General features: G+C 66.2%; 194 protein-coding genes (1 of these 194 running past the window's edge). 118 read left to right on the plus strand and 76 right to left on the minus strand.

Annotation, left to right across the window (positions count from 1 at the left end):
* Positions 1-80: 80 nt before the first annotated feature.
* Positions 81-1991 carry a bifunctional metallophosphatase/5'-nucleotidase gene (locus HFGMBDPB_RS01250; RefSeq protein ID WP_212644756.1) on the minus strand — a complete coding sequence of 637 codons (1911 nt, stop codon included), beginning with the start codon at positions 1989-1991 and terminating at the stop codon, positions 81-83.
* Positions 1992-2139: 148 nt separating this feature from the next.
* Here HFGMBDPB_RS01250 and HFGMBDPB_RS01255 point away from each other — a divergent pair, with 148 nt between their 5' ends.
* Positions 2140-4659 (plus strand): heavy metal translocating P-type ATPase, encoded by a 2520-nt coding sequence (locus HFGMBDPB_RS01255; protein WP_212644757.1) that lies wholly within the window; start codon positions 2140-2142, stop codon positions 4657-4659.
* 13 nt (positions 4660-4672) lie between these two features.
* Here HFGMBDPB_RS01255 and HFGMBDPB_RS01260 read toward each other — a convergent pair whose 3' ends face one another.
* The 3 genes from HFGMBDPB_RS01260 to HFGMBDPB_RS01270 form a co-directional block, all read right to left on the minus strand.
* Positions 4673-5377 carry a riboflavin synthase gene (locus tag HFGMBDPB_RS01260; protein ID WP_012207520.1) on the minus strand — a complete coding sequence of 235 codons (705 nt, stop codon included), beginning with the start codon at positions 5375-5377 and terminating at the stop codon, positions 4673-4675.
* A gap of 100 nt (positions 5378-5477) precedes the next feature.
* Positions 5478-6353: a hypothetical protein gene (locus HFGMBDPB_RS01265; RefSeq protein WP_026062924.1), complete on the minus strand. Its 876-nt coding sequence runs from the start codon at positions 6351-6353 to the stop codon at positions 5478-5480.
* Between the two features lie 152 nt (positions 6354-6505).
* Positions 6506-6655 (minus strand): hypothetical protein, encoded by a 150-nt coding sequence (locus HFGMBDPB_RS01270; RefSeq protein WP_164474686.1) that lies wholly within the window; start codon positions 6653-6655, stop codon positions 6506-6508.
* Between the two features lie 196 nt (positions 6656-6851).
* Between HFGMBDPB_RS01270 and HFGMBDPB_RS01275 the strand changes: the two genes are divergently transcribed.
* The 4 genes from HFGMBDPB_RS01275 to HFGMBDPB_RS01290 all read left to right on the plus strand — a co-directional run bounded on the left by HFGMBDPB_RS01275 (position 6852) and on the right by HFGMBDPB_RS01290 (position 14406).
* Complete coding sequence (locus HFGMBDPB_RS01275; RefSeq protein WP_034397107.1) at positions 6852-7535, plus strand: DUF2760 domain-containing protein; 684 nt, start codon at positions 6852-6854, stop codon at positions 7533-7535.
* 2 nt (positions 7536-7537) lie between these two features.
* Positions 7538-9412, plus strand: coding sequence for an Hsp70 family protein (locus tag HFGMBDPB_RS01280; protein WP_212644758.1), 1875 nt, complete (start codon positions 7538-7540; stop codon positions 9410-9412).
* A gap of 161 nt (positions 9413-9573) precedes the next feature.
* Complete coding sequence (locus HFGMBDPB_RS01285; RefSeq protein WP_212644759.1) at positions 9574-11421, plus strand: ATP-dependent nuclease; 1848 nt, start codon at positions 9574-9576, stop codon at positions 11419-11421.
* A 150-nt stretch (positions 11422-11571) separates the two neighbouring features.
* The gene (locus HFGMBDPB_RS01290; RefSeq protein ID WP_212644760.1) at positions 11572-14406 is read left to right on the plus strand and encodes an Hsp70 family protein; all 2835 of its coding nucleotides are present in this window, start codon (positions 11572-11574) and stop codon (positions 14404-14406) included.
* An 81-nt stretch (positions 14407-14487) separates the two neighbouring features.
* Here the strand turns inward: HFGMBDPB_RS01290 and HFGMBDPB_RS01295 are convergent, their stop codons facing one another.
* Entirely contained in the window at positions 14488-16401 is a 1914-nt protein-coding gene (locus HFGMBDPB_RS01295; protein WP_047218883.1) for a trypsin-like peptidase domain-containing protein, read from the minus strand.
* 203 nt (positions 16402-16604) lie between these two features.
* Here HFGMBDPB_RS01295 and HFGMBDPB_RS01300 point away from each other — a divergent pair, with 203 nt between their 5' ends.
* Positions 16605-18047, plus strand: coding sequence for an NAD-dependent succinate-semialdehyde dehydrogenase (locus tag HFGMBDPB_RS01300; protein ID WP_016448756.1), 1443 nt, complete (start codon positions 16605-16607; stop codon positions 18045-18047).
* Positions 18048-18091: 44 nt separating this feature from the next.
* Here the strand turns inward: HFGMBDPB_RS01300 and HFGMBDPB_RS01305 are convergent, their stop codons facing one another.
* The 4 genes from HFGMBDPB_RS01305 to HFGMBDPB_RS01320 all read right to left on the minus strand — a co-directional run bounded on the left by HFGMBDPB_RS01305 (position 18092) and on the right by HFGMBDPB_RS01320 (position 22388).
* The gene (locus HFGMBDPB_RS01305; RefSeq protein WP_212644761.1) at positions 18092-18613 is read right to left on the minus strand and encodes a GNAT family N-acetyltransferase; all 522 of its coding nucleotides are present in this window, start codon (positions 18611-18613) and stop codon (positions 18092-18094) included.
* Between the two features lie 91 nt (positions 18614-18704).
* Positions 18705-20690 (minus strand): FUSC family protein, encoded by a 1986-nt coding sequence (locus tag HFGMBDPB_RS01310; RefSeq protein ID WP_212644762.1) that lies wholly within the window; start codon positions 20688-20690, stop codon positions 18705-18707.
* Entirely contained in the window at positions 20687-21148 is a 462-nt protein-coding gene (locus HFGMBDPB_RS01315; RefSeq protein ID WP_016448753.1) for a MarR family winged helix-turn-helix transcriptional regulator, read from the minus strand. Before HFGMBDPB_RS01315 ends, HFGMBDPB_RS01310 begins: the two co-directional genes overlap by 4 nt.
* A gap of 157 nt (positions 21149-21305) precedes the next feature.
* Positions 21306-22388, minus strand: a complete 1083-nt coding sequence (locus tag HFGMBDPB_RS01320; protein WP_026062025.1) for a YeiH family protein — start codon at positions 22386-22388, stop codon at positions 21306-21308.
* 132 nt (positions 22389-22520) lie between these two features.
* On the opposite strand from HFGMBDPB_RS01320, the gene HFGMBDPB_RS01325 reads away from it, so the two are divergent.
* The gene (locus HFGMBDPB_RS01325; protein WP_016450860.1) at positions 22521-23426 is read left to right on the plus strand and encodes a LysR family transcriptional regulator; all 906 of its coding nucleotides are present in this window, start codon (positions 22521-22523) and stop codon (positions 23424-23426) included.
* Positions 23427-23433: 7 nt separating this feature from the next.
* On the opposite strand, the gene HFGMBDPB_RS01330 is transcribed toward HFGMBDPB_RS01325, so the two are convergent.
* The 3 genes from HFGMBDPB_RS01330 to HFGMBDPB_RS01340 form a co-directional block, all read right to left on the minus strand.
* On the minus strand, positions 23434-23916 hold the full coding sequence (locus HFGMBDPB_RS01330) for a CreA family protein (protein ID WP_209799949.1): 483 nt from the start codon (positions 23914-23916) through the stop codon (positions 23434-23436).
* Between the two features lies 1 nt (position 23917).
* Entirely contained in the window at positions 23918-26491 is a 2574-nt protein-coding gene (gene cphA, locus HFGMBDPB_RS01335) for a cyanophycin synthetase (protein WP_016448749.1), read from the minus strand.
* Positions 26492-26557: 66 nt separating this feature from the next.
* Positions 26558-28759, minus strand: coding sequence for a cyanophycin synthetase (locus HFGMBDPB_RS01340; RefSeq protein ID WP_016450863.1), 2202 nt, complete (start codon positions 28757-28759; stop codon positions 26558-26560).
* Between the two features lie 218 nt (positions 28760-28977).
* Here HFGMBDPB_RS01340 and HFGMBDPB_RS01345 point away from each other — a divergent pair, with 218 nt between their 5' ends.
* The 3 genes from HFGMBDPB_RS01345 to HFGMBDPB_RS01355 all read left to right on the plus strand — a co-directional run bounded on the left by HFGMBDPB_RS01345 (position 28978) and on the right by HFGMBDPB_RS01355 (position 32369).
* On the plus strand, positions 28978-31272 hold the full coding sequence (locus HFGMBDPB_RS01345) for a cyanophycin metabolism-associated ABC transporter (RefSeq protein ID WP_016448747.1): 2295 nt from the start codon (positions 28978-28980) through the stop codon (positions 31270-31272).
* A gap of 3 nt (positions 31273-31275) precedes the next feature.
* Complete coding sequence (locus HFGMBDPB_RS01350) at positions 31276-31779, plus strand: cyanophycin metabolism-associated DUF1854 family protein (RefSeq protein WP_212644763.1); 504 nt, start codon at positions 31276-31278, stop codon at positions 31777-31779.
* A 155-nt stretch (positions 31780-31934) separates the two neighbouring features.
* Positions 31935-32369 carry a hypothetical protein gene (locus HFGMBDPB_RS01355; protein WP_016450864.1) on the plus strand — a complete coding sequence of 145 codons (435 nt, stop codon included), beginning with the start codon at positions 31935-31937 and terminating at the stop codon, positions 32367-32369.
* Between the two features lie 24 nt (positions 32370-32393).
* Here HFGMBDPB_RS01355 and HFGMBDPB_RS01360 read toward each other — a convergent pair whose 3' ends face one another.
* The 17 genes from HFGMBDPB_RS01360 to gspG form a co-directional block, all read right to left on the minus strand.
* Complete coding sequence (locus tag HFGMBDPB_RS01360) at positions 32394-32867, minus strand: EF-hand domain-containing protein (RefSeq protein WP_016448744.1); 474 nt, start codon at positions 32865-32867, stop codon at positions 32394-32396.
* Positions 32868-32929: 62 nt separating this feature from the next.
* Positions 32930-33850: a 5'-nucleotidase gene (locus HFGMBDPB_RS01365; protein ID WP_016450866.1), complete on the minus strand. Its 921-nt coding sequence runs from the start codon at positions 33848-33850 to the stop codon at positions 32930-32932.
* 16 nt (positions 33851-33866) lie between these two features.
* A complete protein-coding gene (gene gspF / locus HFGMBDPB_RS01370; RefSeq protein ID WP_212644764.1) occupies positions 33867-35093 on the minus strand; it encodes a type II secretion system inner membrane protein GspF in 1227 nt (408 codons plus the stop codon).
* Positions 35094-35235: 142 nt separating this feature from the next.
* Positions 35236-35880: a glutathione S-transferase family protein gene (locus HFGMBDPB_RS01375; protein ID WP_016448741.1), complete on the minus strand. Its 645-nt coding sequence runs from the start codon at positions 35878-35880 to the stop codon at positions 35236-35238.
* Between the two features lie 88 nt (positions 35881-35968).
* A complete protein-coding gene (locus HFGMBDPB_RS01380) occupies positions 35969-36658 on the minus strand; it encodes a helix-turn-helix transcriptional regulator (protein WP_016448740.1) in 690 nt (229 codons plus the stop codon).
* Between the two features lie 4 nt (positions 36659-36662).
* On the minus strand, positions 36663-37664 hold the full coding sequence (locus HFGMBDPB_RS01385; protein ID WP_016448739.1) for an LLM class flavin-dependent oxidoreductase: 1002 nt from the start codon (positions 37662-37664) through the stop codon (positions 36663-36665).
* Positions 37665-37749: 85 nt separating this feature from the next.
* Positions 37750-38034, minus strand: a complete 285-nt coding sequence (locus HFGMBDPB_RS01390) for a hypothetical protein (protein WP_223275171.1) — start codon at positions 38032-38034, stop codon at positions 37750-37752.
* A gap of 63 nt (positions 38035-38097) precedes the next feature.
* Positions 38098-39459 carry a GspE/PulE family protein gene (locus HFGMBDPB_RS01395; RefSeq protein ID WP_016448738.1) on the minus strand — a complete coding sequence of 454 codons (1362 nt, stop codon included), beginning with the start codon at positions 39457-39459 and terminating at the stop codon, positions 38098-38100.
* Positions 39460-39473: 14 nt separating this feature from the next.
* Entirely contained in the window at positions 39474-41843 is a 2370-nt protein-coding gene (gene gspD, locus HFGMBDPB_RS01400; protein ID WP_016450867.1) for a type II secretion system secretin GspD, read from the minus strand.
* 3 nt (positions 41844-41846) lie between these two features.
* On the minus strand, positions 41847-42650 hold the full coding sequence (gene gspN / locus HFGMBDPB_RS01405; RefSeq protein WP_016450868.1) for a type II secretion system protein N: 804 nt from the start codon (positions 42648-42650) through the stop codon (positions 41847-41849).
* Positions 42651-42652: 2 nt separating this feature from the next.
* Positions 42653-43195 (minus strand): type II secretion system protein M, encoded by a 543-nt coding sequence (locus HFGMBDPB_RS01410; RefSeq protein ID WP_017404590.1) that lies wholly within the window; start codon positions 43193-43195, stop codon positions 42653-42655.
* Positions 43192-44436, minus strand: coding sequence for a type II secretion system protein GspL (gene gspL, locus HFGMBDPB_RS01415; RefSeq protein ID WP_016448734.1), 1245 nt, complete (start codon positions 44434-44436; stop codon positions 43192-43194). Before gspL ends, HFGMBDPB_RS01410 begins: the two co-directional genes overlap by 4 nt.
* Positions 44437-44480: 44 nt before the next feature.
* Positions 44481-45458, minus strand: a complete 978-nt coding sequence (gene gspK, locus HFGMBDPB_RS01420; RefSeq protein ID WP_016450870.1) for a type II secretion system minor pseudopilin GspK — start codon at positions 45456-45458, stop codon at positions 44481-44483.
* Positions 45455-46162 (minus strand): prepilin-type N-terminal cleavage/methylation domain-containing protein, encoded by a 708-nt coding sequence (locus tag HFGMBDPB_RS01425; RefSeq protein ID WP_160852838.1) that lies wholly within the window; start codon positions 46160-46162, stop codon positions 45455-45457. Before HFGMBDPB_RS01425 ends, gspK begins: the two co-directional genes overlap by 4 nt.
* Complete coding sequence (gspI, locus tag HFGMBDPB_RS01430) at positions 46163-46561, minus strand: type II secretion system minor pseudopilin GspI (protein WP_016448731.1); 399 nt, start codon at positions 46559-46561, stop codon at positions 46163-46165.
* On the minus strand, positions 46558-47013 hold the full coding sequence (locus HFGMBDPB_RS01435) for a GspH/FimT family pseudopilin (protein WP_016450872.1): 456 nt from the start codon (positions 47011-47013) through the stop codon (positions 46558-46560). Before HFGMBDPB_RS01435 ends, gspI begins: the two co-directional genes overlap by 4 nt.
* Positions 47014-47095: 82 nt before the next feature.
* Positions 47096-47548: a type II secretion system major pseudopilin GspG gene (gene gspG, locus HFGMBDPB_RS01440; protein WP_212644765.1), complete on the minus strand. Its 453-nt coding sequence runs from the start codon at positions 47546-47548 to the stop codon at positions 47096-47098.
* Between the two features lie 46 nt (positions 47549-47594).
* Here gspG and HFGMBDPB_RS01445 point away from each other — a divergent pair, with 46 nt between their 5' ends.
* A complete protein-coding gene (locus HFGMBDPB_RS01445) occupies positions 47595-48068 on the plus strand; it encodes a type II secretion system protein N (protein ID WP_212644766.1) in 474 nt (157 codons plus the stop codon).
* 6 nt (positions 48069-48074) lie between these two features.
* Here HFGMBDPB_RS01445 and HFGMBDPB_RS01450 read toward each other — a convergent pair whose 3' ends face one another.
* From HFGMBDPB_RS01450 to ilvA, 3 genes are read right to left on the minus strand one after another with little or no spacing between them, the layout of a single operon-like run.
* On the minus strand, positions 48075-48668 hold the full coding sequence (locus HFGMBDPB_RS01450; protein WP_212644767.1) for a histidine phosphatase family protein: 594 nt from the start codon (positions 48666-48668) through the stop codon (positions 48075-48077).
* Positions 48665-49477 carry an adenosylcobinamide-GDP ribazoletransferase gene (locus tag HFGMBDPB_RS01455; protein ID WP_212644768.1) on the minus strand — a complete coding sequence of 271 codons (813 nt, stop codon included), beginning with the start codon at positions 49475-49477 and terminating at the stop codon, positions 48665-48667. Before HFGMBDPB_RS01455 ends, HFGMBDPB_RS01450 begins: the two co-directional genes overlap by 4 nt.
* A 22-nt stretch (positions 49478-49499) precedes the next feature.
* Positions 49500-51053, minus strand: coding sequence for a threonine ammonia-lyase, biosynthetic (ilvA, locus tag HFGMBDPB_RS01460; RefSeq protein ID WP_047218865.1), 1554 nt, complete (start codon positions 51051-51053; stop codon positions 49500-49502).
* Between the two features lie 366 nt (positions 51054-51419).
* Here ilvA and HFGMBDPB_RS01465 point away from each other — a divergent pair, with 366 nt between their 5' ends.
* A complete protein-coding gene (locus tag HFGMBDPB_RS01465) occupies positions 51420-51872 on the plus strand; it encodes an OsmC family protein (protein ID WP_016448724.1) in 453 nt (150 codons plus the stop codon).
* Positions 51873-51990: 118 nt separating this feature from the next.
* On the opposite strand, the gene coq7 is transcribed toward HFGMBDPB_RS01465, so the two are convergent.
* Positions 51991-52608: a 2-polyprenyl-3-methyl-6-methoxy-1,4-benzoquinone monooxygenase gene (gene coq7, locus HFGMBDPB_RS01470; RefSeq protein ID WP_212644769.1), complete on the minus strand. Its 618-nt coding sequence runs from the start codon at positions 52606-52608 to the stop codon at positions 51991-51993.
* 331 nt (positions 52609-52939) lie between these two features.
* On the opposite strand from coq7, the gene HFGMBDPB_RS01475 reads away from it, so the two are divergent.
* The 3 genes from HFGMBDPB_RS01475 (at position 52940) to HFGMBDPB_RS01485 (ending at position 56702) form a co-directional block, all read left to right on the plus strand.
* Positions 52940-54010, plus strand: coding sequence for a porin (locus HFGMBDPB_RS01475; RefSeq protein ID WP_212644770.1), 1071 nt, complete (start codon positions 52940-52942; stop codon positions 54008-54010).
* A 182-nt stretch (positions 54011-54192) separates the two neighbouring features.
* Entirely contained in the window at positions 54193-55341 is a 1149-nt protein-coding gene (locus HFGMBDPB_RS01480) for a porin (protein ID WP_016448721.1), read from the plus strand.
* 134 nt (positions 55342-55475) lie between these two features.
* Entirely contained in the window at positions 55476-56702 is a 1227-nt protein-coding gene (locus tag HFGMBDPB_RS01485; RefSeq protein WP_017404582.1) for a M20 aminoacylase family protein, read from the plus strand.
* Positions 56703-56717: 15 nt separating this feature from the next.
* Here the strand turns inward: HFGMBDPB_RS01485 and HFGMBDPB_RS01490 are convergent, their stop codons facing one another.
* Positions 56718-57320, minus strand: coding sequence for a TetR/AcrR family transcriptional regulator (locus HFGMBDPB_RS01490; RefSeq protein WP_016448719.1), 603 nt, complete (start codon positions 57318-57320; stop codon positions 56718-56720).
* A gap of 205 nt (positions 57321-57525) precedes the next feature.
* Between HFGMBDPB_RS01490 and fabF the strand changes: the two genes are divergently transcribed.
* Positions 57526-58812: a beta-ketoacyl-ACP synthase II gene (gene fabF, locus HFGMBDPB_RS01495; protein WP_212644771.1), complete on the plus strand. Its 1287-nt coding sequence runs from the start codon at positions 57526-57528 to the stop codon at positions 58810-58812.
* Positions 58813-58840: 28 nt separating this feature from the next.
* Here the strand turns inward: fabF and HFGMBDPB_RS01500 are convergent, their stop codons facing one another.
* On the minus strand, positions 58841-59686 hold the full coding sequence (locus tag HFGMBDPB_RS01500; protein WP_016448717.1) for a MurR/RpiR family transcriptional regulator: 846 nt from the start codon (positions 59684-59686) through the stop codon (positions 58841-58843).
* Between the two features lie 208 nt (positions 59687-59894).
* On the opposite strand from HFGMBDPB_RS01500, the gene tal reads away from it, so the two are divergent.
* From tal to HFGMBDPB_RS01515, 3 genes are all read left to right on the plus strand, one after another.
* On the plus strand, positions 59895-60848 hold the full coding sequence (tal, locus tag HFGMBDPB_RS01505; RefSeq protein WP_017406088.1) for a transaldolase: 954 nt from the start codon (positions 59895-59897) through the stop codon (positions 60846-60848).
* A gap of 4 nt (positions 60849-60852) precedes the next feature.
* Positions 60853-62475, plus strand: a complete 1623-nt coding sequence (pgi, locus tag HFGMBDPB_RS01510) for a glucose-6-phosphate isomerase (RefSeq protein ID WP_212644772.1) — start codon at positions 60853-60855, stop codon at positions 62473-62475.
* A gap of 231 nt (positions 62476-62706) precedes the next feature.
* Entirely contained in the window at positions 62707-63606 is a 900-nt protein-coding gene (locus HFGMBDPB_RS01515) for a transporter substrate-binding domain-containing protein (RefSeq protein WP_016448714.1), read from the plus strand.
* Between the two features lie 18 nt (positions 63607-63624).
* Here HFGMBDPB_RS01515 and pdxR read toward each other — a convergent pair whose 3' ends face one another.
* Positions 63625-65136, minus strand: coding sequence for a MocR-like pyridoxine biosynthesis transcription factor PdxR (gene pdxR / locus HFGMBDPB_RS01520; protein ID WP_017406086.1), 1512 nt, complete (start codon positions 65134-65136; stop codon positions 63625-63627).
* A 242-nt stretch (positions 65137-65378) separates the two neighbouring features.
* On the opposite strand from pdxR, the gene HFGMBDPB_RS01525 reads away from it, so the two are divergent.
* The 7 genes from HFGMBDPB_RS01525 to HFGMBDPB_RS01555 are packed head-to-tail and all read left to right on the plus strand — an operon-like array spanning position 65379 to position 73580.
* The gene (locus HFGMBDPB_RS01525; RefSeq protein WP_017406085.1) at positions 65379-66980 is read left to right on the plus strand and encodes an ABC transporter substrate-binding protein; all 1602 of its coding nucleotides are present in this window, start codon (positions 65379-65381) and stop codon (positions 66978-66980) included.
* A gap of 17 nt (positions 66981-66997) precedes the next feature.
* Complete coding sequence (locus HFGMBDPB_RS01530; protein WP_212644773.1) at positions 66998-67975, plus strand: ABC transporter permease; 978 nt, start codon at positions 66998-67000, stop codon at positions 67973-67975.
* Positions 67976-67979: 4 nt separating this feature from the next.
* Positions 67980-68888 (plus strand): ABC transporter permease, encoded by a 909-nt coding sequence (locus tag HFGMBDPB_RS01535; RefSeq protein WP_043790046.1) that lies wholly within the window; start codon positions 67980-67982, stop codon positions 68886-68888.
* On the plus strand, positions 68888-69916 hold the full coding sequence (locus HFGMBDPB_RS01540; protein WP_034397073.1) for an ABC transporter ATP-binding protein: 1029 nt from the start codon (positions 68888-68890) through the stop codon (positions 69914-69916). The genes HFGMBDPB_RS01535 and HFGMBDPB_RS01540 overlap by 1 nt, the downstream gene beginning before the upstream one ends.
* Positions 69913-70935 carry an ABC transporter ATP-binding protein gene (locus tag HFGMBDPB_RS01545; RefSeq protein WP_212644774.1) on the plus strand — a complete coding sequence of 341 codons (1023 nt, stop codon included), beginning with the start codon at positions 69913-69915 and terminating at the stop codon, positions 70933-70935. The genes HFGMBDPB_RS01540 and HFGMBDPB_RS01545 overlap by 4 nt, the downstream gene beginning before the upstream one ends.
* Before the next feature lie 19 nt (positions 70936-70954).
* A complete protein-coding gene (locus tag HFGMBDPB_RS01550) occupies positions 70955-72619 on the plus strand; it encodes an amidohydrolase (protein WP_212644775.1) in 1665 nt (554 codons plus the stop codon).
* A 1-nt stretch (position 72620) separates the two neighbouring features.
* On the plus strand, positions 72621-73580 hold the full coding sequence (locus tag HFGMBDPB_RS01555) for a CobW family GTP-binding protein (protein ID WP_212644776.1): 960 nt from the start codon (positions 72621-72623) through the stop codon (positions 73578-73580).
* On the opposite strand, the gene HFGMBDPB_RS01560 is transcribed toward HFGMBDPB_RS01555, so the two are convergent.
* A complete protein-coding gene (locus HFGMBDPB_RS01560) occupies positions 73555-74475 on the minus strand; it encodes a LysR family transcriptional regulator (protein WP_012207461.1) in 921 nt (306 codons plus the stop codon). The genes HFGMBDPB_RS01555 and HFGMBDPB_RS01560 overlap by 26 nt on opposite strands.
* Before the next feature lie 166 nt (positions 74476-74641).
* On the opposite strand from HFGMBDPB_RS01560, the gene hglS reads away from it, so the two are divergent.
* Both hglS and HFGMBDPB_RS01570 read left to right on the plus strand, forming a co-directional pair.
* Complete coding sequence (gene hglS / locus HFGMBDPB_RS01565) at positions 74642-76057, plus strand: 2-oxoadipate dioxygenase/decarboxylase HglS (protein WP_017406079.1); 1416 nt, start codon at positions 74642-74644, stop codon at positions 76055-76057.
* A gap of 78 nt (positions 76058-76135) precedes the next feature.
* Positions 76136-77413 (plus strand): aminotransferase-like domain-containing protein, encoded by a 1278-nt coding sequence (locus tag HFGMBDPB_RS01570; RefSeq protein ID WP_126310965.1) that lies wholly within the window; start codon positions 76136-76138, stop codon positions 77411-77413.
* A 108-nt stretch (positions 77414-77521) separates the two neighbouring features.
* Here the strand turns inward: HFGMBDPB_RS01570 and groL are convergent, their stop codons facing one another.
* Together groL and groES are read right to left on the minus strand one after the other, a co-directional pair.
* Positions 77522-79165 carry a chaperonin GroEL gene (gene groL, locus HFGMBDPB_RS01575; RefSeq protein WP_016445455.1) on the minus strand — a complete coding sequence of 548 codons (1644 nt, stop codon included), beginning with the start codon at positions 79163-79165 and terminating at the stop codon, positions 77522-77524.
* A 48-nt stretch (positions 79166-79213) separates the two neighbouring features.
* Positions 79214-79504, minus strand: a complete 291-nt coding sequence (groES, locus tag HFGMBDPB_RS01580) for a co-chaperone GroES (protein WP_016445456.1) — start codon at positions 79502-79504, stop codon at positions 79214-79216.
* 947 nt (positions 79505-80451) lie between these two features.
* On the opposite strand from groES, the gene HFGMBDPB_RS01585 reads away from it, so the two are divergent.
* The 8 genes from HFGMBDPB_RS01585 (at position 80452) to arsC (ending at position 88415) form a co-directional block, all read left to right on the plus strand.
* The gene (locus HFGMBDPB_RS01585) at positions 80452-80973 is read left to right on the plus strand and encodes a sigma-70 family RNA polymerase sigma factor (RefSeq protein WP_212644777.1); all 522 of its coding nucleotides are present in this window, start codon (positions 80452-80454) and stop codon (positions 80971-80973) included.
* Positions 80970-81971, plus strand: coding sequence for a FecR domain-containing protein (locus HFGMBDPB_RS01590; RefSeq protein ID WP_046985400.1), 1002 nt, complete (start codon positions 80970-80972; stop codon positions 81969-81971). The genes HFGMBDPB_RS01585 and HFGMBDPB_RS01590 overlap by 4 nt, the downstream gene beginning before the upstream one ends.
* A 181-nt stretch (positions 81972-82152) precedes the next feature.
* On the plus strand, positions 82153-84588 hold the full coding sequence (locus tag HFGMBDPB_RS01595; RefSeq protein ID WP_227468496.1) for a TonB-dependent siderophore receptor: 2436 nt from the start codon (positions 82153-82155) through the stop codon (positions 84586-84588).
* A 677-nt stretch (positions 84589-85265) separates the two neighbouring features.
* Positions 85266-85589: an ArsR/SmtB family transcription factor gene (locus tag HFGMBDPB_RS01600; RefSeq protein ID WP_212644778.1), complete on the plus strand. Its 324-nt coding sequence runs from the start codon at positions 85266-85268 to the stop codon at positions 85587-85589.
* Positions 85590-85601: 12 nt separating this feature from the next.
* On the plus strand, positions 85602-86102 hold the full coding sequence (locus tag HFGMBDPB_RS01605) for an ArsI/CadI family heavy metal resistance metalloenzyme (protein ID WP_016450893.1): 501 nt from the start codon (positions 85602-85604) through the stop codon (positions 86100-86102).
* A gap of 6 nt (positions 86103-86108) precedes the next feature.
* Complete coding sequence (locus HFGMBDPB_RS01610) at positions 86109-86615, plus strand: arsenate reductase ArsC (protein WP_016445462.1); 507 nt, start codon at positions 86109-86111, stop codon at positions 86613-86615.
* Between the two features lie 54 nt (positions 86616-86669).
* Positions 86670-87959: an arsenic transporter gene (locus tag HFGMBDPB_RS01615; RefSeq protein ID WP_016445463.1), complete on the plus strand. Its 1290-nt coding sequence runs from the start codon at positions 86670-86672 to the stop codon at positions 87957-87959.
* Between the two features lie 24 nt (positions 87960-87983).
* The gene (arsC, locus tag HFGMBDPB_RS01620) at positions 87984-88415 is read left to right on the plus strand and encodes an arsenate reductase (glutaredoxin) (RefSeq protein ID WP_212644779.1); all 432 of its coding nucleotides are present in this window, start codon (positions 87984-87986) and stop codon (positions 88413-88415) included.
* A gap of 101 nt (positions 88416-88516) precedes the next feature.
* Here the strand turns inward: arsC and HFGMBDPB_RS01625 are convergent, their stop codons facing one another.
* Positions 88517-89095, minus strand: coding sequence for a TetR/AcrR family transcriptional regulator (locus tag HFGMBDPB_RS01625; RefSeq protein ID WP_212644780.1), 579 nt, complete (start codon positions 89093-89095; stop codon positions 88517-88519).
* Between the two features lie 84 nt (positions 89096-89179).
* Between HFGMBDPB_RS01625 and HFGMBDPB_RS01630 the strand changes: the two genes are divergently transcribed.
* The gene (locus tag HFGMBDPB_RS01630; protein ID WP_016445466.1) at positions 89180-89647 is read left to right on the plus strand and encodes a nuclear transport factor 2 family protein; all 468 of its coding nucleotides are present in this window, start codon (positions 89180-89182) and stop codon (positions 89645-89647) included.
* Between the two features lie 71 nt (positions 89648-89718).
* Here HFGMBDPB_RS01630 and HFGMBDPB_RS01635 read toward each other — a convergent pair whose 3' ends face one another.
* Entirely contained in the window at positions 89719-90045 is a 327-nt protein-coding gene (locus HFGMBDPB_RS01635; protein ID WP_016450897.1) for a DUF4148 domain-containing protein, read from the minus strand.
* Between the two features lie 140 nt (positions 90046-90185).
* On the minus strand, positions 90186-91685 hold the full coding sequence (locus tag HFGMBDPB_RS01640) for an efflux transporter outer membrane subunit (RefSeq protein ID WP_212644781.1): 1500 nt from the start codon (positions 91683-91685) through the stop codon (positions 90186-90188).
* Between the two features lie 89 nt (positions 91686-91774).
* Between HFGMBDPB_RS01640 and HFGMBDPB_RS01645 the strand changes: the two genes are divergently transcribed.
* From HFGMBDPB_RS01645 to HFGMBDPB_RS01660, 4 genes are all read left to right on the plus strand, one after another.
* Positions 91775-92392 carry a TetR/AcrR family transcriptional regulator gene (locus HFGMBDPB_RS01645; protein ID WP_046240240.1) on the plus strand — a complete coding sequence of 206 codons (618 nt, stop codon included), beginning with the start codon at positions 91775-91777 and terminating at the stop codon, positions 92390-92392.
* Positions 92393-92469: 77 nt separating this feature from the next.
* Positions 92470-93651 carry an efflux RND transporter periplasmic adaptor subunit gene (locus tag HFGMBDPB_RS01650; protein WP_212644782.1) on the plus strand — a complete coding sequence of 394 codons (1182 nt, stop codon included), beginning with the start codon at positions 92470-92472 and terminating at the stop codon, positions 93649-93651.
* On the plus strand, positions 93644-96712 hold the full coding sequence (locus tag HFGMBDPB_RS01655) for an efflux RND transporter permease subunit (protein WP_212644783.1): 3069 nt from the start codon (positions 93644-93646) through the stop codon (positions 96710-96712). The genes HFGMBDPB_RS01650 and HFGMBDPB_RS01655 overlap by 8 nt, the downstream gene beginning before the upstream one ends.
* 76 nt (positions 96713-96788) lie before the next feature.
* Positions 96789-97376 carry a peroxiredoxin gene (locus HFGMBDPB_RS01660; RefSeq protein WP_034364493.1) on the plus strand — a complete coding sequence of 196 codons (588 nt, stop codon included), beginning with the start codon at positions 96789-96791 and terminating at the stop codon, positions 97374-97376.
* 18 nt (positions 97377-97394) lie between these two features.
* On the opposite strand, the gene HFGMBDPB_RS01665 is transcribed toward HFGMBDPB_RS01660, so the two are convergent.
* Both HFGMBDPB_RS01665 and exaC read right to left on the minus strand, forming a co-directional pair.
* Positions 97395-97769: a DUF779 domain-containing protein gene (locus tag HFGMBDPB_RS01665; protein ID WP_202758583.1), complete on the minus strand. Its 375-nt coding sequence runs from the start codon at positions 97767-97769 to the stop codon at positions 97395-97397.
* Positions 97770-97836: 67 nt separating this feature from the next.
* The gene (exaC, locus tag HFGMBDPB_RS01670) at positions 97837-99360 is read right to left on the minus strand and encodes an acetaldehyde dehydrogenase ExaC (RefSeq protein ID WP_012207447.1); all 1524 of its coding nucleotides are present in this window, start codon (positions 99358-99360) and stop codon (positions 97837-97839) included.
* A gap of 322 nt (positions 99361-99682) precedes the next feature.
* Here exaC and HFGMBDPB_RS01675 point away from each other — a divergent pair, with 322 nt between their 5' ends.
* The gene (locus HFGMBDPB_RS01675) at positions 99683-101653 is read left to right on the plus strand and encodes a sigma-54-dependent Fis family transcriptional regulator (RefSeq protein WP_212644784.1); all 1971 of its coding nucleotides are present in this window, start codon (positions 99683-99685) and stop codon (positions 101651-101653) included.
* 15 nt (positions 101654-101668) lie between these two features.
* On the opposite strand, the gene HFGMBDPB_RS01680 is transcribed toward HFGMBDPB_RS01675, so the two are convergent.
* A complete protein-coding gene (locus HFGMBDPB_RS01680; protein ID WP_034397062.1) occupies positions 101669-103087 on the minus strand; it encodes an RtcB family protein in 1419 nt (472 codons plus the stop codon).
* Between the two features lie 531 nt (positions 103088-103618).
* On the opposite strand from HFGMBDPB_RS01680, the gene HFGMBDPB_RS01685 reads away from it, so the two are divergent.
* Positions 103619-107449, plus strand: coding sequence for a DUF11 domain-containing protein (locus HFGMBDPB_RS01685; protein WP_212644785.1), 3831 nt, complete (start codon positions 103619-103621; stop codon positions 107447-107449).
* Positions 107450-107543: 94 nt separating this feature from the next.
* On the opposite strand, the gene HFGMBDPB_RS01690 is transcribed toward HFGMBDPB_RS01685, so the two are convergent.
* Positions 107544-108308, minus strand: coding sequence for an IclR family transcriptional regulator (locus HFGMBDPB_RS01690; RefSeq protein WP_013800690.1), 765 nt, complete (start codon positions 108306-108308; stop codon positions 107544-107546).
* A 70-nt stretch (positions 108309-108378) separates the two neighbouring features.
* Here HFGMBDPB_RS01690 and HFGMBDPB_RS01695 point away from each other — a divergent pair, with 70 nt between their 5' ends.
* Both HFGMBDPB_RS01695 and HFGMBDPB_RS01700 read left to right on the plus strand, forming a co-directional pair.
* Positions 108379-109566, plus strand: a complete 1188-nt coding sequence (locus HFGMBDPB_RS01695; RefSeq protein WP_016450904.1) for a M20 family metallopeptidase — start codon at positions 108379-108381, stop codon at positions 109564-109566.
* 50 nt (positions 109567-109616) lie between these two features.
* Entirely contained in the window at positions 109617-110621 is a 1005-nt protein-coding gene (locus tag HFGMBDPB_RS01700) for a tripartite tricarboxylate transporter substrate binding protein (protein WP_016445478.1), read from the plus strand.
* A 16-nt stretch (positions 110622-110637) separates the two neighbouring features.
* Here the strand turns inward: HFGMBDPB_RS01700 and HFGMBDPB_RS01705 are convergent, their stop codons facing one another.
* Positions 110638-111492 (minus strand): LysR substrate-binding domain-containing protein, encoded by an 855-nt coding sequence (locus tag HFGMBDPB_RS01705; RefSeq protein WP_160855895.1) that lies wholly within the window; start codon positions 111490-111492, stop codon positions 110638-110640.
* 131 nt (positions 111493-111623) lie between these two features.
* Between HFGMBDPB_RS01705 and HFGMBDPB_RS01710 the strand changes: the two genes are divergently transcribed.
* Positions 111624-112037, plus strand: a complete 414-nt coding sequence (locus HFGMBDPB_RS01710) for a VOC family protein (protein ID WP_012207434.1) — start codon at positions 111624-111626, stop codon at positions 112035-112037.
* Positions 112034-113005: a 2-hydroxyacid dehydrogenase gene (locus HFGMBDPB_RS01715; RefSeq protein ID WP_212644786.1), complete on the plus strand. Its 972-nt coding sequence runs from the start codon at positions 112034-112036 to the stop codon at positions 113003-113005. Before HFGMBDPB_RS01710 ends, HFGMBDPB_RS01715 begins: the two co-directional genes overlap by 4 nt.
* Before the next feature lie 17 nt (positions 113006-113022).
* On the opposite strand, the gene HFGMBDPB_RS01720 is transcribed toward HFGMBDPB_RS01715, so the two are convergent.
* Positions 113023-113913 carry a LysR substrate-binding domain-containing protein gene (locus HFGMBDPB_RS01720; RefSeq protein WP_099732819.1) on the minus strand — a complete coding sequence of 297 codons (891 nt, stop codon included), beginning with the start codon at positions 113911-113913 and terminating at the stop codon, positions 113023-113025.
* Positions 113914-114093: 180 nt separating this feature from the next.
* On the opposite strand from HFGMBDPB_RS01720, the gene HFGMBDPB_RS01725 reads away from it, so the two are divergent.
* Positions 114094-114489, plus strand: coding sequence for a RidA family protein (locus tag HFGMBDPB_RS01725; protein WP_016445482.1), 396 nt, complete (start codon positions 114094-114096; stop codon positions 114487-114489).
* 86 nt (positions 114490-114575) lie between these two features.
* Here the strand turns inward: HFGMBDPB_RS01725 and HFGMBDPB_RS01730 are convergent, their stop codons facing one another.
* A complete protein-coding gene (locus tag HFGMBDPB_RS01730; protein ID WP_013800697.1) occupies positions 114576-115520 on the minus strand; it encodes a LysR family transcriptional regulator in 945 nt (314 codons plus the stop codon).
* A gap of 155 nt (positions 115521-115675) precedes the next feature.
* Between HFGMBDPB_RS01730 and HFGMBDPB_RS01735 the strand changes: the two genes are divergently transcribed.
* The 11 genes from HFGMBDPB_RS01735 to HFGMBDPB_RS01785 all read left to right on the plus strand — a co-directional run bounded on the left by HFGMBDPB_RS01735 (position 115676) and on the right by HFGMBDPB_RS01785 (position 128181).
* A complete protein-coding gene (locus HFGMBDPB_RS01735; RefSeq protein WP_212644787.1) occupies positions 115676-116536 on the plus strand; it encodes a fumarylacetoacetate hydrolase family protein in 861 nt (286 codons plus the stop codon).
* Positions 116537-116550: 14 nt separating this feature from the next.
* Positions 116551-118647, plus strand: coding sequence for a hydantoinase/oxoprolinase family protein (locus tag HFGMBDPB_RS01740; protein WP_016450909.1), 2097 nt, complete (start codon positions 116551-116553; stop codon positions 118645-118647).
* Positions 118644-120434 carry a hydantoinase B/oxoprolinase family protein gene (locus HFGMBDPB_RS01745; protein WP_043822131.1) on the plus strand — a complete coding sequence of 597 codons (1791 nt, stop codon included), beginning with the start codon at positions 118644-118646 and terminating at the stop codon, positions 120432-120434. Before HFGMBDPB_RS01740 ends, HFGMBDPB_RS01745 begins: the two co-directional genes overlap by 4 nt.
* 8 nt (positions 120435-120442) lie before the next feature.
* A complete protein-coding gene (locus HFGMBDPB_RS01750) occupies positions 120443-120808 on the plus strand; it encodes a hypothetical protein (RefSeq protein ID WP_016450911.1) in 366 nt (121 codons plus the stop codon).
* Positions 120805-121890 (plus strand): CobW family GTP-binding protein, encoded by a 1086-nt coding sequence (locus tag HFGMBDPB_RS01755; protein WP_212644788.1) that lies wholly within the window; start codon positions 120805-120807, stop codon positions 121888-121890. The genes HFGMBDPB_RS01750 and HFGMBDPB_RS01755 overlap by 4 nt, the downstream gene beginning before the upstream one ends.
* A 46-nt stretch (positions 121891-121936) precedes the next feature.
* Entirely contained in the window at positions 121937-122935 is a 999-nt protein-coding gene (locus HFGMBDPB_RS01760) for a tripartite tricarboxylate transporter substrate binding protein (protein ID WP_212644789.1), read from the plus strand.
* Positions 122936-123015: 80 nt separating this feature from the next.
* Positions 123016-124134, plus strand: coding sequence for a porin (locus HFGMBDPB_RS01765; protein ID WP_046239867.1), 1119 nt, complete (start codon positions 123016-123018; stop codon positions 124132-124134).
* Between the two features lie 131 nt (positions 124135-124265).
* Positions 124266-125246 carry a quinone oxidoreductase family protein gene (locus tag HFGMBDPB_RS01770; protein WP_012207424.1) on the plus strand — a complete coding sequence of 327 codons (981 nt, stop codon included), beginning with the start codon at positions 124266-124268 and terminating at the stop codon, positions 125244-125246.
* Complete coding sequence (locus HFGMBDPB_RS01775) at positions 125243-126238, plus strand: LysR family transcriptional regulator (protein WP_209671063.1); 996 nt, start codon at positions 125243-125245, stop codon at positions 126236-126238. Before HFGMBDPB_RS01770 ends, HFGMBDPB_RS01775 begins: the two co-directional genes overlap by 4 nt.
* Complete coding sequence (locus tag HFGMBDPB_RS01780; protein ID WP_061287332.1) at positions 126235-127125, plus strand: DMT family transporter; 891 nt, start codon at positions 126235-126237, stop codon at positions 127123-127125. Before HFGMBDPB_RS01775 ends, HFGMBDPB_RS01780 begins: the two co-directional genes overlap by 4 nt.
* A gap of 84 nt (positions 127126-127209) precedes the next feature.
* Positions 127210-128181, plus strand: coding sequence for a LysR family transcriptional regulator (locus HFGMBDPB_RS01785; RefSeq protein WP_212644790.1), 972 nt, complete (start codon positions 127210-127212; stop codon positions 128179-128181).
* A 48-nt stretch (positions 128182-128229) separates the two neighbouring features.
* Here HFGMBDPB_RS01785 and HFGMBDPB_RS01790 read toward each other — a convergent pair whose 3' ends face one another.
* Entirely contained in the window at positions 128230-130497 is a 2268-nt protein-coding gene (locus HFGMBDPB_RS01790) for a xanthine dehydrogenase family protein molybdopterin-binding subunit (protein WP_212644791.1), read from the minus strand.
* 14 nt (positions 130498-130511) lie between these two features.
* On the minus strand, positions 130512-130985 hold the full coding sequence (locus HFGMBDPB_RS01795; RefSeq protein ID WP_012207419.1) for a (2Fe-2S)-binding protein: 474 nt from the start codon (positions 130983-130985) through the stop codon (positions 130512-130514).
* 207 nt (positions 130986-131192) lie between these two features.
* Between HFGMBDPB_RS01795 and HFGMBDPB_RS01800 the strand changes: the two genes are divergently transcribed.
* Positions 131193-131399 carry a hypothetical protein gene (locus tag HFGMBDPB_RS01800; RefSeq protein WP_096913988.1) on the plus strand — a complete coding sequence of 69 codons (207 nt, stop codon included), beginning with the start codon at positions 131193-131195 and terminating at the stop codon, positions 131397-131399.
* Between the two features lie 61 nt (positions 131400-131460).
* Here the strand turns inward: HFGMBDPB_RS01800 and HFGMBDPB_RS01805 are convergent, their stop codons facing one another.
* Genes HFGMBDPB_RS01805 through HFGMBDPB_RS01820 form a run of 4 tightly spaced genes read right to left on the minus strand, consistent with a single transcriptional unit; the run spans position 131461 to position 135658 of the window.
* Positions 131461-132657, minus strand: a complete 1197-nt coding sequence (locus HFGMBDPB_RS01805) for a c-type cytochrome (protein WP_212644792.1) — start codon at positions 132655-132657, stop codon at positions 131461-131463.
* Positions 132658-132669: 12 nt separating this feature from the next.
* Complete coding sequence (locus tag HFGMBDPB_RS01810) at positions 132670-133506, minus strand: ABC transporter ATP-binding protein (protein WP_212644793.1); 837 nt, start codon at positions 133504-133506, stop codon at positions 132670-132672.
* Positions 133500-134555 (minus strand): ABC transporter permease, encoded by a 1056-nt coding sequence (locus tag HFGMBDPB_RS01815; RefSeq protein WP_017407175.1) that lies wholly within the window; start codon positions 134553-134555, stop codon positions 133500-133502. Before HFGMBDPB_RS01815 ends, HFGMBDPB_RS01810 begins: the two co-directional genes overlap by 7 nt.
* Positions 134552-135658 carry an ABC transporter substrate-binding protein gene (locus HFGMBDPB_RS01820; protein ID WP_013800720.1) on the minus strand — a complete coding sequence of 369 codons (1107 nt, stop codon included), beginning with the start codon at positions 135656-135658 and terminating at the stop codon, positions 134552-134554. The genes HFGMBDPB_RS01815 and HFGMBDPB_RS01820 overlap by 4 nt, the downstream gene beginning before the upstream one ends.
* A gap of 218 nt (positions 135659-135876) precedes the next feature.
* Here HFGMBDPB_RS01820 and HFGMBDPB_RS01825 point away from each other — a divergent pair, with 218 nt between their 5' ends.
* From HFGMBDPB_RS01825 to HFGMBDPB_RS01855, 7 genes are all read left to right on the plus strand, one after another.
* Positions 135877-137280, plus strand: coding sequence for an O-acetylhomoserine aminocarboxypropyltransferase/cysteine synthase family protein (locus HFGMBDPB_RS01825; RefSeq protein ID WP_212644794.1), 1404 nt, complete (start codon positions 135877-135879; stop codon positions 137278-137280).
* A gap of 35 nt (positions 137281-137315) precedes the next feature.
* Complete coding sequence (locus tag HFGMBDPB_RS01830) at positions 137316-138419, plus strand: isopenicillin N synthase family dioxygenase (protein WP_212644795.1); 1104 nt, start codon at positions 137316-137318, stop codon at positions 138417-138419.
* A 47-nt stretch (positions 138420-138466) separates the two neighbouring features.
* A complete protein-coding gene (locus HFGMBDPB_RS01835; protein ID WP_012207412.1) occupies positions 138467-139279 on the plus strand; it encodes a MetQ/NlpA family ABC transporter substrate-binding protein in 813 nt (270 codons plus the stop codon).
* A 13-nt stretch (positions 139280-139292) separates the two neighbouring features.
* Entirely contained in the window at positions 139293-140441 is a 1149-nt protein-coding gene (locus HFGMBDPB_RS01840; RefSeq protein ID WP_212644796.1) for a methionine ABC transporter ATP-binding protein, read from the plus strand.
* Entirely contained in the window at positions 140419-141084 is a 666-nt protein-coding gene (locus HFGMBDPB_RS01845) for a methionine ABC transporter permease (RefSeq protein WP_013800725.1), read from the plus strand. Before HFGMBDPB_RS01840 ends, HFGMBDPB_RS01845 begins: the two co-directional genes overlap by 23 nt.
* 111 nt (positions 141085-141195) lie before the next feature.
* Complete coding sequence (locus tag HFGMBDPB_RS01850) at positions 141196-141684, plus strand: VOC family protein (RefSeq protein WP_012207409.1); 489 nt, start codon at positions 141196-141198, stop codon at positions 141682-141684.
* Positions 141685-141771: 87 nt separating this feature from the next.
* On the plus strand, positions 141772-142710 hold the full coding sequence (locus HFGMBDPB_RS01855; protein ID WP_013800726.1) for a CysB family HTH-type transcriptional regulator: 939 nt from the start codon (positions 141772-141774) through the stop codon (positions 142708-142710).
* A 20-nt stretch (positions 142711-142730) separates the two neighbouring features.
* Here the strand turns inward: HFGMBDPB_RS01855 and HFGMBDPB_RS01860 are convergent, their stop codons facing one another.
* The 5 genes from HFGMBDPB_RS01860 to HFGMBDPB_RS01880 all read right to left on the minus strand — a co-directional run bounded on the left by HFGMBDPB_RS01860 (position 142731) and on the right by HFGMBDPB_RS01880 (position 148286).
* Complete coding sequence (locus HFGMBDPB_RS01860) at positions 142731-143222, minus strand: GNAT family N-acetyltransferase (RefSeq protein ID WP_012207407.1); 492 nt, start codon at positions 143220-143222, stop codon at positions 142731-142733.
* 72 nt (positions 143223-143294) lie between these two features.
* Positions 143295-144413 carry a bifunctional nicotinamide-nucleotide adenylyltransferase/Nudix hydroxylase gene (locus HFGMBDPB_RS01865; RefSeq protein WP_017407515.1) on the minus strand — a complete coding sequence of 373 codons (1119 nt, stop codon included), beginning with the start codon at positions 144411-144413 and terminating at the stop codon, positions 143295-143297.
* Positions 144414-144459: 46 nt separating this feature from the next.
* Positions 144460-146160 carry an NAD+ synthase gene (locus tag HFGMBDPB_RS01870; RefSeq protein WP_209799752.1) on the minus strand — a complete coding sequence of 567 codons (1701 nt, stop codon included), beginning with the start codon at positions 146158-146160 and terminating at the stop codon, positions 144460-144462.
* A 39-nt stretch (positions 146161-146199) separates the two neighbouring features.
* Positions 146200-147399: a nicotinate phosphoribosyltransferase gene (pncB, locus tag HFGMBDPB_RS01875; RefSeq protein WP_012207404.1), complete on the minus strand. Its 1200-nt coding sequence runs from the start codon at positions 147397-147399 to the stop codon at positions 146200-146202.
* A gap of 56 nt (positions 147400-147455) precedes the next feature.
* Positions 147456-148286, minus strand: a complete 831-nt coding sequence (locus tag HFGMBDPB_RS01880) for a cysteine hydrolase family protein (RefSeq protein ID WP_212644797.1) — start codon at positions 148284-148286, stop codon at positions 147456-147458.
* 249 nt (positions 148287-148535) lie between these two features.
* Here HFGMBDPB_RS01880 and HFGMBDPB_RS01885 point away from each other — a divergent pair, with 249 nt between their 5' ends.
* From HFGMBDPB_RS01885 to HFGMBDPB_RS01970, 18 genes are all read left to right on the plus strand, one after another.
* The gene (locus HFGMBDPB_RS01885) at positions 148536-148928 is read left to right on the plus strand and encodes a DUF2304 domain-containing protein (protein ID WP_212644798.1); all 393 of its coding nucleotides are present in this window, start codon (positions 148536-148538) and stop codon (positions 148926-148928) included.
* Positions 148915-150426, plus strand: a complete 1512-nt coding sequence (locus tag HFGMBDPB_RS01890; protein ID WP_212645241.1) for a mannose-1-phosphate guanylyltransferase/mannose-6-phosphate isomerase — start codon at positions 148915-148917, stop codon at positions 150424-150426. The genes HFGMBDPB_RS01885 and HFGMBDPB_RS01890 overlap by 14 nt, the downstream gene beginning before the upstream one ends.
* Before the next feature lie 25 nt (positions 150427-150451).
* Positions 150452-151747, plus strand: a complete 1296-nt coding sequence (locus HFGMBDPB_RS01895) for a nucleotide sugar dehydrogenase (protein ID WP_212644799.1) — start codon at positions 150452-150454, stop codon at positions 151745-151747.
* Positions 151748-151755: 8 nt separating this feature from the next.
* A complete protein-coding gene (locus tag HFGMBDPB_RS01900; RefSeq protein ID WP_212644800.1) occupies positions 151756-152712 on the plus strand; it encodes a Gfo/Idh/MocA family protein in 957 nt (318 codons plus the stop codon).
* Positions 152713-152716: 4 nt separating this feature from the next.
* Positions 152717-153532, plus strand: coding sequence for an ABC transporter permease (locus HFGMBDPB_RS01905; protein ID WP_212644801.1), 816 nt, complete (start codon positions 152717-152719; stop codon positions 153530-153532).
* Positions 153533-153534: 2 nt separating this feature from the next.
* Positions 153535-154284: an ABC transporter ATP-binding protein gene (locus tag HFGMBDPB_RS01910; RefSeq protein ID WP_212644802.1), complete on the plus strand. Its 750-nt coding sequence runs from the start codon at positions 153535-153537 to the stop codon at positions 154282-154284.
* A 14-nt stretch (positions 154285-154298) separates the two neighbouring features.
* Entirely contained in the window at positions 154299-154883 is a 585-nt protein-coding gene (locus HFGMBDPB_RS01915; protein ID WP_212644803.1) for an acyltransferase, read from the plus strand.
* 30 nt (positions 154884-154913) lie between these two features.
* A complete protein-coding gene (locus HFGMBDPB_RS01920; protein ID WP_212644804.1) occupies positions 154914-156011 on the plus strand; it encodes a DegT/DnrJ/EryC1/StrS family aminotransferase in 1098 nt (365 codons plus the stop codon).
* 63 nt (positions 156012-156074) lie between these two features.
* Positions 156075-157151, plus strand: a complete 1077-nt coding sequence (gene wecB / locus HFGMBDPB_RS01925) for a non-hydrolyzing UDP-N-acetylglucosamine 2-epimerase (RefSeq protein ID WP_283248002.1) — start codon at positions 156075-156077, stop codon at positions 157149-157151.
* A complete protein-coding gene (locus tag HFGMBDPB_RS01930) occupies positions 157144-157947 on the plus strand; it encodes an N-acetyltransferase (RefSeq protein ID WP_212644806.1) in 804 nt (267 codons plus the stop codon). The genes wecB (HFGMBDPB_RS01925) and HFGMBDPB_RS01930 overlap by 8 nt, the downstream gene beginning before the upstream one ends.
* On the plus strand, positions 157944-159773 hold the full coding sequence (locus HFGMBDPB_RS01935; protein WP_212644807.1) for a glycosyltransferase family 4 protein: 1830 nt from the start codon (positions 157944-157946) through the stop codon (positions 159771-159773). The genes HFGMBDPB_RS01930 and HFGMBDPB_RS01935 overlap by 4 nt, the downstream gene beginning before the upstream one ends.
* Complete coding sequence (locus tag HFGMBDPB_RS01940) at positions 159770-160552, plus strand: polysaccharide deacetylase WbmS family protein (RefSeq protein WP_212644808.1); 783 nt, start codon at positions 159770-159772, stop codon at positions 160550-160552. The genes HFGMBDPB_RS01935 and HFGMBDPB_RS01940 overlap by 4 nt, the downstream gene beginning before the upstream one ends.
* A gap of 2 nt (positions 160553-160554) precedes the next feature.
* Positions 160555-162444, plus strand: a complete 1890-nt coding sequence (gene asnB / locus HFGMBDPB_RS01945) for an asparagine synthase (glutamine-hydrolyzing) (RefSeq protein WP_212644809.1) — start codon at positions 160555-160557, stop codon at positions 162442-162444.
* 48 nt (positions 162445-162492) lie between these two features.
* Entirely contained in the window at positions 162493-163587 is a 1095-nt protein-coding gene (gene wecB, locus HFGMBDPB_RS01950) for a non-hydrolyzing UDP-N-acetylglucosamine 2-epimerase (protein WP_212644810.1), read from the plus strand.
* 137 nt (positions 163588-163724) lie between these two features.
* Positions 163725-165611 carry an asparagine synthase (glutamine-hydrolyzing) gene (asnB, locus tag HFGMBDPB_RS01955; RefSeq protein WP_212644811.1) on the plus strand — a complete coding sequence of 629 codons (1887 nt, stop codon included), beginning with the start codon at positions 163725-163727 and terminating at the stop codon, positions 165609-165611.
* Between the two features lie 4 nt (positions 165612-165615).
* Positions 165616-166779, plus strand: coding sequence for a glycosyltransferase family protein (locus HFGMBDPB_RS01960; RefSeq protein WP_212644812.1), 1164 nt, complete (start codon positions 165616-165618; stop codon positions 166777-166779).
* Positions 166780-166790: 11 nt separating this feature from the next.
* Complete coding sequence (locus HFGMBDPB_RS01965) at positions 166791-167924, plus strand: glycosyltransferase family protein (RefSeq protein WP_047217130.1); 1134 nt, start codon at positions 166791-166793, stop codon at positions 167922-167924.
* Positions 167921-169036: a glycosyltransferase gene (locus HFGMBDPB_RS01970; protein ID WP_047217129.1), complete on the plus strand. Its 1116-nt coding sequence runs from the start codon at positions 167921-167923 to the stop codon at positions 169034-169036. The genes HFGMBDPB_RS01965 and HFGMBDPB_RS01970 overlap by 4 nt, the downstream gene beginning before the upstream one ends.
* Here the strand turns inward: HFGMBDPB_RS01970 and HFGMBDPB_RS01975 are convergent.
* From HFGMBDPB_RS01975 to metK, 3 genes are all read right to left on the minus strand, one after another.
* Positions 169033-170883 (minus strand): glycosyltransferase, encoded by a 1851-nt coding sequence (locus tag HFGMBDPB_RS01975; RefSeq protein WP_212644813.1) that lies wholly within the window; start codon positions 170881-170883, stop codon positions 169033-169035. The genes HFGMBDPB_RS01970 and HFGMBDPB_RS01975 overlap by 4 nt on opposite strands.
* Before the next feature lie 12 nt (positions 170884-170895).
* Entirely contained in the window at positions 170896-172902 is a 2007-nt protein-coding gene (locus HFGMBDPB_RS01980) for a tetratricopeptide repeat protein (protein ID WP_212644814.1), read from the minus strand.
* A gap of 235 nt (positions 172903-173137) precedes the next feature.
* On the minus strand, positions 173138-174319 hold the full coding sequence (gene metK / locus HFGMBDPB_RS01985; RefSeq protein WP_017403953.1) for a methionine adenosyltransferase: 1182 nt from the start codon (positions 174317-174319) through the stop codon (positions 173138-173140).
* Positions 174320-174454: 135 nt separating this feature from the next.
* Between metK and HFGMBDPB_RS01990 the strand changes: the two genes are divergently transcribed.
* Positions 174455-175306, plus strand: a complete 852-nt coding sequence (locus tag HFGMBDPB_RS01990) for a lysophospholipid acyltransferase family protein (protein WP_209799748.1) — start codon at positions 174455-174457, stop codon at positions 175304-175306.
* Entirely contained in the window at positions 175303-176169 is an 867-nt protein-coding gene (locus tag HFGMBDPB_RS01995) for a lysophospholipid acyltransferase family protein (protein ID WP_212644815.1), read from the plus strand. Before HFGMBDPB_RS01990 ends, HFGMBDPB_RS01995 begins: the two co-directional genes overlap by 4 nt.
* Here HFGMBDPB_RS01995 and HFGMBDPB_RS02000 read toward each other — a convergent pair.
* From HFGMBDPB_RS02000 to zwf, 3 genes are all read right to left on the minus strand, one after another.
* On the minus strand, positions 176163-177074 hold the full coding sequence (locus tag HFGMBDPB_RS02000; protein WP_212644816.1) for an alpha/beta fold hydrolase: 912 nt from the start codon (positions 177072-177074) through the stop codon (positions 176163-176165). The genes HFGMBDPB_RS01995 and HFGMBDPB_RS02000 overlap by 7 nt on opposite strands.
* A gap of 45 nt (positions 177075-177119) precedes the next feature.
* Entirely contained in the window at positions 177120-177881 is a 762-nt protein-coding gene (gene yihA, locus HFGMBDPB_RS02005; RefSeq protein WP_017403957.1) for a ribosome biogenesis GTP-binding protein YihA/YsxC, read from the minus strand.
* Between the two features lie 218 nt (positions 177882-178099).
* A complete protein-coding gene (gene zwf / locus HFGMBDPB_RS02010; protein ID WP_016445520.1) occupies positions 178100-179554 on the minus strand; it encodes a glucose-6-phosphate dehydrogenase in 1455 nt (484 codons plus the stop codon).
* A 154-nt stretch (positions 179555-179708) separates the two neighbouring features.
* Between zwf and pgi (HFGMBDPB_RS02015) the strand changes: the two genes are divergently transcribed.
* The gene (gene pgi, locus HFGMBDPB_RS02015; RefSeq protein WP_212644817.1) at positions 179709-181253 is read left to right on the plus strand and encodes a glucose-6-phosphate isomerase; all 1545 of its coding nucleotides are present in this window, start codon (positions 179709-179711) and stop codon (positions 181251-181253) included.
* 31 nt (positions 181254-181284) lie between these two features.
* On the opposite strand, the gene HFGMBDPB_RS02020 is transcribed toward pgi (HFGMBDPB_RS02015), so the two are convergent.
* Complete coding sequence (locus HFGMBDPB_RS02020) at positions 181285-182187, minus strand: SMP-30/gluconolactonase/LRE family protein (protein WP_212645242.1); 903 nt, start codon at positions 182185-182187, stop codon at positions 181285-181287.
* A 231-nt stretch (positions 182188-182418) separates the two neighbouring features.
* On the opposite strand from HFGMBDPB_RS02020, the gene HFGMBDPB_RS02025 reads away from it, so the two are divergent.
* The 12 genes from HFGMBDPB_RS02025 to msrQ all read left to right on the plus strand — a co-directional run bounded on the left by HFGMBDPB_RS02025 (position 182419) and on the right by msrQ (position 196384).
* Positions 182419-183729 (plus strand): ABC transporter substrate-binding protein, encoded by a 1311-nt coding sequence (locus HFGMBDPB_RS02025; RefSeq protein ID WP_016445523.1) that lies wholly within the window; start codon positions 182419-182421, stop codon positions 183727-183729.
* A gap of 35 nt (positions 183730-183764) precedes the next feature.
* Entirely contained in the window at positions 183765-184622 is an 858-nt protein-coding gene (locus tag HFGMBDPB_RS02030) for a carbohydrate ABC transporter permease (protein ID WP_016445524.1), read from the plus strand.
* Positions 184623-184626: 4 nt separating this feature from the next.
* Positions 184627-185448: a carbohydrate ABC transporter permease gene (locus HFGMBDPB_RS02035; RefSeq protein ID WP_026062016.1), complete on the plus strand. Its 822-nt coding sequence runs from the start codon at positions 184627-184629 to the stop codon at positions 185446-185448.
* 23 nt (positions 185449-185471) lie between these two features.
* The gene (locus HFGMBDPB_RS02040) at positions 185472-186524 is read left to right on the plus strand and encodes an ABC transporter ATP-binding protein (RefSeq protein WP_212644818.1); all 1053 of its coding nucleotides are present in this window, start codon (positions 185472-185474) and stop codon (positions 186522-186524) included.
* A gap of 62 nt (positions 186525-186586) precedes the next feature.
* On the plus strand, positions 186587-188026 hold the full coding sequence (gene dalD, locus HFGMBDPB_RS02045) for a D-arabinitol 4-dehydrogenase (RefSeq protein WP_212644819.1): 1440 nt from the start codon (positions 186587-186589) through the stop codon (positions 188024-188026).
* A 1-nt stretch (position 188027) separates the two neighbouring features.
* Positions 188028-188996: a carbohydrate kinase family protein gene (locus HFGMBDPB_RS02050; RefSeq protein ID WP_016445528.1), complete on the plus strand. Its 969-nt coding sequence runs from the start codon at positions 188028-188030 to the stop codon at positions 188994-188996.
* Positions 188997-189057: 61 nt separating this feature from the next.
* A complete protein-coding gene (locus tag HFGMBDPB_RS02055; protein ID WP_016445529.1) occupies positions 189058-189990 on the plus strand; it encodes an AraC family transcriptional regulator in 933 nt (310 codons plus the stop codon).
* Positions 189991-190269: 279 nt separating this feature from the next.
* Positions 190270-190920 carry a c-type cytochrome gene (locus HFGMBDPB_RS02060; protein ID WP_016445530.1) on the plus strand — a complete coding sequence of 217 codons (651 nt, stop codon included), beginning with the start codon at positions 190270-190272 and terminating at the stop codon, positions 190918-190920.
* A gap of 139 nt (positions 190921-191059) precedes the next feature.
* Positions 191060-193243, plus strand: a complete 2184-nt coding sequence (locus tag HFGMBDPB_RS02065) for a cytochrome c biogenesis protein ResB (RefSeq protein WP_212644820.1) — start codon at positions 191060-191062, stop codon at positions 193241-193243.
* Positions 193240-194577, plus strand: coding sequence for a c-type cytochrome biogenesis protein CcsB (gene ccsB / locus HFGMBDPB_RS02070; protein WP_016445532.1), 1338 nt, complete (start codon positions 193240-193242; stop codon positions 194575-194577). Before HFGMBDPB_RS02065 ends, ccsB begins: the two co-directional genes overlap by 4 nt.
* A gap of 192 nt (positions 194578-194769) precedes the next feature.
* Entirely contained in the window at positions 194770-195750 is a 981-nt protein-coding gene (gene msrP / locus HFGMBDPB_RS02075; RefSeq protein WP_212644821.1) for a protein-methionine-sulfoxide reductase catalytic subunit MsrP, read from the plus strand.
* Between the two features lie 13 nt (positions 195751-195763).
* The gene (gene msrQ, locus HFGMBDPB_RS02080; RefSeq protein ID WP_212644822.1) at positions 195764-196384 is read left to right on the plus strand and encodes a protein-methionine-sulfoxide reductase heme-binding subunit MsrQ; all 621 of its coding nucleotides are present in this window, start codon (positions 195764-195766) and stop codon (positions 196382-196384) included.
* On the opposite strand, the gene HFGMBDPB_RS02085 is transcribed toward msrQ, so the two are convergent.
* Together HFGMBDPB_RS02085 and lptM are read right to left on the minus strand one after the other, a co-directional pair.
* Positions 196381-197208 carry an oxygen-binding di-iron domain-containing protein gene (locus HFGMBDPB_RS02085; protein WP_012207382.1) on the minus strand — a complete coding sequence of 276 codons (828 nt, stop codon included), beginning with the start codon at positions 197206-197208 and terminating at the stop codon, positions 196381-196383. The two genes, msrQ and HFGMBDPB_RS02085, sit on opposite strands and share 4 nt — an antisense overlap.
* Positions 197209-197299: 91 nt before the next feature.
* Positions 197300-197581 (minus strand): LPS translocon maturation chaperone LptM, encoded by a 282-nt coding sequence (gene lptM / locus HFGMBDPB_RS02090; protein WP_212644823.1) that lies wholly within the window; start codon positions 197579-197581, stop codon positions 197300-197302.
* Positions 197582-197593: 12 nt separating this feature from the next.
* On the opposite strand from lptM, the gene cyaY reads away from it, so the two are divergent.
* Positions 197594-197932, plus strand: coding sequence for an iron donor protein CyaY (gene cyaY, locus HFGMBDPB_RS02095; protein WP_017406663.1), 339 nt, complete (start codon positions 197594-197596; stop codon positions 197930-197932).
* A 70-nt stretch (positions 197933-198002) separates the two neighbouring features.
* Here cyaY and HFGMBDPB_RS02100 read toward each other — a convergent pair whose 3' ends face one another.
* Entirely contained in the window at positions 198003-200327 is a 2325-nt protein-coding gene (locus HFGMBDPB_RS02100; RefSeq protein ID WP_017406662.1) for a penicillin-binding protein 1A, read from the minus strand.
* A gap of 371 nt (positions 200328-200698) precedes the next feature.
* Between HFGMBDPB_RS02100 and HFGMBDPB_RS02105 the strand changes: the two genes are divergently transcribed.
* From HFGMBDPB_RS02105 to HFGMBDPB_RS02155, 11 genes are all read left to right on the plus strand, one after another.
* Positions 200699-201778, plus strand: a complete 1080-nt coding sequence (locus HFGMBDPB_RS02105) for a pilus assembly protein PilM (RefSeq protein WP_026062715.1) — start codon at positions 200699-200701, stop codon at positions 201776-201778.
* Complete coding sequence (locus HFGMBDPB_RS02110) at positions 201775-202386, plus strand: PilN domain-containing protein (protein WP_212644824.1); 612 nt, start codon at positions 201775-201777, stop codon at positions 202384-202386. Before HFGMBDPB_RS02105 ends, HFGMBDPB_RS02110 begins: the two co-directional genes overlap by 4 nt.
* Positions 202386-203063 (plus strand): type IV pilus inner membrane component PilO, encoded by a 678-nt coding sequence (locus tag HFGMBDPB_RS02115; protein ID WP_212644825.1) that lies wholly within the window; start codon positions 202386-202388, stop codon positions 203061-203063. The genes HFGMBDPB_RS02110 and HFGMBDPB_RS02115 overlap by 1 nt, the downstream gene beginning before the upstream one ends.
* The gene (locus HFGMBDPB_RS02120) at positions 203060-203608 is read left to right on the plus strand and encodes a pilus assembly protein PilP (RefSeq protein WP_026062714.1); all 549 of its coding nucleotides are present in this window, start codon (positions 203060-203062) and stop codon (positions 203606-203608) included. The genes HFGMBDPB_RS02115 and HFGMBDPB_RS02120 overlap by 4 nt, the downstream gene beginning before the upstream one ends.
* On the plus strand, positions 203605-205752 hold the full coding sequence (locus HFGMBDPB_RS02125; RefSeq protein ID WP_212644826.1) for a type IV pilus secretin PilQ: 2148 nt from the start codon (positions 203605-203607) through the stop codon (positions 205750-205752). The genes HFGMBDPB_RS02120 and HFGMBDPB_RS02125 overlap by 4 nt, the downstream gene beginning before the upstream one ends.
* A 23-nt stretch (positions 205753-205775) precedes the next feature.
* A complete protein-coding gene (locus HFGMBDPB_RS02130) occupies positions 205776-207305 on the plus strand; it encodes a hypothetical protein (RefSeq protein WP_212644827.1) in 1530 nt (509 codons plus the stop codon).
* Positions 207254-207823, plus strand: a complete 570-nt coding sequence (locus tag HFGMBDPB_RS02135; RefSeq protein ID WP_249343333.1) for a shikimate kinase — start codon at positions 207254-207256, stop codon at positions 207821-207823. The genes HFGMBDPB_RS02130 and HFGMBDPB_RS02135 overlap by 52 nt, the downstream gene beginning before the upstream one ends.
* Before the next feature lie 129 nt (positions 207824-207952).
* Positions 207953-209071 (plus strand): 3-dehydroquinate synthase, encoded by a 1119-nt coding sequence (gene aroB / locus HFGMBDPB_RS02140; RefSeq protein ID WP_034364813.1) that lies wholly within the window; start codon positions 207953-207955, stop codon positions 209069-209071.
* A 66-nt stretch (positions 209072-209137) separates the two neighbouring features.
* Positions 209138-210316 (plus strand): deoxyguanosinetriphosphate triphosphohydrolase, encoded by a 1179-nt coding sequence (locus HFGMBDPB_RS02145; protein WP_212644828.1) that lies wholly within the window; start codon positions 209138-209140, stop codon positions 210314-210316.
* 138 nt (positions 210317-210454) lie between these two features.
* Positions 210455-211075, plus strand: coding sequence for a DUF1415 domain-containing protein (locus tag HFGMBDPB_RS02150; RefSeq protein ID WP_016445546.1), 621 nt, complete (start codon positions 210455-210457; stop codon positions 211073-211075).
* The gene (locus HFGMBDPB_RS02155; protein WP_017406651.1) at positions 211072-211953 is read left to right on the plus strand and encodes a class I SAM-dependent methyltransferase; all 882 of its coding nucleotides are present in this window, start codon (positions 211072-211074) and stop codon (positions 211951-211953) included. The genes HFGMBDPB_RS02150 and HFGMBDPB_RS02155 overlap by 4 nt, the downstream gene beginning before the upstream one ends.
* A 19-nt stretch (positions 211954-211972) precedes the next feature.
* Here HFGMBDPB_RS02155 and HFGMBDPB_RS02160 read toward each other — a convergent pair whose 3' ends face one another.
* Positions 211973-213070, minus strand: coding sequence for an MBL fold metallo-hydrolase (locus HFGMBDPB_RS02160; protein ID WP_212644829.1), 1098 nt, complete (start codon positions 213068-213070; stop codon positions 211973-211975).
* A gap of 194 nt (positions 213071-213264) precedes the next feature.
* Between HFGMBDPB_RS02160 and HFGMBDPB_RS02165 the strand changes: the two genes are divergently transcribed.
* From HFGMBDPB_RS02165 to HFGMBDPB_RS02175, 3 genes are all read left to right on the plus strand, one after another.
* Positions 213265-214677, plus strand: coding sequence for an alkaline phosphatase (locus HFGMBDPB_RS02165; RefSeq protein ID WP_212644830.1), 1413 nt, complete (start codon positions 213265-213267; stop codon positions 214675-214677).
* 38 nt (positions 214678-214715) lie between these two features.
* Entirely contained in the window at positions 214716-216233 is a 1518-nt protein-coding gene (locus HFGMBDPB_RS02170; protein WP_047326519.1) for an alkaline phosphatase, read from the plus strand.
* A 95-nt stretch (positions 216234-216328) separates the two neighbouring features.
* The gene (locus HFGMBDPB_RS02175) at positions 216329-217123 is read left to right on the plus strand and encodes a hypothetical protein (RefSeq protein ID WP_212644831.1); all 795 of its coding nucleotides are present in this window, start codon (positions 216329-216331) and stop codon (positions 217121-217123) included.
* A 189-nt stretch (positions 217124-217312) separates the two neighbouring features.
* Here the strand turns inward: HFGMBDPB_RS02175 and HFGMBDPB_RS02180 are convergent, their stop codons facing one another.
* From HFGMBDPB_RS02180 to HFGMBDPB_RS02200, 5 genes are all read right to left on the minus strand, one after another.
* A complete protein-coding gene (locus HFGMBDPB_RS02180; protein ID WP_017407531.1) occupies positions 217313-218320 on the minus strand; it encodes a Bug family tripartite tricarboxylate transporter substrate binding protein in 1008 nt (335 codons plus the stop codon).
* Positions 218321-218484: 164 nt separating this feature from the next.
* The gene (locus HFGMBDPB_RS02185) at positions 218485-219225 is read right to left on the minus strand and encodes an SDR family NAD(P)-dependent oxidoreductase (protein ID WP_016450985.1); all 741 of its coding nucleotides are present in this window, start codon (positions 219223-219225) and stop codon (positions 218485-218487) included.
* Between the two features lie 7 nt (positions 219226-219232).
* Entirely contained in the window at positions 219233-220444 is a 1212-nt protein-coding gene (pcaF, locus tag HFGMBDPB_RS02190) for a 3-oxoadipyl-CoA thiolase (protein ID WP_212644832.1), read from the minus strand.
* Positions 220445-220515: 71 nt separating this feature from the next.
* The gene (locus tag HFGMBDPB_RS02195) at positions 220516-221175 is read right to left on the minus strand and encodes a 3-oxoacid CoA-transferase subunit B (protein WP_026062883.1); all 660 of its coding nucleotides are present in this window, start codon (positions 221173-221175) and stop codon (positions 220516-220518) included.
* A gap of 26 nt (positions 221176-221201) precedes the next feature.
* Entirely contained in the window at positions 221202-221903 is a 702-nt protein-coding gene (locus tag HFGMBDPB_RS02200) for a 3-oxoacid CoA-transferase subunit A (protein WP_012207359.1), read from the minus strand.
* 86 nt (positions 221904-221989) lie between these two features.
* Between HFGMBDPB_RS02200 and HFGMBDPB_RS02205 the strand changes: the two genes are divergently transcribed.
* The 3 genes from HFGMBDPB_RS02205 to HFGMBDPB_RS02215 form a co-directional block, all read left to right on the plus strand.
* A complete protein-coding gene (locus tag HFGMBDPB_RS02205) occupies positions 221990-222829 on the plus strand; it encodes an IclR family transcriptional regulator domain-containing protein (protein ID WP_046239363.1) in 840 nt (279 codons plus the stop codon).
* A 90-nt stretch (positions 222830-222919) separates the two neighbouring features.
* The gene (locus HFGMBDPB_RS02210; RefSeq protein WP_016445555.1) at positions 222920-223630 is read left to right on the plus strand and encodes a transposase; all 711 of its coding nucleotides are present in this window, start codon (positions 222920-222922) and stop codon (positions 223628-223630) included.
* A gap of 188 nt (positions 223631-223818) precedes the next feature.
* On the plus strand, positions 223819-226832 hold the 5' portion of the coding sequence (locus HFGMBDPB_RS02215; protein ID WP_016445556.1) for a glutamate synthase-related protein. It continues 1717 nt past the right edge of the window; 3014 of the gene's 4731 nt are visible here — the first part of the coding sequence; the start codon lies at positions 223819-223821; its stop codon lies beyond the right edge, outside the window.

The raw sequence follows: 226832 nt of genomic DNA on the forward strand, positions 1-226832 counted from the left end.
GGCCGCCGGGCCGAGACCCGGCCTCGAAAAACAACCCCCCGGCAGGGAACAAAACAGATCCCTGGACCCATCAGGAAGACTCAGCGCCCACCCTGAAAACTACGCGTGCTGTACAGATCCGCCGGCAGCCGCGACAGCAGCGGCAGACCAGACACCGCATCCACCGGCTGCCTCTCGATGTAGTTGAAGAACACATCGGAATCGAGCACGCCAATGTCCAGACGGCGCGCATCAGGCACGGCCGCCAGCGTCTTGTAGCCATCGCCACCCGTGGCATTGAAGCTCAGCACGAACAGCTTGTATGTGCGCGCGGTATCCAGCGGCTTCCACGTCTTGCTCGCGTTGTCATACACCTCGATGCCCGACACGCGCTGGCCGGCTGCCGCTGCCGCATTCACGTCAAAGCGCAGGCCGCCCGTGTAGGGGTAGGGGCCGGTCGTGCCGCTGGGGCCGTAGACGGCCTGCAGGCCGTCCTCGAGCATGCCCTTGACTTCCGTGCCGGTGATGTCGAGGCGGAACAGCTTGTTGCCGAAGGGCAGGACCTGGATGACCTGGGCGGCCGTGACCTGGCCCAGCAGCGGGATGCGCACGCCGCCGCCGCTTTGCAGGGTGATGTCGGCGCCGCCGTAGTGGCGGTTGGCTTCTTCCAGGTAGGCCTGGGCCACGAGCTGCTGGATGTCGCCGCCGCGCACGCTCACGCTGCCTTCGGCATTGCAGGCGGCGCTGGACTGGCTGTAGTTCATGGTGCCGACGCCGCCGGGCACGCGGCGCGAGCACAGTTCCCGGGGCACGGTGGCGACCTGCTTGAGGTTGAACTGGGCGACCTTGTCCTTGAAGGGCTGCAGCGCGGCGGTGGCCTTGGCTGAGGGCGTGGTCACGCGCAGCACGCCGGTGGCGGCGGCGCTGGCCTTGAGGGCGGTCTTTTGCGCATCGGTGGCGGCCTTGCCGGCGATGGTGAAGCTGTCGCCGATCAGCACATGGGGCGTGCCCGTGCACTGGGTGACGCGGCCGTCGGCGTCGAACTGGACCTTGAGGTCGCCGACGACCTGGGCGTACTCCCAGGCCTGGACCACGCAGACGGGGCTGCCGTCCCTGTCGGCCAGGCGCGTGGGGTAGGCGCCGCCGGGCGTGCCCACGCCGGTGGTGTTGAGCACGTCGGGGCCGAGCAGGGTGTGCGAGTCGCCGCCCACGACCACGTCCACGCCGCTGAGCTTGGGCACGATCTGGCGGTCGTACTCATAGCCCACATGGCTCATGACGATGATCTTGTTGATGCCCTTGGCGCGCAGCGCGTCGATTTCGCGCTGGGCCGCCGTGGCCTCATCCTCGAAGGTGGTGTCGGTATCGGGGCTGGACGATGCCTTGGTCTTGCCCGCAATGGTCAGGCCGACGATGCCGATCTTCTGGCCGCCGCGCTCCACCACGGTGGAGGGGTTCACATAGCCCGGAGCCTTGGCCGCGTTCAGGGCCGAGTTGGTGCCAAAGCGCACGTTGGCGCTGAGCACGGGCGTCTTGCAGGTGCCGGCGCGCAGGCGGTCCAGGAAGGACTTGAGGCCGCTGTCGCCCTTGTCGAACTCGTGGTTGCCCAGCGTGAAGGCGTCAAAGCAGACGGTGTTCATGAGGGCGGCATCGGCCTCGCCGTCGGCGCCTGCGCGGTTGAAGTACAGCGTGCCGGTGAGCGCGTCGCCGGCGTGCAGCTTGAGCACGTTGGGCGACTGCGCGGCCAGCTCCTCGATGGCCTGGGTCACGCGCGCAAAGCCTGCGGCGTCCACGGACACGGCTTCGGCCTTGCCCGTGCCGGCGTCCAGCTGCAGGGTCTTGCTCTTGGACTCCAGCGTGGAGTGGTGATCGTTGATGTGCAGAATGCGCAGCTCCAGCGGCTGGCCTGCGGGCGTGTCGTTGCCGGAGCCGCCGCAACCGGCGATCAGGGCGGAGGCAGCCAGGGCCACGGCCAGCGGGCGCAGGGCGGGGCGATGGGAGGTCAAGGACATGAACGGGTTCTCTCTGTATCGGTTTGTCACGGCCGCCGATGCTGGGCAAGGCAGATGACATGGCGATGAAAGCGCCCTGCAGGGGGCTTGACCTTGACATGGTGGCAATCTCTAAAGTGCCTGCATGCGAGAACAAAGGAGTCAGGCAATGAATGCATCGACCAAGGCCGGCATGGCCATAGACCTGCCCGTTCAGGGCATGACCTGCGCCTCCTGCGTGGGGCGTGTGGAGCGCGCGCTCAAGAAGCTGCCGGGCGTGCAGGAAGCCGTGGTCAACCTGGCCACCGAAAAGGCCAGCATCCGCTTCGAGGGCGCGGCCGATCTGCCCGCCGCCATTTCCGCCATCGAGAAGGCCGGCTACGAGGTGCCCCAGTCCAGCGTGGAACTGGAAGTGGAGGGCATGACCTGCGCCTCCTGCGTGGGCCGCGTGGAGCGGGCGCTGAAAAAGGTGGAGGGCGTGCAATCGGCCAGCGTGAACCTGGCCACCGAACGTGCAGTGGTGACGCTGGCTGGCAGCGCAGATGTGGCGGCCCTTGTGGCAGCTGTGCACAAGGCCGGGTACGAGGCGCGTCCGCTGGGCGCCAGCGCGAACCCGGCCAGTGAAGGCGGCGCAGCGCAGTCGCCGGCCGAAGACGGCACGGAGCAGCGCCAGGCGCGCGAGCGGGCCTCGCTCAAACGCTCGCTGATCGTGGCCACGGTGTTCGCGCTGCCGGTGTTCGTGCAGGAGATGGGCGGCCACATGGTGCCGGCCTTCCACCACTGGGTGGGGCAGGCCATCGGCACCCAGAACAGCTGGTATCTGCAGTGCGTGCTGTCGGCCATCGTGCTGTTCGGGCCGGGCCTGCGTTTTTTCCAGAAGGGCATTCCCGCGCTGCTGCGCGGCGCGCCCGACATGAATTCGCTGGTGGCCGTGGGCACTTCGGCGGCGTTTGCCTATTCGCTGGTGGCCACCTTCGTGCCGCAGTGGCTGCCGGCCGGCACGGTGAATGTGTATTACGAGGCGGCGGCCGTGATCGTGGCGCTGATCCTGCTGGGCCGCTTCATGGAGGCGCGCGCCAAGGGCAATACCTCCGAAGCCATCCGCCGCCTGGTGCGCCTGCAGGCCAAGACGGCGCGCGTGCGCCGGGATGGCGCCGTGCAGGAGGTGGACATCGCCGCCGTGCGTGCGGGCGACACCATCGAGGTGCGGCCCGGCGAGCGCATTCCCGTCGATGGCGAGGTCATCGAGGGCAGCAGCTTCGTCGATGAATCCATGATCAGCGGCGAGCCCGTGCCGGTCGAGAAAACCCCGGGTGCCGAACTGGTCGGCGGCACGGTGAACCAGAACGGCGCGCTGGCCTTTCGCGCCACCAAGGTGGGCGCGGACACGCTGCTGGCGCAGATCATCCGCATGGTCGAGCAGGCCCAGGGCTCCAAGCTGCCCATACAGGCGCTGGTGGACCAGGTCACCATGTGGTTCGTGCCGGCCGTGATGGCCGTGGCCCTGCTGACCTTCGGCGCCTGGCTGGCCTGGGGGCCGTCGCCCGCACTGAGCTTTGCGCTGGTCAATGCCGTGGCCGTGCTCATCATCGCCTGCCCCTGCGCCATGGGCCTGGCCACGCCCACTTCCATCATGGTGGGCACGGGCCGGGCCGCGCAGATGGGCGTGCTGCTGCGCAAGGGCGAGGCGCTGCAGACCTTGAAAGACGCCCGCGTGGTGGCCGTGGACAAGACCGGCACGCTGACGCGCGGCCGCCCCGAGCTGACCGACCTGGTGCTGGCCCCGGGCTTCGAGGGCGAGCGCAGCCGCGTGCTGGCGCTGGTGGCGGCCGTGGAGGACCGCTCCGAGCACCCGATTGCGCGCGCCATCGTGGATGCTGCCAAGGCCGAGGATCTGCCGCTGGGCGCCGTGGATCGCTTTGAATCGGTGACAGGCTTTGGCGTGCGCGCCCAGGTGGACGGCGTGCGCGTGGAGATCGGTGCCGACCGCTTCATGCGCGAATTGGGCCTGCAGGTGGACACGCTGGCAGACGGGGCCGCGCGCCTGGGCGACGAAGGCAAGACGCCGCTGTATGCCGCGGTGGACGGTCGCCTGGCAGCCATGATCGCCGTGGCCGATCCCATCAAGGACAGCACGCCGGCCGCCATTGCCGCGCTGCACGCCTTGGGCCTGAAGGTGGCCATGATCACCGGAGACAACCGCCGCACGGCCGAGGCCATTGCGCGCCAGCTGGGCATCGACGAGGTGGTGGCCGAGGTGCTGCCCGGCGGCAAGGTCGATGCCGTCAAGCGCCTGAAGGCCGAACACGGCACGCTGGCCTATGTGGGCGACGGCATCAACGACGCGCCGGCCCTGGCCGAGGCCGATGTGGGCCTGGCCATCGGCACGGGCACGGACATCGCCATCGAGGCGGCCGACGTGGTGCTGATGTCGGGCGACCTGGGCGGCGTGCCCAATGCGATTGCGCTGTCCAAGGCCACCATGGCCAACATCCGCCAGAACCTGTTCTGGGCCTTTGCCTACAACGTGGCCCTGATCCCCGTGGCCGCTGGCCTGCTGTACCCCGTCAACGGCACGCTGCTGTCGCCCGTGTTCGCGGCCGGGGCCATGGCGCTGTCCAGCGTCTTCGTGCTCAGCAACGCGCTGCGCCTGCGGCGTTTCAGTCCGCCGCTGGCGGCGGGGCGTTGAACGACGAAGGCAGTCAGCCGGGCAGCTTGGGGACGTCTATGAAGTCGTCCAGGCTCAGGCCTTTTTCCTTGAGCAGGGCTTCTAGCACGGGCTGCAGGCGGCCCAGGCTTTGCTGCACGGTCTCGCGCACCGTGTCCACCACGACCTGGGTGCTGCGGTCGATCTCCACATTGAGCAGGTCGCCCACGCCCTTGGACTCGAACACGGTCATGCGGCGCGTCTCGGGGATCAGCCAGACCTCGAACCAGCCGGCCTGGCGGTCCACCTCGGACACCGTGAGGCTGGCGCCGTTGATGGCGATGTAGCCCTTGGCGAACACGTAGTGGCGAAAGCCCTCGGGAATGCCGAAGCGGATGCGGTGGTTGGTGTCGCTGGAGGCCACTTCCAGCACGGGCGAGGTGAAGTCCACGTGGCCCGACAGCGGATGGCCGCCGATCTCGGCGCCGTCCTTTGCCGCGCGCTCCACATTGACGCGCCCGCCCACGGCATAGCCGCCCAGCGTGGTGATGTTCAGGCTTTGCAGCATCACGTCGAAGGTGGCGCGCGTGGGCGAGAGGATCTCCGTCACCGTCAGGCACACGCCGTCGGTGGAGACGCTGGCGCCGATGGCCAGGTCCTGGCAGAAGCCTTCGGGAAAGTCGAGGGTGAAGGTGCGCAGGCCGTTCTGGTCGCGCAGCGCGGCAATGCTTGCCACGGCCTGGATGATGCCGGTGAACACGATGTGGGATTCCTTGGAGCCGCCCGGTCGGCGGCGAAGCGGGTATTTTGCATCGCGGCGCTGCGCTGCGGGGGCGCAGGCCGGCGTGTCCCTGCGGGCATCAGGCCGGTGCCGCGGCCTCTTCCCACCAGCCGCTGAGGAGGGCGGGCGGCCGCTGCGCCGCATGCACCCAGGCACAGGACGGCCAGGCATCCTGCTGCACGTTCATGCCCGCATAGATGCCGTAGCCGGGGCCGGCCGCGATCTCGCCTTCGGCATGCAGGGTCTCGCCCGCGCGGATGCTGCAGGCCGCACGGATGTCGCCCAGCGCGCGCATGCCCCAGTCCACCTCGATGTGGCTGCCGCCTTCCACGTCGGCGCCAGCGTACAGGCCGTGGCCCAGCTCGATCAGGCCGCTGGCGCGGATGCTGCCGCCCGCGCGCAGGCCCTTGCCGCAGCGGATGGCGCCCTGCACCTCGATGTCCTGGCCGGCCTGGGCCCCTCCGCCCAGGCGCAGGTCGGCGCCGCAGCGCAGCTCCCAGCCGGCGCGCACGTCCTCGGCGCGCAGTTCCTCGTGCACGTCCACGCTCCAGGCGGCCTTGACCAGGCCGCCGGCCTGCAGCGGGCCGCTGCAGAAGATGGCGCCGCCGCTGTGCAGGTCCTGGCCGGCCTCGATGCGGCCCGCGTGGATGCCGGCGCCGGCCTGCAGCGTGCGGCCCACGGCCAGCAGGCCGGGCACGCGCAGCTCGCCATGCACGACGACGCTGCCCGAGAACACCAGGGCATCGGCCTCCAGGTGATCGACCTCCAGCACGGCATCGGTGGGGCCGAACTGGTTCATGAGCCAGCGCGCGTCCTCGACGCGGCCATCGCCCACCAGGGCGTCGAGCACGCGCTGGTAGTCGTTGCCGTCATGGCGGTTGCGCACGAACCAGCGAAAGCCCGCCGCGCAAGGGCTTTTGGCGCGCAGAAAGTTTTGGGAGAGTTCCATGTCCATCGTCAGCTCCTGGGTCACAGCGGCTGTGCCATGCGGCGGCGCAGCCTGAAAGGCGTGCAGGCCAGGGCGATGCGGGCGTGGGCCGGCAGCTCCTGGCATGCGTTTGCATGCGGATTCGCTGCGGGGGCCGTGCGGGAAGCTGGGGTTGGACCTCAGGCTTTCCGCACGGCGGCGGAAAGCAGGGCCGTGAAGCCGCACAGGCTGATGAAGGCCGTGGGCACGCCGTGCACGCGCTGCGGCCGCTGCGCGCGCAAGGCGGTGCAGCGGGTCGGGGCGTGGCGGAAAAGGCGTGTAGGGGCCATGGACAGGGGGATTAGCAGCCGCGATTATGCCGCCAGGCCATTTGCGCACGGGGGCATGGGGGCGTGTACAGGACGGGGCTTCGTTGCTTTGGGTAACATCACGGACCCTGCGGGCGCCCGGTGGAGGACCATCGGCGCCCGGTTGCCCTGCTGCGCGGCGATCGGCCCGGCAGGGTCCTCTCGCCAAGAGAAGCCCATGAATTCCAAGACTCCCCCCTCGTTCCTGAGCCGCATCGCCATCGCGATCGGCAGTTTCTTCGCCATCCTCGGCAACGGCCCCCTGGCCGCCGATGTGTCCCGCCTGCGCGACGGCGAGCCGCTGGCCGCCGACGTGCCGCCGCCCGCACCCAAGGAGGTGCGCGTGGAGGTGCCCGTGGACCGGATCGTCGAGGTCCGCGTCGAGGTGCCTGTCGAGAAGGTGGTCGAGAAAGTGGTTGAAAAGCGTGTCGAGGTGCCGGTCGAGAAGATCGTCGAAAAGACCATCGTGGAGCCGGCCGCACCCGCTGGCACCGCCGCACTGCAGCTGCTGGGCCTGCTGCAGCGCGAGGCGCGCTTCGTGGACTTCGTGCAGGAAGACGTGGCCGGCTATGCCGACGCCGAGATCGGCGCCGCCGCCCGCGTGGTGCACGAAGGCTGCCGCAAGGTGCTGCGCGAGCATTTCAGCATCGCTCCCGTGCGTGCCGAGGCCGAAGGCAGCCGCGTCACGCTGGCCGCAGGCTTTGATGCCGCCGCCGTGCGCCTGACGGGCAACGTGGTCGGCCAGGCGCCGTTCACGGGCACGCTGGGCCACCGCGGCTGGCGCGTGGACGATGTCCGCCTGCCCCAGCTCACCGATCACAAGGCCGCCGCCATCGTGGCCCAGGCCGAGGTGGAGCTGTAAGCATGGACCAGTCCCGTCAATCCTCCCAGGCGCGCTACAGCATCGGCATCGACCTGGGCACCACGCATTGCGCGCTCTCCTATGTGGACCGCCAGGCCAGCGATGGCGAGAAGGTGGAGCAGGGCGTGCTGGACATTCCCCAGCTCACCGGCCCCTCCAGCGTGGAGGCACGCCCGCTGCTGCCATCCTTCCTTTACCTGCCGCATGAAAGCGAGCTGACTGCGGCCGACATGGCCCTGCCCTGGGGCGCCAGCCAGGACTTCGTGGTGGGCGAGTTCGCGCGATCGCGCGGCGCGGCCACGCCGATCCGGCTGGTCTCCAGCGCCAAGAGCTGGCTGTGCCATCCGGGCGTGGACCGCCGCTCGCCCCTGCTGCCGGCCGATGCGCCCGAGGAGGTGCACCGCGTCTCGCCGCTGACCGCCTCCATCCGCTACCTGTCGCACCTGCGCTGGGCCTGGGAACAGGCCCATCCCGAGGCGCCGTTCGATGCCCAGGATGTGACGGTGACCATTCCCGCATCGTTCGACCCGGCCGCGCGCGAGCTGACGGCCGAGGCCTGCCGCGCCGCGGGCTTCCAGAAGCTCACGCTGCTGGAGGAGCCCCAGGCTGCGCTGTACAGCTGGATCCAGGCCAGCGGCGGCCAGTGGCGCAAGCAGGTGCAAAGCGGCGAGATCATCCTCGTCGTGGACGTGGGCGGCGGCACTACCGACCTGTCGCTGATCGCCGTGCTGGAAAAGGACGGCGGCCTGGAGCTGCAGCGCGTGGCCGTGGGCGAGCACATCCTGCTGGGCGGCGACAACATGGACCTGGCCCTGGCCTACGGCGTGGCCCGCAAGCTGGCCCAGGAGGGCAAGCAGCTCGACGCCTGGCAGACCCGTGCCCTGGCCCATGGCTGCCGCCAGGCCAAGGAGCAACTGCTGGCCGATGCCACGCTGCAGTCCGTGCCCGTGGTCGTGCCCAGCCGGGGCAGCAAGCTCATTGGCGGCAGCATCCGCACCGAGGTCACGCGTGACGAGGTGCTGCAGATGCTGGTGGAAGGCTTCTTCCCGCGCGCAGCCGTCTCCGACAAGCCCCAGACCCGCGCGCGCGCCGCGCTGACCCAGCTGGGCCTGCCCTATGCGCAGGACGCAGCCGTCACGCGCCACCTGGCGGCCTTCCTCTCGCGCCAGGCCGGCGCCACCGAGCAGATCGAAGGCCTCAAGGGCACGCAGCCCGAGGGCGCGTCCTTCCTGCATCCCTCGGCCATCCTGTTCAACGGCGGCGTGCTCAAGGCGCCGCAGATCGAGCAGCGCATCCTGGAAGTCGTCAACGGCTGGCTGGCCGGCGAAGGCGCGCAACCCGCGCGCCTGCTGGACGGCGCCAACCTCGACCTGGCCGTGGCGCGCGGCGCCGCCTACTTCGGCCATGTGGCGGCTGCGGGCCGTGGCGTGCGCATCCGTGGCGGCACGGCGCAGAGCTATTACGTGGGCGTGGAAAGCAACATGCCCGCCATCCCCGGCATGGAGCCGCCCATCTCGGCCCTGTGCCTGGCGCCCTTCGGCATGGAAGAGGGCACCGAGGTGGCGCTGGACACCCAGGAATTCGGCCTGGTCGTGGGCGAGCCCGTGCGCCTGCGCTTTTTCGGCTCCTCCGTGCGCCGCGCCGACCAGGTCGGCACCGTGCTGGACTTCTGGGGACCCGAGGAACTGGTCGAGCTGCAGGAGATCGAGGCCCACCTGCCCGCCGAAGGCCGTGCGCCCGGCGAGATCGTGCCCGTCACCCTGCATGCGCGCGTGACCGACATCGGCACGCTGGAACTCAACGCCGTGCCCGTGGGTGGCGAAGAACGCTGGAAGGTGGAGTTCGACGTGCGGGCCGACACCCTGCAGGACTCGTAAACTTGAGACAGCTGCGTGGCTGGAGCTTGATGGGATGCCGAATCCTATTAAGTAGTGAGAGGCAGGTGCGGCCCGACTTGATGCCACTATTTGCTGCAACGCGGTCCGTGCCGAGCGTCTCTCGGCATGACCATGCTTTTATTGAAACTTAGGCCTGAAAAATGCGCTTGTTGCACTACCTTGAAATCCAGAACTTCAAGCGCTTCGGCGAACGTCAGCACATAAAGCTGGATCACCCTGCGGTACTCATTGGCCCCAATAATTGCGGCAAGACTAGTGCGATTCAGGCTTTGGCTTTGTGGGCGCAGGCTGTACAGACTTGGTATGAGGCCCGTCGCGATTCCACTGCGAAGGAACGTACTGCAACATCTATCAACCGGCTCAATATCGTAGCTGTACCGGTACAACGCACGCGGTTTTTTTGGAACAATGCGCAGGTGCGCAAAGGCAGCAAAGATATCCCTCTCCTCATCACTGTGGGCGTGGAGTTTCAAGGAAAAGTGCATGCACTGACAATGCGCTTTCGCAATCAGGGTGACGAACTCGTATATTGCTCACCGGATGAGTCCGTGATGGCTAATCTTGATTTGCTAGCTTACGCAGCAAGCTTGAAGGTGGAGTTGCTTTATCCCATGTCGGGGCTGGACACAGAGGAGCCCATATTGCAACCAGGCCGCGTGGATGTGTTGCTAGGGCAGGGGCGCACAGCAGATGTACTACGTAATCTTTGTCTGGCAGTAGTCAAATCATCGACGGATGATTGGACTCGAATTGCTGGTCTCATGCGCAGACTTTTTAATGTGGAACTGAGTGCGCCTAAAGAGACTACACGCGGAAGTATTATGTTGGCCTATCGGCAGCCTGGGGTCAAAGAGGCATTGGATATTTCTTCTGCTGGGCGTGGTATGCAGCAAATGTTATTGGTGTTTGCTTATCTTTATTCGCACAAGCGCAGCGTATTGCTTGTGGATGAACCCGATGCTCATCTGGAAATATTACGCCAGAAGCAGGTATATGTATTGCTAAGGGACATCGCTAGCGAGAACGGTTCACAGGTGGTGCTGGTAACCCACTCTGAAGTAATTTTGGATGAAGCACTGGACACCAATCTGACGCTATTATTGGAAGGACGTACAGATGATTTGGCGGGCAAGCTGGATATTCGCAATGCCCTTAAGCACTTCGGCGCGGAGCACTACGTCAAGGCTCGCGAGCGTGGTTACGTCCTTTACGTTGAAGGGGGAACGGATGTGGACATGCTCAGGGCTCTTGCCGAGCACATCCGGCATCCGGTGGCATCCATATGGGATGAAAGGATCAATACTTTTTATGTTCAGAACAACTATCCGCAACAAGACATGGATGCGGAGTTGGAGCGGGTGGAAGGTGGTTTTAGCGTAACGCCCCGGGATCACTTCAAGGGGCTGAAAGGACTGCTTTCCGGCCTGCAAGGATTGGCCATCCTTGACAACGACGGGCATAGTCGACAGGACCGAGATGAAGGAGCACTGAAGATCCGGTACTGGAGACGTTACGAAACCGAGAACTATTTCCTGACACCGGATCTTTTGCGGCGCTATGCGCTGCATCAGTACCCGTCCGACGATTTGTTTTCGCAGGATGCGCAGACTGCTGTGCACGATGTTCTAAGGGCATTGGTCACAGAGTTAATCTTTGATGGCAATAAGACAGACTATGACGCATGGCAGCAGTTTCCACCTGAGGCCGCACGGCTCTTATGGGAGGCAAAAACCGAGCGCCGCAAGCTCAGTACGTTGGCAGAGACATTTTTCCGGCAACTCGCACGACGCCTAGGCGGCGCAATGCTGCTGACCAAGGGAGAGCTTCATCGGCTGGTTCCCCTCGCTGAATTGTCAGCAGCAGCAGAGACTGAGGTGCGCGCGAAACTAGATCTCTTGGAGGAACTGTTCCGTAGGGCCCAACGGCATGGTGAGCAAGTAAACGTGCCTGATTCGGAGCATGTTTTGCCCACTGAGTCGCAAGGGTGATGACGGTCCCACCATTTCCTTGCATTTGGCTTGTGTCTGGAGGCACTCTATCGTGCAGAAGGCTGGCGAGTCAGACGCGATGGTGCAGCATTGATTCAGGACTGCGCAGGATCGTACGGACGCTCTTCCGTTTTCAAAAAGGCAGTTTGAATGCCTGATACCGCCGCCCTCGCTCCCGACGCCGCCCACATCGTGGGCATCGACCTGGGCACCAGCCACACCGTGGTGGCGCATGTGCCCGTGGGCGGCACGGCGGCCGACATCGCCTTGCTGCCCGTGGCGCAGCGTGTCTCGGCCGGCGAGGTCGCCGCCCAGGTGCTGCTGCCCTCGGCGCGCTACCAGGCGGCGCCCGGCGAGCTGGGCGATGCCTGGCAGCAGCCCTGGGCGGCACTGGGCGCCGATGCGCAAGCGCCCGCCGTCAATGGCCGCTGGGCGCGTGATCTGGGCGCGGCCGTGCCGTCGCGCCTGGTGGCCAGTGCCAAGAGCTGGCTGTCGCACGCGGGCGTGGACCGCACGGCGGCCATCCTGCCCTGGGGCGCGCCCGAAGAGGTGGCCCGGCTGTCGCCGCTGCAGGCCTCGGCCAGTTACCTGGACCATGTCCGGCAGGCCTGGGACCGCACGCACCCCGGCGCGCCGCTGAGGGACCAGCTGGTCGTGCTGACCGTGCCGGCCTCATTCGACGAAGGCGCGCGCGCACTGACGCTGGAGGCCGCGCGGCTGGCCGGTCTGCCTGCGGTGCAATTGCTGGAAGAACCCAAGGCCGCCTTCCACGACTGGCTGGTGCTGCAGGGCGAACGCCTGGCGGCCGAGCTGGCGCACTGCCGCCTGGTGCTGGTGGTGGATGTGGGCGGCGGCACCACCGACCTGACCCTGATCCGCGTGCAGCCCGCTGAAGCTGGAGGCCTGCCCGTGCTGACACGCACGGCCGTGGGCGAGCACCTGATGCTGGGCGGCGACAACATGGACCTGGCGCTGGCCCATCGGCTGGAGCCGCAGTTCGCCCCGCCCGGCGAGCGCCTGCCCGCCGCACGCTTCGCCCAACTGGTGCAGCGCTGCCGCATGGCCAAGGAACAGTTGCTGGCCGACGATGCGCCCGAGTCCGTGGCCGTGACCCTGCTGGGCGGCGGATCGAAGCTGCTGGCGCAGACGCGCACGGCCACGCTGCGCCGCGACGAGGTGCGCGAGGCCGTGGTCGAAGGCTTCATGCCGCTGGCCGGCCTGCAGGATCTGCCCACCCGGCGCCAGGGCGCTTTGCGCGGCCTGGGGCTGCCCTATCCTGCCGATGCGGCGATCACACGGCACCTGGCGCAGTTTCTCGCGCAGCACGCGGCTGGGGAGTTGCCCGATGCGGTTCTGCTCAATGGCGGCGTCTTCCACGCCCATGCGCTGGCCCAGCGGCTGGTGGCGCAGCTGCAGGCCTGGCGCGGCCAGCCGCTGCGCCTGCTGCACAACCCGCATCCCGACTGGGCCGTTGCACGCGGCGCAGCGGCGCATGGCCTGGCCATGCATGTCCAGAGCCGTCCGTCTGAGGATCTGCCGGAATCGGAAGATGCCCGGACTGTGCCCGCCCCGGTACCGCGCATCGGCGGTGGCTCGCCGCGCAGCTACTGGCTGGTCCTGCCCGAGAAGGCGGGTGCCGCACCACAGGGCATCTGCCTGCTGCCGCGCGGCACGGAGGAGGGCGTGCGCATCGTGCTCTCCGGCCGGCGCTTTGCGTTGCGCCTGGGCCAGGCCGTGCGCTTTTCGCTGGTGGCCAACAGCCTGGCGGCGGCGCCTGCGCAGGCCGGCCGCATCGCGGCGCTCGACGGCGAGGGCTGGGTCGAGCTGCCCGCCCTGTCCACCGTGCTGCCCGCGCCCCAGGGCCGGGACAAGGCCCAGGTCGAAGTGCAACTGCAGGCCTGCATGACCGAGGTCGGCACGCTGGAGGTGCGCTGCGTGGCCGCCGACGATGCGCAGCGCCAGTGGTTGCTGCCGTTCAGCGTGCGCGGTGCGCTGGCCGCAGATTCGCAGGACACCGGCGATCGTTCTGCCCGGCAGGGCCGGCTGGCGGACGCCGTGACCCTGATCGAGCGCATCTTCGGCAGCCAGGCCCAGAAGGTGACGGCCAAGGAGGTTCGCCAGCTGCGCCAGTCGCTGGAGCGACGGCTGGGCCCGCGCGAGGACTGGGACCTGCCGCTGCTGCGCGCACTGTTCGACGCCCTGCTGGCCCGCGCCAGGCGCCGCCGCCGCACGGCCGAGCACGAGCGCGTCTGGCTGAACCTGGCAGGCTGGTGCCTGCGCCCCGGCGTGGGCGCCGAGCTGGACGGCTGGCGCATGCAGCAGGTCTGGCAACTGCATGGCCAGGGCCTGGGCCATGGCGGCGAGGCGGCCAACCGCACCGAATGGTGGGTCTTCTGGCGCCGCGTGGCCGCGGGCCTGGACGAGGCCCGGCAGATGGAGCTGCTGGAAGAGGTTGCCGGCCACATGCAAAAGGCCGTGCAGCAGTCCACGCAGCGCAGCCAGGGCAAGTCCGCCCATGGCAGCTACGACGACATGCTGCGCCTGTTCGCCGCCATGGAGGCCGTGCCCTGGCAGTACCGCCAGGAAATGGGCCAGTGGATGCTGCAGCGGCTTAAGCACCCCGGTGAATCCGTGCAGACCTGGTGGGCCATAGGCCGGCTGGCCGCGCGCATGCCGCTGGCCGCCAACGCCCACCGCGTCATGCCGCCCGAGGCTGCGCAGGAGTTCCTGGACGCCACCCTGGCCCAGGACTGGCGCCGCAATGAAACCGCCATGTTCGCCGCCGTGCAGATGGCCCGCATGACGGGCGACCGTGCGCTGGACCTGTCCGATGCCCAGCGCGCCCTGGTGCTGGAGCGGTTGCGCGGCGCCGGTGCACCGCAGCGCTGGATCGACCTGGTGGAACAGGTCCAGCAGATGGACGCCCAGGATGCGAAGCGCAGCTTTGGGGATAGCCTGCCGCCGGGGCTGGTGCTGGTGGGGTGAGGGCTGTTGCTCCAAAAAGAAGGCCCCGCAGTGCGGGGCCTTCTTTTTGGGGAGGCACTGCAGCAGGTGCAGTGCGCGTGCTTACTGGGTTTTCCAGACGTAGTAGCCCACACCCTCATATTTGAAGAAGGGATACTTGGTGATCACCTGATCCCGCTCTGCAATGTTGATGGTGTAGAAGTGCGCACCAGTCTGCTCGTTGAAGAAGCGGAATATGGGAACTGTTCCATTGACTGCAGTTGTGGCGGCATACCAGGCGATGCCTTCATCGATGAAGCCGGGATAGTAGATCTTCACCTGGTTGCGCTCGAAGGCGTCGATGGTGAAGAAATGCGCGCTTGTATTTCTATTGAAGAAGCGGAATACGGGATCCAGCCCTTGTTGCATTTGGGTGGATGCATAGAAGGCCACGTTTTCATACTGGAAGGCCGGATAGGTTGCAATCACCTGATCGCGCTCTTGTGCATTGGCTGTATAGAAATGCGCACCGGTGACCCGATTGAAGAAGCGATAGACGGGGGTACGTGTCTGGGAGGTGCCGGTAATCGGGTCTGCTGCAAGCCATTTCTGAACATTGGGAAACAGCAGATCGAAGCGTCCATAGATGGACATGCCGCCAGAGGCAGGGCAAGTCTGGTCGTCGCCGCCATAGAGGACCCCGGCCAAACGTCCTTCCACGAACATGCCCGAGCCGCTGCTGCCTCCTTGCGTCAGCCCTTGATCCCAGTTCACCAGGTTGAAGCCACCGCTGACATTGGCGCATTTCATCATCCCTTCGCTGGAAGGCTCGCATGAGACTGATCTGGAGACTGTGCCGAAACTGATTTTCTGCAGATCGCCTCGGGGATGGTGGATGCCCACCATGCTGGTGCCACCAGCCACTGTCTGGCTGGTCCAGCCTGCAAACACCGCACCGGCTGGGGGCGCATCGTTGAGGCGCAGCAGTGTGGAATCGTAGTCCGCCGTCGCATAGAGCAAGGTGGCACCGTTTCGCAGCACCCTGTTTGCGGATGACAACGTGCGACTGTTGCAGGAGGGCGTGCGATAGAACCAGGAGGTTTCCAGGGTGGAAGCCACTGTCTGGCTGCTGATGCAATGGTTGGCCGTAATGAAGTAAGGCGTGCCGGAAGCGGCCTTGTCATTGAGCAGCGTACCCGTGCACAAATAGCCCGCACCGTTCTTCACATAGAGCATGCGTGCTACGGCATTGCGTTGTGTGCTGTAGTTGTCGTAGCAGGTGGAGTCCAGATTGCAGGACAGGGACTCGTTGAGCTGGGCCGAGAACTGCATTTCGCTTTCCAGCGGAAGCGAAAGGTTCTCGTGGATATGCATCACGCGCGGGATGGCGATGCGCAGCGCGTCGGCGGGAATGCCGGGTGGCAGTTCGATCTCCAGCGTCACCTCGTCACCGCCGGTGTCCGGCGTCCACCAGGTGCGACCATCGGTGGTTTTGTCTCCCGCCTCCAGATTGGCCTGCAGACCCTGCAGCACGCGCTGGCCGGCGATCTCGTAGGCGCCCGCACGATGGTCACGCGCATAGACGCGCAGCAGCGCACTGCCTGGCAGTTGCTGCATCTCGACGCCCATGCGGATGCCGTAGGCGCCTTCCGAACGCAGGCTGACAGCGGCCACCAGGCCGCCCGAGGCCGTGGAGTGCCATTGCAACTGCGAGGCCAGCGCGTCGGTCGTGGCCGTCTGTGTGCTCAGTCGCTGCGCGCCCACCTGCATGGCGCCGTCCTGCGGGGCCGATGCGGCGTGGTACTCCTTCCATGCGCCCAGTTCCACGCGCAGTGGTGTGACCTCGGAAGGGGCGGCCAAGCTGCGAGATGCCAGAAATTCCCGAGGGGAGTTCAGAGGCTGGACATGGTGGTCCACGCTCATGGCGGGGTAGGCAGATTCCTGCCCCCATGCCAGCCCCAGGCTGCCGGCCAGGGCGAGCGCCAGCGCGACGCTGCGCAAGCCCCTGCGCGCAGTGGTGTCGAAAAGATCGGTCATGAGCTCCCTCTCAACGGATTGGTGGATATTGCGAAACCCGGGCATTTTAGGTGTTGTGTGCGTGACAGCCCGGTGACGGCAGGGCCGTCCGGCGCTTCCTAGAATGGTCGCTGCGCTGCAGCGGCAGCCGGGAGCGGACACTGCGAGCGCCGTGCCTGCCCCACACATCTGCCCCCTGTCATCTACCAAGGATCTGATCCAGCATGAGCCACTCCTACTCCGACACCCAACTCCTGATCGACGGCCAATGGCAGGACGCCGCCAGCGGCAGGAAGATTCCCGTGCGCAATCCGGCCAGCGGCGAGGTCATCGGCCATGTGGCCCATGCCGACGTGGCCGACCTGGACCGTGCGCTGGCCGCCGCTCAGCGCGGCTTCGAGACCTGGCGCAAGGTCTCCGCCCATGAGCGCGGAGCCGCCATGCGCCGTGCCGCAGCCCTGCTCAAGGACCGGGCCGACGAGATCGCCGCCCTGCTGACGCAGGAGCAGGGCAAGCCGCTGGCCGAGGCCAAGGGCGAGATCCTGGCCGGCGTGGGCATCATCGAATGGTTTGCCGACGAGGCGCTGCGCGTGTACGGCCGCATCGTGCCCTCGCGCCGTCCCGAGGTGCAGCAGCTGGTGATCAAGGAGCCCGTGGGTCCCGTGGCCGCCTTCACGCCCTGGAACTTCCCCGTCAACCAGATCGTGCGCAAGATCGGCGCGGCGCTGGCCACGGGCTGCTCCTTCCTGTGCAAGGCGCCCGAGGAAACGCCGGCCGCGCCTGCCGCCCTGTTCAAGTGCTTTGTCGATGCCGGCGTGCCGGCCGGGGTGGTGGGCCTGGTGTTCGGCGATCCGGCCCAGATTTCCTCCTACCTGATCGCCCATCCCGTGATCCGCAAGGTCACGTTCACGGGTTCCACGCCCGTGGGCAAGCAGCTGGCGGCGCTGGCCGGCCAGCACATGAAGCGCTCGACCATGGAGCTGGGCGGCCACGCGCCGGTCATCGTGGCCGAGGATGCCGACGTGGCGCTGGCCGTCAAGGCGGCGGGTGCGGCCAAGTTCCGCAATGCAGGCCAGGTCTGTATCTCGCCCACGCGCTTTCTGGTGCACAACAGCGTGCGCGAGGAGTTCACACGCGCCATGGTGGCGCATGCCGAAGGCCTCAAGGTCGGCGATGGCCTGGTGCAGGGCACGCAGATGGGCCCGCTGGCCAATCCGCGCCGCGTCACCGCACTGGCCCATTTCATCGAGGACGCGCAAAAGCAGGGCGCCAAGCTGCTCACGGGCGGCGGCTCCCTGGGCGACAAGGGCAACTACTTTGCACCCACGGTGCTGGGCGATGTGCCGCTGAGCGCCGAGATCTTCAACCAGGAGCCTTTCGGCCCCGTGGCTGCCATCCGCGGCTTCGACGATCTGGGCGATGCCATCGCCGAGGCCAACCGCCTGTCCTATGGCCTGGCCGCCTATGCGTTCACGCGCTCCATCAAGACCGCTCACCAGCTGGCGCAGCAGGTCGAGGCCGGCATGCTGTGGATCAACCAGCCGGCCGTGGCCTCGGCCGAGATGCCGTTCGGCGGCATCAAGGACTCGGGCTACGGCTCCGAAGGCGGCCCCGAGGCGCTGGAGGCCTACCTGGTCTCCAAGGCCGTGTCCATTGCCGCCGTGTGATCATGGCCGGCTGAACGATGAACGGCCCCTGAGGGGGCCGTTTTTCATGGGTGCGGCTTGCGCGCGGGAATGCGGTAGATGACGGCCGCGTACTTGGGCCGCTGCTGCTGCTCCACGACGACTCCGCCCAATCCTTCGGCGATGCGCCGGCTGGCCGTGTTGGCCTCGGCCACCGGGTAGCTGAAGGACTGCGGGGCGAAGGTTTCCGCGGCCCAGGCGGCCAGGGCGGCAACGGCCTCGCGGCCATGGCCCTGGCCATGCGCGTCCTCGCGTATCCAGATGCCGAGTTCGGGCTCGGCATCGCGCGCGCGGTGCAGGCCCAGCAGGCCGGTGAATCGGCCTGACGTGCGCTCGCGCAGCGTGAAGTTGAAGTCCGTGCCGGCCGCGATCTCCCGCAGCCATCCGCGCCAGACCGCCTCGAAATCGGCAGGCGCCGATGGCGGCTCGAACGACAGGTAGCGCGTCAACGTGGGCGTGATGCAGGCAAAGGCCTCATCGGCATCGGCGGCAGTGAAGGGGCGCAGCGCCAGACGCTGTGAGGTGATGGTGGTGTCGCTCCACGACATGGATGCTTTCCTCGCAACAGGGGGACAGAGAGCGTGGGGCGCTGCCGGCCTGGGCCGACCTTAGCCGTTCATTCTGGCATGGGTCCGTGCTTCAGCCGGCGTTGCGGAAGAAGGCTTCGTGCTGCGCGATCTCATGCGCGGCATGGCGCAGCTGGCGGGCCTGGTCGGGGTGGCGTTCGGCCACGCGCTGCGCCAGCGCGCGCAAAAGCGGCGGGCACTGGCCGGGCGCCTGCTGCAGCCGCTGCAGGCGCAGCAGCGCGGCGAGCACGGCGCGGGCCGTGCCGTCGCCAAGCGCGGCTTCCTCGGACAGCTGGTGCAGCGCCTGGATGGCGCGGCCCACATGCAGCGCGGCCAGGCCGCACTCGGCCGCCTGCGCGCCCAGCTGCCCTCCAGCCTGCTCCGACATGCGCACCAGGCGCAGCAGCCGGTGGTACAGGCGGGCGCGCCAGATGCGGCCATCGCGCGCATGGCCCGGCGTGGCGGCCATGTCCTGCAGCTCGTGGACCATCATGGAGCGCAGGCCCTGCAGCCGTCCCTGCAGGGTGACCGGCAGGATGAATCGGTAGGCAGCCCAGCCGGCCAGCGGCCCGGACACCACCGCCAGCCCCAGGGCCAGCGCATGGCCGAAGCTGGCCGTCTGCGGGTAGTGGGGCTGCAGCAGGAGCAGCAGCACCATGTTGCAGTCATAGCCCGAGAGCGCGGTGCGCTGGTGCGAGAACAGCAGTGCGCCCACGTAGACGAAGGGCAGCATCAGCCACACCAGGCCCGCCTGGCTGCTGGCGAACGGCCAGACCAGCCACTGGCAGGCCAGGGCCACCAGCACGCCCATGGCCTGGCCCAGGGTCACATGGCGCATGGTGGCCGACGGGTTCTCGAAGCCCGAGAACACGGTCAGCATGATGGACATGCCCAGCAGCATGTAGGCACCGCCGCTCCAGCCCGTCACCACCCACAGCAGGCCCACGATGGCGATGGCCGCGCTGGCACGCAGCATGGCGCGGCGCGCGCCCAGCCAATCGCTGTGCAGCACCACGGGCCATTGGCGGGCGCGGTGGCCGGGCGGCAGGGCCACGTCATGGGTGGCGGCCAGGTGGGCCTGCAGCGCAAAGCCCATCGGGGCCAGCATGTCGGCTGCGCCGGGCCAGGCCACAGCGGCCTCGCGTGCGCGTACCAGGGCCGCCGCGGCCTCGTGCAACTGCACGCGCGTCTCCAGCGCCACGGCGGCTTCGCGCAGCGCCTGCGCGGCGGCCAGGGCCTGCGCCTCGCCAAAGGCCGCAGGCGGCTCCTGCGACGGTGCATCGCGCAGCCACAGCAGGGCCGAGATCTGGGCATTCATGAGCCGGCGCAGCGCGTGCACGGCCTCGCGCGAGCGCTGCGATCCTGCGGCGTGCGGGTCCAGCCCCTCCTCGATCACCGCCATGGCCAGCAGGCGGGCGGCGATCTCCTGCGAGCCCAGTGACGAACGGCCGCGCGCCTGCAGGCTGTCGGCCAGATCGCGCAACAGCCGGGCAAACAGCTGGCGTACCTCGGCATTGCCGGGAATGCCGCTGCCCTTGGGCGTGAACAGCCAGCCCACGAGCAAGGCTGCGAACACGCCGGTCAGCGCGGTGAACAGCCGGTCCCAGCCCAGGGCGAAGACCTGCTCGGGATGGGCGAAGTCCAGCAGCGCGACCATGGCCGCCGAATAGCCGGCCAGCATGGTGCCGTAGGCCACGAAGCTGCGCTGCAGATTGCCCACGCCCGCACACAGGCCCAGCCAGACGGCCAGGCCCAGCACCAGCCACAGCAGATTGCCCTGGGCCAGCAGCACCAGGCCCACGCCCACGGCCGTGCCGGCCACGGTGCCTGCGACCCGGAAAAAGCTTTTCTCGACCAGTTGCCCGCGCAGCGGCTGGGATGCGGCCCAGGTGGCCATGGCGGCCCACTGCGGATGCTCCAGCCCCAGCTGCCAGGCGGCCAGCAAGGCCAGGCAGGCGGCAAAGGCCGTGCGCAGATGCTGGCGCAGGCGCACGGGGTCGAAGCCCCAGCGGACCGAGGCCTGCAGCAGGCGGCCATAGGCATCGTGGAGGGCGCTCATGGCGCGCCTTCCGTGCGCAGCGCGCCCATGCGCGCCTGGATCTTGGCCATGCCGGCCAGCATGGCCTCGACCTCGGCATCGTCCAGGTCCTGCAGCATGGCCAGCTCGGCCTGCAGCATGGTGGCGCGCACGCGGTCCACGGCGCCGTTGCCTTCATCGGTCAGGAAGATGCGCTTGCTGCGCCGGTCACCGGGGTCGGCGCGGCGCTCCACCCATCCGTGGCCTTCCAGAATGTCGAGCAGGCGCACCAGGCTGGAGCCGTCCAGGCCCACACGCTCGGCCAGTTCCTTTTGCGTTACGCCATCGCCCCAGGCGCGCAGGTGGATCAGCGGCGCCCAGGTGGCGTCGGTCAGGCCGTCGGCCAGCAGTTGTTCCTCGACCTGGCGGCGCCACTGGCGTACCAGGGTGACCATGAGAAAGCCGAGACGGGCGCGGGGAGGGGCAGAGGCAAAGGACATGCCTCGATTATCTTTGTAATTCAATTAATTTGCATTGCAAATTAATTGTGCCTGCATTTGGTTCAAGGGTATTCCCTTGTTCTGGAAGGCAGGCCGTCCATGAAAAAGGCCCTGCGAGACGATGCCTCGCAGGGCCGGTCGATGGATGCTGGCAGCTTCAGAGCAGGCCGGGCACCCAGCGGTTGAAGAGCAGGCCCGCTACCAGCAGCCATGCGAAAAGCAAGGCGGCCAGCAGCAGGGGCTTCGTGCCTGCGGCACGCACGGCGCGGACATGGGTGGTCAGGCCCAGGGCCGCCATGGCCACGGCCAGCAGGGCATTGTCCAGCTGCACGCCCACCTGTACCACGGCAGCGGGCAGCACGCCCAGCGAGTTCACGCCGGCCATGGCGACGAAGCCCAGCGCGAACCAGGGAATGGTGATGCGGCGCGGCTGGCCGTCGCTCATCTGGCTGCTGCGGTTGCCGCGCGCCACCGCCATGGACAGCAGCAGCAGGAAGGGGGCGAGCATCATCACGCGCACCATCTTGGAGATCACGGCCACGTCGGCGGCTTCGGGCGCAATGGCTTCGCCGGCGGCCACGACCTGGGCCACCTCGTGCACGGTGGAGCCCACGTACAGCCCGTACTGCGCGGGCGACATGTCCAGCCAGCCGTGGGCGGCGTTCCAGTGGAACAGCGCGGGGTAGAGGAAGGTGCCCACGGTGCCGAAGACCACCACGGTGGCCACGGCCACGGCCACGTCTTCGGCACGTCCCTTGATCACGGGTTCGGTGGCCAGCACGGCAGCGGCGCCGCAGATGGAGCTGCCCGCGCCGATCAGCACCGTGGTGCGCGCATCCAGCCCGAAGACGCGGCGGCCCAGCCACTGCGCCAGCAAGAAGGTGCTGCCCAGCACCAGGGCATCGACCACCACGCCGGCCATGCCCACATGGCCTATGTCCTGGAAGGTCAGCCGCAGGCCGTAGAGCACGATGCCCGCGCGCAGCAGGCGCTGCTTGGCCAGGCCCACGCCGGCATGGCAGCTGGGCGCCAGGCGCGGATAGACGGTGTTGCCGATGACCAGGCCGATGCAGATGGCCAGCGTGAGCGCGCTCAGGCCCGAGCCGGCCAGCAGGGGCTGGCGTGCGCCCCAGGTGGCGGCTGCGGCAATGGCGCCTGCCAGCAGCAGGCCGGGCGCAAGCTCGGTCAAATGGCGAAGCCAGCCAGGGAGGGAGGAGCGTGGGAGGGAAGTGGTGTTCATGGTGCCTGCGCGCCGCGTCAGGAGCGCGGTGCATGGGAGGCACTTTAGATTTCTTGGCTATATTCGTATAACGAATAGTTTTTGTAGCATCAACCGGGGAAACAGGTTGATGCCTCGTCCAGACTGCACGCCATGCTGCATCTCACCCTGCGCCAACTTGAAATCTTCTGCGCCGTTGCCCAGGCCGGCTCCACCGTGGCGGCGGCCGATGCCGTGGCCCTGTCGCAGTCGGCCACCAGCGCCGCGCTGCAGCAGCTGGAGCAGGCCATGGGCGCCCAGCTGTTCGAGCGCGTGGGCCGGCGGCTGGCGCTCAACGACGCGGGGCGCGCCCTGCTGCCCGAGGCGCTGGCGCTGCTGGAGCAGGCCAGGGGCATAGAGCAGGCGTTTTCGGTGCGGGCCGCCAGCCTGCCCGTGCGTCTGCGCGTGGCAGCCAGCACCACCATAGGCACCTATGCGCTGCCGGCCGTGCTCGCGCACCTGGCGCGCAGCCATCCGCACCTGAGCGTGGACCTGCAGATCGCCAACACGCGCGAGGTGGGCCAGGCCGTGGAATCGCTGGACGTGGACCTGGGCCTGATCGAGGGCACCAGCCACTGGCCCGGGCTGGAGGTCGAGCCCTGGATGCGCGACGAACTCGTCATCGTGGCCGCAGCACAGGACCCGCTGGTGCAGGCTGCCGGCCAGCGCCCGCTGGGCGTGGCGGCGCTGCGCGGTGCGCGCTGGCTGCTGCGCGAGCCGGGCTCGGGCACGCGCGAGATGGTGGAGCATGCCTTGCTGCCGCATCTGCACCAGTTGCCGGCCGCGGCCACGCTGGGCAGTTCGGAGGCGATTGCGCGCTGCGTGGCGCAGGGCCTGGGCGTCAGCTGCCTGTCGCGCGTGCTGGTGCAGGCCCTGGTCGCCTCGGGAGAGCTGGCCGTGCTGCCGACCACGCTGCCGCGCATGTGGCGCGATTTCTCGCTGGTGCAGCGGGCAGGCAAGCGCCGCTCGCCGGCGCTGGCGGCCTTCGTGCAGGCCTGCAGGTCCCAGGCGCAGGAATGAGCCCAGGCTACTTTTGCAGCGGTATCGGCGTGTTGCGCGGCACGGGCACGGCCGTGACGCTGTTCTGCGGCGAGCCTTCGATCACGCGGTCCGAGTAGGTCATGTAGACCAAGGTGTTGCGCTGCGCATCGACCATGCGCACCACGCGCAGGCGCTTGAACAGCAGCGAGATGCGTTCGGTGAACACCTCGTCCTGCTGCTTGAGCGGCGCAGGGATCTGGATGGGTCCGGTCTGCACGCAGCTGATCGAGGCCTCGGCGCGGTCCTCGGCCAGGCCCAGCCCGCCCTTGATGCCGCCGGTCTTGGCGCGCGAGACATAGCAGGTCACGCCCGCCACCTTGGGATCGTCATAGGCATCCACCACGATCTTGTGGTCCGGGCCTATGAACTTGAACACCGTGTCCACCGCGCCCACCTGCTCGGCGCGCGCACCGCAGGCGCCCAGCAGCAGCGTGGCCAGAGCGGCCGTGAGCAAGGCCCGGCTGTTCATGTCAAGCCTCACCCGCCACATGGCGGCGCAGGTGTTCGAGGGCTTCCTCGACCTGGTCCACCAGCACCAGGCACAGGTCGCCGGGCGTCAGCCGCGCCAGCGCGTGGTCGATGGCGTTGAACTCACCCTGGATCTGGGTCACGTAGTCGGTGCGCGGTGCGCCTTGCAGGCCTTGCTGCAGCAGGGCCAGGACTTCACCGTCGGCGCGGCCGCGCTGGCAGGCATCCTGGTAGAGGATGACGTCGTCGAAGGCCTTGCCCAGGATCTGTGTCTGCTCGGTGATGTCCTGGTCGCGGCGGTCGCCCGCGCCGCTGATGACCACGCTGCGGCGCTGGGCCGGCATGGCATCCACGGCCTGCACCAGGGCGCGGATGGCGTCGGGGTTGTGGCCGTAGTCGGCGATCAGCGTGGCGCCACGGTAGTCCATGACGTTGAAGCGTCCGGGGGCGTTGTCGCTGTCGTTGACGAAGCCGGCCAGCCCGCGGCGGATGGTCTGCCACGGCAGGCCCACGCCCCAGGCGGCGGCGATGGCGGCCATGACGTTCTCCACCTGGAAGGTGATGGTGCCGTTGCGCGTGATGGGGATCTCGCGCAGGGCGATGGTCTCGCGCCACGAACTTTCGGCCGCAACGATGCTGTCGCCGTCCACGTAGACCACGCGGTTGCCCTGGGCGCGGTGCGTGGCCATCACGGGATGGTGGCGGTCGGCCGCGAAGTAGATGACCTTGCCCGGCGAGGTGGAGGCCATGGCGGCGACCAACGGGTCGGCGGCGTTGAGCACGGCATAGCCGTCGGCGGCCACGTTCTGCACGATGACGCGCTTGAGCACGGCCACGTCTTCCACCGTGGTGATGTAGTTCAGGCCCAGGTGGTCGCCCGCGCCCACGTTGGTGACCACGGCCACCTGGCAGCGGTCGAAGCCCAGCCCTTCGCGCAGGATGCCGCCGCGTGCGCATTCGAGCACGGCCGCATCGGTCTCGGGGTGGGCCAGGGCGTTGCGCGCGCTGCGCGGGCCCGAGCAGTCGCCGCTGTCGATCTGGCGGCCGTTGACGTAGACGCCGTCGGTATTGGTCATGGCCGTGCGCCAGCCATGCGAGGTGAACAGGTGGGCGATCAGGCGCGTGGTCGTGGTCTTGCCATTGGTGCCGGTGACGGCCACCAGCGGGATGCGGCCATCCTGGCCGGGTGCGAACAGCTCATCGACCATGGGCACGCCCACGTTGCGGGGCTTGCCGAAGGACGGCGCCAGGTGCATGCGCAGGCCCGGTGCGGCGTTGACTTCGACGATGCCGCCGTTTTGCTCCTCCAGCGGGCGCAGCATGGTCTCGCAGACCACGTCCACGCCGCAGATGTGCAGGCCGATGGTCTGGGCGGCCTCGACGGCGCGCGCGGCGATGTCGGGGTGCACGTCATCCGTCACATCGGTGGCGCTGCCGCCCGTGGACAGGTTGGCGTTGTTGCGCAGCACCACGCGCTGGCCCTGGGCCGGCACGGATTCGGGCGTGAGGCCTTCGGTGGCGATGCGCGCGATGGCGATGTCGTCCAGGCGGATCTTGGTCAGCGCCGTGCCGTGGCCCGAGCCGCGGCGCGGGTCCTGGTTGACCAGCTCGACCAGTTCGCGGATGGTGTGCTGGCCGTCGCCCAGCACCTGGGGCGGCTCGCGGCGCGCAGCGGCCACCAGCTGGCCGCCGACCACCAGCAGGCGGAAGTCGTGGCCCGGCAGGAAGCGTTCGACCATGATGTCGTCGCCGAATTCCGAGGCGGTGGCAAAGGCGGCCTTGAGCTGCTCGTGCGTGGTGATGTTGACCACCACGCCCTTGCCCTGGTTGCCGTCCTGGGGCTTGACCACCACGGGCAGTCCCACTTCCTGGGCCACGAGCCAGGCTTCTTCCACGTCCTTGACGGGGCGGCCCAGCGGCACGGGCACGCCGGCGGCGTGCAGCAGGCGCTTGGTCAGGTCCTTGTCCTGGGCGATGGATTCGGCCACGGCGCTGGTCTGGTCCAGCTCGGCGGCCTGGATGCGGCGGGCCTTGGAGCCCCAGCCCAGTTGCACCAGCGAGCCCGAGGTCAGGCGGCGGATGGGAATGCCGCGCGCCACGGCCGCATCGACGATGGAGCCTGTGGAGGGGCCGATGCGCTCGTCCTCGTCGAGTTCACGCAGCTCGGCCACCACCTTGTCGGCGTCGAAGGGCGTGTCGGCCAGTGCCGACTGCAGCAGCGCACCGGCCTGTTCCATGGCCAGGCGGCCCACGGATTCCTCGGTGTACTCCACCACCACCTGGTAGGTGCCGGCTTCCACGGTCTCGTGCGTGCGGCTGAAGGTCACGGGGCAGCCGGCCTGGGCCTGCAGCGACAGGGCCGCCACTTCCAGCACATGGGCCAGCGACAGGCGCTGGTCTGCACCGTGCGGCTGCAGCGTGCCGATCTTGGGAAAGCGTGCGCGCAGCCGGTCCTCGAACCCTGCCAGGGCCGAGTAGTCACAGTCGCCGGGCTCGCATTGCACGATGGCTTCGATGGCGGTGCTGCGGGTCCAGAGATTGGGGCCGCGCAGGGCTCGGATGCGGGTGATCTGCATAGTGTCTTCTTTCGGAGGGCAGGCCCGCGTCGCCGGGCCTGCCTGCATGTCATCGTGTGGTCGGGCTCAGGCGGCGGCGGTGGAAACCGCAGCGGCGGCCGGCGTGTAGTCGAAGGTCTTGATGCCGGCGACGATGAGGTCGGGGGCAATGTCCATGGACCACGCCGCGGCAATGGCAGCGAGCAGGGCCGGCGTGTCCGGGCGCAGGCCGCCGGGCAGGCTCAGCGCGTCCAGCGTGCCCAGCACGCGCTCGGCGGCGCCCGTGGCCAGGATCACCTGGTTGCCGCGCACGAAGACGGCACGGCCTTCGCTCTCGCAACGGTGGGCCGCTACCACGGGGCTGTCTGCCTGCATCGAATAGAACAGCACCTCGCCGTCGCACAGGCGGGCCAGGTCGGCCACCTGTTCGATGTCGGCATTGAGGACGCCCGCGCCTTCGTCCAGCACCACGTCGATCTGGGTGCGCATCACGCGCGTCATCTGCGACTGCTCGTGCACGTCATGGTCGGGCAACTGCTCGAAGCCGTCCATGTCGGTGACCACGCCGACCAGGCAGCGGTCGTAGGCCAGGCCTTCTTCCAGGATGGAGCGGGCCGTGGTCTGGATGACGGCGGCCTGGGCCAGGCGGTTGGTCAGCAGGCGGTGGGCGCCGGCCCAGTTGGCGGTATTGGTCTTCTGGGTCTGGCGGTTGGACAGGAACATGCCCTCGCTGCTGGCCACGCCCGTGAGCTTGCCCGACAGCTGCAGCAGCCAGCCCACCAGGCGGGCCGTGAAACCGTTGTTGCGCGTGCCGGCAATGCCGACCAGGGGGATGCGGCCGGCGCCCGTGCCCTCTTCGGTGCGCGGGAACAGGTGGTCGGCGATGGCCATGCCCACGGGGCGCGGCGCGCCGCTGGTGGGCTTCAGATGCATCAGCAGGCCGGGGCCGGCGTTGACTTCGAGGATGGCGCCGCCCTGCTCCTTCATGGGGCGCGAGACGTCCTGCAGGATCATGTCCATGCCCGCGATGTCCAGGCCCACGATCTTGGCGGCCAGCGTGGCCATGTAGGCCACTTCGGGATGGACTTCGTCGGTGCAGTCGATGGCCATGTTGCCGTTGCGCTGCAGCAGCACGCTGGTGCCCTGGGCAGGAATGGTGTCGGGCGTGACGTTCTGGCGCTTGAGTTCCAGCTTCACGGCCGGGGCTTCGAGGTTGATCCAGTCCAGCGGGTATTCCTGCTCGGGGCCGCGGCGCGGGTCCTGGTTGACCACGGCGACCAGTTCGCGAACCGTGGACTTGCCATTGCCGGCCACGCTCACGGTCTCGCCACGGCAGGCGGCAACCACCTTGCCGCCCACGACCAGGATGCGGTGCTCGGTGCCGTCGATGAAGCGTTCGACGATGACGTCCGAGCCTTCGGGCTGGGCCAGCGCGAAGGCGGCCTTGATGTCGGCCTCGTCGCGCAGGTCCAGCGTCACGCCGCGTGCGTGGTTGCCGTCCGAGGGCTTGACGGTGACGGGAAAGCCGATGTCCTGCGCCACTTCCCAGGCTTCCTCGGGGCTGTGGACGATCTGGCCTTCGGGCACGGGCACGCCGCAGGCGGCCAGCAGGCGCTTGGTGAAGTCCTTGTCCTGGGCAATGCCCTCGGCGATGGCGCTGGTCTGGTCGCTCTCGGCGGTCCAGATGCGGCGCTGCGCGGCGCCATAGCCCAGTTGCACGAGGTTGCCGTCATTGAGGCGGATGTGGGGGATGCGGCGCTCGCCGGCCGCATCGACGATGCAGCCCGTGCTCGGGCCCAGGTAGCGGTCGTTGATCTCGGTCTTGATGGCCTTGATGGCGGCCTTCAGGTCGAAGGGCTCGTCATTGATGGCGGCCATGATCAGCCTGTGGCCATGGGCCAGGGCCGTGCGCGCCACGGTTTCCTCGGGGCAGCGGAAGACCATGCGGTACACGCCGCGCTGCGAGATCTCGCGGGTCTGGCCGAACTCGGCAGGCATGCCCGCCAGGTTCAGCAGCTCGATGATGATGTGCTCCAGCACGTGGCCGCACCAGGTGCCGCCTTCCAGGCGCTGGATGAAGCCGCCGCGCTCGCCCACGCCGCAGTGGTGCTCGACCAGGTCGGGCAGCCAGGCCGTCAGGCGCTCGTTGAAACCGGGAAGCTTGTTCGAGGGATAGTCCTCCAGCTCGCCCAGATCCAGCCAGACCTCCAGCACGGGACGGTAGGTCCAGACGCTGGGTCCACGCAGGTAGGTGGTGCGCAAGAGTTGGATGTCTTTGAATTTCGCCATGTCGGTCAACGGGTAAGCGTGAACGACGACCCGGATTCGGATCGCCGGAGAATGGGAGAGGATTGTGCGCCCAGAAAACCCATGCGCAGTGTTGTCAGCCTAAACCAGGGTTGGCGCGTTGAGCAGGGTATGCCGTGCAACGCGCGGGATATCCACCGGGGAGCTGCGGTTGCCCGCATGACACCAGGAGCCGCCAGGGGCGGGAAAAACAACTCAACATGCAAGAACACCATTCTGTGGACGTTTCGGCCTTCCTTGCCAGCCCCCGCGGGGCTGAGCTGCGAGCCAGGCTCGCTTCCAATGAAAACGTGCTGGCCCTCGCCACGGTTGACCTGACCCTGGATATGCGCTTCGGCGAAGGCTGGGTTGTCCTGACCAACCAGCGCCTCATCGCCTGTGATCCTGAGGATCAGCGATGGAGTGAGTGGATACTCTCGGTCGATCAGAATTTGCGTACGCTGGACCACGGCGGCGTGGGCAACCTCGAATTGCATGGTCCTGCGGCTCGGCTGGCGCTGTGGCGCTTCACCCTGCGCCACCAGGCGGGCGTATTGCGCCTGCTGCAACAGTTCGATCACCAGCGTGAGCGCATGGCGCGTGGCGAGGACTTCGACGGGCCCGAGGACGATGTGCCCCGCTGCCCGGCCTGCCAGACCGAGCTGCCGCCCGAGGCCGACGAATGCCCGGCCTGCGCGCGCCAGCAGGGTCCGCAGACCTCCACCTGGGTGCTGCTGCGCCTGTGGCGCTTTGCCCATCCCTACCGGCACCAGCTGCTGCTGGGCTTTTTGCTGACCCTGGCCTCCACGGGCGCCACCCTGGTGGCGCCCTACCTGACGATTCCCATCGTGGACAAGATCCTGATCCCGTTCCAGAACGGGCAGCAGATCGACAGCAGCCTGGTGGTCTTCTACCTGAGCGGCCTGCTTGCGGCGGCGCTGGTGGCCTGGGGCCTGGGCTGGGCGCGCACCTTCGTGCTGGCCAAGGTCTCCGAGCGCATTGGCTCGGACCTGCGCACGACCACCTACAACCACCTGCTGACGCTGTCGCTGGACTACTACGGCAGCAAACGCACGGGCGACCTGATGGCGCGCATCGGGGCGGAAACAGATCGCATCAATTTGTTTCTATCCTTGAACGCGCTGGATTTTGCGACCGATGTGCTGATGATCGTGATGACCTCGGTCATCCTGTTCTCCATCAATCCATGGCTGGCCCTGGTCACCCTGGTGCCGCTGCCCTTCATCGCCTGGATGATCCACCTGGTGCGTGACCGCCTGCGCACGGGCTTCGAGAAGATCGACCGCGTCTGGTCCGAGGTGACCAATGTGCTGGCCGACACCATTCCCGGCATCCGTGTGGTCAAGGCCTTCGCCCAGGAAAAGCGCGAGGCCGACCGCTTCGCCCAGGCCAATCTGGTCAACCTGCAGGCCAACGACAAGGTCAACAAGACCTGGTCGCTGTTCACGCCCACGGTGACGCTGCTGACCGAGATCGGCCTGCTGGTGGTCTGGGGCTTCGGCATCTGGCTGGTGGCGGGCGGCCAGATCACGGTCGGTATCCTGACGGCCTTCATCGCCTACATCGGCCGCTTCTACAGCCGCCTGGATTCGATGAGCCGCATCGTCTCGGTCACACAGAAGGCGGCAGCCGGCGCCAAGCGCATCTTCGACATCCTGGACCACGTGAGCAACGTGCCCGACCCGGTCAACCCGGTCAAGCTGCCGCGCGTGCAGGGTGCCATCACGCTGGACAACCTGACCTTCCGCTACGGCAGCCGCGCCGTCATCAAGAACCTGGATCTGCAGATTCGCCCGGGTGAAATGATTGGCCTGGTCGGCCACAGCGGCTCGGGCAAGAGCACCCTGGTCAACCTGATCAGCCGCTTCTACGACGTGAGCGAAGGCTCCATCCAGCTCGACGGCGTGGATATCCGCCGGCTCAAGGTGTCGGACTTCCGCAGCAACATCGGCCTGGTGCTGCAGGAGCCCTTCCTGTTCTTCGGCACCATTGCCGAGAACATCGCCTACGGCAAGCCCGACGCCACGCGCGAGGAAATCGTGGCGGCCGCGCGTGCGGCCCATGCCCATGAATTCATCCTGCGCCTGCCGCACGGCTATGACTCCCTGGTCGGCGAACGCGGCCAGGGCCTGTCGGGCGGCGAGCGCCAGCGCATCTCCATCGCGCGCGCGCTGCTGATCGACCCGCGCATCCTGATCCTGGACGAGGCCACCTCGGCCGTGGACACCGAGACCGAGAAGGAAATCCAGAAGGCGCTGGACAACCTGGTGCAGGGCCGCACGACGATTGCCATCGCCCACCGTCTGTCCACGCTGCGCAAGGCAGACCGCCTCGTGGTCATGGACCGGGGCGAAATCGTGGAAGTGGGGCCGCACGACGAACTGATGGAAAAGCAGGGCGCCTACTGGCGCCTGTACCAGGCCCAGGCGCGGCGCGCCGAAGAGGATGCCCAGGCCGCAGGCCTGACCCTGGTCGCAACCACCATCGAGGAATAAGCCATGTCCACTGCCCAACATTGCGCCGCCGCCGCCGATCTGAGCCGCGTACGCGTGGAGCGCAACGCCCATGGCCGCCTGGTGCTGATCCTGGCCGACGGCACGCGCCATGAATCCGTGGTGCCCGTGCGCGCCTTTCCCATTGCCGCGCCGCTGCAAGGCCTGTCCCTGGTCTGTGCCGATGGCAAGGAGGCGCTGTGGGTGGACCACATGGACCACCTGCCCGCGCAGGCCCGCACGCTGATCGAGCAGGATCTGGCCGTGCGCGAGTTCGTGCCCGTCATCCAGCGCATCCGCAAGGTGTCCAGCTATTCCACGCCCAGCACCTGGGACCTGGAGACCGACCGCGGTCCCGCGCAGCTCGTGCTCAAGGCCGAGGAGGATATCCGCCGCCTGTCGGGCCGCACGCACCTGATGATCACCAGCCAGGACGGCGTGCAGTTCAGCGTGCCGGACAGCACGGCGCTGGACCGTGCCTCGCGCAAGATGCTGGAGCGTTTCCTCTAGCGCCTGGTCAGGGTGGTTTCGGGGTTTACCCTTGGTTTGAGGCAGGCCTGGGCGTCTTTCAAAAAAAGCGCTTCAGTTCTTTCAGGTTCTGTCGATGATGAGGCGACGGCGGGAAATTCCCGCCCACAGCACACATCCAGCAAGAGGGTCGAGCCATGCCAATTCCACCTGTTGACCGATCGCCCATACCGTGGCGCCCGCAAAGCGCCGATCTGTACTCCACCGGCGCGTCGGGCGCGGTGCCCGTGCGTCCCGTGAACGCTGCCAATCCTGTCGAGTCCACGGACCGCATCGGCGAAGGCCGTGTGATTCGCGATCCTGAAAAACCGTCCGTGGTGGACCAGGAAAACCGCGACTGGACGCTGGCCGAGGAGATCAAGCAGAAGGAAGAGGTCGAGGAGCCGCCCAAGGAGCCGATTTCCAAGCAGCTCATCGAGTTCATCCAGTCCATGTGGCGCGCCAGCGCCATGGCCGTGGAGCAGGCCCAGGAGGTCAGCAAGGCCGATGACGTGGCCCGCAACAAGCTGCAGGTGCGCGAGGAGCCGTTGACCTATTCGGAACCCAAGGTCAAGCGTACCGGCGGACTTTGAGTGTCAGTGGCTGAATGCGCAGGCTCAGTCCTTTGAGCCTTCGCCTTCCTTCGTGTCCCTGGCAGCGGACACGGCTGCGGCATGCTCTGCGGCCTTTGCCTCTTCGGCCTGCGCCTTGGCCTTTGCCTTGTCGCGCTCGGCGCGGTACTTGACGGCAAAGGCCTGCACCTCCGCATAGGAGACGTAGCCGTCCTTGTCAGTGTCGGCCTCGTCGAAGGCCGCCGCCAGGCGCGGGAACAGCGCCACTTCGGTGCGGCTGAGCTTGCCGTCCTTGTTGAAGTCCAGCATCTTGAATTCGCGCTGGGCCTTGATTTCCCCCTTGGTCAATGGCGCCGGGCTGGCCGAGGCCTGTCCGGTGGACGCCTTGTCGGCCGTCTCGGCCGCCTGCGCGCGCGCGGCGGGCAGCATGAAGGCGCTGGTCAGCAGGACGGCAGCGGCGGCCTGCAGCACAGGCGGCCGGCGCAGCAGGGCGGAGCGGTTCATGAGGGGAAAATGCATTGGCTTTATTTGGGCACGGAACCGGCATTTGCAAGCACGGCCGGCCCGCCCTTTGCAATTGTTTACTTCAGCGGATCGGCGTCCGGATTGGAGATGCCGCTGTTCACATGGCCTGCGGGCACATGGCGGGCCGCCGAGCTGACATGGCCCGATTGGTCGTCGAAGAAGAAATCCGGCTCGAACTCGCGCAGGAAGGGGCCTTTTTCCAGGCCGCCGAGGAACATGGCCTCGTCCACGGTGATTCCCCAATCGAGCAATGTGCGGATGGCGCGCTCGTGCGCCGGCGCACTGCGCGCCGTCACCAGGGCCGTGCGAATGCGCATGGTCTGGGACGAGTCCGCCTGCTGCTGAAGCCGGTGAAGGGCTTGCAGCAGGGGTTTGAACGGCCCTTCTCCCAGGGGCGTGGCGGCATGGGAGACCTCATGGCGCAGAAAGGCCGGCAGCCCGCCTTGCTGGTAGATGCGCTCGGCCTCGTCGGAGAACAGCACGGCATCGCCGTCGAAGGCAATGCGCACTTCCTGCGGGTAGCGGTCGCCTGCGGGCGTGGAGTCGACCATCACGCGCGCCGCGGGAAAGCCGATGGACAGGGCCTTGCGAACATCGACCTCGTTGGCCGAGAGGAACAGGTGGGCGCCCAGCGGCCGCAGGTAGGAAAACGGATCGCGCCCGCGCGTGAACACGCCGCGCTCTATGTGCATGTCGGCCGCCTTGGCCGAGGCGAACACGCGCATGCCGCTGGCCGGGTCGTTGCGCGACAGCATCATCACCTCCACGCGCTGCACTTCGGGCGTATTGAAGGCCAGCAGCTTGCGCACCAGCGGGAAGGCGATGCCCGGGCGTGCCGGCTGGTGCACCAGGTCCAGCTGGCGGCGCATGTAGGCCTGCTCGTCGCCCGCATCGAACAGCCGGTTCTCTTCCTCGAAGTCGAACAGTGCGCGCGATGAGATGGCGACGACCAGCTTGTCTTGCAGGGTCACGGGCATGGCTTGGCGCTTGTCGCTATTTGACGAACTGGTTGAGCTGGATGATGGGCATGAGCACGGCCAGCACGATCAGGGCCACGACCATGCCCATGGCCACGATCAGCAGCGGCTCCAGGATGGTGGCCAGGTACATGGCGCGGCGCTGCACCTCGGTGGACAGCTGGTTGGCCGCGCGCTGCAGCATCACGGGCAGCTGGCCGGTCTGCTCGCCCAGGCGGGCAAACATGGAGATCAGGCCCGGGAAGCGCTTTTTCTGCGCCAGGGCCGAGGCCAGCGGCGCGCCCTCGCGCACCAGGGCCAGCGCGTCCATGGCATCGGCACGCAGCGCGCGGTTGCCCAGCGTTTCGGCGGCGGCCTGCAAGGCCTTGAGAATGGGCACGCCTGCGCCCGCCAGCATGGCCAGCGTGCCGGCAAAGCGTGCCGCGTTGTAGTTGCGCGCCAGCCGGCCGATCAGCGGCAGGCGCAGCCACCAGGCGTCGAAGCGCTCGCGCAGCACGGGGTTCTTCATGGACAGCCGGAATCCCACGGCGCCCAGCACCAGGGCGATCAGCGCGGCCCAGCCATAGCTGCGCACAAAGTCGCTGAGCGCCAGCATGGCCACGGTGAGCCAGGGCAGGGCGCGCTTGGTGCCCGCGAACACGCTGGCCACCTGCGGCACCACGTAGCTGACCAGGAACAGCACGATGACGATGGCCACCAGGGTCACGATGGCCGGATACAGGGCTGCGCCAATGAGCTTGGACTGCAGGGCCTGGCGCGATTCCAGGTCGTCGGCCAGCCGCTCCAGCACCGGGCCCAGGCTGCCGCTGGCCTCGCCGGCGCCGATCACGGCGCAGTAGATGTCGGAGAATTCGCGCGGGTGCTGGGCCAGTGCGCGGGCAAAGGTGGAGCCTGCGTTGACCTCGGCGCGCAGCGCGGCCACCAGGTGGTGCTGGCGCGGGTCGTCGGCTTCTTCGGACAGCGCGGCCAGTGCGCGCTCTATGGGCAGGCCTGATCCGACCAGCCCCGCCATCTGGCGCGTCCACACGGTGAGCCCTGTGGAGCCAAGGACGGGGCGGGTCAGCCAGCGCGAGGCGCCACCCTGCGGGCCGGACGCCGACCCCGAGGCCACGATCTCCACGGCCATGGGCACCAGGGCCTGGGCGCGCAGCTGGCTGCGCGCAGCGCGCGCGTTGTCGGCTTCGATCGTGCCCTTGCGGGTCTGACCTTGGGCATCCAGGGCTTCGAAGGAAAAGGCAGGCATGCGCGGCGGGAGTCGGGAGGGGCTGGGGAAGGATGGCGTTCAGGAAACGCCAGGCGGCGATCCAACCCCCGATGGTAGCCGCTGCCGGTGACGGCTGGATGGCGAGGCCGTCTCGGGCCTCGCCCCCAGGTCCCGGAGGTGCCTATGCCGGCTGGGCGGCCAGGTCCGCTTCGTTGAGCTGGATGGAGCGCAGCGAGGCCGGGCGTTCCATCAGCGGCTGGCCGTAGTCGCTGAACTCGGGCAGCGCGGGCAGCAGCTTCATCATCGTCCCCCAGCGCAGGTAGCTGGCCATGAGCACGTCGGCGGCGGTGAACTGGTCGCCGCACAGGTAGCGCCTGCCGGCCACGGCCTGGCGCAGCGTCTGCACCACGTCGTCATAGCGGCCATAGCCGGCGGACATGGCCTGGTCGGCCGTCTGCTGCTCCAGGTGGCCCTGGCTCTTGGCTGTCATCAAGGCGTCGACGGGGCCGGCCAGGAAGAACATCCAGCGGTGGTAGACGCCGCGCAGCGGGCTGTCCACGGCCGGCGCGAGCCTTCGTTCGGGGAAGATGTCGGCCAGATAGGCAAGGATGGCGGCCTGTTCGGTGATCACGGTCTCGCCATGCACCAGGGCGGGGACCTTGCCCATGGGGTTGATGGCCAGGTAGTCGGCAGCCTTCATGGTGCTGCCGAATTCCAGCCGCACGGGCTCATAGCGGGCGCCGCATTCCTCCAGCATCCAGCGCGCGATGACCGCGCGCGAGCGGGGGTGGAAGTAAAAGCGCAGAGGCTTGATCGAGTCGTTCATGAAGGCTCCCAGTGGTTTGAATGCATGGCGAGAAGGCCATGGGAGCGACTGTAGGAGGCCATGCTGACAGTTTTTGTCAGCAGTGGTGTCAGCGGACCGTGTAGCCCAGTTGCCGCGACCAGCGTTCGATCAGGCCGCTGCGGTGGTCGGGATAGCGTTCCTGCAGATCGGTGACGGAGCGCACGCGGTCGGCGCGGAAATGGCGGAAGTCCTGGCGCAGTTCGCACCAGGCCGCAAGAATGCGCCGCTGGTCGAAGAAAGCCATGGCAAAAGGCCAGATCCGGCGCTCGGTCGGCTGGCCCTTCTCATCCGTGTAGTGCAGCAGCACCCGGTGCTGGCGCCGTATCGCCAGGCGCAGCGCGGTCTGCCAGGGCTCGGTCACGGATTCGTGGCAGATGGGCGGCACCAGCAGGCCGCTGGTGTCCACCTCGATGCGCAGCTCCAGCGGCAGCGCGCTGCGTATGCGGTCCAGCGCGGCGGTGGCGGCCTGGGCGAGCTCGGGGTCGGCCTGGCGGCTGGCCCAGCGCGCGCCCAGCAGCAGGGCTTCCAGCTCATCGGGCGTGAACATCAGCGGCGGCAGCAGAAAGCCGGGCCGCATCTCGTAGCCCACGCCCGGGTCGCCCGCAATCGCGGCACCCTGTTCGCGCAGGGTGGCGATGTCGCGGTACAGGGTGCGCAGGCTCACGTCCAGCTGCCGGGCCAGCACCGGCCCGGCCTGGGGCAGGCGCGCACGGCGCAGCAGGTCGATCAGCTGCAGCAGCCGGGCGGAGCGGCTCATGCCTTCAGCGGCCCATGACGCCGGCCGTGATCTCCAGCGAGCGCAGGCGCAGGTCGCGGTCATACACGTCGCTGACCAGGATCAGCTCGTCGGCCTCGGTGTCGGCCTGCAGCTTCTGCAGGCGCGTGCGCACCTTGTCCGGGCCGCCGATGGAGGCCACGGCCAGGAAGTCGCCGATGGCGCGGCGCTCCTGCTCGCCGAGCTGGGCCGCATAGTTCTCGATGGGGCGCGGCAGCAGTCCGCGCCGGCCCGTGATGATGCCCAGCACGCGCTGGTAGGTGCTGCTGGCCAGGTACTCGGCCTCGTCATCGGTGGGCGCGGCGATCACGGGTGCGCCGACGATCACGTAGGGCTTGGCCAGTTGGGCCGACGGCTTGAACAGGCTGCGGTACAGCTGCACGGCCTGGTAGAGCATGCGCGGCGCGAAGTGCGAGGCAAAGGCGTAGGGCAGGCCCAGATGGGCTGCGAGCTGGGCCGAGAACAGGCTGGAGCCCAGCAGCCAGATCGGCACGTTGGTGCCCGCGCCGGGCGTGGCCACCAGCTTTTGATCCGGCGTGGCCGGGGCCAGCAGGCGCTGCAGCTCCATCACGTCGCGCGGGAAGTCTTCCTCGGTCTCGACGCGGTCGCGGCGCAGGGCGCGCATGGTGGCGCCATCGGTGCCGGGCGCACGGCCCAGTCCCAGGTCGATGCGGCCCGGGTACAGCTCGGCCAGCGTGCCGAAGGCTTCGGCCACCACCAGCGGGGCATGGTTGGGCAGCATGATGCCGCCCGAGCCCACGCGGATCTTCGAGGTGCCGCCTGCGATATGGCCGATCAGCACGGCCGTGGCCGAGCTGGCGATGCCGGGCATGTTGTGGTGCTCGGCCAGCCAGTAGCGCTCGAATCCCAGTGCCTCGGCCTTGCGGGCCGTGGCCAGCGCGATGTCCAGGGCCTCGGCGACGGTGCCGCCTTCGCGCACGGCCACGAGGTCGAGCATGGACAGACGGACTTCATTGAATGATGTCATGGCAGGTTCCAACTTCCAGTTCACGGTGGGTGGGGGCGGCGCGGGCCTTGCCGCGCCAGGGCATTCCTGGTGCGCGTTCGCGCACTCAGTTTCTTCTGGACATTTCCCGCGCGCAGGTGATGCCCAGCACCACGCACCAGACCAGGGGGAGGATGGCTGCCGCCAGATGGTTCTCGCCCTGCTGGATGGCCAGCCAGGACAGCGGCAGCGCCACCAGCGCCGACAGGCGGATGACGCGGCGCAGCTGGCTGGTGGACAGCCGTGACTTGAACCACCACAGGGCGATGTAGCTGATCAGGCTCAGCGTGGCGACCCACAGGAACAGGTCGCCGCCATAGGGAGCGCTCCAGGCGCGTAGGGATTCCAACATGCCGACCATTGTGGCAAACAGGGATGCCCCGTGCTGCGCAGGGTCGGGCGTGGCCGCCTGCGCCTAGTCGCGCGTGACGCGCAGCACTTCCTCGGGCGTGGTGATGCCCTCGCGCACCAGGCGCTCGCCGTCGTCGCGCATCAGGCGCATGCCCGCGGCCAGCGCGGTGTCGCGGATCTCGGCCTCGCTGGCCTGGCGGTGGATCTGCGCGCGGATGGTGTCGTCCACCACCAGCATCTCGAAGATGCCGGTGCGCCCCCGGTAGCCGCTGGGCTCGGTGGTGTCGATCTTGCGCACCAGGCGCTGGGCCAGCACACCCAGCAGGGAGGACGACAGCAGGAAGGGTTCCACCCCCATGTCGATCAGGCGCGTGACGGCGCTGGAGGCATCGTTGGTGTGCAGCGTGGCCAGCACCAGGTGGCCGGTCAGCGAGGCCTGGATGGCGATCTGCGCGGTCTCGAAGTCGCGGATTTCGCCGATCATGATCACATCCGGGTCCTGGCGCAGGATGGCGCGCAGGGCCTTGGCGAAGGTCAGGTCGATCTTGGCGTTGACCTGGGTCTGCCCCACGCCGGCCAGCTCGTACTCGATGGGGTCCTCCACCGTCATGATGTTGCTGTGGCTGGCGTCCATGCGCGACAGTGCCGCATACAGCGTGGTGGTCTTGCCCGAGCCCGTGGGGCCGGTGACCAGCACGATGCCGTGCGGCTGGGCCGTCAGGTGGGTGAATCGCCTCAGCGTCTCGCCCTGCATGCCCACGGCCTCCAGGCTGAGCTTGCTCTCGCTCTTGTCCAGCAGGCGCAGCACGGCGCGCTCGCCGTGGGCGCTGGGCAGGGTGGAGACGCGCACGTCGATGGCGCGCGTGCCCAGGCGCAGGCTGATGCGGCCGTCCTGGGGCAGGCGCTTTTCGGCGATGTCCAGGTCGGCCATGATCTTCAGTCGCGAGATCAGCGCTGCATGCAGTGCGCGGTTGGGCTGCACGACTTCGCGCAGGTCGCCGTCCACGCGAAAGCGCACGCTGGAATGGCGCTCGTAGGGCTCGATGTGGATGTCGCTGGCACCGTCGCGCGCGGCCTGCGTGAGCAGGGCGTTGAGCATGCGGATGATGGGCGCGTCGTCGGCCGTCTCCAGCAGGTCCTCGACCGCAGGCAGCTCCTGCATCATGCGCGAGAGGTCGGCGTCGGACTCGACCTCGCTGACCACCAGGGCCGCGCTGGACTCGCCCTGCGAATAGGCGGCGCTGATGCGGTGGGCCAGCGTGCCCGCGTCCAGCATCTGCCAGCGCTGCACCGCATGCCTGCGCTGGACTTCGGACAGGGCCTGCCAGTCCGGCGAGGGGCCGTGCCAGAGCAGGGGCTCGTGGCCGTCGTCCTCGATCAGCAGCTGGCTGGTGCGCGCAAACGCATAGGGCAGGGGATAGCGCATGGGGCCTTCCTGCCTCAGAGCGCGCCGGGCGCGGCCGGCACGGGGGCGGGAGCGGCGGGCTGCGGCTGGGTGAAGTCGATCAGCTCGGGCCTGGCGCCCGGCACGTTGACGATGGCGGCCGGGTTGGTGAACGAGCCGGGGTCCGGCTGCGGCGTCAGCGTGGGCAGCACGGGCGCGGCATTGACCGAGCGCAGCAGGGCGCTGGGCTCGGGCTGCAGGCTCTGTTGCTGCGCGCGGATGGCTTCGTAGCGCTCGGAAGAGACCTGGTTGGTGGCAGTCGCATCGCGCATCACCACGGGGCGCAGGAAGACCATCAGGTTGGTCTTGTTGCGCTTGCGGTTGGTGTTGCGGAACAGGTTGCCCACGACGGGAATGTCGCCCAGCAGAGGCACCCGGTCCTCGGCCTGGGAGTAGTTGTCGTCGATCAGGCCGCCGAGCACGACGATGTTGCCGTCCTCGACCAGCACGTTGGACTCGATGGAGCGCTTGTTGGTGGTCAGGCCGTTGGTGTCCTTGCGCGTGGACTCGTCCACCGAGGAGACTTCCTGGAACACGGCCAGCTTCACCGTGCCGTTCTCGTTGATCTGCGGGCGCACGCGCAGCATCAGGCCCACGTCCTTGCGCTCCACGGTGGTGAAGGGGTTGACCGTGCCGCCCGTGGAGTTGCTGGCGTACGAGCCCGTGACCATGGGCACGTTCTGGCCCACGATGATGCGCGCCTCCTCGTTGTCCAGCGTCATCAGGTTGGGCGTGGACAGGATGTTGGCGTCACCGCTGTTTTGCAGGAAGTTGGCCAGAAAGCCCAGCGTGTCCTTGCCGTTGACGCGCTGCGTGAAGCCGAGGTTGGTGCCTCTCAGGCTGGACAACGTGTCTCCCGTAATGGCGCTGCCGTCCAGGCCTCCATCCTTGACCAGGCCGAGCAGGTTCAGGATGTTGGCGCCCGCCACATTGGAGTTCGTGCCCAGTGTGCCGATCACGCGGCCGTTGTTGCTGAGCATGGCCTGCCACTGGATGCCGAACTGGGCCAGCCGGTTGTCCTTGATTTCGACGATCAGGCTTTCGATCAGCACCTGGGCGCGGCGGCCGTCGAGCTTGTCGATCACGGCGCGCAGTTGGCGGTAGACGGGCGGCGGTGCCGTGATGATCAGCGAGTTGGTCGAAGGATCGGCCTGGATCATGCCGCCCGTGGAGGGCTGCTGGGCCACGCCCAGCGCGCCGCCCCCGCCGCCGCTGCCCAGGCCCGAGGACGAGCCCATGCCCATGGATGCCGTGCCGCTGGAGTCGCGCGAGACCACGGGCTGCGAGGTGGGGATGGAGGACATGCCGCCGCCCTGCGGCAGGGTGCCGCCCGCACCGGGCTGGCCGCTGGCCGTGCCGGCGGCCGTGGCCTGGGCGCCGATGGCGGCGCGCAAGGTGGCGGCCAGCGCCACGGCGTCGGCGTTCTTGAGATAGACCACGTGGATGTTGCCCTGGTCGCCGCCGCCGTTCATGGCGGGCTGGTCCAGCCGCGCGATCAGCGAGCGCACCTGGGCCAGGCGTGCCGGGTTGGCCGCGCGCAGCACGATGGAGTTGCTGCGCGGCTCGGCCATCAGCGAGGTCTTGAAGGCGTTGTCGCTCTGGCCCGGAATATTGGCGCCGCCTGCGGTCACCGTGAGGCCGCCGGGGCTGGCCGTGCCGCCTTCGATCAGGCGCGAGACCAGGGCCACCATGTCGGTGGCCACGGCATGGCGCAGCGGAATGATTTCGACATCGGTGGCGTTGGATACGTCCATGGTCGCCACGATGCGCGAGATGCGCTGCAGGTTGTCTGCGTAGTCGGTGATGACCAGCGAGTTGTTGCCCGGGTTGACGTTGATGGTGTTGTTGGGGCTGATCAGGGGGCGCAGCACGGGCACCAGGTTGGCCGCGTTCTCGTAGTTGAGCTTGAAGATCTGGGTGACGATCTGGCTGCCGGTGCTGCTGCGGCCCGCGCCCACGGCCACCTCGCTGGCCTGCAGCTTGGCGTCGGCTTCGGGGATGACCTTGTACAGGCCGGCCGATTCGACGATGGTGAAGCCCTGCAGGCGCAACGCGGCCAGGAACTGCTGGTAGGCGGTGGCGGGCGGCACGGGCCTGTCGGTCAGCAGCGTGATCTGGCCCTTGACGCGGGGGTCGACCACCACGTTGCGGTTGGTGATGGCGCCGATGGCACGCGAGACGGCCTCGATGTCGGCGCCCGAGAAATTCAGCGTCACAGGCTCGCCCGGACGCAGGCTGGGCGTGGCGCCGGCCGGTGCATTGGTCTGCTGGGCCTGGGCGGTGCCAGCGGTGCAGGCCAGCATGGCGCTGACGGCCAGCGTGTGCAGGGTGTTGCGCCAGAACGGGGTCGTGTGCTGCTGAGTCATGGATCAACCAAAGGAAATGATGGACCGGGGCCCCTGGCGCCGTCCCAGAATGTTGAGCAAGTTGGACAGCGCGGTTTCGCGCTCGGGGCTGGCCGAGGCCTCGCCCTGGAAGTGCAGCCGCTGGCCTACCCATTGGCCCTGGCCGCTCAGGCGCAGGTCGCCGGTCAGGGTACTGAGCTGCAGCTGCGGACTGTCGCCCCCGAGGATGTCGAGCCGGTAGCTGCCCAGCGGGCGCAGAGGGGACAGCCGCGAGGATACGGCCAGCGCCTCCAGCCGCGTGCTGCCGTCGCTGCGCCAGCGCCCCGATTGCCACAGCAATTGCAGTTGCAGGGCCTGCGTGGCCAGCCGCAGCTGGCCTTGCAGGTCCACCGTGTTCCAGGGCGTGCCCAGGCCGGACAGCAGCGAGGCGGGCCAGCGCGTGTCGCTGTCGTGCACCACGGCGCTCAGGCCCTGCCAGCGCGGCAGCAGGTCCAGCACCACGGGCGTGGGTGTGCAGCATTCGCTGCGCAGCTGAATGCGGGCACCGTCCAGGCGCGGGCGCAGCGTCCATTCCAGCCGCGTGGGCAGGGCCGTGCGGTCGCGGCTGCCGGCGCCTCCGGTGAAGGCCAGGGAGGCCGAGCCGTTCCACAGCGTGCCGCGCGGTTGCAGCAGCAGTACCTGGCCCTGTGTGGCGGAATCCACGCCGCGTGCCAGCCAGGCGGCGGGTGCCCAGACGACGGTGGTGGCCACCAGGCCGCACAGGGCGCCTGCCAGCGCCCAGCCGCGCGGTGAGCGCAGGACAGGCTGGGAGCGGGGCTGGCGGCGCATGCTCAAGGTGCCCGCGACGGATCGACAGGCAGGTCCAGCACCAGGCTGCCATCCCAGCGCACGGCATCGGCAGCGCCTGCGGCGCTTGCAGATGCACTGCGGGCCAGCTTCATCTCGGCGGGAACGGCGTGCGTGTTGCTGCGGACCTGGGCCAGCCAGCGCGCCAGCGCGGCGGCGGGTGCGGCCTTGAGCGTGATCTGTGCGCGGTCGCCCATCCAGTTCAATTGGGCGGAGGCGCCCAGTTCGGCGGACAGCGAGCTTTGCAGCAGCGCCTTGGCATCGCCGACCACGGGGCGTGCGTTGCCGCGCAGCTGCTCGGCCTCGGCCTGCAGCAGCTGCATCTGGCGCAACTGGCGGTCGGCCTGGGCATGGCGTTCGGGCGCGGTGCGCAGGCTGTGCAGGGCGGGGGCCAGGGCCACCCACCACAGCAGGGCCAGTGCCACCACGCCACCGGCCAGCAGGGTCATGTTCTGTTCACGCGGCGCCAGAGCATTCCAGCGCGCGCGCAGGGGTGCCAGGCTTTGGCGGGATGCGCGCATGTTCATGGCCGGGCCTCCTGGGCAAGCAGCAGGTCGGCACCGTCGCGCTGCAGTCGCAGGCCGCTTGCGGCCAGATGTTGTTGTGCCTGCTCCAGTGCCTCGGCCTCCAGCGAGACGCCCTTGAGGCGCAGCTGCCGGTCCTGGTAGTCCATGGCCTGGGGCAACTGTCCAGCGGGCAGGGCCCGGGATGCGGCGGCCAGCAGGGGCTCCAGGTCGCCCTGCGTCAGCGCGCCGGCGCTCTGGCGCAGCGTGGCGACTTCGCGCTGCATTTGAACGGGCGCGTCGACGATGACGGGCACGCGGGGAAAGCTGGTAGCCAGCGTGGAGCGCACCTGGACCTGCTTGGCCGCGATGGCGCGGTTCTCGGTCCAGGCCCAGGCATTGAGGCCCACCACCTGGGCCAGCAGTGCGAGCGCGGCACCCCAGCGCGCGGCCTTCCATTGCGGCGCGCGCAGAAAGCTCTGCCAGCCGTCGAGCATGCGTCGGCGGGTGCGGCTGCCGCCGCCCAGGTCGAGGTCGAACTGCGCCAGGTCCCAGTTTTGTGCGCGGGCCGCCAGGCCGCGCTGGGCGTCCGTCAGCAGGCTGACGGGGCGCTGCAGGGCCTCGGCGGCGCGGGCCAGCGCCGGGTCCGCCTGGATCGGGGTGTCGGGGGGCAGGGCCTGCAGCAGGGCGGCCAGCATGGCGGGGTCGGCACTGTCGGTGCGCAGCGGCAGGCAGGCCAGCGAGTCCATGCCTTGCGGGGCCGTGCTCAGGCCGGTGGCCAGCAGCCAGGCCGATTCAGGCGTGCCCACGGCCCACAGCTGGGGCGTGGACTGGGGCGGGCATTCGGGCACGATGCGGCCCACGGGCCGGCCTGCGGACTCCAGGGCCTGCAGATGGGCATGGAGCCAGGCCTTGTCGCAGGCGGCAACCCAGCAGGGCTCGCCCGCGCGTGCCTGAGGCTGCAGCGCCAGATGCAGTTGGGAGGGGTCGTCGAGCAGGCGCTCTTCCAGCAGCCCGTCGAGCACGGCACGCAGGCGCACATGTCCACGCCGGCTCCCCGTAGGCACGCCATGGGGGAGGCTGACCAGATGCCAGGACAAGGCCTGGTGCGGCACCACGGCAACCGTCTGGCCGGTGCGGCCAGGATCGGGCAGCAGGCCTGCTGCGGCGTGGCCATGCCGGTCGGCGCGCAGGCCGTCGCTGCTGAGTGCGTAGGCGTATTCGCCAGCGGGGCCCGCAGGCAGATGAAGAATCAAGGTGCTCATGGACGGAAGCGGGCATTGTAGGGGCCGAGTGTGACAGGCATCTGTCACGGCGCGGGAGCTTCGGGCAATCCCCAGTCCCCCCTCTCGCGCCAGATGGTAGTGACTGTCATGTTGTTGCGCCGCAACATGGAGCGTTCGCTGGCCACGATCTCGCCCAGGCGCATGCGGCCACGCGCCTCGAAGAAGCTGGTGGCGACCGACAGGTTCTGTCCCTCGAATTTCTGCGGCAGGCCCAGCGCGTTGGAGGCATCGGCCAGGCTGCGCAGCGGGCGCGATGCGCGCAGCTGCACCAGCTGGCTGGCCTGGGACCAGGTCAGGTCCTCCACGCTGGCCCAGATGACTTCGGCGCTGGCGGTGTTGAGGTTGACGGGCGTGTTCTCGGGCAGCAGGGTGATGTAGGGCTCCAGGCGCGAGACGACCTCGGGCGGCAATCCCAGCCAGCCGAACTGGCTCAGCGTGCGCGGCATCAGGAACTGCGCGCCCTCGCCGGCGGTGGCCGCTGCGCGCAGGGCCTGGACGATCTGGGCGGCATAGGCAGGGGGCAGGTTCAGGCGTTCCAGCAGGCGTGCCAGCGGGCGCAGGGTTTCGGGCTTGTCGGGCGCGCCCAGCAGGTTGCGCAGGTTCAGGCGCGACTGCAGGTCGATGATCTGGCCTGAGAGAAAGGCGTCCTGCATGTCGGCCATGCCGTCATCGACCTGGCTGACGTTGTTCTGCGCCGCCAGGAAGGTGGACAGGCGCGCCTCCTGCAGCGGCACGGCCCAGGGTTCGGCCAGGTGGTCCACCTGCAGGCTGGTGCGCGCATCCTCGGCCAGCACCACGCGCGACCAGTCCAGCGCACCCAGCAAAATCCAGGCGGCCTGCATGCGGTTGCGCTCGGCGGTCTCGACCTCCACGCTGCGCCACTGCTGCCACAGCGCGGTGGCGGCAAAGGTGGCGACCAGCGTGACCGTGAGCATGGCGGCCAGCAGGGCCACGCCGCGATGGCGGCGGCGGACGGGCAGGGTGCGGGGTGCGCGCATCATGATCGGCTGTTGGATCGCAGGGGGTTGACCCAGTCCATGGTGACGCGGCCGGGGACGGCGCTGTCGGGCGGCAGGGTCAGTTCGACGCGTATGCCGTCAGGAATCGCGGGCAGCTGTGCGCTGCTGTTGGTGCCGCCGGATGGTGGATTGGGCGTGCCCGTGCCGTTGTCCGAGCCGCTGGACTGCGGGTTGCTCCAGGCGTTGTCGCGGTAGTAGTACAGGCGCCACTGGTCCAGGGGCAGCAGCACGGTTTCGCGGCGGCGCTGGTCGTCCGAAGGATTGCGTCCCCATTGCGCCCCCTGGTTCCAGGCCTCGCGCCACTGGGCACGCGTGCGCAGCGGTGGCGACTGCCAGCGCAGCCACTGGTCGCGTCCGGCTGTCTGGCGGCGGGCCCAGGCCACGACCACGGCGCCATCGTCCACGGCGGCACTGCTCTTGCGGGTCATGCGCAGCACCTGGCCATCCCAGTCGATGACCTGGGCGTGCTCCAGCGGCATCAGGGCTTCGAGGTCGGCATTCCACTGGGCGATCACGGTCTGCAGCACGATCTGCTGCTCGTTGCGCGCGCGAATGGTCTCCTGCGAGCGCACCATGCTGTCCAGTCCGCGCCAGCTCACCAGGGCCAGCAGGGCCATGACGGCGATGGCCACCATCAGCTCCACCAGGGTGAAGCCTTGCGTGCGGGAGAAAGGGCGCAAACGCATCTAGAAGCGGCCCACGATGGTCGATACCCGCAGCACCGGATGCTCGGCCGTGACGACCAGGGCATCCACGCGGCGGAAGCTGGGGTTGGGCGTGGGGCGCACGCTGAGCTGGACCTGCAGCTGCCGGCTGCCCTGCTCGCAAGTGAAGCTGTTGTCGCCCACGGGCGGCATCTGGCGCGACAGGCGCAGGCGCACCAGTTCGTTTTGCGCGCACAGCTGGGCCAGCAGCACCTCGGACTGGCGCTCGGCATTGCGAGTCAGGGCCGATGTGGCCTGCAGGCCTGCCATCAGGGCAATGCCCACGATGCCCAGGGCCACCAGGACCTCGATCAGCGTGAAGCCGTGCGGCAGGCGCCTTGGCGCGCCGTGCCTGCGGCGTGGTCCGTGGATGCCTGTCATGGCAGGGATTGCACGGCAAAGGGCCGCAGTCCATCCGTGGCCACGCGCAGCGGCGGGCTGTTGGAGTCGCGCAGCGTCAGCGTGACGGACTGGGGAGGAATCAGTGGCTCGGGGCCGAGGATCAGCGGCGTCGCCGGCTGTGCCTGCACCCCGGGCTGCAGCCATTGCGAAGGCAATTGCGCGCTGGCCGGCAGGCCCTCGAAGCGAAAGCCCTGCGGCATGGGCCGCCAGCGCACGGGCACGCCGTTGGCTCGTGCCTGTGCGCGGGCCGATTCCAGCAGTGCGGCCAAGCGCTCGGCCTCGCGTTCCAGCTGGGCCTGCCCGCTGTCGCGCAGAGACAGGCTTGCGCCGGCAGCGGCAATCGCCATGATGCTGATGACCACCAGCAGTTCCAGCAGGGTGAAGCCGCGCGAAGGAGTGGTCAGGGTGGGCGCAACCGTCTGGTGGGGCATGAGAGCAGGCAGGCCCGCCGGGAGTGCGGGCCTGTGGTGCGGTGCAGCGCGGCGCTTGCGGGCCATCGCCCGGGCCATCGACTTACTGCCAGCTGCCGATGTCGGCATCCTTGCCCTCTCCGCCGGCCTGGCCGTCGGCACCGAAGGACATGATGTCGATGGGGCCCTTGATGCCCGGATTCAGGTACTGGTACGGGCGGCCCCAGGGATCGTTGGGCAGCTTTTCCAGATAGGGCTTCCAGTTGTTGGGCAGCGGTCCGCTCGTGGGACGGATGATCAGCGCCTGCAGGCCCTGCTCGGCCGTGGGATAGCGCTGGTTGTCGAGGCGGTAGAGCTTGAGCGCCTGGGAGATGTTGGTGATGTCGGTGCGTGCAGCCGTGACGCGGGCATCGTCGGCGCGGTCCAGCACGTTGGGCACGATCAGGGCCGCCAGCACGCCGATGATGACCAGGACCACCATCAGCTCGATCAGCGTGAACCCGCACTGGACGGCGGTGCGCAGGGCAGGCAGCGGACGGCGGGGAAGGCTGGTCATGGAACGGTGCAGCAAATTGGACATATCGCTCCATCATAATCGCGCGATGGTGACACTTTCATTGAACCGGGGCCAGGCCCGGACCTGGCACGTCAAGGCGGCCACATTCGTGCTCTGGCTGCTGGCGGCCGGCATCGTGGCTTTCTGGGCCATGCGCCTGGGCAATGGCGGCGCGGGGTCGCCCGTGCCACCGGCTCCCCCCGAGGCACTGCAGGTCGATGCGCCCGCGCTGGCGCAGGCCCTGGGGGGCGTGGCCGCTGCTCAGGGTGTTGCTGTGCCCGTTGCGGCGCCTGTGGTCTCGCGCTATGCGCTGGTGGGTGTGCTGGCCGGTCGCGACAGCGGCGGCGGCGCGGCGGTCATCGCCGTGGGCAACCAGCCGGCCAAGCCGTTTCGCGTGGGGCGTGCCGTGGAAGAGGGCGTGGTGCTGCAGTCGGTTTCGGGCCGCGAGGCGCGCCTGGGCCCCAGCGTCGATGGCCCCGCTTCCATCACGCTGCAGCTGTCCCTGCCCGACAAGCGCTGAGTCCGGTCAGTGCGGCGGCTGCAGTTCCAATACCAGCCAGCCGCCAAAGTCAGGCGCCGGCAGCGTCCACTGGGCCGCCTGAGGCAGGGCGTTGCCTTCACGCATCAGCCATTGCACGCAGCGCGCCACGCCGGCATGGGTGATCCAGACGATGTCGCGCCCGGCATCGTCGTCCTTCGAGTACATCCTTGCCTGCTGCAAGGCCTCGTCCACCCTGCGCAGCATGGCGGCCAGGGACTCTCCCCGGCCCGGCGCGTGCCGTGCCAGGTCTGCCGCCCAGGCATCGATGGCGCTGCGGTCCAGCGCCTCCCAGGGCTGGCCTTCCCAGTGGCCGAAATCCATCTCCAGCAGCCGGCCATCCGCCTGCGATGCCAGGCCGGGCCGTAGGGCCTGCAGAGCCCGGGCCAATTGGCTGCATCGGCGCAGCGGCGAATGCAGCATCCGGCAATCCGCAGGCAGCGCGATATGCAGGGCCTGCGCCGCATCGGCCGTGGCCTGGGCGTCGGCCTCCATGTCGAGCCGGCCATAGCAGATGCCGGGCTCCACCAGGGGGCGGGCATGGCGTACCAGCCAAAGGCGCGGCGTTGGGAGAGCGTTCATTGCATGCGCATCAGCACAGCGGCGGCGCCCAGCAGCATGGCCAGTTCACAGACCTGCTGGGCGGCGCCCAGGCAATCGCCCGTCATGCCGCCCAGGCGACGGCGCAGCCAGCGCACCATGGCCGCCGTGACCAGGGCGCCGGGCAGGACCAGGCCGATGACGAGCGGCAGGCCCGCCAGCCAGCCTGTCAGCGCCAGGGCGGGCAGGCACCAGAGGATTGCCGCGACCAGGCCCCTGGCAGCCAATGGCCGACCCGCGGCGTGCAAGGCCTTGGAGTGGGTGGCCTGGCCCACATAGGGAAGGCATTGCATGAGGGCCAGCGGCGCCATGCGCGACAGCACATGGATGCTGCACAGCAGCAAGGCCGCCCATTGCACGCGAATGTCGACCAGCAGCGCGACCAGGGAGATCCTGGTCATCAGCGCCATCACCAGCGCCATGGCGCCGTAGGCTCCCAGGCGCGAATCCTTCATGATTTCCAGCGCGCGCTGCGGCGGGACAAAGCCGCCCAGGCCGTCGGCCACATCGGCCAATCCATCCTCGTGCAAGCCCCCTGTCATCCATAGCGTGGCCACGGTGGACAGCACGGCAGCCACCAGAGGCATCCAGGGGCTGGGTGCCAGCAGCCAGCCTGCGGCCAGCAGCCACGCCGCGCCCCAGGCGCCGACCAGCCAGCCCACGCCCGGCAGATGGGCCACGCTGGCGTGCTGCATTGCCGGACTCCAGCCGGCCCAGGCCGCAAGCCGCCCGGTGACCGGAATGCGGCTGAAGAACTGCAGGGCCAGCAGGAAATGGCGTATGGGCTGCATGTCTGGACAGCCGAGGCGGGGCCTACTTCAGGAAGAGCTGGTAGGCAGGGTTGCCGGTTTCCTCGACCCAGGGGTAGCCCAGATTGCTCAGGAAGGCGTCGAATTTCTTGCCATCCTTGGCAGGCACCTGCATGCCGACCAGGATGCGGCCGTAGTCGGCGCCCTGGTTGCGGTAGTGGAACAGCGAGATGTTCCAGGTCGGCGCCATCAGGCTGAGGAACTTGAACAATGCGCCGGGGCGCTCGGGGAAGACGAAGCGCAGCAGGCGCTCCTCCTGGGCCAGCGGCGAATGGCCGCCGACCATGTGGCGCAGATGCTCCTTGGCCATGTCGTCGAAGGTCAGGTCCAGCGCCTCGAAGCCCTGCTTCTCGAAGTTCCTGGCGATCTTCTCGGACTCGCCGCGCGCTGCCGTGGTCAGGCCCACGAAGACATGGGCCTTGTTCTCGTGGCTGATGCGGTAGTTGAACTCGGTCACGTTGCGCGGGCCGCCAGGCAGCTTGCCCACGACTTCGCAAAAGCGCTTGAAGCTGCCGCGTTCCTCGGGGATGGTCACGGCAAAAAGCGCCTCGCGCTCCTCGCCCACCTCGGCACGCTCGGCCACGAAGCGCAGCCGGTCGAAGTTCATGTTGGCGCCGCACAGGATGGCGGCATAGGTCTCGCCCCTGGTCTTGTTCTTCGCGACGTACTGCTTGATCGCCGCCACGGCCAGGGCGCCGGACGGCTCGACGATGGAGCGCGTGTCCACGAAGATGTCCTTGATCGCGGCGCAGACGGCATCGGTATCGACCACCACGTAGTCGTCCACCAGGCCCTGGGCGATGCGGAAGGTCTCCTCGCCCACCAGCTTGACGGCCGTGCCGTCGGCGAACAGGCCCACATCGGCCAGCTCCACGCGGTGGCCGGCGCGCACGGACTGCAGCATGGCGTCCGAATCCTTGGTGTGCACGCCGATCACCTTCACGTCGGGGCGCACGGCCTTGATGTAGTTGGCCACGCCCGAGATCAGGCCGCCGCCGCCGATGGCGACAAATACGGCATCCAGGCGCGGGCTGCCCAGCTTTTGCAGCTGGCTCAGCATTTCCATGGCAATCGTGCCCTGGCCGGCGATCACATAGGGATCGTCGAAGGGGTGCACAAAGGTCAGGCCCTTTTCCTTTTGCAGCTTGACGGCGTGCTTGTAGGCGTCGGAATAGCTTTCCCCGGCCAGTTCCACCTCGCCGCCCAGCGCCTGTACCGCATCGATCTTGACCTGCGGCGTGGTGGTGGGCATCACGATCACGGCGCGGCAACCGAGCTTGCGTGCGCCCAGCGCCACGCCTTGCGCATGGTTGCCGGCCGAGGCGCAGATCACGCCCTTTTCCAGCTGCTCGGCGGACAGGTGTGCCATCTTGTTGTAGGCGCCTCGCAGCTTGAAACTGAACACCGGCTGCTGGTCCTCGCGCTTGAGCAGCACCTTGTTGTGCAGGCGGCGGCTCAGCGCCTTGGCGGGCTCCAGGTCCGACTCCACGGCCACGTCGTACACGCGCGCGGTAAGGATCTTGGTCAGGTAGTCGGCAGGGGTCAGGGGGTGGTTCATCGTCGGCGAAAGGCTGGAGAGCAGCAGGCCGGGAGGCGGCCTGTCGGTGTCAGGCGGCCATCATAGGCGCTTGTGACTCATGCTGCAGTGCAGCGTCCAGGCTGGGCCAGGGACGACGAAGGCAAAAAAAAGCCCCAGGCTGTAAAGCCGGGGGCTGAATCCACCAATAGAGGAGGTGGAGGAGACAACTGGTGCGATGCAGGGTGAAGTTGGTTCACAATCTGCAGTCCATCTGGAGGGGTGTCCGGGTTAACCCTTCAGATAACGCTTGGGTGCATTGTATGCACGGCAGGTGCTGCGTTGCAACAAAATCAGGGTTTTTGTGTAGTTGATGCAAAATAGCAACAGTTTTTTGAGGACGCAACAATGGAATGCACAGTGAGTTGGACAGGCGGCACGACCGGCATGCGCTCGGGCATGGGCTTCGTGGCGGAAACGGGCAGCGGCCATGTGGTCAATATGGACGGGGCGCCGGATGCGGCCAATCCTGCCAATGGAGGCCAGAACCAGGCACCCCGCCCCATGGAAATGCTGCTGGCAGGCGCAGGCGGCTGCACGGCCTACGACGTGGTGCTGATCCTCAAGCGCGGCAGGCACGCGGTCAAAGGCTGCAGCGTCAAGCTCACTTCGGAGCGCGCGGACACCGACCCCAAGGTGTTCACCAAGATCCACATGCAGTTCACCGTCAGCGGCACCGGCCTGCCAGCGGGCGCGGTGGAGCGGGCCATTGCCATGAGCCACGACAAATACTGCTCGGCCACCATCATGCTGGGCAAGACGGCCGAGATCACCACGGGGTTCGACATCGTCGAGGCCTGATGTGTCTGGAGGCTTGGGTCCGTGCCTCGGCAGGGACTCGGCAAGAATGAAGAAAGCGGGCCGGGCCCGCTTCTTTTTTGGCTGGATGCAGCTTCCGTCGTTTCAGAAGCTTCGGATCTCAGATGCGGTGAGCGGTCGTCGTCATGACCTTGGCGGCCAGGCGCATCAGGGCGCGGGCGGGCGGCGGCAGCTCCAGCGCGCCGGCTTCGCGCGCAGCGGCGGCATGGCGTTCCTCGTCATCCTTCATGCGGGCCACCACGGCCAGCGAAGGGCGGTCCTCCTCAGGCAGGCGGCCCAGATGGGATTCCAGGTGGGCGGAAACCTGCTCCTCGGTCTCGACCACGAAGCCCAGGCTGGCGGCGTCACTGATCTTGGCGGCCACCACGCCAATGGCGAAGGCCCCGGCAAACCACAGCGGGTTCAGCAGGCTGGGCCGGTCGCCCAGGGCGTTGAGCCGGTCGCGGGTCCATGCCAGGTGGTCGGTCTCCTCGCGCGCCGCCTCCAGCAGGTGCTCGCGCAGCGTCATGTCGCGCGTCACCATGGCCTGGGCGTTGTACAGCGCCTGGGCGCAGACCTCTCCGACATGATTGACGCGCATCAAGGCGCCCGACAGGCGGCGCTGTGCCTCGGTCAGCTCTCCCTCCGCGATACCGGCGGCCGGGGAGCGTTCGGCGGCGGAAGGCTGTGCAAACAGGGTGCGAAGCGCCGCATCGGCGGCAGTCAGTATCTTGTCCATGGGCGGTCCCTAGAGCGGAAAATCTTGGCAAATTCAGGGTCTGAACGGTACACCAGGACGACATGCCCTCTCTTTGTGCAAGCGCAACAAGGCCGGCGCGATGTTCGGGTTGGGCCTGATTGTGTTGGTCTGCAGGTTTGTTGCGGCAGTGCAACGAAAAACGGGGGTTCAAGCCCGTTTGTGGGTGAATTTCTTTGCATGGGCAGCGGCGGTCTGGTGCAATAGGCCCTAACTTCCCCACCAGGAGGTTGGCGCGGGAAACCGGTGGAGCCTCAGGCCAAGCCTCTCTTCCTCACGACCGGCGCCCTTCTAAACCTTGGAGTAACTCGTAATGAAAAAATCTCTGATTGCCCTGGCAGTGCTGGCTGCTTCCGGCGCCGCAATGGCTCAATCCTCCGTGACCCTGTTCGGTATCGTCGACACTGGCGTTGCTTACGTGAACAAGAACCAAGCGGGCGACAGCGTGTACGGCCTGGGCACCAGCGGCGCTTCCACGAGCCGTCTGGGCCTGCGTGGCACGGAAGACCTGGGTGGCGGCCTGAAGGCCGGCTTCTGGCTGGAAGGCGAAATCTTCGGTGACACCGGTGGCAGCGGCTTCGACTTCAAGCGTCGTTCCACCGTTAGCCTGTCTGGCAACTTCGGTGAAGTGCGCCTGGGCCGCGACCAAGTGCCGACCTTCCAAAAGCTGACCTCCTACGACCTGTTCAGCGCAACCGGTATCGGCCAGTTCATGGGCTTCCGTAACTGGGCAGGCGGTGCGAGCGGTGACGACAACGGCATCCGCGCCAACAACTTGGTTTCGTACTACACCCCCAATTTCGGCGGTTTCAACGCCGGTATCGGCTACGCTTTCGACGAAAAGAACACTGCTGGCACTACAGTGGCCAACAATGTGGGTCGTTACATCGGCGGCTACGTTGCATATGACAACGGTCCTCTGAGCGTGAGCCTGGGCCTGGCCCAGCAAAAGACTGTCACTGGCACGGGCTTGTCCGCTGTTGCTGCTGACCGCGACGAAATGACCCTGGGTGCTTCGTACAACTTCGGCGTTGCCAAGCTGAGCGGCCTGCTGCAGCAGACCAAGTTCAAGCGCGACGCTGGGGGCGACATCAAGACCAACTCCTACATGCTGGGTGCTTCCGCTCCCGTGGGCGGCGTGGGCGAAGTCAAGCTGCAGTACGCTCTGTACGACCAGAAGAACATCGACTCCAAGGCTCACCAGATCACCCTGGGTTATGTGCACAACCTGTCCAAGCGTACCTCGCTGTACGGCAACCTGGCATTCCTGAAGAACAAGGATCGTTCTACTCTGGGCCTGCAAGCTAAGGGCGTGTACAACGGCGCAGTGGCCGCTGGCGAAAGCCAGACTGGCGTGCAAGTCGGTATCCGCCACGCTTTCTAATGAACGGCTGGCGTAAGCCAGTTGCCATTTGAAGCAAAAAAGAGCCAGTCTTCGGACTGGCTCTTTTGTTTTGTGCTAGGGAAAGACCTGTGTTGTGCTTGTGCCAACGGTGACGAGGCGGGAAAAGCGTTTCTAGAATGAAATTTCCACCAACCAATCGTTAACAAGAGAGAGACAACACAATGAATTCTTCATTCGTGAAAAAGAGCGTGGCACTGGCGGTGTTGGCAGCAACGGCACCCTTGGCAGCATTCGCCCAGCAAAGCAGCGTACAGCTGTACGGCATCGTCGATGCCGGCGTGCGCCACACCACCAATGAAGGCCCGACCAAGAGCGGCAAGACCCAGATGATCGGCGGCGGCATGTCGCAAAGCCGCTGGGGCATCAACATCACCGAGGACCTGGGCGGCGGTCTGGCAGCCATTGCCAACCTGGAAGCCCGTTTCCTCACCGACACTGGCGAGCAGGCTGCGGCCAGCTACTTCCAGCAATCCTGGGTGGGCCTGCGCAGCAAGAGCTTCGGCCAGATCACCCTGGGTCGCCAGTACAACATGCTGTTCGATCTGGTGACGTCCACCTATGCCTCCTTCCCGTATTCGCCGTACATGGAGGCCTACAAGCCTGAAATCGGCATGTCCATGGGTGCGCGCGCCAGCAACATGGTCAAGTACCTGGCCGAGTTCGGCCCCGTGCGCGGCGCATTGCAGTATTCGTTTGACGAGAACAACACCTTCGACAAGGTCGGCACTGGCGTGGTGCCCGGTGGCGCCATCAAGACGGCCGGCGGCTATCTGCGCTACTCGCAAAGCGGCATTTCCGCAGGCGCCGGCTACCTGGGCACGACGCTGCCGGCCGGCACCAAGGTCGATGCCTATACCCTGGGCGGCTCCTACCGCGTGGGTCCCTGGTACGTCAACCTGGGCTACGGCCTGAACAAGCGCAAGGACGCATTCCCGGCGGCAACCGCAGGCGGTGGATTCGACCAGGCCATCCTCAACTCCTTCTGGACGGGTTCGTCCAACGGCGGCTTCGTGGCCGGCGACGCCAACAAGCGCCAGATGTACAAGATGGGCTTCGGCTACCAGATCACGCCCCAGATCAATGTGGGCGCGCATTACTACCATGCCAAGCAGTCGGGCTCGGGCACGGGCAATTTCAATGGCAAGGCAGACTTCCTGGTGGCGGTGCTCGACTACGCCTTCTCCAAGCGTACGGATGCCTATGTGGCCCTGGACCACACCAAGACCAGTGGCGGCTCGGGCGTGATGCTCGACGCCAATGGCGCCACCAAGCGCACGGGCTTCACCGTCGGCCTGCGCCATCGCTTCTGAGCGCGCGGCGTTTGCGCAACGGATGGCCTCCTTCGGGAGGCCTTTTTGTTTCCTGTCGAAGGGCTGACGGTGGGCGGGCGCGATTTCCTGCGTTAAGGTAACGCGCAGGCCAATGAAGCGAAAGAACCAAGGCGATGGAAGCCACTCGATACAAGGCAGGCGGTCGGGTCTTTGCCCAGATCGCTCAGTACCACCCCGAGCTGACGGCGCTGCGCCGCGAGCTGCATGCGCATCCTGAGCTGGGGTTCGAGGAGCGCTTCACGGCTGCGCGCGTCAAGGAGGCCTTGCGGCAATGCGGCGTGGACGAGATCCACGAAGGCCTGGGCACCACGGGCCTGGTGGCCGTGATCCGTGGCCAGGGGCATAGCTCGGGAGCGATGGTGGGCCTGCGTGCCGACATGGATGCACTGCCCATGGTCGAGCACAACGAATTTCCCTGGAAGTCGGGCAAGCAGGGGCTGATGCACGGCTGCGGGCATGATGGCCATACGGCCATGCTGGTGGGCGCCGCCCGCTACCTGGCTGCGACACGGCGTTTCGACGGCTCGGCCGTGCTGGTCTTTCAGCCTGCCGAGGAAGGGCGCGGCGGCGCGCGGGCCATGATTGCCGATGGTCTTTTCGACCGCTTTCCCATGCAGTCCGTGTACGCCATGCACAACTGGCCCGCCATGCGCGCCGGCACCGTCGGTATCAACATGGGCGCGATGATGGCGGCGGCCGACCGCATCACCATCGAGATCACGGGGCGCGGCGGCCACGGCGCCCATCCCTACCAGACGGTGGACGTGGTGCTGGCGGCCGCGCACATCACCACGGCGGTGCAGAGCATCGTCTCGCGCAATGTGCGCGCCATCGACAGCGCCGTCATCAGCCTGTGCGCCGTGCAGGCCGGGGACCTGGGCGCCTTCAGCGTGATGCCGGGCACGGCAACGCTGGTGGGAACCGTGCGGACCTTCGATCCCGCCGTGCAGGACCGTGTCGAGCAGCGACTGCAGGAGTTGTGCAGCGCGGTGGCGCTGGGGCTGGGTGCCACGGCCAAGGTCAACTACGAGCGCATCTATCCCGCCACCATCAATTCCCCCACGGAGGCCGCCTTTGCGGCCGACGTGGCCCAGGCGCTGGTGGGCGTGGAGAACCTGGACCGGCAGCTGGAGCCCAGCATGGGCGCGGAGGATTTTTCCTTCATGCTGCAGCACAAACCCGGCGCCTACCTGCGCCTGGGGCAATCCACGGGCGCCCAGCCCGGGGTGCCGCTGCACAGCAGCCGGTATGACTTCAACGACGAGGTGCTGCCGCTGGGCGCTGCCCTGCACGCCAGCCTGATCGAGCAGGCCATGCCGCTGCCTTCGCAGGACGTATAGCTCAGGCGGAGCCGGTCAGCGGGGCTGTCCCTCGATCGCAAGAAGGTGGGCCTTTACCGTTTCCAGGATCTCGTCGGACAAGGCTGGATTGGCGGCGACCGTGGCACGTGCCAGGACCAGGGCGCCCACCATGCTGCTGAGCATGGCCATGGCCTGGGCGCGCTGTGCGGCATCGGGTGCCTGATCGTCGCCAAGTGTGCCGATCACGCGCGCAAACCTGCCGATGTTGCGTTCCACCCCTTCGGCGAACACCGCTGAAAGATCACCACCTGCCCGAGCCACGTCCACGGCCAGCGCCGCAGCGGGGCAGCCCTCGCCGGGGCTGTCGCGGTGCTGCGGCGACAGATAGGACTGCACGCGCGCGGCAAGGCTGCCGGCCTGTTCACCCTGCAGGCCGTCCAGCGGCGCGATGGACCAGTCGAAGGCGCGTGCGCAGGCTTCGCGCACCAGCGCGTCCTTGGATTCGAAGTGGCGATAGAGCCCGCCGTGGGTGAGTCCCGCGCCGCGCGTCACCTCGGCCACGCCGACGCCGTCCAGCCCGTGCTCGCGGTACAGCCGCGCGGCGGCTTCGAGGATGTCCTGCCGGTTCTGCGCGGCCTGGGCTTTCGTGACTTTCATGTGCACTGTCCAATGATTATGGTTGTCATCAAAATGCGTTTATGATGACGGCCATCATCATAAGTCCGTGCCTGCAGGCAATGCTCACCATCTGCGGCAGGGGCTGTGCACTCTACAGGGAAGAACCGATGAACGCCTCTTCAATCCCGAGCAGCCTGTGCCCCGTGCGCGCTGCAGTCTCTGCATGGTCCATCAGGGAGCGTTCATGAGCACGGGTCCTCTCGCACGCCGCGTGGTCATCACGGGCATGGGCATGGTCTCGCCGCTGGGTCGGGGCACTGAATTGGCCTGGCGCCGGCTGCTGTCCGGCGCATCGGGCCTGAGCCGGCTGCCCGAGGATCTGGCGCCCGATGTGCCGGGCCAGGTGGCAGGCCAGGTGCCCGACCTGGCCCGCGACCCGGAAGGTGGCTGGGACATCGATGCCGTGGTCTCGCCCAAGGACCAGCGCAAGATGGACCGCTTCATCCCGCTGGCGCTGGACGCTTCGGACCAGGCGCTGGCCCAGGCCGGCTGGCAGCCGGCCAGCGAGGACGAGCGCACGCGCACTGCCTGCATCATTGGCTCGGGCATCGGCGGCTTTGGCGCCATTGCCCAGGCCGTGCGCACCACGGACAGCCGGGGGGTGTCGCGCCTGTCGCCCTTCACCGTACCGTCTTTCCTGGTCAATCTCGCGGCCGGGCATGTGTCGATACGCCATGGGCTCAAGGGCCCGCTGGGTGCGCCGGTCACTGCCTGCGCAGCCAGCGTGCAGGCCCTGGGCGACGGCCTGCGCATGATCCGTTCGGGCGAGGCCGATGTGGCGCTGTGCGGCGGCGCCGAGGCGGCCATCGACCGCGTGAGCCTGGGCGCGTTCGCGGCGGCCAAGGCCCTTTCCACGGGATACAACGACCGGCCCGAAGAGGCCTCACGCCCCTTCGACGCGGGCCGCGACGGCTTTGTCATGGGCGAGGGCGCGGGCGCCCTGGTGCTGGAGGGACTGGACCACGCCCTGGCGCGCGGCGCCGTGCCGCTGGCCGAAGTGGTGGGCTACGGCACCAGTGCCGATGCCTATCACATCACCTCGGGCCCGGAAGATGGCGAGGGCGCGCGCCGCAGCATGGCACAGGCGCTGGCCATGGCCGGGCTGTCGCCGGATCAGTTGCAGTACCTCAATGCCCACGCCACCTCCACGCCCGTGGGCGACCGGGGCGAGCTGGCAGCCATGCGCTCCCTGTTTGGCGAGGGCAGCGGCGTGGCGATCAGCTCCACCAAGTCGGCCACGGGCCATCTGCTGGGCGCGGCGGGCGCGGTGGCTGCCATCTTCACGGTGCTGGCGCTGCGCGACCAGATGGCGCCGGCCACGCGCAATCTCATGGAGCCCGATCCCCTGGCCCAGGGGCTGGACCTGATCGCCGGCGCGGCAAGGCCCTGGGCCATGGAGCATGCCCTGGTCAACGGTTTCGGCTTTGGTGGCGTCAACGCCTCGCTGGTGCTCAGGCGCTGGCAGGGCTGAACGAGGCGGGTGGGCCTGGGGGCCGGTGCTACGTGTAGCGCTTGGCCCGCAGGTTGTTCTTCATCTGCTCCAGCGCAGGCTGCAGGGCCGGGCCGATGCGCAGCGCCACGCAGGTGGCCAGCACGTCGATGACCAGCAGGTGCAGCAGGCGCGACACCATGGGGCTGTAGCGGTCGTAGCCCTCGGGATGGTCGGCGGCCAGATGGATGTGGCAGGCCGAGGCCAGGGGCGAGCCGCTGGCGGTGATGGCAATCGTGGTGGCGCCGTTCTTGCGCGCGATGTCGGCCGCGTCCATCAGGTCGCGCGTGCGGCCCGAGTTGGAAATGATCACCGCGCAGTCGCCGGGCCCCAGCAGGGTGGCGCTCATCACCTGCATGTGGCCGTCGCTGGTGGCCAGGCTGGTCACGCCCAGGCGAAAGAACTTGTGCTGCGCGTCCTGCGCCACGATGCCCGAGTTGCCTGCGCCGTAGAACTCGATGCGCCGCCCCGTCTGCCAGGTCGAGGCGATGGCCTGCGCCGCCTGCTCTATGGCCGTGGTGCTGGCGGCATTGCGGTATTGCAGGAAGGCGGCCACGGCGTTGTCCACCACCTTGACCATCACGTCGCTGGTCTTGTCGTCGGTGTCCACGCTGCGGTGGATGAAGGGCACGCCCTCGCTGACGCTGCCGGCCAGCTTGAGCTTGAAGTCGGCCAGGCCGTCGTAGCCCATGCTGCGGCAAAAGCGCACCACCGTCGGCTTGCTGACATGGGCACGCTCGGCCAGTTCGCGCACCGGCTGCCGTGCGAAGGCCCGTGGATCGGCCAGCACCAGGCGGGCCACGCGTTGTTCGGCGGGAGCAAGCGAGGGCAGCGAGGCGGTGATGCGGTCCAGCATTAGGCGGTGGGCGTTGTTCTATGGGTAAAGGGAAGCGGTTGCCGCAAGGCAGGTCCAGCGCGCATTTTGCATGAGCGGCAGCCTTCGCTTACTTTCCTGACGCCGATGCAAACCATGCGCGCGCATACACTCGGAGGATTTGCCGGTACAACCGCACCGCCCTGGTGCGATGCCGCCCCTCGCCAGGCTCCCGCCCAAAGGATGTTCCATGAACCAGCTTGATGCGCTTCGACAGTACACGACCGTGGTGGCCGATACCGGCGACTTCCACCAACTGGCCCAGTTCCAGCCGCGGGATGCGACCACCAATCCCTCGCTCATCCTCAAGGCGGTGCAAAAGCCCGAGTACGCGCCGCTGATGCGCGCCACCGTGGCCCAGTACAAGGGCCGCAGCCTCGACGAGGTCATGGACCGCATGCTGGTGCGCTTCGGCTGCGAGATCCTGAACACCATTCCGGGCCGTGTCTCCACCGAAGTCGATGCGCGCCTGTCGTTCAATACCTCGGCCACCGTGGCGCGTGCCGAGCGCCTGATCGAGCTGTACCAGGCCGAAGGCGTGCACATCGACCGCGTGCTCATCAAGATCGCCTCCACCTGGGAAGGCATCGAGGCCGCACGCCAGCTGGAGCTGCGCGGCATCCACACCAACCTCACCCTGCTGTTCTCGTTCTCCCAGGCCGTGGCCTGCGGACAGGCCAAGGTGCAGCTGATCTCGCCCTTCGTGGGCCGCATCTACGACTGGTACAAGAAGCAGGCCGGCGCCCAGTGGGACGAGGCCGCCATGGCCGGCGCCAACGATCCCGGCGTGCGCTCCGTGCGCGCCATCTACGAGCACTACAAGCACTTCGGCATCGCCACCGAGGTCATGGGCGCGAGCTTTCGCAACACGGGCCAGATCGTGGCGCTGGCGGGCTGCGACCTGCTGACCATCGCCCCCGAACTGCTGGCCCAGCTGGGCGCCAGCGATGCGCCCCTGGCGCGCGCCCTGGACCCCGAGGCCGCGCGGACCCTGGCCCTCGATCCCGTGCACTACGACGAGGCCGGTTTCCGCCTGGCCCTCAACGAGGACGCCATGGCCACCGAGAAGCTGGCCGAAGGCATACGCGCCTTCGCTGCCGACACCCGCAAGCTCGAAGCATTGATGCAGCAGGCCGCAGACTGATTGGATGAAGATCTTGCCCGTTTTGTGCAACACCTTGCCGGCCTGGTCGGCACTTGAACGCCATTTCAACGAAGACATCCGGTCCCTGGATCTGCGCCAGGCCTTTGCCGCGGACGCGGGCCGGCTGGACGCGCTGAGCCAGCAGGCGCCCCATGTCTTTGCCGACCTGTCCAAGAACCTCTGGACCGAGCGCACCGAAGAGCTGCTGCGCGAGCTGGCGCAGCAGACCGGCGTGCTGGCCCAGCGCAACGCCATGCTGGCCGGCGAGCCCGTCAACTGCACCGAGGGCCGCGCCGTCATGCACTGGCTGCTGCGCATGCCGCGCGACGGCGGCCAGCTGCGTCACTGCGCCACCGTGCAGCAGTGGCAGCCGGCCATGCACGAGGCGCTGGCACAGGTGCACGAGACGCTGGATGCCATGCTGGCCCTGGCCGAGCAGGTGCGTGGCGACGGGGGCATCACCGACATCGTGAACATCGGCATCGGCGGCTCGCACCTGGGCCCCGAAGTGGTGGTCAATGCGCTGGAGGACTGGGTCGATGCGGGCAAGAATTTCCATTTCGTCTCCAACGTCGATGGCCATGAGCTCGGCCATGTGCTGCGCCGCGTGCGCCCGCACAGCACGCTGTTCCTGATCGCCTCCAAATCCTTCACCACGGCCGAGACCATGCTCAACGCGCACTCGGCGCGCCGGTGGTTTCTGGAGCAGGGCGGCAGCGAGGACCCGCAGGCCGCGTGCTCCATCGACCGGCACTTCGTGGCGCTCACCACCAATGTGCAGGCCGCAGCCGACTTCGGCATCCGCCGCACGCTGGGATTCTGGGACTGGGTGGGCGGGCGTTTTTCGCTGTGGTCGGCCATCGGCCTGCCGGTGGCCATCGCCATCGGGGCGGCGCAGTTCCGTGCGCTGCTGGACGGCGCCCATGCCATGGACGCGCATTTCTTTTCCTCCGGCGTGGAGGGCAACCTGCCGCTGCGCCTGGGCCTGCTGGATGTCTGGTACCGCGATTTCTGCGGCTTCTCCAGCCGCTGCATTGCCCCCTACAGCCATGGCCTGCGGCGGCTGACCGCCTATCTGCAGCAGCTGGAGATGGAGAGCAACGGCAAGGGCGTGACGCGCGACGGGCAGACACTGCCCGTGCGCACGGCGCCCGTGATATGGGGCGAGCCCGGCACCAATGGCCAGCATGCCTTCTTCCAGATGCTGCACCAGGGCCAGGACGTGATTCCCGTGGAATTCATCGCGCTGCGCGACGGCGGCAAATACCTGGGTGCCCATCACCAGAGCCTGGTCGTCAACGCCATTGCCCAGGCCCAGGCCCTGATGGAGGGGCGCCACTGCGAAGAAGGGGCAGAGCGCCATTGCGCGGGCAACCGGCCCAGCAGCTTCCTGCTGCTGCAGCAGCTGGACCCGGCATCGCTGGGCGCCCTGATCGCGCTGTACGAGCACCGTGTCTTCTCGGCCGGTGCGGTCTGGGGCATCAACAGCTTCGACCAGTGGGGCGTGGAGCTGGGCAAGCACCTGGCGCGCCAGCTGCATGCGCGCCAGGACAGCGGCAACTGGCAGGGCGTCGATGCCTCGACGCAGGGCCTCATGCACCGGCTTGCGGCAGGGTCGGCCGGCTGACCGGGCGCGGCGGGCCTGTGGCCCCCGCGGCGCACCAGCAGGGTGCCGGGTCATGTGGGTGGAGCATGACCTTCTTCCATTTCATCGTTATGCACAGGCGCCTGATTGCTCGATAGTTGATGCAATCGCCTTGACGGCGGCCCTGCTTGCATGCAGCCAGTGACGGCGGCTCGGCAGGGTGGAGGCGCAGCGCGCCTTCGGATCTGCAACAACTATCCAAGGAGACCCTCGATGCGATTCGTACTGGCCCATGTGGCGATGGCATGTGTGGTGGCGGCAACTGGCGCTGCCCATGCACAGGAAGCGGCCGGCACGCTGGACAAGATCCAGAGCACAGGCAAGGTGGTGATGGGCGTGCGCGAAAGCTCGGCGCCCATGGCCTATGCCTTCGGCACCACGCAGAAGTACGTGGGCTACCACGTGGAGCTGTGCGAGAAGGTGCTGGCCCAGATCGTGCCCAAGGCCAAGATCGAGTACATGGCCCTGACCTCGCAGAACACCATGCCCCTGGTGCAGAACGGCACCGTGGACATCGGCTGCGGCCCGACCACGAACAACCTCGCGCGCCAAAAGCAGGTGGCCTTTGCCGTGACCACCTACGTGAGCCAGGTGCGCATGGCCGTGCGCGCCGACTCGGGCATTACCTCCTTCAAGCAGCTCGACGGCAAGCCCGTGGCGGCCTCGGCCGGCACGACCGCCGTGCAGCTGCTGCGCAAGTACGGGCGCGACAATGGCGTGAACCTGCCCACCTCGCTGGGCAAGGACCATTTCGAGAGCTTTCTGATGCTCGAATCGGGCCGTGCCGATGCCTTCGTGCTGGACGACAACCTGCTGGCCGGCGTCATCGCCAACTCCAAGAACCCTGCAGGCTTCAAGATCGTGGGCGAGGTGCTGGGCTCCGAACCCATCGCCATCCTGTTTCGCCGCGACGATCCCGCCTTCAAGAAGGCCGTGGACGATGTGCTGGTCGGCATGATGGCCTCGGGCGAAGTGGCGAAGATCTACGACAAGTGGTTCGTGCAGCCCATTCCGCCCAAGAATGCCCCGCTGAACCTGCCCATGAGCGACATGCTCAAGCAGCTGCTGCAAAAGCCCAACGACAAGCCGCTGGAGTCCTACGCGCAGCAGTGACCACGGGCCCGGACCCGGTCATCGCGACCGGGCCAGTTCGGCCACCGCCTGTGCCAGTGCCGCAATGCCTGCATCGATCTGATCGGTGGCAATGGAGGACAGGCGCAGCCGGAAAAAGGGGCAGGGCTGGCGCGGCGTCGCAAAGAACGCGCTGCCTGCCTCGATCAGCACGCCGTGGCGGCGCGCCACGGCGGCCAGCGCATCGGCGTCCAGCCAGGCCGGCGCCTGCACCCACAGCGACGCGCCTCCCTGGGGCTGGCGGAAGATGAAATCCGGCAGGTGCGCGCGCAGCGAGCGGTCCACCTGCGCCACGCGTTCCAGCATGGCCTGGTTCACGCGGCGCGCATGGGCCTCATGGTGGCCCAGCGACAGGAACAGCGCATAGGCGTGCTGCAGAAAGGCGCTGGGGTGGCGCACCATGGCATGGCGCAGCACGCGCAACTCGTCGATCAGCGCGCGCGGCGCGACGATGTAGCCCAGCCGCAGCGCGGGCGACAGGCTCTTGGACAGCGACCCCACATAGATCACACGCCCGCTCTTGTCCAGGCTCTTGAGCGCGGGCATGGGCGTGCCCTGGTAGAGGTTCTCGGCCTCGTAGTCGTCCTCGATGATCACGAAATCGCCCTGCTCGGCGCGGCGCAGCAGTTGCTCGCGCCGCTGCAGGCTCAGCGTCACGGTGGTGGGGCTCTGGTGCGAGGGCGTGACGAACAGGTAGTCCAGCGGCGGCAGGCCATCGACCACCACGCCTTCCTCGTCCACGGCCACGGGCACCCAGTGCGGGCGGCGCAGCGAAAAGGTGTTGCGCGCATGCGGGTGGCCGGGCTCCTCGAAGCCCAGGCGCTGCGAGGGGTCCAGCAGCGCGTCGGCCAGCAGGTAGAAGGCCTGCTGCGCGCCCACGGTGACCAGGATCTCTTCCTTGAGCGCGAACACGCCGCGCCGGGGCAGCAGGCGCAGGCGGATCTGCTCGATCAGGTCGGGCACATCGTCGGTCTCGAAGTCCGGCGTCCAGTGCGGCAGCTGGGCGCGCGCCAGGCTGCGCGTGCAGCATTCCCGGAAGCCTTCGGTGGGAAACAGCGCGGGATCGTGCATGCCGTAGACGAAGGGGTAGGGGTACTCGCGCCACTGCAGCGGCTTGGACAGCGTGTGCCTGTCCGTCAGCGAGCGCAGCACGCGTGCAGACCAGTCCGGTGCGGGCTCCCCGGGACTTGTCGCAGGCAGGGCCAGGGCGCCGTCCACACCAGCCAGGCGCGAATCCCGGGCCACGAACACGCCGCTGCGCGGGCGGGCCTCGAGAAAGCCTTCATCCACCAGCTGCTCGTAGACCGTGGTCACGGTATTGCGCGACACCTCCAGCAGGCGCGACAGCTCGCGCGAGGGCGGCATGGCCGCGCCGGGCGGCAGGCGGCCTTCGAGGATGGGCTGGACCAGGGCCAGGCGCAGGCGGTCCTTCAGGGGAAGGCCGGGCTGCTCGGGCAGCGCGAACAGGCGGGCCCACTGGTGGCGTGGGTCTGTGGCGGAAGGGGTGCTCATGGCGCAACGGAGGCAATCGGGGGGCGTTCTTGGCGCGGCCGGGCAGAGGGCGCGCGGTCGGCGCCATGTTGCGGTGCGGGTGCGGGCAAGTAAAGGTTTGGGCCGGCCGACGCGGGTAAACACCGGGCCTCTGGCTCCTACGTTTGGACGGCTGTGGCCCCCGCGGCCCGCGCCCTTGTTGCGTATTCTGGATTGAAGGCAGCGAGCCGCGCGGCCTGGCGATCCAACGAGGGAGACAGTCCATGCACACCATCACTTTCCGACGCCGCGCCCTGGCGGCCCTGGCCCTGGCCGGCGCGCTGGCGGGCCTGGCGGCCACGCCGCTGCAGGCCCAGGCCCAGGAGCCGCAGCGCGGCGGCACCCTGATCGTGGGCAGCACCCAGGTGCCACGGCACCTGAACGGCGCCGTGCAATCGGGCATTGCCACGGCCATGCCTTCCACCCAGCTGTTCGCCAGCCCGCTGCGCTTCGATGACCAGTGGAAGCCCCAGCCCTACCTGGCCGAGTCCTGGAAGCTGGCCGAGGACGGCAAGTCGCTGACCCTGAACCTGCGCAGGAATGCCGTGTTCCACGACGGCAAGCCCATCACCTCGGCCGACGTGGCCTTCTCCATCATGGCCATCAAGGCCAACCACCCGTTCCAGACCATGCTGGGGCCCGTGGAGAAGGTGGACACGCCCGACCCCTACACGGCCATCATCCGCATGAACGCGCCGCATCCGGCCATCCTGCTGGCCATGAGCCCGGCGCTGGCGCCCATACTGCCCAGGCACATCTATGGCGACGGTGCCGACCTCAAGACCCATGCGCGCAACAGCGCCGACGTGGTGGGCTCGGGGCCGTTCAAGCTGACCGAGTTCCGCGCGGGCCAGCGCATCGTGATGGAGCGCTTCGACAAGTTCTTCCTGCCCGGCCGCCCCTATCTGGACAAGCTGGTCTTCAACATCGTGCCCGACTCCTCCAGCCTGCTGCTGAGCCTGGAGCGCGGCGACGTGCAGATGGTGCCCTACCTGCAGGCCTCCATCGACCTGAAGCGCCTGTCCACCAATCCCCAGATCACGCTGACCGGCAAGGGCTTCGAGGGCATAGGCTCGATCAACTGGCTGGCCATCAACACCGACAGGAAGCCGCTGGACGATGTGCGCGTGCGCAAGGCCATTGCGCATGCCATCGACAAGAACTTCATCACCAAGGCGCTGATGGGCGGCTTTGCCACCGTGGCCGACGGCCCCATCGTGGCGGCCAGCCCCTTTGCCTCGGCCGACCTGGTGCGCTATCCGCTGGACCTCAAGAAGTCGGCGGCCCTGCTGGACGAGGCCGGCCTCAAGCCCGGCGCCAACGGCGAGCGCTTCAAGATCACCATCGACTACCTGCCGGGCACGGACGAGCAGCAAAAGAACGTGGCCGAGTACGTGCGCGCCCAGCTCAAGAAGGTGGGCATCGCCGTCGATGTAAGGGCCTCGGCCGATTTCCCGGCCTGGTCCCGGCGGCTGGCCACGCATGACTTCGACCTGTCCATGGACATCGTCTTCAACTGGGGCGACCCGGTCATCGGCGTGCACCGCAGCTACCTGTCCACCAACATCAAGCCCGTGGTCTGGACCAACACCCAGTCCTACCGCAATCCCAAGGTGGACGAGCTGCTGAACACGGCCAGCAGCACGCTGGACACGGCCGAGCGCAAGAAGCTCTATGCGGCCTTCCAGAAGACCGTGACGGACGAGCTGCCGGTGATCTTCATCAACAACTCGCCCTACCACACGGCTGCGCGCAAGAACGTGGGCAACCTGCCGACCACGGTCTGGGGGCCGGCCTCGCCCTATGACGAGATCTTTCTGAAGTAGTCGGGGAGGTGCAGTCCATGGCTTTTCTTCGCACACTCCTCAAGCGGCTGCTGCAGGGCCTGGCGCTGGTGCTGGCCGTGGTGGTGCTGAACTTCATGCTGGTGCATGCGGCGCCCGGCGATCCCGTGGAGACCATTGCCGGCGCCAGCGGCGGCATGGAGCCCGAGCTCATGGCCGAGCTGCGCACACGCTACGGGCTGGACCGGCCGCTGCCCGTGCAGCTGGGCATCTACCTGGCGCGCGTGGCCAGTGGTGATCTGGGCTACTCCTACTTCTTCAACCTGCCGGTGGCGCAGATGATTGCCGAGCGCGTGCCCGCCACCTTGCTGCTGGTGCTGGCCGCCGTGCTCACGGCCTTCGTGGTGGGCACGCTGCTGGGCGTGCTGTCCTCGCGCCGGCCCAACGGTCTGCTGTCGCAGTGCATCACCGTGCTGTCCCTGGTGGGCTTTGCGGCGCCCGTGTTCTGGACCGGCATGCTGCTGGTGCTGGCGTTTGCCTCCTGGTGGCCCGTGCTGCCGGTGTCGGGCATGCGCTCGGCCGATGCCGCAGGCGGCGCGGGCCTTGCCGACCTGCTGGACGTGGCCCGGCACCTGGTGCTGCCTGCGCTGACACTGGCCCTGGTCTACCTGGCGCAGTACAGCCGGCTGTCGCGCTCGTCCATGCTGGACGTGCTGGGCGCCGACTACATCCGCACGGCGCGCGCCAAGGGGCTGGCCGAGCATGTGGTGCTCTACCGCCATGCGCTGTGCAACGCGCTGCTGCCCGTGGTGACCATGCTGGGCCTGCAGTTCGGCAACGTCATGGCCGGCGCCATCATCGTGGAGACGGTCTTCAACTGGCCGGGCCTGGGCCGGCTGGCCTTCGACTCGGTGCTGCGGCGCGACTACCCGACCATCCTGGGCGTGCTGCTGTTCTCCTCCATCGTCGTGGTCGTGATGAACCTCGTCACCGACCTGTGCTACCGGCTGATCGATCCCCGCATCAAGGCGGCCTGAGACCATGAATGCCATCACACCACCTTCCGTGTCCGTGCCGAGCGTCGCCGCGCCGCAGGCCGCAGCCCATGCCGAGCACCCGGCCCGTGAGGCGCTGCGCATGTTCCTGCGCAACCCCTCGGCCATTGCCGGCATGGCCATGCTGCTCATCGTGCTGCTGGTGGCCATTGCCGGCCCCTGGATCTGGCCTGCGGACCCGTTCGAGATCCGCACCATGCCGCTGAGCCCGCCGTTCAGCGAGGAGGCCTGGCTGGGCAGCGATCAGCTGGGGCGCGACGTGCTCACGGGCATCATCCACGGCGGCCGCGCCACGCTGATGGTGGGCGCCTTCGCGGCTTTGCTGTCGGTGTGCATCGGCGTGACGCTGGGGGCGATGGCCGGCTACTACGGCGGCCGCGTCGATGCGCTGCTGATGCGCGTGACCGAGTTCTTCCAGGTGCTGCCTGCGCTGCTGTTCGCCATGGTGGTGGTCACGCTGTTCTCGCCCTCGCTGGTGACGGTCACGCTGGCCATCGGCAGCGTGAGCTGGCCGGCCACTGCGCGGTTGACGCGGGCCGAGTTCATGCGCATCCGCCAGCTTGAATTCGTGCGCGCGGAGAGCGCCATCGGCGCGCGCCACGGCCGCATCATCTGGAAGGTGATCCTGCCCAATGCGCTGCCGCCGCTGGTGGTGTCGGCCACGCTGGCCGTGGGCGCCGCCATCCTGTTCGAGGCCGGCCTGTCCTTCCTGGGCCTGGGGGACCCCAACCAGATGAGCTGGGGCCTGATGATCGGGTCGGCCCGCCAATACCTGCTGTCGTGCTGGTGGGCCGTGGCCTTTCCTGGTGCTGCCATCTTCGTCACCGTGCTGGCCGTCAGCCTGATCGGCGACGGCCTCAACGATGCACTCAACCCCAAGCTGAGGGAGCGCTGATGGACACCGATACCCCCCTGTTGCAAGTCAGCGGCCTGCGCGTGGCCTTCCAGGGCCGGCGCGGCCAGGCCACGGTGCTCAACGGCGTGGATTTCGATCTGCGCGCGGGCGAGACCCTGTGCGTGGTCGGCGAATCCGGCTGCGGCAAGAGCATGACGGCGCTGGCGCTGCTGCGCCTCATTCCCTCGCCTCCGGGCCGCATCACGGGCGGGCAGGTGCGCTTCCAGGGCGAGGACCTGGTGGCCGCCGGCGAGGCCCATATGCGCCAGGTGCGCGGCAACCGCATCTCCATGATCTTCCAGGAGCCGATGACCTCGCTGAACCCGGTGCTCACCGTGGGCGAGCAGATCGCCGAGCCGCTGCGCCTGCACGCCGGCCTGGACGCGGCCGCCGCGCGCCAACGCGCCGTGGAAATGCTCCGGCAGGTCGGCATCCCCGCGCCCGAGCGGCGCGTGCACGAGTACCCGCACCAGCTGTCGGGCGGCATGCGCCAGCGCGTGATGATCGCCATGGCCCTGGCCTGCCGGCCCGACATCCTGATCGCCGACGAGCCCACCACGGCGCTGGACGTGACCGTGCAGGCGCAGATCTTCGACCTGCTGCGCGAGCTGCAGCGCGACAAGGGCACGGCCATCGTGCTGATCACGCATGACATGGGGGCCGTGGCCGAGATGGCCGACCGCGTCATGGTCATGTATGCGGGCCGCGTGATCGAGCAGGGCCGCTGCGAACAGGTGCTTTCAGCGCCCGCCCATCCCTACACGCGCGGCCTGATCGCCTGCCTGCCCGAGCTGGGCAGCAGCCAGGCAGGCGGGCGCACCGAGCTGCCCGAGATCCCCGGCGTCGTGCCCTCGATCTGGGAGTTGGGCAGCGGCTGCGCCTTTCGTGCGCGCTGCCGCGAGGCCCAGCCGCGCTGCGCCAGCGAAGCTCCGCCGCTGACCGCGCTGGATGATCCATCCCACGGCGTGGCCTGCTGGCTGCACGCTCCCGCTTCCCGCATCCGCGCCCACACGGAGGCCCTGGCATGAACGCACGCATGGACGAAACCCTCTTGCAGGTGGACGATCTCCAGGTCCACTTTCCGCGCCCGGGCAAGGGCCTGTTCGGCAGGCCCGAGGTGGTCAAGGCCGTGGACGGCGTGTCCTTCAGCCTGCGGCGCGGCAGCACGCTGGCCGTGGTGGGCGAGTCGGGCTCGGGCAAGACGACCACGGCGCTGGCCGTGATGCGTCTGGCGCCCGTGACGGCAGGCCGCATGCAGCTGGGCGATACCGACCTGGGCGACCTGTCGGGCGAGGCCCTGCGCCAGGCGAGGCGGCGCATGCAGATCGTGTTCCAGGACCCGTTCTCCTCGCTGAATCCGCGACAGCGCGCGGGCGATGCGGTGCGCGCTCCGCTGGACCTGATGGACGTGGGCACGCCGGCCGAGCGCGAGGCGCGCGTGGCCGAGCTGTTCACCCAGGTGGGCCTGCGGCCCGAGCAGCGCCAGCTGTTCCCGCACCAGTTCTCGGGCGGCCAGCGCCAGCGCATCAACATCGCGCGCGCCCTGGCCACGCGGCCCGAACTCGTGGTCTGCGACGAGCCCGTGTCGGCGCTGGACATCGCCATCCGCGCCCAGATCCTCAATCTGCTGGCGCGGCTGCAGCGCGAGCTGGGCCTGAGCTACCTGTTCATCTCGCACGACATGGCCGTGGTCGAGCACATCTGCGACGACATCGCCGTCATGTACCTGGGCCAGATCGTGGAGCGCGCACCGCGCCAGGCTTTCTTCGCGCGGCCGCTGCATCCCTACAGCATGGCCCTGATGTCGGCCGTGCCCACGGTGCGCGGCGGGCGCGAGCGCGCGGCGCGGCGCATCCGGCTGGCCGGCGATCCGCCCAGTCCCATCGACCCGCCTGCGGGCTGCCGCTTCGCCGGGCGCTGTCCCGTGGCCGTGCCTGCGTGCTCGGCCGAGGTGCCACCGCTGCGCGAAGCCGCCCCCGGCCACTGGGTGCGCTGCATCCGCGTGGACCACATCGATGGCGTGCCGCGCGCGCCGCTGGCCCTGTGAACCCGGAGCACCCGCCACCATGAGCATCACTGTCTACGCCGCCCGCAAGATCATCACCATGAACCCCATGCAGCCCGAGGCCACGCACGTGGCCGTGCGCGACGGGCGCATCCTCGCGGTCGGGGACCTCGCGCGCTGCACGGCCTGGGGCGAGTGCCGCGTCGACGAGCGCTTTGCCGACCAGGTGCTGCTGCCCGGCCTGGTGGAGGGCCACTGCCACCTCAAGGAAGGCAGCATGTGGGATTGGACATACACGGGCTGGTTCGACCGGCGAGACCCCGATGGCAAGACCTGGCCCGGCCTGCGCTCCATGGATGCCGTGGTGGACCGCCTGGCCGAGGTGGCGGCGCGCATGGATGCGCAGGGCCTGCCGGCCGGCCAGCCGCTGATCGCCTGGGGGTTCGATCCCATCTACTTCGGCGGCGAGCGCATGACGGTGGAGCACCTGGACCGGGCCGCCGCAGGCCGTCCCGTCGTGATCTCGCACGCCAACGGCCATTTGATGAATGTCAACAGCGCCATGCTGCGCCTGGCCGAGATCACGCGCGACAACGAGGTCGAGGGCGTGGTGCGCTTTGCACCCGGCCACGCCCTGGCCGGCGAGCCCACGGGCGAGCTGCAGGAGCCGGCCGCCATGTTCCTGGTGCTGCGCAAGATCGGCAACGCCGGGCTGCTGGCGCCCATGACCGAGGCGGGCGTGCGCTCCTTCGCCCGCCTGGCCTGCCGCCAGGGCGTGACCACGGCCACCGACCTGGTCAACAGGCTGGGCGAGCAGGACTGCCGCGTGCTTGAGGCCGCGCTGGCCGACGACCAGGTGCCCATCCGTATCCTGCCGGCCTTCCAGGCGTTTCACGGCACGCATGGCGCCGAGGCCGGTGCCGGGCATGTGCGCGCGCTCATGGCGCGCAACACCGACCGGCTGCGCTACGGCCTGGTCAAGATGATGCTGGACGGCTCCATCCAGGGCTTTTCGGCCCGCCTGCGCTGGCCCGGTCACTACAACGGCGCGCCCAACGGCATCTGGGTCACCGCGCCCGCGCAGTACGAGGCCGATTTCGAGACCTACCACCGCGCAGGCCTGCTCATTCATACGCACACCAATGGCGACGAGGCCAGCGAAGCCGCCATCGACGCCATAGGCCGCGTGCTGGCCCGCGCCCCCCGGCCCGACCATCGCCATACGCTGCAGCATGGCCAGATGATCGATGCGCCGCTGTTTCGCCGCATGGCGGCGCTGGGCCTGTGCGCCAACCTGTTCGCCAACCACCTCTGGTACTGGGGCGACCAGCACTACGAGATGACCATGGGGCCGGACCGGGCCATGCGGCTCGATGCCTGCGCCAGCGCGCTGGCCGCCGGTGTGCCGCTGGCCATTCACTCGGATGCGCCCGTCACGCCGCTGGGGCCGCTGTTCACCGCCTGGTGCGCGGTCCACCGGCTCACGCCCAAGGGCCGCGTGCTGGGCGCGGCCGAGCGCCTGACCGTGGCCCAGGCCCTGCATGCCGTCACGCTGGGCGCGGCCTGGACACTGAAGCTGGACCACGAGATCGGCAGCATCGAATGCGGCAAGCGCGCCGACTTCTGCGTGCTGGAGGACGATCCGCTGTCCCTGGACCCCATGGTGCTCAAGGACCTCAGGGTCTGGGGCACGGTGCTGTCGGGGCGCGTCTTCAAGGCGGCATGACATGGGACAGCGGTTGCCGTTCACGGTCATCGGCGGCTTCCTGGGCGCCGGCAAGACCACGCTGCTCAACCACTGGCTGCGCCATGCGGATGGCCAGCGGCTGGCCGTGCTGGTCAACGACTTCGGCGCGCTCAACATCGATGCAGGCCTGATCAAGGACCACAGCGGCGACACCATCGCGCTGACCAATGGCTGCGTGTGCTGCCAGATCGGCGATGACCTGTCCATGGCCCTGATCGGCGTGCTGCAGCAGCGCGAGCGCTTCGACGCCGTGGTGGTCGAGGCCAGCGGCGTCTCCGACCCCTGGCGCATCGCCCAATTGGGCCTGGCCGATCCGGGTCTGGCGCTCGATGGAGTCATCGTGGTGCTGGATGCCGGCACCTTGCTCTCGCAGGCCGCCGATCCGCTGCTGGCCGACACGCTGCAGCGCCAGGTGGCCCGGGCTGATCTGGTCATCGTCAACAAGACCGATCTGGCCGATACCCGGACCCTGGAGCGCGTGCACGGCTGGATAGCCAGCCACGCGCCAGCCGCGCAACGCTGCGATGTGCACGAAGCCCGGGTGCCCGTGCAACTGCTCAGCGGCGCAGCCCTCCTGCGTGGTGTGCGGGAGGTCTCATGGGGTACTGGCACTGCGCGCCCCATGCATGGCCGGCAGTTCGAGACCTGGTCCTGCCAGCCGCCCGGGGGGCTGTGCGAGACGGCCCTGCAGGCGTGGCTGCAGGCCATGCCGGCTGGCGTGCTGCGGCTCAAGGGCGTGGTGCAGACCGGGGCGGGCCAGTGGAGCGAGCTTCAGTTTGCCGGGAGCAGCGGCCGGCTGCGTGCCGCATCAGCGCCCGTGCAGCAGCAGCAGGTGCCCGCCATCGTGGCCATCGGCCTGGCCGGGCAGCTTCCGGTGGCCGCGCTGCAGGCGCTGGTGGCAGGCGCTGCGGGCGTCAGGGCTGCGGGCCGTCCCGCATGAAATCCTGGGCCGCCTGCTGCAGCCACTCGCGCAGGCTTTGCAGCGGCGGGTAGTTGCCGCGGCTCGTGGGCCAGGCCAGGTAGTAGCGCTCGGCGCTTTCCATCTCGGGCAGATGGGGCAGGGCACGCACCAGATCGCCCTGTGCGAGTTCGCGCTCGATCAGAAAACGCGGCAGCAAGGCCACGCCCACGCCGGCGATGGCGGCCTGGGCGGCGGTGGCGAACTGGTCGAACAGCATGCCTTGGCCCTCGGCCATGGGCGCGTGGTGCACGGACAGCCAGCGCTGCCAGGCATCGGGGCGCGATGCCAGGTGCAGCAGCGGCGCCTGCAGCAGGTCCTGGGGCTGGGCAAAGCCATGCTGGGCCAGCAGGGCGGGGCTGCAGGCAGGCACCACGGTCTCGCTCATCAGAAAGGCCAGCTCGGCGCCCGGCCAGTGCGGCAGGCCGAAATGGATGGCGGCGTCCACGGCTTCGAGCTGGAAGTCGAACTGGGACAGCCGCGTCGTCAGGTTGATGGTGATGCCCGGGTGGGCGCTGAAGAACTGCGGCAGGCGCGGCGCCAGCCAGCGCGTGCCGAAGGTGGGGAGGATGGCCAGGTTCAGGCTGCCGCCGCGCGGGTTGGCCCGAAAGCCCAGCGTGGCCGTGGAGATGCGCATCAGCGCGCCCCGGATTTCCTGCGCATAGGCCTGGCCGGCCGGGCTCAGGCGCACGGTCTGGCGCTCGCGCACAAAGAGTTCTGCCTCCAGCCGCTCCTCCAGCGCTCGGATCTGGCGGCTGACGGCGCTTTGCGTCAGGTGCAGCTCGGCCGCAGCTGCCGTGAAGCTCTGGTGCCGGGCCGCTGCCTCGAAGGCGCACAGCAGGGACATGGGAGGCAGGAAACGGCGGGACAGCAGCATGGCAGGGAGCGGTGGGGCAATCGTGGGAGGGGCCATTCTGTTTGGGAATGACCTATGGGCCCGATTATCGTTTGACCAGGCTCAAGGCGCAGACCTAGCATGCGTGCCAGGAATTCACCATGCCGCAGGCTGATCTGCGGCCCCACCATCAGTCCCCACAAGCACCATGTCCTCTACGTCCGCCAACGCCTTCGTGCCTTCCGACGAGATCCGCGCGCGCTTTTCCAGCGCCATGTCCGAGATGTACCGCGATGAAGTGCCCCAGTACGGCACGCTGATCGAACTCGTGGCCGACATCAACCAGCGCACGCTGCAGGCCGAGCCTGAGCTGCTGGCCCGGATGCAGCGCAGTGGCGAGCTGGCCCGCCTGGGCGTGGAGCGCCACGGCGCCATCCGCGTGGGCACGGCCGCCGAGCTGTCCATGCTGCGCCGCCTGTTCGCCATCATGGGCATGGAGCCCGTGGGCTACTACGACCTGTCGGTGGCCGGCGTGCCCGTGCACTCCACGGCCTTCCGTCCCGTCAGCGATGCCGCGCTGCTGGCCAACCCTTTCCGCGTCTTCACCTCGCTGCTGCGCCTGGACCTGATCGCCGACGAGGCGCTGCGCGCCCAGGCTGCCGCCATCCTGGCGCGCCGCAACATCTTCACCGAGCGCGCGCTGGCGCTGATCGCCCAGTCCGAGGCCAACGGCGGCCTCACCGATGCCGAGGCCGATGAATTCGTCGGCGAGGCGCTGGAGACCTTCCGCTGGCACAGCGAATCCACCGTGGACGGCGCCACCTATGACGCGCTGCACAAGGCCCACCGCCTGATCGCCGACGTGGTCTGCTTCAAGGGCCCGCACATCAACCACCTGACGCCGCGCACCCTGGACATCGACGCGGCCCAGGCCGCCATGCCCGCACGCGGCATGGATGCCAAGGACGTGGTCGAAGGCCCGCCGCGCCGCGCCTGCCCCATCCTGCTGCGCCAGACCAGCTTCAAGGCGCTCAAGGAGACCGTGCGTTTTGCCGGCGATGCCACGGGCGCAGGCTCGCACACGGCGCGCTTCGGCGAGATCGAGCAGCGCGGCGTGGCGCTCACGCGCAAGGGCCGCGCGCTTTACGACCAGCTGCTGGCCCAGGTGCGCGACATGGGCAGCGCGGGCAGTGCCGCACCCGACTACGGCAGCCGCCTGGCCCAGGTCTTCGAGGCTTTCCCCGACACGCATGAGCAGCTGCGCCGCCAGGACCTGGCCTTCTACCGCTTCACGCTGAGCGACGAGGGAGCCGCCCTGGCCGCAGGCGAGGCCGCCGCGGCCGCCGCCTCGGACCTGGACGCCCTGATCGCCCGTGGCCTGGCCCAGGCCGAGCCCATCGTCTACGAGGACTTCCTGCCCGTGAGCGCGGCCGGCATCTTCCAGTCCAACCTGGGCGGCGAAGAGCAAAAGCAGTACGCGGCCCATGCGGCCCAGCAAGCCTTCGAGGCCGACCTGGGTGCCCGCGTGCATGACGAGATCGCGCTGTACGAGCAGGCGCAGCAGCGCTCCATTGACCAGCTGCGCAGCGCGCTGCGCACCCAGGCCGCCCAGGCTGTGGCCTGACCGGCTGCCTGGATGCCGGCTTTGGCCGGCATCCACCCTGTATCCCCTTTGTTTTTTGCAAAGCCGCAAGAGGCCTTCATGAGCACTGCAGACCTGGGCATTCAGTCGCCCACCGCCCATCTGTTCAACCCGCTGTTCGCGCACCCCGAAGGCTCGCCCATACGCGAGCTGTTTCCCTATCTGAGCCGCCCTGGCATGCTCTCGCTGGCGGGCGGCTATCCCTCGCCCAGCCTGTTCGATGCCGAAGGCCTGCAACAGGCCGCGATGGCCGCTTTGCAGCAGGACGCTGCCGCCAGCCTGCAGTACGGCGCCAGCGAAGGCCAGCTGCCGCTGCGCGAAGCCCTGGCCGCGCTGTGCGCCACGCGCGGCATTGCCTGCACGCCGGCCGACATGATCGTGACCACGGGCTCGCAACAGGCCTTCGACCTGCTGGTCAAGGTGCTGGTGGAGCCTGGCGATCCGGTGCTGGTCGAGGTGCCTGCCTACCCGGCCACGCTGCAGACCCTGAAGCTGGCCCAGGCACAGGTCGTTGCCGTGCCCACGGACGAGCAGGGCCTGGACACCGAGGCCCTGGCCCGCCTGCTGGCGCAGTGGCCCCATGCGCGTGCCCCCAAGCTGCTCTATACCGTGCCCAACTTCTCCAACCCGGGCGGCACCCTGCTGCCCGCGGCGCGGCGCACGGCCCTGGTGGCGCTGGCACGCGAGCATGGCTTTGTCATCGTCGAGGACGACCCCTATGGCGAGCTGCGCTTTACCGGCCAGCGCGAACCGTCGATCTACGAAACGGGCCTGGCGCTGTGCGGCGCCCAGGCCAATCCCGTGGTCTACCTGTCCAGCCTGTCCAAGACCGTGGCGCCTGCGCTGCGCATCGGCTGGATGCTGGCCGACGCCCAATTGCTGCGCCGCTGCACCATCGCCAAGCAGACGGCCGATCTGTGCACCTCGCCGCTGGCGCAGATGATCGCCGCGCACTATCTGCGCTCGGGCCGCTATGCGCCCCAGCTGGCCCAGGCCTGCGCCGAGTACGCGGCGCGCATGGATGCGCTGTGCTCGGGCATGCAGTCGGCCCTGGGCGAGCAGATCCGCTTCGTGCGGCCTGCGGGCGGCATGTTCGTCTGGGCGCAGCTGCTGCCGCCACAACGGCATGCGGGCGAGCCCGAGGCCCTGGCCCGGGCGCTGTTCACGGCCGCTGTGGAGCAGGGCGTGCTCTATGTGCCAGGCAAGGCCTTCTTCCCGGCCGAGGCGGCGCAGCAGGCCGGCCTGTGCATGCGCCTGTCGTATGCGGCGCCCACCGTGCCCCAGATCACCGAGGCCGTGGCGCGCCTGGGCCGGGCCTGGGGCCAGGCCGTGTCCTGAGGACATCGGCAACAGCGTTCATGCAATGAAAAAGGCCGCCCGAGGGCGGCCTTTTTCTTGCGGGGCAAACCGGGTATGGCGCAAGGCCTGCCCGGTTGCGGCGGGCAATTACATGCCCATGCCGCCCATGCCACCCATGCCGCCCATGTCGGGCATGGCGGGGGCGCCTTCAGCCTTGGGGGACTCGGCGATCATGGCTTCGGTCGTCAGCAGCAGCGATGCCACGGAAGCGGCGTTCTGCAGGGCCGTACGCGTCACCTTGGTCGGGTCCAGGATACCCATTTCCAGCATGTCGCCGTAGGTGTCGTTGGCGGCGTTGAAGCCGTAGTTGCCCGAGCCGTTCAGCACGGCGTTGACCACCACCGAGGGCTCGCCACCGGCGTTGGCCACGATTTCGCGCAGGGGCGCTTCGATGGCCTTCATGATCAGCTTGATGCCGGCGTCCTGCTCGGCGTCGCCGGTCTTCAGTTCGCCCACGGCTTGCTTGGCACGCAGCAGAGCCACGCCGCCGCCGGCCACGATGCCTTCTTCCACAGCAGCGCGGGTAGCGTGCAGGGCGTCTTCAACGCGGGCCTTCTTTTCCTTCATCTCGACTTCGGTGGCAGCGCCGACCTTGATCACGGCCACGCCGCCGGCCAGCTTGGCCACGCGCTCTTGCAGCTTTTCGCGGTCGTAGTCGCTGGTGGCTTCTTCGATCTGGATGCGGATCTGCTTGACGCGGGCTTCGATTTCAGCAGCTTGGCCAGCACCGTCGATGATGGTGGTGTTTTCCTTGCCGATTTCGATGCGCACTGCCTGGCCCAGGTCTTCCAGGGTCACCTTGTCCAGCGCCAGGCCCACTTCTTCAGCGATGACCTTGCCGCCCGTCAGGATGGCGATGTCTTCCAGCATGGCCTTGCGGCGGTCGCCGAATCCAGGAGCCTTGACAGCCACAACCTTCAGGATGCCGCGGATGGTGTTGACCACCAGCGTTGCCAGGGCTTCGCCTTCGACGTCTTCTGCAATGATCAGCAGGGGACGGCCGGCCTTTGCCACGGCTTCCAGCGTGGGCAGCAGGTCGCGGATGTTGCTGATCTTCTTGTCGAACAGCAGCACGAAGGGGTTGTCCAGCAGGGCAACCTGCTTTTCGGGATTGTTGATGAAGTAGGGCGACAGGTAGCCGCGGTCGAACTGCATGCCCTCGACGACGTCGAGTTCGTTGGCCAGCGACTTGCCTTCTTCAACGGTGATCACGCCTTCCTTGCCGACCTTGTCCATGGCTTCGGCAATGATGCTGCCCACGGATTCGTCGGAGTTGGCGGAGATCGAGCCGACCTGGGCGATTTCCTTGGAGGTGGTGGTGGCCTTGGATTGCTTCTTCAGCTCTTCCACCAGGGCGGCGACAGCCTTGTCGATGCCGCGCTTGAGGTCCATGGGGTTCAGGCCGGCGGCCACGTACTTGATGCCTTCGCGGACGATGGCCTGTGCCAGCACGGTGGCGGTGGTCGTGCCGTCACCGGCGATGTCGTTGGTCTTGGAGGCCACTTCCTTCACGAGCTGGGCGCCCATGTTCTGCAGCTTGTCCTTGAGTTCCACTTCCTTGGCGACCGACACGCCGTCCTTGGTCACGGTGGGGGCGCCGAAGGAGCGCTCCAGCACCACGTTGCGGCCCTTGGGGCCCAGCGTGACCTTGACCGCGTTGGCCAGGATGTTCACGCCTTCAACCATGCGAGCGCGTGCTTCGCCGCCGAAAACTACGTCTTTTGCTGCCATTTCAATTCTCCGGATTCAGTTGGAAAGTGCGGTTTCGAAGCGCGTGGATTACTTTTCGACGACCGCGAACAGGTCGTCTTCCTTCATCACCAGCAGTTCGTCGCCATGGACCTTGACGGTCTGGCCGCTGTACTTGCCGAACAGAACGCGGTCGCCGACCTTCACGTTCAGGGCGATCACTTCACCCTTGTCGTTCTTCTTGCCGGGACCCACTGCCAGCACTTCGCCCTGGTCGGGCTTCTCGGCGGCGTTGTCGGGGATCACGATGCCCGAAGCCGTCTTGGTTTCGTTTTCGAGGCGCTTGACGATCACGCGATCGTGCAGGGGACGCAGGTTCATACCAACTCCTAAATCATCAACAAAGTTGAAACAAAGACTTGCCGGCCCGGCGGGCCGGCATTCGAAGCAATGTGGGACAGAGGATTGTTAGCACTCATACCCAACGAGTGCTAATAATAAGGCAATTCGGCCAGGTTTCAAGGGGTAGGGCCGGATGTGCCGCAAGACGGCACATCCGGCGCGGAGTGCGGAACGCCACTGATCTTTAGTTTTTTCGGGGCGCGCCCGCGCTGGCCAGCGGCGAAGCGCGGCCTGCAGGAGCACACAGAACTTCCGGCGAAAGGCTGTCGCTGAATTACCATGCAGCCTTGCGGGCTGTGACCTAACGTCGCATCGAAGGCGCCCTGGCCGTGGTGCTGAGCGCACCCAAGATCAGCCAGCCGTGCAGAGTGACTGTCCTTGATCAGGCGCGGATGAGGAGCGAAGCATCTGGCGATGCCGCCAGCCCTGAAGCTTGGATGACCACCATGTGGCTGCAACTGATAGGTCACGAGGTGGCCGTGAGCAGCAGCAATCGCTGCGGAGCAGTTGGCAACTGCAGACTTTCTAACGATGGCCTCAGGCTGATCTACGCCCTTCACTGTGCAAAGCGAGAGTGACAGGGACGACCAACACCTGCCGTTGAAGGCTTCCATTGTTGGACGACCGCTTCACCGTTTGGAAGTGGCCAGTCGATTCTTCGGTGCGCCGTGCCTCGCCTCGAAGGCCCCATTTCGCGCTGCACCGCTGATTCCTGTCGACTCAATGCCGTCGCTCCGACTGGTTTCAACGAAGGTGGAATCAGCCCACGATGGTGCTCGCGCCGAGCGTCCGCACTCAGGCGTTGGTGCGCAGGTTGGTGCAATGACGATGTAGGATTTGGATACAATGAAAATAAGAAGCATTCTTGTTTGCCGCTGCATATTGCCCCGGTGCCTTTCCTCCTGCTTCACTCGTGCCGCTTTCCCATGCCCGCCGCCGACCGCGCCCTTGTTCCCGATGTCGCCACTCTCTACTCCGACCACCACGGCTGGCTGCTGGGCTGGCTGCGCAAGCGCCTGGGCAATGCCTTTGATGCGGCCGATCTGACCCAGGACACCTATGTGCGCCTGCTGGGCCGCAGCGGCGCCGAGATCCAGGCCATTCGCGAACCGCGTGCCCTGCTGATGACCATTGCCCAGGGTCTGGCCGCCAGCCTCTACCGCAAGCGCTGCGTGGAGCAGGCCTATCTGGACGCCCTGGCCCTCATGCCCGAGGCCGTGGCCCAGTCCCCCGAGCACCGCGCCATCGTGCTGCAGACCCTGGTCGAGGTGGACCGCCTGCTGGCCCTGCTCCCACTGCCCGTGCGCCAGGCCTTTTTGCTGTCGCAGATCGACGGCATGAGGCAGGCCGACATCGCGGCTGAACTGGGCCTTTCCGTGCCCACCGTGCGCCGCCATATCGCGCGGGCCGTGGTGCAAGTCTGCTTTCTGGACGACGACGGCGCATGAGCCTGCCCATTCCTCTTGCGGTGCGCGAGCAGGCCGCCGAATGGCTGGTGGAGCTGCAGTCCGATGATCACAGCGCCGGCACGCGCGAGATGCTGGTGCAGCGCCTGCAGCACTGGCGCGAATCCCATCCCGACCATGAGCGCGCCTGGCTGCGCATAGAGGCCATGGGCGCACGCCTGCAGCCGCTGTCCGGTACGCCGGCCAGCGTGGCCCTGGCCCAGGCCGCGCGCACGGCACGCGGGCGCGGGCGGCGCTTGGCGGTGCGCAGCCTGGCCGTGCTGCTGTTCACGGGCGCGGGTGCCGGTGCCGTGGCATGGAGAGGTCCGGCATCCTCGGGCGACTGGCTGGCCGGCCTGGGGGCGGACCTGCGCACGGGCACGGCCCAGCGGCGCAGCCTGCGCCTGCCGGACGGCACCCAGCTGCAGATGAATGCCGACAGCGCGGTCGACCTGGATTTCAGCCCGCAGCAGCGCCTGGTGCGCCTGCGCGGCGGCGACATCGAGGTGGCCACGGCCCAGGGCCTGAAGGATAGTGCGCCGCCCTTGCTCGTCGAAACCCGCCATGGCCGCATACGTGCCCTGGGCACGCGCTTCGTCGTGCGCCAGCGCGGCCAGGGGCCCAGCCGGGTTGCGGTCTTTGAAGGCGCCACGGAGATCGCGCCCCGCGAACGGCCCGGCCACCTCCATCTGCTGCAAACAGGCCAGCAGGCGCAGTTTGACGCTCAGGCCACCACGCCGGCCGGGCCCGCCGATCCGGCCCTGGCAGCCTGGACGCGCGGCATGCTGGTGGCCCAGGACATGCCGCTGGCCGAGTTCCTGGACCAGCTGTCGCGCTACCGGCCCGGCCACCTGGGCTGCGATGGCGCCGTGGCGCAGCTGCCCGTCAGCGGCACCTATCCGCTGGCCGACACCGACCAGGTGCTGGCCATGCTGCTGGCCACCCTGCCGGTGCGCCTGCGCACGGCCACGCGCTACTGGGTGGTGGTCGAGCCGGCCTGATTTCCTGGCTCTTGTCGATCCTGGCTGATCGCTTTTCGCGTTTCGCGGGGCAATGGAGATGAAGCGCTTTTTTCTGCGCCCGCATTCCATTGCCAACCATCCAGGACCGAGGGACACGCACACCATGGGCCATCACCCGACTTTTCGCGCCACACGACTGGCATTTCAACTGCGGCAGGCCTTGCGCCCCGCCGTTCTGGCACTGCCGCTGGTGGCGGTGCTTGCCCCGGCGCAGGCCCACGCACAGGCACAGCCCCACGCCCAGGCAGTGCAGCGCTACGACATTCCTGCCGGGCCGCTGACCGCCACGCTCAATCGCTTTGGCGCCCAGGCGGGCATCCTGCTGTCCTTCTCCACCGCCCAGACCGCAGACAGGACCAGCCCCGGCGTGCAGGGTGATCGAACCGTGGACCAGGCCCTGTCCGCGCTGCTGGCCGGCACGGGCCTGCAGGCCCTGCCGCGCGAGGGCGGCGGCTTTGTGGTGCGACCGTCCCTGGCCGTGGGAACGCCCACCGGCGCGGCCACGCTGGCCGAGGTGCGCGTCACCGCCCAGGCCGAGCGCAGCGCCGTCACCGAGGGCACGCAGTCCTACGCCGCCAGCGAATCGCGGGCCGCCACGGGCCTGTCCCTGTCGCTGCGCGAGACGCCGCAGTCGGTCAGCGTGATCACGCGCCAGCGCATGGACGACCAGGGCATCGTGCTGCAGGAAGACATCGCCCGCCAGACCACGGGCCTGAGCTATGCGCAGTACGGTCCCACGGGCGGTGACACCAACCAGTTCTTCGCGCGGGGCTTTCAGATCAAGAACTTCCAGGTCGATGGCGTCAACCGCCTGTTCAGCGACTACCCGGCCATCTTCCAGACCAGCGACATGGCCATGTTCGACCGCGTCGAAGTCGTGCGCGGCGCCTCGGGGCTGATGAGCGGCGCGGGCACGCCCGGCGCCACCATCAACCTGGTGCGCAAGCTGCCCACGGCCGAGTTCCAGGGCAGCGCCAGGCTCACGGCAGGCTCCTGGGATTTCGCACGTGCCGAGGTGGATCTGTCATCTCCGCTCAACGCCTCCGGATCGGTGCGCGGGCGCATCGTGGCCGTGTCGCAGAACCGCCATTCCAAGGTCGACTACGAGCAGGACCGCAGCCGCTCGCTGTACGGCGTGGTGGAGGCTGACCTGTCGCCGTCCACGCTGGCCACCGTGGGCTTTTCCGCGCAGGACTACGACGCTTCTGGCGTAGGCCGTGGGGGCCGGCCTTTCTTCTACACGGATGGCACGCGCATCGATTGGAGCCGCTCCGCGTCCTCGGGCGCGCGCTGGGCCTCGGCACGGCGGGACTACCGCAGCGTCTTCGCCTCGCTCGAACACCGCATGGCCAGCGACTGGCGCCTGAAGGCCATCTACACGCTCGACCGCAGCAGCTATGACGAGATTCCGGGCTGGACCAATGAACAGCCTGTGGACCGCACCACCGGCGCAGGTGCCGGCCTGTGGGCCGCCTGGTGGACGGGGCGGCCTCGGCAGGACACGCTGGATCTCACGGCTTCCGGTCCCTTCCAGCTGCTGGGACGCCAGCACCAGGCCGCCTTCGGCGCCAGTGTGGCGCGCACGCGCAACGACAGCGGCTCGCATGGCCGCTGGGCCTTCCCTGGCTGGGACAACACCATAGACAACCTCTTCACCTGGGATGGCCGCACGCCGGTGCAGCCCGACAACCCGGTACTAGGCCGCAGCGCGGCCGTGGAACGCAGCAGCAGTGCTTACGGATCGCTGCAGCTGCGCCCCACGGACCGGCTGTCCGTCATCGCGGGCGCACGCATCACGAACTGGAAGCGTCGCGACAGCTACACCGATTTCGCCAGCGGCGAGACCAGCGGCAGCGCCATGGCCGAAAACGGCAAGCTCACGCCCTTCGCCGGCCTGGTGCTGGACGTGGGCCGCGATTGGTCGGCCTATGCCAGCTATACCGATATTTTCCAGGCGCAGAGCAGCCTGGACATCCACGGCAAAAAGCTCGATCCCCTCCTGGGCCGCAGCTACGAGCTGGGCCTCAAGGGCGAGCTGCTGGACAAGCGCCTGCAGGTGGGCGCCGCCGTCTACCGCCTGCTGCAGGACAACGTGGCCCAGGCCATCACGGGCAGCTACGCGCCCAATGGCGAGCAGGCCTACCGTGCCGTCAAGGGCGCCGAAACGCGTGGCTTCGAGGTGGAGATGACCGGCGAAATCCGCCGCCACTGGAACGCCTCCGTCGGCTTTGCCCGCAACATCGCGCGCGACGCCGAGCGCAACCGCCTGAACCCCGAAATCCCGCGCAACACCCTCAAGCTGTTCACCACCTACCGCCTGCCTCACATAGGCCACGGCCTGACCGTGGGCGGCGGCGCGCGCTGGCAAAGCGGCACCTGGAGCGACCTCTCCTTCCTGGGCCTGCCCAACGTCAGCCGTGTCGAGCAGAAAAGCTATGCTGTGGCCGACCTGATGGTGCAATACGCCATCAATCCGAAGCTCACGGTCTCGGCCAACCTCTACAACGTCTTCGACCGCAAGTACCAAGGGGTTTCGACCTCGTCGTACTACGGGGAGGCGCGGAATATGCGCGTGGCGGTGTCTATGAAGTTCTGAAATGATTTCAGCTGCGCCCCGTGTGAACGTCGTCAGCATCAGTGGATGTGCTGTCCGCCGTTGATGGCGATGTTTGCGAGGGTAGAGCTGTCAGGGTGTCATGGCGAGCCTGGCCGTCCATCCGTGTTTCGGGACTGCAAGTTTGAGTGGGGGTGAGACGATCACTGGCACGGGGCGAGCGCCCGGAGAATGTCCTAGCCTTCGAGTAGCCCCACCATTTGGGCCAGCGCTTGTCGCAGGGGCTAAGGACTGCTTGGCGCCATGCAGCGTGAGTTCGCCCGGCGGCGGGGGGCGGCAGCTGCCGAGGCAAAGCCGACACCGACAGGCCTGCGACAAACGACTGCAACGGGTAGCTGCCACACAAGAGCCCATGGCAACCCGCGACGCCGCCGCACATCGGCCCTGAGCCCTTGCGCCTCGGCCGATAGCTCGCTCCTCAGCCTTGCTGGCCAAAAAACTAAAGTGCAGTGGCGCGTTTTCCGTACAGACGAAAGTTCAGTGGCGCATCTCTCTAAGGATCGATGGCGCATGGCTTGCGAGGACGTGAGAAATCAACGAGTTATCTGCGTGACGCGCTGCGTGTTCAGTGGCGTTCCGCACGGAGCTTGCGCAATGGAGCCGCACGGCCGCCCTCATTTTTTTCAACAACAATTCAACAATAGTTGTATTATTGATGCATGCAAGAAACCCAAGTCATCCGATCGCTTTCGGCCCTGGCCCATGAAGCGCGCCTGCGCGTTTTCCGCGCCCTGGTAGTCGCCGGCCCTGCGGGGCTTACGCCCAGCGCCTTGGCCGAACAGTTGGGTATCGCACCCAACGCGCTGTCGTTCCACCTCAAGGAGCTGTCCCATGCCGAGCTGGTCAGCCAGGAGCGCCTGGGCCGCAATGTGCTGTACCGGGCGTCCTTTGCGGCGATGAACGACCTGCTCGCCTACCTCACCGAAAACTGCTGCCAGGGCGCCGCATGCGCCACGGTGGATGCCTTGCCCTGCAGCTGCTGAACGGAGTCCACGATGAAACGCTTCCATGTCCATATGCACGTCGACGATCTGGCCAAGAACATCGCGTTCTATTCCCAGCTGTTTGGTGCCGAGCCCGCCCGCGTGGAAAGCGACTACGCGAAGTGGATGCTGGATGAGCCCCGGGTGAACTTCGCCATTTCGACGCGAGGCGAGAAAGCCGGCCTGGACCACCTGGGCTTCCAAGTGGATGAGGCCGAGGAGCTGGATGCGCTCAAGGCACGCGCCAGGGCCGCCGACCTGGCGATGCTCGACGAAGGCGCCACCACCTGCTGCTATGCACGCAGCGACAAGCACTGGATCACCGATCCCCAGGGGATTGCCTGGGAGCACTTTCATTCGCTGGAGAACATTCCCGTGTTTCACGAGGCCCCTGATGCAGCTGTCGGAGCCAGCGGCGCGTGCTGCGCGCCGACGGCCCCGCGCCAGGCGGCCGCATCTGCCTGCTGCGCCCCAGGCACCGCAGCTGCCTCTTCCTCCACGTCCTGCTGCTAAGCCACCATGTCTGATTCCATCACCCCCCTGAATGTCCTGTTCCTGTGCACTCACAACTCGGCGCGCAGCATCCTGGCCGAAGCTTTGCTCAACGACATGGGCAATGGGCGCTTCAAAGCGTATTCGGCCGGCAGCAGCCCCCGCGCGAATCAGCAGCCCAATCCCTTGAGCTTGCAGGTGCTGCAACGTGCCGGCGTATCTGTGCAGGGGCTGCGCAGCAAGAGCTGGGATGAGTTCGCGGCCCCGCAGGCGCCGCAGATGGACCTGATCATCACCGTCTGCGACAACGCAGCTGGCGAGGTCTGCCCGATCTGGCCCGGCCACCCCGCCACCGCCCACTGGGGATACGCCGATCCCTCGCAGGGAGACGCATCTGAAGAGGTCAAGCTGGAAGCATTCCGACAGACTCTGCACATGATGCGCCGTCGTCTGGAGCTGCTGGTCAACCTGCCCGACGACAAGCTGGAAAAGGCAAGGCTGCAGGGCACCGCCCGCGAACTGGCCTCCCACTGACGCCCCCCTTCGTCCACGAATGCGCGCCTTCTGAAACCCGAATCTCCCAGCACCGTGCTCATGGCAGTCCTGATCTTCATCTCCACCCTTGTGCTGGTTATCTGGCAGCCGCGCGGCCTGGGCATTGGCTGGAGCGCCTCGCTGGGCGCGGTCGTTGCCCTGCTGGCCGGCGTGGTGCATCTTTCCGACATTCCAGTGGTCTGGGGCATCGTGTGGAATGCGACCGCCACCTTTGTGGCCGTCATCATCATCAGCCTGCTGCTTGACGAGGCCGGCTTCTTCGAATGGGCCGCGCTGCACTTCGCACGCTGGGGCGGCGGCCGGGGCAGCAAGCTGTTCGCGTTCATCGTGCTGCTGGGTGCGGCTGTGTCCGCCTTGTTCGCCAACGACGGCGCCGCCCTGATTCTCACGCCCATCGTGATGGCCATGCTCGTGGCGCTGGGCTTTTCGCCCTCCGCCACGCTGGCATTCGTCATGGCGGCAGGCTTCATCGCCGACACGGCCAGCCTGCCGCTGATCGTCTCCAACCTGGTCAACATCGTCTCGGCCGACTTTTTCAACATCGGCTTCAACGAATACGCCTCGGTAATGGTGCCGGTCAATCTCGCCTCGGTGCTGGCCAGCCTCGCCATGCTGATGCTGTTCTTTCGGCGCGGCATTCCCGCAACCTATGACCTGGCCCAGCTCAGGCGCCCGGCCGATGCGATCCGCGATCCGGCGACCTTTCGCGCGGGCTGGGTGGTCCTGGTCCTGCTGTTGGTCGGCTTCTTCGGGCTGGAGCCGCTGGGCGTGCCAGTCAGCGCGGTCGCGGCCGCAGGTGCCGCCCTGCTGCTGGCCGTGGCGGCACGCGGCTGCGTCATCAGCACTCGCAAGGTACTGCATGGCGCGCCGTGGCAGATCGTCGTGTTCTCGCTGGGCATGTATCTGGTGGTCTACGGATTGCGCAATGCCGGGCTGATCACCTCTATCGCATCCGTTCTGGACCGCTTTGCCCAAGGCGGCGTCTGGGGCGCAGCCATCGGCACGGGGGTGCTCTCGGCCCTGCTGTCGTCTGTGATGAACAACATGCCCACCGTGCTGGTGGGTGCGCTGTCGATCGATGCCTCCAGTGCCACCGGCGTGGTCAGGGATGCCATGGTCTACGCCAACGTGATCGGCTGCGACCTGGGCCCGAAGATTACGCCCATCGGTAGCCTGGCCACGCTGCTGTGGCTGCATGTGCTGGCCAGCAAAGGCATGACCATCGGATGGGGCTACTACTTCAGGGTCGGTACGGTTTTGACGGCCCCCGTGCTGCTCATCACGCTTGCCGCCCTTGCGCTGCGCCTGAGCGTGGCTGCCTGAATTCCCTCACAGAACCCATCTGCCATGAGCACCATCACGATCTATCACAACCCCGCCTGCGGCACATCGCGCAACGTGCTGGCCCTGATCCGCAACAGCGGCGAGGAGCCCGCCGTCATCGAATACCTCAAGACACCGCCCGACCGGGCCACGCTGGAGCGGCTGCTGGCGGACCTGGCCCTGCCTGTGCGGGAGGTTCTGCGGCAAAAAGGTACGCCGTATGACGAGATGGGCCTGGGCGACCCGGAATGGACCGATGCCCAGCTGATCGAGGCCATGCTCCGGCACCCTATCCTCATCAATCGCCCCATTGTGGTGACGCCACTGGGCACGCGCCTGTGCCGGCCATCCGAGGTGGTGCTGGACATACTGCCGCGTCCCCAGCAAGGGGCCTTCTCCAAGGAGGACGGCGAAGCCGTCATCGACGCGGCAGGACAGCGTGTGGCAAAGCACTGACTTGCCAGATCCGGCCCCTGCGTGGCCAAAGGTGGCGAGGCAGCAACGACCTGCCGCTGTGGCGCGCCGAAGCCTCAGCGGCGCCCCGCTCCTGAGCCGGCTCACCACCCGGGGCGGCTCACGATCCCTTCGGCCGCTGCCTTGAAGTTCTCCATGACTTCATCGATCGGCTGACCCATCTGCGCATGGACGATGGCGCCGTCCGCCACCAGGGTGAGCGCAGCGCCCACGGACACGGGATGGCCACCGAACAGGCGATCCAGCACGGACGACATTTCCTGCTTGTGCCGCCGGACCGTCGCCAGGATCTCAGGGTCGGACGAGCCCAGTTCGGCAGCGGCATTGAGAAAGGCGCAGCCCCGAAAGTCGGGCTGGCCGAACCAGCTCCTGAGGGTGGTGGACAGGGCATCCAACGCTGACGAGCCCTCGGCGGCCTCCTGCGCCAGGCTGGCCTGGAACCAGGAAATCCACCGTTCATGGCGGTAGTCGAGGTACGCCCGGATCAGGTCGTCCTTGCTGGCGTACTGGCGGTAGAAGGTGACTTTGCTGACCGACGACCGCTCGATGATCCGGTCCACGCCCGTGGCCCGGATGCCCTCTGCGTAGAAAAGGCCATGGGCTGCCACCAGGATGCGCTCGCGGGGCGGCAATGACTCGAGAGATGGCTGGGAAGTTTTCATGAAGACATTGTAGACAGATCGTTCCACCTCCGTTAGAGTGGCGCATGTAGACAGATCGTTCTACATCTTTTCAAAGGTCACATCATGGAAACTCGCCCACCCCTGCCCCCGTTCTCTCTCGCAAGCGCCGTCCAAAAGGTCCGTCTGGCCGAGGATGGATGGAACACACGCGATGCGGCCAAGGTCGCGATGGCCTATACCCCCGACACGAAATGGCGCAACCGGGCGGAGTTCGCCAACAGCCGCGCCGAGGCCCAGGCCCTTCTTGAGAGGAAGTGGAAGAAGGAGCTGGACTACCGGCTGATCAAGGAGCTTTGGCTGTACGCGGAAAACCGGATCGCAGTCCGCTACGCCTATGAGTGGCACGACGATGCCGGGAACTGGTTCCGGTCGTACGGCAACGAGAACTGGGAATTCGAGGCCGACGGTCTCATGCGCCGGCGCTTCGCATGCATCAACGACATGCCCATCCAGGAATCGGAGCGCAAGTTCCACTGGCCGCTGGGGCGTCGCCCCGATGACCACCCCGGTCTGTCCGACCTGGGCCTGTAGGCAAAGCCCCGGGCCACGTCCCCAGGCAGCCAGCCGCTGCCGCGATGGCCTGGGCGGGAAGGCGCTCCGCCTTACCGACTCAGCGCCTTGCGGACCTCCGCCTGGAACGCCTCGCTGTTGCGAAGGCGCAGGTACTCCTGGTATGCGGCCCGATATTCCTGCGTTTCGACTCCGTAGGAGATCGATATCTCCGCATGGCGGTCCAATCCGGCGCGGCGCCAGAGTGCGAGATCGGCGATGACTTCGGCGCGGGAAAGCGCTGCGTCCGATGTGGCTGCCGAGGCGTCTTGCGGCTGCGAATGGGCTGCGAAGCAGCTTGAGAAGGCGATGGCCGCAAGCGCCGGCTTCAGGATGCGTGCGGCTGCAGCAACGGTGGGGGAGGGGGTTGTGTTTGGCATGGTTTGACGGATGGGGGTGGGTGGAGCCGGGCCATGGCTTGGGCCGCCTGCTTGGGCAGGTCGCCTGGGCCGCATGTCCCGCAGGGGTGTTCGGTTGCTTTGCTGTGTGGAAAGGGGGCTCCTTTCGGGAAGTGGCAGGTTCAGGGGGCAACGCTGGCTGGAAGACCGTGGCTGGCGGTTGCCAATGCCCTGGAAGGCTCCGGCGTCCAGCCGCCGCCCAGCGCCTTGAAGATCGCCACCGTCGAGCGCGCCGACTCCATCCGGGCCTGCGCCTGTGCATCGAGCACGCCCAGCAGGCTTTCATCCGCCTGCAGCACCTCGATCAGGCTGACCACGCCCTTGTCGTAGGCGGCGCCTGCGGCCTGCCGGGCCCGCGTGAGCGCATCCGCGCCCCTGGCGAGCACGGCCATCAGCTCCTGTCGCCTGTCCAGCGAGACCAGGGCGTTCTCCACTTCTTCCGTGGCGCGCAGTACCGACTGCCGGTAGGCGGCAAGGCTTTCCGCCTCCTGTGCCTGCGCCTGGTGGATCTGGGCGTTGATGCGACCGAAGTCGAACAGCCGCCAGCGCAGGCCGCCCACAACGCTGGCCTGCGATGCGCCGGCGCTGAAGAGATTGCCCGCGGAGATGGAGGTGGCGCTGCCGATCAGGCCGCTGATCGACAGCTTCGGGTAGTACTCGGCGATCGCCACGCCGATGTGTGCGTTCGACGCTGCCAGGCGCCGCTCCGCCGCGATGAGGTCCGGGCGTCTCCGCAGCAGATCGCCGGGCGCCTCTGCGAGAGAAAGGGTGGGCAATACGGGGACCGGGCGGGGATCGGCCAGCTCGGCCCGGTGCGTGCCGGGTGCCGTTGCCAGCATCACGTCCATGGCGTTGAGCGCGGCTTCGAGCGCATTTTCCAGCGGCGGGATGGTTGCTTGCGCCCGCGCAAGTGCCCCCTCGACCTGGCGCAATTGAAGCTCTGATGCCAGGCCTTTGCCAAACCGCAGTTCGACGATGGAGCGCAGTTGCTCCTGGGTCCGCACTTGCGAGCGTGCCACTGCCAGCCGCGCCTGCAGGCCGCGAATCTGGATATAGATGTCCGCAGTCTGGGCGGCCACCGCGAGCCGCACGGCAGTGGCGCCGGCTTCCGATGCCTGGTACTCGGCCAGGGAAGCCTGCCTGGCCTTGCGCAGGCCACCGAAGAGATCAAGCTCCCAGCTGGCTCCGAGGTTGACCTCCTGGGCGCTGCCGTAGCGATCGAATCCCGGCATGGAGTCGAGCACCCGGCCCAGCGGAGTCTCGACCGACTGATAGCTCCTGGCCGTTTGCGCCGAGACCTGGGCCGACGGCAGCAACGCAGCTGCCGCCGCATCCAGCCCGGCGCGTGCCTGAAGCACGCGGCCAGCGGCCTGGGCAACATCCAGGTTCTGCTGCAGTGCCGCCGTGACGAGGCGCGCCATTTGCGCATCGCCAAAGGCTGCCCACCAGGCTGCAAGGTCCGTGGGGGAGTCCGGCGAGGGAGGCTTGCCCTCACCCAGAACGCGGCCCCCCATGTAGGCCTGGGGCAGGGCCGTGGCGGGCGGCTGGTAGTCAGGGCCTACCGCACACCCTGCACAAAGGCTGGCGAGCATCAGAAAAACGGGGGCGGCAAGACGCGGCATGTTCAACAGTCAGAAGCGTGGCGACGCTGTGACTATATTCCAAAATGGTCACTTGAATAGTATTTTTTTGATGGAGTAAGCTAGGCCGCATGAGCACCACCAACGTCTATCCGACCTCTGCGCGCGGCCCGGTCGAACACGATGTCCGGCAACAGATCGTGACTGCGGCGAAAGCGCATTTCAGCCGCTACGGCTACGAGAAAACCACGGTGTCCGACCTTGCCAAGGCCATCGGCTTTTCCAAGGCCTACATCTACAAGTTCTTCGAGTCCAAGCAGGTCATCGGCGAGATGATCTGTTCCAACTGCCTGATGGAGATGGAGGCGGAGATCCGCCAGGCCGTCGCCAGCACGGATGCGCCTCCCGAGCAGCTGCGGCGCCTGTTCAAGGCGATCGTCGCTGCCACGCTGCGGCTTTTCTCCGAGGACCGCAAGCTCTACGAGATCGCCATTTCGGCGTCGGCCGAGCGCTGGCAGGCAGCGCAGGCCTATGAGGAACGCATGCATCAGCTGCTGCTGCAGGTGCTCGACGCCGGGCGCCAGCGGGGCGATTTCGAGCGCAAGACGCCGCTGGATGAAACCGGGCGCGCCATCTTCCTGGTCATGCTCCCCTATCTGAACCCGGTGATGCTGCAGCACAGCCTCGACCATGCGGACGAGGCGCCCGCACAACTGGCCGGATTGGTGCTGAGAAGCCTGTCGCCCTAAATCCTGCAGTTGTGACCATTGACATAAATGGTCACTAATCACAGAATCGGGTCCTGCTCATTGATCGGGACCCCCTCATGCTTCGGCACCGCCATCTGTCCATCGCCGCTGTCGGCGCACTGTCACTTGCACTCGCAGCCTGCGGCAAAAGCCCGCCGCCGGATCCGCGCACCCAGCCACCCCTCGTTCGCACCGTCCTGGTAGCGCCAGGCAATGCTTCCGAGCGCGTCTTCACCGGCACCATCGCGGCCAGGGTGCAGGGCGATCTTGGATTTCGCGTGGCCGGCAAGGTGCTCGAGCGCCTGGTGGATACAGGCCAGATGGTCAGGCGCGGCCAGGCATTGCTGCGCCTCGACCCGGTGGACCTGAAGCTGGCCGCCCATGCCCAGCAGGAGGCCGTCGCAGCCGCCAGGGCACGGGCTCAGCAGACCAGCGACGAGGAGCAGCGCTACCGTGACCTGCAGGGAACGGGTGCCGTTTCGGCCTTGGCCCATGAACAGATCAAGGCGGCCGCGGATGCTGCCCGCGCCCAGCTCAGGGCGGCCGAAGCGCAGGCCGCCGCAGCGCTGAACGCCAGCCGCTACGCCGAACTGCTGGCCGATGCCGATGGCATCGTGATGGAAACACTTGCCGAGCCTGGCCAGGTCGTCAGTGCCGGCCAGGTGGTCGTGCGCCTCGCCCATGCCGGCAGGCGCGAAGCAGTCGTCCAGTTGCCCGAGACACTGCGGCCCGCGCTGGGCTCGGCGGCCCAGGCCCGCCTGTTCGGCAGGGAGGAGGTGGTCATCCCCGCCAGACTGCGCCAGCTGTCCGATGTGGCCGACCGGGCCACCCGCACCTTTGAGGCCCGCTATGTGCTGGACGCCGGCGCGGCGGCCAGCGCCCCGCTGGGCAGCACGGTCACGCTCAGGATTGGCGGGACATCGACATCGACATCGACAGCGACGGCCGGCAAGGCAACCCTGCAGGTCCCCATCGGCGCCATCCTCGATGAGGGCAAGGGCGCCGCTGTCTGGGTGGTGCAGGGCGATCAGGTCAGGCGCCAGCCCGTCACCGTGGTTCAGGTGCAGGACGGCAATGCCCAGGTGGTGGGTGCGCTCGACCAGGGGGACCGGATCGTCGCGCTCGGCGCGCATTTGCTGAGCGAGGGCGCGCAGGTGCGACTGGACAGCGAGGTGCCGGCGCCTTCAACGGCAACAACGGCAACAACGGCAACAACGTCCACGGCGTCCTCCGTGTCCACGGGAGCGTCCCGTGAGTGAAGGCCGTTTCAACCTGTCGGCGCTTGCCGTCCGTGAGCGCTCCATCACGCTGTTCCTGATCCTGCTGATTTCGCTGACGGGTGTCTTTGCCTTCCTGAAGCTGGGCCGGGCGGAAGATCCGGCCTTCACCGTCAAGGTCATGACCATCATCACGGCCTGGCCTGGCGCCACCCCGCAGGAAATGCAGGACCAGGTGGCAGAGAAGCTGGAAAAGCGCCTGCAGGAGCTGCGCTGGTATGACCGCACCGAAACCTTCGTCAGGCCGGGGCTGGCCTTCACCACGCTGACCCTGCTCGACTCCACGCCCCCCGGCGAGGTGCAGGAGGAGTTCTACCAGGCCCGCAAGAAGCTCGGTGACGAAGCCCGCAACCTGCCGACGGGCGTGATCGGTCCGATGGTGAACGACGAGTACGCCGACGTGACCTTTGCGATCTACGCCCTCAAGGCGCGCGGCGAGGAGCCCCGGGCGCTGGTGCGCGATGCCGAAGCCTTGCGCCAGCGTCTTTTGCATGTGCCGGGCGTCAAGAAGGTCAACATCGTCGGCGAGCAATCCGAGCGGATCTACGTGGAGTTCTCGCACGAGCGCCTGGCCACGCTGGGCATCAGTCCGCAGGACGTCTTCGCGGCATTGAACAACCAGAACGCCCTCACCCCTGCCGGGTCGGTGGAGACCCAGGGACCGCAGGTGTTCATCCGCATCGACGGGGCGTTCGACGCGCTGCAGAAGATCCGCGACACGCCCATCGTGGCCCAGGGCCGCACGGTCAAGCTGTCCGACATCGCCACCGTCCAGCGCGGCTACGAAGACCCCTCGACCTTCATCATCCGCAACGGTGCGGAGCCGGCCTTGCTGCTGGGCGTCGTCATGCGCGACGGCTGGAACGGGCTGGACCTGGGCAAGGCGCTGGACAGGGAGATGGGCGCCATCAACGCAGACATGCCGCTGGGCATGGGCCTGAGCAAGGTGACGGACCAGGCCGTGAACATCAGCGCCTCCGTCGATGAGTTCATGCTCAAGTTCCTGGCCGCGCTGCTGGTCGTGCTGGTGGTGTGCTTCGCCAGCATGGGCTGGCGCGTTGGCGTGGTGGTGGCTGCGGCCGTGCCGCTGACGCTGGCGGCCGTGTTCATCATCATGGCTGCCACGGGAAAGAATTTCGACCGCATCACGCTCGGCTCGCTGATCCTTGCGCTGGGCCTGCTGGTGGACGACGCCATCATCGCCATCGAGATGATGGTGGTGAAGATGGAGGAGGGCTACGACCGCGTGGCCGCGTCCGCCTACGCCTGGAGCCATACCGCGGCGCCCATGCTGTCCGGAACGCTGGTGACGGCGGTGGGCTTCATGCCCAACGGGTTCGCACGCTCCACGGCGGGCGAGTACACCAGCAACATGTTCTGGATCGTCGGCATCGCGCTCATCGTGTCCTGGGTGGTGGCCGTGGTGTTCACGCCCTATCTCGGCGTGAAGATGCTGCCCCCTCTCAAAAAGGTCGAAGGCGGACATGCGGCGATGTATGGCACGCCCCGCTACGAGCGCCTGCGGCGCGTGCTGGGCAAGGTGATCGCCCGCAAGGGCATGGTGGCCGCAGTCGTGGGCGGGCTCATGGTGGCTTCCGTGCTGGGCATGTCCATCGTGAAGAAGCAGTTCTTTCCCATCTCCGACCGGCCCGAGGTGATGGTCGAGGTGCAGATGCCCTACGGCACCTCCATCGGCCAGACGAGCGAGACCACTCGCACGGTGGAAACCTGGCTGCTGCAGCAGCCCGAATCGGAGATCGTGACCGCCTATATCGGCCAGGGAGCACCACGCTTTTTTCTGGCCATCTCGCCTGAGCTGCCCGACCCGTCGTTCGCCAAGATCGTCGTGCGCACCGCCAACCAGGCGCAGCGCGACGCGCTCAAGCTCAGGCTGCGCGAGGCCATCGCCCAGGGACTGGCCCCGCAGGCGCAGGTGCGCGCATCGCAGATCGTGTTCGGGCCGTACTCCCCGTTCCCCGTGGCGTATCGCGTCTCCGGCCCCGACCCGCAGCGGCTGCGCGACATTGCCGGCCAGGTGCACCAGGTGCTGCACGACAGCCCGATGATGCGGACCGTGAACTCCGACTGGGGCGTGCGCACCCCTGTCATGCGCTTCACCCTGGACCAGGACCGGCTGCAGGCCATGGGCCTGACCTCCGCGGCAGTCGCGCAGCAGCTGCAATTCCTGCTCAGCGGCGTGCCCGTGACCACCGTGCGCGAGGACATCCGCACCGTGCAGGTGATGGCGCGTTCTGCGGGCGGCACCCGCCACGATGTGGCCAGGGTCGGCGACTTCACGCTCACCAACGCCACTGGCCAGCGCATACCGCTGTCGCAGCTGGGCGAGGTCACCGTGCAGATGGAGGAGCCCGTCATGCGCCGCCGCGACCGCATGCCCACCATCACGGTCCGCGGTGATATCGATGACAGCCTGCAGCCGCCCGATGTCTCGGCGGCCCTCACCCGGCAGCTGGAGCCCATCAGGAAGGCGTTGCCTGCGGGCTACCGCATCGACGAGGCCGGCTCCATCGAGGAATCCGGCAAGGCCATGACGGCCATGCTGCCCCTGTTCCCGATCATGATCGCCATCACGCTGATCATCATCATCTTGCAGGTGCGGTCGATATCGGCCATGGTCATGGTGTTCCTGACCAGCCCCCTGGGATTGATCGGCGTGGTGCCGACGCTGATCGTCTTTCAGCAGCCATTCGGCATCAATGCACTGGTGGGGCTGATCGCGCTGTCGGGCATCCTGATGCGCAACACGCTGATCCTGATCGGGCAGATCCAGCACAACGAGCAGGAGGGGCTTGCGCCGTTCCAGGCGGTGGTGGAGGCCACTGTCCAGCGCGCCCGGCCCGTGATCCTGACCGCGCTGGCGGCGATCCTGGCATTCATCCCGCTGACCCAATCGGTGTTCTGGGGAACGCTGGCCTATACGCTGATCGGCGGCACGCTGGCCGGCACGGTGCTGACGCTGGTCTTCCTGCCCGCCATGTACTCGATCTGGTTCAGGATCAGGCCCGGCGAATCCCCGCGCTGATCCACGGCAAATGCGCCAGCGGCCCGGGCCGATTGGCCACAATGGCGCATCCCGTTCCAGGCTCAGGAGGCCATGCATGTCCGATATCCGCTGCGGCGATTCCACCCACCATCGCACCTCTTGGGGCCGCCGCTGCGCGCGCGCCGCCGCACCCGTGCTGGCGGCGCTGCTGCTGTCGCCGCTGGCCCAGGCAGCGCTCAAGGTGGGCGACAGCGCGCCGCGCTTCACGACGCCGGCCGCGGTGGCGGGCAAGGCCTTCGATTTCGACATGGCCGCCACACTCAGGAAGGGGCCGGTGGTGCTGTATTTCTTCCCCAAGGCCTTCACCCAGGGCTGCACCATGGAAGCCCACGCCTTTGCCGAGGCCACGCCGCGTTTCGCGGCCATGGGCGCCACGGTGGTGGGCATGTCGCATGACGACATCGATACGCTCAAGCGCTTTTCCACCGAGGCCTGCCGCGACCAGTTCGCCGTGGCATCGGACCCGCAGGCGCAGACCATCCGCGCCTACGACGCCTCGGCCGCCGCCAACCCCCAGCGCGCCGACCGCATCTCCTACGTGATCGGGCAGGACGGCAAGGTCCGCTTCGTGCACATGGGCTCGGACCCGGACGAGCATGTGCGCCAGACCGAGGCCGCGGTCAAGCGGCTGACCGGAAAGTAGCCCGCCGCGCGGCCCCTGTCAGGGGCCGTTGCCCTCGCCGGCCAGGATCTCGGCGTATTCCTCGTCCGTGAACAGCCTGGAGCGCGTGTGGAAGGCCTTGCCCGTGCTGCCCTCCAGCGAGAAGGTGCCGCCCTGGCCCTCGATCACGTCCAGGATGAGCTGGGTGTGCTTCCAGTATTCGTACTGCGACTTGCCGATGTAGAAGGGCGCGCCGCCCACCTGGCCCAGCAGCACGTCCTGGGCGCCTATCGTCAGCTCGCCGGGCAGGTAGCAGTTGGCGGCGCTGTTGTCGCAGCAGCCGCCGGACTGATGGAAGAACACCGGCCCGTGCTGCGCCTGCAGGTCGGCGATCAGCGCCAGCGCGGCGTCGGTGGCAATCACTTTGTCAACCATGGGTTGGTCCTTTCCTGGGCGGCCGGCCGCGCTGTGCGCCGCCGGCCGCATTCACCTGGGAAGAACTTCAGAAGAAGCCCAGCTTGTTCTCGCTGTAGCTGACCAGCAGGTTCTTGGTCTGCTGGTAGTGGTCCAGCATCATCTTGTGGGTTTCGCGGCCGATGCCCGATTCCTTGTAGCCGCCAAAGGCCGCGTGCGCCGGGTAGGCGTGGTAGCAATTGGTCCACACGCGCCCGGCCTTGATGGCGCGGCCCATGCGGTAGGCCACGTTGCCGTTGCGGCTCCACACGCCCGCGCCCAGGCCGTAGAGGGTGTCGTTGGCAATGGCCAGGGCCTCGGCCTCGTCCTTGAAGGTGGTCACGGCCAGCACGGGGCCGAAGATTTCCTCCTGGAAGATGCGCATCTTGTTGTGGCCCTTGAACAGCGTGGGCTGCACGTAGTAGCCGCCTTCCAGGTCGCCGCCCAGATGGGCCTGGCCGCCGCCGGCCAGCACCTCGGCGCCCTCCTGCTTGCCCAGGTCCAGGTACGACAGGATCTTGGTGAGCTGCTCCTTGGACGCCTGCGCGCCCATCATGCTGTCGGTGTCCAGCGGGTTGGCATGCCGGATGGCGGCCACGCGCTGGAGCACGCGCTCCATGAAGCGGTCGTAGATGCTTTCGTGGATCAGCGCGCGGCTGGGGCAGGTGCAGACCTCGCCCTGGTTGAAGGCGAACAGCACCAGCCCTTCGACGGCCTTGTCGAGGAAGGCATCGTCCTTGTCCATCACATCGGCGAAGAAGATGTTGGGCGACTTGCCGCCCAGCTCCAGCGTGGCCGGGATCAGGTTGTTGGCGGCGGCCTGGGCGATCACGCGGCCCGTGGAGGTGGAGCCCGTGAAGGCGATCTTGGCGATGCGCTTGCTGGTGGCCAGCGGCATGCCGGCCTCGCGGCCGAAGCCGTTGACGATGTTGAGCACGCCGGGCGGCAGCAGGTCGGCAATGAGCTCGGCCAGGATCAGGATGCTGATGGGCGTGGACTCGGCCGGCTTGAGCACCACGCAGTTGCCCGCGCCCAGCGCGGGCGCCAGCTTCCAGGCCGCCATGAGGATGGGAAAGTTCCAGGGAATGATCTGGCCCACCACGCCCAGCGGCTCCTGGATGTGATAGGCCACCGTGGTCTCGTCGATATGGCTGAGCGCGCCTTCCTGGGCGCGCACGCAGCCCGCGAAATAGCGGAAATGGTCCACGGTCAGCGGGATGTCTGCATTCAGCGTCTCGCGGATGGCCTTGCCGTTGTCCACGGTCTCGGCATAGGCGAGCAGCTCCAGGTTGGCCTCGATGCGGTCGGCGATCTTCAGCAGGACGTTCGCACGCTCGGCCGCGCTGGTGCGGCCCCAGGCGTCGCTGGCGGCATGGGCGGCGTCCAGCGCCAGTTCGATGTCCTCGGCCGTGGAGCGCGCGGCGCGGGTGTAGACCTTGCCGCTGATGGGGGTGACCACGTCGAAGTACTGCTCCTTGACCGGAGGTACGAACCTGCCGCCGATGAAGTTGTCGTAGCGGGCCTTGTAGGCGATCTTGGCGCCAGCGGCGCCGGGTGCTGCGTAGACGGTCATGCTGCTTGTCTCCTGAGGATGCTTATGGGTCTGTTGTGATCGGGTGTGGATCGGGATATCCGGCCATGGCCGGACGGCAGACATGATTCAAAAGCCGTGCCAGCCCGCAGGCCGCAGGGCAGGTGCCCGCAAAGGCGCGCGGGACGTGGCTGCTGCGGGTATTCCCGTGCGCGTTCGCCCTGTGCCGTGACGTTGCGCAACAGGACAACTGTCCAGAAATGGAACAGTCGGGCGCCTGACCCGCCACTTGGCTTGCCCGGTGCCCGCCGGCCCCGCATACTGGCCCGCAACGCGGCGCAATGACGCCCGAGCAGGAGACAGCATGCAATCGAGAGCCTCCCTTGTGGCCTTGCGCCAGGCCCGTCACAGCCTGATGGAGTCGGGCCGCTGCCCCAGCGGCCTGGTGGACGAGCGCCTGGCGCGCTCGTGGCAGCGCTGCATCGAGCAGGGACTGCGTCCCACCGGGCGCCTGGGCGCCGCCGACAACCTGGAGCAGCATGCGCTGGGCGTGCTGCGCAGCCGCCACCATGCGCTGCTGGCGCATTCACGGCCCGTCATGGAATACCTGTCCGAGCAGGTGCGCGGCAGCCAGAGCGTGGTGGTGCTGGCCGGCCCCTGCGGCACCCTGGTGGATACCTGCGGCGACCCCTTCTTTCTGGGCAAGGCCGAGCGCGTGGCCCTGGCCAGCGGTGCGTCCTGGCATGAGGCGCATCGCGGCACCAATGCCATCGGCACGGCACTGGCCGAGATGGACTCCATCGAAATCCAGGGCGGCGAGCATTTCCTGGAGCGCAACGGCTTTCTCACCTGCGCGGCCGCGCCCATCCTGTCGGGCACGGGCCAACTGCTGGGCATCCTGGACATCTCCAGCGAACATGGCCGGGGCAGCCCGCACACGCTGGGCCTGGTCGGCACGGCGGCCCGCATGATCGAAAACCGCCTCATGGCCTGCGACGGCCAGCGCCACATCCGCCTGCACCTGCACGCGCGGCCCGAAGGCATTGGCACGGTGGGCGAAGGCATTGCGCTGATCTCGGGCGACGGCTGGGTGGTGGGTGCCAACCGCGCCGCTCTGGCCTTGCTGCGCCTGTCGCACGCGCAGCTGGGCAGCGTGGCGCTGGACCAGGTGCTGGACGCCAGCCTGCAGGAGCTGCTGTCACGCCAGCACCGCCAGCCCGATGCGGCCCAGCCGCTGCGGCGCCATGACGGCACGGCGCTGTTCGGCCAGCTGGTGCCGGACCGGCGCACCATCATGGCGGGGGCGGCGGCGCAGACAGTGCAGGAGGCGCTGGGAGCGCGGCAAGCGGGGGAAACACGGCAGGCCCCCCGCGATGCGCTGGCGCGGCTGGACACGGGCGATGCGCGCTGGCGTGCGGCGGCCGACAAGGCCCGGCGCGTGCTGGGCAAGCCGATTGCGCTGCTCATCCAGGGCGAGTCCGGCGTGGGCAAGGAATGGTTTGCGCGCGCGGCCCACGACAGCGGGCCGCGCCGCGACGGCCCCTTCGTGGCCATCAACTGCGCGGCCATGCCCGAGTCGCTGATCGAGGCCGAACTGTTCGGCTACCGCCAGGGCGCCTTCACGGGCGGGCGGCGCGAAGGACAGGCGGGCCTGCTGCGCCAGGCGCACGGCGGCACCCTGTTCCTGGACGAGATCGGCGACATGCCGCTGTCGCTGCAGACCCGGCTGCTGCGCGTGCTGCAGGAGCGGCAGGTGGTGCCGCTGGGCGGTGGCACGCCCGTTGCGGTCGATTTCGCGCTGGTCAGCGCCTCCAACCGCAGGCTGCGCGAGGATGCCGACCTGGGGCGCTTTCGTGCCGACCTCTACTACCGCATCAACGGCCTGGCCGTGGAGCTGCCGCCGCTGCGCGAGCGGGGCGACTTCGAGGCACTGGCCGCGCGCATGCTGGCCGACATCGAACCCGCGCGCCCGCTGCGCATGGCACCGGCCCTGCTGGCGCAGCTGGCCGGCCATGGCTGGCCCGGCAATCTGCGCCAGTGCGCCAGCGTGCTGAGAACGGCCTGCGCCATGCTCGATCCCCATGAGGACTGCCTGCAGTGGCAGCACCTGCCCGACGACTTCCAGGCCGAGCTGGCGCAGACCGCCCGCAGCGGCCCCCGGCTCGACGCTGCGCCGCAGAGCCTGGATGAACTCTCGCGCTCGGCCGTGCGGCAGGCGCTGGAGAACTGCCGGGGCAATGTCACCCAGGCCGCGCGCATGCTGGGCATCAGCCGCCAGACGCTGTACCGCAAGCTGGCCCAGGACCGTGCGGCGGACGGCTTGCGGCTGCAATGAGGCGCCTGCCGGTGCTCAGGCCTTGAAGGTGATCCAGGGCCTGAGCTTCACGGCGGCGTGGATCAGGCCGGCGGCCTCCTGCGACTCGATGACCGGGCCGATGGGCTTGTAGGCTTCGGGCGCCTCCTCGATGCGGCGCTCCTCGCGCAGCGTCACGCATTGCCAGCCCTGCTCGCCCGCATGGCCTGCACGGGCTTCGGGCCGGAGCGCGCGCACGGCCTGGCGGCGCATGCGCCGCCCCGCGCCATGGCTGCAGGACCAGAGCCAATCGGCCGCGCCCAGGCCCGTGACCAGGTAGGAGGCATCGCCCATGGACCCCGGGATCAGCGCGAAGTCGCCCTCGTTGGCCGGCGTGGCGCCCTTGCGGTGGATGTTCATGCCGCCTTGCTGCAGGACCACGTTGTGCGGCACATCGACCACCAGGCGCGAATCCGCTGCGCCCACGATCTGCTCCAGGTCCTTGCGCACCAGCTCGGCCAGCACCACGCGGTTGGCCCAGGCATAGCGCGCCGCCACGCCCATGGCCTGCAGGTACTCGCCGGCCAGCGGACCCGACAGGCCGTACAGGCCGCTGGCCGGGTGCTTCACGCCTTGCGGCCACTCGGCCCGGGCGCGGTCCATCCAGGCCTGGCCCACGTAAAAGCCCAGGTCGCGCGATCCGCTGTGGATCATCACCACCACGTCGCCCGCGCGCAGTCCGGCGCGGTAGGCCGCGTGGCGGTCCAGCACCTCGTCGACCACCTGCAGTTCCACGAAATGGTTGCCCGATCCCACCGTGCCCAGGCACGGGTCGCGGAACACGGCATGGCGCTCCTGCAGATAGGCATGGGGCGCGTGGCGGGCGCTGCCAGCGAAGCTGTCCAGGCCGATGCAGGCGGCCAGCTCGCGGTGCAGGCGGTCCCTGTCGACATGGCCCCACAGGCCCTGGCCGCTCAGCCGGTCCACAAAGGCGGCCGGCCCGTGGTCGAACAGCGCGCGGAAGGCGGCCGTGGTCACGGGCACGTCGCGCCCGCTGCCCAGCAGGCTGGCGGTCAGCAGTTCCACCAGCCGGCCCTTGTGCGGCGCCAGCTGGTCCAGCCGGGCGCCCGTGGTCAGCAGGCGCACGCTGCAGTTGATGTCCGTGCCGATGGCGGCCGGAATGACGAAGTCCGATGGCGTGGCCACCACGCTGCCCACGGGCGCCACCGTGCCCGGATGGAAGTCGGGCGTGGCGCAGGCGCGGCAGACGGCGCCGTGGCTGCCCTGGCCGTCATGCCGGCGCACGGCCGCAAAGGCCAGCAGCTGGCGCACGGCCTTGTCCTCCAGGGGAAGGCTGTCGGGAAGAAGAATGTGGGCCTCGGCCTGGCCATCGCGCACGTGGTAGATGCCGTCGCGATAGTCGAGAGAGATGCCCGTGCGTGCAAAGGCACGCTGGAGTCGTTGAGGAGTGCTCATGGCTGCAGATCCGCGAGGCCTGGTTGGCGCTCGCCGCGTCCGATGGGTGTACGGACGATGAAAGACACCCGGGCGGCAAAGGCCCGGAAAACGTCTTTCCTGCAGCAGCTCGTTCAAGAAAGAAGGGGCGCAGTATAGCGGCAGATTTTCGAATCGTCTGCAGTGTCGATGGTTATTAATAAATTTGTATTCATTTCAATAGAAAATAATAATGATTGCTATCCTGCCCGGAAATCCGCGTAAACACCCATGCGCGGACTACTGAATCAAAGGTATCCGCAGCATCTGAAAGAAGATGTAATTTAAATAATCAAAAACATCCTACAAGTTGTTTCGGCGCGTCCGGGATGATGTGGTTGATTGGCCCGGTGGTCAATTCAATCCATTCATTTCATCTGTACTCCATGTATTCCTTTTAAGAGGGAGCGCGCCTTTATGGTTTCGGATCTCGGAATTGCCTATTCCCGGCGCCAGGGAAAATCATCTCCCGATTGGTGGAAACTGATTGGCATACTATCTCTGGCGGCGCTGATGCCCGTCGCGGTGCAGGCCGGGGTCATCTTCGACAATTTCCGTGGACAGGTTTCGGTGCCTGGTGGATCGCCGGCTCCCAACTACCTGAACTATTCCGGTGGAAATTCGGTGGTACAGCTGCAGAATCTGGTGAACTTTGCCAGCTCCACCACCAACATCGCGTCTTCAGGCACTGCGCAGAATATCGATTGGAATATGGCCAGTGCCACGCTGTGCAACAGCGCGGCCGGCAGCGGCTGGCAGTCTTCCGCCGCATGCCAGCAGTGGCTGCAGGGCCGCGTGGTGTATGCGCTGGTTGTATTTCCCACGGCGGGAACCTATGGATTTTCCGCTGCGCACGATGATGAGGTGAAGGTGGAGTTCTCCACCAATTTCACCAAGGCCAACGCGGCGCATTACAGAACCTTCGACTACAACGTACCTGTGGGGCAATTGGGGTCGTTTACCTCGGGCGATACGCAGTTCGAGAACATTCCCGGCAGCTTCGTGGTGGCACAGAACAACACTTGTTATGCCATGCGCGTGCACTGGAACAACCAGGGCGGGCTCAACCACCTGCGCCTGCGCTGGACGCCGCCGGGGCAGTCCGCACAGATCATTCCCGCCGCCAACCTGCGCGATCCCAGCGATCCGGCATCCTATGACGGCTGTGCCAACTTCAATACGGACATCGGCATTGCCAAGACTGGGCCGGACACCTTCGACAATGCCACGCCGTTCGACTACGAGCTCAAGGTCTGGAACTACGGACCCAACGCGGCCGGCAACGTGACCGTCGCCGACCTGCTGCCGGACAACGTCAGCCTGACATCGCCCATTGCCTGCATCTCCTCCGGTGCCGCCGTGTGCGGAACGCAGGCGGCCAACGGCAGGGCACTGTCGATGAGGACCGGCGTGCTGCCGGTGAACAGCAGCGGCGGGGCGGCGCATGTGCCGCCCACCTCGGGCGACTACCTGGTCTACCGCTTCCAGGTGACGCCGGCATCGGGGACGAACAGCATCACCAACACGGCCGCCATCACCATCAACGACACCAATCCGGCCAACAACTCCAGCACATTCGTGAACCAGCGCCAGGGCCAGGTCGTGGTGGAAAAGTCAGGCCCGAACTCAGTCCTCGTAGGCCAGGGCTTTGCCTACCAACTCACGCTGACCAACTACCGCACGGGCGGCACCGCCGCGATCAGCAACCCCGTGGTGCAGGACCAGCTGCCGCCGGGCGTGGCGGCCACGACCTCCACCGCACCGGTCGCTTGCGCGCCGCTCAATGTGCCGGGTGCCCTGCTCACCTGCACGCTGCCGGGCACGCTGGCCGGTGGCGGCGCGAGCCAGACCTTCAGCATCCAGGTCAACGCGCCCGCTGTGGGCTCCATCGTCAACTACGCTGCAACGCATCCCGCGCCACCTGCGACCTCGGCCTTGCCGCCGTCGCCGCCCGGGCCGCAGTGCGACGCTGTCACCACCAGCTGCACCAGCGCCAAGACCACCGTCGTGGGCCAGCCCAGACTCAAGGTGGGCAAGTCGGCTTCCATGGATTCCTTCATCGTCGGCCTGCAGGCCAGCTATGCCATCACTGTCGAGAACGTGGGAACCGGTGCGACGCCGCAGGCCACCGTGGTGACTGATACGCTCGACAGCAGCCTGACCATCGGCAGCCTGCCGGCGGGCTGCACGCGCAGCGGCCAGGCGGTCAGCTGCACCATTGCCGCAGGGCTGGCGACCCACAGCCAGGTCAGCTTTGCCATTCCCGTGACGCCTACCGTGGCCAATATCCTGCTGACCAACACCGCAACGGCCACGGGCGGCGGCGATCCGCTGTGCCCCAGCGCCTGCAGCAGCCAAGTCCAGGTGCCCGTGAAGGCGCCCAGGCTGGCCATTGCCAAGTCGGCCTCCATGGAGTCCTTCGTCGTGGGCCTGAACGCCAGCTATGTGCTCACCGTGCGCAACACGGGTACGGCGGCAACCACGGCGCCCGCCACGGTCACCGACACGGTGGCGGCCAACCTGCTCATCAATTCCGTGTCTGCAGGCTGCTCGTTCGCGGGTCAGCTGGTCAGCTGCACAATTCCTGCGGGCATGGCGACCAGCAGCCAGGTGAGCTTTGCCATCTCGGTGACGCCCCAGCCGGCGGCGGCCAACACGGCGATCTCCAACGTGGCCCAGGTCGGTGGCGGCGGCGATCCTTCCTGTGCGGCTGGCTGCACCAGCAACGAGGTGCTGGTGCCCGTCAACGCCTCCAGGCTGCGGATCGTCAAGCGCGCTTCCGACGATGCCTTCATCGTCGGCCAGCCTGCGCGCTATGTGCTGACCGTGACGAACACGGGCATGGCGGACACCATTGCCGAGACCCGCATCACCGATGTGATCGCCACCACGCTGACCATCGGCACGCTGCCGGGCCCTTGCACGGCGGCGGGCCAGTTGGTCACCTGCACGATAGCGGCGGGCCTGGCTCCCGGCGGCCAGGTGAGCTTCACCATTCCCGTGACGCCCATGACGACCGCCGGCAACACCACCATCTCTAACACGGCGCGCGTTGACGGCGGGGGCGACCCGTCCTGCTTATCCGGATGCAGCAGCAACGAGGTGGTGGAGCCGGTGAACACACCGCAACTGCAGATCGCGAAGACGGCGTCCAGCCCGGTGTTTGTGGTGGGGCAGGCGGCCTACTACACCATCACCGTGAGGAACACAGGTACGGCGGCCACCACGGCGCCGACCCTTGTGCGCGATGTGATCGCCTCCACGCTGACCCTGGGCACCCTGCCGGCAGGGTGCTCGGTGATGGATCAGGTGCTCAGCTGCACCGTGCCCGCCGGGCTGGCGACGGGCGGGCAATGGAGTGCGGTGATCCCCGTCACGCCGCAGGCCGCAGCGGCCAACACCACGCTGGCCAATACGGCCAGTCTGACGGGCGGGGGCGACCCTTCCTGCGTGGCCCGTTGCGACAGTGGCACCGTGACCACGCCGGTGGAGTCACCCAGGTTGGAGGTGAGCAAGACGGCGTCGGCCGGAGCCTTCGCCGAGGGGCAGGCCGCCAGCTACGTGATCACGGTGCGCAATGTGGGCACGACGGTCACCACGCAGGACGCCGTGGTGCGCGACGAGATGGCGTCGGGCCTGATGGTGACGGGCGTCTCTGCCGGGTGCGCGTTCTCCGGCCAGACCGTCCTGTGCACGGTGCCTGCGGGGCTGGGCGTGGGCGCGTCCGCGACCTTCACGCTTTCGGTGGTGCCCAGGTCCGGCACGGCGGGCTCCTCCATCCTCAACACGGCCCATGTGACGGGGGGCGGCGATCCGCTGTGCCTGGCCAATTGCGACAGCCCCACGGTGGTGGTGCCGGTGAACGCGCCCAAACTCTCGCTCGCCAAGACCTTCTCGTCGGGCAATTTCCTGGCCGGGCAGTCCGCCAACTATGTTTTCACGGTGACCAACACCGGCACGACCGCCACCACGGCGCACGCCACGGTGCGCGACGTGCTGTCCACCAGCCTGGCGCTGGGTACCATGCCTGCCGGCTGCACGGCCAGCGGGCAGAGCGTTGCCTGCATCGTGCCGGCGGGCCTTGCTGTGGGGCAGTCGGCCAGCTTCACCATCCCGGTGACGGCCAAGGCGTCCGCAGGCAACACCACGCTCGTGAACACGGCCAACGTGACGGGGGGCGGGGACGCTTCCTGCGAGACCGGCTGCACCGGCACCGTCACCACGCCCATAGGCCCGTCGCCCTCGCCGGCCTCCATCCCCGTGGATTCGCCCTGGATGCTGGCCCTGCTGGGCGTTCTGCTGGCCGCAGGGGCCGCGCTGCAAGAGCGGCGCCTGCGCGGCTGATGCCCGCAGCGCGCTGGCATGGGCCATGTCGGCGCGCCTGTGGGAGCACTTTTAGGCGTCCCTTCAGCGTCCCTTACAGCGCATCTTTGCGGCCTCAGGCGTTGCGCCGCTCGTACTGGGCGATGGCGTTGAGCAGCAGGGGCGAGAACTTCTTCGCGTAGTCGGCGCCGCTCCACTGGCTTGACGATCCGCTCAGGTGCAGGGCGCCCAGCGGCACGCCGTCGGCATCGACCACGGCGGCGGCCAGCGCGACCTCGCCCATGATGAATTCATCGACCACCATGGCGTAGCCGCGCTCGCGCACCTTCTTCAGTTCCGCCTGGACGGCCTTGGCCGTGGTCAGCGTCCGGGGCGTGCTGGCCACCAGGCGGCCGGGGGCCAGCAGCTGCTCCACCTGCGCCTCGTCCAGCCGGGCCATCACGGCGCGCCCGCCTGCCGTGCATTGCAGGGGCACGCGCCGCCCGACCAGGGAGGCATGGTAGTGCTCGGTGCTGGTCTGGTGGCGCAGCACGTGCACCAGCCAGTCGCCGTCGCGCAGCGACAGGCTGATCTTCTGCTCCGTGTCCTTGGACAGCTGCAGCAGCAGGGGGTTGAGCGCCTCGGCCAGCGCATGGGTGCGCAGGAAGTGGAAGGTCAGGTCCAGCACGCCCGGGCCCAGCCGGTAGCGGCGGGTCTGGCTGTTTTGCTGCAGGTAGCCCTCGGCGCTGAGGGTGTAGGCGTAGCGCTGGGCGGCGCTCTTGTCCAGGCCGCTGCGCTCCATGATTTCCGTGAGGCTCAGGTCGCCTGCCGCGCCCTTGAAGCAGTCCAGCACGCGGAATGCCTTGCCCACGGAACCCACATACAACGCGTTTTCGATCATCGTTTTACCTGATTGTGAATCTGAAGTATTAAATAACAATACCAAGTATTGAAAAATACGGAGGCAGCGGATGCCACAGCAAGCCATTGTCAGTGCGGACCGGGCGGTCGGCGCGTCGGAGTGGATCAAGGGCCAGCGGGAGAACATGCTTTCGCTGCTGGCGGACATCGTCAACATCGACTCGGGCAGCTTCGACAAGCCCGGCGTGGCGCGCGTGTTCCGGCGCCTGGAGGCCTTCTTCCTGGGCCAGGGGCTGCAGGTCAGCCCGCATTTCGTCGATGGCGTGGAGGCCGCGATCTCGGTCACCGTGAACGCGGGCAGCACCGTGGGCAGGCCCGTGCTGCTGATGGGGCACTGCGACACGGTCTTCCCTGAAGGCGAGGCCGCGCGCAGGCCGTTCCGCATCGAAGGCGGCAGGGCCTACGGCCCGGGCGTGGCCGACATGAAGTCGGGCATCGTCATGAACGCCTTCCTGCTGGCTGCGCTGGCCCACAGCGCGGAGCCTGCGCCCGAGGTCACGGGCCTGTTCACCTGCGACGAGGAAATCGGCTCGCCCCTGAGCAAGTCCGTCATCGAGCCCTTTGCGCGCAAGGCGGGCTTTGTCTTCAATGCGGAGCCGGGCCGGCCTTCGGGCAACGTGGTCACGGGCCGCAAGGGCGGCGTGTTCTTCGGCGTGGAGATCGAGGGCAAGGCGGCGCACTCGGGCGCCAACTTCGCCGAGGGCATCAGCGCCATCTCGGAGCTGGCGCACAAGGTGGTGGCGCTGGACGCGCTCACCGACCTGGACAAGGGCGTCACGGTCAACGTGGGCCTGGTGTCGGGCGGGCTGTCGGTGAACACGTCGGCGCCGTCGGCCAAGGCGGCCATCGACCTGCGTATCTTCGACCTGGACCAGCGCGAGTCCCTGGTGGGCCGCATCCGCTGCATCTGCGACAAGTCCTTCATCCAGGGCACGCGCTCCACGCTGAACATCACCGGCGAGTTCCGCCCCTTCGTTCCCACGCCGCAGTCGCAGCAATTGTTCGAGCTGTACCAGGCCGAGCTGGGCGCGCTGGGCCACAAGGCCGAGGGCGAGTTCAGCGGCGGCTGCGCGGACTCGGGCGTGACCTCCAGCCTGGGCGCCATCACGCTGTGCGGCACCGGCCCCGTGGGCGGCAAGTTCCACACCACCGACGAGTACTGCGAGGTGGACACCATCGTCCCGCGCGGCCTGGCGGTGCTCCACACCATTGCGCGCCTGCCCCACGCCCGGTGGTAGGGCGCGCCTGATTCCCGCCTTCCCCTCAAGCCACTGCCTGGTGCACTTTCATGAATCCACTTGCCTTGCCCACACGCCGCTCGCTCCTGAAAATCGCCGCCGGCCTGCCGCTGGCGCCCCTGCTGCTGCAGCCTGCCGCGGCCTCGGCGCCCGGCCCGGTCAGCCTGATGGTGCCCTACCCGGCAGGCGGGCCCAGCGACGTCAGCGCCCGCATCCTGAGCAAGCCCATAGGCGAGGGACTGGCGGCCAAGGTGATCGTGGAAAACCTGGGCGGCGCCACGGGGACGATTGCCGCATCCAAAGTGCTGGGCGCCAGGGCCGACGGCAGCATGTTCTTCCAGGGCACGCAGAACGAACTCATCCTGCCGCCGCTCACCAACAAGGCCGTGCGCTACCAGCCCGATGCGTTCGAGAACCTGCAGTACATCACCGTCACCCACCTGGTGCTGCTGGTGCGCTCGGGCCTGCCGGCCCGGAACATGCAAGAGTTCCTGGCGCTGGCGCGCTCGCGCAACGAAAGCAATTCGCTGACCTACGGCTCGGTGGGCGTAGGCTCGCTCTACCACCTGATCACCGAGTACATGGGCAAGGTGGTGAAGGTGCCGTTCACCCACGCGCCCTATGCGGGCACGGCGCCCGTGATCCAGGACCTGGCCGGCGGCCAGATCGACTTCAGCATCATGCCGTTCCAGGCGTCCATGCTGGAGATGATCCGCACCGGCCGCTTCCGGGCGCTGGCCGTGCTGTCGCGCAACCGGCCTGCCGTGCTGTCGGCCGTGCCCAGCATCACCGAAGTGCCGGCGCTGCGCGATTTCGAGTACGCCAGCCTGGCGGGCTACTTCGTCAAGCGCGGCACGCCGCAGGACGTCAAGCAGCGCCTGAACCAGGCCATCGGCCAGGCCCTGCTGGACCCGCAGGTCATCGCCAAGCTGGAGGCCGACGGCCGTGATGTCGCCAAGCCCATGGGCCTGGACGATGCGGCGGCCGCCTATGCGCGCGAGATCGCCAAGTACCGCGAGATGATCCGCGTCACGGGATACGTGCAGGCGGATTGAGAACGAAGGCCGCAACCTAAGCGAGTGCACCCTCCAGCAGCTCGGCCATGCGCGGCAGGTCGGGCTCGGCGCTGGTCACCAGCAAGATGGCGCGCTCATAGGCGGCGCCCGCAATGGGCAGCATGCGGCAGTCGCCCATGAAGCGCTCCAGGCCCGTCCAGTGCGGCACCAGGCCCACGCCCATGCCGTCGGCGGCCAGCATGGCAATGGCCTCCAGCGCGTCCAGGTCGCACAGCACCGCAGGCTCCAGCCCCTGGTCGGCCAGCCAGTCGGCCGCATGGCGGCCACCCCAGGCATCGGGGTCGTAGCGTATGTAGGGCAGGCTGCGCAGCAGCGCGGCAGGCCGGCCGCGCGCCTGGGGCGGTGCCAGCAGCACCAGCGGCTCGCGGCGCAGCTGCACGCTGCGCAGCGCCTTGGGCAGTTCAAAAGGGGGCGCCACGATGACGGCGGCATCGAGCTCGCCGGACTGCAGCATCTGGAACAGCGCGCGCGAGGTGCCCGGCACGATGACGGGCCGGCACTGTGGCGCCGCCTGCGTGAGCTTGCGCAGCGCGGCCGGCAGCATGCCGGTGAGCGCGGTCGAGATGGCGCCGATGCGCAGCGTGCCGGCCAGGCCATCGGCGCTGGCATCGCTGCCCAGCAGCGCGGCCTCGCGCACTAGGCGCCGCGCGCGCGGCAGCAGGGCCACGCAGGCCTGGGTGGGGCGGGCCGCATGGCCGCTGCGCGAAAGCAGGGCAAAGCCCAGCTCGCGCTCCAGCGCCTGCACGCGCTGGCCCACGGCGGCGGCGGTCAGGTGCTCGGCGCGCGCCGCATCGGCGATGGAGCCGCTGTCCACCACGGCGATCAGGCTCTTGAGATAGCGGGTCTCCAAAAGATTTCCTTTGGGATTGCAAAGAAATCAACGCTATCACTTTTGAAAAGCCTCTGCTAGGCTCGCGCCACCCACGGCAGGCCACGGCCTGCGAACCTGCCTGCACCACAAGCACAACCAAAGGATCAGCCATGCGCACCAGCTTCCACCTTGCCTACCATGTCCGCGATCTGGACGAAGCGCGCGCCTTCTACGGCACGCTGCTCGGCTGCCAGGAAGGCCGCAGCACCGAAACCTGGGTGGACTTCGACTTCTTCGGCCACCAGATCTCGCTGCACCTGGGCGAGCCCTTCCCGGTCACGAACACCGGCCGCGTGGGCGACCACATGGTGCCCATGCCCCACCTGGGCCTGGTGATGGCCATGGACGACTGGAAGGCCCTGGCCGCGCGGCTGTCCGGTGGCGTGGTGGATTTCGTGCTGCAGCCCGGCATCCGCTTCGAGGGCGAGCCCGGCGAGCAGGCCACCATGTTTTTCCGCGACCCCAGCGGCAATCCCATCGAGGTCAAGGGCTTCGCCGATCTGGACAAGGTCTTCGCCAAATGAGCGGCTCGCTGTCTCCTCGCGCCTCGCTCCCCCCGCTTCCTTTCGTCTGCGCACCCGGCTATCCGGCCGCCCAGGCCTGGCTGCAGGCCCTGCAGGCGGCCCTGCCCGAGGAGCGCGTGGTGGCGCTCGATACGCTGGATGCCGACCAGCGCGCGGCCTGCGAGGTCGCCATCGTCGCCAACCCCCAGCCCGCCGACCTGCGCACGCTGCCGCGCCTGCAATGGGTGCACAGCGTCTGGGCCGGCGTGGAGCGCCTGGTGGCCGACCTGGGCGATACCGACCTGCGCATCGTCCGCCTGGTGGACCCGCAACTGGCCGACACCATGGCCGAGGCCGTGCTGGCCTGGACCCTGTACCTGCACCGCGACATGCCGCGCTATGCCCGCCAGCAGGCCGCGCGCCAATGGCTGGCACATGACGGCGTGCGCGCGCAGGACAGGACGGTGTCGCTGCTGGGCCTGGGTGCACTGGGCGAAGCCAGCGCGCGGCGGCTGCTGGCGGCAGGCTTCCAGGTGCGCGGCTGGAGCCGCACGCCCAGGCAGATGGAAGGCGTGCAATGCCATGCGGGTGATGCCGAGCTGCCGGCCATGCTGGCGCAGACCGACATCCTCGTATGCCTGCTGCCGCTCACGCCGCAGACGCGCGGCCTCGTCGGCGCGCAGGCGCTGGCCGCGCTGCCTGCCCATGCCTCGCTGATCAACTTTGCGCGCGGCCCCATCGTGGACGATGCCGCGCTGCGCGCCGCCCTGGACGGCGGCCGCCTGGCCCATGCCGTGCTGGACGTGTTTGACCAGGAGCCCCTGCCAGAATCGTCCTGGCAATGGGCGCACCCCGCCGTGACCGTGCTGCCCCACATCTCGGCACCCACGGACCGCGCGACGGCATCGGCCATCGTGGCGGGCAACATCCGGCGCTGGCGCGCCAGCGGCGAGCTGCCGCAGGCGGTGGACGCGGCGCGGGGCTACTGAGGGCGGCTGCGGTACGGCTACGGCACGGCCATGGACTGGCTTCTGAGCCAGTCCATGACGGCGCGCACATGGGGGCCCGGCTTCCGTTGCTCGCCCACGGCCAGATGGTAGGTATGGCCGGTGATCGAGGGGCCGAAGGGCTGCAGCAGGTGGCCGGCCGCAATGTCCTCGGCCACCAGGGCCAGGCTCACCAGGGCAATGCCATGACCGGCGATGGCCGCCTGGATGGCATGGCCCTCATCGGAAAAGCGCAGTTGCCCCGCCGGTGAATTCCAGGCCAGGCCTGCCTCGTCAAACCAGCGCTCCCAGGTGGGATTGCTGGCGTGCGCCGTCTTCCAGTCAAAGCGGATCAGCGGCAGGCGGGCCAGGTCGGCCGGACCCAGCACGCCCAGCCGGGGATTGGCCACGGGCGCAAAGCGGTCGCTGAACAGGGGCTCGGCCACCAGGCCCGGATAGGGGCCGCGCCCGTAGCGCACGGCGATATCGACGGCATGGGAGCGCAGGTCCACCACATCGTCCGAGGCCTGCAGTTGCAGGTCCACCTCCGGGTGCATCGCGCGGAAGCTGGCCATGCGCGGCACCAGCCATTTCACGGTGAACGCATTGGTGGCCGAGATGCTGACCTGGGCGCGCAGGCGCTTTTGCAGCAGGCGCTCCAGCGTGGCGGCAAAGGCGTCGAAACCGTCGCGCAGCACCGGATAGAGCTGGGCGCCCGCCTCGGTCAGCACCACCTTGCGTACCTGGCGATCGAACAGCGCCAGGCCCAGCTGTTCCTCCAGCGCGCGGATCTGGTGGCTGATGGCCGTGGGTGTCACGGCCAGGTCGTCGGCGGCCTGCTTGAAGCTGCCCAGGCGGGCGGCGGCCTCGAAGGCGCGCAGTGCGGAAAGCGGCAGCTGATTGCGTTGCATGAGGGCTGGAGGACGCAAGGGGCGGGTGAGGAATGGGGTGAGGAATGGGGTGAGGAATGGGGTGAGGAAAACTCATCTTATGCCTGACAAATGAACCTTTGTCGCAATCATCCGGCTTCCCTATCGTCCACCCATGCCCCAAGCGCGATCCTGCCGGGGATGGATGAAGGAAATGAAACCATGCTGCACCGTGTCACCACGCAACCCGACCCCTACGAGCCATTTTTGCTGTCGCAAGGCATTCGCTTTGGCGAGCTGCTGTTCATCTCCGGCCAGGCCGGCGCCGGAGACGATGGCCGCATCGTGCCGGGCGGCTTCCTGGCCCAGGGCCGGCAGGCGTTTGCCAATCTGCGCCGCGCGCTGGAGGCGGGCGGCTCCAGCCTGAAGGACGTGATCAAGGTCACCATCTTCGTTACCGACATGGGCCACTTCGACGAGGTGGTTGCCCTGCGCCGCGAGTTCTTCGGCGCCCCCTATCCGGCCGACACGATTGCCCAGATCCAGGCGCTGTACGACCCGGCGGCCATGATCGAGATCGAAGCCATTGCAGCCGTGCGTGATGGCCAGGCCCGCTGAAATGGTTGCGGCCGTTCTGTTCCGATGGCCTGGCCACGGCGTGCATGGCCGACGACTGGAGCCGATGGGGCCGATATCTGATCCCTTCAACCGCCGAGCAGTCCCGAGGTGCTCAGCGGCCCCGGCGACAGCTGCTGCCCCCAGGCCTGCGTCAAGGCCTCGATGGCATCGCCCACCACGCGGCAGGCCTGGGTGAGCTTGCCGTGCCGGGGCAGGGCCAGCGTCACATGGCGCACCAGGCCGGGGTTGACCAGGCGGCTGGCCTGCAGCCGGCCCTGGCGCAGTTCGGCATCGATGGAGTACGGGCCGATCACCGAGTAGAGGCCGGGCGCGTGGGCCACGAGTTCCTTTTGCACGGTCAGCGAGTCGGCCTCGGCCGCCGCCGCGAGCCGAAAGCCGTGGCTGTGCGCGGCCTCATCGAGCGCGTCGCGCCAATGGCTGGGGCGGCGCGGCAGCACCAGCTGCAGGCCGTCGAGCGCGGCGAACTCCGTGGTGGGCGCCAGGGTCAAGGGATCGCCTGGGCGCGACACCAGATAGCTGTGCGCGGTGCTCAGCAGCCGCTCGTCGCCGCCGGCCGGGCGCGCGAAGCGAAAGAGGATGGCCAGGTCCACGGCGCCGCTGTCCAGCAGCGCGTCGAGCTCCGTGCCCTGGGCCTCGGTGATGTTCAGGCGTATGCCGGGGTGCTCGCGCTGCAGCCAGTCGAACACATGCGTCATCAGCGGGTGCGCGGCCGAGGGCACGATGCCCAGCCGCACCTCGCCCCATAGCTGGCCTGCGTCCGCACGCAGCGTTTCCTGCAATTGCTCGGTTTCCTGCAGCCAGCTGCGCAGCCGCAGCGCGGCCCGCGCGCCCAGCGGCGTCAGCGTGACGCCCCGGCCCGTGCGCCGCAGCAAGGGGCCGCCCAGAGACGCTTCGAATTCGCTGATCTGCCGGCTGATGTGCGACTGCACGGTGTGCCGCCGTGCCGCGACCTTGCTGATGCTGCCGGCTTCGGAGACCTCGAGGAAGAGCTTGACGCTGGGCAGGTGCATGGTGGTTACCCGGTTGAGGTATGCCTGATGAGGCAATTCTGAAAGCCTGAAATTCTATCTATCCAGATATCAACGGGATTTCTACAGTGCAGTCATGCCTTGCCAGCGGCCTTGCCCTGGCAGGTTTTCCAGACACCGAACCTAAGGAAAATCCGTTGAAACTCGCCAGCTTCATCCATGCCGGACAGCCCCGCTACGGGCAGGTTCTGGCCGAGCGCTTCCTGCTGCCGCCCGCCGACTTTCTCGCCCGCCATCCCGACCTGCTGTCCGTGCTGCGCGCACAGGCGCTGGGCGAGCTGGAGCAGGCCCTGCAGGCCGGCGCCGTGCCCGTCGATGCGGCGCAGACCCAGGCGCTGCCCGTCATCCCCAACCCCGGCAAGCTCATCTGCGTGGGCCTGAACTACAAGACCCATGTGGCCGAGACGCGGCGCGCCGACAGCGAGCACCCGTCGCTGTTCCTGCGCTTCAACGACAGCCTGGCCGCCGATGGCGACGAGCTGCTGCGCCCGGCCTTTTCGGAGCGTTTCGACTGGGAGGGCGAGCTGGCCTTCGTCATCGGCCGGGGCGGGCGCCACATTGCAAAGGAAGATGCCTTCGACCACATCGCCGGCTATGCCTGCTTCAACGATGTGAGCGTGCGCGACTGGCAGCGCCATACGCACCAGTTCACGCCCGGCAAGAACTTTCCCGGCACGGCGCCCTTCGGCCCCTGGCTGGTCACGCGCGACGAGGTGGCCGACGTGCGCAGCCTGGCGCTGCAGACCCGCCTGAACGGCAGCGTGATGCAGCAGGCCAGCCTGGGCGACCTGATCTTCGACATCCCCACCATCGTGGCCTATGTGTCGCGCTTCACGCCGCTGTCGCCCGGCGACGTGATCGCCACGGGCACGCCGGGCGGCGTGGGCGACCGCCGCGAGCCGCCTCTGTACATGAAGCATGGCGATGTGGTCGAGGTCGAGATCACTGGCCTGGGCGTGCTGCGCAACCGTATCGGCACTGATAGCGCTGCCGTCTGACTCCGGAGAAATTCATGGATAACCAACAAGCGATTTCGCAGCGGCCCCGGCTGCGCATTGCCGTCGATATCGGCGGCACCTTCACCGACATGGCGGCGTTCGACGAGGCCAGCGGCCGGCTGCTGTTCGGCAAGGCCCTGTCCACACATGGCGAGCTGGTCAACGGCATCCAGGCCACGATAGACAGCGCGGGCATCGACTGGCGCGACGGCCATCTGTTCCTGCACGGCTCCACCATTGCCATCAACACGCTGCTGGAGCGCAATGGCGCCCACACCGCGCTGCTGATCACCGAGGGCTTCCGCGACATCTACGAGATCGGCCGCGTGAACCGGCCCGATGCCTACAACCTGTTCTTCAACAAGCACCAGCCGCTGGTGCGGCGCTCGCTGCGCCATGAGGTGTCCGAGCGCCTGCGCGCTGACGGCAGCCTGCACAAGCCGCTGGACGAGGCGGCCGTGCGCGAGCTGGCCCGCGAGCTGGCAGGGCAGGGCGTGGAGGCCGTGGCCGTGCTGCTGCTGCACTCCTACCGCAACCCGGCGCACGAGCAGCGCGTCAAGCAGATCCTGCAGGAAGAGATGCCGGGCGCCTTCGTCTGCGCCTCGCACGAGCTGTCGCAGGAGTACCGCGAGTTCGAGCGCGTGTCCACCGCCGTGGCCAATGCCTATGTGGGGCCGCGCGTGTCGCAGTACCTGGGTCAGCTGGAGAACCACCTTGGCGGCAAGGGCTTCGAGGGCGATTTCTACATCGTGCAGTCCACGGGCGGATTGTTCCCGGTCGAGCATGCCAAGGTGGGCTGCGTGCGCATGCTCGAATCGGGTCCGGCGGCCGGCGTGATCGGCGCCCAGGCCATCTGTGCGCAATTGGGCATGGGCGATGCCATCGCCTTCGACATGGGCGGCACCACGGCCAAGGCCGGCGTGATCAGCGAAGGCCGGCCGCTGACCACGGGCTCGGCGCTGATCGGCGGCTACGAGCAGGCCCTGCCGATACAGATCCCGATGATGGACATCCACGAAGTGGGCACGGGCGGCGGCTCCATCGCCCGCGTGGAGACGGGCAACGCGCTGCGCGTGGGCCCGCAGAGCGCCGGCTCCATCCCCGGCCCCGTGGCCTATGGCCGTGGCGGGCTGGAGCCCACGGTGACCGACGCCAACCTGGTGCTGGGCCGGCTGGACGCGGAGCATTTCCTGGGCGGCGAGCTGCAGCTGGACATGGACGCCTGCCAGCGCCAGATGGCCGAGCGCGTGGCAACCCCGCTGGGCCTGGAGCCCACCGAGGCGGCCGACGGCATCCTGCGCATCGCCGTGACGCAGATGTCGCATGCCGTCAAGGCCGTGACCACCGAGCGCGGCCTGGACGCGGGCAGCTTCACCATGGTCGTCTACGGCGGCGCGGGTCCGCTGCACGCCTCGGCCATTGCGCGCGAGATCGGCATCCGCAAGGTGCTGATTCCCTATGCGCCCGGCTATTTCTCGGCCTACGGAATGCTGTTCTCCGACCTGCGCTACGACTACGTGCGCTCGGTGTTCCGCAAGCTGGGCGAGGTGTCCTTCGAGGAGATCGAGGCCGCCTACCAGAGCATGGAGGACGAGGGCCGCGCCGCGCTGGCGCAGTCCGGCATCGCGCCGGACGGCATCGTGATCGAGCGCGCCGCCGACATGCGCTACGTGGGCCAGGAGCATGCGGTGACCGTGGACCTGCCCATGGCCTTCTTCGAGGGCAGGGACCGCTCGGCCATCAAGCGCCAGTTCGACGAGCTGCACAAGGTGCGCTACGGCACCTCGGCCCCGCAGGAGCCGGCCGACCTCGTGAGCCTGCGCGTCACCGTGCTGGGCACGATGAAGAAACCGCCCCGGCACAGCGTGGAGCGCGGCAGTGCCGAGCCCAGCCGTGCCTCCGTGCGCACGGTCAAGCCCGTCTATTTCCGCTCCAGCGGCTGGGTGGACACGCCGGTGCATCTGCGCGAGCGCCTGCTGGCGGGCAACGAGATCGCGGGGCCCGCGCTGATCGAGGAACACGCATCCACCACCGTCGTGCAGCCCGGCGACCGGCTGCGCGTGGACGAACTGGGCAATCTGCAAATCGACATCGGGAGCGACCGCACATGAACCACCCCACTGACTCCAGGCCCGTCGATCCGGTCACCGTCGAGATCATCCGCAACGGCCTGTACGCCGTCACGGAGGAGATGAAGACCAACCTGACGCGCACGGCCTACAACCTCATCATCTACGAGGCGCTGGACTTCACGGTCGGCCTGTTCACGCGCGAGGGCGACACGGTGTCCATCGGCCTGGGCCTGCCCATGTTCATCCGCGGCATGTCGGAGACGGTCAAGGCCAAGATCCGCCACTTCGGCTACGAGAACATCCTGCCCGGCGACATCCTGGTCACCAACGATGCCTACACCACCGGCAGCCACCTGAACCACTTCACGTTCACCATGCCGGTGTTCCATGAGGGCCGGCTCGAAGGCTTCACCTGCTGCATGGCCCACTGGCTGGACGTGGGCGGCACGCTGGGCAACGTCACCACGGACATCTTCAGCGAGGGGATACAGATCCCCATCATGAAGTACCAGCGCCAGGGCGAGGTCAACCAGGACCTGATCGACATCATCGCGATGAACGTGCGCCTGGCCGAGCGGGCCCTGGGCGATCTGCGCGCGCAGATCACGGCCATCACCACGGGCGAGCGCCGCTATGTGGAACTGCTGCAGCGCTATGGCGTGGATGCGGTCAACGGCGCCATCGCGCAGATCATGGATTCCAGCGAGGCCGTGGCGCGCAAGAACACGCTGTCGATTCCCGATGGCGTGTACGAGGCCGAGTCCTTCATGGACGACGACGGGCTGGACATCGGCAAGCGCATTCCCATCCGCGTCAAGGTCACGGTGCAGGGAGACGAGATGACGGTGGACCTGTCGGATGTCTCCAAGCAGGTGCGCGGCTTCTACAACTCCGGCTTCACCACGGGCATCGCCTGCGCGCAGGTGGCCTACAAATGCCTCACCACGCCGACCGACTACCCGGTCAACGACGGGAGCTTCCGGCCGCTCAAGGTGATCATGCCCATGGGCACGGTGATCAGCGCCGAGAGGCCGTATCCCATGCGCGTGTGGATGACCTTCCCCATGACGGTGATCGACACCATCTTCAAGGCCCTGGCGCCGGCGATTCCCGACCGCTCCATCGCGGGCCACCATGCGGACCTGGTGTTTCCCAACATCCATGGCATCTCGCCCGAGGACGGGCGGCTGTTCATCGTCGGCATCGGCCCGCTGGGCGGCGGCTGGGGCGCCAAGAGCCGTGAGGACGGCGTGTCCGTCACCGTCTGCATCAATGACGGCGACACCCACAACAGCCCCACCGAGCAGCTCGAGGCCAAGTACCCGGTGCTGGTGGAGAAGTACGAGATCCGCCAGGACTCGGCCGGCGCGGGCCAGTACCGGGGCGGCCTGGGCGCGGAGATGGTGGTGCAGGCGCTGTCGCCCTTCACCGTCACCACGCGCATCGACCGCGTGCACTGCAAGCCCTGGGGCCTGGAGGGCGGCGGCGACGCCATGGGCAACGGCCTGGCCGTGCGCCACAAGGGCGAGTGGAAGACCGACCATGCCAACGCCAAGATCTTCAACGTGCGCCTGGAACGCGGCGATGCCTACCGCATGCTGTCGGGCGGCGGTGGGGGCTTTGGCGACCCGCTGGCGCGCGAACTGGACAAGGTGGCCGAGGACGTGCGCGAAGGCTATGTGAGCGCCCAGGTGGCCCGCGAGGTCTACCGCGTGGCGCTGGATGGCCAGGGACAGGTGGACCACGAGGGCACGCAGGCGCTGCGCAGCGGCAGGTCTCCGTCGGCCGCAACGGCAACCTCAGCCGTGGCCTGGGACGGGCAGTGAGCACGGCCATGGCCTCCGACCACGCCCTGCAGGCCGGCCGGCTCTGGGACCTGTGGTGCGCCCTGGCGCTGCGCCATGTCGCGCTGGGCGGTGCCTGCGCCTGCGGGGCGGGCGGCATCAGCCTGCGGCTGGAGGACTTCGAGCTGGATATCGTGGACTACCTGCAGGACGGGGGCGAGCGCTGCGAGCAGCCCGAGGTGGCGGCCTGGTTCCGTGCCCGGCCCGCAGCCGGGCAGGGTGCGCAGCCGCTGCGCGCCCTGCTCGATGCGCTGGGCTCGGACGAGGTGCCGCAGGCCGTGGCGCAGTGGGCGCTGGCGCGGCTGGAGCGCACGCTGCGCTCGTTCGCCGAGGTGCATGGTGGGGTGGCGTCATGAGCGGGCATTTCTCCAGCCTGCTGGCCCTGCCCGAAGCGGCGGGCCAGCGCATTCCGGTCACCGTGCTCACGGGCTTTCTGGGCAGCGGCAAGACCACGCTGCTCAACCGGCTGCTGGCGCTGCCGGACCTGCACGGGACGGCCGTCATCGTCAACGAGTTTGGTGCGGTCGGCATCGACCAGGACCTGACCAGCCTGGCCTGCGAGGACACGGTGCTGCTGGCCAATGGCTGCCTGTGCTGCAGCGTGCGCGGCGATCTGGTGGAGGCGCTGGAGCGCCTGGCCCTGCGCGAACAGGGCGCGCCGCGCCGCGTGCTGATCGAAACCAGCGGCCTGGCGGACCCGGGGCCGATACTGCGCTCCTTCCTGGGCGAGCCCGCCGTGCGGGCGCGCTATGCGCTGGCCGGCGTGGCCTGCACGGTCGATGCCGTGCTGGGCAGCGCCACGCTGGCAGGCTATCCCGAAGCCGTGCGGCAACTGGCCGTGGCCGACCTGGTGCTGCTGACCAAGACAGATTTGCTGGGCGGCGCACAGCCCGCTGCGCAACTGCTGGCCCAGGTGCAGGCCATCAACGGCGAGGCGCCGCCAGGCATGGACCCCGCCCACCATGTGGCGCTGCTGCAGCGGCTGATGTCGGAAGGCGCGACGGGGCAGGAGGACGCCGCTGCGGGCATGCTCCAGGCACCCGGCTACCGGGCCATGGCTCCGGTGACAGCTCCGGTGACAGCGCCGGCAGGCGCGCACCGCGACGGCATCTCGTCCTTTGTGCTGCAGCGCGACGAGCCCCTGCCCGCGCAGGCGTTCGGCGAATGGATGGACTGGGTCACGGCCATGCGCGGCGATGACCTGCTGCGCGTCAAAGGCATCGTGCACCTGCAGGAGCACCCGGACCAGCCCCTGGTCATCCATGGCGTGCAGCACCTGTTCGCCCCGCCGCAGACGCTGCCCCGCTGGCCGGGTGCCGATCGGCGCACGCGCATCGTCTTCATCACGCGGGGGCTGGATGCCCAGGCCCTGGACGACACGCTGAGCGTGCTGGTGCGCAGGCACAGGCGGCGCGCGCCGAATCAGGACCCGGGCTGAGCCACGCAACGGCCGGCCCATTTTCAAAAGAAACAGGAGACAAAGCATGAAAACTCTGACACGGCTGAAGGGGCCGGTGCTGGGCGCCTTACTGGGTGCGCTGGCTGCCTTGCCCATCGCCAGCATGGCCTCGTCCAGTGCGCCCGCCGCCTTTCCCGAGCCGGGCAAGATGGTCAAGGTCATCGTCCCGTTCGTGGCGGGCGGCGGCGTGGACAGCGCGGCGCGCCTGTTTGACGAGCAGTTGCGCAAGCAGCTGGGCACGACGGTCATCGTCGAGAACCGCGTGGGCGGCAGCGGCGTGGTGGGCGGCCGTGCGGTGCTGGCGGCTGCCCCCGATGGCTACACCCTGCTGTTCTCGGCCGCCACGCATGTGCTGGCCAAGCAGGTATTGGCCCATCCGCCCTATGACCCGCAGACCGACTTTGTCCCCGTGGCGCGCGTGGGCGAGGCGCCGCTGATGCTGGTGATATCGCCGCAGCTGCCCCATAGCAAGCTGGGCGAGGTGCTGGCCGCAGGCGCCAAGAGCACGTGGACGGCGGCCATTCCCGCCGTGGGCGCACCCAGCCACCTGGCCACGCTACTGCTGGCCCAGCAGGGCCGCATGCGCCTCGAGTACGTGCCCTACAAGGGCACGCAACCCGCCCTGGTCGATGTGGGCGGCGGCCATGTGGACCTGCTGCTCGACTCCATGGTCTCCGTGCTGCCGCTGGCCAAGGCCGGCAAGGTGCGGCCGATTGCCATCACCTCCGGCAAGCGCAGCCCGCTGGCGCCCGAGGTGCCCACCATGCAGGAAAGCGGCCTGCCGCGGTTTGCCTACACCTCCTGGTACGGACTGTGGGCGCCCAAGGACACGCCTGCCGACCGGGTGCAGCGGCTGAACCAGGCCTCCAACGCGGCAGTGGCCGAGCTGGCCAGGTCCGGCGCCTTCGCGAGCCTGGGCATCGACACGGTTTCGGAGAGCACCGAGCAGTTCAAGCGCTTCATCGCCGCCGATGTGGCGCAGAGCGCCGCGCTGCTCAAGGGCGCGGGCTTCAAGCCCGAGTAGCCGGGCAGACACCGGCACACGCCCGAGAAAAAGCAAAGAGCAAAGAGCAAAAGCAAAGCAAAAAATCACAAGGAGACAACATGCAGGTTTTCATACGCCAGGCCCTGGCCGCCTCGCTGGGGCTGGCCGCCGCGCATGCGGGCGCGCAGTCCTCGGTATCGATCTCGGGCACCGTCGATGTGAGCGTCAGGCAGGTGCGCAACCAGGGCCTGGGCACGGTCACCTCGCAGGCCAGCGGCGCCAACTCCACCAGCAAGCTGGTATTGCGGGGGCAGGAGGACCTGGGCGACGGCCTGAGCGCGGGCTTCTACCTGGACGGCAGCCTGCTGGCCGACACCGGCGCCATGGGCGCCAGCGGCCCGTTCTGGGACCGGCGCTCCACGGTCAGCCTGGCCTCGCGCCAATGGGGCGAGCTGCGGCTGGGGCGGGACTGGGTGCCCACGCACCTGGTGTGGAGCGGCTTCGATCCGTTTGCCACGCTGGGCATCGGCAGCGCCAATGGCTTTCGCTCATTCACGGCTTCCCGCGCGCTGGGCCAGGCCTTCGGCACGGCGCCGGAGTCGCAGGCGGCCAATCCCACGCTGCGCGTGAGCAATGCGGTGGAGTATTTCCTGCCGGCCGGCCTGGGCGGGCTGCAGGGCGTGTCCGGCAGCCTGATCGCCACCTTGGGCGAGAAGGGCGCCACGGCGGCAGGCCAGACGCGCGGCAACGGCTTTCGGTTGGGCTGGGCGGGCGCGGGCTGGAACGTGGCGGGCGCGCAGTTCACCACGCGCAACACCCTGAGCGGCATCCATTTCAAGGACCAGAGCTACGGTGTCTCCTACGACTTCGGCTGGCTCAAGGCCAGCCTGGCCCAGCGCCGCTGGGTGCATGGCGTGGACCGCACGGTCAACACCCTGGTGGGCATGAGCGTTCCCGTGGGCAGCGGCGTGGTCAAGCTCAGCTACGTCAAGGCCGACCAGAAGGGCGCGACGGCGGCGCAAAGCGCCAGCGATGCCGACCTGTGGGCGCTGGGCTATGTGCACTCGCTGTCGCGGCGCACGGCGCTGTACGCGCATGCGGCCCGCATGTCCAACCGCAATGGGGCGGCCTTCGCCATTGCCGGGGGTGCGGCAGTCAGCGGCAATCCGGCCGCGGCCAATTACTTTGGCGGGCGCGCCTCCACGGCCTTCGAGCTGGGCATCCGGCACGACTTCTGACGGGCAGCGTGGGCGGCGTGCGCGCTGGTTCGTGGTCATTGCTGCACCCCATGCAGCAGTGAACTGCACGCCGGCCTATTGCTGCCCTCAATCGCTTCTTCTACGCTGCACCCATTTCACGGAGCAGCGAGATGAATCCATTGATCAAGGTCCGCATGGACGCCGCAGGCACCCCCGACGCCATGCGCCTGGAGCCGGTCGAGGTGCAGGCGCCCGGCCCCGGCCAGGTCTGGCTGGAGCAGACGGCCATCGGCGTGAACCCGCTGGACGTGAGCCAGCGCAAGGGCGCTGTCGCCATCGCCTTTCCCTCGGGCCTGGGGCTGGAGGGCGCGGGGCGGGTGGCCGCCGTGGGCGAGGGCGTGACGAATGTGGCCGTGGGCGAGCGCGTGGGCTACGCCACGGGGCCGCTGGGCGCCTATGCCAGCGCCCGCCTGTATCCGGCCGAGCGCCTGGTGAAGCTGCCCGATGCGCTGCCTGACGACGCGGCGGCGGCCGTGCTGTTCAAGGGCATCACGGCGCAGTACCTGCTCAAGACCACCCATGCCGTGGGCCCCGGCAGCCGCATCGTGATCTATGGCGCCGCCGGTGCGCTGGGCCAGTTGATGTGCGCCTGGGCCAGGCACCTGGGCGCCCTGGTGATCGGCGTGGTGTCCAAGGCGGCCAGCGTGGAGCGCGCGCGGGCGGCCGGCTGCGACGAGGTCTTCGTGTTCGATGCGGCCACGCTGCCGGGCCAGGTGCTGCAGGCCACCGGGGGCCTGAAGGCCGACGTGGTCTACGACCCCATCGGCCGCACGACGCTGGGCGCCTCGCTGGACTGCCTGCGCCCGCGCGGCCTGCTGGTGTCCTTCGGCGCGACCTCCGGCCTGCCCGATCCCATCTCGGTGGCCACGCTCAATGCCAAGGGCTCGCTGTTCCTCACGCGCCCCTCGCTGGCCGCGCACACGGCCACGGCGGCCGAGTACCAGGAGCGCGCACGGGACGTGCTGGCCGCCGTGGCGGCCGGCATCATCGTGCCAAGCGTCTGGCGCCGGTATGCGCTGGCGGAGGTGGCGCAGGCGCATGGCGATCTGGAGCAGGGACGCTCCCAAGGTGCGATCATCCTGACCCCATGAACCTTCTGGACAGCCAGCACGCCGATGAACTGGCGGCCCTGGTGGCGCTGCATGAACAAGGCTCCTTCGCTGCGGCGGGGCGGGCCTTGCTGCGCCATCCGTCCGTGCTGTCCAAACGCCTGAACGCGCTGGAGACCCGTCTGGGCGTGCGGCTGGTGGAGCGCAGCACACGCCATCTGCACCTGACCGACGAGGGCCTGCGCCTGGTGGACAAGGTGCGCCAGGCGGCCGGCCTGATTGCCGATGCCCAGAAGGAGGCCGCCCAGGGCGCCTCGCAGGCGCGGGGCCGGCTGCGGCTGTCGCTGCCGGCAGCGATGGGGAGGCGCTGGCTCAGCCCGCTGCTGGCCGAGTTTGCGCTGGCCCATCCGCAGATCGTGCTGGAGGTGGAGTATGCGGACCGCTTCGTGGACATCGTGGGCGAGCGCTTCGACGCGGCGGTGCGCATAGGCCGGCTGGCGGACAGCCGTCTCGTGGCGCTGCGGCTGGGCGGGCACCAGCGCATTCTGGGCGCCGCGCCCGCCTATCTGCAGGCCCACGGCACGCCGGTGCACCCCGAGGACCTGGCGGCGCACCGCTGCCTGGGCTTCACGGGACTGCAGTCGTTTCCGCAATGGGAGCTGGTGCACGGTGGCGCATCGGGCGATGTGCCTCAGGGCCAGGCCCGGCACACGGTGCTGGTGCGCGGCCCCATGGTCAGCAATGACAGCGAGGCCCTGCTCACGGCCGCCGTCATGGGGGTGGGCATTCTGGCCGGCGGCGACTGGCTGATGAGCGAGCACATGGCCGCAGGCCGGCTGGTGCGGGTGCTGCCGCAATGGCGCCTGGATGGCGCCTCGGGCATCTACTTCGTGCGGCCCTCGGCGGCGTTCAGCAGCGCGGCCATGACGGCGCTGCGCGACTGCCTGGTGCGGTGGTTTGCCACGCGCAGCCCCTGGCGCACGGGGCATGACACACTGGCGCCGCCCCCGCCCTTTTCCGCATCCGCTCCATGACCCAAAGACCCTCGCCGCCCGCCATGGCGGCCGCCTTGCTTCCCTGGCTGTTCGTGCTGCTGTGGAGCACGGGCTTCATCGGCGCCAAGTTCGGCCTGCCCTATGTGGAGCCGCTGACCTTTCTGACGCTGCGCTATGCCATCGTCCTGGTGCTGATGGCGGCGGTGGTCCTGGTGCTGCGCGCGCCCTGGCCACGGTCGGCACGCCAGTGGCTGCACATTGGCGTGTCAGGGCTGTTCGTGCATGGCGTGTACCTGGCCGGCGTGTTCACGGCCATCGCCCATGGCCTGCCTTCGGGCGTGACGGCCCTGGTGGTGGGGCTGCAGCCGCTGATCACTGCGCTGGTGGCCGGCACCTTGCTGGGCGAGTCCGTGCGTCCCCGGCAGTGGGCCGGGCTGGCGCTGGGCTTCACGGGCGTGGCCCTGGTGGTGGCGGGCAAGATCGCCTCGGTGCCGGTCCATGCCCTGCTGGCCATGCTGGTACCGGCCGTGGTGGCGCTGGCCGGCATCACGGCCGGCACGCTGTACCAGAAGCGGTTCTGTCCATCGTTTGATCTGCGCACGGGCTCGGTCATCCAGTACCTGCCCTGCCTGGTGGCGACGGGGGCGCTGGCCCTGGCCACCGAAACCATGCAGGTGCGCTGGAGCGGCGAGTTCCTGTTTGCGCTGGGCTGGCTGGTGCTGGTGCTGTCCGTGGGCGCGGTCAGCCTGCTCAACCTGCTGATACGCCGCGGCGGCGCCGTGCACGTGGCCAGCCTGTTCTACCTGACGCCGCCGGCCACGGCCCTGATCGCCTGGGCCATGTTCGGCGAGACGCTGGGCGGCCTGGCGCTGGCGGGCATGGCCTTGACGGCAGCCGGCGTGTGGCTGGCGCGCCAGGGGCGCTAGCTTGTCCCGCAAGCCGCGGGCAGGGCATGCGCAAAGGCGGGATACTGCGGCACTGTCAGCCCACGAATACCGGATTTCCGCAACATGCCCATCAATGAACTGCGCGCCATCGCCACCTTTGCCAAGGCGGTCGAGCTGGGCAGCCTGCGCCAGGCGGCGCTGTCCCAGGGCGTGAGCCCCCAGGCCGCCAGCCAGGCGGTGGCCCATCTGGAGCAGCACCTGGGCGTGCGCCTGCTGCACCGGACCACGCGCAGCCTGGCGCTGACCGAGGAGGGCCAGCGTTTCCTGCAGGACACCCAGCCGGCGCTGGCCGCGCTGGACCGCGCACTGAACCTGGCACGCGACAGCCGCGAGGGCATTGCGGGGCCGTTGCGCATCGTGGGCCCCAAGTCCTGCTTTGCGCCCGTGCTGATGCCGCTGCTCGATGAGTTCTGCCGCCTGCACCCGGGCATCGTCCCCGATGTGCGGCTGGACGACGGCATAGGCAACTGGGTGCTGGACCGGGTCGATGCGGGGTTTCGCATCGGCGCCTCGCCCGATGAAAGCGTGATCGGGCGGCGGCTGTTTCCCGTGCAGCTCATCGTCTGCGCGGCGCCGCAGTACCTGCTGCGCCATGGCGTGCCCCGGTCGCTGGACGAGCTGGCCGCGCACCGCTGCAGCATGTTCCGCCATGCGGCCACGGACACGGTGATGCCCTGGTACCTGCCGGTCGATGGCGAACTCACGCACCGCTACCTGCAGCCGGCCCTGTCCACCAACGATGCCGAGCTGGAGCTGCATGCCGTGCTGGCCGGCCAGGTGCTGGGCCAGCTGTCCAACATCTGCGCGGCCGCGCACATCCGCGCGGGGCGCCTGGTGCCCGTGCTGCTGGAGCATGTCAGCGAGCACATCGGCCTGCATGTCTACTACGGCAGCCGCGACGCGCTGCCCCGGCGCGTGCGTGCCTTCATCGACCTGGCCGTGCAGCGGCTGCAGGACTGCCCGGACTATCTGCTGACCATGGAAGAACTGGAAAGGGCGGCGGCCGCAGGTGCCGCCGCCCTTTCCGGGGGCTGACCGGGATCAGGTCCGGCCGTTCAGGCCAGATCGATCACGCCAGCTCGATCACGCCAGGTCGAACGGCAGCTTGCGCACGGGCTTGCCCGTGAGCTGCGCCACGGCGTTGGCGAAGGCCGGTGCCAGCGGCGGCAGGCCGGGCTCGCCCATGCCCGTCGGCGGCTCGGCGCTGGGCACGACGTGGACGGCGATCTCGGGCATGTCGGTGATGCGCGGCACGGCGAAGTCGCCGAAGTTGCTCTGCTCCACCACGCCGTCCTTGAGCGTGATCGCCGCGCCGGGCAGGCACATGGACAGGCCCATCAGCGCTGCGCCCTGCACCTGCGCCTCGATGGTGCGCGGGTTCACGGCCAGGTTGCAGTGCACGCCGGCCGTGGCCTTGTGCAGCACCGGGCGGCCGTCCTTGACCGAGGCCTCCACCACATAGGCCACCACCGTGTCGAAGGACTCGTGCACGGCCACGCCCCACGCCCGGCCCGCGCGCAACTGGCGCTTGCCGTAGCCGCTCTTGTCCACGGCCAGCTGCAGGGCCAGGCGATGGCGCGGGTGCTTGTCGCCGAACATCTGCATGCGGTATGCGACGGGGTCCTGGCGGCTGCTGCGCGCGATCTCGTCGATCAGCGTTTCCATGACGAAGGCCGTGTGGGTCGATCCCACGCTGCGCCACCACAGCACGGGCACGTTGACCTTGGGGTGGTGCACGGTCAGGCGCATGGGCAGCGGATAGGGCTCGCGCATGCCCTCCACGGCCGTGGCGTCGATGCCGTTCTTGATCATGCCGCCCTCGAACATGGTGCCCGCCGTGATGGACTGGCCCACGATGGCATGGTCCCAGGCCAGCACCTTGCCGCGTTCGTCGAAGCCGATCCTGGCGCGGTGCAGGTGCATGGGGCGGTAGTAGCCGCCCTTGATGTCGTCCTCGCGGCTCCAGACCATGCGCACGGGGGCGCTCAGGCCGGCGCGGCGCGCGGCCAGCGCCACCTGGCAGGCCTCGACCACATAGTCGCTGGTGCCCACGCCCCGGCGGCCAAAGCCGCCGCCGGCCATCTGCACGTGCACGCGCACCTGCTCGGGCTTGAGGCCCAGCACGCGCGCGGCGGCCATGCCGTCCACGCCCGCGAACTGCGTGCCCAGGTAGAGGTCGGCTCCGGCCTCGCCGGTCTCGCCCATCTGCACCGTGCAGTTGAGCGGCTCCATGGGCGCATGGGCCAGGTAGGGGAAGCTGAACTCGGCCTCGATATGGCGCGGCGCCTTGTCCAGCGCCGAGATGTCGGTGTCGAAGTGGCGCGCGCCGGGCTGCGCGGCCAGCTCGCGGTACTGGGCCAGCTGGCGTTCGCTGTCCACCTTCTCCACGGCGTCGGTGTTCCATTGCGCCTTGAGCGCCTCGCGGCCCTTGCGCGCAGGCCAGTAGCCGGTGGCGATCACGGCCACGCCTTCGCCGCCGCCGTCCACGGGCACGCGCAGCACGGCCTTGACGCCGGGCACGGCACGCGCCGCAGCGTCGTCCAGCGAGGCCAGCTGTGCCTTGAACACGGGCGGGTGTGCAATCACCGCCGTCAGCTGGCCCGGCAGGTGCATGTCGATGCCGAAGCTTTGCTGGCCGCTGCTCTTGGCCCGGGCGTCGATGCGGCCCGTGGGCTTGCCGATCAGCCGGAAGTCCTTGGGATTCTTCAGCACGACGGTGGCCGGCACGGGCTGGGCCATGGCGGCCTGGGCCAGCTCGCCATACGACAGCTTCTTGCCATTGGGGCCGAGCACGAAGCCCTCGCGCGTGCGCAGCGTGGCGGCGTCCACCTTCCACTGCTCGGCGGCGGCGGCCACCAGCATGGCGCGCGCACGGGCGCCCAGCTCGCGGTACTGGGTGTAGCTGTGCTTGAGGGCGGTGGAGCCGCCCGTCATCTGGATGCCGTAGCGCGGATCGGCATAGGCCGCATCGTTGCCGCCCAGGCGTGCGCGGACCTTGCTCCAGTCGGCGTCCAGCTCCTCGGCCAGCACCAGGGGCAGGGCGGTGTGCACGCCCTGGCCGAACTCCAGGCGGTTGATGGCCACGGTGACTTCGCCGCTGGGCGAGATCTCCACGAAGGAGGCGGGCTGCTCGGTGGGCTTGAGGCCGGCGGCCTCGCCCTTGCCCGGCGCCTGCGCCATGGCGGGAAACACGCCCAGGGCCAGCGAACCGGCACCGGCGATCTTGAGGAAGCTGCGGCGGGGGATCTGTGCAAGGGCTGGCGCGTCGGCGATGGCGGCAGCGGCCTCGTCACGGTCCAGGATGTGCTGCAGGGCGCGCGGCAGTTCGGCGGGGTTGAAGGTGGTCAGCATGCGGCGTTCTCCGTTCAGCCCAGGGTGCGCGCGGCATCGGCCACGGCCGTGCGGATGCGTGCATAGGTTCCACAGCGGCAGATGTTGCCGGCCATGGCCGCGTCTATCTCCTCGCCGCTGGGCTTCTTGCCCTTGGGCAGCGACTTGAGGAAGGCCGTGGCGCTCATGATCTGCCCGCTCTGGCAGTAGCCGCACTGGGCCACGTCGTGGCGCACCCAGGCATCGCGCACGGCGGTGCCCACGCGGTCGGAGCCCGAGGTCATGGCCTCGATGGTGGTGATCTTCTGGCCCGCGGCCGCCGAGATCGGCGTCACGCAGGAACGTATGGCCTGGCCGTTCATGTGCACCGTGCAGGCGCCGCACAGCGCCGCGCCGCAGCCGAACTTGGTGCCGGTCATCTCCAGCGTGTCGCGCAGGGCCCACAGAATGGGCGTCTCGGGGTCCAGGTCCATGGAAACGGTCTTGCCGTTGATGGTGAGATCGGTCATCGCAGTCTCTCCTTGTTGTGGGTCAGTCAGGCAGGGGTGGGGTCCCCGCAGTAGTGTCGTGCGCAGCTGCGGCCCATGGAAGCCGGGCGCCGTCGAGGCGCGAATATAGAAAGAGGCCTTGCTTGCAACTAGTCCTGATTTGATTGATGCATTGGCAAGTGCAAGTTGCGAATGGGGCGCAAGGGCTTGATCACACAGGAGAGCACCATGTCCAAGGAAACCGTTCACTCGATGGAGCCGCAAGCCGCGTTGTGCGTAGACGTTGCTGATTTAGCCCTGCGCCTCAAGGTCGAGGCCGCCCGTGCTTGCATGCGCGCTGGCCTGGGTCATTCCAATGAGGAAGTTGAGGCCACATTCGCTGCCAGGCGAAAGCAGGTCGCCGCAGATCAGAGAAACAAGGCGTCTGAACGATGAAAAGGAGCAAGTTCGCCCCGAGACGCTGAGGCTGTAGCGCCCCGGACCCAGGATGGCTCGTTCAATGCACAAAACCACCCTTGATGAACCGCACGGGCTCGGCGTCCATGCGTGCAATCAGCGCGCCCAGGCCGTCGGCCACGGCGCCAGCGCCAGCACCGGAGGTGGCCTTGGCCGCCGTGTCCGTGCGGCAGACCAGGTCGTCCTCCGACCAGCCCTGGGCGCCCGGACGCGATAGCGCGCGCAGCCAGCCGCTGCGGTCGCCCAGCCATTGCATGCCCTGCAGCTGCTCCGAGCCGCTGAGCAGGGCCATGGCCTGCCAGGCGCGCGGGTCGTTGACGGTGCAGTCCAGGGCGCTGGCGGCGCGGTTGCCGCCATCGGGTGACAGCTGCAGGCTGACCAGGCGCGGGTCTTCCTGCACCGGGCCGCTGCCTGCCACCACCCTCAGCCGCTGCTGGCGGCTTTGCCAGGTGCTCAGGCGGCGTGCGGGCTGGCCTGCGCACTGCACGGCCATGTCGGGAAGTCCCACGGGATAGGGCCAGCTGCCGGCGATCTGCAGCATCTGGCCTGCGGCGCGAGCCTTCATGAAGTCGATCAGGGCCCAGGCGTCGTCGCTGGACAGCCGGTCGGCCTGGCCGTGTGCCCGTGCGCCGTCGCCAGACTCCACGGGGCGGCGGTCATGAAGAATGGCCCAGAGCAATTCCCCATCGGCGCGGCGCCACAGCAGCGGGCTGGTGAAGTTGGGGGGCCAGACCGGCTGGCTGGCGGCCAGCGGGCCGTGGCCCCGGCCATCGGCACCGTGGCAGGCCGTGCAGTGCTGGGCATAGACCGCGCTGCCGCGCGCAATGCTCTCCACGCTGAAGCCCGTGGGCGAGGCATGGAAGCTGGTGGCATGCGCGGGCACCAGGATCAGGTCGGCACGCGGCCAGGGGGCCAGCAGCAGGGCGAGCGCGGCCAGCGCGGTCAGCACCAGGGCCGGCAGGCGGATGCGGCGCAGCACCAGGACCAGCGCCAGGGCCAGCACCAGCAAAACGATGGCGGTGACCACGGCCGCCAGCGACCACAGCAGGCCCCGGGCCTGGCCCAGGTCGATCACCAGGTTTTCGCCGGACAGGCGCAGGGCCCAGGGCCAGGCGGGCTGCCCATCCACCGTGCCGGCCAGGCCCAGGCCGTGCAGCAGCTGCAGCAGGCCGACCTGGGCCTGCTGCATGGCGCCGATCAAGGGGTTGAGCCAGTCGGGGGAGTCGCTGCGTTGCATCGGAGGCGGGCGCTACCAGGTCTGGTCCAGGCCCAGGTGGCGCAGGGCCTCGTGGCGCAGCTCGGACAGGCGGGCGTGGCCGCGCTGGCGCGGGTAGGGCAGGTCCACATCGATCTCGGCCACGATGCGGGCGGGCCGCTGGCTGAAGACCAGCACGCGGTGGGCCAGGAAGAGGGCCTCTTCCACATCGTGGGTGACCAGCAGCACGGAAAAGCCTGCGCGCTGCCAGATCTTGAGGATCTCGCTTTGCATGGCCAGCCGTGTCAGCGAGTCGAGCTTGCCCAGCGGCTCGTCCAGGATCAGCAGGCGCGGGTCGTTGACCAGCGCGCGCGCCAGAGCCGCGCGCTGGGCCATGCCGCCCGACAGCTGGTGGGGATGGCTGTCCGCGAAATCCTCCAGCCCAACCAGGCGCAGGGCCTCGTCGATGCGGTGGGCCTGGCTGTCCAGCAGGCCGCGCGCCTGCAGGCCCAGGGCCACGTTGCCGCGCACCGTGCGCCAGGGAAACAGCGTGGGGTCCTGGAAGACGACGATGCGCGAGGGATCGGGCTCGGTGATGGCCGTGCCGTCCTGCGCGACGGCGCCGGCCGTGGGCGCGTCCAGCCCGGCCACCAGGCGCAGCAGCGTGGACTTGCCGCAGCCGCTGGGGCCCAGCAGGGCGACGAACTCGCCGGGCCGCACCTGCAGGCTGACCTCGTCGAGCACCTGCAGCGCGCCCTGCCCCTGGCCGAACCAGTGGCTGACGGCCTGCACATCGATGGCCGCGCCGGCTAGGGCCGCCCCGGCTAGGGCCGCCCCGGCGATGGCGGGCGTGGCTGCGGCTTTGGCGGCGTGTTCTGCGGCAATCACCATTTGACGGTTCCCTTCTGCCACGACAGCGTGCGGTCGCGCACGGTGAACAGCAGCGTGATCAGGCCCGAGCACAGCACGGCCATGACCAGCAGCGCCGTGTACATGTTGGCGTAGGCTGCCCAGCCCTGGGCCCACTGCAGATACCAGCCCAGGCCGGCCTTCACGCCCATCATCTCGGCCGTGATCAGCACCGAGAACGAGGCGCCCAGCCCCATGAACAGGCCCACGAAGACCTGGGGCAGGGCGGCCGGGATGGCCACGCGCAGCACCAGGAACCAGGGCGATGCGCCCAGCGTGCGCGCCACGTCGTAGTAGCTCTTGCTGACCGAGGCCACGCCCGACCAGGTCAGCACGGCCACCGGAAAGAACGTGGCCAGCGCCACCAGGAACACGGCTGCCGAGTAGCTCGACGGCGCGAAGAAAAAGGCCAGCGGCAGCAGGGCCGAGGCCGGCACCGGCCCCAGGAAGCGCAGCAGCGGATGCACCCAGTAGCCCGCGATGCGCGACCAGCCTATCCACACGCCCGTGAGAAAGCCGATCACCGCGCCGAACACGATGCCGTTGAGCAGCAGCCGCAGCGAATACAGCGTGGACAGGCCCAGGCGCTGCCAGTCCTCATGGACCACGTCGATCAGGCTTTGCGGCGGTGCGAAGAACGGCGGCGGCAGCGCGCCGAGCTTGGCCGTCAGCGTCTCCCACAGCGCCAGCAGCAGCGGCGCGGCCACCAGCCAGGCACCGGCCGGGCGCAGCCAGCGGTCGATGCGCTGTGCTGCCCGTACGGGTCGCACAGGCAGCACGGCCGAGGCCAGCAGCAAAAGGGCCACGACCAGGGCGGCAATGCCGAATTCCTGCGTGAATGCCCATTCGCTGAAGCCGATCTCCTTGTTGGGCCACAGCAGGGTCAGCATGCCCAGGCCGGCCCAGGCGGCGGCGGCCAGCAGGCCGGTGCGCCAGGGGCCTGCCTTGCGCGTGCCCTGCGCCTGTTCCCGCTCCAGGCCGGGTGCGGCATCCGTGGCGCCCAGGCGCCAGCGTGGTCTTGCGGTGCTCATGCGAGGACGTCCAGCGTGATGTGGCTGGCAAAGCGGCCAGGGTCGGTCTGCTTCTTGAGCACGCCGGCCGTGCGGAAGTCGGCCGCAAAGGCCTGGACCTCGTCGCGCAGCGGCTTGCCGTGCGGATGGTGCTTGAAGGTCAGCTCGGCCAGCAGGCGCTGCAGGTCCTCGACGGGCACCTTGGGCGAGTACTTGGCAAAGATCTTCGCTGTTTCATTGGGGTTCTCGGCGATGTAGTCCGAGGCCTGGGTCAGCGCGCGCACCACGCTGGCCGCTGCGGGCTTGTTGGCCCGGGCGAACTTTGCGCCTGCGCCGATCACGCAGCAAATGCTTTCGGCGTACTCGTTCTTGGCGCTGTTGCCCAGTTCGAGGAAGGTGCCGGGGTTGCGTTTCTCGATCAGGTAGAGATTGGGGTCGCCGTCGGCAATGGCCTGGATCTCGCCCTTCTTGGCGGCCACATCGAGCAGGTCGGCCGGGTAGACGCGCCATTCGATATCCTTGTCCACATCCAGGCCGCGCTTGGCCAGGTGGATGGAATAGAACTGCTTGGCCGGGCTGTTGAGATCGGCCACGCCGATGGTCTTGCCCTTGAGCGTGCTGGGGTCCAGCGTGACGCCGGCCGACTTCAGGCCCACCAGGCGCAGGCAGCCGCCGTGCACGCTGCCGATGAGCTTGACATCCAGCCCCGCCTCCAGCGGCTTGATCCAGCGGTGGATCAGGCCCGCGCCCGCATCGGCCTTGCCCGTGGCCAGCGCCTCCAGCAACTGGTCGGCCGAGCCGCCCCAGTTCAGCAGTTCCACGTCCAGGCCGTTGCGCTCGAAGAATCCGCGCTCCAGCGCCACGGGAATGGGCGAATGGCAGAAGCTGGCCTGGCTCCAGGCAAAGGTGATCTTCTGACGCGGCTGCGCCCCGGCGCGGCCGCTGAACCAGGCGGCCGAGCCCAGCGCGCCGGCTGCGGCGCCGGCGCGGATCAGGGTGCGGCGCGAGAGCGAGGGCTCGGTCGCCTCGGGAGCATCGAGCGCCCCGAAAGCACCGCAATCGGCGCCATGGGCGCAGCGGCTGTCCTGGGTTCTGTCGATCTCGGTCTGGGTCTTGCGGGTCATGGAACTCCCTCCAAAGCAGTTTCGGGACTGCCGATGCTGTCCGCTGGGTGCCGTGTTTCCAACGACGCAAAACGCGCATCCATATGTGCGTGGCAACTAGGAAGGGCGCGGCCCGGCGACATGCGCAAACCGAATAAGCGAACGCGTTTTTCTTCGTAGTGCGCAGGGCGCGGGCTTCGAATAATGGGCTGCATCGACCACTCATACGGAGTCCATGCATGACCTCAGCGACCGGCACCGAGTCCGCCCCGCACGACGCAGCCAGCGATGCGCTGTGGCAGCAGGACACCCAGGCCTTGCACGCCGGCTACCGGGGGCGCGAGCAGCAGCGCAGCGCGGCCGTGCCCATCTACCAGAGCACCTCCTTCGTGTTCGACAGCGCCCAGCACGGCGCCAACCTGTTCGGCCTGGTGGAGGAGGGCGATGTGTACTCGCGCACGGCCAACCCCACGCTGGCGGTGCTGGAGCAGCGCATTGCGGCTCTCGAAGGCGGCGTGGCCGCGCTGGCCCTGGCCTCGGGCATGGCCGCCATCGATGTGGCGCTGGCCACGCTGGCCAGTGCGGGCGACCATGTGGTCGTGGCCTCGCAGCTGTATGGCGGCACGCACAACTTCATCGCCCATGTGCTGGCCTCGCGCGGCGTGCAGAGCACGGCTGTGGCCAAGGATGATTTCCAGGCGTTGCGCCGGGCGATAGGGCCGCGCACCAAGGCCGTGTTCGTGGAGTCCGTGGGCAATCCATCGGGCGGCATTGCCGACCTGCGCCAGCTGGCCGATATCAGCCATGCGGCCGGCGTGGCCCTGGTGGTGGACAACACCGTGGCTTCCCCGCTGCTGCTGCGGCCCTTCGACTGGGGCGCCGACATCGTCGTGCACTCGGCCACCAAGGCCATCGGCGGACACGGCAATGTGCTGGGCGGGCTGATCGTGGACAGCGGCCGCTTCGACTGGGTGGCGCACGCGGGGCGCTACCCGCAGTTCAGCGCGCCCGAGCCGGCCTACCAGGGCTTTGTCTTCACCGAGAAATTTCCCGACCGCGCCTTCATCGCGCGGGCCCGTGCCGTGCTGCTGCGCAACTGCGGCGCGGCGCTGGCGCCGCACAGCGCCTTCCTGCTGCTGCAGGGCCTGGAGACGCTGGGCCTGCGCCAGGAGCGCGCCAGCCGCAACACGCTGGCCGTGATCGATTTCCTGCAGCGCCATCCGCTGGTGGAGCGCATACACCACGCCAGCCAGAGCGGCCACGCCGACCACGCGCTGGCCCTGCGCCAGCTGCGCGGCGGGCATGTGCCGGCGCTGCTGGGCTTCGAGCTGCGCGGCGGCCGCCCGGCGGCGCGCGCCTTCTATGACGCGCTGCGCCTGTTCCTGCGCCTGGTCAACATCGGCGACAGCAAGTCGCTGGCCGCCATTCCTGCCGAGACCACGCACAGCCTGCTCAGCGACGAGGAGCTGGCGCGCGTGGGCATTGCGCCCGGGCTGGTGCGCCTGTCCATCGGCATAGAGCACCCGCAGGACCTGCTGGCCGACCTGGCGCAGGCGCTGGAGCAGGCGCAGGGCCATGCGGTGTCGGCTGCCGAACGCGAACAAGACCGCGAGCAAGACCGCGATCAGCGCCTGGCGGCCTGAGCGCCCCTTCCTTCCCACTTCCCTGGCAGCACAGCATGAGCACCTTGACAGCATCCACTCTCGAAGCGCCCGCCGCCGCAGCGGCAACCCCGGCCCTGCCCGTCATCGATCTGCAGGCCCTGCGCGACCCGGCCACGCAGGCCCAGGCGCTGCGCCAGCTGGCGCGCACGGCGCGCGACACCGGCTTCTTCTACCTGGAAGGGCACGGCATAGGCCGGGACGCATGGCAGGGCATACAGCGGCGCGCGCGCGAATTCTTTGCGCTGCCGCTGGCGGACAAGCAGGCGCTGGCCATTGCCAACACGCGGCACTTCCGGGGCTATACGGCCGTGGGCATGGAGATCACGCGCCAGCGGCCCGACCAGCGCGAGCAGATCGACCTGGGCGAGGAGTCGCCCGAGATTCCTGCAGGCCCCGGCGTGCCGGACTGGAAGGGGCTGCAAGGCCCCAACCAGTGGCCGCAGGCCCTGCCCGGGTTCCGCGAGGAGGTGCTGGCCTGGCAGGCGGCAGCGCATGGCGTGGCGCTGGAGCTGCTGCGCCACTTCGTGGCCGCGCTGCAGCTGCCCGAGGGCGCGCTGGACGCCCTGGTCAGCGGCCTGCCTGCGCACCGCATCAAGATCATCCACTACCCGGGCAGCGAGCTGGGCGCAGCAGGCCAGGGCGTGGGCGCGCACAAGGACGGCGGCCTGCTGACCCTGCTGCTGCAGGACGAGGTGGGCGGGCTGCAGGTGGAGACGCCGGCCGGCTGGGTCGATGTGCCGCCGCGCGACGGGGCCTTCGTCATCAACATCGGCGAGATGCTGGAGCTGGCCACCAACGGCTATCTGCGCGCCAACGTGCATCGCGTGCTGGTGCCGCGCGCGGGCGTGCAGCGCTACTCCATCGCCTACTTCCTGGCGCCGCGCCTGGACCTGGGCCAGGTGCCGCTGCTGACCCTGCCGCCCGAGCTGGCCGTGCTGGCCACGGGGCCGCAGAGCGACCCGGACAACCCGCTGTTCAGCCATGTGGGCGAGAACGCGCTCAAGGGCCGCGTGCGCTCCCACCTCGATGTGGCCCAGCGCTTCTATCCCGAGCATTTCGCCCGCCTGCAGGCCCAGGCCCGCGCGGCCGGCCGTGAGTTGCACCCCGGTGCCTATTGATCGATTCCTGTTGATCGGTGCCTGTTGATTCTTGAAAGGACTGTGCGATGGACAAGCGAGTATTTCTGCGGGGACTGGCGGCGGGGGCCTCGGTGGCGGCGATGTCAGGCGCCATCCGGGCCGCGCAGGCCGGCCCGCTGCGCGTGGGCGTGCGCGGCGGCGTGGACGAGGAAATCTGGGAAGTGGTGACCCGCGTGGCACGCGAGCAGGGTCTGCAGGTCAAGCCCGTGGTCATCAGCGGCGCGGCCAGCCCCAACGAGGCGCTGAACAACGGCGACATCGAGGCCAACTCCTTCCAGCATGTGCCGTTCCTGCGCGACCAGAACCAGCAGCGCGGCTACCGGCTGGTGGCGGCGGGCGACACCTACATCTCGCCCATCGCCTTCTATTCGAAAAAGCACAAACGCCTGGCCGACCTGCCCGCTGGCGCGCGCCTGGGCATTCCCAACGATCCCAGCAACCAGACGCGCGCGCTGGTGGTGCTGCAGGACCAGGGCATCCTGAAGCTGCGCGAGGGCTTCGACCCCTTCAAGGGCACGGCGGGCCTGGCCGACATCGCCAGCTACCAGAAGAAGGTGCAGCTGGTGGAGGCGGCCTCGGTGGTGCTGGCGCGCTCGCTGGACGATCTCGATGCCTCGGCCATCGTCAACAGCTTTGCCTACCAGGCGGGGCTGATCGCCACGCGCGATGGCATTGCCGTCGAAAGGCGCGAGCGCAATCCCTACGTGAACATCATTGCAGTGCACGAGCGCGACCGCGCTGCGCCCTGGGTCGCGGCCCTGCTGCGCGCCTACCAGTCCGAGCCCGTGCGCCAGTTCATCGTGAGCAGGTACCAGGGCTCGGTGCTGCCGGCCTTCTGAGGCGTGTAAGGCAATGAAGGTGGAACAGGCGGCGGCCGGCGAGCCCCATGCAATCGATGCGCTGCAGCGGCCGCACATCGTCTTCGAGGGCGTGCGCAAGCACTACCCGGGAACGGGCAGGGGCGCGGGAAGGAGCGCGGGCGAGCCCGTGCACGCACTGCAGGCGCTGAGCTTCGAGGTGGCGCGTGCCGAGGTGTTCGGCATCATCGGCCGCAGCGGCGCCGGCAAATCCACGCTGCTGCGCACCATCAATGCGCTGGAGCGGCCCAGCAGCGGCCGCGTGCTGGTGGACGGCACCGATGTCGCCACGCTGGACGAGGACGCGCTGGTGGCGCTGCGCCGGCGCATCGGCATGATCTTCCAGCACTTCAACCTCCTGTCCTCGCGCACGGTGTACGAGAACGTGGCCCTGCCGCTGCAGGCCGCGGGCTGGCGGCCCGCGCTCGTGCGCGCGCGGGTGGACGAGCTGCTGGCCCTGGTGGGGCTGGCGGACAAGAGCGGCGCCTATCCGGCCCAGCTCTCGGGCGGGCAAAAGCAGCGCGTGGGCATTGCGCGCGCGCTGGTGCACGAGCCCGAAATCCTGCTGTGCGACGAGGCCACCTCGGCCCTGGACCCCGAGACCACGCAGTCCATCCTGGAGCTGCTGCGCGAGATCAACCGCAAGCTGCGGCTGACCATCGTGCTCATCACGCACGACATGGCCGTGATCCGCGAGGTCTGCGACCGCGTGCTGGTGCTGGACCAGGGCCGGCTGCAGGAGATCGGCGAGGTCTGGCAGCTGTTTGCGGCACCGCGCTCGGAAGCAGCGCGTGCGCTGCTGCGGCCGCTGCGGCAGGCCTTGGCGGCGGACCTGGAACTGATGGCGGCGGCCGATGGCCCGGAGGCCGTCGCCGTGCTGGCCATCGGATGGGCCGACGGCGGCAGCCAGCAGGGCCTGCCGCTGGCGCAGCTCCAGGTGCTGGGCCCGCGTGCCCGTTTGTTGCAGGGTGGCCTGGACTGCATGCGTGGGCGTTCGCAGGGCCGCCTGCTGGTGGGCGTGCCGATGCAGGATCTGCCCTCGTCGCTCTCCCCGCTCTCGCCGGCCGCGCTGTCTTCCCTTCAACAGGCGCTGGGCGCCGATTCACTGCAACTGCTTGGCCATGTCCCTGCCCCCGCTCGATAAATACCTGCAGGCCTTTCTGGAAACCCTGCTGATGGCGGGCGCGTCCTCGCTGATCGCCATCGTTGCCGGGCTGGCGCTGGCCATCGTGCTGCACACCACGGCGCCGGGCGGGCTCTATGCCAGGCCGCGGCTGTACCGGGGGCTGTCGGCGGCGGTGAACATCGGCCGGGCCATTCCCTTCATCATCCTGCTGGTGGCCCTGCTGCCGGTGACGCGCGCCATCGTGGGCACCACGCTGGGCACTTGGGCGGCGGTGGTGCCGCTGTCGGCCAACCTGATCCCGTTCTTTGCGCGCATCGCCCAGGTCAGCCTGGGCGAGGTGGACGGCGGCCTGGTGGAGGCGGCGCGCGCCATGGGCCTGCGCCGCCCGCAGATCGTGCGCCAGGTGCTGCTGCCCGAGGCGCTGCCGGGCCTGATCGGCGGGATGACCGTGAGCGTGATCGCCATGGTCAATGCCTCGGCCATGGCGGGCGCCGTGGGGGCGGGCGGCCTGGGCGACCTGGCCATCCGCTACGGCTACGAGCGCTATGAGACGCGCGTGATGTTCGAGGTCATCGTCATCCTGGTGGCCCTGGTGTCGGTGCTGCAGTTCGGCGGCGAATGGCTGGCACGCCGAGCCGACCACCGGCGTTCGATCTCTTGAGATGATTTGGAAATAACAGACTGAATTTTTATTATTTTTGGTTTTTTCGACTTGTCTCGACAATGGCCTGCAGCAGCATTCGGGCTGCTGATTCTTTTCCGAGACGCTTCGATGACCCACACCACACGCCCCGCCTGGCCTTCCCCTCTTGCCGGCCGCACTGCCATGAAGCCGGGCGTGGCCATCGTCTGTGGCGTCCACCATGTCCAGCTGTCCTTCCCGGCGCGCGCCCAGGCGGCCATGGAGCGCTTTTATGGCGAAGTGCTGGGCCTGTCTGCCCTGACCGTTGCCGGGCGTCCGGGCCTGAGCTTTCTGGCCGGCGGTCAGCGCATCGATCTGGTGCCCTACAAGGGGCAGTCCGGCGGCACCGAGCGCGCGGCGGGCAACCTGGTGCACCTGGCGCTGACGGTCAGCGACGTGGATGCGCTGCGCCAGCAGTTGCTGGTGCACGGCGGCCTGGCGCTGGAGGTGGCGCCCGTGAGCGAGGGCCGGCGCTGCTATGCGCGCGACCCCGCAGGCAATCTGATCGAGCTGCTGGAGCTGCCCCGCGAGGCAGCGGCCGATGCCCCGGACGAGCCGGCCGTGGCCTGTTCGGCCTGAAAGCCTCTCGCCGTCCCCTCTCTCTTTCCTTCCTGCTTTTGCCTTCCACAGGCCCGGGCCGCACCGGCCCCGGGCGGAGCCTTGCCCATGAACTTCCAGCAACTGCGCTATGTGCGCGAAACCGTGCGCCGCGGCTACAGCCTGACCGAGGTGGCCCACACGCTGCACACCTCCCAGCCCGGCGTGAGCCGTCAGATCCGCGAACTGGAGGAAGAGCTGGGCGTGGAGATCTTCATCCGCGCAGGCAAGCGGCTGACCGGGCTGACGCCGCCCGGCGAGGCGCTGCTACCCATCGTCGAGCGCCTGATGCTGGAGGCCGACAACCTGCGCCGCGTGGGCGCCGACTTCAGCGCCAGCGAGCAGGGCCGGCTGTCGATTGCCGCCACCCACTCCCAGGCCCGCTATGCGCTGCCCCATGTGGTGCGCGACTTCCGCCAGCGCTATCCGCAGGTGCGCCTTCACCTGCACCAGGGCTCGCCCGAGCAGGTGGCGCAGATGCTGCGCAGCGGCGAGGCCGACATCGGCGTGGCCACCGAGGCGCTGGCCGGCTATGAAGGCCTGGTGGCGCTGCCCTGCTACCGCTGGACGCACGGCGTGGTCGTGCCGCCGGGCCACCCGCTGCTGCAGTCGCAGCAGGCGCTGACGCTGGAGGCGCTGTCGCGCTTTCCCATCATCACCTACGAGCAGGGCTATACGGGCCGCGCCCACATCGACGAGGCCTTTGCGCGCGAGGGCCTGGAGCCCGACGTGGTGCTCACGGCCATGGACGCCGACGTGATCAAGACCTATGTGGAGCTGGACATGGGCGTGGGCATCGTCGCCTCGGTGGCGCTGGATGCCGAGCGCGACCAGGGCCTGCGCACGCTGGACGCCGGCCACCTGTTCGAGGTCAACACCACGCGGCTGGGCCTGCGCAAGGGCGCCTGGCTGCGCGGCTATGCCTATGCCTTCATCGAGACCTTCGTGCCCACGCTGACGCGCGAGGTGGTCGAGCAGGCCGTGCGCCAGGGCGTGGAGCCCGAGTAGGCAGACAAAGGGGGCCGGCCTCAGCCCGGCTCGCGCGCCATCTCCAGCAGGGTGTCGCCGGTCACGCGGTAGCGGATCCACTCGGTCTGGGGCAGGGCGCCCAGGCGGTCGTAGAACTCGATGGAGGGCAGGTTCCAGTCGAGCACGCTCCACTCGAAGCGGCCGCAGTCCTTCTCGACGGCGATCTGCGCCAGGCGGCGCAGCAGCGCCGTGCCCGCGCCCAGGCCGCGCGCCTCGGGCGTGACGTAGAGGTCTTCGAGGTACAGGCCGTGGCGGCCCTGCCAGGTCGAGTAATTGAAGAAGTAGACCGCAAAGCCCACGGGCTGGTCGCCATGCAGGCAGATCAGGCCGAAGACGGCGGGGTTGTCGGCAAACAGGGTGCGCTTCACATGCTCTGGCGTGGCCAGGACTTCATGCTCGGCTTTTTCATAGACGGCGAGTTCGCGCACGAAGCGGACGATGAGCTCGGCGTCATCGGGGGTGGCGGGTCGGATCTGTAGGGTGGTAGTCATTCAATCGCGGGGGAACACGGGAAGCCCGGAAAAACGGTATTGCGGCGCAAGATGGCGCCGCAATCTCCGGTTTTAGCCGATTTTCACGCCCGTGTCCGCCAGGGGCTGTTGCACCGGAAGGGGCAGGAACTGGCGCAGGATCTGGAAGTGGTCCTCGAAGAACGCGCTTTCCATGGCGGGCAGGTCGCAGACGGCCACCCAGCGCGCCAGTGCCGCATCGTCGCCGCCCTGCACGGGCGGCAGCGAGGGCAGCACGCCCAGGTCCAGGTAATGCACATGGGTGATGGTGCGCCCGCGCAGGCTGCGGTCGGGGTGGTCGAAGACCTGCACGGACTGCAGGGCCGCCTGCAGGTCGGCCTCGCTGAGCGTGGAGCAGGTCTCCTCGCGCAGCTCGCGCAGGCAGGACTGCCACAGCGTGTCGCGCGGCTCCAGGAAGCCGCCCGGCAGCGCCCACAGGCCCAGGCCCGGGGCATGGGCGCGGCGTATCAGCAGGATGTGGTCCTGTTGCGCGTCTTCGTGCGGCACACGGCAGCGCAGCAGCGCATCCACGGTCACGAAGACGGGCGGGTAGGGCGCCGCAGCCCAGGCCTGGCGGTACCGGGCCAGCATGCGCCATTCCTCGCACATCTGCGCATGGACGGGCGTGGTGGCCCATTGGCGCAGGAACTGCAGGGTGGCGGGCGGCACCTGGGCGGCCAGGGCCTCGAAGTCCACGCCGGATTCGCCGAAGTAGATGTCGCGCAGCGGCGTGGCGTCGAACTGGCCCAGGCGCGGCAGGCTGATCAGCTGCCAGCGCGGAAAGCGCGCCAGGTAGCCGCTGGTCGCGTCCTTGAAATGGCCGACCAGGGCCACGCTGGCGCCTTCGGGCACGCAGGACTGCACGGCCTGCTGCACGGCCTGTACCCACAGCGGCTCGTTGTAGTAGTCGCGCACGGGCACGCAGTGCAGGCGGGCCGCGTCCGCGGGCGGCAGCGCCTCGCGCAGCATCTGCGCGCGCTCCTGCCAGCTGAAGGGATTCTTGGGATTGGGCGCCTGCCAGGCGCTGCCCAGCACGACGACGATCTGCTCGGCACGCTCCAGCGCCGCGCGCAGCAGGGCCATGTGGCCGTTGTGCAGCGGCTGGAAGCGCCCGATCAGCACGGCGGTGTGCACGCGCTCGCTGGTGGCCGGGGTTTCGGTGGGGGCGTCCATGGCGGCAGTCTCTTGCATAAACAGGCTCGGTGGCTTCACTCTGGCTTCATTCGTAGTGGGCGGCAATTGGCATCTGGCGGCCGGTGCCGAAGGCGCGCGGGCGCACGCGCAGTATGGGCGGGGCCTGGCGGCGCTTGTACTCGCTGCGGAAGATCATGCGCTTGACGCGGTCAACCAGCTCGGCCCCGCCGGGCTGGCCCAGCAGCTGGGTCACAAAGCGCTCGGCCGTGCCGTATTCGGCGGTGGACAGGTGCCGGCCCTCGATGGCGTATTTGAGGATTTCGTCCAGCACCGCATAGGGCGGCAGGCTGTCCTCGTCCTTCTGGTCGGGTGCCAGCTCGGCCGAGGGCGGCTTGTCGATGATGGCCTGGGGAATCAGCTCTCGGCCCGCACTGTGGTTGATGTGGCGCGACAGCTCGAAGACCTCGGTCTTGTAGAGATCGCCCAGCAGGCCCAGGCCGCCGTTGGTGTCGCCATACAGCGTGCAGTAGCCCACCGAGATCTCGGACTTGTTGCCCGTGGTCAGCAGCAGGTGGCCGAAGGCGTTGGAGTACTCCATCAGCGTGGTGCCGCGGATGCGTGCCTGCAGGTTCTCCAGCGGCAGGCCTCGCAGCGGCTGGCCGAAGCTGGCCTCGAACTGGCGCGCATAGCCGTCAACCAGCTCGCGTATCGGGTGCTCATGCAGCGTGATGCCCAGGTTGCGGCACAGGATCACCGAGTCATCGACCGAGCCGCTCGACGAAAAGCGCGAGGGCATGGTGACGGCCACCACGTTGTCCGCGCCCAGGGCCTCGGCCGCCAGGGCCAGGGTCAGCGCGCTGTCGATGCCGCCCGAGCTGCCGACCACGGCGCGCGTGAAGCCGCAGCGGCGCGCATAGTCGCGCAGGCCCAGCACGATCTGGCGGCGGTAGAACTCCATGGTGGGCAGGCCTGCGGCCGGCACGCTCGTGCAGGGCTGGCCGGCCGCGTCGAGGAAGCGTCCGTCGCCGAACTGCAGCGTGCGCAGGTCCTCCACGAAGCGATCGGCCTCGAAGACCACGCCGCGCCCGGGCTCCACCGCGAAGGAGGCACCGTCGAACACGATCTGGTCCTGGCCGCCGATCTGGTTCACGTAGAGGATGGGCAGGCCGTGGCGCGTGGCCGCCTGGCCGAAGATCTCGTGGCGCTGCTCGCGCTTGCCCAGGTGGCTGGGGCTGGCGTTGATGCTGACCACCAGGTCGGGCGCGGCGTCGGCCATGCGCGCGAAGGGGTTGGTGGCGTAGTCGGCACCGGCGTCGTTCCAGCCGTCCTCGCACACCAGAAAGCCCACCTGGGCCTGGCCTATGCGCAGCACCTTGGCCGCGTCGGGGCCGGGCTCGAAGTGGCGGCGTTCGTCGAAGATGTTGTAGGTCGGCAGCAGCTGCTTGTCGTAGCGCAGGCGCACGGCGCCGTCCTTGAGCACCAGCAGGCTGTTGTGCAGCGGCTTGCCCGGCCCGCTGGCGCGCGTGGGCGCGCCGATGACCCAGTGCAATTGCGGCCACTGGCGCGTGGCCTGCAGCAGCTGCTGCAGGCCTTGCTCCAGGCGCTCGCGAAAGGCGGGCTCGTCCAGCAGGTCGCCAGGGTAGTAGCCGCACAGCGACAGTTCGGGAAAGACCAGCAGGTCGGCCTGCGCGTGCGCGGCGCGGGCAGCGGCCTCGGCCATGCGGGCCACGTTGCCGGCGATGTCGCCGACGGTGGGGTTGAGTTGGGCAATGGTGATGCGCAGCATGAATGGAGCCTTGGCGGTGTCAGGCGGTGTCAGGCGGTGTCAGACGGCGACAGGCTGGGCCAGGCCGAAGACCTGGCGCAGATAGGCCAGATAGGTTTCGTCGTTGCACAGCGTCTTGCCCGGCGAGTCCGAGATCTTGGCCACGGGCTGGCCGTTGGCGTGGGTGAGCTTCATCACGATGTTGATGGTCTCCAGCCCCATGTCGTTGGTCAGCCGCGTGCCGATGCCGAAGCCCAGCTGTATGCGGTCGGCAAAGCGCTGGTACAGGGCCAGGGCCGTGTCCAGGTCCAGGCCGTCGGAGAACACCAGGCGCTTGGCCTGGGGGTCTATGCGCAGCTTCTGGTAGTGGGCGATGGCCTTCTCGCCCCAGGCATACGGGTCGCCCGAGTCGTGCCGCAGCCCGTCGAAGAGCTTGGCGAAGTACATGTCGAAATCGGCCAGGAAGGCATCCATGCCCACGGTGTCGGTCAGGGCAACGCCCAGGTCGCCCCGGTACTCCTGCACCCAGTCCTCCAGTGCGGCGATCTGGAAGTCGCGCAGGCGCACGCCCTGGGCCTGGTAGCTCTGCAGGTACTCATGGGCCATGGTGCCTATGGGCACGATGCCGAAGTCGCGCGCCAGCAGCACGTTGGACGTGCCCTTGAACCACTGCGCCGTCTGCGTGGCAAAGGCCTGGACCACCTCGCGCTGCCAGGCGCCCGAGAAGCGCCGGCGCACGCCGAAGTCGAACAGCTCGAAGGGATTGCGCAGCCTGGCCTCGCAGGCTAGGTGGCGCAGGCGCTCGATCTTGCCGGCCAGGCGCCTGCGGCCTTCGGCCAGCGCCGCCTCGGCGTCGAAGCGCCGGAAATACAGCTCGTTGACGATGGCCAGCACATAGATCTCGAAGCCCATCACATGGACCTGGGGGCCCTTGGCCTCGATGTGCAGGGTGTCGCCATCGGCCCAGGCACGGATGAAGGCGCGCTGGAACTGGAAGATGCGCAGAAAGTCGATGAAGTCGCTCTTCATGAAGCGCAGCCCGCCCAGGTAGGCCAGGTCTTCGGGCGTGAAGCGCAGCGCGCACAGGGCGTCCAGCTCGCGCTCCACCTCGGGCAACAGCTCGGCCAGCGGGAAGGCCGTCTTCGTGCGGCAGACGAATTCGTATTCGGCCTCGGTCTGGGGATTGCGGTGCAGCATGGCCTGCCACATCGTGAATTTGTAGAGATCGGTGTCGAGCAGGCTGGTGATGATGGGAGCCATGGTGCGATGCTGGGGAAACAGGAAAGGGGGCTGCGCGCAGGAAGGAGGCCTGGCCCCTACAGGTGGAGTTCTTGGCTGGAGGCCAGCCGCAATCCGCGGGCCTGCATGGCTGCAAGGAAATCATGGTGCGCGGACTCGAAGCCCGGCACCGGGCTCATGGCGTCGTGCATCAGCACGATGCGCTCAGGATGGGGAAGGTGCTCGACCAGATGCTCGACCGTGGAGCGCACGCAGTGACTGCTCGCCTCGCCCGCGACCACCAGCATGTCTGCCTGGGCCAGCCGCTCCAGCAAGGCCGTATTCAGCAAGGTCGCCGGATCGGCCGGGTCGGGGACCTCGGCCAGCAGCGCGCTGTAGTGCTCGGTCCAGGGATTGAGCCCCTTGAAAACGTTGTACACGGCGCGCTGGCGCTGCTGCTGCCAGTCGCCGCAGGCCGCCAGCACATCGGCATGGATACCGTGGCCCCAGCTGCCCACCTCGCAGTGCACGGGCCAGACCATCAGCGTGTAGCGGCTATTGGCTTCGAGTGCATCCAGATAGTCCAGGCTGCGCTGCAGCGCCTCGGCGTTGCGCGGCCGGAACACCCCCGCCCGCACCTGCGCCGCCGTGATCGCGGTGAACGGCGCCACATCGCCGCTGTCGTCGCCATTGCCCTGTTGCCAGAAAGCCGGATGGGCGATGTCGTAGCGCTGGTGCGAGTCCAGCGTCACCGTGATGGCGTCCACCTTCCCCCCCTCGCGCCGTATCCAACCGGCAAGCCGCTGCATGTCGGCATGGGCGCCCGCCACGGGAAGGCTGGGGCGTAGTCCGCCAGGACACCAGCCCTCAGGCAGATCGCAGAAGTCGTTCTGGGGGTCTATGACCAGGAGCTGGGTGGTGGAGGGCATGGACGAACGCCGCTGAGCGCAATACGTTAAAAGCCGAGTGTAGTGTTGTCCTGGAGTACCGGCCTCATCGGTGGCGGTTCGGGCGGAAAGCTGTTTCAGCGAGCTTTCATATGGTTACCCGTTACCAAACTACAATCGTGAGTTTTTATGTGTACGCAATTATTCGCTTGAATTTTTACCCACACCGCAACCACTCATGAGGCCGAGCGTGTAGTGAGCAGTTCGGTGCAATAGTTTTTATTGGAAACAATGGCATCTCTGCAAGCTACAACGGCGTTTATGGGGGTGGGGTTGGCAGTGCTGATCCTCTACCTGATCCGCCGTGACCATCTTTATCTTATGCACGGCCTGTTCTGGGTGGTCGTGGCCGTGGCTGCAGTGGTTTTGGGGGTCTGGCCGGGTTTGATCGACAGGGCTGCTCGGATGCTGGGCATCAGCTATCCGCCTGCAATGCTGCTGCTGTTTGCCAGCGTCGTGCTTCTGATCAAGTCTTTGCATGCCGACATGGTCAACACCCGCATTGAACGGGACGTGCGCCGGCTGACCCAACGACTGGCAATGCTGGAAGCCGATGCCGAGCATCAGCGAAGTGCTGGCACCGCGTCTGATGAAGCTTGGGCAGGACACGATGCATCAAGGTAAGGAAACTGCGGCGATTTTGCCAGTGATCCTTTGTGGTGGCTCTGGTACACGGCTGTGGCCTCTGTCTCGCGAGACCTACCCAAAACAGTTCCTGGCTTTGCCCGGCAAGCGCTCGATGCTGCAGGAAACCGTTCTACGCCTGCAGATGTCGCCAAGCCGGCGCATGCTTCCAGAAGTCAGGTCGCCAATGCTGGTCTGCAACGTGGAGCATCGCTTTCTTGCGGCCAGCCAACTGGTGGAAGTCGGCATACAGGATGCCTGCATCCTGCTGGAGCCTTCGGGGCGCAATACGGCACCCGCCCTGACGCTGGCGGCTTTGCAGGCCGTTTCTTCCGACGAAGATCCCGTGCTGCTTGCCATGCCTGCCGACCATGTGATGGCTGATGTGAAGGCGTTTGCCTTCGCGGTTGAGCAGGCCTTCCAGATTGCCGAGCAGGGGGCCATGGTGACGTTCGGGGTTGCGCCTGATCGCCCTGAGACCGGGTATGGCTACATCCGAAGGGGTGAGCCCTGGCGGGGCGAGGCAGGCGCATTTCGCATTGCCAGTTTTGTGGAAAAGCCTGACAGGCCACAGGCTCTCCAATACCTCGCTGGCGACGACTATTTCTGGAACAGCGGGCTGTTCATGATGCGCGCCAGCGTGTGGTTGCATGTCCTCGGACAGTGTCGCGCAGACATTCTTGCCGCCTGCCAGGCCTCCATGAAGGAGGCTCGGCACGATCTGGACTTCATTCGTCCGGGCGTAGACAGTTTCGAGGCCTGTCCAAGTGATTCCATCGACTACGCCGTGATGGAGCATCTTCCGGGTTGTCCTGCGCTGGGCGTGGACGGCTGTGTCATGCCGCTGAGTGCGGGTTGGTCGGATCTTGGCGCCTGGGACGCACTGTGGGATCTACAGGAGCGCGATGCGCAGGGTAATGCCCTGATGGGGGATGTACTGGCCCATGATTGTGCTGATTCCTTGTTTGTCTCCAGCAGTAGGCTGGTGGCCGGGGTGGGTTTGGAGCAGATCGTTGTTGTGGAGACGCCCGACGCCGTCCTAGTCGCAGACAAGCGGCGTGCGCAGGATGTGAAGCAGATCGTGGCGAAACTCCGTGATTCGGGTCATGAGCTGGTGCAGACGCACAGAAAGGTCTACAGACCCTGGGGTTGGTATGACTGCCTCGATGCCGGTGAACGCTTTCAGGTCAAGCGCATCGTGGTGAAGCCAGGCGCGAGCTTGAGCCTGCAGCTCCACAGGTGCCGTGCCGAGCATTGGGTCGTGGTGCAGGGGACAGCCGAGGTTACCAATGGCGAGGACAACTACTTGTTGGGTCCGAATCAGTCGACCTATATCCCGGTTGGAAGAGTTCACAGGCTTGCCAATCGGGGCGAGTGCCCGCTGGAGATCATTGAAATCCAGTCTGGAGACTATCTTGGTGAAGACGACATCGTGCGCCTTGAGGACAACTACGGCCGGCGGGCCCCGGCCAACGGCGTCGATATTGATAACGGGTAAACCGATTTTTTTCTTCGCTTGAAACATGCAAATAGACAAAGCAAAGATTGCTGTTGTGGGGCTAGGCTATGTGGGTTTGCCGCTGGCCGTCGAGTTCGGCAGGTGCCGCGATGTCCTTGGTTTTGACATCAATGTGGCGCGTGTCGCTGAGCTGCGAGGCGGCCAGGACGCCACCCTGGAGGTCAGTCCTGACGAACTGAAGGCTGCCCGGCGGCTGAAGTTCAGCTCAGACCCGCGAGACCTGGCGGATTGCCAAGTTTTCATCGTGACCGTGCCAACGCCCGTGGACAAAGCCAACCGGCCTGACATGACGCCACTGGTCAAGGCCAGTGAGACCGTGGGGCGTGCCATGCCGCCCGGTGCCCTTGTGATCTACGAATCCACTGTCTACCCGGGGGCTACCGAGGAAATCTGCGTTCCGGTCCTCGAGCGCTTCAGTGGCAGGGTATTCAATCGTGACTTCTTCTGCGGATACAGTCCTGAACGCATCAACCCAGGCGACAAGGTCAACACGCTGACCAAGATCAAGAAAATCACTAGCGGCAGCACTTCCGAAGCCGCCGATGCGGTGGATGCCCTGTATGCCTCCATCATCGTTGCAGGCACCCACAAGGCCAGCAGCCTGAAAGTAGCAGAGGCGGCCAAGGTCATAGAGAACACGCAGCGTGATCTCAACATCGCACTGGTCAACGAACTGTCGGTGATCTTCGAGCGCATCGGAATCGATACGTTGGACGTCCTGGAGGCCGCTGGCAGCAAGTGGAATTTCCTGCCTTTCCGACCTGGGCTGGTCGGAGGCCATTGCATAGGCGTGGATCCTTACTACCTTACCCACAAGGCGGAGGAAGTGGGATACCACCCCCAGGTCATTCTGGCCGGACGCCGCATCAACGACAACATGGGGCGCTATGTGGCGCGCAACACCATCCGCCTGATGCTCAAGAACGGCATGGATGTTCCGCGCTGCCGCATCGGCGTGCTGGGCATCACCTTCAAGGAAAACTGCCCCGACATCCGCAACAGCAAGGTCGTGGACATGATCCGCGAGTTCGAGGCTTGGGGCGCCAACGTGGTCATTGCTGACCCATGGGCCAGTGCCGAGGAGGTGGCTCATGAATACGAGCTGACTTTGGGTCAGATTGACGCGGAACATCCTGTCGACGCCTTGGTCGTGGCCGTTGGGCACAACGAGTTTCGCCAGGTTTCGCCCCTCCAACTGCGCAGTCTGTGCCGTGGCGAGCGCCCCGTGCTCGCGGACGTAAAAAGCCTTTTCTCCAGACAGCAGGCCGCTGAGGCCGGGTTTACCGTCTTTCGCCTCTAAATTACGTCATGAAAAACTTTGCTCTGATCGGCGCAGCCGGATACATCGCGCCCCGGCACATGCGTGCCATCAAGGACACGGGCCACAACCTGTCGGTGGCGTATGACATCAACGATTCGGTGGGCATCATTGACAGTATTTCGCCGCAGAGTGATTTCTTTACCGAATTCGAACGCTTTCTCGAGCATACCCATCGCCTCAATCGTGATCCTGCGTCAGCGCTCGACTATGTTGCCGTGTGCTCTCCCAATCACTTGCACCACGCCCATATCGCGGCGGGCTTGCGCCTGGGTTGCGATGTGATCTGCGAAAAGCCCTTGGTGCCGACCACCGCCGTGCTGGACGAACTCGCATGCATAGAGTGCGAAACCGGCAAACGCGTCTTCAACATCCTGCAGTTGCGCCATCACGAGGCCATTTTGCGCTTGCGTGAAAAGGTGGCCGCAGCACCCAGGGACACGAAGTTCGATGTCGAGCTGACCTATGTCACCTCGCGCGGAAAGTGGTATCTGGAAAGCTGGAAAGGCGATCCGCGCAAATCCTTTGGCGTGGCCACGAACATCGGCGTGCACTTTTTCGACATGCTGCACTTCATCTTCGGGAGCCTGCAGGAAAACCACATTCACCTCCGTGAGGACACCAAGGCAGCAGGCTACCTGGAATACGAGCGCGCGCGCGTGCGCTGGTTCCTGTCTATCGATGCGAATGACCTGCCAGAAGGGGTTAAGGGCAAGAAGCCCACTTTCCGGAACATCGACATCAGTGGCGAGAAGCTGGAATTTTCCGAAGGCTTCACCGACCTGCATACGACAAGCTACCAAGAGATTCTTGCCGGACGTGGTTATGGTATTGAGGATGCGCGGCATTGCATCGAAACGGTGGAAATGATTCGCAGTTCTCATATAGTGCGATCATCTAGTGAATGCACACATCCTTTTGTACTGACGGCGGCGGCGGGGTATTGACAGAATGAGCTCGCTTGGTTTGAAGCCGGTTTCTCAATGGTACCTGCTCATCATGGATGTGCAGGCCGCATTAAGGTTGTGGCGATTCTGGCTGCACCTGGGTCTGGAAGACATACTTAAGCAATATCGTAGATCTTTTCTAGGTCCCGTGTGGATATCTCTGAACACCGCCATCTTTATCGGTGCATTTGGGGTGATTGGATCTCAGGTATTCAATATTGACATAAAGACGTATCTGCCATATTTTTGTGTCAGCCATGTCTTATTCCTTTTTATATCCCACTGCATATCCGATGGATGTCAGACATTCATTTCTGCTGCAGCCTTCTTGAAGCAGACACCTTACCCCAAGACTGCGTTTGGCCTGAGAGTAATATGGCGAAATCTGCTGATGATGGGGCATAACATACCAATAGCCTTGCTGGTGCTTCTGGTTTTTGGTGGTTTGGAAAATATAAAAATCATTCCTTTCTTTCTTGGGATGGCATTTACTATTATCTGCGCGGTTTTGTTGGCTTGTATTCTAGGTGCTCTATGCTCTAGGTTTCGTGACATCCCCATGATAGTCACCAGTCTCATGCAGGTTGCAATTTTCTTGACGCCGGTTATGTGGCAGCCATCTCAGCTCAGCGAACGTGCGCAATTGATTGTTCATGTCAATCCGTTGGCTGCATTTCTTGATTTGATTCGTGCCCCGGTTCTGGGTAAATCGGTTGAATCAAGCAGCTACATGATGGCTGCTTGTTCTTTTGTTTTTTTGCTGATTGCTTTCTTCACGATATTTCTGAAGAGTCGGCGTAGGCTTGTGTACTGGCTTTAATCATGGCGAGCATAGAACTTGAGCGGGTAAATGTCGATTTTCCCTTGTTCTCCTCAAGATCAAGAGGGCTGTTGAACACTTTGCTTGGAAAAGCCCAAGGTCACCGTGGTCGCATAGAGGATGTGGGCGGAGGAACCATTGCAGTCAGGGCCTTGCGTGAGATTACGCTATCCCTCAAGGATGGCGACAGAGTCGGTCTGATTGGCCGCAATGGTGCTGGCAAGTCAACGATGTTACGTGTGCTTTCGAGTGTCTATGAGCCTACCTCTGGCGTGATTCGATCGGTAGGGAATATATCGTCTCTGATTGATCTGATGCTTGGAATGGATCCAGAGGCCAGTGGTTATGAGTTCATCGCAACACGCTGTGTTGTGATGGGGATAAGTGCTCGTGATGCCAAGGCACTGGTTCCGGATATAGAGGATTTTACCGAACTGGGAGATTATTTGCATCTTCCTGTACGTACCTATTCTTCCGGGATGATGCTAAGACTGGCATTTGCTGTATCTACGGCGATCGCCCCGGATATTCTTTTGATGGATGAGATGATTGGCGTTGGCGATGCACAGTTCATTGACAAGGCCCGGATGCGACTGGAGGCCATGATGAGTAAAGTTAGAATCCTTGTACTGGCTTCCCATAGTGATCCGATATTGAAAACCTTCTGCAATCAAGGTATTTGGCTCAATGAGGGGCAGATAAGAATGCAAGGTAATATAGAGGATTGCATTGCGGCCTATCACTCAAGTTGAAAAAGGAGATTTAAATGAACAGTTCCTTATTCTCCGCACATTCGACCGCCATCGTTGACCCTGGTGCCCAGATTGGCGCGCGAACACGCATTTGGCATTGGGTGCACATCTGCGCAGGAGCACGCATTGGTCAGGATTGTTCCTTTGGTCAGAATGTATATGTTGGGAACGACGTGGTGATTGGAAATAATGTCAAAGTCCAGAATAATGTCAGTATTTATGATGCGGTGACATTGGAAGATGATGTTTTTTGCGGACCGAGTGTGGTTTTTACCAATGTCTACAATCCAAGAAGCACGGTCATTCGCAAGAGTGAATATCGATTCACCATTGTGCAGCGTGGGGCGACATTGGGCGCGAACTCGACAATTGTATGCGGTGTGACTATTGGGGCCTTTGCTTTTGTGGCAGCCGGTGCTGTGGTTAATCGCAATGTCAAGCCTTATGCATTGATGGCGGGTGTTCCAGCCCGACAAATAGGGTGGATGAGCGAGCATGGTACACGTCTGGAATTGCCTTTGAATGGCAATGGCATGGCAAGTTGCAATGAATCGGGTGTCGAATATCAACTGTCCGATGGGCAGATTAAGCGTCTATAAGTAGAAATAATTCTCAATTTCGGGGATGATATGGACTTCATTGATCTAAAAGCTCAGTATTCTTTGCTGAAAAATGATATTGATAGGAGGATACAAATCGTCCTGAATCATGGGCAGTATATTCTGGGGCCCGAAGTCGCTGAACTTGAGGAGCGGCTTGCCGAATTTGTTGGTGGCAGATTTTGTATATCGGTAGCCAATGGAACCGATGCGCTGCAGATCGCTTTGATGGCCTTGGGTGTAGGGCCTGGCGATGAAGTCATAACTCCGGGATTCACCTATATAGCAACGGCGGAGACAGTTGCCTTGCTGGGGGCAAAGCCCGTATATGTAGATGTGCTTTCGGGGTCTTGCAACCTTGACCCAAGTCTGATAGAGGCAGCAATTACAACAAGAACGAAGGCTATTATTCCCGTAAGTCTTTACGGACGTTGCGCAGATTTCGAACCTATCCAGAATATTGCCCGGAAATATGAGATTCCTGTCATTGAAGATGCCGCTCAGAGTTTCGGTGCTACATACAGAGGCGTCAAGAGTTGCAATATTTCTGACATAAGTTGCGCCAGCTTTTTTCCGAGTAAGCCATTGGGGTGTTATGGAGACGGTGGTGCAGTATTCACGAACGATGAAAATCTCGAGAAAAGCTTAAGACAGATAGCTAGGCATGGACAAGAGCGGCGTTATCACCATGTACGTGTAGGTGTCAACAGCAGGTTGGATACATTGCAGGCAGCAATTTTGTTGGCCAAACTCGAAGTGTTCGAATCCGATTTGAAAATAAGACAGGAAGTGGCTGAACGCTATTTTAATGGCCTGGCATCTTGTTCTGGATTGGTGCTGCCCCAGTCTATCACGGATGATATCTGCAGCTGGGCGCAATTCACGGTGAGGCATCCCGAGCGTGATCTGCTTGCCAAAAAACTACAGGAAAGAGGTATTCCTACTGCAATTCATTATCCCGTTCCATTGAACAAGCAGCCAGCTCTTCGTGAAACTAATTGCGTGCTGCCGGTGGGGGATAGATTGGCAAAAGAGGTTCTTAGCATACCAATGAGCCCCTGGCTAAGCGTTAATGATCAGAGTAATATTATTGAATCAATGCAGTCTGTTTGTGAATCGTTGAAATAAAGATAAACAAGGCATCGATAGGAATATTTGCAACATGACTGATTTGAAAGAAAGCGGGGTTTTATGAAAGTACTTAGAGTCGTAGGGGCGCGACCTCAGTTCATGCAAGTACCTGCCGTACGCGATGTATTGATTGAGAGGGGGCATGAGCATATATTGTTGCACACGGGGCAGCATTATGACGATAGTATGAGTACGGTTTTTTTTCGCGAACTGGATATTCCGGATGCGGATTTAAATCTCGGAATTTCTGAATTAGGGCATGGCGCCATGACGGGGCGCATGATGGAGGGGATAGAACAGGCACTGAAGGACATCATGCCTGATGTTGTTTTGGTGGATGGGGATACGAATTCAACGATGGCGGCAGCTTTGGCTGCAGTGAAATTGCATATTCCTGTTGTTCACATCGAGGCTGGACTGCGTGATTTCGACAGAAAGCGTCCAGAAGAAATCAATCGCACTGTCACAGATCATGTTGCCACAATAAATTGTGCACCTATCAAGCGTGCCTTGCATAATCTGAAGAATGAAGGACTTCAGCATACCGCCTCTCTGACTGGCGATGTGTTGCTGGATTGTTTTGTCAGGTATTCCGAGCGAAGAAAATATGCCATCGTAAAGCAGTTTGATTTACGATCCGATGGATATTATCTTTCCACCCTGCACAGGCCTGAGAACACCGACACCATCAACGCCGCGCGATTCTCGGATATTTTTCAATTCCTATCAAAACTTGATAAGCCGGTTATTTTGCCATTGCATCCTCGTACCAAGGGTATTGTTGAGCGCTGGCAAGGTAATGGCGGGAAATTAGGTTCCATAAGACTGGTGCCACCTGTCACTTATCTGGAAATGCTCGGCCTTTTGCAGGGTGCTGACTGCATTTTTACCGACTCCGGCGGACTGCCACGTGAAGCAGTATGGACTGGCCGGCGATGTGTCATGCTGTTCCGCGAGGATACATGGCATGATCTTCTTGAGAATAATTGGGCACAGATTGGAAAAACAGATAAGGCTTCCATAGAAAGTGCGTTCTCAAGAGCAAAGAAGCCTGATGTCACGGAGACACGGAATTTCTTCGGCGGGGGCTTGGCCGCACACAAAGTAGTGGATCAACTGGAAAATATCAATGGGTGACAATATGACTGTGGACATGATTTCTTCCAGAGCAAAAATCGGGCGTAGTGTAACGCTGGGTGCCCATGTCAGAATTTATGATAATGTAGAGATCGGTGATGACTCGGTCATTGAGGATTTCTGTGTCATTGGTCATCCCGCCGGTGGAGAATACAAGGGAAAACCGTTGAAGATTGGTGCCCGAAGCATCATTCGTTCACACTCAATTCTTTATGAGGGTAGTAGCTTTGGTCCGGATTTGCGGGTTGGGCACACCTCGTTGATTAGAGAGGGTGTGCAGGCCGGATTGAATCTACAGGTGGGAAGCTTCAATGACTTGGAAGGTGACGCAATTATTGGTGACTGGGTAAGATTCCACAGTAATGTTCATGTAGGTCGTGGTGCTGTCATTGGTGACCTCGTCTGGATATTTCCCTATGTTGTTCTGACAAATGATCCTATTCCTCCATCCGGGTTGAAGGAGGGGGTGACTCTCGAAGCGGGATCTGCGATATGCACAAGTGCAGTGGTTTTGCCTGGCACTAAGGTCGGCCGCGGCGCTTTCATTGCAGCCATGACGCGCGCTCGTGGAAATATTCCGGGTGGTGCTCTCGTTGTCGGGGGCGAGGGCCAGATTGTAGGATCAATCAAGAAACTGCGTCATAAGGAAACAGGGAAACAGCATCCATGGATGACGCATTTCACCGATTACTACCCTGCTGAAGCGCAGACGGCAATCAAGGAACTGCATTTGGCCGTCGAGGCGGATATTGAATTGCTGGAAAAGGAGATCTCTGCTCGCAAGGTGATCTCGTGAGCGAGGGTCCGCGTAATATTCTGATGATCGACCGTAATTGCATGGTGGATCGTCGCATTGTGCTTGAGGCAAAGTTGCTGCGCGAGCAAGGCCACAAAGTGATACTGGCTGCGGCCTATGGGACTCTGGGAGATAACGAAAATCAGATTGATGGTCTTCCAATTGTTAGATTTAATGAGTCTGCACTTGTCCTTTACGGCAACGATCCAAAATTCACTTCATTTGAGAATGCATGGCGCGTGCCAGATGAAGAGGAGTTGATTCAGCGGCGGCTTGAAGATGAGTATGACAAGCTGTCAAGGGCACGTTTTGACAAGATTTTGGGAATCACGAGCAAACTGGTAGGACGCAAAATTGGAAAGATGGTTGCTGCCTTGGCTGCGCCACGGTTTTCCATCAAGACCTTGATCGAGGCTAAGCAAATGCGAATTTTTATTCGCAAGCCGGCCGTTTTGGTGTTATCCCTCATATCATTCAATTGGGGTGCCTTGGCCAAATGGGGTGAATTTAGTCGAGAGATGCAAGTTCCTGCTTCTGCAGGGCCGTATACGCGTATTGCCAAATTAGAGTTTGACTTGAGCCGAGCGCGAGCGATGAAGATGCAGCTTCGTGGAAAATCCAAGCTCTGGATTTCTCTGAAGCACCCTCGTTACGGTTTGGAGCAATTGTCTAACAGCAGTCACTCGCTGAAAGGGATAGCCGCATTGCCATTGGCAATCCTGACTTTTGATTCTTATATATGGAGACGCTTGTGGTCTTTTACTTTTGGACATTTTCCGTTTCTTGACCATATACCGGAAGAGTTGCAGGGTTTGGATTCGGAAATCGTGAAGCATTTCGTGGAGCAGCCATTGGATAGTTGGGAAAGGAATGTCCTTGATTTCTGCTGCAATCTGGATCGGGTAGATGTTGTTCATGCTCATGATCTTCCTGCCTTGCGGGTTGCTACGCTGATCTCAAAGCGCCGCAATATTCCTTTGATTTACGACGCCCATGAACTCTACAGCTATCAGCCAGGCATTGTTGGAGAGCGAAAAAAGCGCTTGCTTGAAACTGAGCATGTTTTGATAGGTCACTGCGACGAAATAGTAGTGATCAATGAGGATCAGGCCAGAGTGATGCAAAAGGATCATGGCGCCGGTTCGTATACGCCTTTGACGAATGCGACCGAACAGCCGGTGGGATTCGATATAAATTGTCGTAAAACCATTGTTCAGGACAAACTTGGACTAGAGCCAGGTACACCCACGCTGATATTTATGGGTGGTATCAATCGCGGGCGGAAAATACACCTGTTGTTTGAGGGATTGGCTCAAGCAAGGGTGCCTGCACATCTAATTTTACTGACTTGGGGGATGGAGATTCCAGAGTTTAAGGAGTTGGCTGTTGAACTGGGTATCTCTGACCGCGTCCATTTCATGGATCCGGTACCCTGGAGTGAGATCGTTGAATGGGCTGCCTCGGTGGATGTTGGAGTCATGCCGTATCAGGCGCAGGATTTGAATACACAAATATCTTCGCCAAATAAGATGTATGAGTTCATTGCAGCTGGAACGCCGATGATTGGTTCCACTGAATTGGTCAATGTCAAGCGGGTTGTCGAAGCGGAAGGTTTTGGTGTTTTGGTTCCATTTCATGCAGCCGGTGACTACGCAAAGGCCATCGATACTATTTTTGATGAATCATTGGGTGGTCCGGAGCGATTCCGCCCAGCATTGATCGCCAAGGCTGAGAAGTACTTGTTTGCGTCTCAAGCCAAGCCTTTTGCGGAAATGTATCAGCGCGTTATGAATCTTGGTCAAATATCGAAGGCGGAGATCCAATGAAAAGCATGCACGAGTTTTTTTCTCAGGATCCTTTTCGATCCTTCTATAATCTCGATGGCCTTGATACAGTCGTTCTTACTACGGATATAGATTGGGCACCTGATTATGCGACGGAGGTGGTGCTGGACATGGTTGCTCAGGCAGGAATGAAAATTACTGCTTACGCAACACATGATAGCGCTCTGTTGAAAGCATCCACATCTTTTGTAGAAATTGGTTTGCATCCGGATAATACGCGACCGGATCCGGTGCACAGATTCAGTAAGAAGCTGCCGGATTTGATGGAAATCTTCCCTGATGCCGTAGGATTACGATGCCATCGGAACTTCTTCGGACAAAACATCAGTGATTTGGCGAAAGCCTGTGGACTTACCTATGATCTGAGTTCCTTCCTTTGGCGTCAACCATTTGCTCAAGCGCATGTTGATTACAATGGATTAGTGAAGATGTCCTATGTTTGGGAGGATGGTATCCATGTTGACATTGGGGAGCCTCTCGATTTATCGCGCATACCATTGGATGATCCTGGACTGAAAGTCTTGAATGTACACCCTATGCTGATTTATCTGAATGCATCAGATGATAATTTGCGTCGTGGATTAACAAAAGGCATTTCAGATCTTGCGTCGGTGCCGCGTAGCCATTTCGAAGGTCATATTTATAAGAGTTATGGCCTACGAGATTTTTACCGTGATCTTTTGAACGAGCTAAAACGCAGAGGGGTGAAGACTGTCTTTGCTAGAGATATAGCTGCCGCAGTCAAGAAAACGGAAAACTGATCATGTGCGGTATTTTTGGTTTCGTTGCGGCGGAAGCCGTTGAGCAGGCTGAAAGAATTCTGGCAACAGGTATCGAGCGCCAACGTCATCGCGGACCTGATGGCCAAGGTATCTGGATTTCACCAGACAGGCAAGTAGGTTTTGCGCACATGCGCCTATCTATCATAGACTTGTCTGAGCAAGCGGCGCAGCCAATGCGTCACGCCGAATCTGGTGTGGTTATTACATTTAATGGAGAAATCTACAATTATCGTGAATTGCGCAGCGAGATTGGAGGTGATTTTCATACAACAAGCGATACCGAGGTAATTCTTCAAGCCTATTTGAAGTGGGGTGAAGAATGCATCGATAGGCTTCGGGGCATGTTCTCATTTCTGGTGTGGGATCCTCGCCGGAATAAGGTGTTTTTTGGGCGCGATCGTTTTGGTATCAAGCCGTTGTACTACACCGAGCAAAATGGCATCATTTATTTTGCATCAGAAGTAAAGGCGTTAACTCCTTTCATGGATCAGCGGCGAATTTGCAGGAAAGCACTTTCAGAGTATTTCAGCTTCCAGTTCACCATCAGTGGGCAAGCATTGCTTGAGGGAGTTCGTGAAGTTCCTGCCGCGCATTGTGGGGCTATCAATGAGAGCAGGGAAATAAAGATAAGGCGCTACTGGGAAATTCAGTATGAACCCGATCTTTATCATACGGAGCAGTATTTTGTAGAGCGGTTGCGTGAGCTGATGGCTGAGTCTATTAATCTGCACTTGCGTGCTGATGTTGAGGTAGGCGCTTACGTGAGTGGGGGGGTCGATTCCAGTCTTTTGGCTATATTGGCACGTGAATCAAGGCCTAGTGGGTCATTCAAGATATTTAATGGGCGATTCAACGAGGGGGCGGCTTACGATGAGTCTCGTTATGCGGAGGATGTTGCCCATGAAAATGGTATGTCCTGTTACGTTCAGGATATCAATGAAGACGATTTTGTCCAAAATATTCGAAGCATCATCTACCATCTTGACGGGCCAATTGCTGGACCAGGATCTTTCCCGCAATTCATGGTGTCACGACTCGCAGCCAGCAAGCTGAAAGTGGTTTTAGGTGGGCAAGGCGGAGATGAGATATTCGGCGGCTATGCTAGGTACCTGGTTGCATATTTTGAGCAATGCATCAAAGGGGCAATTGAGGGGACTTCTCATAATGGCCAATTCATCGTTACTTATGAATCGATTATTCCCAATCTGGTAGCATTAAAGTCTTATCAGCCACTGATCAAGGAATTCTGGGCGGAAGGATTGTTCGGCTCTCGCGACGAACGATATTTCAGATTGATCAATAGAGCCAATCTGTTGGGTGATGTCATTGATCCTGCTGCGGTGGATTTCGCACCGGTGCTGGATGCGTACAAGAGAATATTCTGGGGGGACAATGTCGGACCGGAGGCGTATTTCGATCGGATGACACATTTTGACTTCAAGACGCTTCTGCCTGCACTCCTGCAGGTTGAAGACCGCATGAGCATGGCCCATGGGTTGGAGTCAAGGGTTCCATTTTTGGATCATCCACTGGTTCAGTTCGCTGCTACGATTCCACCAAATATAAAATTTGCCAATGGTGAATTAAAAAGACTCCTCCGAGTCGCTTTTGGTTCCCGCCTACCAGAGTCCATAAAAAATAGAAGTGATAAGATGGGATTCCCTGTGCCGTTGAATCAATGGTTGAAAAAAAATGGCAGGGCCTCAGAATTCGTGCAAGATATACTTGGATCGACTAGGGCGAAGCAACGGGGATATTTGACATCCAAAGCAGATATTGGCGGAATGATCAGCTCGCAAGGTGCGTTCAATCGAAATTTGTGGGCATTGCTTTCTCTTGAAATATGGCAGCAGGAGTTTGTTGATGCGTAATACAGATGCAGGTCATTGCTGCATCATTCGCCTATGGTGGGGTGGCGTATGAAGATTCTTACGGTTATTGGGGCGCGTCCTCAAATGGTCAAGGCAGCCGTTGTATCTCATGCTTTCGCTGCACGTCAGGCATCTGGTGTGAATGTTCGAGAAATGATCGTTCATACCGGTCAGCACTTTGACAAAAACATGTCCGATGTGTTTTTTGATGAGATGGGAATTCCAAAGCCGGATAGGATGTTGGCGTTGGGAGGCCTCTCTCATGGAGCGATGACGGGGCGAATGATCGAGCAGATCGAATCCGTTCTGCAACACGAGCGACCGGATTGGGTATTGGTGTATGGGGATACTAATTCGACGATGGCAGGAGCCCTGGCGGCTGTAAAGCTCCATATTCCAGTGGCACATGTCGAAGCTGGATTGCGTTCCTGGAATAGAGCGATGCCAGAAGAAATAAATCGCGTAGTAACCGATCATGTTTCCAGTCTGCTTTTTGCTCCTACTGACTCGGCAGTGAATAATTTGTTGTCCGAAGGAATCATTGGTGAAAAAGTGGTACGCACAGGCGATGTAATGCTTGACGCATCGCTGTTTTATGCGAAGAAGTCGGCTGGACGGCCACTTCCTGTGGGCGTGGGTGATGGCCGTTTTGCGCTGGTAACCATCCACCGGGCGGAAAATACGGACGAGCCTCGGCGCCTCGCCGCCATCGTGGCAGCGATGGAGGCAGTGGCAGCGGACTTGCATCTGGTTTTTCCTCTGCACCCGCGTACACGTGGCGCTTTGGAGCGCAATGGACTTCTTGAGCGATTGGCCCGCGCGGCAACTCTTTTGGATCCGTTGGGCTATCTTGATATGACTCGTCTGGAGGACGCATGTTCGCTGGTCATCACCGACTCGGGTGGGGTACAGAAGGAGGCTTACTTCTTTGGAAAGCCGTGCGTTACATTACGCACGGAGACAGAATGGACTGAGCTGGTCGATATCGGAGCGAATAACCTTGTCGCGCCGGATGATGAGAAATCTATTGTCGAAGCAATACGAATGGGAATAGAGCTGAGGGTAGATGCGAAAAATCAGTTGTATGGAAATGGACATGCAGCGGAGCAGATTGTAGATCATTTGTTATATGGTGACCATTGAAAAAATCAACGCTTCCAGCTTGATATGTTACGTGGTGTCAGAGATTCAGTCGCTGTGTCGGCATGTCGGCTGTGCTGGTGAGTCGGGGCTTGCATGAGATTCTCCGTTTCTTGGCTTAGAAAAATTTTCTATCCGATATGTGTGGAATCGCGGGAATAGCCTCTCTAAATGGCCGTGTCGCCATTGCAAGTCAGCTCGATGCAGCCTTGAGCAGACTGCGCAGGCGTGGTCCTGATCGGGCAGATTTCGTGTCTTGGCGCAAAGACGGAGTCGTTGGAGCCTTTGGCCATACCCGGTTGAGCGTGATCGATCTTTCAGATGCGGCCAGCCAGCCCATGGATAGCGCCAATGGTAACCTCACGCTGGTTTTCAATGGCGAGATCTACAATTACCTCGAACTGAGGGCACAGCTTGAGCGAAGTGGGCGGCACTTTCGTTCCCATTCCGATACCGAAGTCCTGCTGCAGGCCTGGGAAGCCTGGGGCGAGGCTGCCTTGTCGCGTCTAGTCGGCATGTTTGCATTTGTGCTGCTGGATCGGCACACTGGCAAGCTGTATGGGGCTCGCGATGCCTTTGGCATCAAGCCGCTTTACTACCATTTGGGGCAGGAGAGCCTGTGTTTCGCATCGGAAGTCCCGGCGCTGCAGGCGTTGCGGGGTGGCCGGCCTGAACTCGACTGGCAGATCGCCTACGACTATCTTGTCCACGGCAGCTACGACACTGGAGAGAGCACTTTCTTTCGTGACATACGGGCCTTGCCGCCCGGCCATAGTTTCAGCTATGACCTTGCTGCCGGTGAGTTGGCGTTGAAATCCTGGTGGCAGCCGAGGATTACTCCCGTTCAGAATTTGTCTCTGGATGATGCAGCGCAGGAGCTGCGGCGCTTGATGCTATACAGCGTGCGCCTGCATCTGCGCAGCGACGTACCGTTGGGCGCGGCCCTTTCGGGTGGACTGGATTCATCGGCCATCGTCGCCTGCATGCGCCATCTGGAGCCCGACGCCCCTCTCCACACTTTCAGTTTCGTCGCCTCGGGAAGTGCGTTGTCTGAAGAGCAATGGATTGATTTGGTGAATGACCGGGCGGGGGCGACACCGCACAAGATCGAGATCGCGCCGCAGGAACTGGCTGCCGATCTGGACGACATGATCGTGGCCCAGGGCGAGCCTTTTGGCAGCACGAGCATTTATGCACAGTACCGTGTGTTCCGCCTGGCGCGCGAGCATGGCATGGTGGTCACGCTGGATGGGCAGGGCGCGGATGAGTTGTGCGGCGGCTATGTGGGCTATCCGGGGCCGCGCGTTCGCAGCCTGATGGATGCCGGCCGGTGGGCACAGGCGGCATCCTTTCTCCGATCCTGGGGGACTTGGCCTGATCGTTTTGCTGTCGAGGGCATGAAGGCCGCCGTAGCCGAGTACGCGGGCGAGGACGTGTACCAATGGCTGCGCCGCCTCAATCGAGGCCAGGCCGCGCCTGCTTGGCTCTACGCAGCTGTACTGCAGGAGAACGGCGTATTGTTGCGGTTTCCACACCCACGCCCCGTAGTGACGGCTCCAGGCAGGCGCCTTTGCGCCGAGCTGGCCCGTTCGCTGCACGGTGTGGGCCTGCCGGGCCTACTTCGCCACGGTGACCGCAATTCCATGCGGTTTTCCGTGGAAAGCCGGGTCCCATTCCTGACCACGGCGCTTGCGGACTTTCTGCTGACCTTGCCGGAAGAGTATCTGGTGGCACCCAATGGGGAGACCAAGCATTTGCTCAGGCGTGCCATGAGGGGACTGGTCCCGGATGAGGTCTTGAATCGTCGCGACAAGATCGGCTTCGCCACACCCGAGAAGGACTGGCTGATGCAGATGGCACCTCAGGTGCGGGAATGGCTGCGTCAGCCGCTGAACCTGCCTTTCCTGCGTCAGGACGAGATCCTGAAGGCCTTCGACCAGGTCGTGGCCGGCCAGCGGCCCTTCAGTTGGCAGGTCTGGCGCTGGATCAACTTCACGCGCTGGTACGCGCGCCAGTTCGGGGGCTGATGCCATGGCGCGCCTTCTGCTGCTGTCCCTGTCGACCATTGTTTCGGACCCACGCGTCATGCGCCAGATCGAGGCTTTGGGCCAGGAGCACGAGCTTCATGTGCTGGGCTTTGGCCTCCGGCCAGCAGGTGTCCACGCCTTCGAAGCCGTACGCCACGTAGGAGGCGGCGCATGGTCCGCTGCGGCCAATGCTGTCCTGCTGGCGGCGCGCCGTCACCACTTGTATTACTGGCGCCATGCCCAGATCCGCGCGCTGATGCATGCTGCACAGAGGCTGCCGGCCAATAGTTTCGATCTGGTACTCGCCAACGACGTGATGGCCTTGCCGGCCGCGCTGGAGCTGGCGCGGGGTGCTCCTGTATGGCTTGATGCCCACGAATATGCGCCACGTGAATTTGAAGACAGGACGGCATGGCGCTTGCTGCTGGGACCTTTCTTCGATGCCGTGTGCCGGAGCGAACTGGGGCGCGTGGCGCGCATGAGCACGGTCTGTGATGGCATCGCGCAAGAGTACGCAACGCGCTACCGGCTGCCGGTAGCGGTCATGCCCAACTGTCCCGAGCCTATGGACTTGCCCGTGCAGCCTGTAGCCGACGGCTCGATACGCATGATCCATCACGGTGCGGCCATCGCCTCGCGCCGCATTGAAGTCATGATTGATCTCATGCGACACCTGGACCAGCGCTTCTCCCTGGATTTGATGCTGGTCGAACAGGACCCGGCCTATATGGCGTCGCTGCGGCGCAGGGCACAGGACCAGCCTCGCATACACTTCGTGGCTCCCGTGGCCATGTCGGAGATCGCGGCTCGCACCAACGACTATGACGTCGGTCTGTTCCTGCTGCCTCCCGTCAATTTCAATTACCTGCATGCCCTGCCGAACAAATTCTTCGAATTCATTCAGGCGCGTTTGGCCATCGCCATCGGCCCATCACCGCAGATGCAAGCCTTGGTCAATGCGCATGGCTGTGGTGTAGTAGCACCCGGTTTCGAGCCCGCTGATCTCGCTGGCGTACTCAATGCGGTCACGCGCGAGCAGGTTCAGGCTATGAAGCAGGCCTCCGATCGGGCCGCGAAGCGCTGGAACGCCGAGGCCACGCGCGCCTGGCTGCGGGCCGAGGTCAACGCGCTGCTCGAGGGCTGGCGGCCGTGCGGCAAGCACCGGTGAAGGACCCTGAAATGCAGGCTATCCTTTTCGGTACCCAGTCTTTCATCGACGGCGGCACTAAGGTCGGCATCCAGTACCTGGCCCAGGCGCTGGCCGTGGCGGGCTGGCGCGTGGACTATGTGCCCACTCTGTCATCGCCCCTGGACCTTGTCGGCCGTCAGCGCCATGCGCGCCTGCGCCGTGCATGGGGCGGCGGGGGCATGGCCCGGGAGATTTCTCCAGGGTTGACTGAGTGGACCGCCAAGGCACCGTTTCCTGCGCACCACTTGTTTCTGCGATTCGCATGGCAGACCAGTCTCTATGGCAGCCTGCTGCCGGCACGGTTGCGCCGCACCCGCTATGACCTGTGCTTGGCCGATGTCGCGCCCAATATGCTGGCGCAGGGCAGGATCGTTGCGCGCGTGCGTGTCTGCCGGCTCAATGACTGGCCGCAGGGCTTCGCCAGGGATTTGCATCCGGTGGCGCTGAAGGCCCTGGAGGACGGGCTGCGTGGACCGGGCTTCGACGAAGTATGGGCCGTCTCCAAGCCGCTGCAGGAATATGCTCTCGAGCTTAATCCGGGAATGTCAGTTCCGTACATACCTAACGGGGTGGAAGCGCGGCTGTTGGAGCTGGCGTGGCCTAATAAGGCTCGGTTGCCGCGCAGCGCCGTGTATGTGGGCGCCATGACGGCTTGGCTGGATAAGGGCTTGCTGGCTGCAGTGGCGCGGCGCATGCCTGCCTGGCGTTTCGACATCTATGGCCCCGGTGCCATTCCGCGACCCGAGGATCCTCCAAATCTGCGCTGGCACGGCAGCGTTTCGCGCGATGTGCTGGCGCAGCTGCTGCCGCGCTATGAGGTCGGCCTTATCCCCTTCCAGGATACGGACGGGCGCATGCGCTACGTGGAGAGGCCGCTGAAGTTCTATGAATACGTGGCGGCCGGTCTCGGCGTGGCGAGTACCGATTTCGGCGCTCTGCGTGTGGGCATGGGAGAGCTGGCTCGCTACGGCAATGGAGCATCGGGCTTCGCGCAGGCCATAGAGCAGGCACGTGCCGAGGCGCAGGCTCGTCCCCATGGGTATGCTCAGGAGTTCGTGCGCGAGCATGCCTGGGAGAAACGTATCCAAGCCATGCTGGCCCGCTTGGAGGCATTGTTGGCATGACGAAACGGACTGAAGGCGGACATTTCCTTCTCTATGATTTCATGCAGGTCGCGGGTGGCGCGGAGCGCGTCACCCTGATGCTGGCAGAGGCATTGCCTGGCTTCGAAACCCTGGTGAGCCGCTGTTATGCGCAGGCTATGCCGCTGCTAGAAGGGTCACAGGTGCGCGTGCGCGAGCTGCGCGGCGGCTGGTCGGCCTGGTTGCCGCGTATACCTGAAAGCATGTGGTGCTTTCGCTTTCGATCGCAGTGCCTGCGCGATGCACAACAGGTGGTCTACAGCGGCTTTTATGCTCCTTTCGCGGTTCACCAGCAGCGCGGCGGGCTGCGCCTGTACTACTGCCATACGATTCCTCGCTTTGCCTACGATCTCTACGAAAGCACACTGGCTCAGTTTCCTGCGCCCCTGCGCCCGCTATACAGGCTATTCGTCTGGTGGTTCCGCAGGCGCTACGAGAAGGCCATAGGCCGCATGGACCGCATTCTTGTGAACTCCGAGAATGTGCGCCAGCGTTTGCGGCGCTACACAGGACTGGATGCCACAGTTGTCTATCCGCCTGTAGCCACAGAAAGTTTCAGGCCATTGGATGACGCAGGCTATTACCTGTCCACCGCGCGGCTGGTGCCCAACAAGCGCGTCGACATCATCGTGCGTGCTTTTTTGCGTATGCCGCAGCGGCGGTTGGTAGTGTTATCGGGTGGCGCAGAGCTTGGGCGCCTGAAGGCGCTGGCGGCAGGTGCTGCGAATATTGAATTCACGGGTTGGCAAACCGATGAGCAGCTACGCCTTTGGATGGGGCGGGCCCGGGCGGTAGTCTACTTGCCGGTGGACGAAGACTTCGGTATGTCGCCGGTGGAGGCCATGGCTGCTGGCAAACCAGTCATCGGTGTGGCGCAGGGGGGACTGCTGGAAACCGTGGTCCAAGGCCAGACGGGCATTCTGGTCGCCGACCCCCCCACCCCGGAGTCCGTAATGGCTGCAGTGGATGACTTGGAGTATATGCACGGGCCTGAGGTGTCCCGGGTCTGCATGGACCGGGCTCGGCAGTTCACACAAACCCGATTCGTGGAGAGCATGCGTGCGGCGCTGGATCTACCCAGCGTGCCGGTTTAGTCGCCGGATCTGGCGCGCAAGTGAGCCACCCCAAGCAGAGTAGATACAGCCACATAGCGCAGCGCATGGGCCCAGGATTGGAACATCTTGGAGCGGTCTGGCTTGGCGGTGTGAAGAGGCAGGGCTATCTCGGCAATTCGCAATTGTGCACGGCGCATGAGCAAGAGCGTACCGATATCCTGGTAGTCGAGCAGCGTTGCATCGGCTGAGGCTGCGACGCGCATGGCGCTGCGGTTGTAGACGCGAAAGCCTGAAACAAAGTCGCGCAACGCAAAGCCGGTGACCCAACGAAACCATTGCCAGGCCATGCGCCGCACCCGGCTGTGGCGGGCTTCGAAGTAGCCCACCACCACGTCGGCAGCCCCTCTGGCAGAGAGCAGCGTCGGTATTTCCTCGGCTTCGTAGCGCCCATCGGCATCGATGGTGATCACCGTCTCAAAGCCTTGGGCCAATGCATGGCGTATGCCGGTTTGCAAGCTGCCCCAGGTGGTCATGGCTAGCAGGGGGCGCATGACCTGCGCACCACTTTGTTCGGCAAGGTGACAGGTGGCATCCGTGCTGCGGTTGTCGACCACGACAACAGTGGCATCCACCAGCGAGTGCACTCGGTGCACGAGCTCGGTGATGCTCGCTTCGTGGTTGCGCGTGGAAATCACCACCATGAGATGGCGTCCTGTTTCCTCGACTGTGCGCTCGGGCAGTAGACCGGGCGCCATCGAGCGGTAGTGCCGGGCCATGGCGCGTTCGCAGGCCCCAATGCCGAAATAGCGTTGCAAGGCCTTGGGGCCACTGCGGCTGAGTCGTTCGCGCAGCGCACCGTCATGCTGTAGTCGTGCGATGGCGCTGCGCCAAGCGTCGATGTCTTCAAAAGGCACGTGCAGCCCACAGCGGGCCTGTGCAACTACCCAGGGCATACCTGAACCGGGAAGATCGGTCACGATGCAGGGACGTTGGTGCAGCATGGCCTCAAGAAGGACGATGCCGAAAGCCTCGGTGCGCTCGCGCGAAGCAAGGCAGAAGATATCGCAGCCTGCAAACAAGGCATGTTTTTCCTCGTCAGAAACCGAACCTGTCAGCCGGACGGACGCCTGCTGTCCCTCGGGCGTGCATTGGCGGATCAGTTCCTCCAGCGATGCACGCAGCTCGCCTTCTCCGGCGATCAGCAGTTCCACCCCGGGCATGGCAGATACGGCTCGAATCAGAGTTTCAAAGCCCTTGTAGTAGGTCAGTCGTCCGATGGAGAGCAGTCGAAGCCGGGCGTCAGGCCGCCAACCCTTGCCTGGCTGCAGCGAGGCCGGTGAAGGAATGTTGCTCAGGTTCAGGCCCAGCGGAACGATCTCGCATTTGCTGCGCCAGGTACGCAGGGCATTGCTGGCCTCAAGATAGGGTGGCGACGTTGCGAATACCTGTTGGGCGCGTTCCAGCAAGGCCTGCTCGAACGGCCGGTACAGCATGTAGGCCAATGCCACGGACCACTTGATGTTGGACACCACCACATCGGAGTGCCAGTGGATGACCCAGGGCACGCGCCGCGCGATGGGCAGGGTCAGTGCCCAAAGCGCCGAGTTGTTGGGCAGATGCAGGTGCAGTACGTCGGGCTGAATGCGTTCGATGGCGCGGCCCAGTGCGCGCCGGAATCCCATGGCCATGGGGGCATAGACCAGATTGAATTGAACGGGCACGCGTTCCAGCCAGGCGGGATCATCTGGCTCCGGATCACCATGGACCAGGGCATGGGCATCGACACCCTGGCGTCGTTGCTCGTGTATCAGGTCGGCCAGAAAGACTTCCATGCCGCCCCGGTAGGGAGGGAAGAATTTACCGACGTGAAGTATGCGCAGGGCCATGGCGGACAGCGCCTACTTCGTCGTCTGAGGCTTTGCGGTAGCCGGGCTCAGCTGATTGCGGACCTGCCGGTACTGCGGATTCTGTGGCTCCAGGCGTATTGCCTGATCCAGACTCTTCAGTGCTTCCGGCAGGTTGCCCAGGCCGTGATAGGCCATTGCACGCCCGTAGAAAGCGGGCGCGCTGGGGCTGCGAGCAACCAGTGGTTCCAGCAGCTCTTTGGCTTGAGCGCTATCACCCTGGCCGACAAGGGCCAGCCCCAATCCGACGATCAGGCGAGGGGCGTTTGGCGAGGTCTGCAGCAGAGTCCGGAAGTCGTCGGCTGCAACTTTGTATTGCTGCGCACCTATGGCCGCCTCTGCGCGTTTCAGGCGCAGCGTCTGCTCCATTTGCTTGGCGTTGGCACTGTCTTCAGTGGGCTCGCCCAGGGCGCGCGAGTATTCCTCGAATGCTGCGCGCAACTGGCCTGTGGCCATCAACGCTTCGGCTTTCTGGTAGTACAGGGCTTGGCCATTGAAGCCTTTGGCCTGGGCTGCGGCAAAGGCATTGAGGGCTTCGGGGAATTTCTTTTGCTGGGACAGAACGGCACCCATATTGAACAGCGCATTACCGCCCAAGTCTCCAAGTGCGTTGGCCGTGGCGAAGTCTTGCAGCGCCTGGTCGAGCATGCCCTTGTCTGCGTGTGCTGTTCCTACGTTCAGGAAGGCACGGCCACGTCCCACGGCATTGGCGGGGGCTTTTTTGTCGATTTTTTCAGCGGCATCGGCCCAGGATGTGCCTGCATCCTGCAGAGAGAGCACGCGTTCGAAAGCGAGGGCTCCGAACACCACGCCGATGACGATGCCGACGATGTAGATGGTGCGTGGCTTGACCCCCGTCAGCGCAATGGCCGCCAATCCCGGGATGGCCACAGCCCACAGATAGCTGCGATACAGAACGAAGGGGTCCTGCAGCCAGACCGTGGCGAATTCGGTCGCATACCAGAGCAGGGGAAACAGGAGGCAGAGCGCGACCAAGCCAATGACACCGGGACGCCTAAGCACGGCCCAGATTGAGCAGGCCAGCAGGGCCAGGTAACCGAGCGCGCCGGCTAGGTGCCAGATCGAGCCGAAGCCGAGAGGAAATGCCGGTCTCAGGTCGATGGACATCCAGCCCACATAGGGAACGATCCACAGAAAGCCATAGGCAAAAAACAGGGCCGCTTCATTGAGGATGCTCAGGGGATAGATCTGTGAGGTGATCCCGGGCCGAAGGGCTTCCAATTGCCTTGCATAGCCTTGGGATTGCTCGTCGAAAATCTGGCCCACCAGACTGCCGAAGAAATGAAAGACTGCCGCCGAGGCAACGGCCAGCAGCAGCAAGGCCATTCCCACAATGACCATGGCAGCCTTCAGGCCGGGGCGCTGCACAAAGATATAGAGCGGCACCACCATGGCGACCGTCAGAAAGGCATGCTCCTTGGACAGGATGGCGAGCACATAGCAGATCAATGCCGCGATATGCCAGAGGGCTCGCCCGCCCTGAAGCCCGCGCACAAAGGCCCAGCATGCCATAACGGCAAAGAGCGTTGCCATGACGATGGATCGCTGCACCAGGTATCCAACGGCGTAGACCGCGACAGGGTTGAGCGCGAAAAGGACCAGGCCCAGTTGCAGGGCTGCATCGCGCGACGCGTGGAAGTGGGGTTGCTCCTCGATGTCGTGCGGAAAGCGCGTCTGTGTCAGCAGTGCCTTGAACAATGCATAGAGAGCCGCCACGGTCGCGAGATGCAAGGCGATATTGAAGACGCGCTGCTTCCACCAGCCATCTCCGAAAATCTGTTCGATCCAGACGAAGCTGCCATACGACAGCGTGCGCTGCTTGAAGTCCAACAGGCTGCCATAGTTGCCGAAAATCGTTCCATCCGTCAGACGCATATCGTCGAACAGCAGCCCGTTGTTCAGGCCGGGCAGATACACCCCCAATACGGCCAGCAAAAGAAGGGCACTGAACCAGTAAATCGCTTTGGAGGGGGCAGCCATTGCTTCTTGTCTTGTCTCGGATGTGGCGGAACTTGGAATGGTGGGCCGGGAAATGGCCGCTCTTGGGAAGAGCGCAGGCAGTTTACCAGCCGACCAACCCGCTACCGCAGCCTGCTGCGCCGGTTTGACGTGAGTATTGTGAGAAGGCTCGAGATGAAAAAAGCCCCATGCTGCGTCAGGCGCGGCATGGGGCCGGGAGGCCATCAGATGGGCGTGAACGCCCCTGGCATTTTGCCTACAGGCCAGCCGCAGCACGCAGCGCCGCTGCCTTGTCCGTCCGCTCCCAGGTGAACTCGGGCTCTTCACGGCCGAAGTGGCCATAGGCAGCGGTCTTGCTGTAGATCGGGCGCAGCAGGTCCAGCATCTGGATGATGCCCTTGGGACGCAGGTCGAAGTGGGCGGCCACCAGCTTGGCAATCTCGGCGTCGGGGATGACGCCCGTGCCTTCGGTGTAGACCGTGATGTTCATCGGGCGTGCCACGCCGATGGCGTAGGCCACCTGGATCTGGCACTGGCGCGCCAGGCCGGCGGCCACGATGTTCTTGGCCACGTAGCGCGCGGCGTAGGCGGCGCTGCGGTCCACCTTGGTTGGGTCTTTGCCGCTGAAGGCGCCGCCGCCGTGGGGGCAGGCACCGCCGTAGGTGTCGACGATGATCTTGCGGCCGGTCAGGCCGCAGTCACCCTGGGGGCCGCCCACGACGAAGCGGCCCGTGGGGTTGATCAGGTACTTGGTGTCCTGCAGCCACTCGGAGGGCAGCACGGGCTTGATGATTTCCTCGATGATGGCTTCGGTGAAGCTGGACTTCATCCTGGTGGCCGATTCCGACTGGTCGGGGCTGTGCTGGGTGGACAGCACCACGGTGTCGATGCTGTGGGGCTTGCCGTCCACGTAGCGCATGGTCACCTGGCTCTTGGCGTCGGGGCGCAGGAAGGGCAGGCGGCCGTCCTTGCGCAGCTGGGCCTGGCGCTCGACGAGGCGGTGCGCGTAGTAGATGGGCGCGGGCATCAGCTCGGGTGTCTCGTCGCAGGCGTAGCCGAACATCAGGCCCTGGTCGCCGGCGCCGGTGTTGAGCTCGTCATCGCTGGCCTTGTCCACGCCCTGGGCGATGTCCTGGCTCTGCTTGTCGTAGGCCACGAGTACGGCGCAGCCCTTGTAATCGATGCCGTAGTCGGTGTTGTCGTAGCCGATGCGCTTGATGGTGTCGCGTGCGACCTGGATGTAGTCGACGTTGGCGCCCGTGGTGATCTCACCTGCCAAAACCACCAGGCCCGTGTTGGTCAGTGTCTCGGCCGCCACGCGGCTGTACGGGTCTTGGGCGAAAATGGCGTCCAGGATCGCGTCAGAGATCTGGTCGGCCACCTTGTCCGGATGGCCTTCAGAGACGGATTCCGAGGTGAAAAGAAAATCGTTCGCCATGTGAATAAACTCCTTGGTTGCAGCTTTTTTTGATGGGCGTTGCCCAAGCTGCAGGAGCCCTGGCGAACGCTTTAGCAGACTTGTTTTACGTCGCTCTGCAAGTTGCTCAGTTAACTCAGCGACCCGCACATTTTAATGCCTTCCTTGTTCCGACTGTTTGCTGCACTGCCTTTGTGGCTATTGCACCCCCTTGGCGCGCTCATGGGCTGGGTGGCTTTCGTGGCCTCCGGCACGTACCGGCGCCGCTTTCTGGCCAATGCCCGCCAGGCCGGCTACGGCTTCGGCTCAGTGGCGCCGGCCGTGGGGCACGCGGGGCGCATGGTGGCGGAGCTGCCGCGCATGTGGATGGGCAGGCAGCCGAGCTGCCAGATGCACAACGAGGAATGCGTGCGCCGGGCCTACGCCGCCGGGCGCGGCATCATCTTTCTGACGCCCCACCTGGGCTGCTTCGAACTGTCGGTGCAGCATGCGGCACGGCAATGGTCGGCCGAGCATGGCGAGATCACCATTCTCTACCGCCCCGCGCGCCAGCCCTGGCTGGCCCGCGTCATGGAGACGGCGCGCAACCGCCCCGGCGTGCAGGCCGTGCCGACCACGCTGGCTGGCGTGCGCCAGATGATCAAGGCGTTGCGCAAGGGCATGGCCGTGGGGCTGCTGCCAGACCAGGTTCCGCCCGAGGGGCAGGGTGTCTGGTCGCCGTTCTTCGGCCGTGATGCCTATACGATGACGCTGGCTGCGCGCCTGGCGTTGCAGACGGGGGCCGCTGTGATCGTGGCCCGTTGTGAGCGCTTGTCCTGGGGGCGGGGCTATGCGCTGTATCTTGAGGAGTTGCCCGTGCCCTTGTCCGAGAATCTGGAAGCTGCGGTGCAGCAGATCAACGAGGCGATGGAACACACCATCCGCCAATGCCCGCAGCAGTACCTGTGGGGCTATGCGCGCTACAAGCAGCCGCGCCGTGAAGCAGCTGCCGGCGAGGTGGGTGCATGAGCGGGCGCATCGGCGTGTGGCTGATGCGGTCGCTGGCTTGGATGCCGCTGCCGTGGCTGCGGGGTCTGGGTGCGTTTCTGGGGCGTGTGCTGTTCGTGCTGGCCGCGCCGCGCCGCAAGGTGGCGCTGCGCAATCTTGCGCTGTGCTTTCCCGAGCTGACCGAGGCGCAGCGCGTGGATCTGGCGCGCCGCAACTTCATCGTCTTTTGCCAGACTTGGCTGGACCGCAGCTGGCTGTGGGCGGCGCCGCGCGAGGTGGTGGCCGAGCGCGTGAAGCTGCAGGGTGCCGTGCATGAGCTCGATGGCGACACCCCGACCATCCTGTTCGCGCCGCATTTCTACAGCATGGACGCGGGCGGGCTGGCCTTGCCGCTGCACACCACCCGGCCCTTCACCTCGATCTTCTCCACCCATCCGGACCCGGCGGTCGATGAGTGGTTCATGTCGGGGCGCCAGCGCTTTGGCGACGTGCGCATGCTCAACCGCGCCGACGGGGTCAAGCCCATCATCTCCAGCCTGCGCAAGGGCGGTTTGCTGTACCTTTTGCCCGACATGGACTTCGGTCGCAACGACTCGGTCTTCGTGCCTTTCTTCGGCGTGAACGCGGCCACCATTCCCTCGCTGTCGCGCTTCGCGCGCCTGGGCCGGGCCAAGGTGCTGGGCATGTACACGCGCATGACGCCCACGGGCTACGTGGCCGAGATTACGCCGGCCTGGACGGATTTCCCCACCGACGATGTCGAGGCCGATACGGCACGCATGAACCGCGAGCTGGAAGCGGCGATTCGCACCATGCCCGACCAGTACTACTGGGTGCACAGGCGCTTCAAGACCCGGCCCGAGGGCGAGCCTTCGATCTACTGAACGGGGCGGGACAGGAACTGCTCCAGCGCTTGCCGCACCGCATCGGGCTGCTCGTGCACGACCCAGTGCGAAGTGCCTGCCAGGTGCTGCACCGTCAGGCGCGGTACCCACGGCTCCAGGCCTTCGACCAGGGCGGGCTGCAGCGCCGGGTCGCTGTCGCCCCAGAGCACATGCGTGGGCACGCCGATGTCCAGCATCTCGGGCGGCAGCCTCAGGTTGCGCAGTGCGTCGGCTGAGGCCGGATCTTCGGGCCGGGGCGGCACCAGGGGACTGGCGCCGTAGTAGTGGCAGGAGCCTTGCACGCCCAGGTCCCAGTGCTCGCGGTAGCGCTGCTGCAACTGCGGCGTGAGCCATCCGGGCAACTCGCCCTGCGGCGTGCGGAAAAAGCCCAGCATGCGCTGCCAGTCGTTCGCGGCCAGCAGGGCGGGCGCATCAGGTCGGCGCAGAAAATGCATGTACTGGCTTGCGGCCTGTTGCACGGGGTTGTGCAGCAGTTCGCGCAGAAAGGCGCCCGGATGCGGGGCGTTGAGGATCATCAGCCGCTGCATCAGCCCGGGATGGCGGTTGGCCAGGCCCCAGGCCAGGGCACCGCCCCAGTCGTGGGCGATCACGCAGGCTGCGGGTGCGCCAGGGCTTTCGATGGCGATCAGCGCCGCCAGATCCTGCAGCAGGTGCTTGGCCTTGTACTGCTCCACACCCGCCGGCTGGCTGGAACGGCCAAAGCCCCGCAGATCGGGGGCGACGCAACGCCATTGCGTGCCGAACTGCTCCAGCATGCCTTCCCAGATGAAGCTGCCTTCAGGAAAGCCGTGCAGGAACAGCAGCAGTGGCTGGCCGGATTCGCCGCTGACGCGGCAGTGCAGATGGATGCCGTGAGGCAGCTCGCGAATGCAGGTGTTCACCATGTTGCGTTCCTTGCGGGGCGCTGGCTACACGAGCGCCTCCAGGCGCTAATCTTGGGGGCTGTCGGTCGCGGCGGGCGTCGCAGTTGCGACGTTCGCGACGTCGGCGGGCCCGTCCGTGGCCGCCGGCGGATTCAGGCCTTCGGGATGACTCCAGTGCCACAGCAGCTGGGCCACCTCGTCCACGCCCTGCTTCTTGAGCGCGGAGAACATGCGCACTTCGCCACCACCGGCGTTGAGCCGCGTGATGGACAGCACCTTGGCCTGCTCGGCGCGCGTGAGCTTGTCGGCCTTGGTCAGCAGCACGAGGAATTTCAGGCCTTCCTGCACGCGCGGGCGCATGGCGTCGAGCAGGGCTTCGTCCAGCTCCGTCAGGCCCAGGCGCGGATCGCACAGCAGCACGATGGCCGACAGGCTCTCGCGGCTGACCAGATAGTTCAGCATCACGCGCTGCCAGCGCTGCTTGTCCGTGCGCGAAACGGCGGCATAGCCGTAGCCGGGCAGGTCGGCCAGCACGGCGTCGGTCACGCCCTGCTTGCCCAGGGAAAACAGGTTGATGTGCTGTGTGCGGCCAGGCTTCTTGGAGGCGAAGGCCAGCTGCTTTTGCTGCGTCAGCGTGTTGATGCAGGTGGACTTGCCGGCGTTGGAGCGGCCCACGAACGCGATCTCGGGCACATCGACCTTGGGAAGATGGTGCAACTGCGCAGCCGTCGTCAAAAAGCGCGCCGTGTGCATCCAGCCCATGGCCAGCTTGGGATCGATCAGGGAGGAAGTGGGGGCGGCATCGCCAGCCGGCGCAGCAGGATTCATGGTGTGGTCAGTCTCTCGGGGCCTCATTGTAGGTTCCCCCATGGAACCGGCGCGCCCAGCGGGCTATAGGCAACGGTGCTGACAAAGCGTGGCGCACGAAACTGTCGCACTCCAAAGTCGGAGACAGCGAGCAAGGGCCGCCCCGCCGCGAAGCTGTCGTCCCCCTCCCCCGCGAAGCGGGCAGAGAGGGGGAAGGCGCGAAGCGCCTCAGGGGGAGCCTAAACCTCTTCGCTCCAGCAAAAACCATCCCTCGCAATCATGGCGCTGGCTGCGCTGGGCCCCCAGCTGCCCGCCGCATAGCCGCGCGGCCCCGAGGTGTCGCTGCGCCAGTGCTGAAGGATGGGTTCCACCCAGCGCCAGGCCTGCTCCTGCTCGTCGCTGCGCACAAAGAGGTTCAGCCTGCCGGCGATCACGTCCAGCAGCAGGCGCTCGTAGGCGCCCACGCGCTTGGCACCGAAGCGCTGGTCGAAGTCCAGGTTCAGGTGCACGGGGGCCAGCGAAGGCTCGGCCTGCTGCTGGGTGGCGCCCTGTGCCAGCAGGTGCAGCTCCAGCCCGTCCTTGGGCTGCAGATTGATCACCAGGCGATTGGCTTCGGACAGGGGCGAGCGGAAGATCGGGTGGGGCACGGGCCGGAAGTTCACGACGATGCGCGCGTCCCTTCCTGCCAGCCGCTTGCCGGTGCGGATGTAGAAGGGCACGCCGGCCCAGCGCCAGTTGCAGATCTCGGTGCGCAGGGCGACGAAGGTCTCGGTCTGGCTGCCCGCCGCCACGCCTTTTTCCTGCTGGTAGGCCGGCACGGGCTGGCCCTGGCTGGCGCCGGCCAGGTACTGGCCGCGCACCACGTGCTGGCTCAGGGTTTCCGGCGTCCAGGGCCTGAGCGACTGCAGCACCTTGAGCTTTTCGTCGCGGATGGCATGGGCCGATGCGTTGATCGGCGGCTCCATGCCGATGGCGCACAGCAGCTGCAGCGCATGGTTTTGCACCATGTCGCGCAGCGCGCCGGTCTGGTCGTAGAACGCGCCCCGGCTTTCCACGCCCAGTTCCTCGGCGATGGTGATCTGGATGTTGGCAATGGTCTCGCGCCGCCACAGCGGCTCGAACAGCGCATTGCCAAAGCGCAGCGCCAGAAGGTTCTGCACAGAGGGCTTGCCCAGGTAGTGGTCTATGCGGAACACCTGCTCTTCGCGCAGCACCTTGCGCAGCGTGGCATTGATGGCCTGGTTGGAGGCCAGGTCGTGGCCCAGCGGCTTTTCCAGCACCACGCGGGTGCGCGGGCCGTTCAGGCCCACGGCGGCGATCTGCTCGCAGACCGTGGTGAACAGGCTGGGGGCGGTGGCCACGTACATCACCACCGTTTCTGCGTCGCGCGCGGCCAGCGCCTGTGCCAGCTTCCCGTAGTCGGCGGGCTGCGACAGGTCCATGCGCAGGTAGTGCAGCAGGTCTGCGAAGCGGGCGAATTCCTCGGGGCTGGGGCGCTTGGACAGCTCGACGCCGTCAAAGCGCGACTGGATGAGGGCGCGGTACTGGTCGTCGCTCAGGTCATCGCGGGCCACGCACAGGATGCGGCCGCCCTCGGGCAGGGTGCCGTGGCGAAACGCCTGGAACAGCGCCGGCATGAGCTTGCGCCATGCCAGATCGCCCGTGCCGCCAAACAAGACCAGATCGAAACCCATGTTGCCTCCCGAGGTGAATATTTTGGTAACTGAGTTACCAATTTTTGAGGAAATCGAATAAATTATAGAGGTGCCACGTCATTTGATTGAAGTTTCAGATGATGATTGTTGTAATTTTATTACTTCTCTGCAAGCAGCCCTGTCGGTGAACCCCATGCTTATCCGTTGCGATCACGCCCTCGCCTGGCCTCTTTTGCAAAACCACGCCCGGGCCGTGATGCCCGATTTCGACCTGCGCGGTGCCTTCGCCTCTGACCCCGCCCGGTTCGCGCGCTTCAGCCAGGAGGCTCCGCACTGCTTTGCGGACCTGTCCAAGAATCTGTGGGACGCGCAGGCCGAAGACCTGCTGCTGCAGCTGGCCCGCGATTGCGAGGTGGAGCGCCAGCGCGACGCCATGTTCGCGGGCGAGGCCGTCAACTCCACCGAGGGGCGTGCGGCGCTGCACACGCTGCTGCGCCATCCGCCCGGCAATGCGCCGCCGGGCCTGGCCTGGGCGCTGGCCCAGGTGCATGAGACGCTGGATGCCATGCTGGCCTATGCCGAGCGCGTGCGTGCGGACGCGGATATCACCGACGTGGTGTGCATGGGCATAGGCGGATCGGGTCTGGGGCCGCAGATGGCGGTCCAGGCGCTGCAAGGCCTGGGCGATGCGCGCCGGCGCATGCACTTCGTCTCGAACGTGGATGGCCACGCGCTGCAGGCCGTGCTCGTGGGCCTGCAGCCGCGCAGCACGCTGTTCATCGTGGCCTCCAAGGTGTTCAACACGCAGGAGACGCTGACCAATGCGCGCAGCGCACTCGACTGGTTCAACGAAAACGGCGGCAGCGAGGTGTCCCGCCATTTCGTCGCGCTGACCACCCATGCCGCTGCGGCGGCGCAGATGGGCATCACCACCACCTTCGGCTTCTGGGACTGGGTGGGCGGGCGCTATTCGCTGTGGTCGTCCATCGGACTGCCGGTGGCCGTTGCCGTAGGCGCTGCCGCGTTTCGCGCCATGCTGGCCGGTGCGCACGCCATGGACATGCATTTCCGCACGTCGCCGCTGCAGGCCAATCTGCCCGTGCGCCTGGGCCTGCTCGACGTCTGGTACCGCAATCTGCTGGGCTTTGGCAGCCGCTGCATCGCGCCCTACCACGCAGGCCTGCGGCGCCTGCCGGCCTATCTGCAGCAACTGGAGATGGAGAGCAACGGCAAGCGCGTGGACCGGCAGGGCCGGCCGCTGGCGCTGGGCTCGGCACCCGTGCTCTGGGGTGAGCCCGGCACGGATGGGCAGCATGCCTTCTTCCAGATGCTGCACCAGGGCAGCGACATCGTGCCGCTGGAGATCATTGCGGTGAAGCAGGCTTCGCACACCTTGCCAGGCCACCAGGAACAGTTGCTGGCCAACGCGCTGGCCCAGGCCCAGGCCCTGATGCAGGGGCGCGCCAGCGAGGACGGGCACCGCCATTTCCCCGGCAACCGTCCCAGCAGCTTCCTGCTGCTGGACGCGCTCACGCCTGCGGCGCTGGGCGCGCTGGTTGCGCTGCAGGAGCACCGCGTGTTCGTGGCCGGCGCGCTGTGGGGCATCAACAGCTTCGACCAATGGGGGGTGGAGCTGGGCAAGCTGCTGGCGCGTGACCTTCAGCTGCGCCTGGGCAATGGCGACATGGCGGGGCTGGACGCCTCCACCGCCGGCCTGCTGCAGCGGCTGCGGGCCTGATGGCCTGATGGCCTGAGGGCCTGGCCCCGCTCTACGCCTCCCGGAAGCAGTTGACCGGCAGCCCTGGCACCTCGACGCGGCAATGCATCAGCGCCCCGGCAGGCACGGCGGCCCGGCGTTCTTCCTCGGGGCGGCCGTGCGAGGCGGAGGTGATGTAGAGCGTGCGCAGGTCTTCTCCGCCCAGGCAGACCATGGTGGGGCAGCACACGGGCGTCTCGATGCGCTGCACGACTTCGCCCTGCGGGTCCAGCCGCAGCACGCAGCCGCCTTCGTACATGGCCACCCAGTAGTGGCCCCGGGTGTCGACGCAGGCACCATCGGGCCGGCCGCCGTACAGGCGCCCTTGCGTGCGGGGCGCGAAGGCCTTCCACAGTGCGCGGGCCCCCAGCGTGCCGGTGTCCAGGTCGAAGGCAAAGCGGTCTATGCGGTGTGCGGGCGTGTCGGCCCAGTACAGCCATGCGTCGTCGGGGCTGAAGGCCAGCCCGTTGGCCGTGGTGCAGTCGCCTGCCATGCGCTGGACCGCGTAGCCGCCGTTGTCCACCGCGCGCAGGCACCACAGTGCCGCCTCGGGCGCGGTCTTTGGTGCGAACAGGGAGCCGGCCCAGAAGCGGCCGGCTCGGTCGCAGCGGCCGTCGTTGAGGCGGAACTGGCGTGGATCGTGGTCCAGGCCGGCCAGCATGGTGATGTGGCCGGTGGCCGGCTCCAGCAGGCCGAAGCCGTCTCGCAGGCCGATGACGATGCGGCCCTGGTCCGTGGGCGCGCAGCAGCCGGGCTCGCTGGGCGTGGCCCAGCTTTGCTGCTGGCCGCTGGCAGGGTCCCAGGCATGGATGCGCAGGCCCTGGATATCGCACCAGTAGAGCCGGCGATCAGCGGGGTGCCAGAAGGGCGATTCGCCCAGGGCGCTGGGAGGAACCGGGGCGATCTGCATGGCCATGGTCTGCTCGCTGGAAGTCATGGCCAGCATTCTAGGAGCGGCTCCCGCCAGACCGCTGCTCGCAGATAGTGTGTTGCGCAGATCAGGGATATCTCTAGCCAGGCATGTGCATAGAAGTATCAGCGGCCGGGCTGCCCGTACCAATGCACCCGCAGGCCTGTCCCCACAATCGGTCACCAGCGGCAGGGATGGACCGCGAAGACCACAGCATTCATTGCGAAGGAGACAGACATGCACAGCTTGCTCAGGGCGGGCGCGGCGCTGGCCGTGGCCGCATCGGCCGCCGGCGCACAGGCCGACACCGAACTCGTGATTGCGACCGTGAACAACGGCCACATGATCGAGATGCAGAAACTCTCTGCCCGCTTCGAGCAGGCCCACCCCGGCATCACGCTCAAATGGGTCACGCTGGAAGAGGGCATGCTGCGCCAGCGCGTAACCACCGACATCGCCACCAAGGGCGGCCAGTTCGACGTGATGACGGTGGGCCTGTACGAGGTGCCGATCTGGTCAAGGAATGGCTGGCTGCTGCCGATTGCCACCGATGCCGCCTATGACGCAGACGACTTGCTGCCTTCCATCCGCAAGGGCCTGTCGCACGAGGGCAGGCTCCACGCCCTGCCGTTCTATGGCGAGGCATCGATGCTCATGTACCGCCGTGATCTGGCCGAAAAGGCGGGTTTCACCATGCCCGCGCAGCCGAGCTGGGAGCAGGTGCGGGAATTTGCCGCCAAGGCCCATGATCCCAAGGCTGGCGTCTACGGCATCTGCCTGCGCGGCAAGCCGGGCTGGGGTGACAACATGGCCCTGGTCACCACCATGGTCAACACCCACGGCGGCCAGTGGTTCGACATGCAATGGAAGCCGCAGCTGGACACACCGGCCTGGAAGAAGGCGGTGGGTTTCTATGTGGAGCTGCTGAAGTCCTACGGGCCGCCCGGCGCATCGGCCAACAGCTTCAACGAGAACCTGGCGCTGTTCAACGAGGGCAAGTGCGCGGCCTGGGTCGATGCCAGCATTGCGGCCTCGTTCGTGGGCGATCCACGGCAGTCCAAGGTGGCCGGCAAGGTGGCGTATGCGGCCGCTCCCGTGGCCTCCACGCCCAAGGGGGCGACGTGGCTGTGGACCTGGAACCTGGCCATTCCCGCCAGCTCCAGGAAGGTGGATGCGGCCCAGGCCTTCATCAAATGGGCCACTTCCAAGGAGTATGTGCAGCTGGTGGCGCGCGAGCATGGCTGGCGCGCCGTTCCCACGGGCACGCGGCAGTCCACCTATGCGAGCGCCGAGTTCCAGAAGGTCGCGGACTTTGCCGGCGCCGAGAAAAGCGCCATCGACAGCGTGAGCCTGAGCGATGCGACCGAGCCGCGCTCACCCTACATCGGCGTGCAGTACGTGGCCATCCCCGAGTTCCAGGCCATAGGCATTGCCGTGGGGCAGCAAGTCAGTGCGGCGCTGTCGGGCAAGGCCACGGTGGAGCAGGCGCTCAAGACCTCGCAGACCCTGGCGGACCGCGAGATGAGGAAAAGCGGCTACTACAAGTGATGGCTGCCTCGATGCTTCGACCAAGCCCCGCGCCCATGACGCGCCTGCTGCCCCGCGCGCTCATGGCTCCCGCCGTGGCCGTGCTGCTGTGCTGGATGCTGGTGCCGCTGCTGATGACGGTGTATTTCTCGTTCGTCGACTACAACCTCATGCAGCCGGGCGGCCACCCCTTCGTGGGCCTGCGCAACTACGAGTTCTTCGTCACCGACCCGGACTTCATGCCCGCCGTGCGCCAGACCCTGGTGTTCCTGGCCAGCGTGGTGTCGATCACCGTGGTGCTGGGCGTGCTGCTGGCGCTGCTGGTCAACGAGCCATTTCCGGGCCGCGGCATGGTGCGCGTGCTGCTGATCTCGCCCTTCTTCGTGATGCCCGCCGTCAACGCGCTGCTGTGGAAGCACATGATGATGAATCCCATCTACGGCGTGCTGGCCAGCCTGTGCAGGGCGCTGGGCCTGGAGCCTGTGGACTGGCTGACCGAGGTGCCGCTGCTGTCCGTGGTCATCATGGTGTCCTGGCAGTGGCTGCCTTTTGCCTGCCTGATCTTCATCACCTCGCTGCAGTCGCTGGACCGCGAGCAGATGGAGGCGGCGCGCATGGACGGCGCCAATGCCCTGCAACGTTTCCACCACCTCACGCTGCCCCATCTGGCCCGCCCGATGGCGGTGGTGGTGATGATCGAGATGATCTTCCTGCTGGGCGTGTTTGCGGAGATCGCCATCACCACGGCGGGCGGCCCGGGCAACGAGAGCACCAACCTCACCTATCTCATCTACAAGCAGTCGCTGATGCATTTCGATGTGGGCGTGGCCTCTGCGGGGGCATTGTTCGCCGTGGTGCTGGCCAACATCGTTGCCGTCTTCCTGATCCGCATCGTCGGCAAGAGCCTGGACTGAGCGCATGACGGCCCCTTCACTTTCCACCGCCTTGCGTGCCGCCGCGGCCTGGGCGCTGGCGCTGCTGCTGTTCTTTCCGCTGGGCTGGCTGTTCCTGACCGCGTTCAAGACCGAGCTGCAGGCCATTGCCGTGCCGCCGCTGTTCGTGTTCGAGCCCACGCTGGCCAACTTCGGCGAGGTGCAGCAGCGCAGCAACTACCTGCTGCACGCGCGCAACTCCTTGGTCACCAGCCTGGGGTCCACCCTGGCGGGCCTGGCCATCGCCGTGCCCGCCGCCTATTCGATGGCCTTCTTTCGCACGCGGCGCACACGCGATGTGCTGATGTGGATGCTGTCCACCAAGATGATGCCCGCCGTGGGCGCATTGCTGCCCATCTACGTGCTGGCCCAGGGCGCCGGCCTGCTGGACACGCTCACGGTGCTGACCGTGGTCTTCACGCTGTCCAACCTGCCCATCATGGTGTGGATGCTCTACAGCGCGTTCAAGGACATCCCGCACGAGATCCTCGAAGCCGCGCGCATGGATGGCGCCGGCCTGTGGGCCGAGTTCCGCCATGTGGTGCTGCCGCTGGCGCTGGGCGGCATTGCCTCCACGGGCCTGCTGTGTCTGGTGCTGAGCTGGAACGAGGCCTTCTGGTCGCTCAACCTCAGCAGCGCGCGCGCCGGCACGCTGGCCACGCTGATCGCCTCCTACTCCAGCCCCGAGGGGCTGTTCTGGGCCCGGCTCTCGGCGGCATCGCTTTTGGCCATCGCGCCCATCGTGGTGTTCGGCTGGTTCAGCCAGAAGCAACTGGTGCAGGGCATGACCTTCGGCGCCGTCAAGTAGCCGCTCTTCAAACCAAGAAAACCATGGCCTATCTGCAACTGCAAGACATGCGCAAGAGCTTTGGCGAGGCGCACATCATCCGTGGCGTGGACCTCGCCATCGAGCGCGGCGAGTTCATCGTCTTCGTCGGCCCCTCGGGCTGCGGAAAATCCACGCTGCTGCGCCTGATCGCGGGGCTGGAGTCCGTCAGCGCGGGACATCTGCTGCTCGATGGGCGCGACATCACGCACGCGCCCTCGGGCCGGCGCGATCTGGCCATGGTGTTCCAGAGCTATGCGCTGTACCCGCACATGAGCGTGTACGACAACATGTCCTTTGCGCTGCGCCTGGCGGGCGTGCCGCGCAAGGAGATATTGCGCAAGGTCGGCCGGGCGGCAGAAACGCTCAATCTCACGGCCTGCCTGGAGCGCCGCCCGGGCGAGCTGTCGGGCGGGCAGCGCCAGCGCGTGGCCATCGGACGCGCCATCGTGCGCGAGCCCAAGGTCTTCCTGTTCGACGAGCCGCTGTCCAATCTGGATGCGGCGCTGCGCGGCAACACGCGCGTGGAAATCCTCAAGCTGCACCGTGCATTGGGCGCCACCACCATCTATGTGACGCACGACCAGGTGGAGGCCATGACCCTGGCCGACCGCGTGGTGGTGATGCGCGACGGCGCCATCGAGCAGGTGGGCTCTCCTCTGGAGCTCTATGACCGCCCGGCCAACCGCTTTGTCGCGCAGTTCATCGGCATGCCGCCGATGAACCTGCTGGCGGCCCATGCCGTGCCGGGCCTGTCGGCCAGCACGCAGGGGCGCTTGCCGCGGGACGGCACGCTGGGCATACGCCCCGAGGCGCTGCGCCTGTCCCGGGCAGATGCAGGTCCCGGTTATGGGGCTGGCGTCCAGGGGCGCGTGGACCTGATCGAAGCCTTGGGTGCCGACACGCTGGTCCATGTGGATGTGGCCGGCGTGCCGCTGGTGGCGCGCCAGACCGAGCGCATGCCGCTGGCCGTGGGCGATGGGGTGAGGGTGTCCCTCGACCCGGGCTGCATGCTCCATCTGTTCGACCGCGATGGCCGTGCGCTGGCGGCCTGCTGAGCCTGGCGGCCGAGCCCTGCCTTCTTCTTTCCGTCTCTTCCCATCCCTTTGTCCGGGACACCATGAACGCGACTGCCCCCTCCCTTTCCCGCCCCACGGTGCTGCACCTGGGGCTGGGCTCTTTCCATCGCGCGCACCAGGCTGCCTACCAGCAGCGATTGATGGATGCGGGCGACACGCAGTGGGCGCTGGTGGGCGCCAACCTGCGCCCTGACATGGCGCAGACGCTGGACGCCCTGGTGCGACAAGGCGGTGCCTACACGCTGGAGACGATTGCGCCCAACGGCACGGTGCATTACCAGTGGATGGATGCCTTGAGCGAGGTGATTCCGTACGCGCCCGGGCTGGCCGCCGTCGTGCAGCGGGGCGCCTGGCCGGCCACCCGCATCATCTCCTTCACGGTCACCGAGGCCGGTTACTGCCTGGATGGTCAGGGAGCGCTCGACGCCGCGCATCCCGATCTGGCGCAGGACCTGGAGCGCGCACGCCGGGGCGAGGCGGGGACCACCCTCTATGGCGTGCTCTGCGCCATCCTGCAGGCGCGCCGCGCCACCGATGCCGGCCCCGTCACGCTGCTGAGCTGCGACAACCTGCGCCACAACGGCGACCGCCTGCGCGCCGGCCTGCTGGCCTTCATGCGCCAGGCACAGCTGCATGGGCTGGCCGACTGGGCACAGCGGCATACCAGCTGCCCCAACGCCATGGTCGATCGCATCACTCCCCGCCCGCCACCGGAGCTGCGCGCGCGCGTGCTGGCCGCCACTGGCCGCGACGACGAGGCCGCGGTGATGGCCGAGCGCTTCACGCAATGGGTGATCGAGGACCGCTTCATTGCCGGGCGCCCCGCCTGGCAGACCGTGGGCGTGGAGCTGGTGCCCTCGGTGGCGCCTTACGAAGAGGCCAAGATCCGCATCCTCAACGCCAGCCACAGCTGCATCGCCTGGGCCGGGACGCTGGCGGGCCTGGAGCATATCCACGAAGGCTGCGCCGTGCCCGCGATACGCCAGATGGCCTGGGACTACGTGACCCGGGATGTGATCGCCTGCCTTTGCGCACCGGGCCGGCCCAGCCCGCTGGACCTGCCGGCCTACCGTGACACGGTGCTGGAGCGCTTTGGCAATGCGGCCCTGCGCGACACCAACCAGCGCGTGGCGGCCGATGGGTTTGCCAAGATCCCCGGCTTCATCGCGCCCACGCTGCGCGAGCGGCTGGCGGACAACGCCGCCATCGATGCCGCGGCCATGCTGCCAGCGCTGTTCCTGGCCTTCCTGCAGCGCTGGCACCAGGGCACACTGCCCTATGCGTACCAGGACCAGGCCATGGACCCGGCGGTGGCGCATGCCATCTGCGCGGCGCCCGATCCCGTGGCCTCGCTGTGCGCCGAGCCGCTGCTGTGGGGCGAGGTGGCAGGCCATCCGCAGTTGGTGGAGTCGGTGCGCCGGGCCTCGGAGCGGGTACGGGCATTTGTGGACAGAACCGAAACATGCACAAGGCGGAGCTGACATGCGCATAGCCATCGTGGGCGAGGCCCTGATCGATTTCACCGCCACGGGCGGCCTGGCCTTCCAGGGCCATGAGGGCGGGGCGCCCGCCAATGGCGCCATCGCGGCGGCGCGGCTGGGGCAGGCCACGGGCCTTGTCTCGCAGCTCTCGGAGGACCTCTTTGGCGAGCGCCTGTTCGCGCACCTGCAGCGCAACGGCGTGGACATGCGCCTGGTGCAGCGCTGCAGCGCGCCCAGTACGCTGGCCTTTGTGGAGCGTGGCGAACACACCAACCGCTATGCCTTCTACATGCAGGGCACGGCCGACACGCTGTGGGCGCCTGCCGAGCTGCCGAAGTTGCCGGACGAATGCCGCATCCTGCAGTTCGGCTCCATCGCGCTGCTGCATGCGCCGGCGGGGCCGCGCATCCTGGATCTGGTGGCCGCGCAGCGCGGTCGGCGCCTCATCGTCTTCGACCCCAATGTGCGTCCCACGCTGATCCGCGATGCGCAGGCCTTCCGGCGCGACTGCCTGGCCTGGCTGGCCCTGGCCGACCTGGTCAAGCTCAGCGACGAGGATGCGGCCTTCATCGCGCCCGGTCAGCCGGTGCTGGAGGCTGCCGGGAGCTGGCTGTCGCGCGGGCCCAGGGCCGTGGTGCTCACGCAGGGGGCCGAGGGCGCCACCTTGCTGCGCGCAGGCCGCGCTCCGCTGTCGGTGCGCCCGCCTGCAGTGCCGCTGGCGGACACCATCGGCGCGGGCGACACCTTTGGCGCGGCACTGTCCGTGGCGTTGCTCGAGCGCGGCGTGGAGCAGGCGCAGCAGTTGCAGTCCCTGCCAGATGCCGCGTGGCGCGAGGTGCTGCGCTTTGCGGCCACGGCTGCCGCGCTCAATTGCACGCGCGCCGGCGCCCAGCCGCCCTGGCGTGCGGAGCTGGATGCCGCGCTTGCGGGCCTGGATGCTGCGCAGGCGCAGCAGCACCACAGGGCGTAGCGGCCGCCGGTGTTACCGTGCGCCCTGTGCCCGTCTCATCGTCCCTGATTGACCGACTGCCATGCCCAGCACACGCCGCCGCCCGCCGCGCCAGCGCCATCCCGAACTGGAGCGCGACTTTGTCCGCACGCCCGCCCTCGGCTATGAAGACGTGGAGGGCAGTGGCCTGGTGCGCTGCCTGGCGCATGGTTTCCCGAGTCCGCTGGTGCGCTGGCATTTCCATGACGAGTACGAGCTGCATCTCATCACCCACACCTCGGGCCGTGCCTTCGTGGGTGACTGGATAGGGCCGTTCGAGCCGGGTCACCTCGTGCTGTGCGGGCCGCGCCTGCCGCACAACTGGATATCGTTCGACGTGCCCGAGGCCGGCGCGCCCGAACGCGATCTCGTCATCCTGTTCAACCACGATCCCATTGCCCGTGCGGCCGAGCAGATCCCCGAGATGCGCGAGGTGCTGCAGCTGCTGGACCGCGCGCGCCACGGCATCGAGTTCTTCGGCATGGCCGAGGCAGCGCGCGTGCACTGGGAGGCGGTCCGGGGTGCGCGCGGCATGCGCCGCTTCGCGGCCTTTTGTGATCTGCTGTCCGATCTTTCCGAATGCACCGACTACCGGCTGCTGTCGGCCGTGCAGATGCAGGGCGTGCAGGCCGAGGCCCAGGTGGACCAGATCAACGAGGTGGTCAACCGCATCATGGCGCGCGTGAACGAGCCGCTGAGCCTGGCGGACGTGGCGGCCGAACTGGGCATGAGCGAAAGCCGCTTCAGCCGTTTCTTTCGCCGTGCCACAGGCAACAGCTTCACCGACTTTGTCAGCCGCGTGCGCATCAACAGTGCCTGCCATCTGCTCATGCAGACCGATTGCTTCATCGCCGATATCTGTTTTCAGGTCGGCTTCAGCAATCTGGCCAACTTCAACCGGCGCTTCCTTGAAATCAAGGGGATGACGCCCTCGGAATTCCGCAGGCAGGCCGAAAGCCGCTTCGGCGCGGGCTGAGGCGGGCGAGGGACCTGGAATCCGGGAAAGAAGGGGTGTGGTATTGCGCGCCACATGGGTAGAGCCCTTATTGCCGCGCTGGCACAGATCGATATGCTGGGTTGCGAAAAACACATGTTCCGCATCGGATCCGTGGCCAGTTTGTGACCACGATCAAGGAATGTGTCTTCCTCTGCGCGCAGGGGCGAAAGCAGGGTTCCTGACGATATCAATCACAGGGGGCCCCATTGTAGAATCCGCCGAATTTTGCGCTTTCAACAACAGAACCACGCCCTCGATATGAAGTTGCTTGCCTCTTTGCTGACGGCTGCCATTCTTGCTGCAGCCCCCGCCTTTCCCGCTTTCTCCGCTGGCGAGGCACCTGCTGCCCCGGCTCAGCCGAAGGCGGCCAAGGCCGATCTGGCGAAGGGCGAGGCCAGCTACACCGCCGTCTGCGCGGCATGCCATGCGGCCGACGGCAATTCGACGGTGCCCATCCAGCCCAAGCTGGCCGGCCAGCATCCCGAGTACCTGGTCAAGCAGTTGCTGGAGTTCAAGGACGACAAGCGCAAGGACCCGGTGATGAAGGGCTTTGCCAGCATGCTCAGCGAGCCTGACATGAAGAACATCGCCGCCTGGCTGCATGCGCAAAAGCCCAAGGACGGCTTTGCCAAGGACAAGGACCTGGTGGCCATGGGCGAGCGCATCTACCGTGGTGGCATCCAGGAGCGCAACATCGCCGCCTGCGCAGGCTGCCACAGCCCCAACGGCGCCGGCATCCCGGCCCAGTACCCGCGTCTGGCCGGCCAGCACGCCGACTACACCACCACCCAGCTCACGGCCTTCCGTGACGGCAAGCGCGGCAATAGCATTCAGATGACGCAGGTTGCTGCCAAGCTTAACGATCGCGAAATCAAGGCCGTGGCAGACTACATCGCTGGCCTGCGTTGATGTGCTCCCGGAACCGATGCGGTTCCCAGGGTAATCACCGGGAACCTATTGCCCTATAGACGCCCCAAGCCAGGCGGGTCCATCGCATGAATGCAGATGGTCCCGCTTTTTTCATTCGGGTTTTGGTTTTTCGCTCTTCATGTCAGACAACTCTTCCGGTGCCGCTCTTGCCTCCCCCCGCCCGCAGGCCGCGCGCGCGATGCTGGAGCTGCTGGCATCGATGCGCTTTGCGATCTCGCTGCTGACGGTCATCTGCATTGCCTCGGTGATCGGCACCGTGCTCAAGCAGCATGAGCCGGTGGGCAACTACGTCAACCAGTTCGGACCGTTCTGGGCCCAGCTGTTTCTTGCGCTCAAGCTCAATGCGGTCTACAGCGCCTGGTGGTTCCTGCTGATCCTGGCCTTTCTGGTGATCAGCACCTCGCTGTGCGTGGCACGCCATGCGCCCAAATACCTGGCCGATCTGCGCAATTTCAAGGAAAACGTTCGCGAGCAAAGCCTCAAGGCCTTCAGCCACCGTGCGCAGAATGTGGTGCCCGGCAGCACCGAGGAAGCCGCCAGGCGCCTGGGCCAGCAGCTGGTGTCGGGCGGCTGGAAGGTGCGGCTGCAGCAGCGCGATACGGCGGCCGGTCCCGGCACGGGCTGGATGCTGGCGGCCAAGGCGGGCGCGGCCCACAAGCTGGGCTACATCGCCGCCCATGGCGCCATCGTGCTGATCTGCCTGGGGGGGCTGTTCGACGGTGACCTTATCGTGCGTGCGCAGATGTGGCTGGGAGGCAAAACACCTTATACCGGCGGTGGCCTGATCTCCGAGGTGTCCGAGCAGCACCGGCTGAGCGAACGCAACCCCACCTTCCGCGGCAACCTGCTGGTGACCGAGGGCGGCACGGCGGGCACGGCCATCCTGTCGCAGTCCGATGGCGTGCTGCTGCAGGAGCTGCCCTTTGCGGTGGAGCTCAAGAAGTTCATCGTCGAGTACTACTCCACGGGCATGCCCAAGCTGTTTGCCAGCGAGGTCGTCATCCACGACAAGGCCACGGGCGAGAAGCTGGAAAAGCGCATCGAGGTCAACCACCCGGCCAGCTACCGCGGCATCGAGATCTACCAGTCCAGCTTTGATGACGGCGGCTCGTCGGTGAAGCTGCATGCCGTGCCGCTGGAGGCCGGGACCAAGCCCTTCGATGTCGAAGGCGTGATTGGCGGCTCCAGCCAGTTCACGCGCAAGCTCGCCGACGGCAAGGACGAGGCGCTGACGCTGGAGTTTGCCGAGCTGCGCACCATCAACGTCGAGAACTTCGGCGGTGCGGGCGGCGCCGGTGGCAGCGCCACCGATGTGCGCAAGGTGGACCTGAAGCAGGCCATCGACGAGCGCCTGGGCGCGGCCCACAAGACCGTGACCAAGAAGGAACTGCGCAACATCGGCCCCAGCATCCGCTACAAGCTGCGCGATGCCGCGGGCCAGGCGCGCGAGTTCCAGAACTACATGCTGCCCGTGGACACGGGCGACGGCCAGCGCGTGTTCCTGCTGGGCGTGCGCGACAACCAGGCCGACGCCATGCGCTATCTGCGCATTCCCGCCGACCCCGAAAGCGAAATGGACACCTTCCTGCGCCTGCGCAGCGCGCTGCAGGATCCCAAACTGCGCGAGCAGGCGGCCCGGGCCTATGTGGCCAAGGCCATCGATTCCTCGCGCTCCGAGCTGAGCGGTGCGCTGGCGCAGTCGGCCACCAAGGCGCTGGAGCTGTTCGCGGGACAGACCGACAAGAAGGGTCCCGATGGCAAGCCGCTGGGCGGGCTGCAGGCCATCTCCGATTTCATGGAAAGCAATGTGCCCGCGGCCGAGCGTGAACGTGCGGGCGAGGTGCTGGTGCGCATTCTCAATGGCGTGCTGTTCGAGATGGCCCAGATCGTGCGGGCCCAGGCCGGCCAGGCACCGCTGGAGCCCAGCGAGCAGACGCAGTCCTTCATGACACAGGCCGTGTTCTCGCTCAGCGACGCGCAGTTCTACCCCGTGCCCATGGTCTTCATGCTGCAGGACTTCAAGCAGGTGCAGGCCAGCGTGTTCCAGGTGGCGCGTGCGCCGGGCAAGAACGTCGTGTATCTGGGCTGCCTGTTCCTCATCATCGGCGTGTTCTGCATGCTGTACGTGCGCGACCGCCGCATCTGGATCTGGCTCACGCCCCGCGATGGCCAAAGCCATGCCGAAATGGCCTTGTCCACCAATCGCAAAACGCTCGATGGTGATAGAGAATTCGCCATGCTGGCCGGCAAGCTGATAGGCGCCGAGCCCATCCACAAGAAACCCCCCGGAGGTTCCGCATGAACACCGCCACCACGACGACTTTGACGCTCAACGAGGGCTTCTTCGCCCGCCGCAACTGGTTCGACTGGGTGTTTGCGGCCCTCGTGGCGGCGGGGCTGCTCTATGCGCTGCAGCGCTATGGCGAGTACATGGATGTCTACGAGAAGTGCATCCTGGTCGGCACCATTCCCGCGGCCATCTGGCTGGGCTGGTTCTGGCGCTCGCTGCGGGCGCTGATGCTGGTGGTGGCCGGGCTGTCGCTGCTGGCCATTGCGCTGTACCAGGGGCCGGAGGGGGCGCAGCTGGCGCGCTCGGACACGGTGTTCGGCCTCAAGTACTTCCTGTCCAGCCAGTCGGCCATCCTCTGGATGAGCATGGTGTTCTTCATCAGCACCGTCTTCTACTGGATCGGCATGTTTGCGCGGGGCGAGGGCACGGCGCTGTCGCTGCTGGGCTCGCGCCTGGCCTGGCTGGCCGTGACGCTGGCGCTGGTGGGCACCATGGTGCGCTGGTACGAGAGCTATCTGATCGGCCCTGACGTGGGCCACATCCCGGTCAGCAATCTCTATGAAGTGTTCGTCATGTTCTGCTGGATGACGGCGCTGTTCTATCTGTACTACGAACAGCACTACGACACGCGCGCCCTGGGTGGCTTCGTGATGCTGGTGGTCAGCGCGGCCGTGGGCTTTTTGCTGTGGTACACGCTGGTGCGCGAGGCGCACGAGATCCAGCCCCTGGTGCCGGCGCTCAAGAGCTGGTGGATGAAGCTGCATGTGCCGGCCAACTTCATCGGCTACGGCACCTTCGCGCTGGCGGCCATGGTCTCCTTCGCCTACCTCATCAAGCAGCAGGCCACGGAGACGCGCTGGTACAAGCTCGCCCCGCTGTGGATGCTGGGCGTGGTGCTGTGCTTCGAGCCCATCGTTTTCCGCAAGGGTGCGACCGACAACGGCGGCAGCTACTGGATGGTGTACTTCGGCGTCTCGGCGCTGATCGTGGCCGGCATCCTGCTGGCGCGCAAGCGCATCGCCGAGCGGCTGCCCAGCTTCGAGCTGCTGGACGATGTGATGTACAAGTCCATCGCCGTGGGCTTTGCCTTCTTCACCATCGCCACCGTGCTGGGCGCGCTGTGGGCGGCCGAGGCCTGGGGCGGCTACTGGAGCTGGGACCCCAAGGAGACCTGGGCGCTGATCGTCTGGCTCAACTACGCGGCCTGGCTGCACATGCGCCTGGTCAAGGGGCTGCGCGGCACCGTGTCCGCCTGGTGGGCGCTGGGCGGGCTGGCCATCACCACCTTCGCCTTCCTGGGCGTGAACATGTTCCTGTCGGGACTGCACAGCTACGGCGAGCTGTGATCCGCTGCTGATTCGGACTGCCGCCGAACAAAGGGCTGCATGCGCCGGCGCGCATGCAGCCCTTTTTGTATCCGGCTCTTTTTCATGGCAGTTGAGGCTGGGGCGTAGCATGGAACTTGCGCGGGCCTGCAAGGCTCCCAATCGTCATGCCGCCCGGCACCCCTGCCTCAGCAGGCACTTTCGGAGATTCCCATGCTGATCCGCTCCCACGACAACGGCTTCCAACATCCGCAAGGCAGCGAAATCACGCCCCGGGCGAGCTACCTGCAGCGCCGGGCCTGGCTGCAGTACCTGGCCGCAGGTTCGGCCGGTGCCGCCTTGCCGGGCTGGGCGGCAGGCGTGCAGCGCCCCGGCAAGCTGGCGGCGCTGGCTTCCGTGCCTTCGCAGTTGCCGGGTGCGAACTCCATGGAGCGCGTCACCGCCTATGCCGATGCGTCGCAGTACAACAACTTCTACGAATTCGGCCTGGACAAGGACGATCCTGCCAAGAACGCCCACACGCTCAAGACGCGGCCGTGGACAGTGAAGATCGAAGGCCTGGTCCAGCAGCCGCAGACACTGGACCTGGATGCGCTGCTCAAGCTCGCACCGCTGGAAGAGCGCATCTACCGGCTGCGCTGCGTGGAAGGCTGGTCCATGGTGATTCCCTGGGTCGGCTATTCCCTGGCCGAGCTGCTGCGCAAGGTGCAGCCGCTGGGCAGTGCCAAGTACGTGGAATTCGTGACCCTGGCCGACAAGGCGCAGATGCCGGGCCTGCGCAGCGGCGTGCTGGACTGGCCTTACACCGAGGGGCTGCGCCTTGATGAAGCCATGCACCCGCTGACGCTGCTGGCCTTCGGCATGTATGGCGAAGTGCTGCCCAACCAGAATGGCGCGCCCGTGCGGCTGGTCGTGCCGTGGAAATACGGCTTCAAGAGCGCCAAGAGCATCGTTGCCATCCGCCTGACCGACAAGGAGCCGGGCACGGCCTGGAACAAGGCGGCGCGCAACGAGTACGGCTTTTATTCCAATGTGAATCCGGACGTGCCGCACCCGCGCTGGAGCCAGGCCACGGAGCGGCGCATTGGCGAGGATGGCCTGTTCGCCAAGAAGCGCAAGACGCTGCTGTTCAACGGCTACGAAGCCCAGGTCGGCCAGCTCTACACGGGCATGGATCTGAAGAAGTTCTATTGATGCGGCCCATGCAATGACGGTGTTACAGCGCCTTTTGCTGCACCGGGCGGCCAAGCCGATGGTGTTTCTTGTGTGCCTGCTGCCGTTTGCGTGGCTGCTTGCCGGAGCCATCCTGAACACTCTTGGCGCCAATCCTGCCGAGGCCCTGCTGCGCTCCACGGGCGACTGGACGCTGCGCTTTCTTTGCGTGGTGCTGGCCGTGACACCGCTGCGCCAGGCGCTGGGGCTGACGGCGCTGGCGCGCTTTCGGCGCATGCTGGGCCTGTATGTGTTCTTCTACGCCGTGCTGCACCTGCTGTGCTATGCGTGGTTCGACATGGGGCTGGACTGGGGCGAGATCGTGCTCGACATCCCCAAACGCCCGTTCATCCTCGTGGGCTTTGCGGCCCTGCTCTTGCTGACCGCGCTTGCCGCCACATCGCCGCACCGTGTGCTCCGGGCCATGGGCGCAAAGCGCTGGCAATGGCTGCACCGCTGCATTTATGCGGTGGCGCCGCTGGCCCTGCTGCATTTCTTCTGGATGCGCGCGGGCAAGAACAACTTCGCCGAGGTCGGCGTATACGGCGCCATTCTTGCGCTGCTGCTGGGCTGGCGTGTGGCCCATGCACTGCGCCGCCGGCGCGCCAGAAGCTAGCCGGCGACGGCGCGCAGGGCAGGGCGCAGCTGGCGGGTGACGGGGTCGATGTCCGCCATGGGCAACTGGTAGTTGCGCTGGTCGAACAGATCAATGCCGCACTGCAGGCCTTCCAGCCAGTTGAACAGGTCGGCAATCGCCTTGGCGCCCATGATGGGCGCGCCGTGCTGGGGCACGATCATGTCGATGGGCAGCTGGCGCGCCATCTGCACCCACAGCCGCAGGATCTTGTTGGAGACCATGTAGCGGCGGTGAAAGCCTTCCATGCGCGCGATGTGCGGCACCAGATCGGTCACCGGCACCTGTGCCTCGATGCCGTTCATCAGGGACACGCCCAGGTCGCCCGTAAACAGGATGCGGCTGACGGGATCGTAGAAGTGGAAGTTGCCCTCGGCATGCAGGAAGTGGGCGGGCAGCAGGTGCAGCTCATGGCGGCCCAGCGGCAGCCGGCCGCCGGCGTCCGGCACGCCGATCACGCGGTTCTCGGTCTTGCCGACCTTGGTGAAGTGGGGCGCAAAGCGCTCCCAGATGCGCGAGATCACCAGCTGGGCCTTGGTGCTGGTCATCCAGCGATCCAGCGAGGCAATGATGTCGGGATCGGCGTGGGAGGCAATCAGATAGGAAAGCTTGTGCGGCGCGAAATGCCGAGACATGCCCATGAACAGCTCGTTGAACGCGAGATTGCCGCCCGGATCGATGATGGCGCCCGTGTCGTCATCGACGATGAGGAACTGGTTGGCCTGGATGGCCTGTCCATCTTCCTCGATGAGGTCGGTGAACATCAGGCAGGCGTGGTTTTTGTCTCGGTAAAGCTCTACGGGCATGGCGGGTTGTCGAGGGACAAGATGCGGTCACTCTAAGCGCCATGCCATGCAGCGGGGTTGACGTGCATCAAGCCGCAGTGCGGCTGCCGCGTCAGTCGGCCTGTGGCCTGCGGGAGTCCGAGGCGCCCGTGGGCGTGGAGCTTTCCTCGACGGCTGCATTGGAGGGGCCGGTCGGCAAGGTGGTGGGCGCCGGTGCGGGCGTTGCCCGCTCGGCCGGGCTGGAGATGCCCAGGGTCTGCGGCAGCGTGGCGCGGTGGCTGGCGGCTGGCGAGTTGGGCAGGAACAGAGGCCCCTTCTGCCCACAGGCCGCAAGGGACGCCGCACAGGCCCCAAGGGCAATGCACCTGACTAGAATTTGCGAGGCTTTCAACATAAGCGAATTGTAATGACCGACCAAGAATTTCTGGACCTTGCCGAACGACTGCTGCTGGCGGTGGAGCAAGACTGCGATCGCATCAACGATGAAACCGATGCCGACCTCGATGCCCAGCGCGTGGGAGGCATGGTGACCCTGGTCTTTGCCAACCGCAGCCAGATCGTGATCAACCAGCAAAAGCCGCTGCATGAGATCTGGCTGGCCGCCAAGGCCGGCGGCTTCCACTACCGCTACGACGCGTCGCAGGGCGCCTGGCTCGATACCAAGGGCGCGGGCGAGTTCTTCGCCAACCTGAGCCGCTACGCCACCGAGCAATCGGGCCTGGCGCTGCAGTTCTCGGCGCGCTGAGACCCCGGCTTTCGGCTGGCTCCAAAAGAAAAGCCCGGCATGGCCGGGCTTTCTTGCGTGGTCGACCGCCTCAGTTGCGGAACAGGTCGAGGATGCGGTTGCGCTCCTCGGTGGCGGGCGGGGGCGTGGCGCCTGCGGCGCTGCCCGTGGATGCACTGTCCATGCCCAGGCTGCTGACGCCGCCGTTGCGCGCGTTTTCCTCGTAGTACCACTCGCCGCCCATGTTCACGACGCCGGGCGGCACGGGCATCTCGGCCACGGGAACGCCCTTGAGCGCGTGCTGCATGAAGCTGATCCAGATCGGCAGGCTCAGGCCGCCGCCGGTCTCGCGGCTACCCAGGTTGCGCGGCGTGTCGTAGCCGATCCAGGATACGGCGGCCAGCGTGGGCTGGAAGCCCGCAAACCAGGCATCCACCGAATCGTTGGTCGTGCCGGTCTTGCCATACAGGTCGGGGCGCTTGAGCGTGGACTGCGCGCGCGCTGCCGTGCCCACGCGCGCCACGTCCTGCAGCAGGCTGTCCATGATGAAGGCGTTGCGCGCGTCGATGGCTTGGGGCAGTTCCTGCACCGGGGGCGGTGTGAATTCGGACAGGATGCGGCCTTTGTGATCGGTGACGCGGGAAATCAGCCAGGGATTGACGCGGTGGCCGCCGTTGGCGAACACGGAGTAGCCTGCCGCCAGCTGCAGCGGCGTGACGGCACCTGCGCCCAAAGCCATGGTCAGGTAGGCCGGGTGCTTGGCGGCGTCAAAGCCGAAGCGCGTGACCCACTCCTGGCCCTGCTTGGGCCCCACGGCCTGCAACAGCCGGATGGAGATCATGTTCTTGGACTTGTTCAGGCCTGTGCGCATGGTCATCGGCCCGTCGTAGCGGCTGTCGTAGTTCTTGGGCTCCCAGGGCTGCCCCCCCGTCACGCCCGCACTGAAGAACAGCGGTGCGTCATTGATCATGGTGGAGGGCGAGAAGCCCTTTTCCAGCGCCGCGGAGTAGATGAAGGGCTTGAAGGCCGAGCCGGGCTGGCGCCAGGCCTGGGTCACATGATTGAACTTGTTCTTCTGGAAGTCGAAGCCGCCGATCAGGGCGCGCAAGGCGCCCGTCTGGGGAACCAGGGCCACGAAGGCGCCTTCCACCTCGGGCAGCTGCGTGATTTCCCAGGTGTTCTTGGGCGTCTTGACCACGCGGATCACGGCGCCGGGACGGATCTTGATGTTGGGCGGTGCCTTGGGGTTCAGGCCCGATTCGGCAGGCTTGAGGCCTTCGCCCGTGATCTCGATCTGCTCGCCGTCGGCACGGGCCGCCAGGATCTTGCGCGGGTTGGCATCCAGCACCACGGCGGCGAGCACGTCTCCGTTGTCGGGGTGGTTGGCCAGGGTGTCGTCGATGGCGTCTTCACGGTCCTCGGCGTCGGCGGGCAGGGCCACGAACTTCTCGGGGCCGCGGTACTTCTGGCGGCGCTCGTAGTCCATGATGCCGCGGCGCAGCGCGGCGTAGGCGGCTTCCTGTTCGCCGGCATTGATGGTGGTGTAGACGTTCAGGCCGCGCGTGTAGGCCTCGTTGCCGTACTGGGCAAAGATCAGCTGGCGCGCCATTTCTGCCACGTACTCGGCATGCACCCGGGTGTTGAAGGAGCCTGTGCGGATCTTCAGCGGCTCGGCCTTGGCTTCAGTGGCCTGGGCCGCCGTGATGAAGCCGTTTTCCTCCATGCGCTCGATGATGTAGAGCTGGCGCGAGCGGGCGCGCTTGGGGTTGCTGATCGGGTTGTAGGCCGAGGGCGCCTTGGGCAGGCCGGCCAGCATGGCCGCTTCGGCGACGGTGATGTCCTTCAGTGGCTTGCCGAAATAGGCTTCACAGGCGGCGGCAAAGCCATAGGCCCGATTTCCCAGATAAATCTGGTTCATGTAGATCTCGAGAATCTGGTTTTTGCTCAGCAGATGCTCTAGCTTAAAAGTCAGTAAGACTTCGTAAATTTTGCGTGTAAAAGTTTTCTCGGAAGACAGATAGACATTGCGTGCCACCTGCATGGTGATGGTCGATGCGCCCTGGCTTTTCACCCGGCCCAGATTGGCCAGCGCGGCGCGGGCCATGCCCTTGTAGTCGACGCCACCGTGCTCGAAAAAGCGGGTGTCTTCAATGGCCAGCACCGCGTCGGTCATCACTTTGGGGATGTCCTGAATGGGCGTCAGCGTGCGCCGCTCCTCGCCGAACTCGCCCAGCAGGGCGCCTTCGCTGGAGTACACGCGCAGCGGCAGCTTGGGTCGGTAGTCGGCCAGCTCGGACACGTCGGGCAGGTTGGGGTAGGCCATGGCCAGGGCCACGGCCACCGTCAGCATCAGGGCCAGCGCGCCGGCGACGGCGATGCCCGCCAGCCATAGCAAGGCCTTGGGAAACCAATGCATGGGCTTGGACGGAGCGGAGCGAGGCTTTCCAGCCTGGGGTTCTCGGGAGTCTGAGGACGGCATGTCGCAGGGAGTGCTGAGGAGTGCCGCATTATAAAAATGCGTTCCCCAGGGGGTCGGTAGGAGGCGGCTGCACACGGTTGCCAGCATGGCCGCAAGCCTCGCATCCTAAGCCAGGCGTACAGGCCGACATGCAAGCAGGGGTGCATTCCTGTCGCATTTGATGGCCCGCAACAATGTCTGTTTTTGGCCACTACCGTCAACCATGCTCCGGCAGGCATGGTGAGTTGCGCGCAGTCTTGCTGATAGCATTCAACCTATATGTGAAGGTTTGTTGCGTTCTTTACATACACAAGAAGAGGGAGGGCAAGTTGATTGCTATGGGATCCTTATTCAGTCGCCAGCCCGCACCTTTGCTAGGCATCGACATCAGTTCTTCGAGCGCCAAGCTCGTTGAGCTGTCTCGTGCCAGGTCGGGCGAACTGTTGCTGGAGCGCTGTGCCATCGAGCCGCTGGAGCGGGGATGGATCACGGATGGCAACATCGAAAAGTTCGACGAAGTGGCAGAGGCTGTACGGCGGCTGGTCAAAAAAAGCGGCACGCGGACCAAGAACGTGGCCATGGCATTGCCGGCTTCGGCCGTGATCACCAAGAAGATTTCGCTGCCCGACGGCATGAGCGAGCAGGAACTGGAGGTCCAGGTCGAATCCGAGGCCAATCAGTACATTCCTTTTTCGCTCGACGAAGTGAGTCTAGACTTCTGTGTCATAGGCCCGTCATCGAATTCGCCTGGCGACGTGGATGTGCTCATTGCCGCCTCCCGCCGCGAGAAGGTGCAGGACCGCCAGGGCCTGGCCGAGGCGGCCGGCCTCAAGCCGATGGTCATCGACATCGAGCCCCATGCCTCCCGCATGGCCGCCGGACGGTTGATCGAGCGCCTGCCCAATCAGGGCAACAACGCTTTGGTGGCGCTGTTCGAGGTAGGCGCCATGACGACCAGCATGCAGATCCTGCGTGACGACGAGGTGCTGTACGACCGTGACCAGGCCTTTGGCGGCGCCCAGCTGACGCAGCTGATCGCGCGCCAATATGGTTTTTCCCTCGAAGAGGCCGAGTCCAAGAAGCGCAACGGCGAACTGCCGGAGGACTACGCTTCCGCCGTGCTCAAGCCCTTCGTGCAGAGCATGACGCAGGAAGTGTCGCGTGCACTGCAGTTCTTTTTCACCAGCACGCCCCACAACCGCATAGACCACATCCTGCTGGCTGGCGGCTCGGCACCGCTTTCCGGCCTGTCCGAGGCCATCACGCAGCAGACCGGATTCGCCTGCAGCCTTGCCAATCCCTTCGATGGCATGGAAGTCGGCAGCGGCGTGCGCCTCAAGCGCATGTCGCGCGAGGCCCCCGCCTATCTGACCGCCTGCGGTCTGGCCATGCGGAGGTTTGTGTCGTGATCCTGATCAATCTGCTTCCTCACAGAGAAGCCACACGCAAGCGACGCAAGGAAGCATTCCAGGCCACCATGGTTCTTTCGGCCCTGATAGGGGTTTTGATCATTGGTGCTGTCTACTGGTGGTACCAGATGATGATCGAAGCCCAGCAGGCAAAGAACAGCATGCTGCGCGCCGAGATCACGGTGCTGGAGTCCCAGATCAAGGAAATCGCCGGGCTGGAGGATGAAATCACGGCCCTGCGCGCCCGGCAAAAGGCCGTGGAAGACCTGCAGTCCGATCGCAATCTGCCGGTGCACATGCTCAACGAGCTGGTGGCCCAACTGCCCGATGGCGTCTACATCACCAGCATCAGGCAGGAAGGTCTGGCCGTGACCATGCTGGGCACGGCACAGTCCAATGAGCGGGTGTCCGAGATGCTGCGCAATCTGTCCGAGGGAACGCCCTGGATCTCCAAGCCGGAACTGGTGGAGATCGTGGCCAGGACGGTCAACGTCACGCCCAAGGACCAGCGCCGTGCTGCAGCGTTCAATCTGCGCTTCCAGCTCACGCGCGCCAGCGTTGCGGAGAAAGGCCTTCCGACGGCGGCCAACCCAGGAAAGTCCCAGTGATGGCCAAGAAGAAAAAGAACGACATCGACTTCTCCGCACTGCAGGAGAACATCCAGCGCCAATTCCGTGGTCTTGATCCCAATGATCCTTCGCGGTGGCCCTTGCTGCCGCGTTTTCTGTTGTGCGTTGCCATTGCGTTGGGCGTCGCCGCCTTGCTCTGGTACGTACTGATCAAGGACTATGAGGACACGCTGGAGCAGGAGCGCAACACCGAAGTCACGCTGCGGCAGGACTTCAGCCAGAAGCTGTCCAAGGCGGTCAGCCTGGATGGCCTGAAGAAGCAGCGTGAACAGGTGCAGCAATATGTGACACAGCTGGAAAAGCAGTTGCCCAGCAAGGCGGAAATGGCTGCGCTGCTCTCGGACATCAACCAGGCCGGACTGGGGCGCAGCCTGCAGTTTGAAACGTTCCGCCCCGGGGCGATGGTGGTCAAGGAGTACTACGCCGAGCTGCCCATTGCTTTGAAGGTCACAGGGCGATTTCATGACATCGGCTCATTCGCTTCCGACGTGGCCTACCTGTCGCGCATCGTGACCTTGAACAACTTGTCGATTGTCCCTGTGGGCAAGGAGGGCAGCGAGGTCTTGAGCATGGAGGCGACGGCGCGAACCTTCCGCTACCTGGATGCCGAGGAAGTGCAGGCGCAACGTGCGGCCGCCGGGAAGGGCAAGAAATGAGGCAAATGCGTTTTCGCGGCTGGCTTGTGCTGGCCGCCTGTCTGTCGCTGGTGGCGTGCACTTCATCCGAGCATGAGGAATTGCAGACCTGGATGGCGCAGGAGCGTGCCAATGCAAAGCCTCGCGTCAAACCATTGGAAGAGCCGAAGTTATTCACGCCTCAGGCCTACCTGGGTTCGGAGGGGATGGATCCCTTCAACCCTTTGAAGCTGATGCAGGTGTTGCGCAGAGAGTCCGTGCAGTCCAACGCGAATACCAGCTTGATGGCTGCAGAACTCAACCGCCGCAAGGAGCCACTGGAAGCAGAGCCCCTGGATGCAATGACCATGGTGGGCAGCCTGGACAAGAAGGGTGTGCCCACGGCCTTGATCAGAGTCGGAACATTGCTGTATCAGGTCCGTGCAGGAAATTACCTGGGCCAGAACTACGGAAAGATCACCCGGATCACGGAGACTTCCATCCAGTTGCGCGAAATCGTCCAGGATGGCAGCGGCGACTGGATAGAAAGAAATAGCACACTGGAGTTGCAGGAGGGAAGGAAATGATGGGCACACATCGCAGCATGTCTCACAAAGCTCGCTGGGGAATCGCCTTGGGCGGTTGGTTGCTGGGCTCCTTTGCATGGGCGCAGTCCGCGATAGAGTCGGTCTCCGGTTCCATCCAGGGGGGCACTGAGGTGGTGCGCATCGAGCTTTCCGAAGCGCTGGCTGCGGACCCGACCGGATTTGCGATCCAGTCGCCTGCGCGGATCGCACTGGATTTTCCTGGCGCAACCAATGCGACGGGCAAATCGATGGTCGAGCTCAACCAGGGCAACCTGCGTTCCATCAATATCGTGGAAGCCTCTGGCCGTTCCCGGCTGGTGCTGAATTTGAAATCGGCGACTTCCTACCGCACTGAACGCCAAGGCAAGGCGTTGCTGATCCTGCTGGATCCTGTGGCCGCGTCTGCTGCGGTGAAGCCTTCTGCGCAGCAGGGTGTGTTTGAAGCCAAGACAGCCGTCGGTAGCGATGTCCAACCCATTCGGGATGTTGATTTCCGTCGCGGCAGCGATGGCTCGGGCCGCATCGTCGTGGGATTGAGCAATAGCCAGGTCGGCGTGGACCTGCGCCGCGAAGGCAAGGAACTGGTCGTCGATTTTCTGCGTTCCTCCCTGCCTGAAGGCTTGCGCCGCAAGCTGGATGTTGCGGATTTCGGAACACCGGTGCAGACAATCTCCTCGGTGCAGCAGGGGGAATCGGTGCGCATGCGTATCGCTCCCGTCGGCGACTGGGAGCACAGCGCCTACCAAAGCGACAGCCAGTTTGTGATCGAGGTCCGCCAGAAAAAGGTGGATGTGAGCAAGCTCACGCAGGGCCCCGGCTACAGCGGTGAAAAGCTGTCCCTGAATTTCCAGAACATCGAAGTGCGGTCCCTGCTGCAGGTGATTGCCGACTTCACGAACTTCAACATCGTGACCTCGGACACGGTTTCCGGGGCGCTGACTCTGCGTCTGAAGGATGTTCCCTGGGACCAGGCGCTGCAGATCATCATGGATGCCAAGGGCCTGGGCATGCGCAAGTCGGGCTCGGTGCTCTGGATTGCGCCCAAGGATGAGATCGATGCGCGCACCAAGCGTGACTATGAAGCCGCCATGGAAATCCAGAAACTGGAGCCGCTGCGCACCCAGGGCTTTCAGCTGAACTATGCGAAGGCGGCCGATATCCTGTTGCAAATTACGACGAACACCAGCTCTGCCGGGGCTGGCGGAACTGCGACGAGATTTCTGTCCGAGCGCGGGTCCGCAATCTCCGAGCCTCGAACCAACCAGCTCTTTGTGACGGACACTCCCGCCAAGCTTGAGGCGATGAAGGCATTGCTGGCCACGCTGGATGTGCCAGTGCGGCAAGTGCTCATTGAAGCGCGTATTGTGGAAGCCCGTGACACGTTCGGTCGTGCCCTGGGGGTACGCCTCGGCGGCGGGGACTTGCGTGCCCAGCGTGGTGGTGATGGTGGCTACAGCATCGGCGGTGACAATCGTGTTGTCTTCGGTACGGGGTTCGATAACGCAAATGCTTCCGCCGGTGCTGGAGGCACGGTCAACACTTCGGGCAGCTTCGTGAATCTTCCTGCCTCTGTGGCAGGTGTTGCAGGGTCTGGCACGTTTGCCATGTCCATCTTCAATGCTGCAGCCAATCGCTTCCTTACGCTGGAGCTTTCGGCAATGGAGGCCGATGGACAAGGCAAGATCATTTCAAGCCCTCGTCTCATGACCGCTGACCAGACCAAGGCGCTGATCGAGCAGGGTACTGAGTACCCATATTCAGTCACTGCACCCAACGGAGCGACCACCATAGCCTTCAAGAAGGCGGTGTTGAAACTGGAAGTTACGCCGCAAATAACTCCTGAAGGCGATATCATCCTGGATCTGGATATCAACAAGGATTCTCGCGGTGAAACAACGACCCAGGGGGTTGCTATTGATACCAAGCATATCAAGACGCAGATCCTGGTGCAAAACGGTGGCACTGTGGTGATTGGCGGTATTTTTGAGTTGGAAGAAACCAATCAGGAAAACAAGATTCCTTTGTTGGGTGATGTGCCTGTTCTGGGTAATCTTTTCAAGAGCCGCTCCAGGGCCTCTTCCAAGAGAGAAATGCTGGTATTCATTACACCAAAAATGATTTCTGATAGCGCTGCAAAACGCTGAGTGAAAATTTAGGGAGATTTCTGATGAAAAAGTTGTGGCTGGCCGCTTTGACGGCCTTTACGCTGGTCGCATGTGGCGGCGGAGGGGGAAATCCGGGCACCGGTGGTGGCACGGGAGGAGGAACCGAGACTCCGGCAGGAACCATGACGATTCAGGTGATCACTGGCGCGTCCTCCAGCGCGCAGGGTGTCATTTCGATCACCGCGTCCGAGAGCACCGCCAGGGCGCGTGCGACCCTGCTGGATGCCAAGGGTGCTGCAGTTGCCAATGAAATTGTTACGTTTTCGGAAGATGGTGGGAGTCTGCTGAAATTCAGTCCTGAATCCAGGACTGCCCTGACGGACAGCAAGGGTGTGGCTGAAGTGGAAATTTCAGCGGCCACCGCAACCTCGATTGGCGCGACCCGCGTCAAGGCCTCTGCCACAATTGCAACCAAGGAAGTGTCCGGCGGTCAGAATCTGGCCATTACGAGCGCACCTCCCACAGGCGATCCTCAGGCCTTGGTCCAGGCCATCAATTTCCTGGACGTGGTCCCGTCTGACAAATCCATTGTTATCAAAGGATCGGGTGGCAATGGGCGCTCTGAGACCGCCATCCTTCGTTTCAAGGTGGTTGATTCCAGCGGCAGCCCGATCAAAGACGTGGTTGTGGATTTCGTGGAAGCCACAGGAGGTGTCCAGGTCAATATTGCCCAAGCTCGTTCGAACAATGATGGCATTGTGACCACGTCGGTATCGTCCAAAAGCGCACCCACTTCCGTTGTCGTGAGGGCGACGGTGAATGGTCGGAATGTGACATCGCAGTCAGATCTTTTGACCGTGACCACCGGTATTTCCACGCAGCGCGGCTTCGATCTTTCTGCCTCCAAATTCAACCTGGACCTGGATCTTTCCGGTGATACATCCACACTGCGTATTGGCATCGTGGACAGTAACGGTAATCCGGTATCCGATGGTGTACCTGTGGTCGCAACAGTGGACTTCGGCCGCGTTGGTTCCTCCAATCGTGGCGGCTGCCAGACAGTCAACGGACTGTGCACGGTGGACTACCAGGTGCAGAATCCTCGTCCTGCTGACGGTCAACTGATCAACGTGGCCATTTCGACTGTGCTGGGCACGGGCCAAGTCATCAGCGACAGCCTGTTCCTGAAGGCTACTTCGGTGGGTTGGCTGAGCCTGTACCAAAGCGGTGCGTTGGTCAATAAATTGACGGTGAGCAAGTTGGATGCCACTTGTAACGCCATCTGGACGGGTGAACTAGGAACTCCTAGGGGCTTCCCTGCGCCGGCCGGGACGACCATCGAGGCCAAATCCCTGGACACCAATGTGACGGTGTCCGTGTTCAACGGATCCCCGGTGCTTGATCGTGTCTCTGGCCGCAGCGGAGTTGCTTTCCAGGTGACTTCGAAGACTGGTGCTCCTGCGGGCTCGACTCAGGTGCAGTTCACCTTCAAATCCAATAATAATGTGAGCACCTTGACCCTGCCCGTGGACTATCCGGCATGCACGACTGCCACCACTCCGACAGCCCCCACTACTCCGACAGCCCCTTAACGGGGCACAGGCCGATCGCCCTGATCGGCCTGCCCGGCTCCGGCAAATCGACCATAGGGCGCCAGCTGGCGCGCCTGTGGTCGATGCGTTTTGTGGATGCGGATCATGTGATCGAGCAGCGCCTGGGCTGCAGCATCCGGGAGTTTTTCGAGCGTGAGGGCGAGCAGGCTTTTCGCGACATGGAGTCGCAGGTCATTGATGAGCTGTCGGCCTCCACATCCAGCCTGCTGTTGTCCACGGGCGGCGGCGTGGTGCTGCGCGAGCAAAATCGCCGCCATCTGCATGAGCGCACCCAGGTCTTCTACCTGGATTGCACGCCAGAGGACATCGCCGCGCGGCTGCGCAACGATGTGACGCGGCCCTTGCTGCAGGTGGAGGATCCGGCGTTGCGCCTGCGCGAGTTGCTGCTGCAGCGCGAGCCCCTGTATCTGGAGACGGCGCACTTCGTGATCCAGACATCCGGCCTGTCTGTGGCGCAGGCCGCCCAGCGCATACGCATGCAGGCGGAGCTGGCCTGAACGCTGCCCGCTGGAACACCAAAGGCCTCGGCACTTGCCGAGGCCTTTTTCTTTAAGATCGGCGGTTGCCGGGCGCGCTGCCGTGTCGCGGAAACCTTTTCATTCTTTCTCCCCTGGAGCGACATCATCTTGCCCCACGCCTCCTCCTCGCCTGCTGCCCAGGTCGTGACCATTGACCTGGGTGAGCGCTCCTATCCGATTGCCATCGGCACCGGCCTGCTGGACCAGGCAGCCACCTATGCCGCGCTGCCTTCTGCGGCACAGGCCGTCATCGTCAGCAACGATGTGGTCGCACCGCTCTATGAGCCCGCACTGCGCCGCGTGCTGGAGCAGCGCTACCGCAGCGTGCGGACCGTGGTGCTGCCCGATGGCGAGGCCCACAAGGACTGGCAGACGCTGAATCTGATCTTCGATGACCTGCTGTCCGGTGGTTGCGACCGCAAGACCGTGCTGTTCGCGCTGGGCGGCGGCGTCATTGGCGACATGACGGGCTTTGCTGCCGCCAGCTACATGCGCGGCGTGCCCTTCGTGCAAGTGCCCACCACGCTGTTGTCGCAGGTGGACTCGTCGGTGGGCGGCAAGACCGCCATCAACCATCCGCTGGGCAAGAACATGATCGGCGCCTTCTACCAGCCGCAGCTGGTGGTTTGCGATCTGGCCTCGCTGGACACGCTGCCCGTGCGCGAGCTGAGCGCCGGCCTGGCCGAGGTCATCAAGTACGGGCCGATCGCCGACATGGACTTCCTGGCCTGGCTGGAAGAGAACATGGATGCCTTGCTTGCCCGCGACCGCACTGCACTGGCGCACGCGATCAAGCGCAGCGTGGAGATCAAGGCCTGGGTGGTGGGGCAGGACGAGAAAGAGGCCGGATTGCGCGCCATTCTCAATTTCGGCCACACCTTCGGGCATGCGATCGAAGCCGGCATGGGCTACGGCAACTGGCTGCACGGCGAAGGCGTGGGCGCAGGCATGGTCATGGCGGCCGAGCTGTCGCAGCGCCTTGGCCTGGTGGATGCCGCCTTTGTGCAAAGGCTGCGCGTGCTGATCGAACGTGCGGGCCTGCCGGTGCGCGGCGCCGTGCTGGATGCGCGTGACAACGCTGGCCGCTATCTGGAACTGATGCGCGTGGACAAGAAGTCCGAGGCGGGCGAGATCCGCTTCGTTCTCATTGACGGGCCGGGAAAGGCCGTCATGCGCTCGGCGCCCGATGCCTTGGTGCGCGAAGTCATAGACGCCTGCTGCGCCTGACGCGCGGCGCTGGGGGGGCAAGCCGGAACTGCTAGAGTGCCCTTGTCAGCATGATGAGGCGATCGAATGCAGAAACAGGCCCTGGCCCCCTATGCCTGCAACCCGGCGTTCAGCCGGGGGCGGCGTTTCCCGGAGGCGCCTGCGCCCACGCGCAGCGACTTCCAGCGCGACCGGGACCGCATCGTCCATTCCTCGGCCTTCCGGCGCCTGGTCTACAAGACTCAGGTCTTCGTCAACCATGAGGGCGACCTGTTCCGCACCCGCCTGACGCACTCGCTGGAAGTGGCCCAGCTGGGCCGCTCGGTGGCCCGGTCGCTGCAACTGGACGAGGATCTGGTCGAGGCCATCTGTCTGGCCCACGACCTGGGCCACACCCCCTTCGGCCATGCGGGCCAGGACGCGCTCAATGCCTGCATGAAGCCGCATGGCGGCTTCGAGCACAACCTGCAAAGCCTGCGCGTGGTGGACCGGCTGGAAGAGCGCTATCCAGCCTTTGACGGCCTGAACCTGAGCTTCGAGACGCGCGAGGGCGTTCTCAAGCACTGCTCGCGCACCAATGCCGAGCACCTGGAGGCGCGCGAGCCCGGCGGCGTGGCGCAGCGTTTTCTGCTGGGCCGGCAGCCTTCGCTGGAGGCCCAGCTGTGCAACCTGGCCGATGCCATTGCCTACAACGCCCATGACGTGGACGATGGCGTGCGCTCCGGCCTGATCACCATGCCCCAGCTGTGCGAGGCTGTTCCCCTGTTCGCGCGCTATCACGACGCAACACTGGCCGAGCATCCTCAACTGGGCATGCCCCTGGCCGAGCGGCGCCTGCTGTACGAAAGCATCCGCCGCATGCTCAGCGATCAGGTCTATGACGTGATCGCCGCCACGCAGCAGCACATTGCGCAGGCGCGGCCCTGTTCGGTGGACGAGGTGCGCGCCCAGCCTGGCCCTCTGGTGGGCTTCAGCGATACCATGAGGCAGCAGTCGCAGCAGCTCAAGCAGTTCCTGTTCCGCAATCTCTACCGCCATGAGCAGGTGGTGAAGACCATGGAAGGCGCGCAGCAGGTGGTGGCCGAGCTGTTTGCGGCCTACATGGTCGAGCCCGACCGCATGAAGCCGCGCTTCGTGCAGCGGGCCATGCTGGCCGAGGACGTATCGGCGCGTGCGCGGGTGGTGGCCGACTTCATCGCCGGGATGACGGACCGCTACGCGGCCCGCGAGCATGAGCTGCTGACAGGCCTGCGCCTGCTGGGCTGAGAAATCCGAGCAACGGCGTCGCCGGGGCGGCGCGGCTAGAATGCGGACCCTGCGTGACAGGGCAGGGAAGGGTTCCTGGACGGTTTCGCAATGTCTGGGGGCGCAGTGCCCCCGTTCGCATTTTTGAAGGGCACAGCCATGACCGATACCAACCACGAGATTCGCGCGGCCGAGTTTCCGCCTGTCACCGTGATCGAGGATACGGTGCACTGGCTCGAAAAGGCCGTGATCGGCCTGAACCTGTGCCCCTTCGCCAAGGGCGTGCACATCAAGGGCCAGATCCACTACACGGTCAGCCAGGCCACCGACGCCGAAGGCGTGGCGGCAGACCTGCACCGCGAGCTGGAAGCCCTGGCCGAGGCCTCCCCGGACAAGCGCGACACCACGCTGCTGATCCTGCCGCACGCATTGCAGGACTTCCTGGACTTCAACGACTTTCTCGAAGTGGCCGACGCCATGGTCGAGGAGCTGGACCTGGGCGGCATACTGCAGGTGGCCTCGTTCCACCCGCAGTTCCAGTTCGAGGGCACCGAAGCCGACGACGTCACCAACTGCACCAACCGCTCGCCCTATCCCACGCTGCACCTGCTGCGCGAGGACAGCATAGACAAGGCGGTCGAGGTGTTCCCCGAAGCCGAATCCATCTACGAGCGCAACATGGAGACGCTGGAGAAGATCGGCATCGAAGGCTGGCTGGACCTGGGTGTGGGCGCGCGCTGCCCTATGGCGCACGCAGCCAAGCCGGGCGCTGCCGAATGAAGGCGCGCCAGGGCAAGCCTGCCGCAAAGCCCGAGCAGGATGTGACCGCGCAGCTGGGCCTCAAGCCCGGCCAGTCCATTGAACTGCTCAAGGCACTGCACATCCTCACGCGCGAAGGCAAGATCAACCAGGATTCGCGCCGCAAGCTCAAGCAGGTCTACCACCTCTACCAGTTCATCGCGCCCATCCTCGAAGAACTGTCGGCCGACGGCCATGCGGTCACCCTGGCCGACCACGGCGCCGGCAAGTCCTACCTGGGATTCATCCTCTACGACCTGTATTTCAAGCCGCTGGGGCGCGGCCATATCTACGGCATAGAAACGCGCGCGCCGCTGGTGGAGGCTTCGCAGAAGCTGGCTGCCGAGCTGGGCTTCGAGCGCATGGGCTTTCTGAACATGTCGGTGGCCGAGTCCACGCATGCCGACTTCATGCCTGCGCAATTCGACGTGGTCACGGCCCTGCACGCCTGCGACACCGCCACCGACGACGCCATCGCCTTCGGCCTGGAGAAGAAGGCCAAGGCCATGGTGCTGGTGCCCTGCTGCCAGGCCGAGGTCGCAGCCTGCCTGCGCCAGACCAAGGCGCTGAGCCTGACGCGCACGCCGCTGGCCGAACTGTGGCGCCATCCCATACACACCCGCGAAATGGGCAGCCAGCTCACCAACGTGCTGCGCTGCCTGTACCTGGAGGCTTGCGGCTACCAGGTCACCGTGACCGAGCTGGTGGGCTGGGAGCACAGCATGAAAAACGAACTGATCATTGCGCGCTACACGGGGCAGAAAAAGCGCAGTGCGGTCGAGCGCATGCGCGCCATCCTGGCGGAGTTCGGCCTGCAGGATGCGATGGCACAGCGCTATCCGCTGCTGCAGGCAGCCTGAGCCGGCTGCCGCTGCAGTCTCAGGCCCCCGCCACGGCGCGGTACCAGGCGATGCCATCGGCATCGATGCTGCGCTTCACCTGCCCCGCATGCATCAAATGATTCAGGCAGGCCAGGCTTTCGCCCGTGGCCATGCCCAGCAGGGCGGGGCTGGATTCGCTGATCGGGCGTGAGAAGAGGGCGCCGAAGACATCGACGGCGCGACGCGGCTCGGCCAGGGCGGCCAGCAGCCGGTCGCTGGCACGCTCCTGGCCTGCCACCAGCGAATCGATGCGCGCATGCAGGCCGCGAAAGCAATCGCCGTGCGCGGGCAGGACGAGCACATCGTCGGGCACTTCGCGCCTGACCTTTTCCAGAGACTCCATCCAGTCGGCCATGGGGTTGGCGTCGGGTTCCATGGGGTGGACCGAGACGTTGGACGAGATGCGCGGCAGCACCTGGTCGCCCGAGATCAGCAGCTTGAGATCGGGGCAGTACAGGCTGGCGTGCTCGGGCGAGTGGCCGCTGCCGACCACCACGCGCCACAGGTGTTTTCCTATGCGCAGTTCCTCTCCATCGTGCAGGCGGCGGTAGCTGTCGGGCAGGGCATGGATGTGCTTGCCGAAGTTGCCGAAGCGGGCGCGGTAGGACTCCAGTGCGCTGTCGCTCCAGCCTGCGCGGCGGTAGAAGGCGATGGCGTCGGGCGGGGCCTCGCGGCTGCAGTCCGAGACCACGACGCGACAGTTGAGGTACTCCAGGCGCGTCATGTACAGGGGCACATGGAACTTGCGCGTCAGCCATCCGGCCAGGCCCACATGGTCGGGGTGCATGTGGGTGACGAAGACGCGCGTCAGCGAGCGGCCATCGGTGGATTGGGAGAACAGCGCGCGCCAGGTGGCCACGCCTTCGTCGGTGCGCGCACCCGTATCGACGATGGCCCAGCCCTGGCCGTCATCGATGGCCCAGAGATTGATGTGGTCCAGCGCATAGGGCAGGGGCATGCGCAGCCAGAGCACGCCGGGCGCCACCTCCAGCGTCTGCCCGTGCTGCGGCGGCGCCTCGAACGGGTAGTCGAGCACCGGCCTGGGCGGCGCTTCCGGGGCCTGCGAGGCGATCGGGTCTTGGGCTGTCTGGTTCATGGGGTTCCTTGTTCCGTCGCTGGGCTGGCCGCAATGCTATCCGGCCCTCAGCGCCTTGCCTGCAACGATACGCCTGCCGGCCTGGGCTGACTGTCACTGGCTCGTCACGGGCTGTTCCTACAGTGCACAAATCAATCAACAGGGGGAGGGCGCGGCCTTGCCGCGGGGTCCCCTGCCTACAGAGGGATATCCGCATGAAACTGAAGATGTTGTGCAGCGCGCTGGCCGGTGCGTCGCTGCTGTTGAGCGCCTGTGGCGGCAGCGATGGATCGTCCGCTGCCACCCCGACCAAGAACGTGCTGTTCTTCCTGGGTGACGGCATGGGCATCACCACCATGACCGCCGCGCGCATCTACAGCGTGGGCGAAGACGGTGAGCTGACCATGGACAAGCTGCCCGAGACGGCCTTCGTCCACACCTTCTCGAACGACGCCCAGGTGACGGACAGCGCACCCTCGATGGCCGCCTACATGACCGGCGTGAAGATGAACAACGAAGTCATCTCCATGACGCCCGACACCAAGGCCACGGATGCCAGCGGCAAGGCCTATCACACCAACTACGACAGCACCTGCCCCAGCGGCAACGGCCAGGCCGTTCCCACGCTGCTCGAGCAGATGAAGTCCGCCGGCTACGGCACGGGCGTGGTCTCCACCGCGCGCATCACGCATGCCACGCCGGCAGCCACCTATTCGCACGTCTGCCACCGCGATGCGGAGAACACCATTGCCGCGGCCCTGGTGCCTGGCGGATCCGGCTACAACAGCAAGCTCGGCGACGGCGTGGACGTGATCCTGGGCGGTGGCTCGTACTACTTCATGCCTAAGGCCGACGGCGGCCGCCGCAACGACAGCCGCAACCTGATCGCCGAGTTCAAGACGCAAAAGTACAGCTACGCCGCCAACAAGAGCGAGTTCGACAAGCTGCCCGTGGACGGCAGCAAGATCGCCGGCCTGTTCACCAAGGACCACATGGCCTATGACCTGGACCGCGACGCGACCAAGGAACCGAGCCTGGCCGAGATGACGGGCAAGGCCATCGACGCACTGTCGGCCAAGAAGAAGGGCTTCTTCCTGATGGTGGAAGGCGGCCGCATCGACCATGCGCTGCACGCCACCAACGCGCGCCGCGCGCTGCAGGATACCGTGGCCTTCGACAACGCCATCCAGACCGCGCTGGACAAGATGGCCAAGCTCGATCCGGGCCTGAAGAACACGCTGATCGTCGTCACAGCCGACCATGACCACACGCTGCACCTGAACGGCTATGCCGCGCGCACCGGCAAGACCGAGGCCGGCAAGCCCGGCGTGCTGGGCCTGGTCAAGAACTACGTGGACGGCAAGGCCTCCACCGATGTGGATGGCAATCCCTACACCATCCTGGGCTTCGGCAACGGTCCCAAGCGCCTGGCCACGCGCGGCCCCATCGACGCGGCCTCGCTGGAGAGCCCCGACTACCTGCAGGAGGCCGTGGTGCCCCTGGCCTCCGAAACCCACGGCGGCGGCGACGTGTTCCTGGGGGCTCAAGGCATGGGTGCCGATACGTTCTCGGGCGTGATCGACAACACCACCGTCTTCACGCTGATCAAGAAGAGCATCGGCTTGTGATGCCGCACGCTGCAATCAAGGCACTCAAGGAATTCCACATGCATCCGATCCTTCAAAAGACCTCCCTCGCCCTGGCGGCGGCCGGCGCGCTGGCGCTGCTGGCGCCTGCAGCCCATGCGGCTGGCGAGGCCAAGAACGTCATCTTCTTCCTCGGCGACGGCATGGGCCCGGTCACCGTGACCGCCGCGCGCATCTACAAGGGTGAAAAGCAGCTGGCCGAAAAGGCCGGCTCCCTGGCCAGCAGCGAACGCGCCACGCTGACCATGCAGTCCCTGCCCTACGCCAGCCGCATCAAGACCTTCTCGCGCGATGGCCAGACCACGGACAGCGCGCCCTCGATGGCCGCCTACATGACCGGCGTGAAGATGAACAACGAAGTCATCTCCATGTCGGCCGAGACCATGGCCTACGCGGCCAACGGCCAGCAGTACATCAACGGCGAGGACACCACCTGCCCGGCCGGCAACGGCCAGCCCGCGCAGACCCTGCTGGAGCTGTCCAAGGCCAAGGGTCGCGCCGTGGGCGCCATCTCCACCACGCGCGTGGGCCATGCGACGCCTGCGGCCACCTATGCCCATATCTGCAACCGCAATGGCTACAACAGCATTGCCGAGCAGTCCGTGCCCGGCCATGCCAACTACAACGCCAGGCTGGGCGACGGCATCGACGTGCTCATGGGTGGCGGCCAGCGCAACTACCTGCCCAAGTCGGTCAACCCCAGCAGCAAGCGCACGGACACGGCCAACCTCGTGGACATGATGAAGGCCAAGGGCTACGCCTATGTCGCCAAGGGCAGCGAGCTGGCGGCCCTGGACGCGACCAAGGCGCCCAAGCTGCTGGGCCTGTTCACGCAAAGCGAAATGGCCTACGAGCTGGACCGCGTCAAGCAAAGGCTGGACGAGCCCAGCCTGTCCGACATGACCGGCAAGGCGCTGGACGTGCTCAGCCGCAATGACAAGGGCTTCTTCCTGATGGTGGAAGGCGGCCGCATCGACCACGCACTGCACGGCACCAATGCCAAGCGTGCGCTGGAAGACACGCTGGCCTTCGACCGCGCCATCGAGACCGCCATGGCCTACATGGAAAAGAAGGATCCGGGCCTGAAGAACACGCTGATCGTCGTCACCGCCGATCACGACCACAACATGGTGTTCAACGGCTACTCCAGGATCGGCAACCCCATCCTGGGCAAGGTGCAGGACTACCAGAGCGGCCAGATGGCCAAGGCCCAGGACGGCAAGCCCTACACCACGCTGGCCTTCGGCAATGGCGGACGTCCCAACGCCACGGCCTCCAGCCAGGTCAATGCCGAAGATGGCAACAAGCCCTGGATCGCGCCCACGCGCGGCGCGGAGCGCCAGGACCTCAGCGGCGTGGACACCACGGACGACAACTACCTGCAGGAGGTGGGCCTGAACCTGGGCACGCCGGGCTCCGAGACCCATGGCGGCGGCGACGTGATGCTGTTCGCTGGCGGCGCGGGAGCCAAGATCTTCAAGGGCACGATGGACAACACCAAGGTGTTCTCCAAGGTCCGCGAAGCCGCTGGCCTGTAATTGTTTCTTCCTTCGTTGGCTGCTTGCCAACCCCTGGCCGGAGCCGTGGCGCATGCGTGTGCCCGGCCCCGGTTTTTTCGCATTGGCTGGATTCCATGACGCTCTCCCTTCCGGCGCCGCGCGCGGCGCGCCCCATTTACGCGGCCGTGCTGCTGGCCTGCTCCGTCTCCGCAGCATGGGCCGCCGAGCCGCCCAAGCCGGCACCCGCACCCACGGCCGCAGTCCCTGCGGATTCCGTGGCGCGCACCACGGCCGCCGTGCAGGCCACGCCTGAAGCCGACCTGCGCATCACCTATGAAGCCATGAGCGTGGGCAGCGACGGCGTGCAGCGCAGCAGCGTCTATACCAACCGCGTCTACCGCCGCAAGGCCCAGCTGTGGATAGAGCGCGAAATGCCCGCCGCCCTGCGCCAGAGCCAGGAGCACGGCCATGACCACGCCCACGGCCCGCACGCCGGCCACGCCCATGACGAAGCCCGCGCCGCACCCCTGTCCATCCGCCGCGCCGATGACGGCAAGGTGGGCGTGGAAGTCATCCTGGCCAAGCTGCGCCGCGTCATCAGCGTGGACCTGGCCCACCACGGCAACGTCGGCTACGGCGGCTCCTTCGACAACGTGTACTGGATCGTGCCACCCACCGCGCTGCAGGGCATGGAGCGCGTGGGCAAGCCGCACAACGGCGTGCAGCGCTACCGCGGCAAGGCAGGCGAGCAGACCACTGTCATCGACTGGGACGTGGCCAACCAGTTCGCCCGCCGCGTGGAGCGCAGCGACTCCCACGGCACCGAGCGCATCGTCGTCACCGCCACCAAGCTGCCCGCACCGCTGGCCCAGCCCTGGAAGGCCATCGAAGGCTACGACAAGGGTGACTACTCCGATCTGCTGGATTGAGCACCTGACACCCCAATGCAAAGAGCTGCCCGGAGGCAGCTCTTTTTTATTCCCCATTTCAATGCTCAAACGCATGGCGCTGGAAACCGGCGCAGCCTGACACCAGGGGCGCCGAGCAAGAGCCGCCTCGCGGCGATGGCGCCGTCCCCCTTCAGGGGGAAGCCGCGCAGCGGCTCAGGGGGAGGCCAGTTACACCTGTGCTCCAGAGTCTTTTACGACCTTGCTCCACTTCGTCGATTCGGCCTTGATGTAGGCGAGGAATTCGGCCGGCGTATCGATCACGACATCACCTCCCTGGTCGTTGATCTTCTTGACCACGGCCGGGTCCTTGAGCACCTTGGCAATGGCCGTGTACAGGCGCTGCTGCACGGCGGCGGGCGTCTTGGCCTGGGTCCACAGGCCGAACCAGGAGGTGGCCTCGTAGCCTGGCACACCGGCTTCGGCCACGGTGGGCACATCGGGCAGTTCCGGCGAGCGCTTGGCCGTGGTCACGGCGATGGGACGCAGCTTGCCCGAGCGCACATGCTGGATGGCCGAGGGCATGTTGTCGAACATGATGGCGATCTGGTTGCCCAGCAGGTCGGTGATGGCCGGGGCGCTGCCCTTGTAGGGCACGTGCACCATGTCCAGGCCCGTCATGGAGCGGAACAGCTCGCCCGACAGGTGGATGGAGCTGCCGCTGCCCGAGGAGCCGTAGTTCAGCTTGCCGGGGTTGGCACGCGCATAGGCGATCATTTCCTTGACGGTCTTGAACGGCTGGCTGGGGTGGGCTACCAGCAGGTTGGGCACGTTGGCCACGCGCGTCAGGGGCGAGAAGTCCTTGATGGGGTCGAAGCCGGGCTTGGCGTAGAGCGCGGCATTGATGGCATGCGTGCCCACGGTGCCCATGAACAGCGTGTAGCCGTCGGCCGGCGCACGTGCGGCGGCCACGGCGCCGATGTTGCCGCCCGCGCCGGGCTTGTTGTCCACGATCACGGTCTGGCCCAGCTCCTGCTGCAGCGCCTGGGCGACGATGCGCGCCAGGATGTCGGTGGTGCCGCCAGCGGCGAAGGGCACGAGGATGGTGATGGGCTTGCTGGGGAAGCCGTCCTGGGCCAGGGCGGCGGTGCCGGACAGGGCGCCGAGCGCGGTCAGGGATGCGGCTGCCAGCGCCTGCAGGCCACGGCGGCGGGTGAAACGGGTGGTTTGATCAAACATCGAGAGGTCTCCTGATTCGGCAATAAGGTGGATGGCCGGACCCGGCAACGCCGGGCTGGGCCAGGGCAATGCCCTGTGTGGCGCACGCCTGTGCAGGCGGGCGCTTCCAGTGGTTCTTCTTGAAGGGGGTTGTGCCTGGGAAGGCGTTCGGCTAAACGGGTCGGTCAGACGGGCGCCACGCCCAGCGTGGTGCCGCCGCAGATGTAGAGCACCTGGCCGGTGACGAAGCCGTTGTCGGGCGACAGGAAGAACAGCGCGGCGCGCGCCACGTCTTCCGGTGTGCCCATGCGGCCCACGGCAATGCTGTTGAGGATGCGCTGGGTCTGCGGCGCGCCTTCGGGGTTGCTCTTGGTGAACAGCTCGGTGGCGATGGGGCCGGGGCCCAGGGCATTGACCGTGATGCGGTCGCGGCCCAGCTCCATCGCCAGGGTGCGCGTCAGGCCGATCAGGCCGGCCTTGGTCGCCGAGTAGACGATGCGGTCGGGCTTGCCCAGCGCGGCGCGCGAGGACATGTTCACGATGCGGCCCTCGCCGCAGGCACGCAGCGTGGGCAGGAAGGCCTGCACCAGCAGCATGGGCGCGCGCAGGTGTAGTCCCACCACATCGTCCAGATGCTGGGTGCTGGCGTTGTCGATGGTGCCGGGACGCGTGGCGCCCGCGTTGTTGACCAGGGCCACCACGTTGTGCGCGGCGGCAATGCGGGCCGCCGCCTCGGCGGTGGCCTGCTCGCTGGTCAGGTCGGCTTGGTAGCTCACCAGCAGCGGATGGCTCCAGTCGGGCAGCACGTAGTCGAGATTGACCACGGCGCGGCCCTGGGCCAGCAGGGCCTCGGCGATGGCGCGGCCGATGCCGTTGCTGGCGCCGCTGACCACGGTGACGGGTGTCTTGTTGTCCACGGTGCTCATCGCTGTCTCAGACCTTTTCCAGGATCACGGCAATGCCCTGGCCCACGCCGATGCACATGGTGCACAGCGCGTAGCGGCCGCCCAGCGTGTGCAGCTGGTTCACGGCCGTGGTAGCCAGGCGGGCACCGGAGGCGCCCAGCGGATGGCCCAGCGCAATGGCGCCGCCCCATTGGTTGACGCGGCGGTCGTCGTCGGCAATGCCCAGATCGCGCAGCACGGCCAGGCCCTGCGCGGCGAAGGCTTCGTTCAGCTCGATCACGTCCATCTGCTCCAGCGTCAGGCCGGTCAGGGCCAGCACCTTGCGCACGGCAGGCGCGGGGCCGAAGCCCATGATGCGCGGTGCCACGCCGGCCACGGCCATGCCGACCACGCGGGCGCGGGGCACCAGGTTGTATTGCTGGGCGGCTTCCTCGTTGGCCAGCAGCAGGGCGCAGGCGCCATCGTTCACGCCGCTGGCATTGCCGGCCGTCACCGTGCCATCCGGGCGCACCACGCCCTTGAGCTTGGCCAGCGCCTCGATGGTGGTGGCGCGCGGATGCTCGTCCTGGCTCACCACGATGGCGTCGCCCTTCTTCTGGGCAATGGACACGGGCACGATTTCCTTGGCCAGGTAGCCGGCCGCGATGGCGGCGGCCGCCTTTTGCTGGCTGGCCAGGGCCATGCGGTCCTGGGCTTCGCGCTCGATCTTGAAGTCGTCGGCCACGTTCTCTGCCGTCTCGGGCATGGAGTCCACGCCGTACTGCTGCTTCATCAGCTTGTTGACGAAGCGCCAGCCGATGGTGGTGTCGTACACGGCGTTGCTGCGGCTGAAGGCGCTTTCGGCCTTGGGCATGACGAAGGGCGCACGGCTCATGCTTTCCACGCCGCCCGCGATCATCAGGCGGGCCTCGCCCGCCTTGATGGCGCGCGCGGCCGTGCCCACGGCGTCCAGGCCCGAACCGCACAGGCGGTTGATGGTGGCGCCCGGCACATCGATGGGCAGGCCGGCCAGCAGGGCGGACATGCGCGCCACGTTGCGGTTGTCTTCGCCGGCCTGGTTGGCGCAGCCGTAGAGCACGTCGGCCACGGCCGTCCAGTCCACGCCGGGGTTGCGCTCCATCAGCGCCTTGATCGGCACGGCGCCGAGGTCATCGGCACGCACCGGGGACAGGGCGCCGCCGTAGCGGCCGAAGGGGGTGCGGATGGCGTCGCAGATGAAGGCCTGGTTGGACTGGCTCATGGTGTCTCCTGGGAAAAGAATGAAGAGGTGCCGGGGTGCGCCGCAGCGCACCCACTGGGGGAGCGGAGGGATCAGGCCGTGGCCGTCGCGTCCTTGATGGGCAGGCCCACGATGGACTGCAGCTCGGCGTGCGAGAGGCCGGGCACGGTGTCGATCAGGCGCAGGCCCTCGGGCGTGCATTCCAGCGTGCACAGGTCGGTGTAGATGCGCTTGACGCAGGACAGGCCCGTGAGCGGATAGCTGCAGGCCTCGACGACCTTGCATTCGCCGGTCTTGGTCAGCAGGTCCATCATCACCCAGGTCTGGCGTGCACCCACGGCCAGGTCCATGGCGCCGCCCACGGCGGGAATGGCACCGGCCTCGCCCGTGCTCCAGTTGGCCAGGTCGCCCGTGGCCGAGACCTGGAAGGCGCCCAGCACGCAGATGTCCAGGTGGCCGCCGCGCATCATGGCGAAGCTGTCGGCATGGTGGAAGTAGCAGCCGCCCGGCAGCAGGGTGACGGGCTGCTTGCCGGCATTGGTCAGGTCATAGTCCTCCTGGCCTTCGGCGGGCGCCGGGCCCATGCCCAGGATGCCGTTCTCGCTTTGCAGGATGACCTCGCGGCCGGCCGGGATGTGGTTGGCCACCTGGGTGGGCATGCCGATGCCCAGGTTGACGTAGGCGCCGTCGAAGATGTCTTCGGCCACGCGCCGGGCCAGCTCTTGCTTGCTGCGTTTCTGGTAGCTGCTCATGCTCTTGCTTTCGGCGGTTGGGGCGCTCATGCGGTTTTCTTGAAGCCGCCGGCCTGGGTGGCCACGCGGTCGATCTTCACGATCTGGCTCACGTAGATGCCGGGCGTGACCACGGCCTCGGGGTCCAGCGCGCCCAGCTCCACGATCTCGTGCACGGTGGCGATCGTGTGCTTGGCCGCCGTGGCCATCACGGGCCCGAAGTTGCGGGCCGACATGCGGTAGGTGAGGTTGCCCCAGCGGTCGCCCTTCTCGGCCTTGACCAGTGCCACGTCGCCGTGGATGGGATGCTCCAGCACATAGTGCTTGCCGTTGATCTCGCGCGTTTCCTTGCCGTTGGCCAGCTCCGTGCCATAGGCCGTGGGGCAGAAGAAGCCGCCGATGCCGGCGCCGGCGGCGCGCAGGCGCTCGGCCAGGTTGCCCTGGGGCACGAGTTCCAGCTCGATCTTGCCGCTGCGGTACAGGTCGTCGAACACCCAGCTGTCCACCTGGCGGGGGAAGCTGCAGATGATCTTGCGCACCTGGCCGCTCTTGAGCAGGGCGGCCAGGCCCTGGTCTCCGTTGCCCGCGTTGTTGTTGACCACGGTCAGCTCTCGTGCGCCCTGGGCGATCAGGCCGTCGATGAGTTCGGTGGGATTGCCCGAGGTGCCGAAGCCCCCGATCAGCACGGTGGAGCCGTCCTGGACGCCCGACAACGCCTCGGCGATGGTGTCGGTGATTTTGTTGATCACTTGCTTGTCTCCGGTATGCAGGCCGCTGGCGCTGCGCTAAAATGTTCGTATGTAGAACAAAAGTTCGCAGAAAGAATTATAGAGCCATGGAAAAAAAAGCCGCTTCCGTAATTTCCACAGGTGGGGTTGAAGAAGAGGGCGGCACGCCGCGCCCCGGCGACAGCTATGTGCAGTCCTTCGCGCGCGGCCTGGGCGTGATCCGCTCGTTCAGCGCCGAGGCGCCTGCGCAGACGCTCAGCGAGGTGGCGGCGCGCACGGGGCTCACGCGCGCCGGGGCCCGGCGCATCCTGCTGACGCTGCAGACGCTGGGCTATGTGAAGAGCGACGGCAAGCTGTTCCAGCTCACGCCGCGCATCATGGAACTGGGCTTTGCCTACCTCAGTTCCACCCCGGTCTGGAACCTGGCCGAGCCCGTGATGGAGAACCTGGTCGACGAGGTCAAGGAGTCCTGCTCGGCTGCCGTGCTCGATGGGGGCGACATCGTCTATGTGCTGCGCGTGCACACCCACAAGATCATGAGCACCAACCTCAGCGTGGGCTCGCGCCTGCCGGCCTGCTGGACCTCGATGGGGCGCGTGCTGCTGGCCGGCGAGAGCGATGAATCCCTGCAGGCCCTGCTGGATGCGCGCGAGCGCCGCCAGTTCACGGCGCTGACCGAGCAGGACGACGAGCGCCTGCGCCAGCGCATTCTGGAGGTGCGCGCCCAGGGCTGGGCCCTGGTGGACCAGGAATTGGCCGAAGGCCTGATCTCCATCGCGGCGCCCGTGAAGAACGCGGCAGGGCGCACCGTGGCCGCGCTCAACATCAGCGGCCAGGCCAACCGCAACAGCGCCGAGATGATGCGCGTGCAACTGCTGCCCCGGCTGCTGGCTGCCACGCAGCTGGTGAGCCAGCTGCTGAGGGCCTCGTCGCGTCTTTCCCTGTAAAACGGAGTGTGGCGCAGTGCGGCAGCGCGGGGCGGGGCGCTCCATAATTGCCGCTCCACGCCCTGCACCCGCTTGCCTGCACCCAGCACCATGGCCCGCCTGCCCAGACTCACCATTGCGGATCTGCCGCACCACATCATCCAGCTCGGCAACAACGGCGCGGACATCTTCATCGATGCCCAGGACCGGGAGACCATGCTGGGGCTGCTGCGCGAGATGGCGCGCAGCTGCGAGCTGGCCGTGCATGCCTACGTGCTCCTGCCCAGCCAGTTCCACCTGCTGGCCACGCCGCGCACCGACGATGGCCTGCCCAGGTTCATGCAGGCCGTGGGCCGGCGCTATGTCCGCTACTTCAACGACCGCCACGGCCGCAGCGGCACGCTGTGGGAAGGCCGCTATCGCGGCACGGTGCTGCAGCCCAGCTGGCTGCTGCCCACCATGGTCTTCATGGACGACAGCCCTGTGCGCGCCGGCCTGGTCCAGCGGCCGGCCGACTGGCCCTGGTCCAGCTACGCGCACAACGCCGGCCTGCGCAGCGACGCGCTGATCCAGCCGCATGCCGTGTTCTGGGAGCTGGGCAACACCCCGTTTGCGCGCGACGCGGCGTATGTGTCGGCCGTGGAAGAGGGCGTCAGCAGCGATGACGGCGAACGCATCAGCCAGTCGGCGCTGCGGGGCTGGGCGCTGGGCGATGAGCAATTCATTGCCGATTTACAACAGCGCACCGAGCGCCGCGTGACCCGCCAGCGCGCCGGCCGTCCGCCAGGACGGACCAATGAGCGCACCACAACAGTGCGTTAGTACCCACTGATGGCCTGCAAGTGCTTGATTCCTCATCGCAGGCCTCTGTGAAATAAATGTGTCCCTCATTAATTTCCGATTTTTTTGTTCTGGAATTAATTGGGATCTGACCCTTATATAAATTTATTGCATGAGGTGATGCCTTGCCTTAATCTTGCGTTCCCTGCGAAAAATTTGAGGATTCCGCCATGACGACGGCTGCCGAGATCAAGCATCTCCAAGACCACGGTCTGTACTCCAAGAGCAACGAGCACGACGCCTGCGGCCTCGGCTTTGTTGCGCATATCAAGGGCGTCAAGCGCCATGACATCGTCACCGGCGCGCTCAAGATCCTCGAAAACATCGACCATCGCGGTGCCGTGGGTGCCGACAAGCTCATGGGCGACGGCGCGGGCATTTTGATCCAGATTCCCGACCAGCTCTACCGCGAAGAGATGGCAAAGCAGGGCGTGGCCCTGCCGCCCGCGGGCGAGTACGGCGTGGGCATGATCTTCCTGCCCAAGGAACACGCCTCGCGCCTGGCCTGCGAGCAGGAGATGGAACGCGCCATCAAGGCCGAAGGCCAGGTCCTGCTGGGCTGGCGCGATGTGCCCGTGAACCGCGACATGCCCATGTCGCCCACGGTCCAGGAAAAGGAACCCATCCTGCGCCAGGTCTTCATCGGCCGCGGCGCCGACGTGATCGTGCAGGACGCGCTGGAGCGCAAGCTGTACGTGATCCGCAAGACGGCCAGCGCCGCCATCCAGAACCTCAAGCTCAAGCACAGCAAGGAATACTACGTTCCCAGCATGAGCAGCCGCACCGTGGTCTACAAGGGCCTGCTGCTGGCCGACCAGGTGGGCGTGTACTACAACGACCTGTCCGACGAGCGCTGCGTCTCGGCCATCGGCCTGGTGCACCAGCGCTTTTCCACCAACACCTTCCCCGAGTGGCCGCTGGCCCACCCCTACCGCTACGTGGCCCACAACGGTGAAATCAACACCGTGCGCGGCAACTACAACTGGATGCTGGCGCGCGAGGGCGTGATGGCCTCGCCCGTGCTGGCCGAGGACCTCAAGAAGCTCTATCCCATCAGCTTCGCCGGCCAGTCCGACACGGCAACGTTCGACAACTGCCTGGAACTGCTGACCATGGCCGGCTACCCCATCAGCCAGGCCGTGATGATGATGATTCCCGAGCCCTGGGAACAGCACGAGTCCATGGACGAGCGCCGCCGCGCCTTCTATGAATACCACGCCGCCATGATGGAGCCCTGGGACGGCCCGGCCTCCATCGTGTTCACCGACGGCCGCCAGATCGGCGCCACGCTGGACCGCAACGGCCTGCGCCCCTCGCGCTACGTGATCACCGATGACGACCTGGTCATCCTGGCGTCCGAAGCCGGCGTGCTGCCCGTGCCCGACAGCGCCATCGTGCGCAAGTGGCGCCTGCAGCCCGGCAAGATGCTGCTGATCGACCTGGAGCAGGGCCGCCTGATCGAGGACGACGAGCTCAAGGCCAACATCGTCAACACCAAGCCCTACAAGCAGTGGATCGAGAACCTGCGCATCAAGCTGGGCAGCGTGGGCGGTGACACCCATGCCGGCCCCGAGGCCGCCAGCCTGCCGCTGCTCGAGCGCCAGCAGGCCTTCGGCTTCACGCAGGAAGACATCAAGTTCCTGCTGGCCCCCATGGCCAAGAACGGCGAGGAAGGCATCGGCTCCATGGGCAACGACAGCCCGCTGGCCGTGCTGTCGGACAAGAACAAGCCGCTGTACAACTACTTCCGCCAGATGTTCGCGCAGGTGACCAACCCGCCGATCGACCCCATCCGCGAAGCCATCGTGATGTCGCTGGTGTCCTTCATCGGACCCAAGCCCAACCTGCTGGACATCAACCAGGTCAACCCGCCCATGCGCCTGGAAGTGCACCAGCCCGTGCTGGACTTCGCCGACATGGCCAAGCTGCGCGACATCGAACGCCACACGCAGGGCAAGTTCAAGAGCGCAACGATCGACATCACCTACCCGCTGTCCTGGGGCAAGCAGGGCGTGGAAGCCAAGCTGGCATCGCTGTGCGCGCAGGCCGTGGACGCCATCAAGGGCGGCGCCAACATCCTGATCATCAGCGACCGCCATGTGAGCGCCACCCAGGTGGCCATCCCCGCGCTGCTGGCGCTGTCGGCCATCCACCAGCACCTGGTGCGCGAGGGCCTGCGCACCACGGCCGGCCTGGTCGTGGAGACGGGCACGGCGCGCGAAGTGCACCACTTCGCCGTGCTGGCAGGCTACGGCGCCGAGGCCGTGCACCCCTACCTGGCCATGGAAACCCTGGCCGACATGCACAAGGAGCTGGGCGGCGACCTGTCGGCCGACAAGGCCATCTACAACTACGTCAAGGCCATCGGCAAGGGCCTGTCCAAGATCATGTCCAAGATGGGCGTGTCCACCTACATGTCCTATTGCGGCGCCCAGCTGTTCGAGGTGATCGGCCTGAACAGCGACACCGTGGACAAGTACTTCACCGGCACGGCCAGCCGTGTCGAGGGCATCGGCGTGTTCGAGATCGCCGAGGAAACCATCCGCAACCACCGCGCGGCCTTCGGTGACGATCCCGTGCTGGAGACCATGCTGGACGCCGGTGGCGAATACGCCTGGCGCGCCCGTGGCGAAGAGCACATGTGGTCGCCCGACGCCATCGCCAAGCTGCAGCATTCCACGCGCTCCAACAACTGGAGCACGTACAAGGAATACGCCCAGCTGATCAACGACCAGAGCAAGCGCCACATGACGCTGCGCGGCCTGTTCGAGTTCAAGTTCGACCCGGCCAAGGCCATCCCGCTGGACCAGGTCGAGTCGGCCAAGGAGATCGTCAAGCGCTTTGCCACGGGCGCCATGTCCCTGGGCTCGATCAGCACCGAGGCCCATGCCACGCTGGCCGTGGCCATGAACCGCATCGGCGGCAAGAGCAACACCGGCGAAGGCGGGGAAGATCCCCAGCGCTACCGCAACGAGCTCAAGGGCATCCCGATCAGGAAGGGCGAGACCCTGGGCTCCATCATCGGCGCCGACAAGGTCGAGGCCGACATCGAGCTGCAGGACGGCGACTCGCTGCGCTCCAGGATCAAGCAGGTGGCCTCGGGCCGCTTCGGCGTCACGGCCGAGTACCTGTCGTCCTCGGACCAGGTGCAGATCAAGATGGCCCAGGGCGCCAAGCCCGGCGA

The organism is Delftia sp. PE138, assembly GCF_018320755.1.
Taxonomy (GTDB): domain Bacteria; phylum Pseudomonadota; class Gammaproteobacteria; order Burkholderiales; family Burkholderiaceae_C; genus Comamonas; species Comamonas tsuruhatensis.

Excerpts from the sequence above, each read along its gene's own strand:
- HFGMBDPB_RS01250 (WP_212644756.1), bottom strand. The coding sequence starts at position 1,991 with ATGTCCTTGACCTCCCATCGCCCCGCCCTGCGCCCGCTGGCCGTGGCC.
- HFGMBDPB_RS01255 (WP_212644757.1), top strand. The coding sequence starts at position 2,140 with ATGAATGCATCGACCAAGGCCGGCATGGCCATAGACCTGCCCGTTCAG.
- HFGMBDPB_RS01265 (WP_026062924.1), bottom strand. The coding sequence starts at position 6,353 with ATGGACATGGAACTCTCCCAAAACTTTCTGCGCGCCAAAAGCCCTTGC.
- HFGMBDPB_RS01270 (WP_164474686.1), bottom strand. The coding sequence starts at position 6,655 with ATGGCCCCTACACGCCTTTTCCGCCACGCCCCGACCCGCTGCACCGCC.
- HFGMBDPB_RS01275 (WP_034397107.1), top strand. The coding sequence starts at position 6,852 with ATGAATTCCAAGACTCCCCCCTCGTTCCTGAGCCGCATCGCCATCGCG.
- HFGMBDPB_RS01280 (WP_212644758.1), top strand. The coding sequence starts at position 7,538 with ATGGACCAGTCCCGTCAATCCTCCCAGGCGCGCTACAGCATCGGCATC.
- HFGMBDPB_RS01285 (WP_212644759.1), top strand. The coding sequence starts at position 9,574 with ATGCGCTTGTTGCACTACCTTGAAATCCAGAACTTCAAGCGCTTCGGC.
- HFGMBDPB_RS01290 (WP_212644760.1), top strand. The coding sequence starts at position 11,572 with ATGCCTGATACCGCCGCCCTCGCTCCCGACGCCGCCCACATCGTGGGC.
- HFGMBDPB_RS01295 (WP_047218883.1), bottom strand. The coding sequence starts at position 16,401 with ATGACCGATCTTTTCGACACCACTGCGCGCAGGGGCTTGCGCAGCGTC.
- HFGMBDPB_RS01300 (WP_016448756.1), top strand. The coding sequence starts at position 16,605 with ATGAGCCACTCCTACTCCGACACCCAACTCCTGATCGACGGCCAATGG.
- HFGMBDPB_RS01305 (WP_212644761.1), bottom strand. The coding sequence starts at position 18,613 with ATGTCGTGGAGCGACACCACCATCACCTCACAGCGTCTGGCGCTGCGC.
- HFGMBDPB_RS01310 (WP_212644762.1), bottom strand. The coding sequence starts at position 20,690 with ATGAGCGCCCTCCACGATGCCTATGGCCGCCTGCTGCAGGCCTCGGTC.
- HFGMBDPB_RS01315 (WP_016448753.1), bottom strand. The coding sequence starts at position 21,148 with ATGTCCTTTGCCTCTGCCCCTCCCCGCGCCCGTCTCGGCTTTCTCATG.
- HFGMBDPB_RS01320 (WP_026062025.1), bottom strand. The coding sequence starts at position 22,388 with ATGAACACCACTTCCCTCCCACGCTCCTCCCTCCCTGGCTGGCTTCGC.
- HFGMBDPB_RS01325 (WP_016450860.1), top strand. The coding sequence starts at position 22,521 with ATGCTGCATCTCACCCTGCGCCAACTTGAAATCTTCTGCGCCGTTGCC.
- HFGMBDPB_RS01330 (WP_209799949.1), bottom strand. The coding sequence starts at position 23,916 with ATGAACAGCCGGGCCTTGCTCACGGCCGCTCTGGCCACGCTGCTGCTG.
- cphA (WP_016448749.1), bottom strand. The coding sequence starts at position 26,491 with ATGCAGATCACCCGCATCCGAGCCCTGCGCGGCCCCAATCTCTGGACC.
- HFGMBDPB_RS01340 (WP_016450863.1), bottom strand. The coding sequence starts at position 28,759 with ATGGCGAAATTCAAAGACATCCAACTCTTGCGCACCACCTACCTGCGT.
- HFGMBDPB_RS01345 (WP_016448747.1), top strand. The coding sequence starts at position 28,978 with ATGCAAGAACACCATTCTGTGGACGTTTCGGCCTTCCTTGCCAGCCCC.
- HFGMBDPB_RS01350 (WP_212644763.1), top strand. The coding sequence starts at position 31,276 with ATGTCCACTGCCCAACATTGCGCCGCCGCCGCCGATCTGAGCCGCGTA.
- HFGMBDPB_RS01355 (WP_016450864.1), top strand. The coding sequence starts at position 31,935 with ATGCCAATTCCACCTGTTGACCGATCGCCCATACCGTGGCGCCCGCAA.
- HFGMBDPB_RS01360 (WP_016448744.1), bottom strand. The coding sequence starts at position 32,867 with ATGCATTTTCCCCTCATGAACCGCTCCGCCCTGCTGCGCCGGCCGCCT.
- HFGMBDPB_RS01365 (WP_016450866.1), bottom strand. The coding sequence starts at position 33,850 with ATGCCCGTGACCCTGCAAGACAAGCTGGTCGTCGCCATCTCATCGCGC.
- gspF (WP_212644764.1), bottom strand. The coding sequence starts at position 35,093 with ATGCCTGCCTTTTCCTTCGAAGCCCTGGATGCCCAAGGTCAGACCCGC.
- HFGMBDPB_RS01375 (WP_016448741.1), bottom strand. The coding sequence starts at position 35,880 with ATGAACGACTCGATCAAGCCTCTGCGCTTTTACTTCCACCCCCGCTCG.
- HFGMBDPB_RS01380 (WP_016448740.1), bottom strand. The coding sequence starts at position 36,658 with ATGAGCCGCTCCGCCCGGCTGCTGCAGCTGATCGACCTGCTGCGCCGT.
- HFGMBDPB_RS01385 (WP_016448739.1), bottom strand. The coding sequence starts at position 37,664 with ATGACATCATTCAATGAAGTCCGTCTGTCCATGCTCGACCTCGTGGCC.
- HFGMBDPB_RS01390 (WP_223275171.1), bottom strand. The coding sequence starts at position 38,034 with ATGTTGGAATCCCTACGCGCCTGGAGCGCTCCCTATGGCGGCGACCTG.
- HFGMBDPB_RS01395 (WP_016448738.1), bottom strand. The coding sequence starts at position 39,459 with ATGCGCTATCCCCTGCCCTATGCGTTTGCGCGCACCAGCCAGCTGCTG.
- gspD (WP_016450867.1), bottom strand. The coding sequence starts at position 41,843 with ATGACTCAGCAGCACACGACCCCGTTCTGGCGCAACACCCTGCACACG.
- gspN (WP_016450868.1), bottom strand. The coding sequence starts at position 42,650 with ATGCGCCGCCAGCCCCGCTCCCAGCCTGTCCTGCGCTCACCGCGCGGC.
- HFGMBDPB_RS01410 (WP_017404590.1), bottom strand. The coding sequence starts at position 43,195 with ATGAACATGCGCGCATCCCGCCAAAGCCTGGCACCCCTGCGCGCGCGC.
- gspL (WP_016448734.1), bottom strand. The coding sequence starts at position 44,436 with ATGAGCACCTTGATTCTTCATCTGCCTGCGGGCCCCGCTGGCGAATAC.
- gspK (WP_016450870.1), bottom strand. The coding sequence starts at position 45,458 with ATGATGCGCGCACCCCGCACCCTGCCCGTCCGCCGCCGCCATCGCGGC.
- HFGMBDPB_RS01425 (WP_160852838.1), bottom strand. The coding sequence starts at position 46,162 with ATGCGTTTGCGCCCTTTCTCCCGCACGCAAGGCTTCACCCTGGTGGAG.
- gspI (WP_016448731.1), bottom strand. The coding sequence starts at position 46,561 with ATGACAGGCATCCACGGACCACGCCGCAGGCACGGCGCGCCAAGGCGC.
- HFGMBDPB_RS01435 (WP_016450872.1), bottom strand. The coding sequence starts at position 47,013 with ATGCCCCACCAGACGGTTGCGCCCACCCTGACCACTCCTTCGCGCGGC.
- gspG (WP_212644765.1), bottom strand. The coding sequence starts at position 47,548 with ATGACCAGCCTTCCCCGCCGTCCGCTGCCTGCCCTGCGCACCGCCGTC.
- HFGMBDPB_RS01445 (WP_212644766.1), top strand. The coding sequence starts at position 47,595 with ATGGTGACACTTTCATTGAACCGGGGCCAGGCCCGGACCTGGCACGTC.
- HFGMBDPB_RS01450 (WP_212644767.1), bottom strand. The coding sequence starts at position 48,668 with ATGAACGCTCTCCCAACGCCGCGCCTTTGGCTGGTACGCCATGCCCGC.
- HFGMBDPB_RS01455 (WP_212644768.1), bottom strand. The coding sequence starts at position 49,477 with ATGCAGCCCATACGCCATTTCCTGCTGGCCCTGCAGTTCTTCAGCCGC.
- ilvA (WP_047218865.1), bottom strand. The coding sequence starts at position 51,053 with ATGAACCACCCCCTGACCCCTGCCGACTACCTGACCAAGATCCTTACC.
- HFGMBDPB_RS01465 (WP_016448724.1), top strand. The coding sequence starts at position 51,420 with ATGGAATGCACAGTGAGTTGGACAGGCGGCACGACCGGCATGCGCTCG.
- coq7 (WP_212644769.1), bottom strand. The coding sequence starts at position 52,608 with ATGGACAAGATACTGACTGCCGCCGATGCGGCGCTTCGCACCCTGTTT.
- HFGMBDPB_RS01475 (WP_212644770.1), top strand. The coding sequence starts at position 52,940 with ATGAAAAAATCTCTGATTGCCCTGGCAGTGCTGGCTGCTTCCGGCGCC.
- HFGMBDPB_RS01480 (WP_016448721.1), top strand. The coding sequence starts at position 54,193 with ATGAATTCTTCATTCGTGAAAAAGAGCGTGGCACTGGCGGTGTTGGCA.
- HFGMBDPB_RS01485 (WP_017404582.1), top strand. The coding sequence starts at position 55,476 with ATGGAAGCCACTCGATACAAGGCAGGCGGTCGGGTCTTTGCCCAGATC.
- HFGMBDPB_RS01490 (WP_016448719.1), bottom strand. The coding sequence starts at position 57,320 with ATGAAAGTCACGAAAGCCCAGGCCGCGCAGAACCGGCAGGACATCCTC.
- fabF (WP_212644771.1), top strand. The coding sequence starts at position 57,526 with ATGAGCACGGGTCCTCTCGCACGCCGCGTGGTCATCACGGGCATGGGC.
- HFGMBDPB_RS01500 (WP_016448717.1), bottom strand. The coding sequence starts at position 59,686 with ATGCTGGACCGCATCACCGCCTCGCTGCCCTCGCTTGCTCCCGCCGAA.
- tal (WP_017406088.1), top strand. The coding sequence starts at position 59,895 with ATGAACCAGCTTGATGCGCTTCGACAGTACACGACCGTGGTGGCCGAT.
- pgi (WP_212644772.1), top strand. The coding sequence starts at position 60,853 with ATGAAGATCTTGCCCGTTTTGTGCAACACCTTGCCGGCCTGGTCGGCA.
- HFGMBDPB_RS01515 (WP_016448714.1), top strand. The coding sequence starts at position 62,707 with ATGCGATTCGTACTGGCCCATGTGGCGATGGCATGTGTGGTGGCGGCA.
- pdxR (WP_017406086.1), bottom strand. The coding sequence starts at position 65,136 with ATGAGCACCCCTTCCGCCACAGACCCACGCCACCAGTGGGCCCGCCTG.
- HFGMBDPB_RS01525 (WP_017406085.1), top strand. The coding sequence starts at position 65,379 with ATGCACACCATCACTTTCCGACGCCGCGCCCTGGCGGCCCTGGCCCTG.
- HFGMBDPB_RS01530 (WP_212644773.1), top strand. The coding sequence starts at position 66,998 with ATGGCTTTTCTTCGCACACTCCTCAAGCGGCTGCTGCAGGGCCTGGCG.
- HFGMBDPB_RS01535 (WP_043790046.1), top strand. The coding sequence starts at position 67,980 with ATGAATGCCATCACACCACCTTCCGTGTCCGTGCCGAGCGTCGCCGCG.
- HFGMBDPB_RS01540 (WP_034397073.1), top strand. The coding sequence starts at position 68,888 with ATGGACACCGATACCCCCCTGTTGCAAGTCAGCGGCCTGCGCGTGGCC.
- HFGMBDPB_RS01545 (WP_212644774.1), top strand. The coding sequence starts at position 69,913 with ATGAACGCACGCATGGACGAAACCCTCTTGCAGGTGGACGATCTCCAG.
- HFGMBDPB_RS01550 (WP_212644775.1), top strand. The coding sequence starts at position 70,955 with ATGAGCATCACTGTCTACGCCGCCCGCAAGATCATCACCATGAACCCC.
- HFGMBDPB_RS01555 (WP_212644776.1), top strand. The coding sequence starts at position 72,621 with ATGGGACAGCGGTTGCCGTTCACGGTCATCGGCGGCTTCCTGGGCGCC.
- HFGMBDPB_RS01560 (WP_012207461.1), bottom strand. The coding sequence starts at position 74,475 with ATGCTGCTGTCCCGCCGTTTCCTGCCTCCCATGTCCCTGCTGTGCGCC.
- hglS (WP_017406079.1), top strand. The coding sequence starts at position 74,642 with ATGTCCTCTACGTCCGCCAACGCCTTCGTGCCTTCCGACGAGATCCGC.
- HFGMBDPB_RS01570 (WP_126310965.1), top strand. The coding sequence starts at position 76,136 with ATGAGCACTGCAGACCTGGGCATTCAGTCGCCCACCGCCCATCTGTTC.
- groL (WP_016445455.1), bottom strand. The coding sequence starts at position 79,165 with ATGGCAGCAAAAGACGTAGTTTTCGGCGGCGAAGCACGCGCTCGCATG.
- groES (WP_016445456.1), bottom strand. The coding sequence starts at position 79,504 with ATGAACCTGCGTCCCCTGCACGATCGCGTGATCGTCAAGCGCCTCGAA.
- HFGMBDPB_RS01585 (WP_212644777.1), top strand. The coding sequence starts at position 80,452 with ATGCCCGCCGCCGACCGCGCCCTTGTTCCCGATGTCGCCACTCTCTAC.
- HFGMBDPB_RS01590 (WP_046985400.1), top strand. The coding sequence starts at position 80,970 with ATGAGCCTGCCCATTCCTCTTGCGGTGCGCGAGCAGGCCGCCGAATGG.
- HFGMBDPB_RS01600 (WP_212644778.1), top strand. The coding sequence starts at position 85,266 with ATGCAAGAAACCCAAGTCATCCGATCGCTTTCGGCCCTGGCCCATGAA.
- HFGMBDPB_RS01605 (WP_016450893.1), top strand. The coding sequence starts at position 85,602 with ATGAAACGCTTCCATGTCCATATGCACGTCGACGATCTGGCCAAGAAC.
- HFGMBDPB_RS01610 (WP_016445462.1), top strand. The coding sequence starts at position 86,109 with ATGTCTGATTCCATCACCCCCCTGAATGTCCTGTTCCTGTGCACTCAC.
- arsC (WP_212644779.1), top strand. The coding sequence starts at position 87,984 with ATGAGCACCATCACGATCTATCACAACCCCGCCTGCGGCACATCGCGC.
- HFGMBDPB_RS01625 (WP_212644780.1), bottom strand. The coding sequence starts at position 89,095 with ATGAAAACTTCCCAGCCATCTCTCGAGTCATTGCCGCCCCGCGAGCGC.
- HFGMBDPB_RS01630 (WP_016445466.1), top strand. The coding sequence starts at position 89,180 with ATGGAAACTCGCCCACCCCTGCCCCCGTTCTCTCTCGCAAGCGCCGTC.
- HFGMBDPB_RS01635 (WP_016450897.1), bottom strand. The coding sequence starts at position 90,045 with ATGCCAAACACAACCCCCTCCCCCACCGTTGCTGCAGCCGCACGCATC.
- HFGMBDPB_RS01640 (WP_212644781.1), bottom strand. The coding sequence starts at position 91,685 with ATGCCGCGTCTTGCCGCCCCCGTTTTTCTGATGCTCGCCAGCCTTTGT.
- HFGMBDPB_RS01645 (WP_046240240.1), top strand. The coding sequence starts at position 91,775 with ATGAGCACCACCAACGTCTATCCGACCTCTGCGCGCGGCCCGGTCGAA.
- HFGMBDPB_RS01650 (WP_212644782.1), top strand. The coding sequence starts at position 92,470 with ATGCTTCGGCACCGCCATCTGTCCATCGCCGCTGTCGGCGCACTGTCA.
- HFGMBDPB_RS01660 (WP_034364493.1), top strand. The coding sequence starts at position 96,789 with ATGTCCGATATCCGCTGCGGCGATTCCACCCACCATCGCACCTCTTGG.
- HFGMBDPB_RS01665 (WP_202758583.1), bottom strand. The coding sequence starts at position 97,769 with ATGGTTGACAAAGTGATTGCCACCGACGCCGCGCTGGCGCTGATCGCC.
- exaC (WP_012207447.1), bottom strand. The coding sequence starts at position 99,360 with ATGACCGTCTACGCAGCACCCGGCGCCGCTGGCGCCAAGATCGCCTAC.
- HFGMBDPB_RS01675 (WP_212644784.1), top strand. The coding sequence starts at position 99,683 with ATGCAATCGAGAGCCTCCCTTGTGGCCTTGCGCCAGGCCCGTCACAGC.
- HFGMBDPB_RS01680 (WP_034397062.1), bottom strand. The coding sequence starts at position 103,087 with ATGAGCACTCCTCAACGACTCCAGCGTGCCTTTGCACGCACGGGCATC.
- HFGMBDPB_RS01685 (WP_212644785.1), top strand. The coding sequence starts at position 103,619 with ATGCCCGTCGCGGTGCAGGCCGGGGTCATCTTCGACAATTTCCGTGGA.
- HFGMBDPB_RS01690 (WP_013800690.1), bottom strand. The coding sequence starts at position 108,308 with ATGATCGAAAACGCGTTGTATGTGGGTTCCGTGGGCAAGGCATTCCGC.
- HFGMBDPB_RS01695 (WP_016450904.1), top strand. The coding sequence starts at position 108,379 with ATGCCACAGCAAGCCATTGTCAGTGCGGACCGGGCGGTCGGCGCGTCG.
- HFGMBDPB_RS01700 (WP_016445478.1), top strand. The coding sequence starts at position 109,617 with ATGAATCCACTTGCCTTGCCCACACGCCGCTCGCTCCTGAAAATCGCC.
- HFGMBDPB_RS01710 (WP_012207434.1), top strand. The coding sequence starts at position 111,624 with ATGCGCACCAGCTTCCACCTTGCCTACCATGTCCGCGATCTGGACGAA.
- HFGMBDPB_RS01715 (WP_212644786.1), top strand. The coding sequence starts at position 112,034 with ATGAGCGGCTCGCTGTCTCCTCGCGCCTCGCTCCCCCCGCTTCCTTTC.
- HFGMBDPB_RS01720 (WP_099732819.1), bottom strand. The coding sequence starts at position 113,913 with ATGCAACGCAATCAGCTGCCGCTTTCCGCACTGCGCGCCTTCGAGGCC.
- HFGMBDPB_RS01725 (WP_016445482.1), top strand. The coding sequence starts at position 114,094 with ATGCTGCACCGTGTCACCACGCAACCCGACCCCTACGAGCCATTTTTG.
- HFGMBDPB_RS01730 (WP_013800697.1), bottom strand. The coding sequence starts at position 115,520 with ATGCACCTGCCCAGCGTCAAGCTCTTCCTCGAGGTCTCCGAAGCCGGC.
- HFGMBDPB_RS01740 (WP_016450909.1), top strand. The coding sequence starts at position 116,551 with ATGGATAACCAACAAGCGATTTCGCAGCGGCCCCGGCTGCGCATTGCC.
- HFGMBDPB_RS01745 (WP_043822131.1), top strand. The coding sequence starts at position 118,644 with ATGAACCACCCCACTGACTCCAGGCCCGTCGATCCGGTCACCGTCGAG.
- HFGMBDPB_RS01750 (WP_016450911.1), top strand. The coding sequence starts at position 120,443 with ATGGCCTCCGACCACGCCCTGCAGGCCGGCCGGCTCTGGGACCTGTGG.
- HFGMBDPB_RS01755 (WP_212644788.1), top strand. The coding sequence starts at position 120,805 with ATGAGCGGGCATTTCTCCAGCCTGCTGGCCCTGCCCGAAGCGGCGGGC.
- HFGMBDPB_RS01760 (WP_212644789.1), top strand. The coding sequence starts at position 121,937 with ATGAAAACTCTGACACGGCTGAAGGGGCCGGTGCTGGGCGCCTTACTG.
- HFGMBDPB_RS01765 (WP_046239867.1), top strand. The coding sequence starts at position 123,016 with ATGCAGGTTTTCATACGCCAGGCCCTGGCCGCCTCGCTGGGGCTGGCC.
- HFGMBDPB_RS01770 (WP_012207424.1), top strand. The coding sequence starts at position 124,266 with ATGAATCCATTGATCAAGGTCCGCATGGACGCCGCAGGCACCCCCGAC.
- HFGMBDPB_RS01775 (WP_209671063.1), top strand. The coding sequence starts at position 125,243 with ATGAACCTTCTGGACAGCCAGCACGCCGATGAACTGGCGGCCCTGGTG.
- HFGMBDPB_RS01780 (WP_061287332.1), top strand. The coding sequence starts at position 126,235 with ATGACCCAAAGACCCTCGCCGCCCGCCATGGCGGCCGCCTTGCTTCCC.
- HFGMBDPB_RS01785 (WP_212644790.1), top strand. The coding sequence starts at position 127,210 with ATGCCCATCAATGAACTGCGCGCCATCGCCACCTTTGCCAAGGCGGTC.
- HFGMBDPB_RS01790 (WP_212644791.1), bottom strand. The coding sequence starts at position 130,497 with ATGCTGACCACCTTCAACCCCGCCGAACTGCCGCGCGCCCTGCAGCAC.
- HFGMBDPB_RS01795 (WP_012207419.1), bottom strand. The coding sequence starts at position 130,985 with ATGACCGATCTCACCATCAACGGCAAGACCGTTTCCATGGACCTGGAC.
- HFGMBDPB_RS01800 (WP_096913988.1), top strand. The coding sequence starts at position 131,193 with ATGTCCAAGGAAACCGTTCACTCGATGGAGCCGCAAGCCGCGTTGTGC.
- HFGMBDPB_RS01805 (WP_212644792.1), bottom strand. The coding sequence starts at position 132,657 with ATGCAACGCAGCGACTCCCCCGACTGGCTCAACCCCTTGATCGGCGCC.
- HFGMBDPB_RS01810 (WP_212644793.1), bottom strand. The coding sequence starts at position 133,506 with ATGGTGATTGCCGCAGAACACGCCGCCAAAGCCGCAGCCACGCCCGCC.
- HFGMBDPB_RS01815 (WP_017407175.1), bottom strand. The coding sequence starts at position 134,555 with ATGAGCACCGCAAGACCACGCTGGCGCCTGGGCGCCACGGATGCCGCA.
- HFGMBDPB_RS01820 (WP_013800720.1), bottom strand. The coding sequence starts at position 135,658 with ATGACCCGCAAGACCCAGACCGAGATCGACAGAACCCAGGACAGCCGC.
- HFGMBDPB_RS01825 (WP_212644794.1), top strand. The coding sequence starts at position 135,877 with ATGACCTCAGCGACCGGCACCGAGTCCGCCCCGCACGACGCAGCCAGC.
- HFGMBDPB_RS01830 (WP_212644795.1), top strand. The coding sequence starts at position 137,316 with ATGAGCACCTTGACAGCATCCACTCTCGAAGCGCCCGCCGCCGCAGCG.
- HFGMBDPB_RS01835 (WP_012207412.1), top strand. The coding sequence starts at position 138,467 with ATGGACAAGCGAGTATTTCTGCGGGGACTGGCGGCGGGGGCCTCGGTG.
- HFGMBDPB_RS01840 (WP_212644796.1), top strand. The coding sequence starts at position 139,293 with ATGAAGGTGGAACAGGCGGCGGCCGGCGAGCCCCATGCAATCGATGCG.
- HFGMBDPB_RS01845 (WP_013800725.1), top strand. The coding sequence starts at position 140,419 with ATGTCCCTGCCCCCGCTCGATAAATACCTGCAGGCCTTTCTGGAAACC.
- HFGMBDPB_RS01850 (WP_012207409.1), top strand. The coding sequence starts at position 141,196 with ATGACCCACACCACACGCCCCGCCTGGCCTTCCCCTCTTGCCGGCCGC.
- HFGMBDPB_RS01855 (WP_013800726.1), top strand. The coding sequence starts at position 141,772 with ATGAACTTCCAGCAACTGCGCTATGTGCGCGAAACCGTGCGCCGCGGC.
- HFGMBDPB_RS01860 (WP_012207407.1), bottom strand. The coding sequence starts at position 143,222 with ATGACTACCACCCTACAGATCCGACCCGCCACCCCCGATGACGCCGAG.
- HFGMBDPB_RS01865 (WP_017407515.1), bottom strand. The coding sequence starts at position 144,413 with ATGGACGCCCCCACCGAAACCCCGGCCACCAGCGAGCGCGTGCACACC.
- HFGMBDPB_RS01870 (WP_209799752.1), bottom strand. The coding sequence starts at position 146,160 with ATGCTGCGCATCACCATTGCCCAACTCAACCCCACCGTCGGCGACATC.
- pncB (WP_012207404.1), bottom strand. The coding sequence starts at position 147,399 with ATGGCTCCCATCATCACCAGCCTGCTCGACACCGATCTCTACAAATTC.
- HFGMBDPB_RS01880 (WP_212644797.1), bottom strand. The coding sequence starts at position 148,286 with ATGCCCTCCACCACCCAGCTCCTGGTCATAGACCCCCAGAACGACTTC.
- HFGMBDPB_RS01885 (WP_212644798.1), top strand. The coding sequence starts at position 148,536 with ATGGCATCTCTGCAAGCTACAACGGCGTTTATGGGGGTGGGGTTGGCA.
- HFGMBDPB_RS01890 (WP_212645241.1), top strand. The coding sequence starts at position 148,915 with ATGCATCAAGGTAAGGAAACTGCGGCGATTTTGCCAGTGATCCTTTGT.
- HFGMBDPB_RS01895 (WP_212644799.1), top strand. The coding sequence starts at position 150,452 with ATGCAAATAGACAAAGCAAAGATTGCTGTTGTGGGGCTAGGCTATGTG.
- HFGMBDPB_RS01900 (WP_212644800.1), top strand. The coding sequence starts at position 151,756 with ATGAAAAACTTTGCTCTGATCGGCGCAGCCGGATACATCGCGCCCCGG.
- HFGMBDPB_RS01905 (WP_212644801.1), top strand. The coding sequence starts at position 152,717 with ATGAGCTCGCTTGGTTTGAAGCCGGTTTCTCAATGGTACCTGCTCATC.
- HFGMBDPB_RS01910 (WP_212644802.1), top strand. The coding sequence starts at position 153,535 with ATGGCGAGCATAGAACTTGAGCGGGTAAATGTCGATTTTCCCTTGTTC.
- HFGMBDPB_RS01915 (WP_212644803.1), top strand. The coding sequence starts at position 154,299 with ATGAACAGTTCCTTATTCTCCGCACATTCGACCGCCATCGTTGACCCT.
- HFGMBDPB_RS01920 (WP_212644804.1), top strand. The coding sequence starts at position 154,914 with ATGGACTTCATTGATCTAAAAGCTCAGTATTCTTTGCTGAAAAATGAT.
- wecB (WP_283248002.1), top strand. The coding sequence starts at position 156,075 with ATGAAAGTACTTAGAGTCGTAGGGGCGCGACCTCAGTTCATGCAAGTA.
- HFGMBDPB_RS01930 (WP_212644806.1), top strand. The coding sequence starts at position 157,144 with ATGGGTGACAATATGACTGTGGACATGATTTCTTCCAGAGCAAAAATC.
- HFGMBDPB_RS01940 (WP_212644808.1), top strand. The coding sequence starts at position 159,770 with ATGAAAAGCATGCACGAGTTTTTTTCTCAGGATCCTTTTCGATCCTTC.
- asnB (WP_212644809.1), top strand. The coding sequence starts at position 160,555 with ATGTGCGGTATTTTTGGTTTCGTTGCGGCGGAAGCCGTTGAGCAGGCT.
- wecB (WP_212644810.1), top strand. The coding sequence starts at position 162,493 with ATGAAGATTCTTACGGTTATTGGGGCGCGTCCTCAAATGGTCAAGGCA.
- asnB (WP_212644811.1), top strand. The coding sequence starts at position 163,725 with ATGTGTGGAATCGCGGGAATAGCCTCTCTAAATGGCCGTGTCGCCATT.
- HFGMBDPB_RS01960 (WP_212644812.1), top strand. The coding sequence starts at position 165,616 with ATGGCGCGCCTTCTGCTGCTGTCCCTGTCGACCATTGTTTCGGACCCA.
- HFGMBDPB_RS01965 (WP_047217130.1), top strand. The coding sequence starts at position 166,791 with ATGCAGGCTATCCTTTTCGGTACCCAGTCTTTCATCGACGGCGGCACT.
- HFGMBDPB_RS01970 (WP_047217129.1), top strand. The coding sequence starts at position 167,921 with ATGACGAAACGGACTGAAGGCGGACATTTCCTTCTCTATGATTTCATG.
- HFGMBDPB_RS01975 (WP_212644813.1), bottom strand. The coding sequence starts at position 170,883 with ATGGCCCTGCGCATACTTCACGTCGGTAAATTCTTCCCTCCCTACCGG.
- HFGMBDPB_RS01980 (WP_212644814.1), bottom strand. The coding sequence starts at position 172,902 with ATGGCTGCCCCCTCCAAAGCGATTTACTGGTTCAGTGCCCTTCTTTTG.
- metK (WP_017403953.1), bottom strand. The coding sequence starts at position 174,319 with ATGGCGAACGATTTTCTTTTCACCTCGGAATCCGTCTCTGAAGGCCAT.
- HFGMBDPB_RS01990 (WP_209799748.1), top strand. The coding sequence starts at position 174,455 with ATGCCTTCCTTGTTCCGACTGTTTGCTGCACTGCCTTTGTGGCTATTG.
- HFGMBDPB_RS01995 (WP_212644815.1), top strand. The coding sequence starts at position 175,303 with ATGAGCGGGCGCATCGGCGTGTGGCTGATGCGGTCGCTGGCTTGGATG.
- HFGMBDPB_RS02000 (WP_212644816.1), bottom strand. The coding sequence starts at position 177,074 with ATGGTGAACACCTGCATTCGCGAGCTGCCTCACGGCATCCATCTGCAC.
- yihA (WP_017403957.1), bottom strand. The coding sequence starts at position 177,881 with ATGAATCCTGCTGCGCCGGCTGGCGATGCCGCCCCCACTTCCTCCCTG.
- zwf (WP_016445520.1), bottom strand. The coding sequence starts at position 179,554 with ATGGGTTTCGATCTGGTCTTGTTTGGCGGCACGGGCGATCTGGCATGG.
- pgi (WP_212644817.1), top strand. The coding sequence starts at position 179,709 with ATGCTTATCCGTTGCGATCACGCCCTCGCCTGGCCTCTTTTGCAAAAC.
- HFGMBDPB_RS02020 (WP_212645242.1), bottom strand. The coding sequence starts at position 182,187 with ATGGCCATGCAGATCGCCCCGGTTCCTCCCAGCGCCCTGGGCGAATCG.
- HFGMBDPB_RS02025 (WP_016445523.1), top strand. The coding sequence starts at position 182,419 with ATGCACAGCTTGCTCAGGGCGGGCGCGGCGCTGGCCGTGGCCGCATCG.
- HFGMBDPB_RS02030 (WP_016445524.1), top strand. The coding sequence starts at position 183,765 with ATGACGCGCCTGCTGCCCCGCGCGCTCATGGCTCCCGCCGTGGCCGTG.
- HFGMBDPB_RS02035 (WP_026062016.1), top strand. The coding sequence starts at position 184,627 with ATGACGGCCCCTTCACTTTCCACCGCCTTGCGTGCCGCCGCGGCCTGG.
- HFGMBDPB_RS02040 (WP_212644818.1), top strand. The coding sequence starts at position 185,472 with ATGGCCTATCTGCAACTGCAAGACATGCGCAAGAGCTTTGGCGAGGCG.
- dalD (WP_212644819.1), top strand. The coding sequence starts at position 186,587 with ATGAACGCGACTGCCCCCTCCCTTTCCCGCCCCACGGTGCTGCACCTG.
- HFGMBDPB_RS02050 (WP_016445528.1), top strand. The coding sequence starts at position 188,028 with ATGCGCATAGCCATCGTGGGCGAGGCCCTGATCGATTTCACCGCCACG.
- HFGMBDPB_RS02055 (WP_016445529.1), top strand. The coding sequence starts at position 189,058 with ATGCCCAGCACACGCCGCCGCCCGCCGCGCCAGCGCCATCCCGAACTG.
- HFGMBDPB_RS02060 (WP_016445530.1), top strand. The coding sequence starts at position 190,270 with ATGAAGTTGCTTGCCTCTTTGCTGACGGCTGCCATTCTTGCTGCAGCC.
- HFGMBDPB_RS02065 (WP_212644820.1), top strand. The coding sequence starts at position 191,060 with ATGTCAGACAACTCTTCCGGTGCCGCTCTTGCCTCCCCCCGCCCGCAG.
- ccsB (WP_016445532.1), top strand. The coding sequence starts at position 193,240 with ATGAACACCGCCACCACGACGACTTTGACGCTCAACGAGGGCTTCTTC.
- msrP (WP_212644821.1), top strand. The coding sequence starts at position 194,770 with ATGCTGATCCGCTCCCACGACAACGGCTTCCAACATCCGCAAGGCAGC.
- msrQ (WP_212644822.1), top strand. The coding sequence starts at position 195,764 with ATGACGGTGTTACAGCGCCTTTTGCTGCACCGGGCGGCCAAGCCGATG.
- HFGMBDPB_RS02085 (WP_012207382.1), bottom strand. The coding sequence starts at position 197,208 with ATGCCCGTAGAGCTTTACCGAGACAAAAACCACGCCTGCCTGATGTTC.
- lptM (WP_212644823.1), bottom strand. The coding sequence starts at position 197,581 with ATGTTGAAAGCCTCGCAAATTCTAGTCAGGTGCATTGCCCTTGGGGCC.
- cyaY (WP_017406663.1), top strand. The coding sequence starts at position 197,594 with ATGACCGACCAAGAATTTCTGGACCTTGCCGAACGACTGCTGCTGGCG.
- HFGMBDPB_RS02100 (WP_017406662.1), bottom strand. The coding sequence starts at position 200,327 with ATGCATTGGTTTCCCAAGGCCTTGCTATGGCTGGCGGGCATCGCCGTC.
- HFGMBDPB_RS02115 (WP_212644825.1), top strand. The coding sequence starts at position 202,386 with ATGGCCAAGAAGAAAAAGAACGACATCGACTTCTCCGCACTGCAGGAG.
- HFGMBDPB_RS02120 (WP_026062714.1), top strand. The coding sequence starts at position 203,060 with ATGAGGCAAATGCGTTTTCGCGGCTGGCTTGTGCTGGCCGCCTGTCTG.
- HFGMBDPB_RS02125 (WP_212644826.1), top strand. The coding sequence starts at position 203,605 with ATGATGGGCACACATCGCAGCATGTCTCACAAAGCTCGCTGGGGAATC.
- HFGMBDPB_RS02130 (WP_212644827.1), top strand. The coding sequence starts at position 205,776 with ATGAAAAAGTTGTGGCTGGCCGCTTTGACGGCCTTTACGCTGGTCGCA.
- HFGMBDPB_RS02135 (WP_249343333.1), top strand. The coding sequence starts at position 207,254 with ATGCACGACTGCCACCACTCCGACAGCCCCCACTACTCCGACAGCCCC.
- HFGMBDPB_RS02145 (WP_212644828.1), top strand. The coding sequence starts at position 209,138 with ATGCAGAAACAGGCCCTGGCCCCCTATGCCTGCAACCCGGCGTTCAGC.
- HFGMBDPB_RS02150 (WP_016445546.1), top strand. The coding sequence starts at position 210,455 with ATGACCGATACCAACCACGAGATTCGCGCGGCCGAGTTTCCGCCTGTC.
- HFGMBDPB_RS02155 (WP_017406651.1), top strand. The coding sequence starts at position 211,072 with ATGAAGGCGCGCCAGGGCAAGCCTGCCGCAAAGCCCGAGCAGGATGTG.
- HFGMBDPB_RS02160 (WP_212644829.1), bottom strand. The coding sequence starts at position 213,070 with ATGAACCAGACAGCCCAAGACCCGATCGCCTCGCAGGCCCCGGAAGCG.
- HFGMBDPB_RS02165 (WP_212644830.1), top strand. The coding sequence starts at position 213,265 with ATGAAACTGAAGATGTTGTGCAGCGCGCTGGCCGGTGCGTCGCTGCTG.
- HFGMBDPB_RS02170 (WP_047326519.1), top strand. The coding sequence starts at position 214,716 with ATGCATCCGATCCTTCAAAAGACCTCCCTCGCCCTGGCGGCGGCCGGC.
- HFGMBDPB_RS02175 (WP_212644831.1), top strand. The coding sequence starts at position 216,329 with ATGACGCTCTCCCTTCCGGCGCCGCGCGCGGCGCGCCCCATTTACGCG.
- HFGMBDPB_RS02180 (WP_017407531.1), bottom strand. The coding sequence starts at position 218,320 with ATGTTTGATCAAACCACCCGTTTCACCCGCCGCCGTGGCCTGCAGGCG.
- HFGMBDPB_RS02185 (WP_016450985.1), bottom strand. The coding sequence starts at position 219,225 with ATGAGCACCGTGGACAACAAGACACCCGTCACCGTGGTCAGCGGCGCC.
- pcaF (WP_212644832.1), bottom strand. The coding sequence starts at position 220,444 with ATGAGCCAGTCCAACCAGGCCTTCATCTGCGACGCCATCCGCACCCCC.
- HFGMBDPB_RS02195 (WP_026062883.1), bottom strand. The coding sequence starts at position 221,175 with ATGAGCAGCTACCAGAAACGCAGCAAGCAAGAGCTGGCCCGGCGCGTG.
- HFGMBDPB_RS02205 (WP_046239363.1), top strand. The coding sequence starts at position 221,990 with ATGGAAAAAAAAGCCGCTTCCGTAATTTCCACAGGTGGGGTTGAAGAA.
- HFGMBDPB_RS02210 (WP_016445555.1), top strand. The coding sequence starts at position 222,920 with ATGGCCCGCCTGCCCAGACTCACCATTGCGGATCTGCCGCACCACATC.